The sequence below is a fragment of the Psychrobacillus sp. FSL K6-2365 genome (assembly GCF_038003165.1).
In the GTDB taxonomy this organism is placed as follows: domain Bacteria; phylum Bacillota; class Bacilli; order Bacillales_A; family Planococcaceae; genus Psychrobacillus; species Psychrobacillus psychrodurans.
In genome coordinates this window covers 1,960,830-2,191,515 of sequence record NZ_JBBOOO010000001.1, presented here as the reverse complement: position 1 = coordinate 2,191,515, position 230,686 = coordinate 1,960,830, and the positions used below count along the sequence as shown (strand labels likewise).

Here is a 230,686-nt window from a genome sequence, read left to right as displayed (position 1 = left end):
AAAAGGAATTAGATTATAGCTAATGATTATAAAGAATTGGTTTAATAAACGTTGTTATTAATGACTTTATTATCATGACATACTTATGATTTAATTTATAACAATGTTATGGTTTAAGTCACATTTTGTGACGTAAAGCATAAAATTTCCGTTTGGAAACTTTATGCTTGAATTAAGGTGCGACTTTAAGCATAAAGTTGTCATTATGACATAAATACTTGAGTGTCAAACATTTGCTTAAATAAACGTAGGAAGTTTATGCCTTATAACTCATGGGTGTTTGATGAATGATTTATATTATACAATTTTATTATAGTGCCAAAAAAAGAGATTTTAAATCTTAATAAAAACAATGTAGAAGTAAAGATAGAAAGTGCCCATCAATATTAGGGGTACTTTATAACAAAGTTGTATACATAAAAATCGACTTCAAGGGATTCATTTCTCCAGAAGGCGATTTTAATTATTCATAAACTTTTTAAAAATCATGTAGTAAAATTTTAGATACATACCAGTCTTTTATGCTAAATGAATCCTATTCAATGTTCAACAATCTGTAATTCTTTTTAGGGTATGTCATAATATTCAATACCCTCTGTATCTAGAGCCATAATAGGTTCATCTTTCGCCACTGTATACGTTTGAAAGCCAAAACGTTCATAGAAATTAATAAGTCGTTTAATCTGACTGTTTCTAACTGTTTTATCATCAGAAGCTTCATCATTCGGAGGAGCTGGCTTTAACACAATGTAATCTACACTTAAAATTTTTGCTAATTTTAATAACTCATTTAAAGCAGCATTCCCATGTCCTTTAGATCGATAGTTGGAATCTATGTTTATTTCTTCAATAGTCAAAAGTTTCTTATTAAGTTCTAGGCTTGGTAAATGTTTTGTTGCATTACTAATTAAGTAATATTGACTACCAGAAATACCATCTGCGGTGTCACATAAATCAGTTAACCTCGAGTTATAAATATTTAACCTTATTGTTCCAATTTCTTTTTCTGTTTCGTCTGTTTCTAAAACAATTGATGAAAAGCCTTCTACTACAGCAAACTCAACATCGACAGTTAAGTAGTTACGCAATACGACACTTTCGAAACCCACACTATAACCCCCCTAAAATTTTTTCTTACTGCCATTAATTGTACACTATATAGAAAACAAAAAAAGCCTGTGTATTTTGGATAGGTTCGCTGTTTTAAAAAATTATCAACATTTACTAATAATCCCTAGATATGCCCAGTAACGGAATGATTTGTATAAAATAATTCACAATTTATAACCCACCTATTTTTAGGAAGACAGAATTTCCGTTTTCTACCGAAAATAACCGAAATACCGACTGAAAGTAATCTATAATGATATCCTTCTATATATTTTTCAGCCCCGATATGCAATCCTACTGCAGTTGCTACAGCAATCGCTAAACCAAAAAAATATATTAAACCTGTTATATTGTAAATAGTAATCGTTACGATTATAATAAAAAAGCAATTTAATACACTAAAGGAGTAAGAAAATGAACAAAAAAATACTTACCACTATGTTGTTTATGTTTTCTTTACTTTTCCTAACTGCTTGCAGTAAAGAAGAAGTGGGGACTATTAATGAAGAAGGAGAACTTAAAGTCTATACAACGATTTATCCGTTTCAATACTTTACAGAAAGAATAGGAGGGGAATACGTTGCAGTAGAAAATCTCATCCCTCCTGGGTCAGATGCCCATTCCGTAGAAATTACTATGAAAAATATGACGAATGTAGCAGAAAGTAAAGCATTCATATATTCTGGAACTGCACTAGAAGGATTTGCAAATGCAGTAATTGATGCTGTAAAGGATGAAGATGTTAAGATTGTTAATGCTACTGAAGGTATTGACTTTATAAATGGAGTGGAAGACACAGATTCGGAAGAAGAAGACACAGAAGAGCATGAAAACGAAGAAGAACATGCTGAACACAGTGAGGGCATAAGCATAGATCCACATGTTTGGTTAGATCCGAATCGTTCAATTACGATTGCTAATAATATTAAGAATGCTTTAAATGAAATTAGTCCAGATAATACAGATGCATTTGAGGAGAACTTTAATTCTTTGAAACAGGATTTAGAAATGTTAGATGAAAATTTTAAAACTATGGTGGCCAATGCGGATAGTAATACATTTCTTGTATCTCATTCAGCCTATGGCTACTGGGAAGAAGCATTTGGATTACAACAAATAGGGATAAGTGGATTATCACCTACTGATGAACCCTCTCATAAGGAATTAATTGAGATAATTGCGCTAGTTAATGAACAAAAGCTACAATATATATATTTTGAACCTAATCTTACGAACAAAGTAGCAGTTTCTGTCCAAAGAGAAACAGGATTAAATGCACTAACTTTAAATAATCTTGAATCAATTTCTGAGGAAAATATAAAAAATAACGAAGACTATTTTACGATTATGAAAGATAATATAGAGGCACTTGAACAAGGTTTGATACAACAATAAGTATGTTTTGAAATGAAAAAGAGGACAGCAATTCCTTTTGCTGTCCTTTATTTCCGTAACAATAAATAAAATCTTCTAATATAAAATATCTATTCGTACTTCTGCCTTCTTCTGCATTAAAGTCGTTATGTAGCCTCCTTTAAATTCATTAAATTCTTCAAACGAACCGAGCCAATTACTTTATATAATGATTTCAAATGAAAAAAAGTCGTTTAGTAATCTAATATTATTGAGTCTGCATAGTTTCTTCATATTTTTCAAGTATTATTAGTCTATGTATGAAAGGATGGGAGCTTATTACGAATAAGATTTCCATATGCTACGTGTACATCGCATTTGCAGAAGCTTTCATGACAATTTCTTCAAGGTTGCTGTTTAAATTATTTGGATTTAGTTTGTAGTAATTTTAATGCGCCGATTAACATTTTTGTTAAAAATTAGTTGATAAAAAAAGGAAGGAGAAAAAATGATTAAAATTGGAGTAATTGATAGTAGAAAATCATACCGTTCGCAATTAAGTAAAAAACTACAACTTGAACAAAATATAGATATCGTCGCTGAAGCTGACTTTGCTTCAGAAGCATTTGCTATCTATTTAGAATTTCTACCAGATATTATTTTGATGGAAATCGACTTAAATTTATCTGTTTCAATAGAGAGCATATGCTATTTATTAAAAGAATATCCTCAAGTAAATATTATTGCTTTAACAAATGAGGTAGATGAATTGTTTGTTAAAGAATCAATACGAGCAGGGGCAAGCGCATATGTATTAAAGAATGCGGGAATATTAAATCTCATTGAAGCGATAAATAATGTAGATAAAGGTTATTCTTATATTGATTCTAGAGTAGCAAATGTAGTATTAAAAGAATTTCAACGATTAAGTCGCCTAGAAATTAGAAAAAATGAACTTTTAAGTCCAGGATATTTATTAACTAAAAGAGAATGTGAAATTCTGCAATTATTAGCATCGGGATATAGTAATAGAGCAATTAGTCAAACTATTTTTCTTTCCGAGACAACAATTAAGAATCATGTTTCTAATATTCTTTCCAAATTGAATGTAAAAGATCGTACACAAGCAGTCGTCTTAGCAATTAAAAATGGATGGGTAGAATTAGATTGATTAGAAGAAAGATAAAATGTAAGTTGAAAAGGCAAACTCTCAATATATGGATGAAATTGGGTATCGATCGGTACTCATAGAGTTTCCAGTATTTACATTAGGTGCACTAATTTTTGCACTGAGGTTCCAAAAGAGGTATGGACTCTAATAACATGACTGTTTTACGCTGTGTTCCTGCACTTAAGATTAACAAAAGGGTGGTGTTATGAAAAATCAGCATGGTTAACTTTAATAGGTTTACTTAATTGTTGTTGGTTTACACTCATATGCATAATATTTATAAATAATACTTGAATTGGTCTGTCCTCCAAATTGGGGTATCTGTATAACGAAAAGTTCTTTTTTCATAAAGAGAGAGTAGAGTTTTTCTTTCATTTTATTGTAATTAATTATACAAGATATGTTATGAATTAATAGAAGAGTAGGATAAAGCCATTATGATGAACGATAGACTATAAGAAAATGTATTATTTTCATATTATTCTAAAACATTTATAATTAGCACGAAACCGAATTTTAAATAATACTACATGGAAGAGCCTGTCAAATTGGTCTCTCCATGTATTTTTTTATTTACAATATATATTTATAGGAAGTAGTTTTTGTTGATATTATAAAATGTTATCAGGAAGAGACAAAATACTGTTTAATAACTGTTTATTAATAGATTTATATACTTTTTAGAATTGTGTGAAATTATCAGGAGGAAAGCAATGAAAACTGCTAAAAACCCTTTAGTTTGTATTAGTTTTATATTTTATTTATTTGCATTAGTTTTTATATTATTTTTAGATTCAAGAGGTTATAGATGCTCAGATGTATCTTTTAGGGAATACATAAAATCGTCTTCAAATTTTATACCATTTAGAACTATAAATCTATATGTTCATTCTATAGCCCATGGAACCTTGAATATTAACATCCCTTTAAAAAACCTTGGTGGTAATTTAATTTTGTTTTTACCTATGGGCATTTATTTACCGCTTTTTATAAAAAGAATTAACAAAATACGTATATATGTAATTACAATGACTATTTTATTATTATTTATTGAGGTAACACAAGTAGTTTCAAGAAGAGGAAGTTTTGATATTGATGATTTGATTCTAAATATGATAGGTGCTGTATTAGGATTTGTAATTAGGAATGTTAGATTTGTTCAGAAGCAGTAAATTAGTTCCAACTCATTTTTCATAGTTTAGAGCCAACCAATGAATCTTAACAAATGATTAAAAGGTTAATCAATCAGAGAAAGTAACATTTTGCATTAATACTATAAAAGACAAAAGCAAATACTAATTTTTACTTTCAGACTAAAATTCAATAAAAAAAGAAGTGACTCTAAAATTGAGATGCATTTCTTTTTTTATTTTAAGAACATTTTTTTAGTATATGAAAGAAAAAATGACTTTTAAATTAGATAAAGCTGGTTGAAATAATGTTTTAAGGTTCTTGAGTAAGTTTATAGTAAAAAACCTACTTAAATAGTGCTTCTAAGAAGGGAAATGTATGCTTCGTACACGTTAATAATCGATCCTTTTATATATTGGTTCCATTTCTTTTTATTTGTTGTTGTTGTTGTTGTTGTTGTTCCAAGCATTTTAATGAGAAAGTCTGTCCCAAAATCGAGAATAATTGCAATAAAGGTTGCGAGCACTGGAATTGGGTCAAATGGAACCATAGAAACAAGGACCATCATAAGAAATTGATAAAGCCGGGCAAGGTTTTTACTTTGTACGATGCCTAAAAATAATTGCTCCATTCTATATCCCTTTAGTTTGTGTTTTAGTTATTTGCATACGTATTTAGTATGGCCAATCTAGTAAAGCGCATTTTCAGGGAAATACTGTTCATACCAAATACAGAATACATACACAGTCCAAACATAGCGTGCATGATTCGCTTTGCCCTCATAATGTGCATCTAGGTAATCCATTAATAATTCTCGGTCAAAAAACTCACTGATATAAACTTTTTCAAACGTACTACGTAGCATTTGATAGTATTTTTCCTCACGTAACCAGTGGCGCATAGGAACAGGGAAGCCGAGCTTTTTCCGTTTTGCCCAAGCTTCAGGTAATTCACTAATAGCTGCTTTACGTAGCGCAATTTTTATATCTGCTGTTGTTACTTTATATTCGGTTGGGATACTACTTGCCACGCTAAATACTTCTTTATCTAAAAAAGGGACACGTAATTCAAGCGAATGGGCCATGCTCATTTTGTCGGCTTTTAGTAGGATCTGGCTTGGTAGCCAAACATTTAAGTCGACATATTGCATTTTTGCTACATCGTCTGTGTCTTGAACTTTGTTATAATATGGCTTTACAATATTCCAAATCGATGGTCCATGATGATATTTTTCATTTAATAGTGCAAGTGCATCTTCTTCTTGCCAAACAAAGGCGTGTCCGATAAAACGTTCTTCAATAGATTTTGCACCGTTTTCTAAGAAGGTGGTATAACGGTTTGACGGTAAGTATTTTACTATTGCTGCTAGCGTGTGACGCAATACAGCAGGTACCTTTGTATATTTCATCATTTTTTCTGAAGGCTTATACCACTCATAGCCACCAAATAACTCGTCTGCCCCTTCTCCGGAAAGCACAACTTTTACATCTTTACTTGCTAGTTCCGATAAAAAGTAAAGGGGAAGTGAAGATAAATTGGAATCGGGTTCATCCATATGCCACTGAATCTTCGGAATGATTTCAAATGCTTCTGCCGCTGTAATATGCTTTTGCTTATTTTCAAATTGCAGCTCCTTTGATAGCGCCTTTGCTAAAGACGTTTCATCAAACATCGATTCATAACCTTCAAAACCAACGCTATACGTTGTATCAGGCTGTAAAAGCTTTGCGATATAGCTTGAGTCAACACCACCTGATAAAAATGAGCCAACTTTTACATCACTTATGGAATGAACCTTAACAGAGTCTTTTAAAACACCTTTAATATGTTGTGCATGCGTATCAAGAGAATCAGTTGACGGTGCGAAATTGTTAGTCCAATAAGATTTAATTTGGATATTTCCATTTTGAATGAGCATATACGATCCAGGTGTAAGCTTATACACGCCTTTAAAAAATGTCTCGTCCATGGCAGGGTATTGAAACGTTAAATAAGGACGTAATGCCTGTTCATTTAATTCCTTTTTAAATGCTGGATGTGGTAAAAATGATTTAATTTCCGATCCAAAAATAATCGTGTTGTCTGTTGTGTGCTGCGTATAATACAAAGGCTTAATGCCAAAATGATCACGGGCAATAAACTGGAGATTTTGTTTTTTATCCCAAATACAAAAGGCGAACATCCCCCGTAATTTTTGTAAAATTTGCACGCCGTGCTGAAGATAACCTTTTAATAAAACTTCTGTATCGGATCTCGTTTCGAAAATATGGCCGTATTGCTTTAATTCTTCACGAAGCTCACGGTAGTTGTAAATTTCTCCGTTAAATACAAGAATAATGTCTTCATCTTCTGTTGAAAAGGGCTGACTAGCAGCTGTACTTAAATCGAGAATGCTCAGACGACGAAAACCTAATGTCACTTTTTCATCTGAATAGATGCCTTCACTATCTGGACCTCTGTGAACAATTGTTTTGAGCATTATCTCCATTATTGTTTTATATTGAATTGGTTGTGTACCATGTATAAAACCTACAAATCCACACATTGTGCTGCACCTCTTTAAAGTTTTTATACTTTACATTGTACAAAGAGGATTTGTAGAAAATATGGAGAAAGTCGGCTGTCTGAAAAGAGAATTTGAGACAACCGATTTGCGCCGAGGATGGTGGAGGGAAATGAGACCACCGCAGAAACAAATTCATGTATTCACAATTTAAAATTATTCATCCGGTAATTTATGGGGTAAGGAAAGAGTGATGCAAGTACCTTTTCCTAGTGTACTTACGACGTGAATCTTTCCTTTTAGGTGTTTTGTTAATTCTGCAACAATGGCTAGACCAAGGCCAGAACCACCTAGATTCCGTGCACGAGATTTTTCCACGCGGTGAAAACGATTGAAAATTAAAGGGAGGTCCTCCTTTGGAATACCAGGACCTTCATCACGTATGATAAATAGAATTTGTTTATAATCCTGTTTCGCAATAATTTCAATATCCCCTCCATCAGTATAATGAACGGCATTTTCCATAAGGTTTATTAAAATTTGTTCTAGGCGTAAACCATCTGTATAAATATCAGACAGGTTTGGATGTACATTCATTCGAATGTTATTGTTTGAATCCTGTGCTTTTAGCGCAACCTTTTCTACAACGGATTCTACAAGATCATCGATATCCACATACTGACGATACAGTTGAACATTGCCTTCTTCCATTTTAGAAAGCTCAAATAGCTCTTGGATTAACTTCGCTAGACGATTAGCTTCACTCTCAATGATGCCCGCATATTTTTCAAGCTCTTCTGGTGTTTGGTAACGTTTATTTTTGATAATATTGCCATAGCCCTTTAAATACGAGGTTGGTGTTCTTAGTTCATGCGAGATATTTGCTAAAAATTCACTGCGGTTAATACGATAATCATTGAGCTCAATACTTAAATCGTTAATCGCTTTGGCTAAGGAGCCCACTTCATCACTAGAGTGCACACGGACCTTCGTTTCAAGATTTCCCTTAGAGATTTCGCGTGTCGTTTTCTCCATTTCCACTAACGGACGACTGAGGCGCCACGAAAGAAATATTGTATAGATGAGTGCTAAAATGATGGCACCGATTATGGTACGTATAATCCAGTCACGTACATCATGCATTTTGGCATGAAGTTCACTAATGGAAGAAAAAATGATGACCCCACCACTAAACTTTCCATCTTCCATGAAGGGTTTGACGACATAATAAATATTTTCCTCCGTTTTAGGAATAACGCGTTCCCCAGCGAGATATTCATTGGCTTCTAGGCGTGTCAGCCAAGACTCTGAAATATTCCTACCTTGATGATATTCCAAGTAACCTTCTGATTGCACAATCCCATGTTCATTAAAGAAGGCCAAATTATGGTCAGTTAGTGATTGAATCTTAAGATACAAATTAGAGTCACCTTTCATTGTTTCCGTGACAACTATTTCAATACGGTCACCTAATGTCCGTACATTTTCATCTAAATATAACGAATAAACATTTAAGAAAATGCGATCGATAAATATGGCGAAGGGGATAAGAATCGTTAAGAATAACAGCATAATCGTTAAGCCAAGCTTCGTCACAATACTATCTATTTTCATGTTAGTGCCTCTGGAATAATTAGTTGATAGCCCATACCCCATACGGTTTTAATAATCTTCGCTCCTGGTCGTATCCTTTTAAATTTCGTTCGAATATTTTTTACGTGTGAATCAATCGCTCGTAGTTCACGTTCTTCGGCATAATCCCATAATAGCTCAAGTAACTTTTCACGTGTAAATACGCGTTCAGGTGATTCCATAAGAAGTGCAAGTAGCTGAAATTCTTTACTCGTAAGCTCAATGAACTGACTATCAAAGGTTACACTGCGATTATCAAGATTGATGACTAATGTCCCATTGTTTAGCGATAAAATTTGCGTATCATTTGTTTCATCGTCTTTAAAAGAAGAACGACGTAGTAAGGACTTAATGCGAGCGAGAAGCTCTTCAAATTCAAAGGGCTTTGTGACGTAATCATCTGCACCGAGCTCTAGCCCCTTTACTGTATCTTGTAAATCCGTACGTGCAGTGACCATTAAAATAGGTACGTTTGAGGATTTTCGAATTTCCTTGCATAATTCAAAACCATTGATATAAGGGAGCATGACGTCTAATAAGATGAGATTGAATTCATTTGATTTGAATATTTGCAATACATCTGCACCGTTATCAACTAGTGTTAAATCAAATTGACTTTGGAGTTGGATTCGCATGAGTTCCTGCATATACTGTTCATCTTCAACGATTAAAATTCTTTTCATACAAATCACTCCATGTTACTTCAAAATAGTTGCCTGATGTAAAGTATAAATTCTTTTTTCCATTTGTGTAATGTAATTTTCATTATTTTGTACATCCACGTCTGTTAAGAAACTTAAGTTATGAGGCGTCAGAGACATAGCGCCAAGCTCTTCTTGGATAACTCCAGTCACCTGAAAAAGAAACGTTTTGTTCGAATAATACATACTGTAGATTGCGCATTTTAGCAATATTAATAGTATCTCTACCTCGGATTGAGAAGATTCATCTGAAGCCATAGTCAGCCCGCGTTTGAAGATATACTGGTGCATAATACTATATCAAAATGAGTGGGTCTCTTCCATTATAAAATCAATATTTGCAGCTTACTTTTGATTGAATGTAATTATTAAACTAGAAAAATGCATAAAAAATCTGTGTTTGAAAAGTGTATCCAAGTTCATATTTAAACTGGAAGATTTCATAGACAAGGAAAGTCTACAATTTGATTAGGTTTGCCTTATTTATTATTTTTATTTTTTGTACTGAAAGTTTTTGTTACGCAAAACATTATTATGAAGAAATAATAAAAGATCGCTAAGACACAAAAAAATCAAAAAGAACATTATAAAATCTTTTAGATTCTTATATGTTGAATTCTGCATAATTTCTTCATATTTATTCTTTATACTAATTCAGAGGATAATAATAAAAGGATAGGTGAAATTATTTGTTTGAACAATTAAGTTTATTTTTGGCTTTTGGGGCAGGGTTATTGTCGTTTATATCACCTTGCTCATTACCCCTTTACCCCGCATTTCTCTCATATGTTACCGGGGTATCTCTAAATGAACTAAAAGAAGAAAAGGGAATATTAAATAGGAAGGCATTGGTACACACACTTCTATTTTTACTTGGTTTTTCAGCTATCTTTATGGCTTTAGGATTCTCCACGTCTTTCATCGGGACGATTTTCATTCAATATCAAGATTTACTAAGACAAGTAGGTGCGATTGTTATCGTATTTTTTGGTTTAGTAGTCCTTGGAATTTTTAAATTTGAATTTTTACTATCAGAGAAAAGAGTTCAGTTTAGAAAAAGACCTAAAGGTTATATAGGGTCCGTATTGATTGGCATGGGATTTGCAGCGGGATGGACACCGTGTACAGGACCTATACTTGCAGGTGTAATTGCTTTAGGAATGTCTAACCCTGAAAGAGGAATGCTATATATGCTATTTTATGTACTGGGTTTCTCTATTCCATTCCTCATAATGTCATTGTTTATAGGAAAAATGAAGTTTCTTCAAAAAAGAAATGGATTGTTTATGAGATTAGGTGGATTTTTAATGATTGAAATGGGTGTCTTGTTGTATTTTGATATGATGACAAAGATAATTGCATTTTTAACTCCTTTTTTTGGAGGATTCACTGGGTTTTAGAACAGGATTAAAACTAATGAGGAAAGTAGGGTTATCGTTACCATGGATAAAAAGCAAAAAAGGTTTTATATGCGGTTCATACTTTTGACGTTAATGGTTGGAGTTATTGTTTTTACCATATACTCTAACTTAAGTAAAGGAAAAAATGAAGTTTTACAAGTCGGAGATGCAGCACCAGATTTTGTACTTGTTGATATGAATGAAGAGAAGCATCAATTGTCTGATTACAAAGGTCAAGGGGTATTTTTGAACTTTTGGGGAACTTGGTGTAAACCATGTGAAAGAGAATTTCCGCTAATGGACAAACAGTATCAAGAAGTGAAAGATCAAGGACTTCAAATACTAGCGGTAAACATAGGAGAATCTGATTTTGTCGTTCAAAAATATATTGATCGAAAAGGCTTAACTTTTCCAGTTTTAATTGATGACAATAAAAGTGTAATGGAAACCTATAATATTAACCCTTTGCCAACTACTATTCTTATTAACCCAGAAGGGAAAATAGAGAAAATAATCACCGGCGAGATGAGTGAAGAAAGCATTAAGCGGTATATGGAGCAAATAATGCCGGACTAACATGCGGTTTCATATAAACTATATAGATTTTCTAGTGAGAAGGTGCAAATGTTCTAATGAATAGAATTTCGACAAAGTTAACAGCCTACTTTTTTATTGCTGTACTGATAATGGAAACATTTCTTATTTTTTATCTCCATAGAAATATTATTCATGCAAGAATTGAAGAGGAGTTTTCCTTATTATTGAAAAACGGATCAAATCACAGGGAAGTACTTGTAGAATACTATTCTGACACAACGATGAAACATATCGTATTGATGGAAAAAGGGGGAGATAGAGAAGTAGTTATTACGGATAAAAAAGGTGAAATCATAAGTAGCTCGTTTGAAAATACTAAGTATTTAAATGAATTTCTTCCACTTATAAAAAACCTTGATTCGAAGATAGATAAGGTACTAATTTCAGAGTGGAAAAAGTCACCTTATATTATTAGTGCACATCCTTACAAAGTGAGTGATGATCAATCTGGTTATGTTGTCATGTTTCAAAGTACGAGTTCTCTTAAACAATTGGTGGATAAGCTAAACATGCATTTCGGGATAGCAGGTGGGACAAGTATTATCCTCTTATTTATCGTTTATACCGTCCTTTCTAGACTTCTCACGAGACCTTTAATCCGTATGAAAAAAGCTACAGAAAACTTAAGTAAAGGGGATTTTGCCGTGAGTCTTCCGAACATCGGTAAAGATGAACTTGGGGATTTATCAGGTTCAATTCAGAAATTAGCTAATGACTTAGAGAGGTTGAAGACGGAGCGCAATGAATTTCTAGCTTCAGTTGCCCATGAATTAAGTACACCTTTGACATACTTAATTGGATATTCAAATGTTGCCATGAGAAAAGAAATTAGTGGAGAAGAACGAGCACAGTATCTTGGAATAATTGCAGAAGAGTCAGAAAGAATGAAAGAACTTGTCAAAAATTTATTAGACTTAGCAAAAATGGATGAAAATACTTTCACTGTGTCCAAGGAAAATTTTGGGGCACAAACGTTTTTTGAAAACATCATCAAATTAGTTGGACCTTCTTTTGAAATGAAGAATATTAAGCTTAGTTTTGTTTGTGAAGACAATTTTCAAGTCCATGCGGATTCATTACGATTAGAGCAAATTGTATTGAACTTACTAGATAATGCATGGAAGTATTCTAAAGAAAATACAGAAGTTACACTGGCAGTTCATAAAAAAGAGAAGAAAACAATCATCTCTGTAATTGATTTTGGAATAGGAATTCCCACCGATGAAATTGAGTTCATATTTGAGAAGCTTTACCGTGTTGAAAAGTCACGTTCTCGTTCATTAGGTGGATCGGGAATTGGACTAGCCGTTGTGAAAGAGTTAGTGGAAGCGCATGGAGGTACAATTGAAGTAAAAAGTACTTTTGGAAAAGGAAGTACATTTACCGTAATAATTTAGTATTACTCGGAAGTTACTCAAGGCGTAATTGAATAGGAGGTTCCTGAGCATATATGCGGACGATTTTATTAGTTGATGATGAGCAAAGAATGTTAAATCTAATTGAATTATTTCTCCAACCGCTCGGATTCAAATGTATCAAAGAAACAAGTGGCAAGAAAGCGATAGAGAAACTGAAAAATGAAAAAATTAATCTTGTGTTATTAGATGTCATGATGCCGGAGATGAATGGATGGGAAGTATGTGAAAAGATACGTGAGTTTTCTAATGTACCTATTATTATGCTCACGGCAAGATCGGATAAGTTAGATTTAGTAAAAGGATTAAACACTGGAGCCGATGATTATATAACAAAACCTTTTGACGAAAATGAATTGGGGGCTAGAGTTAATGCGATTTTACGTCGTTTAGATGAAGATAAATCAGAGGAAGAGACTATTATTTACGAGGGATTGAAGTTAGAAAAAGAAACGTTTTCATTACAATATAAGGATTCGATCGTACAACTCACCTTAAAAGAGTTTTATATTATCGAAGCATTAATTTCTCGCCCTAAAAAAACGTATACACGCGAAGAGTTATTGGATGCTGCATGGGAATATGACACATACACAGATACGAGAACAGTGGACTCACATATTCGAAATTTAAGAGAAAAATTAAAAACGAATGGTTTTCCTACTGATGAGTTTCTTAAGACAGTATGGGGAATCGGATATAAATGGAGCTAAAGGAGCAAGATTAAAATGAAGAAATATAATATTTTTATCGTTTTATTAGTACTTATATTAGTGCTGTCTGCGTGTAACTCAAATGAAAAGGAAGTATATTCATTTACGGAAGTAAAAAATAGTAAAATTGATCATATACACGGTTTAGGATATTTAAATGGAGGAAACGATATCGCCATTGCAACACATTTTGGACTATATGAATATGGCAAGGACGGATGGAAAGAAGCAAGTAGTCAAAAACATGATTATATGGGCTTTCAGGCTGTACGAGAAGGATTCTTTTCAAGTGGGCATCCTGAAGAAGGCTCTGAATATAAAAATCCTCTTGGTCTTATTAAAAGCATAGATAAAGGAGCAAGTTTCGAACAATTAGCATTTTACGGAGAGATTGATTTTCATTACCTCGCAGCTGGGTATGATTCGAATACGATTTATGTATTAAATGAAATGCCGGTTGAAGATATGAAAGTAGGTCTACACTATTCCACGGATGAAGGAGCCTCTTGGACGGAAGGAATGATGAACGGATTTATTTCAAAGTTTATTTCTAATTTGTCTGCACACCCCACGCGTAAAGAATTAATTGCAATTGGTAGCAAGGATGGATTATTTGTTTCGGCTGATTATGGCCAAAATTTTAAATCAATGAATAATACTAAAAATATCACTTATGTTACATTGAATAAGACAGGAGGTTATTATTCTAATTTTGATAACGATAAGGTATATCTAAAATCTTTCTTGTTGGAGAATAATGAAGAAACAGACATCCAACTCCCAAAAGATTTGAAGATGGATCCCATCGTCTTTATAGCAGTAAATCCTGAAAATCAAAAAGAACTTGTTATAGTTACAAATAACAATAATATTTATATAACGAAAGACAATGGATTTTCTTGGGATAAACTTGCTTCAAATGGTGAGTTATCAAAATAAGAAAATGGAAGGTGTCTCATAGATGTATAGTTTGATGTCAAAGATAAGTCAAACAATCAGTGAACCAGTTACTATTTTCTTGAACTCCTTTGAACATTATCCAATTGTAGTTGCACTCCTTCTTGGTTTAATTGGGGCCGTGGCACCGTGTCAATTGACAGGAAATATGAGTGCAATTACTTTTTACGGAAATCGTACCGTTCAAATGAAGAGTAATTGGGGAGAGATAGTATCTTTTATCGCAGGGAAGGTTGTTGTGTTTAGTTTAATCGGTATGTTAGCTTGGATGTTTGGTCAATCGTTTGAAACAAAAATGACCGAGTATTTTCCGATATTTCGTCAATTAATTGGTCCTTTAATGATTGTGACGGGATTGGTACTTATAGGAATTTTGAAGCTTGTATTCTTAAATCGTTTATCAACATATATCCCGATGGTATTAAAAGAAGGAAAGTTCGGTTCTTTTATGTTGGGAGCAAGTTTTTCTTTAGCATTCTGTCCAACTATGTTTGTTCTATTTTTCGTTTGGTTAATGCCAACCGTGGTATCAACCTCTTATGGTTTTATCTTACCTGCCGCTTTTGGGATTGCAACATCCATTCCACTGATTCTTCTATTTGTATTCATATGGCTTTTCGATGCAAAGCGATTAATTATGAAAAATAGCATGAAGATAGGAGGAATTATCCAAAAAATTGCTGGAGTAATTCTTATCATTATTGGTGTGTTTGATACAATAACCTATTGGGGAATATAATAACTAGAAACTTTAATGATGACTATACCTTACCAGGGGATCGTGTATTAAAATCATCACAAGAAGAAAAAACTAATGGAAACAATGTTTTAAGTCTTTAGATGAATTCAAATTAAAGGGAGTGAGAACAATGGAAAAGCAAGGTAATAGTGAAGATAAGCACAACCAAAGCGAACACTATCTTAACAAGCACGAAGGTCACAGCCAACATGATCATAGCATGCATAAAGGTCACGGCCAACACAACAGTGAAGATGACCAAAGCGTGCACGAAGATAACATCCAACACAGTCACAGTGAACACGATCACAATATGCACAAAGGTCACGACCACAGCCAAAATGGAAATCATGGTGGTGGTCATTCTACCCATCATGGACATATGGTCGGGGACTTTAAAAAACGCTTCTGGGTATCCTTAATACTGGCTATACCTATTTCATACTTATCCATGATGATTCAAATGCTATTTGGTTATGAAGTCAACTTTACAGGGGACACTTTATTATTATTCTTGCTTTCAACTATTGTCTTTTTATTTGGTGGGAAGCCGTTTTTACTTGGTGCATGGAGTGAGCTAAAAGACAGAGCTCCTGGAATGATGTTATTAATCTCCTTAGCCATCGTAACAGCTTATATATATAGTACATTGACAGCCTTTTTCATAATAGGAAGTGACTTTTTCTTTGAATTAGCTACTCTAATCGTGATAATGCTTCTCGGACATTGGATCGAAATGAAATCCATTATGGGCGCCTCTAAAGCGTTAGAAGAGTTAATCAAATTAATGCCTAAAGAAGCACATAAATTGGATGAATCAGGAAATATCGTAGATGTATCAGTAGAAGTTTTACATCCAGGTGATAAAATTCTTGTTAAATCTGGAGAAAAGATTCCGCTTGATGGCGTAATTTTTGAAGGAGTATCCACTGTTGATGAATCTATGTTAACTGGTGAATCTGTTCCCATAGAAAAAGCACCGGGTATGGAAGCAATTGGTGGTGCAGTAAATGGGGAAGGTGTACTGAAAATTAAAGTGAGTAAAACAGGTAATGACACCTATCTTGCTCAAGTAATTCAATTAGTAAGTGATGCAGAAAAAACCAAATCGAAAGCGCAAGGATTTGCAGATATCGCAGCCAAATGGTTATTTTATGTAGCAATAGTTGCAGGTATTATTACGCTTGTTTACTGGGCAACAACAGGGGATTTTGATTTTGCATTAGAAAGAATGGTTACTGTCTTAATTATTGCTTGTCCACACGCACTAGGTCTAGCTGGTCCATTAGTTACTTCAAGATCAACTTCCATTGCCGCAAAAAAAGGACTGTTAATCCGTAACCGGACCGCATTTGAAGGGGCATTTAAAATTAATCGTGTTGTTTTTGATAAAACAGGTACTTTAACGGAAGGAAACTTTGGTGTGACCGATGTTCATCCAAGTAAAGGTGTTAATGAAGAGGAGCTATTGAAACTAGCCTACTCCGTTGAAACGCAATCGGATCATCCAATTGCAAAAGGAATTGTGAAAGAGGGGAAGGAACGCAATTTAGGTCTTTATGAGGTAAAGGATTATCAAAATCTAACTGGAAAAGGACTAATTGCAAAAGTTAATGGTGCAGAAATTGCGGTTGTTAGTCCTGGTGCAATGAGAGCAAATCAAATTTCGTTTGATGAAAATACGTATGAAAAACTTGCACAACAAGGTAAAACCGTCGTTTTCGTGTTAAAAAATAATGTGCTACAAGGGATGATTGCTTTAGCAGATATTATCAGAGAATCCTCTTATCAAGTCATTAAAGAACTGAATGATCTTGGTATTGAAACAGTTATGATGACTGGTGATAATAGTCGAGTAGCAAATTACGTAGGTGAAAAACTTGGTATTATAAAAGTAATTGCAGAAGTTTTACCACATGAAAAATCAAATAATGTGAAGAAATTAAAAGAAGGTGGTAAAAAAGTTGCGATGATAGGTGATGGTATTAATGATGCACCTGCATTAGCAGAAGCTGATTTAGGAATTGCGATTGGCGCAGGTACAGACGTTGCGATTGAAACAGCAGATGTTGTACTAGTCAATAGTAACCCGGTAGATATCTTAAGTATTTTCAAGCTATCTAAAGCAAGTCATCGAAAAATGGTTCAAAACTTAGGATGGGCTGCCGGATACAATATTATCGCTATTCCTCTAGCAGCAGGAGTTTTATTCGGTATAGGTATTGTAATAACTCCAGCAATTGGAGCGGTGGTTATGTCACTAAGCACCATTATCTGTGCAATTAATGCTCAGTTATTAAAGATTGACTAAAATGATGTTCACAAGCAAGGATGTTCCCTGTGTCTAAAAAATTTATACACAGGGATATTTTTTTGCATGCATACCATAAAGGGGTATTAAATATAATCTAGAATATAGAAAAAGAATTATAAAAAACAAAAAGGGTGGATTGATGGGGTTCTATCAAATGTTTATTTTAGCGTCACTTACCGTGTTAACGTTAATAATCCTTCTTTTAGCTAGGCATTCAAAAAAAATATTTAATCCCATGCAAGGGATGGTTACTTCTATGTTTTTTGGTATGAATATTGGATTGACTGCGGGCGTTCTCCTAGGTGTAACATTACAAGGGAATCTATTTTTATCAACAATTCTTTCCATGGCTATTGGCATATTAGCAGGTTCAATATGTGGACGATATTTTGGAATTTTGTCCATATTAGAAGGAATAATGTCTGGTCTCATGGGCGGTATGATGGGTGCGATGGTGGGAGAAATGATCAACCAAGAACAATCAATGAGTTTAATAAGATTATTCTTATTGATATCCATTACTACTATCTTTTTATTTTTCTTGTTACCGCATAAGAAAAATCAAAAAATAGAAAATAAAATTTGGTTATTAAAGCCAATCATCCTAGCAGCTAGCATTATTTTTTATTTTGTAGGAGGTGTTTCTTTTGCCGAAAAACAAGTGAGTTCCATATCTACTACACCTTCACCTTCACAAGACCATAACGACCATTCTAATAACGTAGAGAATAAGATAGAAAATAACTCAAAAGTTATTACTATACAAGCTGAAAATATGAAGTACTCCCTAACAGAAATTGTTTTAAAAAAAAATCAACCGATCACTGTTGTTCTTGAAAATATGGATAACGTCGAACATGATATTGAAATGAAAATCCCAACTCTTAATAGTTCTAGCGAATCTACGCATAATCATGGGACAGAAGAAAACTTGATACATCTTCATGCCGAACCTAATAGTTCAGAGCAATTAACTTTCACCCCTGTTGGCACAGGGGTATATAAATATATTTGCACAATCCCAGGCCATAAAGAATCTGGAATGGTCGGTCAGGTACTTGTGAATTAGAAAGTTTTAGGGAGATAATTAAGAATCTTAAATATCTACATTAACAAAAATCATTACGCTTTACATACCCCTGGTAGGTATTGTATTATATATATAAGGATAGGAGGTTGCTTAGTTGGACAATGTAATGGAAGAAAGTAAAGTCACACCCGATATATCTTGTAGAAAAAGTCATCATCCTGAGCATGTGAAAAAGGATCTAACAAATCGATTAAACCGTATTGAAGGTCAGATCCGAGGAATAAAAGGTATGGTAGACAAAGACGTCTATTGTGACGATATAATCACACAGCTTTCTGCAACTCAATCCGCTCTAAATAGTGTTGCTAAGGTACTTTTACAAGGACACTTAAAAGGCTGTGTAGTGGATAGGTTAGCTGAGGGTGACGATGAAGTGCTTGATGAATTATTAGTTACGATTCAAAAATTAATGAAAAAATAAGAGGAGGAATTTTAAATGGCAAATCAAGTTACAATACAAGTTCAAGGAATGACTTGTGGGGGGTGCGTAAAATCTGTTGAAAATAGCGTTAACGCACTTAGTGGTGTGGAGAAAGTTAATGTGCAATTAGAAACGGGAAAAGTGGATATAGAGTTTAATGATTCGCAAACAGATATTAAACAAATTACGGATGCTATTGAAGGTAAAGGATATACAGTAGTTGCCTAAAATTAATAAGAAAGTTTGGCTTGTAAATCACTGATTTTTTCTGTAAATTATACCCCTACACAGTATGCAGTATTAATTATTATTAATCGAAAAAGGAGAAGTGAGAAATATGGAAAACGTAACATTGAATGTGAGTGGAATGTCTTGCGGTCATTGTGTGAGTGCTGTTGAAGGTAGTGTAGGAAAATTAGAAGGTGTTAGTCTTGTAAAGGTTCATTTAGATTCAGGTAAAGTGGATGTAGCTTTTGATTCAGAAAAGGTAAATGTAGATAAAATTAAGGCAACAATTGATGACCAAGGTTATGACGTGGAATAAAAGAGTAAGAGTGCTATTTGGCACTCTCTTTCTTACTTCCATCTATACCCCCTGGCAGTATTTAAAGGAGAGGTTAAAACAAAATGAGTAATGAAGTAAAAGAAACCAGCCTACAAATTACAGGGATGACCTGTGCGGCCTGTGCAACAAGAATTGAAAAAGGCCTAAATAAAATGGAGGGCGTAGAACAAGCCAACGTAAACTTGGCTCTTGAAAAGTCTACGATTAAATACGATCCTGAAAAATTGACAAATCAAGATCTTGAAAAGAAAATTCAAGATCTAGGGTATGGCGTCGCAAAGGAGAATAAAGAGTTTGCAATAACAGGAATGACCTGCGCTGCCTGCGCTACGAGAATTGAAAAAGGTCTTAACAAGCTAGAGGGAGTTTCATTTGCCAACGTAAATCTAGCGCTTGAAAATGCAACTATTGAATATAATCCTTCTCAGATTAACGTTTCGGATATTATTGCGCGAGTGGAGAAATTAGGATATGGGGCAATCAATAAAGAAGATGAAAAAGAAGCAATAGATTACCGAGAGCAAGTCATTCAAAAACAAAAGAAAAAATTTATTATCTCTGCAATTTTGTCTCTTCCCTTATTGTGGTCTATGGTTGGTCACTTTTCTTTTACATCATTTATTTATATGCCCGATTTTCTTATGAATCCATGGGTACAAATGGCTCTGGCAACACCAGTCCAATTTGTCATTGGGAAACAGTTTTATGTAAGTGCTTATAAAGCATTGCGAAATGGGAGTGCCAATATGGATGTCCTAGTTGTTATGGGAACATCCGCAGCTTATTTTTATAGTGTTTATCAGGCCATCATTACCATAGGTGAGCATCACACTGCCCAACTGTACTTTGAAACGAGCTCAGTGCTGATTACCCTAATTATATTAGGTAAACTTTTCGAAGCAAAAGCAAAGGGGCGTTCATCTGAGGCTATTAAAAAGCTTATGGGACTTCAAGCTAAAACAGCCTTGGTCCTAAGAGATGAAAAGGAAATAGAAATACCTCTTGAAGAAGTTGTAACTGGAGATATTATTTTAGTGAAACCTGGTGAAAAAATACCGGTTGATGGAGAGGTTATGGAGGGAAACTCTGCTGTCGACGAGTCAATGTTAACTGGTGAAAGTATTCCAGTCGATAAAACGATTGGTGATTCTTTGTTTGGATCTACAATTAATAAAAATGGTTTTATTAGAATGAAAGCAACGAAAATCGGAAGAGACACAGCTCTTTCTCAAATAATTAAAGTAGTGGAAGATGCTCAAGGATCCAAAGCCCCAATTCAAAGGCTTGCAGACAAAATATCTGGCGTGTTCGTGCCAATTGTAATAGGTATTGGCATTATTACTTTTTTAGTATGGATTATATGGGTGAACCCAGGAGAAGTTACTCCTGCACTCGAAGCTCTGATTGCCGTTCTTGTTATTGCATGTCCATGTGCACTTGGTCTTGCAACACCCACCTCCATTATGGCAGGTTCAGGTCGGGCAGCTGAGTTTGGTATTCTGTTTAAAGGTGGAGAACATCTCGAAACCACGCACCATATTGATACAGTAGTTGTTGATAAAACTGGTACAGTTACAAATGGTAAACCAGAGTTAACTGATGTAATTGTTGCAGATGGTGTAAATGAAGAGGAGTTTCTTTCTTTGGTTGGTACAGCAGAGAAACAATCGGAACATCCACTTGCGGAAGCAATTGTGAAAGGAATTCAAAATAGAGGGATATTACTCGGTACAGTTCAAGATTTCGAAGCAATCCCTGGATATGGAGTAAAAACAACAGTTAATCAAAAAGAAGTTCTTGTAGGAACTCGAAAATTAATGAATCAGTATCACGTGGATATTTCTAACATATTAACAATAATGGAAGAATTAGAGGCAAATGGGAAAACTGCGATGCTGGCAAGTATAGACGGTCAATATGCAGGGCTTATTGCGGTTGCGGATACAATCAAGGAAACGTCTAAGAAAGCCATCAAGCGTTTACGCAATATGAATATTGAAGTGATTATGATGACTGGTGATAACCAACGTACAGCTAAAGCGATTGGTAATGAGGTTGGAATAGATCATGTTATCGCTGAGGTACTTCCTGAAGGAAAAGCCGAAGAAGTTAAAAAACTTCAGGTAGCTGGAAAGAAAGTAGCAATGGTTGGAGATGGAATTAATGATGCTCCAGCTCTTGCAGTCGCAAATATCGGGATGGCAATTGGAACAGGAACAGACGTTGCGATGGAAGCTGCAGATATAACATTGATTAGAGGAGACTTAAACAGCATAGCCGATGCAATTATTATGAGCCACAAAACGATGAGAAATATTAAACAGAATCTGTTTTGGGCATTCGCATATAACACGTTAGGCATACCGATTGCCGCAGTCGGGTTACTAGCACCTTGGGTAGCGGGGGCGGCTATGGCATTTAGTTCCGTATCTGTTGTCCTAAATGCATTACGACTTCAAAGAGTAAAACTAGAAAAGTAAAAATTTTAATCTGACCCACTTCGGTGGGCTAATTTTATTTATCTTACATGGTGTGTAAAAAATTTCAATAATAGACTACTACGTACACTAATTATGAAATCATTAATAAATAAAATACCCAACCTATAAAGAAGTGGAAAGATACAACTTCTGTATCTAGCCTTTGGTTAAAACCTCCATAATTTTATCTATGAATAATCACTAAGTTTGCACTATTAACATGTTTTTTGTAAGGTATTTAAAAGTCTTCCGAATAAAGATAAAGTTTACCATTCTATTATAGAATTTCAAGGCAATAATCACCTTTATTTTACGCATTTGAGTACCTTTAGAACATGATTGAATATAATAATTATGAGGTGAAAAATATGTGCTTTTCAACTAATGTAATCGAACAACAAGCTCTTATCATAAGTGATAAGATAATTAAAAACTCTATATATAAACCGGTAAGTTTGGATTTTATTAGTGAAAAGAATGTTGGAATACAAGATTTCACAATGCAAAGTAGCGGAAAAGAAATATCACTAATTACAAGGGTAAATTTAGAAAACAATGAAGGATTACAAATTAGTGTAGAACCAAATGAAAATGGGTTAAGGTACGCTATGGGGGAAATCTCTTATAAAGATTATAAAAAACTGCAAAATCAAGAAAGTAGACAGTTTATTTGGTATTTCTTCGCTATATCAAGCGCTTTTCTATTGATATCCTGGGCCTCTATCAGGTGGTTTTTTATATAATTGTTTCTAGACTTTACTACTCTTAAGTGAATAACTAATAGTAACCAATATGATAGATATTATTTAATATTAACGAGAGCGTTGATTTCACAAGAATCAATGCTCGTTTTGTATGTAAAATTATTTGTACGGAAGAATTGATTATTTTGTTGTTACGTCGTTTACTGTTAATACAAGTTATCTTATTTACTGCATTGATATACAAATTGTAGGAAAACAATATAAAAAATATGATGTGCTACGGTGTTTAAAAAAGGCCGTTTAATTTAAAATTAATCTAAAGTTCCTAGTTTTTTTTCAATCACATAGGGAACAATAAATTTATAAAGACAATTTACATAGTGATAAAATTCAGTTCATTACAATATTGAGTAACTGGTCTGCATAATTTTTCCATAATTTCAGTGTAAGATGTTTAAAACAACGAGGTGTATCTTGTTGTAAATTTATTAGAGTTTAGAGGAGGATAACAATGAGAAAAAAATTAATTATGGTACTTGGTTCGTTGGCTATCACAGTTACAATGTCTGCTTGTGCTGGTGATGAAAAGGAAACGAACACAAATGAAAGCGTGGACACGAACGAAAGTTCTGGTGAAAATATGGAAGGTATGGATCATTCAAGTATGGACATGTCTGGATCAGGAGAAGTTCCTGAAGGCTTAAAAGTAGCTGAAAATCCAACTTTTGAAGAAGGAAGTCAAGCGATTCTGGAAACAGATCACATGGAAGGCATGAAGGGTGCCGAGGCAACTATAGTGGGTGCCTACGACACTACAGTTTATACAATTTCATATACTCCGACAACTGGTGGAGAAAGAGTAGAAAATCATAAATGGGTCATTCAAGAAGAGATAAAAGATGCTGGTGATAATACTTTAGAACCCGGTTCTACAGTAACTATAGAAGCAGATCATATGGAAGGAATGAAAGGAGCAACTGCGGAAATTGATTCATCCGAAGATACAACTGTGTATATGGTTGATTACATTCCGACAACTGGTGGAGAAGAAGTCAAAAATCATAAATGGGTAACTGAAAGTGAACTGTCTGCTAAATAAAGGATAAATTCCTTAAACCCCCGTAAAAAGAGCTTATTCGTCAAAGAATAAGCTCTTTTTACAGGGGGTTTTAAGTAAAATAACAAGGTGAAGAGTTTTAAACTCTTACCTTGTATAAAACATATCTAGCTTGTTCTAATCTTTTATCGTCTACATTTAATAAAAGTTAGTAAAATTACTTAAAGTTAAGTGACAATTAGTGTTGACTTCATATCGGCGTGTCCCGTCCCACATGGAATATTACAATAGATTGTATATTCTCCCGGCTCTGGAGGTGTGAAAGTGGCCCCTCCATCACCTTTGATGTCAACATCAAGACCATCGATAGCAATTCCGTGCATACCTTCCTTGTTTGCAAAAGATATTTTAACCGTTTCACCGGATTTTACAGTGTATTCTGTCTGATCGAATTCAAAATTGATTGCCGTAATATTTAATTCATTGCTAACGTTTGCTTCATCTGAAGAACTTGTATTTTCTACCTGTCCAGTTCCATTACTTGTATCCTTCCCACCACACGCGGCAAGAACAAACAAAACACTTAAGAAAAACGTTGCCAATAACCATTTTTTCAATATGAATACCTCCTATGTGTTTGGGGATTTATTTCTTTATATCCCTCTATACATAATGATATCTATCATTTATCCATTTTCCATGGAGAAAATATGACAGAATGATGAACGATTATTATTGAGTAATAAATCTCACATTCATTCAATATTGAATCAGATGAAACAAAGTGCCCTTAATATCTACTTAGGTGTATTTACGGGATCAATTTACCCTTTAGAATTGCAATTAAATACTGTAAATTTTATACATATATTATGGCGGATTTGTTACACGCCCCTCATCTGCATATTTTTTTCATATTCTTTTGTTACGCTACAAAAGAAATAATCAAGAGAAGAGGGGAAATAAGTAATGGGAATAAAAATTAAGATTTCCGCATTGGCGATTAGTATATTGGTAATCAGCGGTTGCAGTAATACTAATTCACAACCAGATGAGGAAATGGATCATTCAACAATGAATGATGAAGAGATGGATCATTCAACGATGGATATGGATGACGACATGAAGGAAAATGAGCATATGAGTCATGATGAGGTTGTAAGTCTAAACGACTCAACAGGGGAAAACGAATTGAAAATCCCTTCTATGCTAAAACCCGATAATGAAGAAGGAGTCGTCTACACTGTAAGAGCACAAGAAGGGAAAACTGAGATTTTCGATGGGATCGAAACAACTACATATGGATACAATGGGACGTTTTTAGGACCAATGCTTCGTCTTGAGAAAGGTGAGACAGTAAAAATTAGAACGATAAATGACCTCCAAGAGGATACAACTTTTCATTGGCATGGATTAGAGGTGTCTGGTGAAGAAGATGGCGGGCCACATAGCGTTATTAAACCTGGAGAAGAAAATATCATTGAATTTAAAGTGGCGCAGGAAGCATCAACGTTATGGTTCCATCCCCATCCGGTGGGCAAAACCGCTGAACAGGTATACAATGGGCTTGCAGGATTGATTTATATTGAAGATGAGAATTCAAAAAGTCTTGGATTGCCAGGTGATTATGGAAAGAATGATTTCCCCTTGATTTTTCAAGATAAAACATTTGATGATAAGAAGCAAATGAATTATAGTGCTGCAATGAATGAAGATGGGACAATCGGAGATACGTTACTGATTAATGGAACATTGAATTCAAAGTTGACTGTAAACAAAGAGAAAGTACGTCTCCGTTTATTAAATGGTTCTAATGCAAGGAATTTCACTTTTAAATTGAATACTGGAGATTCCTTTGTTCAAATTGCAACGGATGGTGGTTTTTTGAATGAACCGGTTACCTTAAAGGAAGTTACACTGACGCCTTCCGAGAGAGCCGAAATTGTTGTTGATTTTTCACAGCTTAACACAGCAAATGACTTGGCTTTGGTAAATGAGGATGGTTCTGTCCTTTTACCATTTGAGGTTTCGGATCAAAGTGGAATGAATAGCAGTATTCCAACAGAGATGAATAATTTTTCATTGACAGAAGAAGAGATGAATTTGCCAGTTACTAAGAAAGTGGAACTCTTTGGGATGATGGACCAAGTAACAATAAATGGAATGAAATTTGACCCGAATCGAATTGATTTTACTCAGGAACAAGGAGTTACGGAGGTCTGGGAAATTTATAATAAACCAGACGAGATGGGTGGGATGAATCATCCATTCCACATTCACGGGACACAATTTAAAATACTATCGAGAGATGGAAAAGAACCAGCGGAAAATGAAAGAGGATGGAAAGACAGTATATCTATAAAACCCGATGAGACAGTAAAGATTGCTGTACAATTTAAACATAAAGGCGTGTATATGTTCCATTGTCATATTCTTGAACATGAAGAGAATGGCATGATGGGACAGGTGAAAGTGGAATAAACTTAATATATTGATATGTTGGAAGTCTGTAAAATTAACGCTAAAGTATTTTTTCTAAGTCTAAGGGCTTATTCGTAAAAGAATAAGCTCTTTTGGTTTTAGTTAATTATTAACTATAAAATAGATTAAAAGACCCGAAAAATTATAGATTCAAAAATTAAACCAGGTATTTGTAATGAATTTGTAATTGAAACGTAATGAATATAATTGAGGAGTTGTGATAAAGTTATGCTTATAAAAATAATAACTACCGGGGTGTAAAATGAGAAATCGAATAATTCAAACATTAGTTGCAGTCTCTCTAATTTTTTCTTTACAATTATTTTCAGCGGATAAGGCCAATGCTGCTATTTCATCTGAAATTGGTTCTTTTGCTTCAAAGTTATATGGTACTCCTTATAAGTTTGGAGGAACAACTCCAGCAGGATTTGATTGTTCAGGATACATCAGATATGTTTTTAATAAATTTGACATTAGTCTACCAAGAACATCAGCAGAACAATTTAAGGTTGGTAAAACAGTTGCAAAAGATAAACTACTACCTGGTGACCTAGTGTTTTTTGCAAATACATATAAAAAAGGTATTTCTCACACTGGAATTTATTTGGGTAACGGGGAGTTTATTTCTGCAAAAAGTAAGGGTATTTTAAAAGCTAACTTAAAAACAGATCCTTATTGGGGACCTAAATATGCAGGAGCGAAACGGTTATCTAATGTAACTGTAGCTATGGAAAAAGGAAAAAATACTAATAACTAAGTTTTAGAGATTTTTTAAGTACAATCATCCACTTTATAGATGATTGTACTTTTTATGTTTTGGAGGTAAGAAAATCTTTCTTGTCCATATATTATCCACAATTATTTGTTATACTTTTTTATGGTATGTTTTTAATATAAATTAAACTAAATCGTATTCAAAAGATAAATTATAGGAGGGGCCAAATGTCTTCTAGCTCCCTAAACAAAGAAAAGAACACAATAAAGAAAAAGAAAAATACTTTACTAATAGTTTTATTATACCTGTCAATTTTGCTATTTATTCTTTTGCTTTTTGCTTTTTGGATGACATTTTTTTACAACCCTAAAGTAGAGGAAGAAAACACATTTGATGATAGAATCTACCCTTTTTTTCATGTTGAACCAATTAATAACTCATCTGATGAATTAGATGGGATATCTACTGAAACACCTAATCTAGATACAGGGGGGAAATCTAACTTGAATCTAGATGATAGGGATGAATTTGAGCCTACTATGGACGCTTTCTTTAACGAAAGAGAACTTATTATAAAGAATATTGATGCTCTTTTTGAAAATATGAAATCCCCCAAAGAAATTTCATCGTCCCATTCAACTTTCGGAAAGGAAGTCCTGTATATTTACCATACTCATAGCAGGGAATCTTTTTTACCATATTTAGAAGAAACTGATAAACCTGAAGAAGCATACCACTCAAAAGCAAATATTACATTAGTAGGAGAACTGCTTGGAAGAGCACTGGAAAGTAGGGGAGTAGGAACAACAGTCAATTCAACCGATATCGTTCAAGAACTAGCTACAAGAGGTTTAAACTATACCAGTTCTTATAATGTCTCAGGAGAGCAAGTACGTGCTGCGTTAAAAGAAAATAAAGATTTAGAGATCTTTCTAGATTTGCATCGCGATTCTTTACGTAGTGATTCTACTACTACTTTAATGAATGGAGTAAATTATGCCAAATTGTTATTTGTTGTAGGTACGGGCCATGAAGGTTTTGAAAAGAATCTTACGTTCGCGGAAGGTCTACAAACAATTTTAGATAATCAATACCCCGGACTGTCCAAAGGCATAATGCAAAAAAGCAGTAAACAAGGAAATGGAATTTATAATCAAGATATTTCTCCAAACTCTATTATTGTGGAAATTGGAGGCGTAGATAATACAGTAGAAGAGCTTCACCGAACTACAGAAGTTTTTGCTGATGTTTTAAGTGAATATTATTTTCATGAAGAAAAGTAAATCAAATTTTTTGATCCAAGACATTACTTAGTTCGTTGTCGTTTTCCTATTATATTTCAAATTACTTGATATCTTAAAGTTAAATGCACCTTAAGTCATAAGGCTTCAAGGTGCATTTCATTTTGTAATTTTAAAGTCCTGCATGTGATACTAGGTTATTAGATTGATCTTGTAATAGTTCTGAAATAGCTTTTGCTAAAACTGAAATTGTACGATTAATTTCTTCCTGAGTATTATCGATTCCACCAAGTTCTATTAACACCATATTGTTAGCAAGATCTTGATTATAAATGCCGTCCACATGGTCTCCTTTTTTACCGACGACGCCTTTAGATATTCCAGGAACCAATTCATTTAATTGTGAGGAAAGAAGTTGAGCATAGGATTTGTTTATAAGGTAATTCGGATGCTCTTCCCCCACTACAAAATATATTTTTCCAAATGTTTCATTATTGTAAGTTAGTGTCGAATTTTTCCTAGTTGTAGAATCTCTGTGTAAATCAATAATTATGTCGTATTTATTGTTCCGAACATTTTCTGTTAAATAAGGACGGACAACCTTATAGGCTTCTGGAAAAGTACGATTCGTTTTCTTTAACTCGCTCATGGTGTCAATTCCGAGAAACTCAGTTTCAATAGAATTTAGACTAAACTGATTTCTAATTATTTCTTCAAAAGCGGTTATGTTTGAGGTTGAGTGATATACCTCTGCTTGACCGGTCTCATTTTTTACTATTGGTATAAAGGATTCGTGGGAGTGTGTAAAAAGTAATAATGCTTTCTTTGGTTCAATGAAATTGATATTATCAAGATTTTGATTTTGAGTTGCAGCGTAGACGACTGATTTCTTGTCAGCCTTCTCAACAGCATTGTCCAGAATTCTTATTTGTTGAGGTTTACTAAGACTAAGAGTAGCTATAATAATTGGTGACATAAAAAGCAGTAAAGTTAATCCGACAATAGTTCTTGTTTGGTTTCGCATATTAAAACACCTCAAACAACAATATGTTGGAAGTTTAGGAAATAGAACCGGCTTTTGTAAGATAAGCCTTAAAATTTAAGGGAAGTGCACTAATATTACGACTAATATTAACTACATTGGTTCGTTCATTTAGTATAGGCTTATAAATCCATAATTTTTCCATATTTATTTGATATACTACTTACGTATTAATGAAACAAAAAGTACAACAATGAAATCAAAAATATGGATAACTATCATACGTCAGTATTTGTTATCAGGGGATGTAGCACGAATAATTCAGGTTATAATAAAATCACACTCATATAAAACAGTTGGAAGGGAAATGACAGACAGAAAAGTGAGATGGATATGGCCATATGAGCCTTAAGAACCCTTTAACATTAGCGGATTGAACAGGAGAAAATGATTTTAATATTCCATCCATGCTTGAACATGAGGATGAGAAAAGATTTGTATTTGAAAGCCAAAAAGGAATTACTGAAGTATTTGATGCAAATTAAAAGTAAATCTAGTTGGCATAGAATAAAGTATTTTACGGTAATTCAAGGAGGATTATTTAATGGGGATTATATTGACTGCTATTGATCCAATAGCATTTCAAGTAGGGCCTATATCTGTCCGGTGGTATGGGGTAATTATTGTGATAGGTATTATTTTAGCTTACTTAGTGGGGCAACGTGAAGTTTTAAAACGTGGGTTCCCGGAAGACTTTTTGACCGATTTACTCATGTGGGCTATCCCGATATCTATTATTTGTGCAAGATTATACTATGTATCAATGAAATGGGAATATTATGGGGCTAATCCTAGTAAAATCATTGAGATATGGAATGGTGGGATAGCGATTCATGGTGCCTTAATTGGTGCTTTTATTACTTCCTATATATTCTGTAAAATTAAAGAAGTTTCCTTTTTAAAAGTGGCAGATATTATTGTTCCAAGTATATTAATTGGTCAAGTTATTGGTCGATGGGGTAATTTTATAAACCAGGAGGCTTATGGGGGCCCCGTTAGTCGTGAATTTTTAGAGAATTTATTTCTCCCTAATTGGATTATTAATCAAATGTACATTGTAGAAATAAAAACATATGTTCATCCAACTTTTTTATACGAATCTTCATGGAATTTATTAGGACTATTCATTTTACTTGGGCTACGTAAAGTAAATCTACGCCAAGGTGAGATTTTCTTCACTTATCTAATTTGGTATTCTATCGGTCGCTTCTTTATAGAGGGAATGCGTACAGACAGCTTATATTTAATAGATGATTTACGTTCTGCACAGCTTGTATCAATCGCTAGTATTTTGATTGGTTTGATTGCTATCATTTATCGCCGTATCAACATCCAACCAATTGTTAAGTATTTAGATATGAATAAGCCAGTCACTATAAACAAGCCTTCGCAATCTAAAAAATAATAATCTTACTTACTGTTAAAATGGATAGTACAAAGAAAATCTCGTCACTCTCTTTAGAATTGACGAGATTTTTAGGTTTCTTACATATTCAATGGCAAAGATAATTACCAGAGACATTACAAAGGGAATAACCACTCTGGAGTAGTGGTCAAAGATTTTTTTCTCTTATGGTTAGAGAATCGCTTTTATTATTGTGAAAAAATAACATATAACAAAAAAAGGATATAGCAATTAAGGAGTTTTTAAGGAGTTTTTATTTTTTAGTTTGTACTTACATCTTCAGGGAATAGTAATAGAGAATAAAAATATTGTATATAATAGGAGGAATTTTCAATGAATCAGAAATATGAAGAATGTCTTAAAGCTTGTATGGAATGTCTAAAGGCTTGTAACACATGTTTTGATGCTTGTTTAAGAGAAGGCGATGTTAAGATGATGGTCGATTGTATACGATTAGATCGCGCTTGTGCAGATGCTTGTGCCTTTGCGATACAAGCGATGACTTCGAACAGTCCTTTTGTGAAAGAAATATGCCAACTATGTGCAGAAATTTGTGAACGCTGTGGAGAAGAGTGTGCTAAACACGAACATGACCATTGCCAAAGATGTGCTGAGTCATGCCGCAAATGTGCTGAAGCATGTCGTAATATGAGCGCCTAAGAAGATTTACGGAGAATAAAACATTTTAAAAAGGCTACTGCAAAAGTCTAACTAAATGACTTTAGCGGTAGCCTAAAATTATTAAAGAAAATAATACATAATAAGATCCATTGAAGTTAATGAGGAGACTCATAGATTGTTACTTTTTACCTATAAAGTTGCATCTCATAACAAATAAGATAATATCCCTACTAGCAGTAAATGGCTAGGATAAAATGCTTGATAGAATTTTCTTGGTACTGGCATATGTGGTAGTTTATTTCTCCAAATAATAATAAGAGTTCCCAAAACACTTAACATTTGACCACTAATAAAATTACCAGTTTGTTGAAAGTTAAACATGATATTAAGAATTATATGAGCACATACTAGTTTAAACGCATTTTCTTTTAAAAAGTAATACAACAGACATAGTGATACACCATATATACCGTAACTAATGTAATCATTAAATATAATAACTACAATGCATATTCCTGTGATAAGAACCCATTTAAATACGGAATTGTATTTTTCATAAATATAAATCAAAATAGCTCCTACCAATAACCCAAATACAACATTTAAACCTAATGATGGAAACACAAGGTTATATGGGATTTGTGATATTAATGCGATAAATAAAAGTCGTTTAAGATACCGTTTTTGATTTCGTGTTCTACTTAATCCAATAACTATAAAAAAACAATAAAGAGGAAATGCTAGCCTTCCAATCATTCTCATTACTGAAACCTCCGGATAAAACGTAGCACCTAAATGGTCTATAAGCATCGTTATCATTGCTATCCATTCCAACATTTGAACACTCCTATAATAAAAGTCTCTTGAAGTAGAAAATTTGAATTTCTAATACCTCGATTGGACTGTCTATTGGGTAAAAGATAATATGGAAGACTAATAAATTCCCCTCTTTATTTTTTTCAATTGTTCTATCATGAGAATAGCTATTGAGAGTTAACTATTCACCTTATATTAGCGTTTTGAATTTTAAATATTGCAAAAAGAATTGCATTTAAAATTAATAGAAATAAATAGCTGCTAGAATTCCTACTATTAGGATGAGAAGATTACACAGAACGCCAAGTAATATTATTCTATTTTTTTGTATATTAATCATCTTCACCACCGAACATGTAGTCTTTCGTGTTAAGTGATATGTTTATGATTATACTTAGTGCAAAGATAGTAGCCAGAATGGAACTTCCTCCATAACTAAACAATGGAAGGGGAATCCCAGTAATAGGAACGAGGCCTATCACCATTCCAATATTTTCAAAAACATGAAATAAAATCATAGAAATAACTCCAGCAGCAATTAAAGTTTCATACTCACCTTTGTTTTTATACGCTATTCTGAAAATTCTGTATATTATAAGGTAATACATTAAAATTATTCCTGCAGAACCAACAAAACCAAACTCCTCCGAAATGGTTGTAAAAATAAAGTCAGAATGCGCCTCAGGTACTGCAACAACGCCATTACCGTATCCCTTCCCAGTTAACATACCTGAACCTATTGAAGTTATAGATAGACTTAATTGATAGCTTGTTCCCAAAGTGTCCGCGAATGGATCTAACCAAGAATTTATTCTTTCTATTTGATACCGGTCCATTACATACAATAATAAGTTGGGTCTGTATAAAAACGCTAATACAAATAATCCTAAAGATATTAATACAGTTACAAAAACAGATAATATTATTCTCATATTTAAACCTGAGATGAGTATCATGCCTACCATAATAGAAACCATAACCATACCAGTCCCTAAATCGGGCTGAACAGCTACTAAGATTAACGGAATTAGAGTTACAGCAAGAATTTTAAATAACAGAAAAAAGTCTAACTTTAAAGATTTTATTGGATATTTCTCGTTGTGATTAGATATTACTCTCGCTAAGTAAAGAATTAAAAAGATTTTCATGAATTCTGAAGGTTGAATAGAACCAAATCCCGGTATTAAAAACCAAGCTTTTATTCCTTTAATATTAGGTGCTATTGTTTCTGGAGATATAATAAGCAAAGCCAGAATTAAGTTACCAAATATATATAAATAAAGAGATAATTTTTTTATTTGTTCAAAATCAAAAAAATATACAATTGCCGAAATGATCATGCCGAATATGAACCATATTGCTTGTTTTAACGCAAAGTTATCATCATACGGCAAAAATTTTTGTGCGCTATATATGAAGGTACAACTTACAATCATAAACAAAATAATTACCAAGTAAATTATTATATCTAGATTATTGAATTTATTTTCTTTCATTTATTTACCTCTTTATTAAATCTAATATAAATAGTAATAGTAGCTATTCTTTTTTAATACTAACCAAGGGGTAGAGTCATCGTGTTAAAAGAGACTAGCTATTTCTTTCTAAAACCTAAAGTGGAAAACTAAGTTGTTTATATCAGTGAATATCTTATTAATTAGGACTCTTTTTAATCCAAAAAAGTGTAAATATAACCAATAACAAGATCATAACCCCGTATAAATAATTCATTGATATTTTTTGAAGAACCCCAAAGACTATTGCCACTTCGACGACAACTGCAGGTACTTTCCCGATTGAACTTGCAGTCATAAAACGCCATCCGTTAATAGTTGTTAAAGAAGCACCTGCGGTAACTATCCCAGATGGAACAAATGGTAAAATTCGAAAAAGAATAATTAGTGTGAACACATGCATGCGAGAACTATTTTTTATAGTTTTAAAAATTGAATGACTTAGCCATCCAGGATTAATTTTAGAGAAGCCCCACCGATACATGTGAAAACCAATAATTGCACCAAAAATTTCTCCTGTAAATGTAAGAATGACACCAAGCACTAAACCCAAGGAGTTTATGTTGATAGCAGTAACAAAGAAACTTGGTATAAAGCCAATTGCACCAATCCCCAAGTTCAAGAAAAGTAATAAGATAAATTTTATTGTTGTGCTCATTAAAGAAATGAGTGTTATCGATTCATTCACAGATTATAAACCACCTATGATAATGATTATAGTATTTACTTAGTATCATCTATTTATATTGTCGCTCCATCATCGTTTCACAAGCGGTTTGTACAGATGATGAGGATACTCCTTCCTTATGTACTGTATATAATAGCGAAAAAGTATGGAAAAGTTATGGAGAATTAGTTTTTAATTCATCTTATTTAAATGCATTTATCCTTCCTTCTTGTTTCTTATCTTGACCTATGTTATATCCTTCAGGTAAATAGTTCCAATAATTGTAATTTCCTATCCATTAATTAATGTAATTGTGCATAATAGAAGTCTAGAATATTCAATCGATGAAAATAAATATATATAGATAGACACGACAAGCTGACTACGGTGCTAGCCAGTTTTTTAAATTTGAATCCGTTTAATTATATGCATTCTAACTATCTCCATATTTTTTGCATAATTTTCGAGTATTTTAAATAATAGCCCTTTAAAGTTAAATACAAAATCAAAATTAAATCGTTTTTGTTCAGATGAAAAAGAGGGAAGTATAATGACAGAACTAGTTCTGGCACTTAAACTAATTGGTTGTTCTATTTAAAAGTTCTAAGACAACATAGAGGAGAAATAGATGATGTTTAGTTACAAAACAGCAGATATAGGAATAGATTTAGGAACGGCTAACACCATTGTAATTGTAAAAGGAAAAGGCATTGTTGTACGCGAACCGTCGGTTATTGCGATAGAAAAGAATACAAATAAAGTCGTTGCTGTTGGAAATGAAGCAAAAAAAATGATTGGACGTGCACATGGAAAAATTATTATAATACGACCTATGAGAGATGGAGTGATTGCGGATTATGAAAATACAACACTTATGTTGAATCATTATATTAAACAGGCAAAAAAGCAGAGCATTTTTTCTTCCAAACCTCGTATTGTAGTATGCGTTCCATCGGGCGTTACAAGAGTTGAAAAACGTGCAGTAATTGATGCTGTGATTCAAGCAGGAGCAAGAGAAGTGGTTCCAATAGAAGAAGTATTTGCTGCAGCCATTGGGGCAGGATTGACTGTATGGGAGTCAACAGGTTCGATGGTTGTTGATATCGGTGGAGGGACGACGGAAACTGCTATTATTTCATTAGGTGGGATTGTCGTTAGTCAATCCATTAGAGCTGCCGGTGATGAAATGGATCAGACCATTATGAACTATGTTCGTAAAACGTACAATTTGATTATTGGAGAGCATACAGCAGAACAAATTAAAATTGAAATGGGTCAGTCTGAAACAGAAGAAGATATTTTCAAAAGAAGCGTTAATGGAAATAAAGAAATTCGTGGACGTGATTTATTGACAGGACTGCCTAAGACTGTTGAAATCTCAGATTATGAAGTTCGGGAGGCACTAAGTGATACGATACAAGCCATTGTTGAATTGGTAAGAGCTACGCTAGAACAAGCCCCACCTGAGCTTGCTGCAGATATTCTAGAAAGAGGTATTGTGTTAACTGGCGGAGGTGCTATGCTACGAGGTTTAAACGAGATACTTAATGTAGAAACAAAAATTCCAGTCTTTATTGCGGACAACCCACTCGATTGTGTTGTAAATGGAACGGCAGAAGTATTTAAAAACATACATTTATTAAAAAGTAAAGGGAAGTGAAATTCCATTTATTTATTCAAAAAATCATTGTTTCTCGTATCCTGACTGCCGACAAAATTCAAACAGCCGATGCAATAAACGATTTCTTATAGTTAGCAATGAACAAAAAAGGATCACCCCTAAAGGGTGGTCCTTTTTGTTTGTAGACTATTGTTATCTTAATTTAGGAATATAAAATCCCTCCAAAAACAGATGCAAAATAATCCATAATTTAACTTTTGGAATAAAAAGGATCTACGTTTTGGACCTGGTCAAATAAATACTGTAATGTTTGGGAGTCAGAGAGAGTAGGTATAGAATAAATTTGTTGATAAAGTTCATTTCCTTTACCGGTTATAACAATCCAATCACGATTCTTTGCCAGTTCCCATGCGTATTTAATAGCATCTGTTCGATCAGGAATTATCACGCATTTTTCATGATGTCCAAAAGACTCAAGGTCTTTAATCATTTGATCAGAAGTAACTCCATTTAAATCATCAAACGTTAAAATACAGTTATCACAGTACTTCAAAGACATGTTAAACATCTTTATCCTCTTTTTCACATCTCGATTACCTCTAAAACCGAAGATATGAATAATTTTTCGCGGTTCCTGTGATTTTACTGTATCAAGAATGTGATAAAAAGCTTTTTCTGTATGTGCATAGTCTATTAAAAAAGTAGCACCACTAGGATGAGGATGAATTTGATACCTTCCAGGTATTCCTTTAAATTCTTTCAAAGCATCTACAATTATTGGGGGACTGAATCCTAAAGAAACAGCTGTAGAAAAGGCTAATGCAGCATTTTCAATATTGTGCTTTCCTTTCATGCTTGTTGTCAGGAGATTTCCTTTGTTACTGTACATGGTGTTTCCGAAAAGCTCTTTACCATTAATTGTATAGGTAGGATTATTTCCATTAATCTTAATCAATTTTTTCTCAAGTAAATTCACATATGTACTTAACCTCTCCCCCCATTCACTTGAGGAGTGAACAATTGCTATTCCATTTGACTTCATGTGAGTAAATAAAGACTGTTTTGCTTTAAAATAAGACTCCATATCACGATGGTAGTCTAAATGTTCATGCTCTAAATTTGTGAAAATGCAATAATCAAACTCAATCCCCTCAACTCGATGTTGAATTAAACCATGGGAAGATACTTCCATGATTACTACTTGATCACAACTTTCTGATAAAAGTCGGTGATAGGTTAAAGCATCTAGAGTAGTGTGAGAGGAAGGAATTTCATTTCCGTTGATTATAGTTGAGATACTGCCAAATAGTGAACAGGGTAATCCTTGCGACTCTAAAATGTGCTTTAACATATAAGAAGTCGTTGTCTTGCCATTTGTACCTGTAATGCCTATTATTATTTTATTGTTTGTTGAATTGCTGTAAAAGGTCTTAGCTAAAAGAGCCAATGCTTTCCGTGAATTTGGAACTTGAAAGTAAGGAACATCAAGTGATTCTAATACTTGCTCTCCTATTATAGCAATGGCTCCATTCTTTTTTGCGTCATTAATAAAACGGTGACCATCTGTATGATTACCTGTAATCGCAATGAATAAAAATCCACTCTCAACCTTTGAGGAATCGAAGGCTATTCCTTTAACATTTAAGTTTTGATGTACTCTGTTATTGACTGTAATAGATAATGTTTTTAGTAGATATCGTAGATTCATATAATTATTTCGCTCCATTAGTTTATCGTGTTGTTGACCTGACGAGGGAATTAATTTCTTTGTATCATAAATAGATATTCAGGAACCTTGAACATAAAATTCAATTGAAAGCAATGATTTGTTGATTTTATATTTGTTGCAAAATTGAACATTAATGATGCAAATAAAATACTATAATATTTTGTTGTTTTTTTGTAACATGAATAGATTACACAAGAAATATGGAGAAAATATGCAGATTAAAATTTGTTTTAAAAATGTAATAAAAGCGGAACGTTTAACCCATTTGGCTTCGGAGAACATACTTGATGAACAATAAAAACAATCATTTTGAGGTGATTATTATAACGAATCACCTGCATAAGGAATGTATTAGAAACTTTTGAAACGTTAATATCTCAAGATGAACGTTGGAAACTCTACGGTTGCTGCCTTTTCTCGAATTAGCTCAGACTACTCTCAAATACTTAAAAGGGTTAGTAGGTTTAAACTGTAATCTCTTTGTTACAAAAATGTAAAATTTAAAATGCATATTTCGTGGTAAACTGGGTTTAGTTAATTTTCAGATAATTTAAGCTAGAGCTATAAAACGGAGGATTTAATTTATATGAAATTACAGTCACAGTTGTTTAAAGGCATTTCGATACTCACATTCGCATTATTTCTCTTTTTAGCTCCATTAGCTAATCAAGTAGAGGCTTCAAGTGGGATACACTCAACACAAGTTGTATCAGCTGCTGAAAAAGTTATAGGTACCAAATATGTTTGGGGCGGCACGACACCTAGAGGCTTTGATTGCTCAGGATTCATTGGTTACGTATATAAACAAGTCGGTGTTACGTTACCACGAACAACTGGAGGTATGTCTGTGACTGGAACATCGGTCGCAAAAAAGAACCTTAAAGCAGGCGATTTAGTATTTTTTAATACGTTTGGCAAAGGTGTCTCTCACGCTGGGATATACATTGGAGATGGGAAGTTCGTCCATTCTTCATCTAGTAAAGGTGTTTCAGTATCAAAATTAAACGATCCATATTATTGGGGTCCAAAATACATAGGTGCTAAGCGTGTCGCAAATGTCCAAGCAACTTTAGCAAATAAATAAACCTACATATTCAAACGCCTTTTCGCAATTCGCGGGAAGGCGTTTTTATGTCCGCCCAGCATGGGCGGAATCTATAGGGTGAAAGTCCCGAGCTGTGAAGGTAGAAGTAACAGTTAGCTTAACGCAAGGGTGTCCATGGTGACATGGAATCTGAAGGAAGCGAGCGGCAAACCTTCGGTCTGAGGAACACGAACTTCATATAAGGCTAAGTACAATTGGGTAAGTTTGCATAACAAAACAAAGCCCTTTCTACCGAAGGTTGTACGGAGTAAATGAAGCAGATAGGTGGAGGGGAAAATTACGCTCTTACCTGGGGAGATCTGATTGTACGTCAAGTACACTTGATAACCTAGCTAGTGATGGATAGCTGAACAATTAAGAGAGAACAACGTTCTGGGCATTCAGTAAACTATACTGAACACAGATAACCGATAGGGCATACTTGATGGAGGAAATGGTGAATTCCATGAGGGACCTCAAGATGGTGTAGCAGAACTAGCATAAGAAGAAACGTCGTTAACGGAAAGAAGACATAACAAATGTTAATGCCATTCACTACTATGACTCTCTACTCCACATTTTATTGTGCAGATCTCAACGAATAAATAAAGATCTTTTGCGACAGCAGTAGCAATAAATGTTCTTATCATCATGTTTTTTTATTATCATAATAAACTTCCCCCCCAATATACACTATTAATTGTCTATTACTTGTAAATTTATTCTTAAATCCAATAAATTGTTTAGAATATTTTTCTTAAATCACGAGGTAATGAAAACCGCTGGTATCTCAATGTTTATAGAGGGAGGTTACTTTAATATGAAGAATTACAATCGCTTACATATTAAAAGATGAATAAGAAAAAGGAGTTTGGAATATTTCATTCCAGACTCCTTTTGTCTACAAGTTGAACAAAGTTAGATATAAAATAGATTTAAATATAGTTGTTAGATTAAACAATTTAAAATATCCTGTGCTAGAAGTTTTGAACCACTTACTCCTTTAAGGTATTTTAAGTCCCCGTTAGTTGACCAATCAATTTGTCTCAAATTCTCTAATAAGGGTAATAGCCTTGTAGAATTTATTTGCTGACTTTTACTCAAAAAGTTACTATTTAAAATCTCATTTCCTGCTATAGCTAAGGCATTTAACGACACAATATGTGTCAATCTATAAGTCTTGAAATCCTCCCATTGTTCAGGAAATAATTCTTTAATTTTATTAAAATAAAACATAGCAATGCTCAAAACTTTTTCTTTAGTTAAATTTTCAAGTTTTGACTTTTTAATAAGTAAGGTTACTAAATTATAAAGATTTTGTAGAGTAATATGTTTGTCCTTTGTTCTTTTACCAATAAGTGTCCCTTTACTAAAAAAAGGACTATCAGGACGAAGTATTAAGTTTGTAGCTACCCAACTGATATCATCATTATCTCTATTTAAATATTTGCTTAAAGATGTTCCAATCCCCTTCGCTTTTGTATTTATTACATTAAAAAGTTTAATCTCTTCATCCTCTTCTAAATAGTGGAATGCTAGAAAAGGAACGTTTAACGTTGCATTTGTAGTTTTTACATACTCTTTAATTCCTGATAATCTATGTTGGCCATCCATCAAAGAGGCTTTACTACTAGCAATTAATCTCCCAAATAAAGGACGATCTTTACTATATGCATGAAAAACCCAGTGTCCAGTTGCATTTAACAAGATTGGTGTATATAACGCATCTTCACCCTGTGATAAATAATTTGCAAAATCCATACTACGTCGTTTGTTTATAGGTCTTTGATAGCCCTTTCCTGATGGATCATTGAATGGTTTTGAGAAAGAGAAATTGATAGCAACTTGTGATGAAACAAATCCTTGATAAGCTACTCGACCTCGCATCTTAAATTGTGTAACATTTTCTATTATAATTTTTGTTGATAAATAGTTACTCATATTATTTCACTCCTCTCACATTTTTAAATAATAGTACTTATAAGTGCATAAATCAATGGAAATTATATCATGTGTATCTGTTTAGTGTTAATTTCCTCACCTAATCTTAGGAAGAGGTGAGGAATATGGGGAACATAGTAAAATTAGTAGGGATGAACATTCGCGAAGTTAGAAAAAAGAAGCAATTAACGCAAGAAGAATTATCTGAGAAGTCTGGCCTTCAAACTTCATTTTTAGCAGGAGTTGAAAGGGGGGAAAGAAATATAACATTAGAAACCTTGGATAAGATAATAAGTGGTCTAGAGGTGGATGTAAAAACGGTATTTAGTTTTAATGATATTACTCCTGATGAACATTTCGGAAAAAAAGAAATTCTTGATTTAATTAGCAATTTATTAGCTGACAAAGATATAAAAGAAACCAAATTAATCTATAATTTAGCAAAAGAAATCTTCGATACATTAGGATAATAGTATTTATAAAGCAATTAGAATATAGCATCTGCGAATTCAAATGCTTGAATTTATATATTTATTTAATTGATACCTGCTTAGTTAGGTATCATTTTTTATTTCATTTCAATCTCCATATTTCTGCATAAAAATTATATTATCTCTCAGACACGTCAGATATTTTTGTAAAGATATAGGATAAATGAAGGTTATAATTTAAAAATAGAAAATATTGTAAAAAGTATGTATAAAAAATGGAGGAGGAATAAATTTGAAATTGAAGAAACTTACTATTAGAAATTATAAAGGAATCAAGAAAATTAGCTTAAACATTGAAAACATTTCACTTATAATTGGTCCTAATAATTGTAACAAAAGCACAGTACTTCAAGCATTAGTTCAGTTTTCTATGAATGAAAATAAAACTAAAAAAAAGATCTTTATCATAGACATTTTACTAATGAACCTATTAGTTTTCATGCTACATTTGATAATTTAACCCCAGAAGAAATTGAAATGCATGGACTAAAGAAATCAATACATGGACCAAGAGGTCAGTTTATTGTTAGATTAGTTTATAACTTTGAAAATGACGTTGAAAGAGCATCTAAATTAAGTGGTAATTAGGATCATGACATGGGAGAAGAACATTGGATGGGTGGCGGTAAAAGTGGTAGTCATTTTTTGAATGTATTTCCAGAAATTATTTATATTCCAGCTGTAAAAAATGCAAGTGATGATATTAAGGATTCATCTCCATATAGTCTACGATGAATATAAAGAAGCACAGGCTAAAACCTTACTATTACAAGATAAAATAAATGGACACGATAATGATCAAATAAAATACTTCGAAAATGAAGTTAAAGTATTTTTAAAAGAGGTAACTGAAACTAAAATAAGAATTAATGTTGATATAAATCCATTAGATGAAATTGTTGGACTTCTTTAAAGCCGAATTTTGATTATAATGGTCTTGAAACTTTGTTAGATCATCAGGGATATGGAGTTCAAAGAACTTTTATCCTCTCTATACTCAAAGGGTTTAAAATGTTTAACAAAAAATATCAATCAGAAGAAAAGGGTAGGCAGACCATTGATAATAGCTATAGAAGAGCCTGAACTTTATCTACATCCTCATCTTGCGATAGTTTTTAAGGATACACTATATAGTTTGGCAGATGAAGGTTTTTTTCAAGTTTTAGGCACTTCGCATTCACCTAATTTTATCGATTTGTCACGTTCTAATAGAACCCTGGCTAAACTCTCTTTAGATGATAAGAAAAATGTCATCACACATCAAGTGGCCTCAGACATTTTTTGATTGCCAAAACACGAAAAAAATAAATTTCAAGCTTTACTAAAATTTAATCCATATGTAAACGAGATATTTTTTGCTGAAAATGTGATATTAGTTGAGGGAGATACAGAGTTTATTGCTTTAAAATTAATTGGCGAAAAGCTAATAGAGAGGGAAGAATTAGAAAATGATATATATCAAAGAACATCCGTTGTAAATTGCGCAGGAAAAAGAAAGGTGTATGTTGTGTTAAACGTTCTAAATAATTTTGGTGTTAAGTTACCTGTATTCACGATTAAGATATTACAGAGTACAACAAAAAAAATGAAAAAAGAACTATAACTGCACTTAAAAGTGTTTTAACTCTTAACCATAAAATTGAGAATTTATGTAAGCATCGAAATAATAAAAAAGCATTTTTCGACATACTTTTAAAGCTGAAATGCCAGAGGATTATGAGAAAGGAAGTTCAAAATCATTTGCTGCATATGAGTATACTTCGGGAAAAGAGATAAAAGATTTACCTTGTGGATTACTAGTTATAGTAAGTTTTGCGTATAATATTCCAGTGGAAAATGAACTTAACCATGACAATGAAATTCTTCTTGGTTATTATAACTGGGATGTACTCAATAATGCTAAAGAAGAATGGTTACCAGAACCTGAGAAAAATATATTATTACAGTTAATCAATAAGACAATATGGCGTACACTTTAACTACTCCAAGATAATGGTGCTAGTTATTTATAATAAAGATTGATAATTTGTAATAAAGTTCGATTAAAAGCATCTCAACTCCAAAGAAACTTTAAGAGGAATTTTATTGAATATTTATGTTGAGATCACTTTAAATATTGTAAGAAAATATTTAAACTAACGGTTAGCAATTTAGATGAATAAGAAGAGATTTAGTTAAAGTGTGGTTATATAAAAAAAACAACTCCATAAAATTAGGAGTTGTTTTCACTTTTAATTCATTGTGAAATTGTCTCTTAAAAGACACTTAACAGTGAATTAAGTTTGATAACGCTAATAAAAATTATCACTTTTTTTCTAAAGTAGATTGGGCGTACAAAGAAGAGTCGATTAAAACGAAAGAATGACTTGGAATGGGAAAGAGTAAGAAATGAGTGATTTGATAATTATCAAAGAAGATAAAGTAATAGTAAAATAAGGTATAATAGGGTGAACTCATGTGGGTAGACAGATATGTTTTATATTTTTTATTATTGTCTTTAATTTAGATTTTTATATTATTTAGCAAACCGAATTATAGTTAAGATTTGTTATAGAGTATAGAGAAATAAAATACATTAATTTGATTTTTACGATTTACAAGATGAAAAATGGTGAGAAAATGAAAAAAACTGGACGAATAATTTTGCATATCGATTTAAATAGTTTCTATGCTTCAGTAGAACAAGTATACAACCCTGAACTTAAAGGAAAGCCAATAGCTATTGCAGGGAATCCATCTGAACGTAGAGGCATCATAATAACGTGTTCATATGAAGCGAGAGCATTAGGTGTTAAAACAACTATGAATGTAGTGGAGGCAAAAAGAAGGTGTCCAGAACTCGTCATCCTACCTCCAAATTTTGATCGTTATCGTGATTCATCGAAACGGTTCTTTAATTTACTAAGAGAGTTCACATCATTACTAGAACCTGTATCAATAGACGAAGGCTTTCTAGAGATCACAAAACTAAGTGAAAATAGACATGCATTAACTATTGCCCATGAAATACAAGCGCGTATTTGGAATGAGCTTTCATTACCATGTTCCATCGGTGTGGCACCAAATAAATTCTTGGCAAAAACGGCATCTGATATGAAGAAGCCGATGGGAATTACTATCCTTAGAAAGCGCGATGTGCCAAATGTATTATGGCAACTTGATGTTATTGAAATGCATGGTATTGGTTCACGTACAGCTGAAAAATTAAATGTAGTAAATATTAAAACAATTGGTGATTTAGCAAATACTGACGAACATAAGATTCGCTCTATGTTGGGTAAGAACGGGGAGAGATTACGTCAACATGCAAATGGCGAAGACAACCGTGAAGTTGATCCAAATTCTATATACGATACAAAAAGTGTAGGCAATTCAATGACACTACCAAAGGACATAACTGATTTATATAAACTTCGTCAAACTATAGAGAAACTGTCAAAGAAAGTAGCAGATCGATTACTTGCAAAGCGTCTCGCAGGCAAGACAGTAATCATATATATACGTGATGCAGATTGGAACAATCAAACGCGTAGTAAGACTGTATCAAATTCCGTTCAGTCAAAAGAAGAGATTTTAGATATTGCTTGGTCGCTATTCCAAAAGTATTGGGATGAGTCACCTGTACGTTTACTAGGTGTAACTGTTTCAAATGTTATTAATAAAAATGAAACAACAAAACAATTGACAATGTTTAACTTCGAGGAATTTGTTAAGGAAGAACCAATCATTCAACTCATAGATAATATTGAAAAGAAGTTTGGTAAAGGGGTCATCCAAAAAGGAATCGATATAGGAAAATCCTCAAAATATCAAGCTAACTCTAGCTTGAGTAAGGATTTTTTGGATGACCACAGAGAATAAAATTATCAATAATTTCCAGAAAGAGGTTATGATAACATTTTAAATTACTTTAAATATTACCAATATCAACAGAATTAATTATATCTATTTGACCTTTTTGTAATGGTAATTAAATTGAGAAATAAAAGAATTCGAGTAATTCAAGGAAACAGGCACAATTGCATAATTGGTGCCTGTTTGCTCTTCTTGTAATTTTTAGGAAAACGATTATATATTTTCATTTCCTTCATATGATGCTACAAAATATAAAGTTGAGAATTTAGAAATTACGATAAACCCTGATTGAAAAGTTTTAAAAAGAAATACTGAGATATTGAAATTAAATGAAATGTATGAGGGCAATAAGATTGAAGTTCTAAATATAATTAATAAAAAAGAATGTATCCTGAAACTAAACTTTATGAGATGGTTAGTGGCTACCCTTAAGTTTTCAATTCCATTGAAAATTTTAAAACTTGTATTTATGCAAATGTTTTGAAACTTAAGAATTTACACGCAAATCTTAGTCGAAGCTTACTTACGTTCGTTATCATCACTTTTAATTCAGAATTTTATACTATTTTCTTTTAACGATAATACTTTGAAATATGTACATTTAATTGTACATATTTAATTGTTGAGATTTGCCTATGTTTGTAGGTTTTTAAGAATAAGTGCATTAATATGTACACAGATAATTTTATGATACACCGCTATTCGAAATTTTAAGGTCCTATATACATCTTGTAGAGCCTGTTTCGATTGATGAGGGGTATATGGATGTTACGGAAGTTGATATGAACAACGATGCAGTGAGCTTTGCAAGATCAATTCAGGATCGCATTATACGAGAGCTAGATTTGCCTTGTTCCATTGGTATTGCTCCTAACAAGTTTCTTGCGAAAACGGCATCCAATATAAAAAAGCCTATGGGTATAACTGTTTTGCGGAAAAGACAAGTAAATGAAATCTTATGGCCACTCCCAGTAATAGATATGCATGGAATTGGGGAGAGTACTGCAAAAAAATTAGAAACGATTGGTATTATTTCTATAGGAGATTTAGCAAATGCAAGTCCTAATTTACTAAAAGAAAAACTTGGGAAAAATGGAGTCCGACTTCAAAATCGGGCGAATGGGATTGATAATAGGGAGGTAGATCCTGAATCTATATATGACACGAAAAGTGTTGGGAATTCAACTACATTGCCATTTGATGAAACGAATATAGAGGACCTTGAAAAAGTATTTATTCGTTTATCGAAAAAAGTAGCTGCTAGACTTGATGCCAAAAATCTAGCTGGACGGTCCATTACGATACATATACGTGACGCTAATTGGAAAAACAAAACAAGAAGTAAAACTGTAACTAACCGTCTCTATAAAGAACAAGAAATAAATCAATTAGCATTAGATCTATTTCAAGCTTCTTGGAATGGGGATCCAGTTCGGTTACTAGGTGTAACAGTGAACAATGTCTATGACAAAGGAGAATCAGTCGAACAACTATCTATTTTTAATTTTGAAGAACATGCTAAAGAAGAGCCAATATTAAAGCTTGTGGAACAATTGCAAGGTAAATTCGGAGAAAATAGTATTAAACGTGGTATGAAATTAAAAAAGAAACCTTCATTGGAATCAAAAACAAGTTTTAGTAAAGACTTTTTAGATGACCATGACCATCATAAATAGTATTGGTTCTGATGTACAAACGAATCGTTCAAATAATTTAATGTATGTAAATCAGATAAAGTAGGTAATGCAAATTTTTGTTGATAATTTTCAATTCCTTTACCAGTAATAACGATTAAGTCATTATACTGAGCAAGATCCCATGCGTACTGAATAGCTAAAGTTCGATCCGGAATAATCACACATTTATTCATCGGATCCAATGAAGTGAGTTCTTCTATCATTTGTTGAGTTGGTACACCATTTAAGTCATCAAAAGTTAATATACATGTGTGACAATTATTTAAAGAAATCTGTATCATATTACTTCTTTTTTGGACGTCTCTATTTCCCCTAAAACCAAAAACATGCACTATTCTTTCGGGATTATATAAGTTAGCGGTTTCTAAAATGTGAGAAAAAGCATTTCCAGTGTGAGCATAATCCACAATGAAGTTTGCTCCATTTGGATGCTGAAACATTTCGAATCTACCTGGAACTCCGCTAAAATGTTGCAATGAATTCTCAATATCTAATGGTTCGATATTTAAAGAGACTGCTGTCGAAAAAGCAAGTGCAGCATTTTCTAAATTGTGTTTACCTTTCATACGATTATTAATCGAATAGCTCAGCGGATGTCGTTTATTCAACACTAACGATTCATTACTTATTATATGTGTAGGATCTGTCCCATTTACTTTAATAACTTCTCTATTCATTGAAGAGACATACTCACAAAGCCGTTCTCCCCATATTGAGTCAGATTTGATCACGGCAATTCCACTCGGTTTTAAATAGTTGAATAATGATTGCTTAGCCAAATAGTAGGATTCCATATTTTCGTGGTAATCTAGATGCTCATGCTCTAAATTAGTAAAAATACAATAATCAAATCGTAGACCCTCCACGCGAGCCTGAGCTAAACCATGGGAAGACACTTCCATTATGATAGCACGATCAATACTAGTAACCATAAGCTGATTTAATGTTAAAGCATCAAGAGTTGTATGTGTAGATATGTTTTCAACACCATTGATAATAGTGCAAATACTCCCAAATAAAGAACACGAAATACCTGCGGATTCTAAAATATGCTTTAACATATAAGAGGTAGTTGTTTTTCCGTTTGTACCGGTAATTCCAATCATTATCTTGTGTTGAGTAGGGTTTTCGTAAAATATATTCGCTAATAAGCCTAATGCTTTTCTTGAATTATTTACTTGAATATAAGGCACACCAATAGATGAGAGATTTTCTTCACCAACGACAACGCAAGCTCCATTTGAGATTGCATCCTCTATAAACTCGTGTCCGTCTTTGTGAGTTCCTGAAATGGCAACAAATATGTAATTGTTCTCTACTTTTGCAGAGTTAAAAGCAAGACCATCTATTTCAATGGATTCGTCTTCTTTACTTATGTTAATGCCTAAAGGCTTTATCAATGTCTCTAATTTCATAAGTTATGAACTCCTTTTGATTGTTTAATTATTGTTAGCAGTTTTGTTTTTTACATACATGGAATTTAGGGGTAGACTTATAATTACAATATGTCCTATTGAACAAAGGAAGTGAGTAAATATGCAATTATTATTTTTAGGTACTGGTGCAGGAATGCCATCGAAACAGCGTAATACTACATCTACAGTATTGAAACTATTAGAGGAGCGAGGTTCTTTTTGGATGTTTGATTGTGGGGAAGCCACTCAGCATCAAATTTTACATACGACTCTAAAACCTCGTAAACTGGAAAAGCTTTTTATCACACATTTACATGGGGATCATATATATGGGCTACCTGGTTTGCTAGGATCCCGTTCTTTTTTAGGTGGTCTAGAACCTCTTACAATCTATGGACCAACAGGGTTGAAAAATTGGATAGAAGTAACCCTTTCTATTTCCAGAACTCATGTGAAATATCCATTAACAATTATAGAGATTGAAGAAGGCGTTATTTTTGAAGATGAAGAATTTATTGTAGAGGCTAAACTATTAGAGCATGTAGTGCCCTGCTTCGGATATACTGTCAAACAAAAAGCCCTTGCACCTGAACTCTATATTGAAAAAACAGATGCTTTAGGAGTTCCAAGGGGACCTTTACTAAAACAATTGAAAGAAGGGCATGATGTGTTACTTCCAGATGGAAAAGTTGTGAAGAGTGAGGAAGTAACTGGTGCTCCAAAAGAGGGATTTAAAGTAACGATATTAGGGGACACAAAATACTGTGACAACTCTATATGGTTAAGTGAAAATGCAGATATCGTCGTCCACGAAGGAACATTCGACATTGAAACTGCTGAGCTTGCTCGACTTTATGGGCACTCTACTATAGTGGATGCAGCGGAGGTTTGTGAAAAAGCGAATGCTAAGCATTTAATCGTTAATCATATTAGTGCACGGTTCATGCCATCTGATTTAAACAAGATGCTTAGCCAAGTTGAAGAATATAGATTTCCCATTTATATTGCCGAAGATTTTACAGAATATAGTTGGATTAATGGTACATTAATTCCCCTAAAATGAAAAAAGAGATTCCGAGCGAGGATTACTTCACTCAGAATCTCTTTTTTTCTCTAATATAACTAAACTTACGGTAGCGATAGGCCCTAATAATAATGATAGTAGGAACCAATTAAGACCGCTTCGATTTACCTTGAGCAATTCCAGCATTTATAAAAGCTAGTGTACCCCAACCAACAAAATATGAATTTTCCATTTTATTTTATAATCCTTTATAATTATTTTTTTCAAGTTTCAAATAGTTTCCCGAGTTCACGTGATCTGTTTTGTGCAGCATTAATACAAGCAAAAATAGCTTCATTCACTTTATGCTCCATTAGTTGTTCCAAACCTGCTTCTGTTGTGCCACCTGGACTAGTAACTTTTCTACGCAGCTCTTCAGGCTCCACATCACCTTTCTTCAGCATTTGTGCGGCACCTTCCATCGTCTGTATAAATAGTTGACGAGCATCTACCTTGTTTAAACCATGCTCAATAGCTGCGGATTCAAACTGTTCAGCAAAATAGTATAAGTAAGCTGGACCGCTTCCTGAAAGTGCGGTAACAACATGTAAATCTTCCTCTGCCACGACCTTTACAGAACCAATTGATTCTAAAAGATTGATGATGGGTAGTTTGGATGCTTCTGGAATAAGTTCATTCCAGCATATAGCAGATGCACTCATTCCAACAGCTGCAGAGGTATTTGGCATTACACGTGCAATTGGTCTATTACCTAGAGAATTTGTAATGGTTTGTATACTTATACCCGCAATAACGGAAATTATTGTAGTATTATTGTTTAAATATGTTGCCAGACTTGTAAGAGCTTCATTTGCATCTTTTGGTTTCATGGCTAGAAAAATAATATTAGCTTCAGTTAGAGCTTTTTTCTGATCACATACAATTTGCACATTGTATTTTTCTTTTAAATAGTTAAGCTGGTTTTCATCTGATTTATTCGTAACATAAATAGATTCAGGTGAAATTATTTTTTCTTTTGTTAAACCATGTATAATAGCCTCTGCCATAGCACCTGCACCTACAAATACAATTTTCGTCATATAATTTTCCTCCCTTTAGTTTACCTGATTTCCATTAAAGTTAATGAAAGTAGAGCGGTATAAAAACTAGGACAAAATAAAAAAGCGCTCTCATCCCATACAATAAGGACGAAAACACTTGTTTTCCGCGGTACCACCTAGATTTGCTGATAAATTTTCAGCACAACTTATTCCTTCGTATCGAGAAGGTACGACCATGTTTACATAGTTGCTCAGAAGTAGGTTCTATAAACGAGCGGGAGGTGAAATTTGCACCAGGTCATTTCACTCTCTTAACTCCATCGTATATGTACTAATCTTCATCGTAGCTTTTATATTCTGAATTAATGAAATTATATGCATCTTATCATAAAAAGTCAACCATATTTCCGTGACGGTAACCCGAAATAAGAGTACAATGTAATGAATGACTATTCATTAATAAGGAGAATTCAAATGATACATAAAATTATAGTTCCCACTCCCTTTGCAGTAGGGGATGTCAATACATATATAGTTAAAGGCGATGCATTGACATTAATTGATGCTGGACCAAAAACAGAACAAGCATTATCCGCATTAACACAAGGTATAAAAGAAGCGGGCTATGAGCTTACTGATATTGAGCAAGTTGTTTTAACTCATCATCATCCCGATCATGCTGGTTGGACAGATGCATTTGAACAAGCAACTATTCTTGGTCATGAATACAATCAAGTATGGATGACCCGTGATGAAGATTTTCTACAGTATCATGACCGATTTTACTTACAGTGTCTAAAAGAAGAAGGGGTTCCGGAGGAGTATTTTAATTGGGTGGAGAAGATGAGAAGACCATTAAGCCTTTTAGGGAGTCGTTCTCTAGATACTTATTTATGTGAAGGGGACATTCTACCAGGTCATCCTGATATCCAAGTGCTTGAAACGTTAGGACATGCACAAAGTCATTTGGCATTCTGGTCTGAAAGTTCCAAAGTTCTAATAGGTGGGGACCTTATTCTCGAAAAAATTTCATCTAACCCATTAATTGAGCCACCATTAAATCCACAAGAAGAGCGCCCAAAATCGATGCTACAGTACAATGCTTCATTGAAAAAAATACAGCAACTACCTATTGAGAAGGTTTATAGTGGTCATGGTAACGAAGTATTTAATATAAAGGAACTAGTTACATTTAGACTAGAAAAACAAAAAGAGCGGGCACTCAAAGTACTAGATATGATGAATGACGGTGAAAAAACAATTTTTGAATTAACTAAACAATTATTTCCAAAAGTTTATGAAAAGGAACTTGGCTTGACACTTTCTGAAACAATTGGTCAAATAGATTATTTAATCGATAATGGGCTTATAATTGCAAAACGAAATGAAAAAGGAATTTTGTTATATGAGCAAAACTAAAAAAATTTTAATAACGGGTGCTACAAGTGGAGTTGGACTATTGCTTGCTAGAACTCTACATGATGTTGGTCATCAAATATGGGCGTCTGGTAGAAATAACGATGTATTAAACAATTTATCAGCTATTGGAATACATACAATTGAAGCGGACTTAACTATCGAACAATCCTTCGATTCACTTTTTAACAAAATGGGTACACCAGATACCGTAATTCACTGTGCTGGTGTTGGAACCTTTTCTTATTTATTGGATATGGATGAACGAGATATGGAGAAAATGTTTAATGTAAACGTATTAGCACCGATGAAGCTTACAAAGTACTTTGCAGAAAAAATGAAAACACGAGGGTTTGGTCATTTCGTTTTTGTTGCATCTCAAGCAGGTAAAGTAGCTACTCCTAAAGCATCTGCATATGCAGCATCTAAGCATGCCATTCTCGGGTTTGCAAATGCTATCCGAATGGAACTAAAGGAATTTGGTATCGAGGTTACAACTATAAATCCAGGACCAATTGATACACCCTTTCTAGATTTAGCTGATCAAACGGGTAATTATAGAAACAGTATGAAAAAACATCTATTGACTCCGGAAAAAGTGGTAGGCTCTATAGAAAAAGTGATTGAAAATCCGGTAAGAGAGGTTAATCTTCCTTCTTACATGAGTATTACAAGTAAACTATATGCTATGGCTCCGTCAATTGTCGAAACAGTTGGGAAAAAGTATTTCATAAAAAAATAACACATTAAAAAACCGACTTATCCTTTTAAAAAGGATAAATCGGTTTTTTTAACAATTTTTGATGTTTTTACTCAAAGTTTTGGTAGAACCATTGGAAGTTAAGATAGGTATCTGTATATACCATTTTTAGGAAACTTTTCGTTGGTATCTATTGAGTAGTTCATCCAGCTCCTGACTGCAAGTAACGACAATTGGATGAGTAAATCCAAGTCTTTTTGCCTTTTTATACATATCCTGTTTTTTTAGCTCGATTCGTAGCAATAACGATTTTTGGTGCAATTGACTTTTCACAATATTTCTTCCTCCATAGTGTGTATTAGCTTCATCTCATGAAGTGTATATCTTGTAGGTTATGTAGCAACTTGATTATTGTATAATAAGGATATTGCAAAGAATGTCGGATTGTGAAAAATATACACATTTCACAAAAATGTCACATTTGGATGATTTCTATCGTAATTATTATAACAATTGAACATTTTACTGGACATTTTTTAGTTTTTATATCCCTGATATTTTATATAATCTTTCGACATAAAAAGGAATAATGAGAGCTGATGAAGAATATTAATAAAATTGAAATTGTGCAAAAAAGCTGGAAATTTGAAAATAGCTACATAAAGCTATTTCAAAACATAAAGTAGGAAAGTGGGGTTTTGAAATTGATAAAAGGAGTTATATTTGATTTTGATGGTTTAATTGTAGATACAGAAACTACATGGTATGAAGCATTCAAAGAAGTTTTTTATGAAAGTCATCATATAAATATAGATTTACTAGGATATTCTCAATGTATTGGGACAGGAAATGATGTTTTATACAATTACTTCCGGGAACTAGCAGGTGAAACCGTCAATTGTGAAATGCTAGAAAAGCATGCAGCTATTAGGTACGAAACTATGATGAAAGCACCTATACTCCGTGAAGGTGTTAAAGATTATTTAGATGAAGCTAAACAAAATAATCTTAAAATAGCACTAGCTTCTAGTTCATCAAAGAGCTGGGTACATAAGTACCTAACTCAACTAAACATAATGGAGTACTTTGAGGTCATTAATACACAAGATGATGTGAGCAATATTAAACCTGATCCCGAACTATATCTTAAAACATTAATAGACTTAGGACTGTCACGTGAAGAAACAATTGTTTTTGAAGATTCTCTTAACGGATTGAGTGCAGCAAAACAAGCAGGTATTCGCTGTGTCATAGTTCCTAATAATGTTACAAAACATCTGAAGTTTGAGAACTTTGATGAACGAATAAAATCTATGGGAGAAATCTCTTTAAGTGAGCTATTAAAGAGGATAGAACAAAGGTAATTTTATAAGTTGGAAGTACAAAAAGGAGTGTTAACATGATATTAGAGGCAGTAATGCTACAAGTTAAACCAGGTACTGATAAAAATTATGAGGAGGCTTTTCGTCAAGCATCCAAAATTATTTCAACTATGCCAGGTTATATATCACACGAATTACAACGTTGCATGGAAGTAAAAGGTAAATATTTACTGCTAGTAAGTTGGGAAACCTTAGAAGATCATACAGTTGGTTTTAGAGAATCGAGCGAGTATCAGGAATGGAAGAAACTACTTCATCCATACTACGATCCCTTCCCAGTCGTCGAACACTTTGAGAAAGTGCATATATACTAGAACAAAACATAGACTTAGTACTCTAATTAATAGAGTGAACTAAGTCTATTTTTTTGTACCTTTCATATAGTGTTCCCGTATTTAGATTAATAGCATCTTTCAAACATGCTGATGTCGACACAGGTCAAGTTTTAAGCCATCTCAACTACAACTAATCATGATGACTTCTCTATCTGTTTCCAGATGATTAGTCACCATATTTAAGAAAAACAATTAAGTGACTAGTCCACAATAGAATTTTACTCGGGTTATTTCCTCTATAGATGACATCATCGCATTATTAAATTTAATACCCACAAGCACCTGCTAACTTTTTTAAACGTAATCCAATAGCAATCGTTCAAAGTACAGTTAATGAAGGAATGAATAATTATTAATAATTATTAATAATCAGTTGTATTTATACATAAGTCATGTTACATTATGTATATTAATACTGAAAAGTTGTATATAAATTCATTGGAGGGATATATAATGAACAAAAAAGTTGTATTAGCATATTCAGGCGGGTTAGATACATCGGTTGCAATTACGTGGTTAAAAGATGAGGGGTATGATGTTGTAGCGGTATGTCTAGACGTTGGAGAAGGTAAGGATCTTGCATTCGTTAAGAATAAAGCACTAGAAGTTGGAGCTATCGAAAGTTATATGATTGATGCAAGAGAGGAATTTGCTAATGAATATGCACTGATCTCACTTCAAGCACATACTTGGTATGAAAATAAATATCCATTAGTTTCTGCCTTATCTCGTCCATTGATTTCTAAAAAGTTAGTTGAAATTGCAGAACAAACTGGAGCAACAGCAGTTGCACATGGTTGCACAGGTAAAGGAAATGACCAAGTTCGTTTCGAAGTTTCCATTAAAGCATTAAATCCAAATTTAGAAGTGATTGCACCAGTTCGTGAGTGGAGTTGGAGTCGTGAGGAAGAAATTGCATATGCCAAAGAAAAAAATATCCCGATTCCGATTAACTTAGACAGCCCATTCTCTATCGATCAAAACTTATGGGGGCGTGCAAATGAATGTGGTATTTTAGAAGACCCATGGGCTGCTCCACCTGAAGAGGCTTATGATTTAACAGTTTCTTTAGAAAATGCACCTGATACTGCTGATGTAATTGAAATAGAATTTTTAAAAGGAGTACCTACTTCGATAGATGGAGTTGCATATCCATTACACGAATTAATTTTAAAACTAAATGAGTTGGCTGGAAAACATGGTGTCGGCCGTATAGATCATGTTGAAAATCGTTTAGTTGGTATTAAATCACGTGAAGTATACGAAATTCCAGGTGCTCATACATTGCTACTTGCACATAAGGAATTAGAAGATATAACACTAGTAAAAGAATTAGCTCATTTTAAACCAGTTATGGAGAAAAAGTTAACAGAACTTATATATGAAGGACTTTGGTTCTCTCCACTTAGAACTGCACTTGAGGCATTCTTAAAAGAAACGCAGCAATATGTGAATGGAACAGTACGAGTGAAATTATTTAAGGGTCACGCAATTATAGAAGGACGTAAATCACCTAATTCTCTATACAATGAGAAGTTAGCGACGTATACAAAGGATGATGAATTTAATCATGCTTCAGCTGTAGGATTTATCGAACTTTGGGGTCTTCCGACTAAAGTTCACGCTATGGTGAATAAGGGAGCAGAGAAGGTGGAAGTATGACAAAACTATGGGGCGGCAGATTTCAAAAATCTGCCGAACAATGGGTTGATGAATTTGGAGCATCCATCGGATTCGACCAAACATTGGTAATAGAAGATTTAGACGGTAGTATTGCGCATGTACAAATGCTAGGCGATTGCAATATATTACCATCTTATGATGTGCAAACAATTTTATGTGGTCTTGTTCAACTAAAAAAACTGGCTTTAGAAAACCAATTAGATTTTTTAGTTGCAAATGAGGATATTCACTTAAATTTGGAAAAAATGCTTATCGATTTAATCGGACCAGTTGGTGGAAAGCTACATACTGGGCGTAGCCGTAACGATCAAGTCGCGACAGATATGCATCTATTTTTAAAAAATAGAGTAGGAGAAATAATCGAGATAGTCGAGCTTTTTCAACAAACACTTGTGGCACAGGCAGAAATGCATATAGAAACACTTGCACCAGGATATACGCATTTACAGCGTGCACAACCTATTTCATTTGCCCATCATTTAATGGCTTATTTTTGGATGCTAGAACGCGACAAAGATCGCTTCAAAGATTCGTTGAAGCGTATTGATATTTCACCGCTTGGAGCAGGTGCGCTTGCAGGAACAACATTTCCGATTGATCGTCAGATAGCAGCTAATTATCTTGGTTTTGCAAATGTCTATGAAAATAGTATGGACGCTGTTAGTGATCGTGATTTTATTATAGAATTTTTAAGTAATTCTTCTATGATGATGGCTCATTTATCTCGGTTTGCTGAAGAAATTATTTTATGGTCTAGCTCTGAATTTAACTTCATTGAATTAGATGATTCTTTTTCAACTGGATCTAGTATAATGCCTCAAAAGAAAAATCCAGATATGGCGGAGCTAATTCGCGGGAAAACAGGTCGAGTTTATGGAAATCTAATGGGATTATTAACTGTCATTAAAGGACTCCCACTAGCTTACAACAAAGATATGCAAGAAGACAAAGAGGGCATGTTCGATACTGTACATACAATCGTTGGCTCATTGAAAATATTTGAAGGTATGGTCCGGACAATGGTTGTTCATACGGAACGACTATACGACACTGTCCACAAAGACTTTTCTAATGCTACAGAACTTGCCGATTATTTAGCTGCAAAAGGACTCCCATTCCGAGAAGCACATGAGGTAACTGGGAAATTAGTTTTCCTGTGTATCCAACGTGGATATTTCCTACTCGATTTACCACTGGAAGATCTCAGTAAGGCAAGTGATTTGATTGAATCGGATATATACGATGTATTATCACCACTAGCTGCTGTTAGAAGAAGAAATTCACTCGGTGGTACTGGTTTCGATCAAGTGAAAATCCAAATTGCAGAAGCTAAGAGGCGACTAGCATAACAAAAGAACCTGTAGACATTCGTGATTACGAAACTGTCTACAGGTTTTTGAATTGAATCACTGGATTTTATAAAAAAAGACATAATTATAATTCTAAAGACACTATTAATTTATTGACAATTTAGAATTATATATTTATAGTGAAATATGTAAGGGCTTACATATTAGTTATTAACCTAAACGTTTTTTGTGAATGCTCATAATGGCTTCTACATTAAAACGTATTTTTTTTCTATAAAACTAAAACGTTTTCGTAAGGTTTACTTAGGCTTTAGGAAAGGGGTTTTAAGTCACATGATAAGTTATTCACGTGGTAAAGGGAATCTGGAAAATTGGATAGTTTCTGAAGAGTTATTCCATCCAGATTCGCTTGGAAAAAGTGAAACAATTATGTACCTTGGTAATGGGTACATGGGCTTGCGCTCTGCTGCAGAGGAACCTTATATGAAAGAAGTAAGAAATTTATTTGCTAATGGTACTTTTAATAAAGCAGGTGAAAATGAAGTCACAGAATTACCAAATATAGCGGATGTGACACGGTTAGATATCCGAATTGACGGTGATCGGTTCAGCCTGGAATTTGGAAAAACAAAGGACTATATAAAACAATTAAATATAAAAACGGCAGAGTTAATAAGGTCCTTTGTATGGACATCTCCAAAAGGAAAAGTTTTACAATTTGAATTTAAACGATTTGTGTCTTTAGATAATTTACATCTAATTGGCATGAAAATGTTTGTTAAAAGCTTAACTGATCCCGTTCATATTTCTATTGATACTGGAATAGATGCACAAATGAGTAATTCTGGCGCACAGCATTTTCTAGAAGGCGAACGGAGAATATTTGATAAAAAGGATATTCAGCTAGTTCAAACAACTAGTGAATCTAAAATAGATGTGGTGATCAGTTCGACTCATAAAGTCTTAGTGAATGATGTTGAAAGTATAAATGAACCAGAAATGAACATGGCTCGAAGAAAAGTATGGCTCACTTATAATATTAAACTTGAGCCAAATGATAGGGTGGAAGTAGAAAAGCTGACGACAGTATATACGAGTCGTGATAAGGATTTAGATTTTACTGAATATACATCTAGGCATCTCCGAGAAAAATCATTAAGTGATTTACGTAACTGTGCAATAAAAGGATATGATTCAAACTTTCATTTGCATAAAGAAGCATGGAATAATCGGATATGGAATTCATACGAATTAGAGATCAATAGTGAAAATCCTTATGATTTGCTTGCTCTTCGCTTCTCTCTATATCATTTAACAATTATGGCTCCTGCCCATGATGATCGAATGGGGATTGCAGCAAAAGGATTAAGTGGAGAAGGTTACAAAGGACACTCCTTTTGGGATACAGAAATCTTCATCCTACCATTTTTTACTTTTTCTAATCCAACAGTAGCAAAATCACTTTTAACATACCGTTACTTCTGCTTAGAAGGTGCTAGAAAAAAGGCTAGGGAAAGTGGTTTTAGTGGTGCGATGTTTCCTTGGGAGTCGGCATGGCCGACTGACGGAGAAGTAACTCCAAAACTAGGTGACATTGATATTGTTACAGGGAAACAAACGAAAATTTGGTCCGGATTTATAGAACAACATATTTCAGCAGATATCGCTTTTGCAATTTATCAATACTTTAATGTTACTGCCGATCAGGAATTTATGAATCACTATGGCTATGAAATAATTTTTGATACTGCAAATTTCTGGGTAAGTCGACTTGAGTGGAATGAAGGCAAGCAGGCATACCATATTAATAATGTTATAGGACCTGATGAGTATAAAGAGCATGTAAACAACAATGCTTTTACGAATTATATGGTTTTTTTTAATATGAAACTTGCCATTCAATATTACGAAACACTAAAGAAAGAAAAACCTAGCATACTAAATAAACTGACAACAAAGTTTGATATGAAAAAATCTTACTCTTTATGGAAAGCAAAGGTAGGAAAAATATATTTGCCGCAACCACGCGCAGAGGATTTTGTAATTCCACAGGATGATACTTACTTAACGTTAAAAGAAATTGATTTAACAAAATATAAAAATCAAAAAAAACTTAGAACAATTTATCGTGATTATAATTCAGAACAAATTAATGCCATTCAAGTTACGAAGCAAGCAGATATACTGCTAATGTTGTATCTGTTAAACCAAACTTTTATAAGTGAAGCCGTTCCACTGTCAAATGAAATAAAAGAAGCTAACTTCTATTATTACGAAAGAAAAACGCTACATGATTCATCGTTAAGTCTATCAACACACTCCATTCTAGCAAGTAAAATTGGGGACACAGATTTAGCTTATTCTTTGTTTAGGAAAGCTACCGAAGTCGATTTAGGTCCCCGAATGGACACATCGGATGAGGGTATACATGCTGCATCCATCGGCGGAATATGGAAAGCAACAGTCTTTGGCTTTGCTGGAGTTAGTGTAGTAGATGGAAAACTGAGGATAAACCCGAAGTTGCCAAAGCAGTGGCGTCATTTGAAATTTAAGATTCACTGGCAAGGTCAGCCAATCACATTAGTACTTAGTCATACTACTTTTTCTATTAAGGTTGAAAATAAGAGGAAAATAGAATTTGAGCTTAATAATCAAATCTATGAGTGTGATGATGTACTAAATATAGATTTTGAATATAAAAATGGGTAGTTATAAAATGATTCTTCATTTTATTCACTATAGCAATTCAAATCGTAGGGGAGGAATTTTAATGAAGTTCCAAAAAAGAACATTTAGTAGTCTATTTATAATCGCTTTTCTATTGCTTTTAGCTGCTTGTAGTGGCAGTGATGAAGGGGGCACTAAAAAAGAAAACAATGGCGATAGTGATGAAGCTTCAAATCAAAAAATTACTATTTTCCAAAGTAAAGTTGAAATTTCCGATCAATTAGAAGCGCTAGCGAAGGAATATACAGCTGAAACTGGTGTTGAAGTTGAAGTATGGGGAACAACAGGTGATGATTATTTTGAACAACTTCAAATTCGTTTGAACAGTGATCAGGGTCCATCCATATTCAGTCTTCAAAATGTAACGGAAGCTGAAAAAATGAAATCTTACGTAGCCGATTTATCTTCTGAAGAATATGCAAAGGACATTGCTCCTGGTATGGAATTAAAGGTAGAAGATAAAATTGTAGGGGTCCCATATGGAGTAGAAGGGTTTGGTTTAGTTTATAACAAAGATTTAGTGAAACCCGAAGATGTTACCGATTATGAATCTTTTGTTAGCACTTTAGAAAAGTTTAAAGCAGAGGATATTACGGGACTTGGTCTTTCTAAAGAAGCTTATTTCTTAATTGGTCATATTAGTAACTATCCATATTCTTTACAAAGCGATCACTATGAATTTATCGACAAGCTAACAAGTGGTGATGTAACAATGGCAGAAACAAAGGAATTTCAAGAGTTCGGAAAATTTATGGAAGCTATAAAAGCAAACACACCAAGTCCTTTAGATGTGACATACGATAAAGAAGTGGGTGATTTTGCAGCTGGGAAATCAGCCATGATTCACCAAGGTAACTGGGCTTATGGGATGCTTGCAGATTTTGATGTAGATTTTGAGGTAGGTATGCTTCCATTCCCATTAAATGGTACGGATAAATTAGCAGTTGGTGTAGGTAATAACTGGGCAGTCAATGGTAAAAAGGATGAAGCAGAAACGAAAGCAGCAAAAGACTTTTTAAATTGGATGTTTACAAGTGATACAGGGCATCGATACATTGTAGAGGAATTTGGATTTGTTCCTGCGCTTACAACTATCGAAGCAAATGACTTAGATCCACTATCTCAAGACGTTTTAAACGCTTCCAATAGTGGTCAAACAATTCCTTGGGCACAAAATTATTACCCAGCTAATATTGTTCCGAATGATTTTGCTCCAAAAGCGGAAGAATTCTTTTTATCTAAGGATATGACTGGTGAAGAATTTATAGAAAGTTTAGATGATGCTTGGAAAAACGCTGTAAAATAGTTTAATTTGTCAGGAAGATAGATTAATAAAGTCTGGACATCGCATTTAAATGGTGTCCAGTACTTACCTATTCAATCAATCCATTTATAAACTATTAGAAAGGAGTGTTTTCATGCAAAATAAAAATAATAAAGGGTGGTATTTATTATTTACGGCGCCGTTATTTATTATTTTTTTGACAGTAGTAGTTATTCCATTCGTAATTGGAATATATTATTCCTTTTTTAAGTGGGACGGTATAGCAGCCAATCCAAAAGTGTTTGTTGGCTTTGATAATTTTATCAAGTTATTTGGTGATACACGTTTTCTTGAGTCTACATGGAAGACGACTCTATTCACCATATTAGCGGTTATCTCCGTAAATATAGTAGGACTTGTTTTTGCACTATTGGTAACATCAAAACTTAGAACATCAAATGCGGCACGTACTATGGTATTTATGCCATATTTAATAGGTGGTCTAATATTAGGATATATTTGGCAGTTTATTTTCCTTGATGTTTTTACATTAATCGGTCAAATAACTGGACTTGAAAATGTCTTTTTTAATTGGCTTATTGATATGGATTTTGCCTTATATGCTTTAGTCTTCGTTTTTACTTGGCAAATGGCAGGATATATTATGATTATTTACATCGCTGGAATACAAAGTATACCTAATGATGTAATGGAGGCATCCATGATTGATGGTGCAAGTTGGTTGCAAAGGTTAAAAAATATTACATTTCCTCTATTAATGCCTGCTTTTACGATTAGTCTATTTTTAACGCTGTCATCAGCATTTAAAATCTACGATGTAAACCTTTCATTAACGGGCGGGGGACCTGCAAATTCCACTGAAATGTTTGCAATGAACATTTATAACGAAATCTTCGGCTATGGTAATTATGGATATGGTCAGGCTAAAGCAATTATTTTCTTCTTAATAGTAGCAGCAATCACTCTGACACAAGTTTATATTACGAAAAAGAGGGAGGTAGAGTTGTAATGAATAAGTTTTATAAATTTATAAAAGAGCTTTTACTCCTCATTACAGCGCTTTTCTTTCTATCACCGATTTATATAATTATTGTCAATTCATTTAAAAATCGACAGGAATTATACGAAAATGTTATAGCACTTCCTAAAGAATTCAGCTTCCAATATTATATAGAAGCGATGGAAAAAATGAACTTTTTGAATGCACTTGCTAATTCATTATATATAACGATACTTTCTGTTCTAATTATTGTTGTCTTATCCTCTATGACTGCATGGATGCTAGCAAGAACGGATAATAAGTTAAGTAAAATTATTTTCATGATTTTCATAGCAACCATGCTTATTCCCTTCCAAACACTAATGATGCCTTTAATGCAATTCATGAGCACTATAACTAATACGTTACATATTCCAATGATTAATACTCGTGAAGGTTTAATATTTATGCATATTGGTTTTAGTTCTAGTATTTCCGTCTTCCTATACCATGGATTTGTTAAGTCTATACCAATTACATTAGAGGAAGCAGCTACAATTGACGGTGCATCGAAGTTTGGGGTTTTCTGGAGAATTATTTTTCCAATTCTAAAACCAATCACAGTAACAGTAATGATTTTAAACGTTATTAATATATGGAATGATTATCTACTACCTTCTTTAACACTTACTGATAAGGGACTTCGAACAATCCCACTATCTACTTTTTATTTCTTTGGAGAATTTACGATTCAGTGGAACTTAGCAATGGCTGGCTTGATGCTGACAATCATTCCTGTTGTAATTTTCTATGTTCTTGCACAAAAACATATTATTAAAGGTATTGGGGAAGGGGCTGTCAAATAGAGTCTATTTCTGTGGGAGGTTAATAAATGCAAGGGTTTTCAGGTTTTACAGGAGCATTGTACAGTACAACTGAATGGATTATGCGATTTTCTGTTGTTAATATTTTGTGGTTGATAATCAATCTTCCTATCGCAATTATTCTATTAAGTTTGTACGTTAATAGTTTCAGTATAGAGTTTGTAGCTTACTATTTACCCTTAATACTTCTAGTTCCTATATTATTTGTCCCAAGTACGATGGGATTGTTTGCAATGGCACGTGATTGGGTGTTGAAGATAGAGCATCCATCACTTATGAGAGCGTATTTTTCGTATATGATATCAAATTACAAAAAGAGTTTTATAGCTGGTCTAATGTTGACCTTTATTTGGGTTATTTGGATAATGGATTTTTACTTTTTTGCAAATGAAAACGATTTATTGCTTATGGTAATTTCGATTTTGGGAGTTGTATTATTTGTATCTACAGTTAACTTTTTTTCCTTGAATGTGCATTTTCAAATGAGCATTCGAGAATTATTAAAAAACACGTTTTTTGTAACGATCGGAAGTCCTTCATTATTTTTGTTAGTCCTTTTGATTAATTTCTTATTGCTTTACTTAAGCGTTACCAAATTTATTTTTATGTTTCCTCTATTTACAGGATCATTGAGTGCCTTTGTATCTTTTACTATATTTTATAGATTTACATTGAAGATGCAAGAGAAAGCTTTAGTCAATAAAAGTAATTAAATATTATCGAATTTTGAACCTATAGGGCAGAACTTAATGAAGGTTTACTTATTAAAATTGGGAAGTGATTCATGAAAATGACTACTATAAGAGATGTTGCTAAGGCTGCTGGATTATCAGTGAGTATTGTTTCAAAAGCCTTTAATAATTATACAGACGTAAATGAAAAAACAAGACAAAGAATTTTTGAAATCGCCAATCAAATGGGCTATACCCCTAATTTAGTAGCTAAGAACTTATCATCTAAAAAACAAACGACTATTGGTTTGATATCATCAGGAGTTCTAAACAATAGTGAAAAAGATAATAATGCATTTAATATATTCAAGGGAGTATATACCGCTGTAACTACAAGTCAATTTGAATTATCCATTTACCTAATAGATTCACAGCGTCAGAAGCAAAAGAGCTATGCACAATACTGTCGAGAGCGAAATATTGGGGGTGCACTTTTACAGGGAATACGTGTAGACGATCCATATTATATGGAGCTGATAGATACAAATATACCTTGTGTTGTTCTAGATATTATACCTGAAACGAATAATGGGTTAGTAGGTAGTGTTTCGATAGATAACGTAAAAGCGAGCAAAGAAATTGCAATGTATTTAATTGAGAGAAATCACCGAGATATTGCTGTAATGGCAGGTAGAAAAAAAACTTATGTAAATTCAGAGCGGATTAAAGGAGTTCAAGAAGCTTGTAAGGAAAATGAGGTAGAGTTACAAGACAACGAAATTTTGTATGCTGATTTTTCAGAGGAAGAAGCATATGTAATAGCAAAAGAATATTTGAAAACTAAGCGTCCTACGGCTTTTCTTTGTTTTAGCGATCTAATGGCATTTGGAGTTATGAAGGCAGTAAAGGAAGTTGGTTTGAAAATTCCTGAGGATATATCTATTACAGGATTTGATGATCTAATTTTTAGTAGTTACACAGAACCGCAACTAACCACAATCGGTCAAGACTTTTTTGAAATAGGAAAAATGGCTGCCGAATTACTTCAAGACTTAATGGAAAATAAACTGGAACGGAAGCATGTAAATATTGATCATCGATTAGTAGAACGCGGAAGTGTCAAGACTATTTTTTCATAAACACAACTTTTCTACTCTACCTTTATTTATCAAGAAAGGAAGGTTTTAATGTCACAGTACCCAAAAGTCTTTATATTCGATTTGGATGGTGTTATTACGGATACAGCAGAATTTCATTATTTAGCATGGAAAAAACTTGCAGAAGGAATTAACATCTCATTTGACAAACAATTTAATGAACGACTAAAAGGTATTAGTCGCATGGAATCCCTTGAACTGATATTACAGTTGGATACTTCTTTATTAAAGCTGGATAATGAGAAAAAAGTGAAATTGGCCAATAAAAAAAATGAATACTATTTAGAACTAGCAGAATCTATAACTAAAGAAGATGTCTTGCCTGGTGTTGAAGATTTATTAAAGCATATTAAAAAACAAAATATTAAAATAGCTCTCGGTTCAGCAAGTGAAAATGCAAAAAATGTAGTAAAAAAACTAGGCCTCTCTAGTTACTTTGATTATATTGTGGATGCATCTAAAGTGAAAAAGGGAAAGCCAGATCCAGAAACGTTTATAATTGCTGCAGATTACTTTGGTATCCCTTACAAAGAGTGTATTGGAATTGAAGATGCAGCAGCAGGAATAGAAGCAATAAACAAAGCAAATATGTTCTCGGTTGGTGTCGGTTCTGTAGAAAATTTATCTCAAGCTTACTATTTAGTTGAAGATACTTCTAAGTTAAATTTTGAAGAAATAATAAAGAAATACAGCGATAAAAATAGCTGAGGTGAAATTTAATGACATGGAAATTAACAAGATCCGAATTAGATAACCAAAACCTTCTGTTAAATGAAAGCCTTTTGTCTTTAGGGAATGGGTATCTAGGTGTTAGAGGAAATTTTGAAGAGGGTTATAAAAGTACGTATAGCTCTATTCGTGGTACATATATTAATGCTTTTCATGATGAAACTGAAATTAATTATGGTGAGAAACTACATGCATTTCCTGAGATACAGCAGAAAATTTTGAATGTCATTGATGCACAAACTATAAATATCTATTTGGATGATGAACAATTTTCTTTATTTGAAGGGGAAATATTACATTTAGAAAGAAACTTGCATATGGATAAAGGCTACTCTGAGCGAATTGTTCATTGGAAATCTGCAAAAGGTAAGGAAGTCAAAATTCACTTTAAAAGACTTATTTCGTTTGTTACGAAAGAATTGTTTGCGATAGAAGTCAAAATAGTACCAGTAAATAATATTAAACTAGTTAAAATTGTTTCAATTGTCGAAGGTAAAGTTTCTAATTTTGTGAATAAAAACGATCCTAGAGTTGCTTCTGGTCACGCTACAAGACTTCATATATCAGAAGTACGACAGCATGAAAGTTTTAGCATTGTAAAAAATATTACCTATGCAACAAAGCTAGAAGTTGCCTGTGTTACCTCGTCTGAACTTAATAGAGTTGAATACGAGTATGTCAGCAAAATAACGGATAGTAGTGTGGAAGAGACCTATTTGTGTAATGGAAATGAGCCAATCCAATTTACAAAATATAATGTGTATACGGACACATTAAGGCATGGAAAGGATATTGTCGACGAAGCGCTTGCTATTCACCAGCAACTAGAAGATATATCTTTTGAAAATCTCCTTCTAGTTCAAAGGGATTACTTAAATCACTATTGGCATAATGCAGATGTAAAAATCAGTGGAGAGGATTCCCTTCAAGAAGGAATTCGTTTTAACCTTTTTCAGCTATTACAATCAGTTGGTAAAGAACAACAAAGTAATATTTCAGCTAAAGGTTTATCAGGAGAAGGATACGAAGGGCATTATTTTTGGGACACTGAAATTTATATATTCCCGGTCTTCTTAATGACAAATCCAGAAATGGCAAAAAATTTACTAATACAAAGATATTCAATTTTGGAGAGTGCTAGGGTAAGAGCAAAGGAAATGGGACATAAAAAAGGGGCATTATTTCCGTGGAGAACTATAACAGGGCCAGAAAGTTCAGCATTTTTCCCAGCAGGAACAGCACAGTATCATATAAGTGCAGATATTGCCTATAGTTATATTCAATATTATTTAGTAACAAAAGATGAAGAATTTTTAAAGTATTATATGGCCGAACTTTTATTTGAAACAGCACGTCTTTGGATCGATGCGGGACATATGAAAGAGGGACTCTTTAGAATTGATTGTGTTACAGGACCAGACGAATATACTTGTATTGTCAATAACAATTACTATACCAATGTCATGGCAAAACATAATTTACTGTGGGCTGCTAAGTTATATAATCTTTTGAAAGAAGATGATAGCAAGTTACTAAACCAATTGGGTGATAAATTAAATTTATCAGAGCAAGAAGTGAGTGAGTGGATTGATGCAGGTGAAAAGATGTACCTGCCATACGATGAAAAGTACAAAATCAATGCACAGGATGATAGTTTTTTACAAAAGGATCGTTGGGATTTAGCAAATACCCCTAAAGAAAAATTCCCACTGTTACTGAATTATCATCCACTAACTCTTTACCGATATCAGGTATGTAAACAAGCGGATACAGTACTAGCACACTTTTTATTGGAAGATGAACAGGATCTTGAAACAATGAATAATTCCTATAATTACTATGAACAAATTACAACACATGATTCTTCCTTGTCTTCCTGTATATTTAGTGTGATGGCTTCCAAATTTGGTGATAAAGCAAAAGCTTATGAATATTTTAGAAAAACAGCTCGGCTAGATTTGGATAACACTCATGGTAATACGAAGGACGGGCTTCATATGGCTAATATGGGAGGGACTTGGCTTGCAATTGTTTATGGTTTTGCAGGCTTAAGAGTGAAAGAAAGCGGTCTTTCATTAGCACCTGTCCTCCCTGATAATTGGAATTCACTTGAGTTTCATCTGCTATATCAGAATAGAACAATAAATATCAAAATAGAAAGACGTACTGTAACCTATTCACTACTAGAAGGTGATAGTTTAACCATTTCGCATATGGGGGAACTTATTTATCTCCCGATTGGAAAGTTTGTGAAAAAAGCGATATAAAATAGCGGTTGTTCGATTGTTCCTTAAGACAAGATCGTGTTCATAGGTTATTATTATTGTTCTGCTTGGAGCAGTAGCTTTTGATGTACTTAATAGGAATAAGTAATTTAAAATAAGAGAAAGATCAAACGTTACAGTAAAAATCTGTAGCGTTTTTATTATTTCTCTTATTATTTAAATATTATGGTAAAATTTAGAGAAGTCTTCTACCTAGTGAATTCAAGCATTGAGTAGAATAAAAGAGGTGTGTCAAATGATTGACCAGTTAAAGGAAATATACTCTACACTAATAGTATATAAGGATGGATCGAATCAATTAGGCTTAGATTATAAATGGTTTGCCACAGAAAATGATGAAATCATTGGTATACGGAACGATGAGCTAACTTCCAAAGATGTCTCGCTATTAACTACTTTTCTTTCTCCGTATAATGTGAAGTTCCCTACACCAACAGAAGCAGAAAAAAACTGGAGAAAAATTCTTTTTTCTTCTGTTTTGAAAAAAGAAGAAAAGGATTGGAAACCGAGTAATCCCTTTCGATTCGTTTATTTTGCGTTTAATAAAAATCAAATAGAACCGGTCTTGTTTAAAGATGCCATAGAAGCCCTTTTTGATAAACAGGTTCCTATTTTATGGGAAAGTGAGCACGAAGGTTTTATCATAGAGCAGCAAATGATGGAAGAGGAAAGCATTTCATACGAACAGATAATCGATATTTTAATGAGCGATTTATATGTGAAAATTAACTTTTTTGTTGGGCCATACAAAAAGGATATTGTTGAGCTAACACCGCACTACAATTCATTAACCAATGTGGCCAAACGCGTTTTCCTTTATACGAACAAATCGGTAGTGACATATGTGGAAGCCATACCATTTATACTAACAAAGCAAACAGAAGAAGGATTGCGATTGGATATTTCTAAAACTATATTGCAAGAGTACATAAATGACGAAGAGACGATTAAAATGATAGAGACTTTTTTCAAATGTAATTTAAATCTTTCGGAGACAGCAAAAATCCTCCATCTGCACCGAAACAGTTTACAATATCGATTGGATCGTTTTGTTGAGAAGACAGGGATTGATATTCGTCAATTTCATGATGCGATGACTGTATCCTTGGCATTACTAGCTAGAAAATGACTAGTTTTAGTAAATATACACTAAGTTCTTCATGATCTTTGTGCACTATTCCCATTTCTTGAAAATTTAAAATATAGTATTCTATTAATAATGAAAGCACTTACAATTCAAGGGGGAATCAGGTTGGCTGAACTTAAGTTAGTAAATATTAAAAAGGTATATGACAATAACGTAGTTTCTGTAGAAAACTTCAATTTAGAAATACGGGATAAAGAATTTTTAGTATTAGTTGGCCCATCGGGTTGTGGGAAATCAACTACATTACGTATGATTGCTGGATTAGAAGAAATTTCTTCAGGAGATTTATTTATTGGTGATAAACGAGTGAATGATGTGCCACCAAAAGATCGTAATATTGCGATGGTTTTCCAAAACTACGCGCTTTACCCACATATGGATGTATACAATAATATGGCTTTCGGATTAAAACTTCGTAAATTTAAAAAAGATGAGATTAAAAAACGTGTAGATAACGCTGCAAAAATTTTAGGATTAGAAAGTCTGTTAAATCGTAAGCCGAAAGCTCTTTCTGGTGGTCAACGTCAACGTGTAGCGCTAGGTAGAGCGATTGTTCGGGATGCGGAAGTTTTCTTGATGGATGAACCATTATCTAACTTAGATGCAAAGCTTCGTGTGCAAATGCGCGCTGAAATTCAAAAGCTACATAGCCGTTTGCAAACTACAACGATTTATGTAACGCATGACCAAACAGAGGCTATGACTATGGCTACTAGATTAGTAGTTATGAAAGATGGGATTATTCAACAGGTTGGCGCACCAAAAGAGGTTTACGACGAGCCAGATAATGTATTCGTCGGTGGTTTCATTGGATCTCCAGCGATGAACTTTTTAAATGGTAAGTTGGTTGGCAATCATTTTGTGATGGATGATGTAAAATTGTTAGTACCGGATGGTAGGCTTAAAATTCTTCGCCAGCAAGGATATGACGGAAAGGATATAATTCTTGGTATTCGTCCAGAGGATATTAATGACGAGCAAGTATTCCTAGACTTTTCTCCTGAAACAAAAGTGAATGCATCTATAGAGGTTGCTGAGTTAATGGGTGCTGAAATTATTCTTTATTCGCAAGTAAACAATCAAAACTTCGTTGCACGAATTGATTCGCGTTTCAATATTTCAGCAGGGGATACAATAGACTTAGCATTTGATCTTAGTAAAGCACATTTCTTTGATAAAGAAACGGAACAACGTATTAAATGAAGAAGAAAACCGCCAAAGTAATTTCTTTAGCGGTTTTCTTCTTTTAAACTATTTGAATATTCCTCGTTATCAAACTAGTTGTAATTCCTACAAAAAAGATTGTAATAACCGACAGGAATAACGTATCAGCAGACAATAATAGCCCCCCACATAGAACAACGATGGTATCAATAATAAAGATAAGTATACCTACATTTACCCCTGTTTTATCACTTAGTAACTGAGCAACTAAATCTGTGCCTCCTGTACTTGTCTTAAACCGTAGCATTAAGCCAATGCCTAGACCAACAAAAATTCCACCTAAAATTGAGCTATATATCGCCTCAATATGTATGAAGCCTACTATTGGCTGTAAAAAATCAATCAAAAAAGAGGATATGATCATCCCATGCAAACTATTATAAAAATATTCTCTATAATTGAACCAAGCGATGATAAAGATTGGAATACTAAAAAAAATAATCATTAACCCTGGCTTTAAAGCCCATAGATAATTTAAAATCAAGGCTATCCCAATGATACCACCATCTAACACTTTATATGGTATTAAAAATAGATTAATACCTAATGCTATAAAAATACTCCCACCTAGTATAACTAAGCCTTTTCTCATTAAACGCATCTCATCACTCCCAAGGATACCCATGTATATAGAATATGAGAAAATGAAAGTGAAAATGTAAAAAAACTTGGTTTTGTTAAAGGAAAAATTGGTTTACTACAACTATGTTATTAACACCTAACCGAGTCAATTTCAAAATTACCTTTTTCATTTTAAATCAAGGATATTTGTGTAATTTTCAATTCTTTGATTCGTTTTTATAATATCGTTGATTGGAGAGGAAGGTGACGACTCCAGATACTTTTATGAATAATTGAATCACCCTACAATATATTCAGCCTTTATACAATAATAAAGGGAAAACGATAGTGTGTAACGAATGTTTTAAGGTGCTGAAAAGTTGAAAACGATATTTAAGGAGAATGTTGTAGTGGAAAATTACATAGTAGTAGAGGAATTTAATCAAATACAATTAGAAGAATTACATAGCTTATTTAAAAACGAATGGTGGACACAAAAGCGCTCACTACCTGAAATTAGGAAGTTGTTAGACAATAGTAGTGTAGTACTTGGCTTGATAAACAATAAAACTGGAGAATTAATAGGGTTTGCAAGGGTAATTTCAGATACTTTATATAGAGCATTTATATTTGATGTTATTGCTAAAGAGGATTATAGAAATAGTGGTATCGGTACTATGTTGATGAACAGAATTCTAGAGCATCCTCAAGTTAAAGATGTTGAGAGAGTAGAACTTTACTGTCCCGATAGGTTAATTCCGTATTACGAGAAATTTGGTTTTTCAACAGATGTAAATGGAAGTAAATTAATGAGAATTAGTAATAACATTATTAGATGATTTAGTTAAATGTGAATATCATTTAAATGGTATATTTTTATAATTAATATCAAGAGGAATTTGACTGTACAAAACTAAGTTGCAGGTAATGTTGGGGGATAAATATGAAATTAAAAAGTATCAACATAGAAGAACAAATGAAGCATTATAATGTACTAGGTTTAAGTATTGCTTTGCTTGAGAACGGTCAAATTATCGGAACACAAAATTACGGCTTATTAGAAGCAGGAAGCGATAGAAAAGTAAATGAGAATTCTATCTTCAGTGCCTGTTCTATTAGCAAGTTCTTAACAGGAATGATTGCTTTAAAACTAGTAGAGAAAAGATTTCTCAACTTAGATGAAGATATAAATAAAAGACTAGTATCGTGGAAAGTACCAGAAAATGAATTTACTAAAAATAGTAGAGTTACATTGAGAAACTTACTTAGTCATCTATCTGGAATTAAGGACCCAGAAGGGAGTTTTTTAGAACTAAATTTTGAGTTAGGTATTCCTTCGATGGTTGAATTATTAAACGGGACAACTCCTTATTGTAGAGATCCTATTAGAGTCCAGTGTGAACCAGAGAGTGAATTTCACTATTCAGATGCCGGTTTTTGTATTGTGCAGCAACTTATTGAAGATGTTGTTGGAAAACCGTTTTATCAAGTGGTGAATGAGTTAATTTTTAAGCCATTAGGAATGGGAAATAGCTATTTAAATACAAAGACAATAATAGAAATGGATAAAAAAGAATTTTCTTATGGTCATAATAAAAACGGTGAATTGATAGATCAAAACTATGCTATATATCCATATCCAGCTGCTTCTGGATTATGGACAACTTCTTTAGATTTAGCCCGATTACTTCTTGAACTACTTAATGCTCTAAGAGGAGAGAGTAAGCTTGGTATTTCAAAAAGGTTAGCAAACGAAATGATTACACCGCAAAAAGGGAGGAGTTGGACTGGATTAGGCGTGTTTCTAGAAGGACCCGAAATAGATTTAGAAATTACATCACTTGGTTGGGGAGTAGGATTTCAATGTATGATGGTAGCACTTCCAAACATTGAAAAAGGGGCAGTTATCATGACGAATGCAGAATTAGGTGTTCATCAAATGGAAGGAATTATCGGACAAATATATAAATCACTTATGTCTTAAATTGCACTTTCTTTCTATTACAAGTTTGCAAAGTTGAATGTGGCTGTGAAACTCTAGTTTTACATGGTAAAATATACTAGATAAGTATAAAATATTAAACGAATGGAGAATGAATAAGTGAAATCAATCAAAATATGGACAGGTTTTTTAACTTGTTTACTGTTTTTATCTTTTTCTTATGAAGAAGCATCCGCCGAGTCAACATGGACATCTAAATGTTCAACATATGGAGAAACTAAGCCAAATCAAAACCCAACTTTTCAGCATATAAACTGCCTACTTACGAATGCGGCTTTAGAAGCAAATATTCCGCCCGAAGTAGTAAAAGCCGTGGCTTCAACAGAAAATGGTAATTGGAAACAATTTGATGATAAAGGCCAACCTATAATCTCAAAAGATAATGGGATAGGTCTTATGCAAATTACCAATCAATTAGATTATAATCAAGAAAAATTGAAATCCGATATCACATACAATATACAGGTAGGCGTCGAAATTCTTAGTAAAATGTATAATCGCACAGATCTTCCAAAAATAAAAGATGCTGGACCACAAGTAATCGAAAACTGGTATTTTCCTGTAATGGCATATAACGGTACAAAGCCTGTTAACAGTCCAATATATAAATCTAGTGGATTAAAGAATAAGAATGCTTATCAAGAAAAAGTATTTTCATTTATTGAAAGAGATAGTTATATAAATGATACGAAATTAGGTCAGTTTCCATTTAGTACAGCTGACTTTGAATATGATTCTAACAGTAGTGACAATATTGGATTCCGTAAGATGGATTATACATTAACTGATCAGCTACATGCCTCTGCATATCACTTTCATATCGGCGACAAGGTATCGATAACAGAAGACACTGTAAATTTAAGATCAAAACCTAGTACTTCTTCTGTTCCAAAATCTATATCCAAAAACTCTACATTAATTATTGATGGGAATTTTTTGTTTGACCAATCTTTAACAAGTTTAAATCAATTCGTATGGTACCCAGTTAAGACGGAAGATCAAAAGTTAGCCGGTTATATTTCCTCTGCTTACATTACGAAGAAGTTGGGTGCACCTGTAAGAGTTATGTGGGGAAAAACAGAACTTAAACTAGGGCAAATAGGCAAAGTGACTATTCTATCTAATACAAACTTAGTCAAATTGGCGAACGACGGTTCACTAACTACAGTCCGTCCTTTGAAAAAAGGAGAGGAGTACCGAGTATATAGCTATAAGGGTAATCATGGTGGTTTATATGGTGTTGGTGGAGGAAGTTATGTTCAAAAATCCACAAAAGTAAAATACGAAACACCATCTAAAAGAAAGTTAGCATTACTTACAAAATAACCATGCACAAAGACCCTTATTCAATGATTTTTAAGGTTCAAAAAATCTATACTGCATTCTGTTAACTTAAATGCCACTTACTCCAATACCTTATACGTTGGAGTAAGTGGCATTTGTTAATTTATTTACTTGAGTTATTTTCTAATTGCTTATATATACAATTATCCGTTTTTCTAAAATTGATCATCATTGATAACGTGCAAGGTGGCGACTCCAGTGAGCGCAGGGCGCCCTCTGTGACCAATGACGTCCTTTTGACCCACAGAGATGGAAGTTGTGCACACGGAAAGCGTCCGCTTGGAGAGCAATTAAAAGTCGATAAAGAAGGAGTAACATTTTTTATGTAGAACTTATTGTAAAGGAAGAGTTTTTACTGAAGAAGACTACCTATAAAAAATAGAGAATATACTCAATATATTATTTCAATCATAAATTAGGAGGGGAATTTTTTGAGTAAGAAAATTTATAACGGTAGGTTTATTGCTAGTACAGATGAGACTTTTGTTTTATTTTTTATTGGCATGCGTATTAATAAAATCTTTTCATTTACAAAGTGGGTACCAGTTTTTCTTGCAATGGGACCTATGATAAAGGAATTGTACCAGAACCCTGAATTAGGATTTATTCACACTGAATTTCTTCTAAATTGGAGGGGAGTTACACTGATCCAGTATTGGAAGAGCTTTGAGGATTTGGAGGCATATGCTCATGGGAAAACTCATTCTGTAGCTTGGAAATCTTTTAACCAAAAGATTAAAGATGATGGAAGTGTTGGGATTTACCACGAAACATACATAATTGAAAAGAGTGCATCGGAGGCTATATATAATAATATGCCAAGGTACGGGCTTTCCAAAGCTTTTTCTCATATTCAGGTAGTTTCGATGACAGATACAGCAAGGAGTAGAGTAAGTAAATAATGTATCTATGCCAGTTATTTTAACACAACCAAACTAGCAGTATGATATAGTTTTTGCTCACCCTGCCATCAATTTCTTTTGCAATTTACTAAAAATTTTCTATCTTTTGTTTTCACTATGTTATGATAATTTCATCATAACTTATTGGCAACAGGGGGATTTTTTGTGAAACGTTTTATGCAGTGGATGCTAAGGTTAGGTGTTGCATTCATCGGTATTCTACTAATCAGTGGATTGCCAATTCTTATTAATGGTTTTCAAAAAGGAGAGCTTTGGTGGAGAGAATATGGTGAACATTTACTCGTGATTTTTCCAACGAATCGTTTCCTAGATACATATTATAGTAGTTATATTGGGGAGTATATCATCTATTCACTAGAAATATTATTTTTAGCACTGCTTGCTGCAGTTATTTTAGCTTTATCATTCACCATAATTACTATGCTTTTTAAGGAACGTTCTCGACAAAGAATCAAGACATTATTTTTCTTTTTAGAGTCATTACCTGATATTCTAGTTATCTTGCTTATTCAATTACTAGTTATCATTGTCCATAGACATACGGGTGTTTTTATGTCAATCGCATCAACTGGAGGAGAAAAAATCTACCTGCTCCCAGTTTTTTGTTTAATGATTTTGCCGATGGTTCAGCTTTACCGCTTAAGTATGCTGACTTTTGAAGCAGAAGAAAGAAAGTTGTATGTAGAGCTCGCTAGATCACTTGGATTTAATAAGGTCATCATTTTATTTATACATATTTTTCGTAATGCTATCATTAGTATTTTCTTTCAGTCCAAAAAAACGATGTGGTTTATGCTATCCAATTTATTCATCTTAGAGCGAATGTTCAATATGCCGGGTATTATGTTCCACTTAAGTGAGCATTTATCTGGAGAGTTATTTTTAATAACTGTATGTAGCTTTTTCATACCAGTGTTCATCGTATATAGCTTTTTTGAGTGGTACTTTTTACGTCGGACAAGCCGTGGAGGTGCTATATTATGAAATTGCTATGGAAACAACCTTATTTTGTATTTGGTTTTCTCATATTAGCTTTCTTTCTTATCGGAAGCTTTGTATTTGAATGGATAAATGGTCCAGACCCGAAGCAAACCTATTTTATAATGGAAAAAGGGAGAGTTATCGAGGCCGCACCGCTTTCTCCAAGCTGGCAGCATCCGCTAGGGACCGATCAGTATGGCTTTGATATGTTCGCTAAAATTATGCTCGGAGCAAAGTATACGATTATTTCAGCTATGGGTGTCGCTGCAGTACGTATGCTAATAGCCGTACCATTAGGATTTGCAATCGGGACCTATTGGCAAAAACGTCGTAGAACGATTAATAGTTTCATCGATCCTCTTCATTATGTACCGATGACTATTTTTTCCTATTTAATGCTCTATCCGGTGTTATGGGAGCCGATGGAAGGATTCTCCACAACTGTCTGGGAGCGTATTGTCATACAAGTCGTTTTAATGGCCATTATTACAGTGCCGATTGTTTCTGCACTTATTGGCAATGAAGCGAACTTATTGTATCAGCAGGAATATATTTTAGCCTCGAGAACTCTAGGGGCAAGTAAGTCCCGAATTATTACTAGACATCTATTCCCAATGATGCGAGAAAAGCTATTCGTTTTATATGGTCAGCAGGTCGTAGAAACATTAGTTGTCTTCACTCATTTAGGACTTTTACAATTGTATATCGGAGGGACAGATGTCAGTTATGATCCAATGATGGGTGATCCCCCTAAATCGATTGCCTATGAATGGGCAGGTCTTTTTGGATCCTCCTTCCGTTATTTGCAGGGAGTTCCTTGGTTGCCGCTAGGTCCAGCTATTTGCTTTGCACTTGTCATTTTAGCCATTGCTTCGATGATAGAAGGCTATACTCGAGCTGTTAGTGGTCAAGTGAAAATACCAAGGCGTAAGAAAGTCTCTTTTGTCTCAGATAAAACTGTGGAGTGGAATCAACAGCAACTAAAAGAAAAAATGCAGTTACTTTATAAGGAAAAACAAAAACTGTAGAAAGTTATCTGCAGCTTTTGTTTGGAACATTTATTCTTCTACTTTTTTACCTCTTGTTAACTTTTCAAATGGTTTCATTTCTTTATCCCGTTTTGGAAGATAGTTGAATGGATTTCTTTCTTGAGCAAATTCTTCTTTTGCATTCAATTTAATACCGATTGTAGCACCAGCAGTTGCCGTTGGATCATTTATTATATTTTCTTTTTCACCATCAATATGTGGAGTGGGATTCACATGTTGATTGTCACTTCTTCGTGGCATTATATCATCTCCTTTGTAGTTAATATGACAAAGGAGAGGTTGTTCTATTCGAGGTTTGGGTTTTATCTTTTGCTAAGCAAATTTATTTTACAAATGAATCGAGGTTTTAACAATGACTATGCCAATTATTGAAACGTCAAGATTATTATTAAGAGAAGTTACAAACGAGGATGCTTCTGACATGTTACGCTATTTGTCAGATAAGAATGTTGTAAAACATATGGGATTGGAACCTTTTCAATCTGTAGAAGACGCACTGGATGAAATCAGTTGGTATCAGTCTATCCACAAAGATGGATCTGGCATTAGATGGGGAATTACGCTAAAAGATGCTGGAAAGGTTATCGGAAGTTGTGGATTTCTTAATAGAAGTACAAAAAATTACCGTGCTGAGGTGGGATTCGAATTAAGCAAAGAATATTGGGGAAAAGGAATTGCTTTTGAAGCTCTAGAAGCAGTTATTAAGTTTGGTTTTAATCATTATTCATTCGAACGAATCGAAGCCTTGATCGAACCAGCCAATGCCCCTTCACAAAAGTTAGTGGAGAAACAGGGGTTTAAAAGAGAGGGCTTACTAAGACATTATGAATATACTTGTGGAAAATTTGATGATTTGTATATGTATTCTATTTTAAAAGATGATTTAGACAGTTGACATAATTTTGAACTTCTTGTAAGATATCTAAAATCATAATGTTAAATTCATTGAAGAAGAGAGTAGTCGATACGAGACTGGGAAGCGAGTTAGGGATGGTGGGAGCCTAATACACGAAGAATCGATGAACCGCACTTTGGAGAAATGTCCTGAAAGTCTAGTAGGGAAAATCGGGGAAGGCACCTCGTTACGAACGGAAAAGCGGTCACAATTGTGGCAACTAGAGTGGTACCACGGGAATTTTAGCTCTCGTCTCTTATTTAGAGACGAGAGCTTTTTATATGGGAGGAAAATACATGAACCTGACAAATCAAATCGCAAATGTCATTTCAATTGCTTTAGAAAATGAATGGACTGCTGAACAAGTAGAACTGTTACTGGAAAAGCCAAAACAGACAGAATTGGGAGATATTGCATTTCCTTGTTTTACATTAGCCAAAAAATTACGTAAAGCTCCACAGCAAATAGCGTTAGAGTTAAGTGCGAAACTAGAGGGTCAATTAATAGCTAGCGTTCAAGTCGCTGGTGGATACGTGAATATTTTCCTCAATCAAGCTTTTGTTACAAACCAAGTTTTACATTCTATTATGACGGATCTACAGAAGTATGGAAGTAAAAATAGCATGCATGAAAAAATTGTAATCGATTTTTCCTCACCGAATATAGCGAAGCCTTTTTCCATGGGGCATCTACGTTCAACTGTAATCGGTAACTCCTTAGCAAATATTGCGGAGAAGAATGGGTATGAAGCTATTCGCATTAATCATTTAGGAGATTGGGGTACACAATTTGGCAAGCTGATAGTTGCTTATAAATTATGGGGAAGCAAAGAGAAAATACTTGCAGCACCTATTGAAGAGTTATTGAAGATTTATGTACATTTTCATGATCTGGCAGAAAAAGATGATTCTTTAAATGATCAGGCTCGTGCAGCTTTTAAATTACTTGAAGAAGGTGACGAAGAGGCTCTAACCCTATGGAATTGGTTTAAAGAAGCATCTTTAAAGGAGTTCCAAATAATATATGAACTTTTAGGAGTTCATTTTGACTCTTATGCTGGGGAGGCTTTTTATAATGATAAAATGTCTAGAGTAGTTGACGACTTAAAGAAAAAGGGATTGTTAATTGAATCTAACGGTGCTTTTGTAGTAGAACTCGAAGATATGCCACCTAGTCTGATTACCAAAAAAGATGGGGCGACTCTTTATGCGACACGCGATCTAGCAGCAGCTATGTATCGTCATCAAACATTTCATGCGTGTAAAACGTTTTATGTTGTGGGGAATGAACAAACACTTCACTTTAAACAACTTTTTTCTGTACTAGAAAAAATGGGATTTGAATGGTCCAAAAATCTAGTGCATGTTCCATTTGGTATGATGCTCAAAGACGGTAAAAAGATGTCTACACGTAAAGGTAAAGTCATATTGCTTGCGGACGTAATAACTGATGCTATTAAGACTGCTCAGCATAATATTGAAGAGAAAAATCCAACATTAGAAAATAAGGAAGAAGTTGCAAAACAAGTTGGAGTAGGTGCAGTGATTTTCAATGATTTAAAAAATGACCGGATGAATGATATTGAGTTCTCGTTGGAACAGATGCTTAACTTTGAGGGAGAAACTGGTCCTTATGTACAATATACCAATGCTCGAATTTGTTCATTGCTTCAAAAAGGTAGCTTTGAGGCTGAAGCATTCACTTTTTCTTCAATTGGGGTTGAAGCTTGGCCAATTATCCAGCTACTCGAGGATTTTCCACGTGTAGTAGAAAAGGCATTTGATAATGCGGATCCATCCCAAATTGCAAAGTTCAGTTTACTGCTTGCGCGCCAGTTCAATAAATATTATGCTAGAACAAAAATTTTAGCCGATGATGGAACGACTTCTTCTAAGTTAGCATTCGCATTTTCAGTTTCTGTTGTCCTGAAGGAATCCTTACGACTTCTAGGTGTACCAGCTCCAGAGAAAATGTAATACTAATAGAACTCATATACAATTTGATTAATTAACACTCCCGCTAGCCTGGGAGTGTTGTTTTATTTGAGGGCTATATGAAGGGATTTTTGACCTTAGATAGAATAAGTATGGTAGTACGGATTGGAGGATAGTTGATAAAGATAATTGAATCAGTATAAAAGCTCTGGATGCATATTTTCTAGAAAAAATAATATAACCGGGAATAGTGCAGATATAGCAATTCTAATTGCAAATAAAATCGGACTTTCTCATAATAATTCTCATTATCGGAAATCTGGACGAAGCCATTGAGCCGTGAAATCATTTAATCTTTCCATCGAAGTAATTTAGTCGAAAATGTGGATGATGCCGTTGAACAAATCAATGAGTTAAACCGGAAGAAATAGGAAAGGAAGACTTATATGAAAAATAGAGAAGTGAATCAATCTGACTATTATGACCAAAAGCTTTTGCCGCTCGATGACCAATTATGTGAACTTTTAAAACAACGTAAAGAGCTTTCAAACAACAATCCAGGTGTTCCACCAATTGAATCGATCTCCAATTGGGCGGAAAAGTATGGAGTTTATGTGGATTTGTTAAACTCGTTATTTGGATTATTGAGAAATGAGGAAATCTTTCGGCCACAGGTTGAACCAAATAATTTCAGAAGACATCTGCCAGTTATGAAAGCGATTGAAAAGGATGAACGTTTATATGCAATTACATTCATTCGGCAGTTTGACAATGCAAGTGTAATATACCTTACTATAGATTGGGATGCCCCGAACATTTCCGATCCTCTGGAGGAAATGCGTCGGAGTCGTTCTGAAGGTGCTTTATATCTATACATCAATGATAATTTTGATTGTCGTACTACTGGAAAAAGAGGATCGGAAGGTCATTTTACACACAAATTTATTGTATCTCCAGCACTGCCAGATGATTTAACCGGATTAAGTTTAATTTTTACTGAGTATACGAGTCATTTAAAAGAGAACCTTACCGGTCTCGAATTTGTCATTAATCTCGAATAATTAAAAGCATTCCTACGATAAGAGCGTTTTTTCATACACAATTATTTACCATTGAATAAGAACTTGTGTTCGTAATATACTATAGAGAACGTACATTCCTAGAAGGGAGTAAATAATATGTATGAGGGACTAAAAAATCGGCAAATTATATGCATTGATATACGAAGTTTTTTTGCAAGTTGTGCAGCAGCAGACGCAGGTCTGGATGTTACGAATACCCCGATTGCGGTCATCGGAAATTTGCAGCAAAAAGGAAGTATTGTGCTTGCTGCATCTCCACCTATGAAAAAACAGTTTGGTGTAAAGACTGGAACTCGTTTGTTTGAAATACCAGATCATCCTTCGATACATCTTATCGAACCTAAAATGGAGTTTTTCGTTCGAGTATCTATGGAAATTACACGCTATTTACACCAGTTTGTCCCTCACGAATCAATTCATGTATACAGTGTTGACGAGTGTTTCGTAGATCTTGGAGGAACAGAAAAGCTTTGGGGGCCCGTTGAAAACACAATAAAACGTATTCAAGATGAACTGTATGCTCAATTTCAATTACCTTGTGCGGTTGGAATGGGACCTAATATGCTTATGGCTAAGTTAGCCCTAGACCTAGAAGCGAAAAAAACTGGTTTTGCTAAATGGACGTATGATGACGTTCAGGAGAAATTGTGGCCAGTAACTCCCTTAAGTGAAATGTGGGGGATTGGTTCTCGTCTCCAAAAGACTCTAAATAATATGGGGATTTTCAAGGTTGGGCAATTAGCAAATACTCCATTATCTCTACTCGAGGAGAAGTTTGGTGTGATGGGAAACCAACTTTATTTTCATGCGTGGGGAGTAGATATATCCGAGCTTGGAGCACCTCTAGCAGAAGGACAAATTAGTTATGGAAAGGGTCAAATATTATTTCGGGATTATCGTAGTAAAAAAGAAGTTATGGCAGTCGTTTTAGAAATGTGTGAGGATGTTGCTAGGCGTGCACGTGAAGCAGAGATGGTTGGTAGAACGATACATCTATCCGTTGGGTACAGCCAAGACGAATTTGGCGGAGGTTTCAATCGCTCTCGTTCTATCGATGAACCTACAAATGCTACATTGACCATTTATAAAGTATGTGAACAAATCTTTGATGAATTTTACGATCGCCGTCCTGTTCGGAAATTATCCATCTCGATTACCAATTTAGAACCAGAGTATTCGATGCAATTAAGTTTGTTTGAAGAAAATAAATGGAAAGAACGAAAGCTTGGAAAAACTATGGATGCCTTACGTAGTAAATACGGATCTACTGCAATTTTACGTGCAGTATCTTACACAGAAGCAGGAACTGCAAGAACACGTGCAGGATTACTTGGTGGGCATAAAAAGTAAAAGGAAAGAGTCAGCCCGTAAAAGGGAATGACATAGTAAAGAAATTATGCTGTGCCAAGTCAAATCCTTAAACGTATTTATGGCTACATCACGCGGCATTCTTTCACATGTTCTTTGATACTGTAGATAAGTAAGGAATTAGTTGTAGAAAGACCAAGCTAAATGGAGGTGCAAAAATGTTATTATTATGGCAGCTTTCATTATTTGTTTCAATTTTAGCTTTAATGCTGGGTATTGTTAAAAGGTCTTGGGTGTACATAATAATTAGTACTTTCACATTCATACCGATAGCATATTACTTTTCAGGGGCAAATAATGAATGGAAATATGTTGGTTTGACTCCGATAATACTACTTGTTCTAACGATATTAATTTGGTTCATAAGCAAGAAAAAATTGAAGTCAATTAAAGGATAAATCGGAAGCTATTGTTTCAACAGAAACAGTCGCATTTTTACTAAAGAGTTAGTTAAGAGGAGTAATTCCTTTTCTCGAGAGGCACGCATAAGTAACTTGAAATACCAGTGAAACCTAAGCCTATAGGTCACTCCTCAAACTCCGCATAGAATTTAAACAAGTCTCTTTGGCAAATTTTTTCGAAAATACCCACGTAATAACCTGCAAGATTGTGAACTTTTTTCTTTTGTGATGCATGCAATGAAATAGTCAATGCCTGGTATCCAATTTTTTCATAGAAGTCCTTATGCTGAGGAAAGTAATTAGTAACACGGTAAGTCAGGCTACGGTAAACACCATATAATTGACTTACTGTCTTTTGGTCTTCTCCAAGCATCGAGAAAATAGTTGATTGGAACAGTTGGTAGAATGTACTCAAATTTTTATTTGTAGAATTATCTACGGAAAATGAAGAGGATACAATTTCGTTAGAATACGTTTTATGTAATAATTCTTTTTTAGAGCTTAAAGAATAATACGTTTCTTCTTGCGAAAGGTGCTGTTCAGTACTTGGATTTACTAGCGTTTGAGAATCTACTCGACTGATCATTTCCGATTGGTCATCGAAAGGCAAAATGATTAAAATATTAGCTCCATAACCCTTTGTCACACGTCGAATAGTTGAGATTCTCTTAATGACATGAAGGCTTTCTAGCTTGCGCAACGTCCTTCGAACAGTCGCATCCGATTTAGTTATTGCTTGAGAAATTGTCTCAACTTTCAAATGAGTAGCTCCAGCATATTTACACGCATACTGCGCGAGCAAAGATAGCACTGCACGATCCGTATCATTTAACTTATAACAATTCTGCGTTATATGCGACCTAATATGTGTATCCATTTCTTGAACGCTTTCAAATACTTGAAATGTCTTTAGATAGATAGTCATCTAATTTCCCCCTAGAGTCCGAAGTGAATTTGCGATTAGTCAACTGCTTCCCAACCATTACATAGAAGAAAATAGGGAGAAAGGATACAATATGAATAGATAGCACAGTAAACAGAACTTTAAAATAATGACTTCCAACAAAGGGGGTCATTTTTTATATGGAAAATGAGAAGGGATTTAGAGCAATCGAGGAGAATACATTTAAGGACAGGAGCATTAAACGAAATTAGGGGGAGTAGGATTGGAACAAAAAATTTTTGAGCATATGCAGACAGTAAGGGGAATAACAGAAAAATCTATCCAACAAATACCCGAGGAACTAGCAGATATTATTCCAAAAGGATTTTCGAATAATATTCGTTGGAATTTTGGTCACATTGCATATATACAGGAAAAACTAGTATTTGGTGTCTCAGGAGATAAGATGACTCTTCCTGAAGCATATGAAGTCTTTTTTAGTGCAGGCACGAAACCAGCTAATTGGATTGGAACTCCACCTTCACTCGCAGCAATTTCGGATGAACTGATTGCACAAAAACAAAGAATAGAAAATTCCCTACCTGGAAATCTACAAAAAAAATTACCTGAACCTTTCACTAACAAGGTTGGCATTACATTTCACACACTTGGAGAAACATTTCTATTCAGTTTCTATCACGAAGCACTACATATGGAATCCATCAAAAGGATTTATAGAACTATTAAACAATAAAAGGGGGAAACTATGAAGTTTTATATTGCATCTAGCTTTAAAAATATAGAGTTGGTGAGATATGTTAGTGAAAATTTAAAGAATAGAGGGTATATCCATACGTATGATTGGACTGTAAATGAAAATGTAACAACATTAGAAGAATTAAAGATAATAGGTGAAAAAGAGAAAACTGCTGTAATAGAAGCTGATTTTGTTGTAGTTATATTACCAGCAGGTAAAGGGAGCCACATTGAACTAGGTATTGCTATTGGAAATAGGAAAAATATCTATCTGTATTCACAAAACAAGGAGATAGATAATATTGAAACAACAAGTACCTTTTATCATTTACCCGAAATCGAAAAATGCTTTGGAACATTAGATGAGTTAGTTGAAATTATAGACAGTAAATCACTTAAACTATCGTAAGTAGAAGTATTCCATCGTATGGACATTGAACGACTACACGATTTTTAAGTAAAGTTTGAGTCTGCTGAAAGAATAAGACTGGAATGAACTATATCAAGAAATATTTGATTATGCTGTAGTTCTAAAATAAAAAATGGATACTTTAGTGAAATAAAGTGGATTGATAATACAGCTCTTTTTTCTTCTTCACTTAATGCCAGCTAGTTAGTTAGTTAAATAAGTCATCCAATAAAATTCCGTGATGAAATAAGGTGAAAAACGCTTCTTAATTCAACTAATAGTATGACAGTCCAAAAATCTGAGGTAGCTCTTTATATATAGTTTAAGAAGGAATTCTGAAGACTATTGAAGAAATAACTAATCAGTATAATCTATTGTGTGGAGTGAGTAATATGATTATTAGAAAGCTAGTTACCACTGTAACCACTTGTGTATTGGTTATGTTAATCTATTTCTTCGAAGGACAGACTGCTTTTGCAATCGTAGTGGTTCTATATTTATTTCCAATACTTTTGATTTATGGAGTACCAGCATCACTCCTTTCTGATTTCGTCACAAAAAAACTTAGAGGACTGTCTAGAAGAAGTTGTGCATTATTAATACACTTATTCCTAGGCGCTTTGTTTGTTGTGATTCCAATCTTGTTAACAGGATGGGAGAGGAAATTTCTACTTTCAGACATCAAGAGCTTATTTTCTAATTTTTATTTCATTACCTCTCTTCTATCTTCATGTCTGTTCTACTGTTTAGATGAGTTTCTTAGATCTAAATTAGCTAAATGTTTGTATAAAAGAGCTAAAGCTCTGTTTGAAAAGATTGGGGATATGAGAATTTAGAAAAGTGAAATTATCTTGTGTTCAGCTTCATTAATAGCAAATTATTTTGACCTAAATTGTTGGCAAATGATGGGCATTAATGAAAGTTCATTGATTTATTATTTCAATACATTTTTCTTGTTCAATTTTAGACGCAGCTATGTTGAACAAGTAGTAATTTATACAGAATTGTAACTATAACAACCGTGAAGGAGGTTCTTTAATGGATAATCAATTTTCAAAATTTTTAGATATATATTTAGATATTTGGAGAGAATCATCTTTAAAGGACTTGAAAAAATTAATATCACGTGATTATAAAGCAAGAGAAATAATAGGTGGAGATATATTTGACTTTGGTTATGAAGAATCATTAAATGGATGGGAACAAGGTTTTAGCTTTGCTAAAGAAAATAATGCTCAATGGAATATAAAAGTAATCTCAATTCTACCTCTAAGAGAAAATGAAACTATGGCTATCTTATCAGCTACTTTGATTATACAAGGTAAGAGTATTGAAACAGCGAATTTGTTCTTTCAGACGTTTAAAAAAGATAGCATTAACGATTGGAAATTAGTTAGAAGTTATATAGAAGCTGGAATTCCTTTTATTAGTGCAAACAGTGTGCTATTCAATAAAGGCAATTAGTAAAAAAAGGTATATAAAAATAAAGAGTCTGCATTTCTTCAAGGTTATCGAAGATATCATAAACTTACAAATAAAAATTAAAACGCTTAATAAAATTAACTTTGTGAAAAGAAGTAGCATGAGTTCAAGTTGTTAGAGTACAAAATTCATCTCCATAAAAAAAGAATTAATAAAGAATTATCATATATAGAGGGGGAAATAAAGTGTCAGAAACAACAATGCAAAATAAGACTATTAAAGAGCTTGATGAATTAAGGTTAGTAGGTTTTCGAGTTTTATGTTCTAGTGACCAATATTTAGTTGAAATACCCAAAGCGTCATTAAAGTTAAGTCACCGTTTAAGTGAAATTAAACAGGTTGTTAATCCAACTGAACAATTTGGTGCATTTGTTGTGGAAAATGAAACTGCTGATGAAGATGGCTACTGGGTTTGTGTGGAAGTTAAAGAGTACACAGATATTCCATCTGATATGGTAACTCTAACGATACCACCTCAAAAATATGCTGTTATGAGACATAGAGGCTCAAATTATAAAATAATGGAAACATATAATGACTTACATAAGTGGGTTGAAGACAATAATTATGTGAGACTAGCAAATAAATGGCATATTGAAAGATATTATGATTGGAAAGATACCGAAAAAGTAGATGTTGAGCTGTTAGACACTATTGAATAAAATATATTAGTCTTACAACTAAGATAATCAACCTTTGTGAGCTGAATTACTGTATCGGGATTGATATTTGTTAATATAACACTATTATGTTGAAAACAGGTATTGAATACCTAGTAACAATATAATAGTGTTTTTTCGCGTTTTTACATGTATCTTTGAAGAAAAATGATGTGTAAATATTTATATTACATAATGAATTCATGAAAAACAGAGTTAGATTAGCTGTCAAAGGAAGTCTAAATACTTAAATTATATTCTCCTAAGCTATTCAAATAATTGCTAACTAATTTATTTCATGGGAATAGACTTTTGAACTTGTAAAGTTATTTTGAAAGTTGTCGATATAGTGGGTAGATATAAGGAGATAGGGCTTAGGTCATAGGACTTAATTGTTCATAGAAATGGGAGGATAAAGAATGAAACGAGAAAAAACATCTTTTTTAAAGACGAATAAAATATCTACTAAATTATTGTTTCTAATCAGTACTATTATTTTATTGACAGCCATAATCGTGGGTGGAACTGGATATTTTTTAGCAAAAAATGAACTCATTTATAGTGGGAAGTTGGATTTAAGTCATATAGCAAATAGTTCCTTGGCTACACTCACAACTTTAAACGAACAGGTTGAAAGTAATGACTTAACGCTTTCCGAAGCACAGGAAAAAGCACGTGTACTCCTTAATGGCCCCAAACTTGCGGAAGAGGGTTATGATTTCACGAAGTCTAATTTTGTATATAAAGATAAAGGGTATTTAGTTGCTTATGGGTCAGATTACTCCACTAAACTACATCCTAAAAATGTAATTGAATCCATTCCAGAAGATACCACTAATCGTGAAAAGATGGTGAAAGGCGCACATGAAACTACATATAATGAACAATTCGTAACCTATCTCGATGAGGACGAAAATGGAGATATGAAGAATAAAATAGCGTATATGACCTACTACGAACCATGGGATTGGAATGTTGGAATAGCCGTTTATGAAGATGAATTCTATGCCCAATTAAATAAATTGAAATATATTCTAATTGCCATCACGATAACCATTACAATACTAAGTCTATTGTCTTTTTATTTCCTAACAAAAAAGAAAATTAAATTCTTAGTGGACGTAAAATCTGCAGCATTAAATATTGCAAATGGTCAACTACAAAATAGTCAATTACATGAATCTAAGGATGAGATTGGTCAATTAGGTTACGCGTTCAATCAAATGTCATCACAGCTAAGTCAACTCATAAGTGGTTTACAAAGTACTAGCGATAATTTATTGGAATCAGCTACTGAGCTATCTGCTGTATCTGAAGAAACGTCTGCAAGTAGTGAAGAAGTTGGAAAAGCCATTTCTGAAATTTCAAATGGTACACTAACACAGTTTAATGATTTAGAGAACACAAACCAACGGATAAATCATTTACAACAATCTATTAATACTATGAATGAACAGAGCCATGTAATAAAAGAGTTATCCATTAACTCTGAAAAAGCGACTCAGCAAGGCAGAGAGATTGTGCAACAACTTCAAAATTCTAATGAAGAATCTCTTAAAGCTTCTAGTCACATTAATACAGGAATAACAAGCCTTTCCTCTCGAGTGAAAGAGATTTCTCGTATCACTGAAACAATTGAAAGCATTGCAGCTGAAACAAATTTGTTAGCACTAAATGCTAGTATCGAAGCTGCCAGAGCAGGGGAACATGGAAAAGGGTTTGCTGTAGTGGCAAGCGAAGTACGAAAACTTGCCGAACAATCTAATAAGGCTACACACCAGATTCAAGAAATGATCACTGGTATCGCAGAAGAAACACAAAAGACTGTGCATGCCATGTCACAAACTACCCTGCATTCAGAGCAATTGAATCAAGTTGTTAACAAAACCGAAAAAGAATTCAGTAATATCGCAGCTTCAATTTTCCAAACTATACAAGCGGTAGATACATTAAATACCGAATTAGAACAAGTAACTGAAGAAAATAATAATATTACTATTGCTATCCGAAATGCCACAGGCGTATCGCAACAAACTGCTGCGACTGTCGAAGAAATCCATGCGTCCGTAGATGAGCAAATAAATGCAATTGCCAATGTAGCTAATTCTGCCGAACATCTTACGCACCTCAATCACCAATTAAATAGTATGCTCAATAAGTATTCGAAATAATGAACGGATGTTAAGAAGCTCTTTCCCAAAAAAATATTGAACAAAATTGTTATTGAAGAAATCAATAGCAAGTCCAATTTTGCGACTTTCTCATAGTGAGTTAGTCGCTTTTTTTATTATCAAAATTATTTAAGAAGTGTTCTATAGCAAGAATCACCATTTAAAGACAGTTAATGTTTAAATAAAATCACAATCAAGCTGGTTAATTGAGGTCCAATACTTATAGAACTTTACATTTTTATCTGATTGCACCACTAAAGATTATAGATGCAGCCAGATCGATATATGAACCCGATGGAATCCAAAATTTTGTTAGATCAAAGTATTTTAAGTAAATATAAAGATTTATCATTATTTTATATAAGTTTACTTTACTTTTATATAAACAAAGTTTATAATTTATTTCAAGAGGTGATGGTCATGAAGAAAGATTTTGGTGATTCAATAACAAATAAGGTTTATGAATATCGAGTACTTGCCAGAATGTCTCAGCAAGAATTAGCTGAGAAAGTTGGGGTTTCCAAACAAACCATCTTCGTAATGGAAAAAGGAAATTATATACCGACTATGCTGTTAGCCTTTCGAATTGCCCAATTTTTTAATGTGGATGTAAACGATATTTTTACTTACGTGAAAGGAAGTGATCAAAATGCAAATTAATTTCTCAGATATTTCTAACGCAATTTTTTATCCTTTAAAGTCCTGGGCTGAACAATCTACGGGAAATTGGAATTTACTCATTGGATTTGGTTTTTTACTACTCATGAGTAGTGCGATTTTTGCTTATGTATTTTATAAGAAAATTGGGAAAGAAGACGAACGGACGAATAGCATCTTTTTGAAAAGCAGTTACTGTATGCTGTGGACAATTATTCTATGTGACCTGATTTTTCCTAAAGATTATATGTGGACCATTTTTTTCTTGTTCAAATATGCGCTTACATTTTTAGCTGGTGGAATTTACCTAGCAATACAATATAAAAAAGATTTTTAGTAGTGCTATTTACACGATTTTAACACCCAAATTGTTCTTTTTCCAAAACACTTATGAAGATTTATCATTTTAAAAGGCTGGGACAGAACCTCAAAACAGCATTTTTCTCTGTGAGAAAAATGCTGTTTTTTGCTGTGCACAAAATTGATTTCCATTCCAGGGACGCTTTCCACGGGCGTGGCCTGAGCCTGTAGTCTCAGGCGTCACGCTATTCCCGTAGGAGTCGCCCCTCCATTCCAATCAGTTTTATTAAATATCCATTATTTAGTAAAGGTTTCTCCTTGTCCAATAAAATTTCTGCTTCTGTCCCAATCTCTTTTTATGCGTGGTGAAACTAAGATATTCAGTTATGCGATCAGATAATAGGTATTCAATATCCTTCAAAAAATTCATCATATGTTAATTTACGGTTAAAAAATAGGCTCTTTTTTATACCACTGATGATTTGGGAATATAACTGATAATACAGTTGCAGCGATTGCACTTGGAAGTAAAATAAAAGCAAAAAATTGAAGCATCATCATCCCACTTACATCAAAGTGACTGTGGATTGGTCCTAAAATTTGCATTGCTGTCATTATAGCAACGTGGAATCCTATGGAAGTCCATATGTTTCCTGAAACCGCCCTTAGATAACCCAGTATCAGAGCAAATCCGGGAATGAATTGAAGCTGCTCGAATGAATAAATCGCCCCTATTAAATAGGCGAATAATGAAAAAAGTAATGACTGAATAATAAGTGTTATCCAATGAGGAAAATGTACATTTAAATAGCGATAAATATATCCTCTAAAAATAAGTTCTTCAGGCAACGCTTCAATCAAGAATACAGTAATGAATAAAATCAAGATACTAATCAATAAATTTTCTAAATCGGAAAATAATGTTACTTCAACCCAACCTAGTGTTAAACAAATAATTAAACCAACGGATGCAGGTACAACCCAAAGAAAAAATCCAAGTGTAAATAAAAAAATATTCGTTTTGAATGTTCCTTGTCCAATTGATTTCCAAGGTATTTTATCAACTTTAAGTGCTATTTGGATGAGGATAAAGGTTAATGCAGAAGTAATTACAGCAATAAAAAAATGATTTGTTCGACTATATCTTTCCGCTATAAACGTATCACTAAGGTAGGTTATAAAATTCCAAATAGTGATGCCTATTATCACTACTACTAAAATTCTTATCCACACGTTTTTCATATTAAATGTCTCCATTTCACCCATATACTCACTCTCATCTTTTTATATTTCAATTAAAAACACCGTTACTTAAGTACATATCTTTAATACATTTTCCTTATTTTAGCATATTTATTACACTAAGTATTCACCAATCTGGTCCGATAAACGAATAGCAACACTTGCGTTTTCAAACAACATTATTGTTATTTATCAGTAATATTTACTTATGTTTCTCTACATCACTATTTAAAGGTTGTTCTCTATGAAGAATGTCTTTTTGCGGCAGCAGAAACAAAAAATTGTATTTAGTGGAAATTTACGAATTGACTATATGGAATATAATGCTATAATTCAATTGTAAATCGTAAATAGTAATCATTACTATTTACGATTATATTACTCTATAAGGAAGGATCATTGGAAATAGTATAGGAGCAAACGATTGAAAATATGACTCGACTTAAAAAATAGGATCATATACTGACAACCACTGGAATCCGCTAGAAGGTGGAAGTAATTTAAGTTAGATCATGTTTACTCATTGCGATAATTCAAATTAATAATGCTGAAGGGGAGAAATATGTTGTTAATGAAAAAGTTTAAGTTAGAGTGTTTAATAGTATTGGTTATATCTATTTTGGCGGCTTGCTCAGCTGAAAGTTCTAATAATGAGAAAACGGGTGATGCTGCTAATAATGAAAACGAGATAATTTATGCATCTGCTAAAGATATTAATGACATGAACCCGCATTTGTACTCAGGCTCAATGCCGGCTCAAGGGATGGTCTATGAATCCTTGGTTGAAAACACGGAAGACGGGATTAAACCTTTACTCGCTGAGTCTTGGGAAGTTTCAGAGGATGGGAAAGTATACACGTTCTTTTTAAGACAAGATGTGAAATTTCATGATGGGGTGCTGTTTAACGCAGAGGCAGTGAAGAAAAATATTGAGGCTGTACAAAATAATGCAGAGAAGCATGCCTGGATTAAGTTATCTACAAAAATTGAAAGTGTGAATGTAGTAGATGAGTTCACAGTTGAATTAGAACTGTCCGAAACATACTATCCAACTTTGGCTGAATTGTCTATGACAAGACCTTATGTATTCATATCACCCAAAGATTTTAAAAATGGGGAAACGAAAGATGGCGTAAGTGGCTATAACGGTACTGGTCCATATATGCTCACAGAACATAAAATCGATGAATTTGCCACTTTTGAAGCAAATGAAGACTACTGGAATGGAACACCTGAAATAAAAAAAATTACCTCAAAAGTACTTCCTGCTGGGGAAACGACATTGCTAGCATTACAAAAAGGAGAAGTCAATTTTGTATTTACAGATGATCGTGGAGCAGATAGTCTCGCTATCGAACCCATGAATCAATTAGTCGATTCCGGAGAATATCAACTTATAAGAAGTGAACCAATGAACACTAAAATGATAGTAGCCAATAGCAGTAAACATGATAATCCAATAAGTGAAATAGCGGTTCGTGAAGCCATATGGTACTCAATTGATAGAGAAACAATTAGTAAGGATATCTTTAATGGTACAGAGTCAGTGGCCAATACACTATTTTCACCAAATGTAAACTATGCCAATGTTGACTTAAAGGAGCGAGGCTATGATGTAGAAAAAGCCAAAGAAATTCTAGAAAAAGGTGGATGGAAACTAGAAAATGGAGATGAAGTTAGAACCAAAGAAGGAAAAAAATTAGTTATGAAGCTCTATTATGATAGCAATTCTTCCTCTCAAAAAACACAGGCTGAATTTATACAAGCTTCTATTGAAGAGATTGGCCTTCATCTGGAGATTATAGGGGAAGAGTCAACTTCATTAGCTAATAGAAGATCTACCGGCGACTATGATTTATTATTCAATCAAACCTGGGGTCTAGCGTATGACCCACAAAGTACAATCTCAGCTTTTACTTCTGAGGCATCTTATTTGCACACGACAAAAGGCATTGAACATGCAGATGAACTTTACAAGAAAATTGAACAAATTATGGTTTCTACAAATGAAGAAACTAGAAAATCATTGTACGCTGATATTTTGACAATTGTTCATGAAGAAGCAGTTTTTATCCCTATTTCAAATGGAAGTGTCACTGTAGTAGCCCCACAAAATTTAAAAGGAATATCATTCAAGCAAACTCAATTTGAGCTTCCATTTGAGTTGATGAACTTTAAGTAAAAATATTAATAATAGAGGGGATTTCCCCCTCTCAGCTTGACGACAAAAATATTTTTATAAACTGCTATGAGTAATAATAAATATCTTTAAAAAGGTTACTTTATCTAAATAAAAGTATATATAGTAGAAACCTTTAAGGAGTTGTTTATAAGGCAAGGACCACCACGAAGACTCCGGTGGGAACAGCTTGAGCAGAAGACCCCGCAGGAAAGACATTGGTCGAACTTTGTTTGACCAATGTCTTTGCGAAGAGTAACCGCAGGAGCATATGTTTTCGCAGTGACGAGGAGGCTGAAGCCAAGCCCACGGAAAGCGAAGTGGTGGTCCTTGCCGATTTTAGTATACAACTCTATGCACCAAAAATTGAGTATGTCTACAGTCTGAGAGGGGATTTCCCTCTCTTTTACTAGCAAAAAAAGAATAAATGTTTAAAGTTTAATAGTTCAATGGAAAGGAGATTTGCTATGGGAAGTTACATTGTTAAAAGGATCCTCGTATCCGTCCCTTTACTTTTAATCATTTCGTTTTTGACGTTTGTCTTAATTAATCTCTCTCCCTTAGATCCAGCTGAAGTGGTATTACAAGCGCAAGGTGTTCCAGAGATAACAGAAGAATTATTAGAACAAACAAAAGAAGAGTTGGGGCTAGATAAGCCATTTATCTTACGTTATTTTGATTGGTTCATTTCCTCCTTACAGTTGGACTTTGGAGATTCATACATTAATGGTAAACCTGTATGGTCACTGATAGGTCCAGCATTTTTAAATACCTTAAAGTTAACGTTAATTTCATCTATTGCCATTATCTTTATGTCCATATTATTAGGAGTTACTTGTGCGTTAAAGGAAGGGCAAGTAATCGATAAATCAATAAGAGGATTATCGTTTGTTTTAACAGCAATGCCGTCCTACTGGTTAGCGACAATTATGATTTGGTATGTCTCCGTTAAATTAGACTTATTACCAACAAGTGGAATGGATTCGTATAGCAGTTATATCTTACCGGTTATTGTTATCACGATAAGTTATGCTGGTATATATTTTAGAAATATTAGATCATCCATGTTAAACAATTTAAATGAGGATTATGTCTTGTATGGAAGGGCATCCGGTTTGCCTGAGATGAAAATTACCATGCATATATTAAGGAATTCATTGCAAGTATCCATTTCAATATTTGGTATGGCAATACCTATCATATTGGGAAGTACAGTCGTTATAGAAAATGTTTTTGCGTGGCCAGGATTAGGAAGTCTAAGTGTGAAAGCAATTCTAGGTAGAGACTTTCCTATTATTCAAGCATATGTGCTTATATTAGCAGCTGCCTTTGTTTTGTTTAATACAATCTCCGATATTATTAATGCGTTTATGAATCCTAAGTTAAGGAATGATCTTTAAATGAGAATACTGAGAAACTTAAGTAGAGATAGGTTAGCTACGATTTCCTTATTAATAATTGCTGTCACAATTATTGCTGGTATTTTCGCACCATTATTTGCACCATTTGATCCTAATGAAATCAACATGAGTCTTAGATACGCTTCACCTTCATGGGAACACTTATTAGGTAATGACCATCTAGGAAGATGTATTTTATCCAGAATTATATATGGAATTCGACCAAGTGTATTATGGGTTTTAGTTGTTCTGTTTATATCTGTTTTAGTTGGTGCCATTCTAGGTTTTCTAGCTGGTTACTTTAGAGGGAAAATCGATGCAATAATTATGAGAATATGTGACACGATGCTTTCTTTTCCTGGATACGTTATGGCGCTTGCGGTTATTGGAATATTGGGGGTTGGCCTTGAAAATATCCTAATTGCATTTGCTTTGATAAAATGGGCTTGGTTTGCTCGAGTTATTAGAACTTCTGTTATGCAGTATGCCGAATTGGATTATGTGAAGTTTTCTAAAGCAACGGGTATTAGTGATTTTAAAATAATTTTCAAACATATAGTTCCGGTTACCTTCTCTGATATCGCAGTGATTTCGAGCGGATCTATAGGATCAATGATCTTGCAAATTTCTGGTTTTTCATTTTTAGGTTTAGGAATTCAAGCCCCAAATCCAGAATGGGGAATGATGTTGAATGAAGCGAGGGAAGTTATGTTCACAAGACCGGAATTAATGTTGGCTCCTGGATTAGCGATTGTCATTGTGGTATCGGCATTCAATTTTTTATCTGACTCACTTCAAGTTGCTCTAGACCCCAAATTAGTAATCTCTAAAAATAAGTACAAAGAAAATTCTCCTTTTTCTACTGTAAAGGTTCGAGAAAAAGAGGTAGCAAATTAGATGAAGAATATACTAGAGGTTAAAAACTTAATGGTATGGGATATAGTTTCTGGGAAAAAGATCATTCAAAATAGTTCATTCGATTTAAAAGCAGGAAGCTGCTTAGCGATTGTAGGAGAAAGTGGTAGTGGTAAGTCTGTAACTTGTAGGGCAATAATGAGATTAAACAGCAGCTCACTTCAACAATCGGGGGATATACTTTTTAAAGGGGAGAACTTAAACCAACTATCCACAAAGGAGTTGAGAAAAAAAAGGGGAAAAAACCTTTGCATGATTCTGCAAAATGGGATGACTGCATTCGATCCCTCCTGTGTAATCGGTGTACATTTGAGGGAAACACTTGCTGAACATTTCGATTGGAGTAAAAACGAAGCGGAAGTAAGAATGAAAAGTGCCATGGAAAGTGTCATGTTAATAAATCCAACAGAAATTATGAACAAGTATCCACATCAGTTATCGGGGGGGATGCTACAACGAATTATGATTGCGTTGGCCATTGTGCTAGAGCCAGATATCATTATCGCTGATGAACCGACAACAGCACTAGATACCATCTCACAATTTGAAGTAGTTGACCAATTTATTAACTTACGTGAAAGAATTGGTTGTTCCATGATTTTTATTTCCCATGATTTAGGTGTTGTAAGGAAAATTGCTGATGAAGTATTAGTGATGAAGAATGGAAAAATCATTGAAAGAGGAAATACTGAAGAAATATTTTCAGGAGCAAAACATGAATATACAAAATACTTAGTTTCTACAAGAATGGCTCTGAGTAATAACTTTAAGAGGATTATGGGGGAGGGACAATAGTTGCTGAAAGTTGATAAAGTGCAAAAATCCTATAAAAAAAACGGGTTATTTTCTTCGGAAAGGCAGATTATTTTAAAGAATGTTAGCCTCGAATGTAGAAGTGGAGAGTGTCTTGGTATCATTGGAGAAAGTGGCAGTGGTAAATCAACTTTAGGGCGTTTGATGTTGGGAATTGAAAAGCCAGATTGTGGGACGGTTTTGATTGATGGTATGAATGTAGAAGACAGAAGAGTGAGATTAGGTAATATAAGCGCTGTTTTTCAAGACTACAAATCTTCCATTAACCCTTTTTTTACTGTTGAAGAGGCGATCTTGGAGCCATTGAAGATTCAAAACAAGAGTAAAAAGGAGAATATAGACAAGATTACTACTCTATTAAATCAAGTTGGACTGCCTTCGTCTTATCGAAACAAATATTCTCATGAGTTATCAGGAGGAGAGATTCAAAGAGTTTGTATTGCAAGAGCTATCTCAACAGAACCAAAATGTATTTTATTAGATGAAGCAATCAGTTCATTAGATGTATCTGTTCAAATACAAGTGCTTGAATTGCTCAAGGATTTAAAAAGAATCTACAATATGAGTTATGTTTTTATCACTCATGATATACAGGCTGCTGCTTATATTTGCGACAGAGTCATTATTTTTAAGGATGGACAAATAGAAGAAATCGTGGCAATTGAACATTTGAAGGACGTTAAATCTGTCTATGCAAGAAAATTACTAAAGTCGTTGATAACGTTTTAACCAGGTAAAGCCATAAGTACATAATTTTTAATAGTTTGGAGGAGAAAAACTTGTGAGTGGAGCTATGTCTTGGCCATTTATACGATTATATTTGCTGGTACTACTTTATTTTAGTGCCAATTCTATACTAAATGTTATTATTCCTTTACAAGGGGGGAGCTTAGGAGCAACTAATACAACAATTGGTTTGATCATGGGGGCGTATTTGTTTACTACCATGTTTTTTAGACCATGGGCAGGTCATTTTATTCAAAAACATGGACCCATAAAAGTGTTGAGAGTTATTCTTATTATTAATGGATTTGCATTAATATTATATACATTAACTGGGCTTGGTGGGTTTTTGATTGCTCGTATGTTACAAGGAGTCTCAACAGCTTTTTTTTCAATGGCATTACAGATCGGAATTATTGATGCACTACCAGAAAAAGATCGTTCACAGGGAATATCACTTTATTCTTTATTTTCTTATATACCAGGTATTATTGGACCTTTATTGGCATTAGGAATTTGGCAGGGAGGAATGGAGTACTTTGCAGTAGTGATGGTAACAATTGCTATCATAACTGGAGTATTTGGATACAGCACTAAAATGAATAATTCCGAAACCCGACCTACAAAAATGGCTGAGCAGGGTGGAAGTATGTTTAATTCATTTAGTCAGCTAGTAAAAAATCCACATTTATATAAATGTAGTGTTCTTATGTTAGTTGTTTCCATTATATTTGGAGCGGTTACTATTTTTACGCCACTATATGCTGAACAAGTAAAAAACGGCAATGCCGGTATATTTCTAATGCTAATGGCAGGGACTGTTGTCTTTTCACGGTTTTCCTTAAGAAAAAAAATTCCTTCTGACGGAAAATGGCATTCATCTTTTATAATGGGAACAATACTTCTTTTAGCAATTGGAGCACAATGCGTAAGTTTTGCAATAAATGGTGGGGTACTCTTTTTCTATTTAGGTGCTGTTTTAATAGGTATAGCTCAGGCAATTCTCTACCCAACATTAACCACATTTTTAAGCTTTGTCCTGCCCAAGGCAAATCGCAATATATTACTAGGTTTATTTATTGCGATGGCAGATTTAGGTGTCTCCTTAGGTGGTCTCATTATGGGACCACTCTCAGACCTTTATTCCTATTCAACTACATATATGATTTGCTCGATTTTAGGTGTGTTAATGCTCTTCGTTGCCTATGATCGGCGAAAGATGTTTATCGGATAAATCTATATAGATTAAGCTGCTTAAAAATTATCATTATCCATATAAATTGTAATAGTTAGTTTTTGTGTGTTGAAATTTTCTCCAGGGGTCACTTTATCCATTTTAAAAGGAATAAGTATTTATCAAATATTTATGCACTATGTAATATCCATATTATATTGGGAAATTGAAAGAAAGTCATAAATTCATTGAATACGTAGGTGTTTCTGTATTAATCAGAGACACTTTTTTAGTTAAGAGTAGCATAGTTAAATATAAGAATTTGACACAAACTCGCAGTAAAAGGAAATAAAAAAACGAACACCCATTGATGTTCGTTGATAGTAATTATTTTTCAGTGGCTGTATTACCCATTGCAATTGAAATTCTGTTCCAACTGTTGATTTGATTGATGATTAGAATAAGGTCAACATATTGTTTCTCGTCATAATGTTCTCGTACCCGCTGATAAAGTTCATCTGGAACACGTTTTGTCGGTATTAATGTCACGTGCTCCGTCAATTCTAAAGCCACTTTCTCTGCTTTAGTGTAGAATTCACACTCTTCCCATGCACTAACACAGTATAATCGCTGTTCTGTTTCACCCATTTTTCGGGCATCGGTTGTATGCATGTTTAAACAAAAAGCACATCCGTTAATTTGAGAAGCACGAATTTTAATTAGCTCACGAATTTTTCGTTCGATCGCAGTTGTTTTCGTATATTTCTCCATTTCCATCATAATATCCATACCTGCTGGTGCAATTTCAGAATAAGGTAACCTTTGTGCCATAAAGCAAGACCCCTTTACATTTTAGATAAGGCTATTATACCCTAAAAAGAACGTTTGTACTATTTTTTGTACTTTTGACATAACATAAGAAGAAATCCAATTGTAAAGTGTATTAGTGTTACCTTGTCGTACGTTCATAATGTGAATTAAATTGTCATAAAAGCGGATTAACCTTTAATTAATCTGAGAAGAAGTGATGCTTCATTTTACATTACCTATAAAGGTAAATGTATAAATGAATTTTCCACCAAACCTATAATTTGGTGGATTGTCGGAACCACTATATGGGGAGCCGAGGGAATTAGCTTCTCACGGATCGTCTATAAATAACACAATACGGCAACTTGCTGGAGCAATCGGTACAGCAATTATTATGACGGTTTATTCAATTCAATTATTGAATGTTTCTTTAGAATCTAAGCAAAGTTATATTAATGCCGCAAGTAGCACGTACTTCTATATGTTTGTTCTTTCAATAATTGCATTCATAATCACCTGGTTTACGCCGAAAAAGACAAATTAACTTAAATTACGAAAATACTAGTGACTCAAATATGTGAAAAATAAAAAGACTTAAATCCTATCTAGTTGGATTTAAGCCTTTTTATTTGTATGATACAGTACACTTATTTGTTACGTTCGCGATTACCTCTTTTATACCACCATAAGCAAAGGACAAACCAACTATATCCAAGCATCCAACCAGCTAAAACATCAGAAGCAAAGTGACGTCCCTCTGTTATGCGAGAGAGCCCAATTAATAAAGTTAATATAATGGCTGAAATCCAAACGATGATTGAAGCATTTTTCGTAATGATTACAGTTCGATTGATTAAATAGGCGATTGTTAAAAGATACAATAAACCATGCACTGCATGTCCAGAAGGAAAACTAAAAGTGGAAAACTGATCAACAATCTCAGGACGTGGTCGTTCTATTACACGTTTTAAAAGTTGGTATAAACCATATCCAGCACCAACAGAAAAAATGACAAAAACCGTCAATCTATAGTCATGTTTACGAAACCAAATAATGATTAAAACAATTATGGTGACAGCAAATATGAACTTAGTTTCACCTAAATAGTGAAACATTGTAATGAATTTATTGCCATAAAGTGAATCCGAGACTATCCTGTCGAAGGATTGTATGAATGATGTCTCATAGGTCATCCATATAATACAGAATACAACGAAAGTACACACAGCTATAACATATATAGACTTGTTCATATTAATATTCCTTCCAATAATTATACTTTTACATCCCATTATCATAAAATATAAATTAGTATGGCTAAGCTTGAATGAAAAATACAAATTATATTATAGATTAGTTTTAAAATACAAAAACAGTAGGAAGCTGATACTTTCTACTGTTTTGTTCTGTTATTTAGCTTTTTTTATTAACCTTTTTGGAAATTCAATTGATTTATTTTCGCTAACAAATGTCGAACCTAAAAGCAATGCACCACCTACCATTTGAATAAAGGTCATTTGCTCTTGCAAGACAATAGCAGAGATTAATAATGATGTGATTGGATCAGCATAGCTTAGTGCAGCAATGCTTTGTCCTTTTAAATTCTGCATACCAGAGAAGAATAATAAGAATCCAATACCAGTGTGTATAATCCCTAAGATTAATATAAATGGCATTGAAGAACTTGATACTCCCAAAATTCCGAATCCCTCCGTAAAGAAAACGTATGGAATGAGAATTATTGTCGCTGTTCCAAGTTGAAGGAACGTGGTTTCTAAGCCATCCATTTTCTTTATGAACTTATTCAGTAACATTAAAGACGCATAGAATACAGCTGCTAGTAATCCATAGCCAATTCCAATTAGATCATCTAATCCAGCTGTACTTAAACCACCATTACCAACAATGAATAACATACCTAGCATTGCTATACCAATGCAAATTAGTTTCTTAGCTGATAATTTTTCCTTGAGTACTAGTGGTGAAAGAATCAGGACAATAACAGGTGCAAAATAGTAACTTAATGCAGCGTTAGAAATGGTCGTATGCTTGTATGATTCGAACAGGAAAATCCAATTTCCGCTAAGTGCAATACTAGAAAGTACTAAAACTAGAGCATTTACTTTGACCATTGCCCATGAAATTTTCTTCTTCATCATAAACAAGACTGTAGTTAAAAATAAACTAGCAATTAAACCACGTAATAAAGCTATTTCACTCGAAGATAAGTCAATGTATCTTACAAAAACACCAATTGTTCCGAAGATTATCATTGATAATAAGAACTGAATTTTAGATTTCATCGTCTACTCCTTCGAATCTGCGAAAGAGTTCATATATTCGCAGATTCTTAATCTGTTTTTAATATAAGCTTATTCAATGCCGACTGGGCAGCAGGAGTAAACAGTGGTGGCGGTGATGTTGAAAATGGCTTCCGAATGCATCGATTTACAGTTGATAATTGCATGAAAATTCCCCCTATTTATTGATGAGCTAATTATACTAAATAAAAAATGATATGACTAACTCTCCTATAATAATAGATTTACTTAATCATAATGTTCTATTAGGAATCGGATAATTCAACAGTCGTTTTCTAAAATATGGCCTTCTTAATAGAGTTTTCATAGTCCCATTGGGAAATAAACAGGAAACGGCATATGTACATTTAATGTGAATATTGCAAAAAATGGAACTTCGAATCATTAAAAACGTATTAAACTAAAGACGATTGATAGTGTAGAGGAAAAAGGAGGAATTGTATGAAAAAAACTGATTACAAACTAAATCTTATAACAGATTATATTAATGAAATTATCCATGAGCAGCAGGGAGTTGGATTAAGCATTGCAATTGTTAAAGACTCAAGTATTATCTATTCAAAGGGTTTTGGTTACTCTCAGCTTCAACCAGTAAAACGTGGAATAGATGGTGATACATTGATGAGTATTCAAAGTATTTCAAAAAACTTTATGGCATTATCAATTATGAAGCTTGTTGAAAATAACTTGATATCCTTGGATCATCCTGTTCTTAAATATTTGCCTTACTTTAAAACAATAAATAAAGAACAGAGTGACACTATCACCATACGTCATCTTTTATCCCATACGGCAGGGTTCCCTTCAAACTTAGGAATTGCCAATATGATCGCCCCGAATGTAAAAGAAATATTTTCAGATACACCCACAGAATTTCAAGAGGCATTAGATTATTACAACCTTACTGAAGATGAGATAAGAAATATTCGAACTCGAGATGATATAACGAAATGGTTTAAAAGAGTAGAGTTGGAATATCCTGTAGGTCAAGGTTGGAACTATTGTACAGATACATATGTAATACTTGCTGATTTGTTTGAAAAAGTGACAGGTTTTAATTGGGAACTATGTCTTAAAGATGAAATCCTCACCCCTCTGAATATGAATCGTACAACTAATGATTCACAAATAGTTAAAAAAGATAAGAACAGTGCCAGATATTATTTAGGCCAGGATAGAATAGAAACTCCTTTTCCAATAAACTCAATTTCAGCTCCTATAGGTTACTTGTATTCAACAGCAAATGATTTAGGGAAATATATGTTATTCCATTTGGATAAAAGCTCAAAAATTTTAAAACGAGATTTAGTTGAAGCAATGCAAAAACCTATTCATCTTGTAAGTGAGGAATGGCGTTTTGAAAGTGAAATCAGAAGTTACGGACTGGCATGGTTTACAGATAAATATAGAGGATTAAAAATAGTGGAGCATGGAGGCGGTCAACTAGCTGTAAGGTCACTGATGTCAATTGTACCTGAACTCAATTTAGGAATTGTAGTCTTACTAAATTTTGACGGGACAATTCATCACGATATTTGTAAAAAAGCAATAGACATTTTCATTGATTCATAAAATTATTACTATTCTAATTTTATAACGTAAAGAAGCGAGACAGAGAGAACCGAGTTAAAATAGTAGGGGTTTTTCTGCATCGAGAAGTTGCAGGTGAACGATAGCACAGCCCCACAGGAAGATATAAGAGGGCAAATACTAAGTTCGCAACCTCGTGAATCAGAAATTTTTATAGGTGGTTAGTTTAACTAGAGAATAACTTATATATTAGATTTCGATAAGGGGTATTTTAATATGACACATTTGTTTATATCCAAACTTAAAGATTTAGAAGAAATAGTGAAAATTGATATAGAAGTGATTGGCAATGATAGCAGACGAAATTTCATAAAGAATGCTATTGAAGAGGAGAGATGTATTGCTATTAAAAATAAGTCCTCATTTGTTAGATTCTTGATTTTTGATATAAATTTCTTCGAATGTAGCTTTATATCTTTGATAGTTATTAAGCCAACTGAAAGACGTAAGGGATATGCAACATCCCTCATTGAGTATTTTGTAAGCATAGCACCAACAAAGAAAATATTCTCTTCCACTAATCAATCAAATATAACAATGCAAGAAGTATTCAAAGTAATTGGATTTATACAAAGTGGATTTGTTGAAAACTTAGATGAAGGGGATCCAGAGATAATTTACTTTAAATCAACAATCGAACCAGTTTAGTAATAATTAAGTACAAAATGGGGTGGCTGACAATGAATAAGATTGCATTAATTGGTTCAGGGGGAGCAGGGAAGTCTACTTTGGCAAAAAGATTAGGAGAAAAATTGAACATTGAAGTTTACCATCTAGATGCATTGTTTTGGAAGCAAAATTGGGAGCCAACATCTAAAGAGGTACAAAGGAAAGTTCAAAGCGAATTGGTTAAAAAAGATAAATGGATTATTGATGGGAATTATAACGGGACATTGGATATTAGACTGAATGCGGTTGACACTATTATATTTGTTGATATTAGTAGGTTAATTTGCAGTTATAGAGTTTTTAAGAGGATGGTTCAATATCACGGGAAATCCAGACCAGAAATGGCAGAGGGTGTTAATGAGAGGATAGATTTTGACTTTCTGAAATGGGTTTGGGATTATCCAAAAACTAAGAGACCTGCAGTGTTAAAGAAAATTAAACATTTACCTAAAGAAAAGAAAGTCATTATTTTAAGATCTCCTAGAGAAGTAAAAGATTTTTTAGATAAAGTTATTAATGAATGACCTTGACTTTTTAATGAACTACCATGAGGAAATAGTTGGATATACAGAAATTAGTTGAAGTAACGTTGTTTTTAACTTACCAATGATACTTAATACTGAAGCTTTGTAGAGTGTATATGTTTATTTACGATTCATTTGAAGTGTTAGGAGTATTTCTCCAAATGATTCCTGTATTTATTTAATACCAAAATTTAGAGGAATGTATAACAATGAATTCCCAATACTTTTATCATCAATTTTTGGTATAATTTTATCTGCTCAAATATTCTATTATTTATATGTTTGGTGAACTTGATAAAGCCAAGAATATCATTGTAATTTTTGCTTACTTCCTTGATAGTTTTGATTCCTAAGAGTAAATATAAGAAATCATCATAATATTAAAGCTAACTCAGTATTTTAGCAGAATAAATATTTAATGACTTCTAGTTGGTATTTAAGATCTTAGAGAGAAATGAGGATAAATAATATGTATGTGCAAAGCTATTTTAATGAGAAAATTTGTTTAGAACATGCTTTAAAATTACTGATTAAAGTTGGTCAAGTGCATTTAAATGAAGTTGTTATACAAAGAACTTTTGAAGAAAAAGATTGCTCAGAAGAACATTATGAAGACTTACATAATTTTTTACAAAGAAATCATTTTAAAGAAAGGTATAACAAGGTGGTTATAGATAATCCATATAAGGCTATGCCTTCTGAATTTGATGCAAAAATTTGTTTGGTAGCGGCGTTATCATTTCTAACAGATATAGGTGAATTGAAAGGTGAAGAAGTGGCGAAAATTATCATGAACGAAAGTTATCGAGGTGTATACAAACTTTTAGAAAGAGGTATCCAAGGATAATATTGTTATCAAACTGATTTACTATTTTATAGCTGTTCATGTTTTAATGTGGAGCATAAAAAGTAGTTATTGCATGCAACAGAACAGAAAAATTATAATTACTGAATACATTACAATTTCAGAGATTTTAGATTGAAAGTTTATTTGTAAAAGAGTTTTAATCTGCCAAGACAGCGGCTGAAGCTGAGCCCACGGAAAGCGTCCGTCCTTTGTTTACATCAAAGGTATATATACGTGTCTTTTAGAACCGGGCATCTTTTTGCCTGGTTTTTCAAATATTAGGGCACAATCGAAACATTTATGGAAAAGAAAACAATCTCCCTATTTTCAATGTAAATTGTGAACGAGTTTTGTTTATCCCGGCTTACCTAAATAGTTACAGATATGCTTAAAAAGCATACTATAACATTATTAAAGGGAGGAGGGAATTTCATTGACAAATACTTATTTAGATTTATTAGCTTATTTTGGAATTGGTGGTGCACATCCTGGTGGCTTTAATTTAACAAAAGCTATATTGGAAAATGAAAACATTCAACCAAATGAGTCTGTGCTTGATGTTGGGTGTGGAACAGGGCAGACCGCAGCCTTTTTAGCTGAAAAGTATAATTGCCAAGTGACAGCGATTGACAATCACCCAATTATGGTTCAAAAAGCTAGGCAACGTTTTAAAAAAATTAAAGTACCGGTAATGCTGTTGGAAGAAGACGTGCACAATTTAGATTTTGTAGATAGTTCCTTTGATTTGATTATAGCTGAGTCTGTTATTGTTTTTACTGATATTTCGAGGACGTTAAAGGAGCTTTCTCGAGTTTTGAAAAGTGATGGAAGCTTGATAATGATTGAGATGACTGCTGAACAATATCTGTTAGAAAAACAACAAAAATTAGCATGTAGTTTATACGGAATTAAGGAAGTATTAAATACCGAAGAATGGATACTACGGTTACATCAAGCTGGATTAACCAAAGTAGAAATAATAAATACTCCACCAGAACTTATTAAAAGTGAAATTAATGACACAAATCCTTCTATTCAAATAAATATGGATCTCTTTGACATATGGGAAAAGCATAACGAATTTTTACTTCATAACGGGGATATTATCAGCTATCGAGTATTTAAATGTCGAAAATGATAAGAAAAGTTTATTCCTACTACAAAATTTTCACTTTCTAAACTAAAACAATACACAGAAAACAATATGAAATAGAAGTTGGATTACTATAACTCACAATAATATATGGCGCATTTATTACACTTATAATAAACTACTCCAAGTTATTCCTCATCATTCTACAAATTTATAAAACAATAAAAAACCTCAAACTTTCATTTTCTAGACGGTTGTCTATTACACAATCTTTTCAACTGCATATGTTAATAACGACATATTAAGTAGTCTTGAAAGGAGGATGAAAATGAATCGATCTGATTTATATAATCAATGTTGTAGGTTTAATGGACAGCGAGTGAGAATTACATGTCATGATGGCAGGGTTCACGTAGGGGAAATTACAAGAGTTAACAGAAATATGGTCTGGATACGACCTGATGAAAATCTTGGAGGTTATGGTTTAGGATTTTTTGGTGGATATGGAGAATCCGGCTTTGGTTTTGGTATTGCGCTGGGTGCTATCGCCGGCATCGCTCTAGCTTCAGCATTTTTTTGGTAAGATAATCTTAATACATTTTTCTAGTTAATTCATTATTCCAACGGTTATAACTGGTGGTTTTGAAATTGATAAAAATTCTACTGCTTGAACTTGGTGTGGCAATTATTAAAGGCTAGACTCTGGAGTATATGTCAACTAGCTCTATAAAAATAAGAATTTCACAATAAAAGAGACAGTGCGAACTGTCTCTTTTATTAGTACCTAGTTGGAAACTCTGCATGACACGGATGTCTGTGACAAAATTCAGCAATAATATTTGAAAGATTCTATTCCAAAAACTTTCACATTGTAATAACGACTTTTCCTTGAGTATGCCCTTCTTCAAAATACCTAAAAGCATTAGGGACTTCACTCATTTTATAGTATCTATCAATTATAGGTTTTAATTGACCGGCTTCTATAAGGTCCCTGATAAAAATCAAATCAGTTTGATTTGGTCTTTGCAAAAAGCTGCCCAATTTCTTACTTCCAGTCATGGAAAGTAGAGGACCCAAGATCATTGCTTGAGTCAATTGTGCTCCGGAACCACCGACCATTACATATTTACCATTCTGACTAAGAGAACCCTTATAAGCCGAAATTGGGTGATACCCATTTACAGCAAGAATTAGGTCATACAATTCGTTATTTTTGGTGAAGTTTTCTGTTGTATAATCAATGACATTGTCTGCTCCAATAGAATGTATAATGTCTAAATTTCTTGTGCTACAGACCGCGGTTACCTCTGCCCCAAATGATTTGGCAATCTGTACTGCAAAAGTACCTACCCCACCAGATGCTCCGTTTATCAAAACCTTTTGACCAGATTTGATCTTGCCCTTATCTCGTAAACTCTGAAGGGCGGTGGTGGCAGCCATAGGCACTGCAGCAGCTTCCTCAAATGAAATATTACTTGGTTTAATCACCAATGAATTTTCAGGAACTGTTGCATATTCAGCAAAGCCTCCCCACCCACAGCCAGAGAGGTCACCAAATACTTCGTCACCTGGTTTAAAGTGTTTTACATTTTTACCAACAGATTCAACCTTTCCGGAAATATCACCTCCGGAAATAATGTATTTAGGTTTAAAAAGTCCAAATGCAAATCGAGCTAGGAACGGTTCTCCTTTTAAGAGAACTAGGTTTCCATAATTCAAGGAGGCAGCGTAAATTTTAATAAGCACTTGATTATCGTCAGGAATAGGATTTTTCACCTCTTTTAATTCAAGAATATCAGGTGAGCCATATTTATTAGAGATTATTGCCTTCATCGGTTTCCCCCTAAATGCTATGAGATTTCCCCATTTAACTCATTAGAAAATATGCTAAAAAGAAATAAAAAGACCTGAAATTTGAACAAATGAAAACAAGTGAAAAAAATCCATAATACCCAAGGTAAATTTACCTTGGGTATCAATAATTTATTGATGCTTGGTTTTAAATGCGATCATGTAATCACTTAGAGCTTTACATGTTTCTAGTGGAACCGAATTATAAGCAGAAGCACGACAACCTCCAACAGAGCGATGACCATTTAAACCGATAAAGCCTGCTTCTTTTGCTTCAGATAAGAATTGTTGTTCCAATTTTTCGTTTGCAACCCGAAATGTTATGTTCATTAGAGAACGGCTTTCTTTTGAAGCATGGCCTGTATAGAAGCCGTTACTATTATCAATCACATCATATATCAATTTTGCTTTTTCCTCATTTTGTTGTGCGATTGCAGTCAAACCGCCTTTTTCTTCTATCCATTTTAACACCTCTCCAAGCATATAAATGCCGAATGTTGGTGGTGTGTTGTAAAGAGAGTTACTTTCAGCATGTGTGCTGTATTTTAAGACTGTTGGGATTTCTGAATTGGCTTTTGCGAGAAAATCCTTACGAGCAATAACCACAGTTACTCCGGAAGGTCCTAGGTTTTTTTGAGCACCTGCATAGATCATATCAAATTTACTAATATCAACAGGTTTTGACATGATATCACTAGACATATCTGCGATTAATGGAACTTCGCCTGTATTAGGAAACCCGGACCATTGTGTTCCGTAGATTGTATTATTCGATGTGACATGTACATATGCGTCATCTGCGTCGATATCAATTTCGTCAAATGTAGGAATATTACGGTATTGATTTTCTTTTGTACTTGCAATCTGGACAGGTTCACCAAATAGTTTAGCTTCTTTATAGGCTTTTTCTGACCAAACACCAGTCATAATATAGCTTGCGGTTTTCCCATTTTTTAAGAAGTTCATCGGAATCATAGTAAATTGAAGACTTGCGCCACCCTGTAAGAAAAGAATTTCATAGTCGGTTGGAATAGCGAAAAGTTTTCTTAAACGGGAAATAGCTTCATTATGGACTTTTTCAAAAGTTGCACTGCGATGACTCATTTCCATTATAGACATACCTGACTTTTGGAAATTAACTAATTCCTGTTGTGCCTTTTCTAATACTTCTAGTGGTAGCGCAGAAGGTCCTGCATTAAAATTATATGCGCGTTTATTTGATTGATTCAAGATGACCTCTCCTATCGTATAGTGGTTTGAATATATTTATCTATTATATACGTTTTTTATCCTACTATATAAAAAATTGTGCAATTTTTTAAAAGTTAATAAAGTATTAACATTCTAATTTGTATTGAATTGATTTAATTAATATTAAATAGTAAATTCCGAACAAAGTAGATTTGGACTCCAATTAACTTTCATCTATTGAAGCTAGTGAAGCGAAGCAAAAACAGGCGAACACTTTTCGAGGTCACAGCTTGAATTTCCTTGACCAACAGGTTGTCGAAGAAGGATGGGTTACTTTCTGTGCTGTAAACATTTGTTATTAGGTTGGAGTCGTAGGCATGCGCTACAAGCAACGAAGTCCACTTATAAGGATGTTCCTATATGGTATTACAAATTATGTTTTCTGTTGAAGTAAGCAATTATGATAATGACTAAACTATCAAATATACATTATTCTAGTGAAAATATTTCAGTAACCGAATTATTTTGTTATACCATCTATCGGAATGTTCAAATATTTGCTAAAATAATAAAGTCTTAATATATATAGTGGGGGAAGAAAAGTGAAAGTATTTTTGGATTTAGGATGGTTTTTTAAACAAAGAAAAAAGCAGTATCTGATTGGGATTCTGATGTTATTGTTTGTTGCATTCCTACAGCTACTACCACCAAAGATAATAGGGTATGTTGTAGATGAAATCAGTCAAAATACGCTAACTACTGAATTTTTGGTTAAATGGTTAGGTATCTTAGCACTGGCGTCAATTGGGATGTATATTTTGCGTTATTATTGGCGAATTATGATTTTTGGTTCATCGATATTTTTAGCAAGACAGCTTAGAGAAAATTTGTTTCGTCATTTCACAAAAATGTCTCCTTCCTTTTATCAAAAAAAACGTGTTGGAGATTTAATGGCCCACGCAACAAATGACTTATCTGCTGTTCAACAAACGGCGGGTGCAGGTGTATTAACGCTTGTGGATTCACTAGCAACAGGAGGATTTGTAATCGCTGCAATGGCTATTACGATTAATTGGAAGCTAACATTAATAGCATTATTACCCCTACCGTTAATGGCTATTTTAACTAGCTATTATGGAAAACTGTTGCACCAACGGTTTCGTTATGCTCAAGAAGCTTTTTCTAATTTAAATGATAAATCACAGGAAAGTATTTCTGGAGTTAAAGTCATTAAAACGTTTGGACAGGAAAAAGAAGATACGGAAGATTTTGTTCAATTATCACAAGAAGTAGTAGATAAAAATATACGTGTAGCTAGGGTAGATGCATTATTTGATCCGACGATTTCTTTAGTTGTTGGGATGTGTTTTTTCCTATCCATTGTATTTGGTACTCGTTACATACTCGCTGATGAAATGACTATCGGTGATTTATTTGCGTTTACGTCTTATCTTGGTTTGCTCGTTTGGCCGATGCTTGCGTTTGGGTGGCTATTTAATATTGTTGAGCGAGGTCGTGCATCTTATGATCGTATCAATAATTTAATGGACGAAAAGATTGAAATTGATGATATTTCAGATGCTGTGAATGTAAAGCCAGAAGGAGATATTCACTTTCAAATTAAGGAATTCAAATTTCCAGGAGACGATCGAGCAGCATTACATCATGTAGATTTTACGCTTAAACGAGGGGAAACGCTCGGGATTGTCGGTAAAACAGGTTCTGGAAAAACTGCAATATTGAAGCTCTTAATGCGGGAATTTGAAGGATATACAGGGGAGATTCTTTACGGAAGGTATGCGATTGACAAATATAAAAAACGCAGCTTACGTGAAGCAATTGGTTATGTACCACAGGATCATTTTTTATTCTCTACAACTGTTGCAGGTAATATAGCATTTGCTAATGCAGGAGCAACTATGGAGGCTGTTAAGGAAGCTGCAAAATTGGCTTACATACATGAGGATATTTTACAGTTTACTAATGGCTATAATACGGTCGTTGGAGAACGTGGTGTATCGTTATCAGGGGGACAAAAACAACGTATATCAATTGCTCGTGCACTAATGATGGAGCCTGAATTACTCATACTAGATGATTCTTTATCGGCAGTAGATGCTAAAACCGAGGAAGCAATTTTAGAAGCATTAAAAGCTAATCGTATCGATGAAACAACTATTATTACCTCTCATCGTTTAAGCGCGATTCAGCATGCACATCAGATAATTATGATGAATGAGGGAACGATAGTAGAAAAGGGGTCTCATGATCAATTAATGCAGCAACAAGGCATGTATTATGGGATGTATCAACTACAGCAGTTAGAATCATTAGTGGAGCAAGGGGGTGAATCTTAATGGATGAAAAACAACCGCAGCTGACAGGAAGAGACCAGTGGGTAGTTTTCAAACGTTTACTCAGCTACTTGAAACCACATAAAAAAACAATTGCAATCGCCTTACTTTTACTATTATTAACTGTTACAGGTGATATTCTTGGTCCATATTTGATCAAAACGTATATGGATGATTTTTTAACACCTAGATATTTCCCGACAGGTCCACTAGTAGGCCTTGCAATAGGTTATATTTTTATACAAATTGGAAATGTAATTGTCAGCTATTTTCAATTATTAACATTCCAAAAGCTAGCGCTGAAAATTATTCAACAGATGCGAATTGATGTATTTACGAAAGTACACAAATTAGGAATGCGTTATTTTGACAAAACTCCAGCGGGGAGTATTGTATCCCGTGTGACTAATGATACTGAAGCTATCAAAGATATGTTCGTTAGTGTATTGGTGGGATTTGTACAAAGTGGTTTTTTAGTAGTTGGTGTGTATATTGCAATGTTTATATTAAATGTGAAGCTCGCACTTGTGACAACTATTTTATTACCAATATTAGCTATAATTATCCTGACGTATAGGAAATATAGTTCGGTAGTTTACCAGGATCTTAGAGAGAGATTAAGTCAACTAAATGCAAAGCTAGCGGAATCATTGCAAGGCATGACAATGATTCAAGCATTTAGGCAGGAAGATCGGTTACAGGACGAATTCAATGAGATCAATGATTCACATTGGAATGCAGGTAAAAGAAACATCAAACTTGATAGCTTATTACTACGACCTGCTATTGATTTGGTTTATGCTTTAGCAATTATCATGGTACTTAGTTATTTCGGAATTACATCCATGAATAATATCGTAGAAGTAGGTGTTATATATGCCTTTGTAACATATATTGATCGTTTCTTTGAGCCAATTAATCAAGTAATGCAGCGGCTTTCTATTTTTCAGCAAGCAATTGTTGCAGCTTCAAGGGTTTTCAAGTTATTAGACGAGAAAGACTTAGCACCAAATCAACAAAACGTTGAAAATGCAAAAATTGAACAAGGAAAAATTGAATTCCAGAATATCACTTTCTCTTATGATGGAAAAACTGATGTGCTAAAGAATATTTCGTTTACTGCTGAACCTGGTCAAACTGTTGCTTTAGTTGGTCATACCGGTAGTGGTAAAAGTTCTATTATAAACTTGCTTATGCGATTTTATGAATTTGAACAAGGTGATATTAAGATAGATGGTCACTCTGTGAAAAGCTTCAAATCAGAAGAGATGCGAGAAAAAGTTGGCCTTGTTCTACAGGACCCGTTCATGTTTTATGGGGATATTGAAAGTAATATTCGTCTTCATGCAAACAACATGACTGATACAGCAGTAAAAGAAGCGGCAGAGTTTGTGCAGGCAAATAATTTTATCGAAAAACTACCAAACGCTTATAAACAAAAAGTGACGGAACGTGGATCCACTTTTTCGAGTGGGCAGAGACAATTGGTAGCATTTGCTCGAACTATAGCTACTAATCCAAAGATTTTAGTGCTAGATGAAGCAACTGCAAATATTGACACAGAGACAGAAGTAGCTATTCAAAGTAGTTTAGAAAAAATGAGAAAAGGAAGAACGACTATAGCAATCGCCCATCGTTTGAGTACTATACAGGATGCAGAACTAATTCTGGTGCTGCATCATGGTGAAATAGTTGAACGTGGGACTCATCAGGAGCTATTAAACCAAAAAGGTTTGTACCATAAAATGTATCTACTACAGAACAATGTGGTTAATGACATAGCATAACCCTAAACCAGCTAGAGTTTTGACTCACAGCTGGTTTAGTTTTGTAAAAAAGCGGATAAATTGTAATGACTATTTATTTGTGAAAGGATATAGATGGAACAATTTTGAAGGGAGACGATCTGATGAAAGTAGGAGTAATTGGAGCAAACGGACAAATTGGACAACATGTAGTGAAGTATTTACAACAGAGTGACATACACTCTGTGACCGCGGTGGTCCGCAAAGAAGAACAAGCAGAGAAGCTTATTACTAACGACATCCAAGCAATCGTAGCTGACTTGGAAGGATCTGTTGAAGATCTTGCAAAAGCACTTGCAGGAGTAGATGCCATTATTTTTATAGCTGGTTCAGGAGGCCATACAGGTCCTGATAAAACATTATTAATCGATTTAGATGGTGCAGTGAAAACGATGGAAGCTGCTAAACAAGTAGGAATAGACCGCTATATTATGGTAAGTGCATTCGATGCTGACAAACGTCAAAATTGGAACGAAGGAATGCGTCCCTATTATGTAGCTAAACACTACGCCGATCGAATTCTCGAATCAAGCGGTTTAAATTATACAATAGTTCGACCTGGTGGCCTTGTAAACGAAAAGGCAATTCGTAAAATTACAGTAGGACCAGAAGCAAAACCAAGTACCATTGCGCGTGAAGATGTGGCATATACCCTTATAGCTTCGTTAGAGAATAAAAACACATACTACCGAGCATTTAATTTAGTAAATGGGGAGCATTCTATTGAAACAGCGCTAAATAACCTTAGGTAGAAAACTATTTCCATTATATATTGGTCGTCTCTTGAGAGTATACTCGAGAGGCATTTTTTAGATTAAACGATGCTACTGAATATCGTATGAGGATTTTAGCTAAGAATGGCACAGTATCCACGCCTCGTTTTAGGGTTTTCTTAACTCATATCTAGTTGGAGTGGCAACTGTAACAAAAGTCAATAATGGAGTGGAAGTACATACCTAGTAGACTTACTATATGAAAGTCTTTTTTATATTTCAGAAATCGAATTATTTAGACTTCATGTCTTCCACAATGGTTGAAGATTTGCTAAACTTAAAAAGTCTTAAAATATATTCTGAAAAAGTATATATGTGAATCAATTTCATAATTACTAGTTTGATTTTAAAAAAAGCGATCCCGTTGATTGGAGTGGCAGGTGGCGACTCCAGTGGGAACAGCGTGAGCGGAAAGCGTCCGCCTAGAGCGGAAATGAGCGTTGTTCGGATTTCTCAACTTAATATGCATTTATGAAATTAACGAACTTACTTCTGAATATAGTATAAAGACTTAACTGTTTTAAAGAGTCAAAAAGCTGTCACAAGCAATTATGAGGTCAAAAAGAAAGAAATTTGATACGATAGGTACAGTAATTTGGAAAGGTTGACTGCCGTGAGTACAGATGTAAACCTCCTACTGGCATTTGGTGCAGGGTTTTTAAGTTTCATTTCACCTTGTACACTACCATTGTATCCTGCATTTTTATCATACATTACAGGAATGTCATTAGAAGAAATTAAAACAGACAAGAAATTAATGCAAAAAAGAGGAATGCTCCATACATTATTCTTCTTATTAGGTTTTTCTATCATTTTCATTGCGATAGGCTTTGCAACATCCCTGGTAGGTACATTTTTCATACAATATGATGATTTACTTCGTCAAATTGGAGCAATATTCATTGTCATATTCGGTTTAATCATTGTAGGTATATTTAAGCCTGAGTTTTTAATGAAAGAAAAAAAAGTTCATTTTAAAAACCGACCTGCTGGATACTTAGGAACTATTTTAATCGGTATGGCATTTGCTGCTGGTTGGACACCTTGTACAGGACCTATTTTAGCTGCTGTTATAGTAATGGCAGGATCAAATCCTGATGCAGGTATGTGGTATATGCTAGCTTATGTATTTGGGTTTGCTATCCCATTTTTCGTATTATCATTCTTTGTTACACGCCTTAACTGGATACGTAAAAATAGTAATTTAATCGTAAAAGTAGGCGGTTATATTATGATTGCTCTTGGATTAATTTTATTTTTTGACGGTTTAACGTATATAATTCGTATATTAAGTCCTATTTTCGGAGGTTTTACTGGATTCTAATGTAAGGGGGGCATTGCAATGCCAACAGTATTAGTAGTAGACGATGCAATATTTATGCGCACGACGATTAAAAGAATGCTAGAGAATCATCAGTTTGAAGTTGTTGGCGAAGCATCAAATGGACTAGAAGCAGTAGAGCAATATAAGACGCTTTTGCCAGATGTCGTAACGATGGATATCACCATGCCTAGGATGAACGGGATAGAAGCAGTAAAAGAAATTATAGCAGAATTTCCAGAAGCTAAGATAGTAATGGTTACTGCTTTGGGTCAACAAAAGTTAATCGTAGATGCACTAGAATTTGGAGCAAAAGATTTCATCACAAAACCTTTCGATCCAGATCAAATTGTAAATGTGCTACATAATGTTACTTCTGATATGTAAAACTTTAAAGTAAAGTAACTAATGAAATAAAAGATATGGGGAATAACAAATGCTAGATAAAATATCTCCAAATATGATGCTGATTGCTTCCACAGTGGTCGCAATTGGCATGGGAATACTCGTTACCACGGTTCGTGCAAAATCTGCTAAGAGACCAGCAAGTGTGAAAAAAATATTATTACCCCCAATGTTCATGTCAACTGGAGCATTAATGTTCATTTTTCCATATTTCCGTGTAAATTTGATGGAATTTATAGAAGCAATTGGTGTAGGAATGCTATTCTCTATTGTTCTTATTTGGACCTCTAAATTTGAAATTAGAGAAGGAGAAGTATATTTAAAGCAATCCAAGGCATTTATATTTATATTGTTCGGTTTGTTGATAGTCCGTATTATTGGCAAAATAATACTAAGTTCTACCATTGACATTGGTGCACTTAGTGGAATGTTTTGGATATTAGCATTTGGGATGATTGTCCCTTGGAGAATTGCGATGTACGTACAATTTAAAAAATTGCAAAATAAGATAAAAAAGTGAGCATCCAGTTATAGGAGGCTCACTTTTTTATTAGATTTAGTTAGTTGTTTTGTCCACTGATAGCTCGAAATACTTGTTAAAAGGGGTTACATCAATGTTCAATTCAGCAAGTTTTTTTCGTAAAAATTTATGATCTCTCTTTGGTGTTGCGATGATATAACCGCGTATTAACAGTTCCCGAGTTATAGATGTTGCTTTTTCCTCTAAAGCTAACTGTCCAATTTTTCCTGCTATTTTTTGTTTAGCAACAGGTCTAAACAAATCAGGAACAGGTGTAACTAATTCATTAAGCAACAGCTTTTGCTCATCATTCCAAAGATGGATTGTTTGATCCACATAATATTCTTCCCAATCTAAATCTGATTTTCCGTCTTTCTTAGGCAGTGACTTTCCAAATTTACGGAACATAAAGAAGCCGCCAATACCCATAAGTATCACTAAAAGTACTACCCAAAAAAGGATAAACCACATAAACCAACCTTCTAGCAAACTATTCACCTCATTCTCTTATATTCAGTATAAATCGTTCCTTAAAATATTTCATCCTCCATGTATACTTTCTTTAAAAAAAGTTCTATTTAGTAGTTGAAAGGAGGGACACACATGGCAAACCTAGAGCATAAGTATGCAGTTTTGAAACTCATTTTTGAAGGAGAAGTAACAGAAGCAGGCAAGATGATAACAAAGTCAAAATCTTACCGTAATGTTCGAGCAAATGCAACAGCAGACCAACTAGATAATGTTGCAAAAACACTTAGTTCATTTTCCGATAGACCATATATCGGAGCAGAGAAGATTGAAACCATGCAAGTAATCTAATAAAGAGAAAGGAGAGAAGGGGAAATGAGTAAAACACTTCAGCTACAGTTTGAAACAGCACATGGAAAGAACGTAACAATATCAGTAGATGAACCGAAAAGTAATTTAACAGAAACAGACATTCAAACAGGAATGCAAGCAATTATTGCAAGTAATGCTTTTCAGTCTGATGGCTCACCTCTAGCAGTTATTAAAAGTGCTAAAGTAGTGGACAGAACAGTTACCGAATTTATTTAACTTCTAAAGACTCTCCATAAAAGGAGAGTCTTTTTTAAAAACAAGAAAATGTATAAAAATGTCCGTGAATACTTAATTGATGGTATTTAAAAAGAAGAAAAAATACTATGATTTCCGTTTCATGTGGACACGCCCACGGGCGAGGCAGAGCCTCCTCAGCTTAGTACAATGCTAGCGACAAATATGTCATCATACGATATGTGATTCTGGTCTTCTTCCTAAATATACGCTGCCTGTGGATCTCGCTTTTCTCGCTATCTCTTTGGAGTCGCCACCTTGCACTACAAGCAATGAAATGTGTACTACCTATCGAGAGGATTAAGCATAGCTTATCGTTAAGACAATTAAGATGGATTAAGTAAATGTATAGATGAAACTATTCTGTTTAATTACATTAATTAATATTAGAAATACAAAGAAATAGTTAGTGTTGACCAAAAAAAGAAGCGGAATAAGATTGTAGAAAAAAGAGCTGCTTGTCGTGACGTTAGTTAAGACAAGCAGCTTTAAAAATCAGTCGGTAATAATATATTAAAATGTTTGTCCAAAGCCTACTCAATAGGATAGAAACAGATTTTGATTTAAGGACAAGGTTTCTAATTGCCCGGTTTTTATTAAAGTATAAAAATGAATGGATGTGAATAATATGGAGCAGTGGCTAAGTGTAATTCAAGATATTGGCTTTCCTATCTTTGTGTCTTTCTATTTGATGCACCGAGTGGAAAACAAACTAGAAGAGATAAAAAACGTACTGTTATCACTTAATTAGTACATTTATTCACAAAACTGTTGAATTAAATAAGACAATGTAGTTGAAGGTCGAAATTTGTTTCGCTAAGATTAGGCTATGAAGAGAAAAGCGAGGTCTCATAAATGAAAAAGTTATTTGTTATATTATGTATTTCCTTATTTGTTCTTGTAGGTTGCGGGAGCAGTGGCAATTTTGAAGCACAAACAAACTGGGAAGTTTCAGATTTTGAATATGATAATCAGCGTGGAGAAATGGTTTCTTTAGAAGATTTAAAAGGAACGGTATGGTTATCGACATTTATTTTCACTAATTGTGAGACTGTATGTCCACCAATGACATACAATATGAGTGACATTCAAAAGATGTTAAGTGAAAAGGGTATTGAGGATTACAAAATTGTTGCATTTAGTGTCGACCCAGAAGTTGATACTCCAGATAAACTCCAGGAATATCTCGGAAATTATGATGTAATAGATGAAAGTAAATGGGAACTCTTAACTGGCTATTCACAAGAACATATTGCAAGTTTTGCAGCGGATTCCTTTAAAACTCTAGTAAAAGACGACCCGAACAATAACCAAGTTATTCATGGTACATCCTTCTATTTAGTTGACCAAAATGGTGTAGTTGTAAAAAATTATAGTGGTAATACCGATGTACCGAAAGAAGAAATTGTAATTGATGTGGAAACATTAATTGAAGATGGAAAATAAAGAACAGCCTTTCCTAATGGAGAGGCTATTTTTTTATTATGCGTTATTTTGCTTTTTTAGTAAATCTCTAATCTCTTCTAGTAATACCTCTTTTGAATCAACAGGAGGTGCATTTTCTGTAACTGCTACAACATCTTCTTTACGTTTAAATTTTGATAATAATCGTATAAATATAAAAATAGAGAATGCAATTACTAGGAAATCAAAGACCGATTGTATAAAATTGCCGTACAAAATTTCTGTTTCCTTATACTTGAATGATAATGAAGTGAATTTTATACCATTTAAAAGTAAGCCAACTAAAGGAGTTATAATATTTTCAACTAAAGATGAAACAATCTTTCCAAAAGCTGCTCCAATGACCACAGCAACTGCTAGATCTAGAACATTACCTTTAAAAGCAAATTCTTTAAAATCTTTCCACATATTTTTCACCCCCATACTGTCATACTACAAAAAATCCAATAGTTTGTATATACCGACATTATCTGTATTTAGACTATTGTTTGTAATGAATTTGTGCTATTGTTTTTATAGAATCTAAGCAAGGCGTTATACATATACCAGTGAAAAAACAAATTGAAAAGTATCTGTTATTATTTATATAATTATTAGGTTGTTGTGTATACTATTATCTGATGTAATGTAATTTAGATTTCTCATAGAAAGTTATCACATATAACATATCTAGAGGGATTATCTTATGGATAGTTAACTTTATGAAAAAGAGTTTATAACCTGAACAAAACAAATTATAAAAAAATATTATCTAGCTCTACATGGTCTATAGACAATGGTAAAACAAAAGCGATTATACAATCCATTACTTCACTTGCACATTACTTAGATTAAAATTTTTACAGAAGGTTAGAAAACCTCTTCCAGGTGACTAGTTTATAGGAAATGGATTGACCTATTTACAAGTATTTTTTCACTAAACCTTTAACAATAGACTAGCTTTTACAGTAATATAAGCAGAATAGGTGAATGAATAGATGAAGAAACAAAAAGGAATTTCCTATAAAACAAAGCTTTGGATGATTGTGTTACTTCTTCCATTTACCGTCACAATCTATATACTTGCAATTATAGGATGGAAAGAACTTGTGAAAATACCCGTTGTACAGGAATGGGCAGAAACGCTACAAAAAAGTACAGTAAAATTGGATGTGCCATCTGAATATATTGAGTTGTATAAAAAAGCAGAAGAAAATTATGGTGTCCCTTGGACATTATTAGCAGCACATCATCGCATTGAAACTAGATTTTCGACAATGGACCCTTTACTATCTCCAGTTGGTGCTGAAGGACATTTACAATTTATGCCTTGTACTTTTGTTGGTTGGTCGCACCCCAGCTGTGGGGGATTGGGTAAAGGAGAGATTCCAGAAAAGGATAAAATAAATCCAGCTGTTATTGAAAAGTATGGTGGCTATGGGGTAGATGCTAATAATGACGGTAAAGCAGATCCATATGATCTAGAGGATGCTGTTTATAGTGCAGCCAACTATCTCGCAGCAAGTGGTGCTGCAGATGGTGAAATAGAAAAAGCCATTTTCAACTACAATCACAGCGAGAAGTACGTAGAAGATGTTCTTTATTTTTATAACTTGTATGAAAATCAGTTAAAAGAAATTCAAGCAGCATATTACCCAACTGAATGAAATGAAGATTCCAGCTAGAAAGTACTAGCCAACGAGACTAAATTTCAATTACGCATTATCCTAAAAAAAGGAAGTACTCATAATGAGCACTTCCTTTTTTCATTTTTAAGCTTTACGCATAGCTTTTAAGATAAAGCTTAAAATTAGGACTAAAATAATTGCGCCGATTAATGCTGGAATAATTGCCATATCCCAAATTACTGGACCCATGTCGGAGAATATTAATCCGCCAATCCATGCACCGATAATACCTGCTATAATATTACCGATAATTCCACCTGGTATATCTTTACCTAAGATAAGCCCAGCCAGCCAACCGATTACTCCACCAATTATTAAGTATAAAATAAATCCCATTTTTTCCATCTCCTTATGAATGAATTATTGCTTCACACTCTTTATATATCCATTCAGGAGAGATAATAAACCTATACCAATTATTTTTCCTTACATTTGAACTTAATGACCTTAAAAAAAGACCTAGCCCACTCGTAACCGGCAGAATTTTAGCTTGAAACTTCATAACTGACTTCCCCTAGAAAAGGAGTGCCATTATTGAAATACATTCATCACTTTTCAAGTGATGACATTGGCGTTTGCACTTTTGTTATTTAACTGAACCACTTACAAACTGTTCATCTTTATAATACATATTTTTCACTAAAATATTTGGTCCTAAGCATTTAACAGCAGGACAATGGCAATTAAGTGATTTCGAAAGAGGAGAAGCTAGCCATTTATCAAAAATTGCTGGAAGCGTATCTGTTTGAATGTTTCCAAGAGCAGGTGCATCTCCAAAATCAGTGACAATAACTTCACCAGTAAATATGTTAACGTTCAGCCTAGATCGACCATCTGGATCATTCCTAGTGGAAACATTCTTCGTTTGGCGTAGTCGTTCTAATAATTGAATGCTTTTTTCATTTTGACTGCATGGATAAAAAGGTAATGTTCCAAATAACATCCATACATTGTCATCTCTGAAATCTAATATTTGTTCGATTGCTTCATGCGTTTCTTCTAATGTTAGTGACGTTAATGCGCTAGCAAAATCGGAAGGGTACATAGGGTGAATTTCGTGTCGAGCACATTTCATATCTTCTACTATTTGCTTATGAATATGCTCTAAATAGGGAAGTGTTTTTTTGTTCAACATTGTTTCTGCTGAAACCATCACTCCAGCCTCGGAAAGCATACGGCTATTGTCTATCATTCGTTGGAATAGGTTAGCTCGCTGTTCATATGTAGGTTTTCGTTCCATCATGGCAAATCCAGTTTCGACAAATTCATCTACAGTTCCCCAGTTATGAGAAATATGTAATACATCTAAGTAAGGCGCGATCATTAAGTAGCGTTCTGGTTCTAATGTTAGATTTGAATTCATCTGCGTACGAACGCCTCTATTATGAGCATACTTTAGTAATGGAAGAACATAATTGTTAATGGATTTTTTGGAAAGCATAGGTTCTCCACCAGTAATACTTATAGTTTTTAAGTGAGGAATCTCTTCTAATCGTTGGAGGATAATTTCTATTGGAATTGCATTAGGATCTTTCGTTTGTAATGTATAGCCCACTGCACAATGGGCGCAGCGCATATTACATAAAGTTGTTGTAGTAAATTCAATATTGCTCAATATTAGTTTTCCAAACTGCTCCATGTCTCGGTAGGCTTCCCACGGATCATTTATTGGATTCATCGTTTTCATTTCAATCATTATTTAAACTTCCTTTCAATAGTATATTGTCGCATATTTGAAGTGAAAAGAAAATAAGAGCCGATACTTGCTTGTTTATCATTTATAATGGGTATAAAGAAAGTACAACGTAAGGAGTGGAGGAATTATATGTTTATAGAAAAAATTAATGAAATAAGAAAGAATTTGTTTGTACAAATCGATTCACTAACGAATGAGCAATTTAACGAAAAACCAGATGAGGATTCTTGGTCACCGAAAGAAATAATAGATCACTTAGTGAAAATGGAACATACTATTATTAAAGGGATTAAAAAAGAGCTCGATAACCCAGCTAGTCTAAGGGCAAAGAAAAAACCAATACAATTATCAACATTACGAATAGTTAAAGTGAAGGCTCCAACCCATACCGTACCATCCAGTGAATATAAACGAACGGAAGAAATGAAAGCACAGCTTCACCAAGCAAGAATGGAACTCCTCTCTATTTATAAATCAAGCAATCCTTCCTTATTAAAAGAAAAATCTCTAAAGCACCCTATATTTGGACAAGTTCCTTTAATACAGTGGTTTGAGTTTACGGGATTGCATGAAAAAAGACATGCCAAGCAATTAGAAAAGACAATCGAAAAAATAAAAGGTCATTAACAATAATTATGACTTATAATAATTTTAATCTAATTTACTTATCAAGTATATTCAAGTATGATTAGTAGTGGAGAAAAGTCACTAGATAGACACTTTTCAATAGATCTTAGGAGGAATACACATGGCAAAAAGTAATTTACACAATAGCCGTACTTCGTTTTCTCTAAATGGTAAAGAGTATAACTACTATCGTTTAGCAGCATTAGAAGAAGCTGGCATCGCAAAAGTTTCACGCCTTCCTTATTCAATTAAAGTATTATTAGAATCTGTTCTACGTCAATACGATGGATATGTGATCAAAGAAGATCATGTAAACCAATTAGCAAAATGGGGTAAGGATGCTAATACTGAAGCAGAAGTACCATTTAAACCTTCTCGCGTTGTGCTTCAAGATTTCACAGGAGTACCAGTAGTTGTGGATTTAGCATCACTTCGTTCAGCGATGAATGAAATGGGTGGTAACCCAGACAAAATCAACCCTGCAATTCCAGTTGACCTTGTAATTGACCACTCAGTACAAGTTGACAAATATGGTACTGCATCGGCTCTACAAGCTAATATGGATCTTGAATTTGAGCGTAATGCAGAGCGTTACAACTTCTTAAAATGGGCTCAAACTTCATACGATAATTTCCGTGCTGTTCCTCCAGCTACAGGTATCGTTCACCAAGTTAACTTAGAGTACTTAGCACCTATCGTACATGTGAACGAAAAAGCAGATGGTACACTAGAAACTTTCCCAGATTCAGTAGTAGGTACTGACTCACATACAACAATGATCAATGGTCTTGGAGTACTTGGATGGGGTGTAGGTGGTATTGAGGCAGAAGCAGGAATGCTTGGTCAACCTTCATATTTCCCAATTCCGGAAGTAATCGGAGTAAAATTAGTTGGAGACCTTCCAAACGGAACTACTGCAACTGACTTAGCACTTAAAGTTACTCAAGTATTGCGTCAACAAGGCGTTGTTGGTAAATTTGTAGAGTTCTTCGGACCTGGTGTATCTAAATTACCATTAGCTGACCGTGCAACAATTGCGAACATGGCTCCAGAGTATGGTGCTACATGTGGTTATTTTGCAATCGATGAAGAATCTATCAACTATTTACGTCTAACTGGCCGTGACGAAGAACACATTGCTGTTGTAGAAGCTTACTTGAAAGCAAATGACATGTTCTTTGATCCAACTCTAGAACCTGTTTATACAGACGTTGTAGAGATCAATCTTGGGGATATCGCAGCAAACCTTTCTGGACCTAAACGTCCACAAGATTTAATTCCACTTACAGATATGAAGGCTCGTTACCGTGAAGCAGTTGTAGCTCCACAAGGTACACAAGGATTCGGTTTATCGGAAAAAGAATTTGATAAAAAAGCTACTGCTAAATTTGCAGAAGGTGATGTAGAAATCCCAACAGGTGCTGTAGCAATTGCTGCAATCACTTCTTGTACAAATACATCTAACCCATACGTAATGTTAGCTGCTGGTTTAGTTGCTAAAAAAGCAGTAGAAAAAGGTCTTACAGTTCCTGCTTACGTTAAAACTTCTCTTGCACCAGGATCTAAAGTAGTAACTGGATATTTAGAGGATTCTGGTCTAAACACGTACTTGGATCAAATCGGTTTCAATACAGTTGGTTACGGTTGTACAACTTGTATCGGTAACTCGGGTCCATTATTGCCGGAAATTGAAAAAGCAATCGTTGAAGAAGATCTATTCGTAACGTCTGTTCTTTCTGGTAACCGTAACTTTGAAGGTCGTGTACATCCACTAGTAAAAGCAAACTATTTAGCTTCACCACCATTAGTAGTTGCTTATGCTTTAGCTGGAACTGTAGATATTGATCTAGAAAAAGATTCTTTCGGTACAGACAAAGACGGCAACGAAGTATACTTTGCTGATATTTGGCCATCAACAGAAGAAGTAAACGAAGTTCTTTCAACTGTTGTTACTCGTGAATTATTCCAAAAAGAATATGCACGTGTATTCGATGAGAATGAAGCTTGGAATGCAATTGAAACATCAACTGAATCTCTGTATTCATTCAATGATAAGTCAACTTACATTCAAAACCCACCATTCTTCCAAGGACTATCAAAAGAACCTGGTGCTATCCAATCACTTGATAAAATGCGCGTAGTTGCTAAATTCGGTGATTCGATTACAACAGACCACATTTCACCAGCTGGTGCAATTGGTAAAGATACTCCTGCAGGTAAATACTTGCGTGAAAATGGTGTTGAAATCCGTGACTTTAACTCATACGGTTCACGTCGTGGTAACCATGAAGTAATGATGCGTGGTACATTCGCTAACATCCGTATCCGTAACCAAGTAGCTCCTGGTACAGAGGGTGGATATACAACTTACTGGCCAACAGGCGAAATTATGCCTATCTATGATGCAGCTATGAAGTATCAAGAATCAAATACTGGTTTAGTAGTACTTGGCGGAAAAGATTACGGTATGGGATCATCTCGTGACTGGGCAGCCAAAGGAACTAACTTATTAGGTATCAAAGCTGTTATTACAGAAAGCTTTGAGCGTATACATCGTTCAAATCTAGTAATGATGGGCGTATTACCACTTAATTTCTTACCTGGTGAAAACGTTGAAACATTAGGCTTAACTGGTAAAGAAGAAATCAGCATAAATATCGCAGAAGGTGTGAAACCTCGTGATATTTTACAAGTTACGGCTAAAGCTGAAGATGGATCTGAAAAAATCTTCAATGTGCTTGCACGTTTCGATTCAGAAGTAGAAGTAGACTACTACCGTCATGGTGGTATCTTACAAATGGTATTACGTAACAAAATGTTAGAAGTATAAGAAAAACACTAAAGAGACTTTTCCTTCATAGGAAGAGTCTCTTTTTTGGGTTCTCAACACTTTTAAGAGAGAATGATACCGCTGAGATGATAAGACTGGTCAAATTTTAGAAAGTGATCAAATTTTTTGTAATCACTTTTGAATTAGAAATGCTGTTATTCTAATGATAAATGGGGACAGTAAAATTTCTCTGTACTAGCGTCCAGTAATATTTACGAATTAACAGGAACAATATGTAGCTTCGTCTAAAGACTCTATTCATTTCGCAGAGCAATATTGTCTTTGAGAATGTACAGGTTAACGACTCGAAGTAGTAACGTAGAGGCAAGTAAACAATAGGTGAGAGTATGTAAAGAAGAAATAGAATAGATATGACTTTACTTTTTTCATTGTAAACATAGATAGAATTTTAGTTTATACTTAAAGGAACAACAAAAGGGGGAGTCTCAGTGTTTGGAAATTTATTTAAAAAGAAAGATCCCATCGAGAAATTTTGGCAGTACTTTATAGATCATGAAAAAGAACTATATAATTTACGAGATGAGGACATAGAAAGATTATTTGGAGATTTACATAGATTGTTAAACAAAGTAAATAACCAACTAGCGTTCTCTACACCATTACCATTAATTGAAGGTAGAAGGGAATTTACAATTAGTGGTTCACGTATCACAAAAAACTTTCCCGATGTTAAACGTTTAGTTGAGGCAGCTCCGGAAATGGATAAGTTTACTATCTTCGCATTTAATCAACCGAATGATGATGAAGATGGAGTAACACATAATGATGTAAAACTTTCTCGAGACGATGTCTTTTTTGACTATACATATAATCAGGAACCTGATGAACTCTTTATTACACTGTATATTAAAGGGTTTGAAGAAGAAAATGATGATTACTATGCAGTAGCTTTGGATTTGCTAGACCTAGTCATAGGGGAATATGTGCTCGGTACTGAAATTACCGAAGTCGAGTTTAACAAGCTAAATACAGAAGATGAACTATTACCAATCAATGATTTACCCAAAATACTAAAAGATGTTAGAAGAAATAAGAATGATATGAAAAAAATGTAAAGTATTCTTAAACAGTATTTTTATTTTCTTTTTAGTATAATGGTCACTGAGGTGACCATTAATGTTTTTAAGTGAAAAACAAATTGAAATACGTTATGCGGAAACAGATCAAATGGGCGTAGTATACCACGCAAACTATGTCATTTGGTTAGAAATCGGTAGAACCCAGCTTATTAAAGACTTAGGATTCTCCTATGCAGGTCTGGAGCAGGACGGATACATATCGCCCGTAACGAATGTGAACGTAAACTATAAAACTCCTGTTAAGTATGGCGAAACGGTTGTTATTAGAACATGGATTGAAAAACACAGTAAGCTTCGAACAACATACGGATATGAAATTGTTCATGAAGATGGAACTGTAGCCTCTAACGCTACATCTGAGCATGTAATAGTAAAGAAAGATAACTTCCGGCCTGTATCTCTAAAGAGGGTCCATGAGGCTTGGGATGCAAAGTATGTTGAAATAGCCAAGGTGAATGCTTAATGGCATTTGGAATTAAACGTCACGAGTTGAATGAATGGAAAATGGATGTAAAGAATGGAAAGATAGCATTTTTAACACACTATTGGATCGACGATCGATTTCCTGGCTGTAACACTGTGACTAAAGTTGGATGCAATGATGTGGCAAAGTTAATCGAATGGGGCCAGCAGTACGGCTTAAAGGCAGAATGGATCGACTATAAGGAAGCATATCCTCATTTTGATTTATTTGGCAAATATGAATTAGAAATTATGAAAAAGGAAGGATTGAAGGATCAGTTAGATAGGTTTAAGCATTCCTTTAGTCGTTAAGGTACATAAAAACAGCTTGTGATATGTAAAATCACAGGCTGTTTTTATTTACTACTAGCAGTTTATAGATACAATTAGTGAATTATTTCATTCTAAACATTTAGATTTGGATTAGCGTCTTGAGTACTTTTTACTGGGTCACCATAAGCAGTAGTATCTTTCTTTTTTGATTTAATATTTAATCTTATACTGCTATCATTTTGGGTGCTTTCAGCAATTGGTGAAGTAGCTTTAGCATACATATTATTGCTTGAAGGAGAACTATCTTTTATAGGATCACCGTAAGCAGTATAGGTAGAAGTATCTTTATTATCCAAACTTTTGTTTGAATTAATTTTGCTTTTTTGTTGGCCCATTTGTGCGTACTCTCCTCTCTTGTTACAAATAACAACCTTATAATCTCCAAGTGAGAAAAAATTATACTTGATAAAACTTTGAATAAAAATTATGATAAAGTACGTTTATATCCTAAGAAACTACGAAGAAACTCTCCAAACAAAAAAAGCGAAACCTCTAAGGGTTACGCTTTTTTGTATGCATAAGATAATTCATCTCTAGTAGAATCTAACTCTACATATAAATCATGTCCATCAAAATACCATTCGTCCGTTTCTTCTATAAAAAATAGGATATCATCTTTTTTATAGGTCACAGTAGGCTCAAAAGGTATGTCCTTAGTGACACCTAAGGAAAATCCTTCATGAAGAGGACTCGACCCTCCGTAACGAGCAAAAAAACGAATTGTATCGCCTTTTACAGCTTCCATTTCTGTATGAAACCAATTCATTGCTTCAGTAGATATTAGTATTTTCATACGTACCACCATACTTTCATCAGATTAGATCCAAGTTACTTTTGGTTCGGTACCAGCTTTAATACGTTTGATATTTGCTCGGTGACGATAAAATATAAATAGTGCTAGCAATAACACAATAATTATTAGCGGCCAATCATTATCTATCGTAAAGTAATAGATAACACTATAAAGGACAGCAACAATCGCTAAAATCATTGAAGTTAATGATACCATTTTCGTCAATTTCAAGATGATAAAAAATCCAATAACTAAAATGACAAAAATTGGCCAATTATAACCTAGCAGAAGACCACCTGAGGTTGCTACAGCTTTTCCACCCTTAAACCCAGCAAAGATTGGGAACATATGACCCACAACTGCTACAATACCAAGAATAAGTGGATGAACATTTGCAGCTTCAAAAATTGCCAATGAGCCTAACAGAGTTGCTGCAGTCCCTTTCAGAATATCCAAAATAGTAACAACTAATCCAGCTTTTTTACCAAGTGTTCTAAAAGTGTTTGTACCACCTAAATTACCGCTACCATGCTCACGTATATCTATATTGTAAAATAGTTTACCAACCCATAGTCCGGATGGGAGAGAACCAATAAGATAAGCGAGTAAGAGTAAAAGAATTATAATCATAGAATACTCCTTTAATATAAATCTATATTATCCTTAACATTTTAAGTGTACCATGTACATTTGTTAGTATTCAATGCCCTAGCTAGAAAGGTTTTTCAAATCTTTTCTTAAGTCGTGATACAATTGAATAGATAAACGAAAGAAAATTACATAAAACCAAATAAATTGTTATTATTAGGTTATAATCAATGGTAGTCGAACTAGTAGAGCAGATGGGGTAGCTATACGCTTACTCCAATTTTTTATTCCCTATTTCTATTAGTCAAGAAGGAATACTGTAAGGAAATAGAGAATGCATGAAAAGGTGGTTTGCATTCTTATAAATCTTTCCTTACAATTATATTCTGACATTAAATACTGAAAAAATTGACATAATGAGTATCCATTTGTACGCTTAAGAAATAATAAAGAACAGATGTTTTTTTTTGGAGGGAACGTATTTGAGTAAAGTTGGAACAGTAAATAGCTATAGTGATGATGATATCCAGGTCTTAGAGGGCTTAGAAGCAGTTCGTAAAAGACCAGGTATGTATATTGGTTCAACAGATGCAAGAGGTTTGCATCATTTAGTATATGAAATAGTAGATAATGCAGTAGATGAAAGTCTTGCGGGTTTTGGAGATCATATCATTGTAACAATTCATGAGGATCAAAGTATAACCGTGCGTGATTTTGGCCGAGGAATGCCAACTGGTACACATAAAACAGGAATACCAACTGCAGAAGTTATTTTTACTGTTTTGCATGCAGGTGGTAAGTTCGGTCAAGGTGGATATAAAACAAGTGGAGGACTTCATGGTGTAGGTGCATCTGTTGTCAATGCACTTTCAACGTACGTAGATGTGGAAATCCACCGTGAGGGTAAAAAGTTCCATCAAAGATTTGAAAATGGTGGTAAAGTTGTTCAATCGTTAAAACAAATTGGAACAACGAAAGAGACTGGGACATCAGTACGTTTCTTACCTGATGCCACGATTTTTTCTGTATCCAAATACAATTACGAAACATTATGTGAAAGGTTAAGAGAATCTGCTTTTCTATTAAAAGGACTAAAAATCGAGTTAATAGATGAGCGTACCGAGGCACATGACGTATTCTTTTATGAAACAGGTATAGAAGCGTTCGTTTCCTATTTGAATGAAGAAAAGGACATCCTGCACCCTGTATTTTACATGGAGGGCATACAAGATGAGATTGAAGTAGAATTTGCCTTTCAGTTCAATGATGGATATTCGGAAACCATTCTTTCATTCGTAAATAATGTACGGACACGTGATGGCGGAACTCACGAAACAGGAGCAAAAGCAGCTTTAACTAGAGTTTTTAACGAGTATGCACGTAAAACTAATCTGTTAAAAGAAAAGGCGAAAAACCTAGAAGGCTCAGATATAAGAGAAGGTATATCTGCAATTATATCCATTCGTATCCCAGAAAATATTTTACAATTCGAGGGTCAAACTAAAGGGAAACTTGGAACTAGTGAAGCTAGAGGTGCTGTCGACTCTGTTGTTTCTGAGAAATTACAATATATTTTAGAAGAAAATTCAGAGTTAGCATCTTCTCTAATACGAAAAGCAATTCGTGCACAACAAGCAAGAGAAGCTGCTAGAAAGGCACGTGAAGATGCTCGTAACGGGAAAAAGCGTAAACCTTCTGAGTTACTATCGGGTAAGCTAACTCCTGCCCAATCTAGGAACGCTGCGAAGAATGAACTTTATTTAGTCGAAGGAGACTCGGCAGGTGGGTCTGCAAAACAAGGTCGAGATCGGACATTCCAAGCAATCCTTCCACTGCGAGGAAAAGTTATTAATACAGAAAAAGCAAATCTAGCAGATATTATGAAAAATGTTGAAATTGCAACGATTATTCATGCAATCGGTGGAGGCGTAGGGGCAGAATTCCAACTTGATGATATTGCATATGACAAAATAGTCATCATGACGGATGCAGATACCGATGGTGCACATATTCAAGTACTTTTATTAACTTTCTTCTACCGTTATATGAAACCATTAATTGAAAATGGAAATATATATATTGCATTACCACCACTCTACAAAGTTTTTAAAGGTGTAGGTAAAAAGGAAGTTTCTGAGTATGCATGGACAGAAAAAGAATTGGAAGCTGCTTCCCGGAGGATTGGAAAAGGATACATACTCCAACGTTACAAAGGTCTCGGGGAAATGAATGCTGACCAATTATGGGACACAACGATGAATCCCGAAACCAGAACACTCATTCGTGTGACCATTGAAGATGGTGCACGAGCAGAAAGACATGTGACAACTCTTATGGGAGACAAAGTAGAGCCCCGTCGAAAATGGATAGAAGCAAATGTTAACTTCAGCTTAGAAGATGATTCGAATATATTAGAAAATGATAGATTACACACGGAGGATGAATTAGCATGACACAAACCGAAAGTTATCAAAATTTGCCATTAGAAGAGGTGATCGGTGATCGGTTTGGTCGTTATAGCAAATACATCATTCAAGATCGTGCACTGCCTGATGCCCGAGATGGTCTTAAGCCCGTTCAACGCCGTATCTTATTTGCCATGTTCCAAGAAGGCAATACAAATGATAAACCATTCAGAAAATCCGCTAAAACTGTTGGGAATGTAATTGGGAACTATCATCCACATGGTGATAGTTCCGTTTATGAAGCAATGGTTCGAATGAGCCAGGACTGGAAGCTACGCCATATGACCGTAGAAATGCATGGTAATAATGGTTCTGTTGACGGAGATCCCCCAGCTGCGATGCGTTATACAGAAGCAAGACTGTCAGCTATTTCTCATGAACTACTTCGCGATATTAATAAAAATACAGTTGACTATATTCCAAACTTCGATGATTCTGATTCCGAACCGGTAGTATTACCAGCAAGATTCCCAAATTTAATCGTAAATGGATCTACAGGTATATCGGCTGGATATGCAACTGATATTCCACCCCATGCGTTACATGAAGCACTTGATGCAGTACTGATGAGAATTGAAAATCCTGCTGCCACTGTAGATGAGTTAATGACCGTTATCAAAGGTCCCGACTTCCCTACAGGTGGAATAATACAGGGCGTAGAAGGTATTAAAAAAGCATACGAAACAGGAAAAGGTAAAATTGTAGTTCGTTCCAAAACGGAGATAGAAACTATAAAAGGTGGTAAGCAACAAATTGTTATTACCGAAATTCCTTTTGAAGTGAACAAAGCAAATCTAGTGAAGAAAATTGATGAACAAAGACATGATAAGCGTCTAGAAGGTATTGCGGAAGTTCGAGATGAATCCGACCGCACTGGTTTACGCATTGTCATTGAAATGAAAAAAGAAATAGATGCACATGGTATTCTTCAATATTTGTTAAAGAATACTGATTTACAAGTAACTTATAATTTCAATATGATTGCCATTCATAATCGAAGACCAACAATGATGACTCTACCACTTTTGTTAGATTCGTATATCGACCATCAAAAAGAGGTAGTAACTCGACGAACGATTTTCGATCTGAAAAAAGCTAAGGATCGACTACATATTGTAGCGGGTCTCATGAAAGCACTTTCTATTTTGGATGAAGTAATTAAAGCAATCAGAGCATCTAAAGATAAGAGAGATGCAAAAAATAACTTAATTTCATTATTTGATTTTTCAGAAGCACAAGCTGAAGCAATTGTTTCCTTGCAATTATATCGATTAACTAATACAGATATTACAGAACTCAAAAATGAAGAAGAAACACTCAATAAATTAGTTAAGGAATTAGAGAGCATCCTTGCAAAAGAATCAGTTCTTTTAAAAGTCATTAAAAAAGAACTTTTAACAGTACGAAAACAATTTGCAGAACCACGTAAATCAATAATTGAAGATGAAATTGAAGAGATTAAAGTAACATTAGATGTCCTTATACCAAGTGAAGAGGTATATGTTACTGTGACGAAGGACGGCTATATTAAACGGACAAGTACACGTTCATATACAGCCTCTAATGGCCAGGATTTTGCTATAAAGGATTCGGACTATTTACTTTATAAAGAGCCAATTAATATGCAGAGTCATCTGCTATTATTTACTTCTAAAGGCAATTACATTTACCAACCTGTACATGAATTACCAGATATTCGTTGGAAGGATCTTGGTCAGCATATTTCGAGCATTGTACCTTTGGATTCTCAAGAAAGAATTATCCAAGTCATGGGAATCGATTCCTTTGACAAAGATTTGAGCGTTTTAACAGCTACCAAGGATGGACAAATAAAACGTTCATTGCTCTCTGATTATGTTGTACAAAGATACGCAAGACCGATTAAAACGATAAACCTGAAGAAAAACGACGAGCTAATCATGGCAGAACTCGTCGCACCATCCGATGATGTATTAATAACGACATATGCTAGCTATTCAGTCCGCTTCTCTCTAGATGAAGTGCCAATCACCGGTGTGAAAACTGGTGGGGTTAAAGCCATTAATCTAAAAGACCAAGATTTTGTAGTAAGTGTCAATCCGATTTCACAAGAAAGCAAAGAAGATATTATGCTAATCACCCATAGAGGTGCTGTTAAAAAGATGGTCATAAATGAAATTGAGTCTGGCGTCAGAGCTAAGCGTGGGGTGCTCACTTTAAGAGAGCTTAAATCGAATCCTCATCGCGTATATGATGTATTATTAGTAGAAAAAAATGACCTACTTGTTATTGAAACAGAGAAAGGTCAGGAAACAATAGAAGTAAATGCTTTCCGCCCATCGGATAGATATTCTAATGGTTCATTTGTTGTTGATACAGACAAAGATGGTCCTTTAGCTCGTGTGTGGAAACAGTCAAAAGAAGAGAATTTATAAACACAAAAGACAGGCAAATGTAAGTATTTGTCTGTCTTTTTTTATTGATGAGAACAAGGCTCTCACATGTGGAATTGATTCTCTATTAAAAAAAGCTTATTCAAATCTCAACCATGTTTAAAGGGGCTAATGAAAGTACGCGAAACGAAAATCAATGTTATTAAGAAATACATCAATATAAAAAGCATTTCCATCAGGTATCATACCTTTTGTGAAATGCTTCTTGTATTTTGTATATTGCTGCTGTAGTTTTCCTTTTTTTGATTTAGTCATTCGGACATGTGTACTAAAGTTAACCTCATTCCTTGCTATTGTTACATCTTTACCTAGATTACGCAATTGGTGCTCGCGTTTACGTTTAGCTGCGGATTTAGCCACTAAAATCACTCCTATTTAATATTTTTTCTCTTTAAGGGTATCTCATTCGAAGTAAAAATACAAACTTCACACTTTCTTCATAGCTTTGTGGTATAAGTAGTAGGTAGTAAATAAAACGTATAAATTTTTTGGAGGCAAATTATGAAAAAAATACTTTGGATGACAATTGCTTGTGTCTTATTATTTAGCAATCATGCACTAGCACATACTGGCTTGGAAAGCTCAATTCCAGCTCAAGGAAGTACAGTAACAGAAAAGTTAAACGAGATAACACTTACGTTTTTAACAAAGATCGAAGAAACAAGCTCATTTACAGTAACAAATTCATCGGATGAACCAATTGAAGTAGACGGTATTACTGTAAGTGAGAATGTGCTAACTGGTAATGTGACAGATAGCTTAGAAAATGGGACATATAAAATCAATTGGAAAATAATAGGTGCTGACGGCCATCCAATGGAAGGAGTAATTGATTTCGTACTAGAGGCACCTGAAGAGGTTGAAGCGGTAGAACCTATTACTGAACCAATTGATATAGTTGAACCGAATGAACCTAGTTCGGAAGAGTTGGACACAACAGTAGAAGCAGATAATGAAGAAGAGGGATCCAATTTCACTATAGGAATTATTATTGTTTTAGTCATTATCTTGGCACTTGCTGCTTGGTGGATGACTCGGAGAAATAAAAAATGATATTTATTTTAACAACTATTAGCGAAGCACTTTTATATGTGTGCTTCGCTTTGTTGATGGGAAGCTATATTATTTCTTTATTCCCAGACGATTTAATTCCTACTATTGTTGTTCCTAGAAAAGTGAAATTATTTGCGGTAATTGGCATAGCGTTATTTTCTTTTGTTCCACTTATTAGTCTAATCATGTATTTATATGAAGACTATGGTTTATTAGATTCTTTACAATCCATTTTATTGACCTTTGAGGTAGGTAAATCATGGTTGTTTATGTTTATTGTAACGGTTTTTTTAGGACTGTATATTCTTTTCTTTCATGAAAAAAAATCAGCCTATTATTCAATAGTGGGAATTTTATTAGTTTTTGTTGCAATCATTGGTGTGAGCTGGTCAAGTCATGCCAACTCTATTGAAAGCTTGAAGGGGTTAATCACTCATTTTTTACACTTTGCATCTGTTGTCATTTGGGTCGGTATATTGTTTGTAGTAGCTTGGTTTTCCCAAAATACGAATAACTGGCTTTCGTTTTTAAAATGGTTTCATATAACTGCACTTTACTGTTTTGGGATAGTTATAATCACTGGACTTTCACTGATGAGTTTTTCAACCCCATTAGATGCATATTCTGATACTTGGATGATTTCATATGGCCAAAGTTTACTTATCAAACATTTACTTATTATTCCTCTAATTGGATATGCATTTATAAATGGTGTTCTCATGAAAAAACGATTACTTAAAAACAAAAACTTCGATGCACGGCCTTGGACAAAAGCTGAGTTTTTCATACTTCTGCTAATTTTTGCGGCGACTGGTGCTATGAGTCAACAATCACCACCACATAATCTTTTCGAAACAATAAATAATGAAGGTTTCTCTTCTTTAATTTTACTGTTTCATGACGTTATTGCTTTTTCAGATATAACTGTACAAATGGTATTTAATACAGAAGGAGTAATCTTACTATGTATCTCTACTATATTTCTTGTAATAACTCTATTCTCATTCGTTAAAAAGCAGCCAGCCATATTTGGCTTCATTATGAGTCTATTCGTCGTAATAGCGGCTTATTTTGGCCTGATGTTAAGTATTCAAATTATTTAATCGAGTTCTTTTAAAAGCATTTCCAACGGTGTATAATCCATCTTGGAAGTGTTTTTATTTATAGGAAAATGGGGAATATGGATGAACAAAGACATTGTGATAACTGAAATGCTACATTCTGATTGGGATTATGTAAGAGAAATTTTCATCGAAGGTATTAGAACCGGCAACGCTACATTTAGAACAGAAGCCCCAACCTGGGAAGAATGGGATGAGGATCACTTAACTAATAGCAGATTTGTCGCTAAAATGAATGGGGAAGTAGTGGGATGGGTTGCATTAACTCCAATTTCCAGTATGCGAGCTTTTTTAGGAGCAGTAGAAGTAAGTATATATATTGCTTCAAATGCTGCTGGAATGGGAGTTGGTAGTCTTTTGCTTGAACATATAATTGACTCCAGTGAGCAAAACGAAATATGGACAATTCAAGCAATGATTTTCCCAGAAAATATTGCTAGTATAAACTTACATAGGAAATTTGGTTTTGAAACTGTAGGTATTAGAAAACAAATTGGGAAATTAAACGGAGTTTGGCGCGATGTGGAATTACTTGAGCGTAGAAGTTCTAAAGTCGGTGTATAAAAGCATGGATTTGAACTTATACCCAGATGTACGTTTAGTATAATAGTTGATATAAAGATTAGTAATCTAATGTGGGGTGCACTCTTCTTCTATTTCTGACCTTGAAAAGTAGACAGGAAGGGGGTGCTACTTCTGACTGAGTAAATACGATTAGTATTTCAACGCCAAACATTACGCTTATTACAGTGAATTTTCAGATGACATGTAAAAGTAATCGACCTATGAGTTAACTATCAAATGAATGACTTTTACCAAACTGCCGATGCCCCCTGAATGAAACTGATCTTTTGCCGTTTAGATGCAACCACATCTAAACGTTTTTTTATATACCTTACTATCTTGGATGATTAAGTTGGCAGTGCATGTGAAGGAATTGAATTTAATAATTTTTTCTAGTTTTATGTCATTCATTTCTTCGATAACAGAGTTATAGGTATGATTAAAAGGTTTGGATTTGTACATAATAGAAGAAGTTCTATAGACATATTTCAATTTACTAAACGGAAGAAAAATAGAGGTTACAATGTACTTATAAAAAAATAAGCTCCGCCTGTACTAAGAGGTTTAATGTAATGAGAAGTTAGGAAGGTGAACATGTGTATTTACCTATAATTTTTCAGGCAAACCAAATGACGCACTGTTCCTGTTCATTAAAAGATAGAGTGAATGATAACCCCCAAAAAGATGAGGAGAGACTTAAATGAAGGCAATAGCTATAAAGCAATATGGTGGAAAAGAACAATTAAAAGAAATAGATATTCCAAAACCAACTCCTAAAGAAAAACAAGTGATCGTGAAACTACACGCTACCTCTATTAATCCTATTGACTGGAAACTTCGTGAAGGATATCTAAAGGCAATGATGCCATTTGAATTTCCTATTATTTTAGGATGGGATGTTGCTGGCATGGTTGAGGAAGTTGGGGAACATGTTCAAGACTTTAAAGTTGGGGATAGGGTTTTTGCTCGTCCCGAAACGACTAACAGAGGAACATATGCGGAATATACAATAGTTGACACTCATTTACTTGCTAAAATTCCAGATAATATAAGTTTTGAAGAAGCAGCCTGTGTTCCTCTTGCTGGCTTAACTGCTTGGCAATGCTTATTTGACTTTGGAAACATCCAAAAAGGGGATAAAGTTCTTATTCATGCAGGAGCGGGAGGGGTCGGAACGTTTGCCATCCAACTAGCAAAAAGTGTTGGTGCATATGTTGCAGCTACAGCTGGAACACATAATGTTGAGTTTTTAAAATCACTCGGAGCCGATGAAGTCATTGACTATAAAAAACAAGACTTTGAAAAAGTTCTTTCAGAATTTGATTTTGTACTTGATTCACTTGGAGGAGAAAACCAAGAAAAAAGCTTTACTGTTTTAAAAGAAGGTGGTAAGTTAGCTTCTATTGTTTCTGAACCTAATCAAGAAAAAGCTAAACAGATGAATATTAAATCGGGAAATGTTTGGCTTGTTCCCAATGGACAACAGTTAGAAAAAATCGCTAACCTGTTGGGACAAAATAAATTAAGAGTAATTATTGGGCATAAATTCCCTTTTTCAGAAGAAGGTATTAAGGAAGCCCATGCCCTAAGTGAAAGTCATCATGCTAAAGGAAAAATTGTTATTCAAATAAAGTAAACAATTTAAAAGTATGTTGTTAAATAAAGAATAGCGGGGTACAATTCTATTTTTTCGTCGAGAAGCTATTTTATCCTCTCAGTAATTACTATAAAAGTGTAATCGCAGAAGAACGAAAAATTCCAATTTTTCAACATTAACATTGAAAAATTGGAATTTCCTTAGGGTAATCAAAACGACCAAGATATGTTAATTGATAAACATCTTTTCCTCCTTTAGTATAATTTTTTTACCAAAAACCAGATAAAAAACGTCTTTTAAGGCGGACTCCACTTAATGCTTCTTCCCACAAAGCATGATTCCCTTCCCATATATCAATATTAGGAAATTCTAAAATACATACTTTTTCAAGTGGACTTGATTTTTCGACTAACCCTGACACAGTGCTATGATTGATTAACAAGATGCTAAAATCGTGTTTAACTAACTTAGACAATATATCTTGAAGGTGTGCTGCTTCTGCTAAGGTTCCTTCCGTACGAACAAACAATATTCTTTTCGCAGATTTCATTTTCTTAAGAAATCGTTGAATTCTTCTATCATATTTCTCCATGACTTCGGGGTATGAGCTTAAATTTTCAAGTGTATTTTTATCGATACTAAAATCATGATTTGACACAATGTTATATCTATCATCTGATACACAGATGTTGTTATCGGCATACCCAATTACCCTCAAGTTTTTATAATCTAGAAAACTCAAAAAACGATTCTCTATTAGTTCACTAACATTTGACAGATTTGGACTAGCTACCCAGTCAAATACACCAGAGTAAGGTCTTAAATTGTGTTTTTTTAATTGGATAGAAGTTAAACAAAGATCCCCTAAACTAAATATTGCATCATATTTTCCTTTAAGTTGTGACAATTCCAATATTTCACCCCCTAACTTTAAATATTTCTCTACTATACTAGTAAATTCACTTATTCAATGCTGCGAAGGGCATCTTCCTAATTTCCGAAAAAATAACGAGATAAGATTCCTGAAGTATATTGAAGAGGTTTTGAAACATCTATAGAAATGGATCAATTTCATAAAGAATAATATATAGTTAAATCCGAACAACGCAGATTTCCGCTCTAGGAGGACGCTTTCCGCGGGCACGGCTTCAATCTCCTCGCCACTATGAAAACATATGCAACTGCGGTTACTCATCGCGCTGTTCCCGCTGGAATCGCCGCCTGCCACTGCAATCAACGGGATCACTTTTAAAAAGAAGAATAGTATATTGCGATATTTAGTAAACATTCGTATTTTTAAATAAAACATGTAATTATGAATTGACTCAAATATATGGATGGGGAATAGGTGGAAAAGTATAATTTATTCATTTTATAGGTTGGCAGAGTACAAGAAAACCACCAAAAAGAGGATTTATTTTATCCTAAACCATTTCTAGATGAATAAAGTATTGTAGAATTAAATCCCTTTTGGAATACAGATTCGTAAGTGGAGAAAAAAAGTAAAGGCAGAAGTGTCTTATTAGTCCAATTAAACATACTATAAGGAAATTGGGATTGGGAATGTTACAAGGAGGGGCTTTACTTGGTAAAAAAAGTACTACTATTCGGAGATATTGGTATCGATGATACAGTTGCTTTAATTTACGCAAGTTTAACTAAAAAAATCGAGATTGTTGGTATAGTTGCTGATTATGGTAATGTATCTAGAGAAGATGCAGTTTCCAATATCTATTATTTGATGAAATTATTTGACTTTCCACAAGGTATCCCTGTTATTCGGGGAGCAGAAGTACCTTTAACAGGTGAACAGCCCACTTTCTATCCAGAAATACACGGGGAGCGTGGACTAGGACCAATTATTCCGAATGATGATCACAGTTTAAAAATAGAAAACTTTTTAGAAATAGTGAATCTAATTGAAAATTATAAGGATGAACTAATTATTGTAAACATTGGTCGCCTTACTTCACTTGCGACGATGTTCATACTATACAGGGATCTTATGACAAACGTAAAAGAGTTTTATATTATGGGTGGAGCTTTTTGGATTCCTGGAAATGTTACAACCGTTGCAGAAGCAAACTTTCATGGGGATCCTGTTGCTGTGAATATCGTCTTGACGTATGCTAATAACGTTACAATTATTCCATTAAATGCAACTCAAAAGGCAATTGTGACACCTGAGATGGTTGCGTATATAGAACAATTCGGGAAAACTAAAATTTTCAAACCATTAATGGATTATTATACAGGTTTTTATAAAGAACGAGACCCGTCCATTCAAGGAGGTCCCGTCCATGATGCCCTAACACTAATGGCAGCAATTCATCCTGAAATGTTCATGTTTGAGTCTTATCCTGTTGTAATTGTTGATGACTTGGATGGACCAACTAGAGGACAAAGTATTGCTGATACTCGGCCGTATACAAATAATAATGGTGAAAAAAAACATCGTATAGCATTCGATATTCATTATGAAATGTTCTTCTACAATTTTTTGTCTGTTATGACAGGTCAAGATTTAAATAATGGATTAACTTAAGTATGAGTATATAAAGAATTTGAGGTCAATTAACATTACTCAAAAACTCCGTTTCTTAATATGACAAAATCTATATCGACATTTACTTTCATATTTTTATACATTTCATGCCATTTTTCCTTTGTCAGTTCAGAATTTCTCACTTTGCTTCTATAATTTTCTCCAAAGCCAAAAATATCAGATTCTACTTCCTGAGCATGAGAAATAACCCTGGATATTTCATTTGATAGGTTTTTACTGATTGCTTTTTCTAGTTTCGTTACACGTTCAGGATCACCAAGATTTACATCTGGATATATTTCTAATACTCTTGCTTTTAACTTTAGATTTAGGTCAAATTCAGGCGTGGAAGTGGAAGCATCTTTTAATTTCAATTCTCTTTTTGAGCGAATGGCATCAAATACAATTGAAATTTCGCTCGAAGGGTTTTTCAGTAAACCGGGGGGGATTTGATCTTCCTTTAACTTAGTCTCAAAAAATCCTGACTTAAAACTATCTCTTACCAGCTTTACATAAAAACTATCCTTTACTGGAAGTGAACTTACCATTGTGCCACCTTTGAATAGAGCAATCCCACTCATTTCAATATGTTCTTCGTTTCTTTTTATAATTGGCATAGCAATATCCCTACCGATGGAATAAAAATCGTGTGCCGTTTCATGCAGAGTAGGAGAGATCATATATTCCTGACTTATGTTTTGTTCTAATAGCCTAAATATATGTTGCCCAATATCATCAATATTTTTATATTCATAATTGAGTAATGGTGCCGTTTCATCTTCTACCACAGCCATATATAGACCATTACTTACATTTGCATTTTCTAAGTTTAAATCAATATAGTAATGGAGGTTTTCTTTAGCCAACTTTTCACCGAACAAAATGACCCTCATTTGACCAACCGTAATTTTTTTAGATAGTTGTCGATTAGCTTTCATCCGATTACCCTTACTAGTGTCATTTTCTGTTGTAATTATTTCCACATTACTTTGAAATTCAGGATTCACTTCGCGAATAACTGCAGTAATTTCCATTTTATCTTCGGTGCCCAAATCATAGCCAACTAAAGTCGTCAACCCTATTTTATCAAGAATATTTGTCTCAGCACATCCCGATAAAAGACTAGATAAAAAAAGAAGCATGAGACAGTAATTATACTTTTTCATCTTTTTGTCCCTTCCTTGATGATTTTTTTCTTCAACATAGTAATCATGAATAAGAAAATAGGATAAACAAATACGATAAAGAAAGCAATTTGTCCAAAATGAGTGTTAATTGAATTTATCTGTGTGCGAGTCTGAACTATTAATGTACCAATGAAAATAAGTAAAGAGAATATCCAAACGAATTTAGTTCCGCTTATTTTAACTAATCGTATTGTCCCCCGATAAGCAGCCCAAAGATAAAGACAAAGATTAGGTAAAATGATCAACATCCAAAAACAAACCGCAACAAACTCAAATCGCTCCATAAATGGAAAACTGATAAAACTAAACAATGTCAATGTCGCCCATATTGTTTTAAGTAACTTTCCTTCACTATAATAGGTAATCGATACCATCATGACGGAAAGATAAATAATGGTCGTAGCTAACAAACCTAAATGCACATACTTTTTGACTTTTTTCTTTTCTTTGATGAAAGGATAAATCACATTTAAGATTTCAAAGCCAATAATCGTAAAAGTCATAGATTGTGCTCCTTTAAATATAGAGCTTAAGTTTGTCTCCAAAATAGGAAATAGTGCTTCCGATGAAGAAAACTTCATAGGAAATATTAACATTGGAAAAATCCAAAGTGCGAGTATAACACTAAAAAAAGAAACGCCGACCACTACCCGAAGTCCACCTGTAAACGCATAAATAATAATAAGTAATAAGGTAGCTGAGAGAAACCAAGTACCTAAGTTTGGAAAAATCCATGCTTGGATAACTTCAATGTAATTTCGTAAAACGGAGAAAAATGCGATAAAACAATAAACTACATAAAGGGCATTTAAAAAATTCCCAATCCAAATTCCAAAAATATCTTGTTGAATTCCATAAAGGTCATTGGAACCGTAAACCTCTAGTGTCTTAATCATGCAAAAAGCAACGATGTGGGTTGCAAGACCTGCAAGTAAAACTGAAATCCATGCATCGTGCTTTGCATCTTGATATATAATACGTTGGAACCCCTGTATCCCTACTCCAACTTGAGCACTATGAATCACAAAAAAAAGTAAATATGCATTAATCATATCTTTAGAACTAAGTCGTATTGGATTCTTCACTCATGTCACCTACAGTTCAACTTTTTTCAGGCTTTATAGGTTGGGGATCAAATTTTTCTTCATTTGTCGGTCTTGTAAGAGCCGGTCTTTTGACAGTGAACGGTATAGGCATTCTTATAATACTATTTCGCATATCTTTCAGCCTTGGCGGATAAAAAGGGGATAAATATGGCGCACCCATACTAGATTGACGCAAAAGATGAATGAGTATAAAACAAAAAGCAAGCATAATACCATAAAATCCCCAAAACCCTGCTAGTATAATAATTGGGAAACGAATGAGTCTGATAACATTGCCCATCATATAACTTGGTGTTGTAAATGATGCTAATGCGCTTAAAGCGACAAAAATGAGTAGTATATTGCTTGTAATTCCTGCTTGGACAGCTGCTGTCCCAATTACGATACCGCCAACAATCCCAATAGTTTGTCCAATTTTTGTTGGTAATCTCGCTCCAGCTTCTCTAAGTAATTCAATAATAAATTCAAGAAGTAATGCTTCAAACACAGGTGGAAATGGAACTAATGCTCTCGATTCACTAAGTGGAACCAGGAAGGCTTGCGGGATTACTTCATAATGAAAGGTCAGTGCTCCTACATATATCGGTGTCAAAAATACTGATAAAAGAATGGCAGTGAATCTTAATAACCGAGCAAAAGTAGCAATATGCCATCTCAGGTTTTGATCCTCTTGACTTTGAAAGAATTCAACAAACGACTGAGGACATATGATAGCCATAGAGCTACCGTCCACAATGAGACCTATTTTGCCATTTAAGAGACCGTCGCAAAACCTATCAGGTCTTTCAGTCAATAGCATTTGTGGAAAAACCGACAATGAGTTATCATCAATCATCTCTGATAGAACAGCACTGTCGATTAATGCATCTAATTCGAGACTTGTGATTCTTTGCTTCAACGAATTTATCATTTGATCGTTAGCAATACCATTCATGTACAATAACGCAACTGATGTATTTGTGCGCTTTCCAATTGTAAATTTTTCATTACAAAGGTCAGAACTCGCAATATAGCGACGGATTAAGGAAATATTGGTAGAAAGGCTTTCATTAAATCCTACCTGAGCACCTATTACTTGTGATTCATTTTCAGGTGCTGCCAAACTACGAGATTCTCTTGTGGTGATATTTGCTATTACTGCTTGAGGGTAACCATCCAGATGTATAAGGACAGATCCATGAATAATTGATTCAATCGTTTTCTCTAGTTGACCATATATATCAACTTCAGGTATGGAGAGAGCACCTTTAATAGTTTCCGGTGTTTCATTATGTTTATTCTGTAAATTGGATATGATATGCTCGTTTAAGGTCTGGTCTTTAACTAAATTATCTATATAAATAATAGTAATATTGGGTGGAATTGATTTAATGATTAAATCAAATGGATTGTTAGTAGCATCTTTTATCTGCTGAATAAAACCATCCTTTGAAGGAGTAATCATTTTTCCATCTACAATAGATTCTTCTACTATTATTGGCATTTGCTTCTTATTGAAAGGTAGTTTAAATTTCATCCTGAATATTAGTCTCCTTCCATTTGTTTACTTTCTTTATAGAATAGGCTTTAATGGGTTAATCTATACTTTTGTCATTAACTTTTAATATTTCTGGATTTATTGAATAACGCTAATATAAAAAACCAAACGCTTGAGGCATCTAAAAAATACCTCAAGCGTTTTTTGTTCTTTTATATAATGTTTATTTACACAATTCCTCTGCATACGTTAACTGCAATAAAAAAATAACGAAAACCAATAATAATATATTGATAAACGATAAATTTTTTGTTATTATAAAAATTATATTAAATGTAGGAGGTACTTTTTATGAAACGAGGATCAACAATTTTCTTAAAGTTAGCTGTTATTCTTATGGGAATCCCCGTTCTTGCTATGTGTATTTTTTTATTGCCTCAAATAGCTGGTGAAGCACATGAAGCAATAGAGAAGGGATCAAAATTAGCTTATGTCGTATACGGACTTTTAACGGTAATGTACATTTCGGCAATCCCATTTTACTTAGCTTTATATCAATCTTTTAAACTTTTAAGCTTTATTGACAAGAACCAAGCTTTCTCAGAGTTATCAGTCAGAACTCTGAAGAAAATTAAAACATATGCAATCATCATTAGTGGCTTATATGTAGTTGCTCTACCATTTGTAGCTATCATGGCGGAAGTAGATGATGCCCCTGGGTTAATAATAGTCGGAATGATCCCTATTTTTGCTTCCTTGGTGATAGCTGTATTTGCGGCTGTTCTTCAAAGACTTTTGAAAGAAGCTATAGATATAAAAGAAGAAAATGATTTAATAGTCTGAGCTGAGGTGAATAATATGGCAATTATAATCAATATTGACGTGATGCTCGCTAAGCGAAAAATGAGTGTAACGGAACTTTCAGAAAGAGTTGGAATAACGATGGCCAATCTTTCAATCTTAAAAAATGGAAAGGCAAAAGCGTTGCGATTATCCACATTAGAGGCAATATGCAAGGCTTTAGAATGCCAACCTGGTGATCTGTTAGAATACAGAAATGAGGAAGATAACCAGGAATAATTCAGTGGCTAAAATTATTATCTAAAGAGATTTAAGGTGTGGATTATGATCAGAGAAAAAACGGTTTATCTCCTTTTAACTGATACAGGTACTATTTTAACAAGGATAATTAAAACCTATACTAAAAAACCCTATAACCATGCTTCCATAACTTTTGATGATGAATTGATCGAGACATATAGTTTTGGTAGAAAAACAGCTAAAAATCCTTTTATCGGAGGATTCGTTAGAGAAGATATTCATTCTGTATTATTTAATCAAGCATACTGTGCCATCTATTCCTTAACTATAACGAATGATGAATATCAAAAGATGTATCAATATATCCAAGAAATATCTGCCAAAAGGGAATATTATCGCTATAATTTTATAGGATTATTTGGTGTAATGTTTAATAAACCAATAAATAGGAAGAATGCATTCTTCTGCTCCCAGTTTGTTGCATCAGTTCTTAAGGAAAGTCAAATCATTGGTTTTGAAATAGACCTTTCACTGGTGGAGCCTTATGACTTGCCACATTCCGCAAATTTTCAATTGATTTATGAAGGAAGACTAAGTGATTATAAAGATAGTATTAAGAACAAAAAAGTACATGTGCCTTATCCAATAGTCACTAGTTAAATTAGAAAACTACGAGTTATTATATTCAAATGCTTTATCAAAGTAAAAGTCCAATTTCTCCTTTGTAGGATAGAGAAATTGGGCTTTTTATGTAGAGAATTTTATCTGCATGCTAAATTGAAATTGAGTGAGTCAATTTCATAATTACTAGTTTCATTTAAAAATACGAATGTTTACTTAATATCGATATATATTATTCGTTTTATTAAAGCGACTCCGTTGATTGGAGTGGTAGCGGCGACTCCACCGGGAACAGCGCGAGCTGAAAGCCCCGCGGGTACGTAGTGACGAGGAGATAGAAGCCGTGCCCGCGGAAAGCGTCCCCCTAGACCGGAAATCAGCTTGTTCGGATTTAACTATATAGTATTCTTTATGAAATTGATTCAAGTAAGCAAAAATATAAAATAGAGTATTTGAGTTATTTTTAACATTGTCTGATCAACGTAAAAGTGGGAGCGAATTAATATTATAAGCATTATTAAATACAATTAAAGGAAAAGGTGCAGTTAGAGGTTTTATAAAGAAAGTAAATGAAATAAATATCGAATATCAGTGGTATACTTATTAGAACAATTGATATAAACAATTTGCTATAGAATAATTTCAGAATAATGAATCAAATTTTATCGAATAGTCAATATGTCTGGCAAGTAGCGCTTTAGTTTCAAACTCCACTAACATAACAATACTAAATAGAAAGAATGGATAGGATATCATAATATGAAAATAAAACAATTGATTGCAAACAATATCAATAACTTAAATTCACTACTACCAGTAGATAAATCATTAGGAATTGCTGGTTTATCTGGGTCTGGTAAAACAACTTTTTGCCAAACAATTGGGGAGGAATCCAAGAAACGTCTCGTTTCATTATTACCAAAGGCTGAATATCAGTATTTATTCCCTACTATTATGGAAACCAATTTTAGTGCCATCAAGATGGAAGAAATGCCTTTGGTCCTTTTTCTCGGAAAGTCATCCATTTCATCCAATCCACGTTCTACCATTGGCACTCATACTGGTGTGTTTAAAGAGATTCGAGATACTCTTGCTGAGCAATTTAATGTATCTCCAGAAGTTTTTTCATTTAATAATGAATTAGGCTGGTGTACCGCATGTAAAGGACGTGGTACTACCAAAAACATTGTATGTAAAAAGTGTGATGGTATGCGCTACAATTCAGAAATTCTTCAAAAAAGAATAGTATTATTGGATCAACCCCACAATATTTCAGACATTAACAACTTAAGTATCGAAACGATTCTTGCATTATCTAAAGATTTACAAATTAGTGAAGCGAAACAACATATTCTTAAGAATACTATTAATATGAACATTGGTTACTTGACATTAAATCGTATAATGGGCACATTGTCAGGCGGGGAATTAACACGTCTTTACTTAGCAGAATTTATGGCAGCAAGTGAAAATACCGTCATAATTATAGATGAAATCTCCGTAGGGCTTGACCAACAAACACTATTGAAAATTTTAGAACAGATTAAACAATTGGGTTATAAAAATCAAATTTGGCTTATTGATCACTCAGATACAGTGCTCGACACAACCGATGAGCAGTTGTACTTTGGACCTGGGAGTGGAAAATACGGCGGAAAAATTGTTCAAGAATCTCCGCGTCCTGAGCCAATCACTCGTGAACGAAATGAAGAAATGCCAACAAAATTCTATCATTTTCACGATCTATATAGTCGTAATATACAAATGGCTGAAATCCAAATTCCACAAAATCGAATTGTTACTTTTACGGGAGAGTCAGGGTGTGGTAAATCTACACTGGTTAATGAATGTATAGCCAAAGATTTTGTAAAGCGATATCCAAAAGATAAACTTGTAATGGTGGGGCAAAATCGAAACCAATCAATTACAAGTCGGTCAACAGTTGCGACTTTTCTTGATATAAAAAGAAAACTTACAAAATATAGTGAAGATATCGATGATATTTTTCTGCGCTCGATTGAAGATATTATTGATGAACTGCCAAATGAAGATATCGTTCATAAAAGATTGAGCTTATTGATCAAGCTTGGTCTTGGTTATTTGACGTTGGAAAGAAAAACACAGTCCTTATCGAATGGTGAATTTCAATGTGTTCATTTAGTTTCTGAGCTGTTTGCCAATACAAGAAACCCACATACGCTTTTCATATTTGACGAGCCTTCAAAAGGATTATCACAGAATATATTAAATCAATTCATTGATAGCGTTAGGATCATCCTTGATGACGAGTCTGTTTCTATCATAATGATAGAACATAACTCGTACATGCTTGATAACTCAGATTTTATCGTGGATTTTGGTAAAAGACAGCATTCACCTGTAGAACATCTTGCTGTTGAGAGTAATGATGAATACTATCTTAAGCAAAACAATGAAGATAGCATTGATTCATTACACATTGCTTCTAAGGTCCATCAACAAACTGGGATTAACTACTTAAACGAAAATCAAATCGCTTATTTTAAAGATGCTGAAAACGTCTATAAGGGAGGAATATTAAAAAGCCTATCCTCAATGGCACGTTTGATATACGGTGAGTACGAATCTGATAAAATTGCACCGGTCATCGCCATTGATCTAGAACGTCATTTATATAGCCAATATAGTTTCCTTTATGAAATTGGGGGACTGATCAACCATATAGTAGCATCACATCCCACCAATAAAGATACGAGAAATTTCGATTTTTATTATCAAGACAATCATTGCCCGAGTTGCTCGGGACGCGGGGTAATAGAAGAATTTGATTTTGATGTGGTTATTCAGGATAAAACGGTGCCATTCTGGGAGGGCCAATTGCATCCTGATGTAATGGAAGTATTAAAATACTACCAATACCCAAAATTAGAGTTTTTATTTGGAGAGATAAAAAATGAACTTGGTCATGATATAAGTAAAAGTTATAATGACATGTCGGAAGAAGAAAAGCATACATTTTTGTACGGATACTGGGACAAGTCATTTTATGATAAAGCAGGCAAGACACAAAGAACATGGCAAGGCTTTAATAACATAATTGGGATGTATATGTTCATTTCGAAATCGATTATAAAAGAGCATATGAAAGCATCTAAAGAAATGATTACTTGTCCTATCTGCAAAGGCTCTATACTTAAACATCATAAACAGCTCAAATTTGGCGATGTGGACATTAGAGAGATTATTAAACAACCGCTTAACAAAGTTATAAAAACAGTAGGAGAACTACCTGAACTAGTAAAATTAAAAGCTATTGTTGGAAGCGAAATGATTTTGACAGAAGATGTCTCACTGTTGCCTAGAGAAACACAAGTATCCCTTAAAATGCTTGAATTAGAACTTGCAAGCTTTGCTGGTTATGAAATTGTACTACAAAATGTATTACCATTCTGGAACAGCATTAAGGAAAATATTGAATCTATTAGTAACAATAATAAGGTAACCATCTGTGATTTTGACAATATTAATGAAACTAGAGAAACTATCATTGATAAGTATTTCACTAATGGAAAATACAAAAAACTAACTTATGTATACGAAGCATTCGGATACAAAAAACTTGTTACCCAAACTAATAAGATAAAGAAAAGTCATCCATGTCCATTCTGTAAAGGAAAGAAAGTCATAGCTGAAGATAATCTACATGACGGCGTGCATAAATTAACGATACCTTGTGTAAGTTGTAATGCTACTGGTATCAATGTTGAGGGACTAGAGGAAGTTGTGGAAGGAGTATCAGTTAAGACTTGGCTTACCGGAAAAGTTAGTGATGTTGTTAATGGAAGTACAAGTCTTAAATCTGTTACAGATCTTTTAATTTTCAAGCGTATTCGCGAGTTAAACAAAAAGGAAATGATGGCAATTTACCAATACCTTGAGCAAAATAATTAAATTGGGACAAAAATCTATAGCTAGTGATAAAACTCATTTGCATTAATTGCGAATGAGTTTTTATGTTATTCAAGATGTTCTGTTAAAGTATTGGTAAGTATGTTTTAACAGAACATGTTAATTGAGGAATAATTATGTTTTTTAATATCTAAATATTTCGTTTTTTATCACAAGTTTTTTTAGGAGGAATTATTAGTGACTATTATTTTTAATAAGTTTTGCAAAGAAGAATTAACGATTAGTGATATACAAGATGCAATGGAAAAAGGGGACCTAACATCAAAAGAATTGGTTATGTATTACCTATATAGAATCGCAAAGTATGACCAAGATGAACCAAACATAAACTCAGTACTTGAGATAAACCCAGATGCTATTTTCATAGCTGAAGCAATGGATCATGAAAGAAAAATAAAAGGTATTCGAGGACCATTGCACGGAATTCCTATATTGTTAAAAGATAATATTGAAACATGTGACTCAATGCATACGAGTGCAGGTACTCTTGCGTTAGAGAATTATACTGCAAGCAAAGATGCATTTCTTGTTGAAAAGCTTCGTGAAGCAGGAGCAGTCATTTTAGGTAAAACTAATATGACGGAGCTAGCTAACGGTATGTCAAGTAAAATGTGGGCAGGTTACAGTTCAAGAGGTGGACAGGTATTAAATCCTTATGGAGATTCAGACCTTTTTGTTGGCGGTTCTAGCTCTGGGTCTGCAGTCGCTGTTGCTGCAAATTTCACTGTTTTATCCGTTGGTACAGAGACAGATGCTTCCATTCTTAGTCCGGCAGTTCAAAACTCAGTTGTAGGTATTAAACCAACAGTAGGCTTAATTAGTCGAAGAGGAATTATTCCTTTTACATACTCTCAGGACACAGCAGGCCCATTTGCAAGGACCGTTAGGGATGCTACGATTTTACTTACGGCTCTATCTGGTATGGATAGGTTTGATTCTGCAACATATAAAAGTGAAGGTAGAGTCGAACAGGACTATTCTATTTATCTAGACTCCAATGGTCTTAGAGGAGCTAAGATAGGTGTATTTAATAACGCAACTAGTGATTTTCTTAACTCAGATGAGTATGATGATGAATTATTTAATAATGTTATAGATTCGATTCGTGACCAAGGAGCTGAAATATTTAAAGATATTGATATTCCATCATTTCATAGAAATTGGAAGTGGGGAGTAACTCTATATGAGATGAAACATAGTTTAAATAATTTCCTTTCACAGCTACCACCTAGTCTACCTGTTCACTCAATTACTGAGTTAATTGAATTCAATAAAGGTATAAAAGATAAAGCACTTAAATATGGACAGAATAAATTAGAACAAAGAGAACCTCTCTCTAATACACTAAGAAGTCCAGAATATTTATTAGCAAAATTGGAAGATATATATTATTCACAGGAACAGGGAATCGATCTTACTTTGAAAAAATATGACCTCGACGCCATTCTTTTTCCGTCTTATATAGGATCAACAATTTGTGCAAAAGCAGGATACCCATCTATTGCTCTACCTGCTGGATATATGAAAAATGGAAGACCTTTTGGCATCACATTTGCAGGTACTGCATTTAGCGAAGGAAAATTAATTAAACTAGCATATGCATTTGAGCAGGCGACAAAACTAAGACTAAGTCCGATATTGCCATATGCTTAATACTTATACTTCAAATTGAATTGTTTTTATCTATGAAAATCAAACATATTTATCCAAACTCAGCATTTTTTAGGTAAAAGTGTTATACTCAAAATATATTTATTAAAGGAAAGAGAGGGGTTCTAATGGCTTCTACAACTCTAATGAATCTAAGTAGCACTGCTTTATATATATCTTTTATATTATATTTAATTGCTATCCTTCCTTTTGGACTATCTATTAAGTCAAAAACAAAATCTTTTGTTTATACTGGAATAAGCTTAACATCGTTAGGTTTTATATTTCAGATTTTCTACTTTATTTCCAGGTGGTATGTAATTGGCCATGCTCCGGTAAGTAATTTATATGAATTTATGACTTTCTTCGGCATAATGCTTATTGCAAGTTTCCTCATTTTGTTCTATATGTACCGCCAATCTATTATCGGTCTTTTTACTCTCCCAGTCGTACTATTAACTTTAGGCTTTGCAAATACATTTTCGAGTGACGTAACACCATTAATACCAGCATTACAAAGTGAATGGTTAACGATTCATGTGCTAACTGTAGCCTTTTCAAGCGCGGTATTATCTATTTCTTTTGTTACCGGTATAATTTATCTTTTAAAAGTAATTGCTCTAAATGAAAAAAGTATACGAGCATTCTTTTTAGAATTAGTTATGTATTTTTTAGTTACAGTCTTTGGTTTTATAATAATTACAGGTATATTTAGTTTTACGGATTACACTAAAACAATTACATTTGAGGATACTAACTCAATTCAAGAAACATTAGAATACAATTTGCCTATAATAGTTGCTCCATCAAATATAATAACAGAACAGGAAGGACTTACTGACGTTCCACTTTGGGTAAATGCAAAAAAACTAAATACAATTCTATGGTCATTCTTAGTAGGAACTGTACTCTATTTAATAATACGTCTTGTTACACGCAAAAGAATTATCTCACTTTTAAAACCACTCACAAATAAAGTAAATATTGACTTGATGGATGAGATTACGTATCGAGCTGTTGTTATTGGATTTCCTTTATTCGCTCTAGGAGGATTAATTTTTGCAATGATTTGGGCACATATTGCTTGGGGAAGATTTTGGGGATGGGATCCCAAAGAAGTTTGGGCTTTGATAACGTTCCTTTTCTACGCTACATTCCTACATCTGCGATTCGGTAAAAACTGGATTGGAGAGAAAAGTGCATGGATGGCCATTGGAGGATTTGGTATTATTGTCTTCAACCAAGTTTTTGTTAACTTAGTTATTGCAGGACTTCATTCCTACGCTTAATGATTTATTAGAAATAAATACGACTACGAATTTAAACTTGGATAATACTTTTGTTAAATATTACGATATTCCGGAATTTATGTTATCACAAAGTAAATAAAGCCTAATTTCTCAATGCCGAGAAGTTAGGCTTTTTCAATTTATGTTTCTTAATTTTGTAGATCCACATTTTCCAGACGCTTAAATTTCAATCCTAAGGTGCATAAGAATTCGGTCTTGAGATGTACTAATAATTTTTAATTATCTGTTAAATTTGTTGTATGAAAGTAAAACGAATATGGAGGTGACTTATGTATAACAGAATAATATGGAATGACATTTTAAAAAGCAAATTGATAACGTTGACTACAATGATATTTGTTGGTGCAGCTGCTATGCTTGTTTCGCTAGCGGCAATACTCGTCTTTAATCTTTCTGGCTCGTTAGATACACTTATGAAAAATGCTAAAACTCCTCATTTTATGCAGATGCATTCTGGTGAAATTGATACTGTGCGGCTTGAGTCCTTTGCTAAGCAAAATAGCAATATCAATAATTATCAGGTGGTTGAATTTCTTAACATAGACAGTGCCCAAATCATATTGGGCAATAATTCGCTTGCTAATAGTATTCAGGATAACGGCTTGAGTGTACAAAACGAACAATTCGATTATCTACTAGATCTTAGCGGTAACATCATCCATGTTTCCGACGGTGAGATTTATGTTCCAATATCTTATATGAGGGATAACACTACAAAGATAGGTGACCATGCAATCATAAGTGGGAAGGAATTTATCGTTGCGGGATTTCTCCGTGACTCCACTATGAATTCATCGCTATCTTCATCAAAACGATTTTTGATAAGCACCAATGACTTCGCAGAAATTAAAGACCTTGGAAGTATCGAGTATCTAATTGAGTTTAGGTTAAAGGATTACTCGGCGATAGGTGAATTTGAAGCAGATTATACTTCAGCAGGACTTGAAGCGAATGGCCCAACGCTTACCTATACGCTTTTCAAAACGTTGAACGCGATTTCTGACGGGATGATGATTGCAGTTATCCTTCTTGTAAGTGCACTTGTCGTTACCATCGCTTTTATGAGCATACGTTTTACGCTTCTAGCAAAAATTGAAGATGATTACCGTGAAATTGGTGTTATGAAAGCAATAGGGATTCATCTTTCGGACATCAAGAAGATTTATCTTGCTAAATATTCAGCTATTGCCGCGACAGGTAGTATTCTTGGTTTTATTATTTCGCTTATGTTTCAAGGAATTCTTCTTGAAAATTTACGGCTTTTTATGGGCAAAAGTGAAAATTCTTATTTTGCAATAGTTTTAGGAATCATTGGAATACTGATTGTATTTCTTGCAATTGTTGCTTATGTAAATGGAGTGCTCAAACGTTTTAGGAAAATCTCCGTTGCGGAGGCTATTCGCTTTGGTACTTCTCAGGAAAAAAAAGTTGTAGCTAAGCGTTTCTCCTTAGTTAGAAACAGACTGTATAGTACTAATATTTTTCTTGGAATCAAGGATGTCTTTACAAGAAAAAGACTTTACGCCACAATGCTTATGGTACTAGTGGTATCAACATTTATAATTATTGTACCGCAAAACCTGTTCAACACAATTTCTGAGAAAAGCTTCATCCAATACATGGGAATCGGCAACTACGATTTACGTATACAGACCAATACAGCTGACAAAATCAAAGATATTGTCAAGACAATAGACAGCGATAGTGCCATTTCAAAATATGTTGTTATGACAACAAAGACATTCAAAGTAAAAACGAGTAACGGATCTGAGGAAAACATTAAGGTTGAACTTGGTGACCATTCGGCATTTCCTATAGCATATTCTGTTGGCAGAGCCCCTGCAGCAGAAAACGAAATCTCTCTTTCATCGATAAACGCAGATGAACTGGGAAAAGAGGTTGGAGATGTTATGAAGCTGGTGATTGAAGGGAGGGGGAAGGATCTTAGAGTAAGCGGAATATATTCAGATGTCACCAATGGCGGCAAAACCGCAAAGGCATTATTCTCCGACAATACGACGAGTGTCATGTGGACTATCATTTGTGTTGAGTTTTCGGATAAATCTCTTGTCGATAGCAAGGTTTTAGGATATTCGGACAAATTCGATTTTGCAAAGATATCCGATATCGATGAATTTGTTTCTCAGACTCTAGGCTCGACAATAAGTTCAGTTCAAAAGGCATCCTTTGCTGCAATTGTTGTTGCGCTGATTATTACCGTAATAGTTACACTGTTGTTTATGAAAATGCTTATTGCTAAGGAGAGATATTCGATTGCCATCATGAAAGCACTCGGTTTTACAAACTCAGATATTAGGACACAGTATGCTTCTCGTTCTGTTTTCGTTCTCATTGTCGGAATTATTCTGGGTACTCTTCTCGCGAACACTTTAGGAGAAGAACTTGCTAGCGCACTTATCGCTTCGTTTGGAGCAGCAACTTTTAGTTTTACAGTTAATCCACTAACAGCATATTTTCTTAGTCCATTGATGATGTTAGTCGCGGTGCTTTTCGCTACAAAGTTAGGCACATCAGATGCTGGGCAAATAAATATTTCTGACAATATAAAGGAGTAGGCATATGAAAAAGATTATTATCGGAGATCACATTGTGAAATCTTTTGGCGTGAAAGATGATCAGCGAAATGTTCTTGACGGAGTGTCTGTTGAAATAAATGAGGGTGAATTTGTTGCAATTATGGGACCTTCGGGATCGGGAAAATCTACACTGATGTTTGCTTTAAGTGGAATGGATAGCCTCACTAACGGTAGAGTCATTTTTGATGGTATGGATCTAACGGAGATAGGGGAGAAAGAGCTATCAGAAATACGTAGAATAAAAATGGGATTTATATTTCAACAGCCAACGATGCTGAAGTATCTAAATATAATTGATAACATTGTTCTACCATCAATGCGAAATAACAGGAAAAATGCACCGAAAATAGCTGAGAAAGCACGAAAGCTTATGCGAAGAGTAGGTATTGGAGATTTTGAAAAGCGGGATATAACACAGGTTTCGGGAGGTCAGCTTCAGCGAGCAGGAATTTGCCGAGCGCTAATGAATAACCCCAAAATCATCTTCGGTGACGAACCTACTGGCGCGCTCAACTCTAAATCTTCGGAGGAGATCATGGACATATTTTCAGAAATCAACATGGAGGGAACTGCGCTTATGCTTGTAACACATGACGCAAAAGTGGCTGCTCGATCAGATCGTATTATGTTTATGCATGATGGAAAAATTGTGAGCGAATTGAAGCTAGAGAAATTTAACGGGAAGGATATAGAAGATAGAATCAACGAAGTTACAGTTAAAATGAGGGAAGTAGGAATATGACTTCACTTTAGTCTTATTCTCTCCTCCAATTTAACTACTTTCGGTGGATTTCAACACTTAACTAAGAGGCTGTTGATTGACTCCCGCCACCTCCACATATCCGAAATTTCAAGAAGATGCCATATTATGTGCTTAAAGCATAAAGATGTCAGATTACATCTTTATGCTTTATTATTTGGTTGACAATCTTATGCTTTAGAAAGTAAAGTGAGTTTTTTAAAACTTGTGCTCTCAAATGTTTTAAGTATATTTAAAGCCCGTAAAATTAAGTGTGGCACTGCTATAGTGGCTTTATTTTAGAAAACTTTATAGTTAATTCTTTTGCGACTTTAAGTATATCTTTGCCATAATGGCAAGGGTATACTTAATTTTGTTTTAGGGACTCTGGAAGGAAGGGATTAACGTTTGTTTTGTTGAATTTATTATACTAATAGATCAAAATACAAAAAAATGATTGTAGTAAGACCTATAAATAGGTAGTCAGAAACCATTTGTTAGAGGAGTTTGTGAAATGTTTCACTTAAACTAACGAAGCAGGTTAGTTGAAGAGCGTTGTTTAACTTGTGTTCAAGAATCGGGCCAAATTGAAGGATTCTAGTACTTTATCTTATATTCATTCACCCCAAAAAAAATATATAAAACCAAAATGGACGGAGTTTATCTCCAATGGAGGGATAATTGTTTAAGAATATAATTAAATCAGTAAAAAAACACTGTCAGTTATCGACAGTGTTTTTCTATTCATTATTGTGCGCCTAGGCCACCATCAACTACGAATTCTGAACCACTTGAGTAGGACGATTGGTCGGAAGCTAAATAGGTAACAAGATGTGTTACCTCTTCGATTTTACCTGCTCTACGAATTGGTAAAGTTTGCTCCAGCTCAGGTGAAACTAAATTTCTAGTCATATCAGTTACGATAAAACCAGGATGCACAGAATTTACTCGGATATTATAATCACCAAGTTCTAATGCGGCAGCTTTAGTCATTCCACGAACTGCAAATTTTGAAGCTGTATAAGCCACTTTTTTATAAGCTCCAACCATACCTGCTAGTGAAGAAATGTTTATAATGGAGCCGCCCCCAGCTTTTTTCATAGATTCAACGACAGCGCGCATACCTAAAAATACAGAGTGTTGATTCACAGCAATGACTTTTTGATAAGTACTAAAATCGGCTCCCTCAAGATTAACCCCAGGTACATCAATACCAGCATTGTTTACCAATATATTTATATTACCAAAAGCTTCAATCGAAGCTTGCACAACATCTTTCCAGTCATCTTCATTTGTCACATCATGCTTAATAAAACGTACAGAATTACCTAATTCCTGTGCAAGTGCTTGACCTTCGTTTTCTAAAATATCTGTAAAGATAACTTTTGCACCTTCATCAACAAATCGACGAACGTGAGATGCCCCCATACCTTTAGCACCGCCAGTAATAATAGCTACTTTACCATCTAATAATCCCATATCTATTTCCTCCTCAGTATTAACATTTATTTACTAAAGTAGACAACGGTGTGTCTTTAAATTATTCTATTATATGAAAGCGTTTTCCTCAATCATCAAAATTAGAAGGAATGTTGTATAGTGTACATTTATGAGTATAGTGTCGAAAAAATAATGATAGTTCTTGGAGGAATGTCAGTTGAAAAGTGTAGTTGACCCTCGTGTGGCTCGTACCCGCAGGTTACTTATGGACGCATTGGCAAATTTGATTACTTTAGAGGGGCATTCTGCTATTACAGTTCGTGAAATTGTTAGGAAAGCTGAGGTCAATCGTTCAACGTTTTACCTTCATTTTCTTGATAAGCAGGATATATTGACACAATTCCAAAATGATATATTGAATGAGCTGAAAGAATCAATGAAACTGACGGAATATTCCTATGAATCAGCTATAAATGAGTTCAAAAAATCAAATATACCGATTAAATCACACGTTACCATGTTTGAACATATACAGAAACAATCGTCTCTTTACAAAAAAATGTTAACTGAAAGTGAATTTCGTGGCCGTTTTACGAAAGAGATTATTAAACAGATTCTTCATTTTAGGGACAGTATTTTGGAAGCAACCTATATGGCAAATGGGGCAGTTGGAATTATTCTTTATTGGTTAGAAAATGGTATGAAGGAAACAGTCATAGAAATGAGTTTATGGCTTACAAAATCTATTTTGTTTCCTTTAGGAAAATTTGATAACTAAATTGTGAGTGGAAAGTATTTCGCAAATGTTACGAATAATATAAACGTCTATTTAATAGAGTGTTTTGCTAAGTTTGTGAAGTCTTCTACTTAAACTACCATGAAAATTAATTTCTTCAAGAAAAGAAAAATGAGAATACTTAAAAAGACCCCTGCTTAATCGTTTAAAAAAAGAGGAGAGCGAACATTAATAAGTCTATTGTTTTCGGTAGACTATTAGTATTGACTCAACTAACCATTTTCATTCTCTGTGGTGAAGCGCTGATTTTGCGCTTCATGGATGGCTAACGGGTGCTGTGCTTCAAGAAGGAGTAAACCCTTTTTTTCATATTGAACTAAAGCGGCAGTAATAACAACGTTCCAGTACATAGCAGAATATATAAAATCGTATATTAATATTTAGACTTTATTGTTTAACTAAAAGGTGTTGTTTATGATCTACAAAATTGTTTTTTTCGATGTTGACGGAACTATTACAAATTATCTGGATGGAACCATTTCGGATAGCAAAAAGAAAGCAATAAAATTATTAAAAAACAATGGAATAAAAGTTGTAGCTGCGACCGGAAGACCCTTATCGATGTGCAAAGAGTTAGTTGAATTAGGAATAGATACTTTCATTACAGCAAATGGTGGCTATGTAAAGCATAATACAAAAGTGATTCATAAGATTCCGATGGATAAAAAGATGATGTTGGAAGTCATTGAATTTGCAATGAAAGAAAATCATGCATTATCATACTATACCGAGGATTTTAGCATGAATGGCATAAAGGATTTAAAAGTACTTAAAGCATTAAAGGAAACATTATCATTAAGCGAGTATCCTAATACGAACACGTTAATTTATGATGAAGAAGTTTATTTAATGTGCTTATTTGCCAACGATGACGATGTTTTGAAATACAAAAACACATTTCCTCATCTCACTTTTAAAAGGTGGCATCCATATGTAGTAAATGTCCTACAGCATGATGTCTCAAAATCAATAGCTATTCTTAGGGTTTTAGACTACTTTGGAATTGACTGGTCAAATTCTGTAGCTTTTGGGGATGGAGAAAATGATGTTGATATGTTGGAGTTAGTAGGGTTAGGTATTGCGATGGGGAATGGAAATGAAAAATTAAAGAGTATTGCGGATTTTGTAACGAAGAAATCCAGCGAAGATGGAATTGAATTCGCACTTAAGCAGTATGGATTAATTTAAATTAACTAAACTAAACAAGCTAGTTGTATAAATGGATCTACGTCAAGATTCTGGACACAAAAAGATTAAGTTTTTTTCTGCACAACCACCATTCAGGAAGTGTTCCACATCCCAAGTAAATCGTCAAAGTGAAAAGAGCCTTTGACAATCTACTCGGGACGTGGAGAGATTAACCCATGGATGTTGTGCCTGAAAAATGTGGAGGGGGGATTGGCTTTTACCCCTAAGACTCAGGCTGCTGCGCGACACATTATTTCATACGCCTCTGGCGTTACAAAGCCGATGCTTCCATGAATTCGTTTGCGATTATACCAACCTTCTATATATTGAAATAGCGAGATTCTCGCATTCTCAAAGTATTCATATCGTTTTTGATAGACTTCTTCTTTTTTGAGTGTCGCATGAAAGGACTCGATGCATGCATTGTCATAAGGGCATCCTTTACGACTGAATGATGCAATCATTCCATATTTTTTTAACTGTTCTTGAAATGCCTCACTTGTATATTGAGTACCCAGATCCGTATGCATGATCAATCCCGGTGAAGGATTTTGGAATTCGACGGCACATTTTAAAGCATCCAACACGATTTCTGTGGTCATCGTACGGGAAAACTTGTAGCCTACTATTTTCTTTGAATGCAAATCGAGGACAGACGCTAGATAACACCAGCCATCTCGAAGCGTATGGATATACGTGATATCTGCCACCCATTTTTCATTGATTGTGGTTGTTGTAAAATCTTGCTTCAACACATTTTCTCGTTCTTCTACTAGTGCCTGTGTGCTTGCTGGACGGTATTTCTTCACAATGTTTGACTGGATGCCTGCTTGTTTCATCAGACGTTGGACTCTTTTTATACTGCAAGAATAGCCTTCTTTTAAAAGTACTCGATGTATTTTGGGGGCGCCATAGATACCTTTACTTACTTTATGAATGGCTATTATACGATCCAATATTGCCTCATTGGCCACGTGGTAGCTGTTCGGTTTCTTATGAAATGATTGATAATAGGTACTTTTAGGCATCTTTAAAATGCGACACATCACTTGTACTGGATGATGCCCGCTTTCATTTGTAATGTAGTCGATCAGTTCTTCATCCTCTATTTTCTCGCGAATATGGTCATAGCCTTTTTTAGGATTTCAAGTTCCTGTTTTAACCGTAGGTTTTCTTTTTGAATCATTTCTACATCGGATACAGTTAATTCCTTTGTCCCTTCGATTGTAGAGAGTTGTTTAATCCATTTATAGATAGTTACTTCTGAAACACCATATTCGCTAGATAGTTGGCTGACCGGGGTACCTGAGCTGTGAAGCTCCACTACTGTTTGTTTAAATTCTTGGTTATAACGTTTTTGACTCATAATACAGACACGACCTTTCGTTAGTTCAATTTTATTGACTTAACCAAGATGTGTCCATACATCTATACTACATTCAAAAGATTCATAAACCATTTAGATTATCTTCATCTAAATGGTTTTTTTATTGAACTAGTTGTACGATTGTACTAAAATAAAATCATGAGTATAAAAATTAAATCAACTAACCAAAAAGAAATGTCGTTCATTGAAAAAGCCCGTAGATCTCAAATTGTGGAATGTGCAATTGAAACTATCGCTGAAATAGGTTACGCTCAAGCATCTTTAGGACAAATTGCAAAACGTGCAAAAATCAGTAAGGGAGTTATTTCGTATCACTTTGCAAATAAAGAGGAATTATTGGATCAAATAGCTATCGAATACTATACGGCTTGGCAATCTTATATTGCTCCACTAATAGAAGCTCAAAAATCTCCTAAAGAAATGCTTCGGGTTTATATTGAATCCAATCTAAAATTCATAGAAGAAAATCGGAAGCATGTTATCGCTGTTATAGAAGTGGTTTCTAATAAGAGAACTGCTGATGGTAAATTTGGGTTTGCTTCAGACCATGATGAAACTATTTTACTTCCTATTGAAAATATTCTCACCCTAGGGATGCAAGAAGGAATTTTTCGAGAATTTACCAGATCATCTTTAAGGGTGATGGCGTTAACAATAAGAAATGCCATTGACGGATTCACCCTTGAATTAATGAAAAAGTCTCATTTAGATGTTCAGGAATATACAAGAGAACTGGTTACACTCTTCGAAAAATCAGCTACAAAGTAAGGTGTTGTTAAGGAGGATAACAATGATATACTATGAGATACTTTGTTATAGTTGTAAAAGAACATTCAAAGAATACGAAGGTTCACTAAAATATAAACAGTTTAAGGAAAGAAAGAGTAAGATTTTTTGCTGCGACGATTGTAGTCATAAGATACGCATTGATGCAATTAAAAATTTCTTCAGATAGATATTTGGGGAATACCTTAATAGATTGTGAAATAATGTACTTAAATTAACATTTGCTTTAGTGAAAAAACATGGCTGTGTTTGTTATAGCCTTTTCTTATTGTGCTAACGTACAATCGTCATTAGCTTTTTTTCAACAATCGGGCCAGATTATGGAGCAACACAGTCAGGACATTTTGCTAAAATTAGGTAGATATAATGAACAAGTGTACTTAAAGTAGAGGACAGGATCATTGAAAATGGAACCATATTTACAGTGTGAACATATTGAATTTGTTATACTTAATTATAAATTAGAAGTAAATGAAGAAGTAGAGAATGTTTATTAACTAATAAAAGGAGTGTAATCATAATGGTAGGAGTAGAAATTGATTTGGTTGTTACAGATAGTTTAAAAGCATTAGATTTATACGAAAACATATTTGAGATCGAACGTATTGAGGTTTCAGATTTACCCAAAGGAACAAATGAAGTAGTATTTACCCTCTACGGAGTACGCTTTCACATGTTGGATGAAAATGCAGAATTTCAATTGATAGCACCAACCAAAGATGACCCCAAAACAATTTGGTTTAACGTTTCTGTCCCTGATATCAAGGAAACATATACTAAGGCAATGAGTTTGGGGTGCACGGAGATACAACAGGTTACTGATCTACCTGATTATGGAGTGTCAAATGCAATATTTATGGACTCTTTTGGTTATGTATGGATGCTTCACCAAATCCACAAAGTAGTGAGTCATGAAGAGCGTATACGACTTTGGGAGGAAAAAAGGAATCATTAATATTAGATGTATTAAATAATTATGAACCTCTCAGGAATAAAGTCACGAGTGTTATTGGCTATTTAATAAAATCTAATAACTGGTACTTCAAGTAAAGGGCACTTTTCTTTAGTAAGAAGGTACCTTTTTTGTCTGCTCCTACACAAATAATTGTGTAGGTTTACACTTAAACTAGCGAGGGGATTTAGTTAAAGATTCACATTCCTAAATAATCATTTTTTTATAAAACCAAACTTAAATACTGGAAAAGAACCCTCTTTTTACCAAAATTGGTTCTTGTTATTTATGTATACTATAAAATTTTAAATCAACACTTAAATATACTCACCTAATAGTTCAGATTTCCACTTATGAATAGCATGGTTTTCTCTTGCAAACACTTTATTTATAACAATGTTATGGTTTAGAAATTCAAGTGAGTTATTTAAAACTTATGGTCCCAAATGTTTTGAGTATATTTAAAGCCCGTAAATTTAAGTGTGGCGCGCTTGCTATAGTGGCTTTATTTTAGAAAACTTTATAGTTAATTTTTTGCGACTTTAAGTATATCTTTGCCATAATGGCAAGGGTATACTTAATTTTGTTTTAGGGACTCTGGAAGGAAGGGATTAACGTTTGTTTTGTTGAACTTATTATACTAATAGATCAAAATACAATGAAAAATTGATTTTAGTAAAACCTATAATAGGAAGTCAGGACATTTGTTAGAGGAGTTTGTGAAAGTGTCGAAACAGGTTAGTTGAAGAAGGAATAATTAAATCTTTATTGAATATGAATAGGAGGATTCAATACAAGGGATGGTGATAATTGGCTTTTTTAAAGCGGAGGCCATAGTAAGAATATCAAAAAGATAGTTACAAATATCAAGAAGAATCGAGGAGATTACATAAATGAGTATACCTGTAATTCGAACTTATAAAGATTCAAGTGATTTAAAGCGAATGCAGAAACTTACACAAGCTATATGGTCACTGGAACCTAATTACCATATAGGCGATCTAGCTTGGCAACGCTACCGACACGCTGGACGCGAGGATGATTGGGATACTGCAATTTGGGAAATGGATGGGAAGCCCGTTGCTTGGGGATGGATTCAAAACCCTGGTGAGTTAATATGTCAAGTTGATCCTGATTTTCCTGAGGTGGCCAAGGATGTCATTGACTGGTTTGATAAAATAACTATAACCAATGAGCAAAAAGTGATTGTCCTAGAAAAGGAATCGCATCTTATTTCAGCCTTAGAAGATTCTTTATTCAACCCATTAGCAGAAAATCCAGAAGTCCTCACAAAAATTTCATTGGATAGTTGTTCATTCCCTGTTCAATTGCCAGATAAGTTTAAAGGGCGCCATATCAAGGGGTCTGAGGATTTAAAAAATCGTGTGGCAGTACATAAAGCTGCATTTCATGGATCCAGAGTCACAGAAGAAAGTTACTTGAACGTTATGAATACCTATCCTTATGATTCTTCTCTTGATTGGGTAATAGAATCCCCAAATGGTGAGTTCGTGGCATCTTGTTTAATTTGGTTTGATGAAGAAAACAAGGTGGGGTTACTGGAACCTGTTGGAACGGATCCGAGATTTAGGAGAATGGGGTTAGCCAGTTCAGTCTGTAAGCTTGCTCTTAATGCGTTGCGAGATAAGGGCGCAAAAACGGCAGTTGTTGTTTGTACTTCCCCTAAAACACATGAATTTTACAAGTCTATTGGATTTGAAACATTTGCTCAAACAAAATCATTTCATCGTCTTAAAAATGCTTGATAAACTTCGCTTTTCTTCTTCAACTAACGTGTTGCTTTACTTCAATATGGGGTAAAGCTTTTTTCCTATTAATCTAATGGTTCAGTTTTAGTATAAGAAGAGGTTAATATTATCTAAGTAGGTAGATAACAAAGGGTGATATTGAAACTATTGAGTATCACAAATAAGCTTAGTTATTCAACTAACGGTGTGCTTTACTTCAAGAAGTGGTAAAGCCTTTTTTTATTGAACTCCTTGAAAATTAATATCTTCGATTCAGAGAAAAAGGCAATACAAAATCTGACGCAGCTCAATAAATTTTTTAAAAAAGTGCAGCGCCTAAATGTGATTAAATTGTGGGTTGGACTAGGAAGCGTTAAGGGGGAGTTGCTGATTCTTTGAGAGCATGTTGTGTCCTCCGAACGGAAATAACGCCATGTTTTACTAAGGAGCGGTAAAAATATTTTACATAATGAAACCTTTTTGATAAATCCGCACTCTAAGTTATTAGGAGGGAATGCAATGGAACAGTATGTACTACGAGCACTTGCGAAGGATGAAGGATCGATTCAGCATTTAATAATGATATATAAGCCGAGATTACTCGCTAAAGCATTTACCTATGTAAAAAATAAGCAGGATGCGGAAGATATTGTGCAAGAAACTTTTATAAAAGCGTTTAGTGCGCTAGCTCAACTAAAGGAGCTGAAATATTTTAGTACATGGTTGCACAAAATATTAATTCGTGAAAGTTTTTATATGTTGAAGAAACAGGAACGGATGAAGATCTTAGAAGTAGAAATGCTAAAACAATTTCAGTTACTCTCTCAAGAAAATAGCGAGGATTACAGTGCATTACATAACGCAGTTGGAAGTCTTAAAAAAGACTATCAAATGGCAATTGTGTTGCATTATTACTATGACTTTAAAGTAGTTGAAATCGCAGAAATGCTCGAGAAGCCGCCCAATACAATCAAAATGCATCTGCATCGTGCTAGGAAAGCGCTTCGTGGAAAGCTAGAGCAAACGATGCAGCAATCATTACAACCAAAGGACGTGAAACGTATGTTAAAGGAACAGTTATTCGAATTAGCACAACAATATGCAAATGCGCCTACATACTATGAGCTCGAACTAGAAAATTACCTAGAGGATGGGATTTCTTCGTTCATGTGGAAAGGGCAAAGCAAGGATGAAGGGGTTTTTATTCGATTAGATAATAATGGACGCATCGAGGATTTTGCAAAAACGCCCACAAAAGACGGGTCACCTATTACAGAAGAGAAAAAGCTTACAATAGCCCATCAGCTACTGCGTGAGCAATACCCAGAAGCAATTGCCTATTATACACTAGTAGAACAACAAAAAAAGGAATCATCGACAGGCTTTAAGTATGTGCAAGTTGTAGATGGATTGCCTCTAGATGGCTATTATTGTCGAATAGAAGTAACCGATCCTGGTGAAATTATTCAGTTCACCTATACAGGCTATACGGAAAATCCACCGACAATGCCAAAAGAACTTTATCCTCCAGAGCATATTTTACATGCATTGAACAAGGGGGAATGGTCGCTTAGTGCGGAATGCTTTAATGAACAATATGATTCCGTTTCAGAGTCAGGTATATATGCAATTTATGAGTCGGAGCTATTAAGGCAGGCGTATGACGCGGTGACGGGTAAACCTTTATTTGACAATGACGATGAGCCAAAGCGAAGCTATGTGCCGTTCCCAAAAGTAGAAGCGTTGTCAAAAAAGGATACAATTGAAGAAATACTGGGCATTAGTGATGAATGGGAGCGATATGAAGAGGAAAGTATGGATGAAGAATTTGAAGAGGTAAACTGGCGTCCCAAATCTTGGAAGGATGAAGAGGGGAAATCATACGAGCATTACATGAGGCGTAAGTTTGAACATCGTATGAGAGCAAAGGTGGATAAACAGACGAAACAATTAAATAGCTTCATCTCGTTTACGAAAAGTGAAGGAGAGGCAAAGCTTTCTGAAGAGGAATGCTTACAAATTGCTATACAGTTTATTCAAACCTATTATTCAGAGTTCGCATCTTATTTATATGTAGAGATGAAAGAGGAAGAGGATATAGTGAAAAACCGTGCCTTTTTCCGATTTGTTGTTCAGAAGGACGGCTACTTTGTTGGGAATGAATTTTTTCACATGAATATAAGTAAAAAAACAGGTGCTATTTTGATGTTTTCATCACCGAATATAGCGATTGAAGAGATTGAAAAGTTTGAGCCAAAAACCATTAAACCTATTAAAGAATTACTACCACTAAAAAATCTGAAAGTACAAGTTGAATGGGATAAGGTTTATGGGGAAACGGAGCAGGATGGGGGCGAGATGCGGCTCATTTATCGTATTCAGACAACAGACGGAGCCTTTGTAAAAGGGATTTATGCGGAAAATGGTGAGGTTATTTATAGTGTAATCTAATCTTAAAGCAGTTTGCCATGAGAGTAGTACAGTTTTATTGGCGTGTCGGCGTGCGTGTGGAAAAATCAATACAAGTTGTTAAAACAACAGCTGATTAGTTGAATAAGAGAAAATTTTTATCTCGGAGGATATATAGATAGATATAGAAAAATGGATAATCATTATAGTATTAAAGTCAATAACAAATCTGTAAAAATAATTCGATCGTTGTTATAAAGAGTGCTGTATGAATTTTGTTCAACAAGTGGTCCATTTTGTGGAAAATCAGCAGAAACTTTTGATATCTTAATTAATATAGTAATTAATCTATTGAAGTTGTAAAATAAAGGTAAGAACAGTTCTGGGGGAATTTATATCAATTATAATGCTATTAATCTAAGCGAGAAACTTTCCAAATTCAGTGAACACTGGTCGCCAAAAGTTATTGGTGAAATGAATGATTATCAGTTTAAGTTAGTTAAGATTTTTGGGGATTTTGTATGGCACGATCATAAAGACACCGATGAGGCATTCATCGTGATAGACGGTGAGATGTCCATTGCTTTCCGCGATGGAGAGGTTAAACTTTCCAAAGGTGAAATGTATGTGATACCAAAAGGTGTAGAACATAAGCCTTATGCTGAAAAGGAATGCCATATAATGCTGGTAGAGCCTAAAGGTGTAGTCAACACAGGTGAAACTAATTTAAAACTAACTGCTGAAAATAACATATGGATTTAAACCAATAATTCAGTTACTTTCTTTGAATTCACATATAGTGGAAGAAGTTACGTATTTTCCGTAATCGAGAGCGATTCTTTAATAAGAATCGCTTTTCTTATTTAGATGGTCTATTCTTATGCCCAAAACATCAGGCGGAATTGTACGATTGTGAGATATTACACTTAAATGTAGAAGTAGTTTATTGGATGAAGACATAATCATATCAATGTAATAATAATATCTTTAGTATGTTTAACTACTTTAAGGTAGATCTGAAATAGAATGTGTGGTAAGTATAAAACAATACATCTCAACTCACATGAACATTATTTTAGATAGGCTTTGTATAAATACTAAGCAAAGATGTTCAATAGTAAGCAATAAAAGGAGTTGAGTAAAATTGGAAGTCAATAATGGACAGACTATTAGTATGTTTGAAAGAATAAGTCGTGTTTTATTTATTATAATGGGAGCACTTATTACAGCTATCGGTTTAGAAGCGGTACTAATCCCAAACGATATAATCGATGGTGGTATAACAGGAATATCTATCCTGTTATCACATTTAACAGGATTCTCATTAAGTTTATTCCTGTTCATACTAAATATTCCCTTCGTATTTATCGGATATAAGGTACTTGGAAAGTCATTTGCATTTAGTTCGGTAATAGGTATCACTTTCTTGTCGATTGCTACTAGTTTATTGCATCACATTCCAACTATTATTTCAGGGGATACCATGTTAGTTGCAGTATTAGGCGGTATTATGATCGGTTTAGGGGTTGGTATTGTTTTACGAAAAGGTGGTGCTTTAGATGGTACAGAAATTTTAGCTATACTAATCGCAAAGAAATTCCCTTTATCGGTGGGGGAAGTTATTATGAGTATTAATGTCTTAATATTCTCATTCGCTATGTTAATTTATGGACTAAGGGGTGCCTTATGTTCGGCTATAGCTTACTTTATAGCTATGAAGGTAATAGACATGGTGCAAACCGGCTTTGACGAATCTAAAAATATTATGATTATTAGCAATAACTCACGAAAAATTGGTGACGCAATTCAAACACGTTTAGGTAGAGGAGTTACTTATGTGATTGGCGAGGAAGGACAAACCAAAGCACGTGTTGAAATAGTTCTCTGTGTTATTAATAGGTTGGAAGAACCTGAACTTAGAACACTCATTAAGACAATTGACATAAATGCTTTCATAACAATTAATGGTATTGTGGAAGTGCGGCAATATTAATCTACTCTACAAAAGTGGCGATATAATCCTAATTTATCACTAGCAACTGGTTAGTTGAATCCAATGAATTTGGTGGTAAGCTTAAAAAGTGGTATTGGAAGCTTGTTAAGAGCGATATAGGATCCTTATAAAAGTAATTGACAATTATGTAGTTATTCTTCCACGATAATGAGAGGTGAGATTATATGGAAAAAGACTGGGACAAAGTTTTTTTATCTCTTTCCAAAATTAAAGTTTTTTCAAATGCAAATAACGAGCCTGTAACCATAAGTGGTGACCTTGATGACTTGAAGTGTATAGGTGTAGGGACAGATGCGGCTGTTTTTCAATCTCTTTCCGCCCCAGACTATGCATTTAAATTATATGCCAAAGACAGAGTAAACAAAGTAAAAGTTGAAGCAAATGTTTATCATATACTAGGGGATTCACCCTTCTTTTCAACATGTTTTGCTTCATACGACGAATACCTTGTTTTAAGCTACGAAGAAGGGAAAACTCTCTTTGACTGCATTCTTCAAGGTATTCACATTCCAGAGCAGGTTGTAAATGATGTGGAGAATGCAATAGAATATGTTCGAAATAAGGGCCTTAATCCACGTGATATTCATTTGAAAAATATTTTACTACAAAATGGAAGAGCAAAAATAATTGATGTCTCAGAATACGTGCTGCCTGGTAATGATTATCGATGGGAGCATCTAAAAAAAGGATATGAGCAATACTATCATTTAATAGATGGAAATTCTGTTCCTTTTTGGTTAGTAGAAACGATTCGAAAGTGGTATAACCAGCGGGCGGAGACTTCTTCTTCATTTGAAGAGTTTACAAAAAAGATTTTAAAACTTCTGTAGAAAAAATAGGTGAACTAGCTATATTCAAAATATTGTACATGAATTTAGCTTATTGTACTCCATTGAAAATTAATAAACTCTCGAAATCTATAGAATTGCATAACAAAATAGACTCAGAAAAAGATTTTTAAAAAAGTATAGCTTTTAAACCATTTAAATTGAATTAATCAAGAATCAACTCCATTCTTGTTGAATTAATGGTAGACTGGTGCAAAAACAGAGTAGGATGTGCTACTCGTAAAGAGTGCGACAGTCTGTGATGCCCCGGGGTCGTTGGAGTCAGACTAACGGATGGGCTCTAATGGCACCATAGTTCATCGACCTTCTTCGCCTGCCATACTATACCCATTCTGAAACAATTTTCATCCTCTGTGGTGCAATATCTTAAGTGCATGAAATATATTCAATAAGGAATGATTTAATGAAAAAAATCTATTTTATCCTCTTATCGGCAGCTGTTATCATGATAGTTTTTGTTTTAAACAATTTAAATGAAAAGCAGAATCAAGCTATTTACGTATCTCTAAATGGAAATGATCAAAATGATGGTAAAAAATCAAAGCCATTTCGCACACTAAAAAAAGCGGCGTCAGAAGCAAATGCCGGGACTACCGTTCTCATACGAAAAGGAACCTATAATGAAAAGCTTGTCGTTAAATATAGTGGGACCAAATCAAAACCAATTACTTTTAAAGCCTACAACAAGGAGAAGGTTGTTCTTAGTGGAAAGGATATAAATGATGTTGAAGGGGATACATCCTTAGTTACGATAAAAAATAAAAACTACGTGACCATTAGCGGGCTAATTATACAGGATTTATCTACTGATTTAGCAGATGAAACTGTAATGGGGATATATGTAACAGGCTCTAGCAATCATATAACACTAGAAAATAACCATGTGCAACGGATTGAAACCCATGCAGATGATGGGAATGGCCATGGGATTGCTATATATGGAACTGGCACAATGAAAGATATAAATATTTTGAGTAATACGTTGGAAAACTTAAAACTCGGTTTAAGTGAATCTCTAGTTCTAAATGGAAATATTGACGGTTTTAAAGTAGAAAAAAATATAGTTCGTCGAAGTGATAATATCGGAATTGATCTAATTGGTTATGAAGGTACCTCTAATGATAAAAAAGTGGACTATGTACGAAATGGTATAGTAAAAAAAAATCAAGTTTATGAAATATCCTCTTACGATAATCCAGCTTATGATGGAGATTATTCTGCTGGCGGAATTTATGTAGATGGTGGAAAGAATATAATCATTGAAAAGAATACCATTTATAAAAGTGATATTGGAATTGAAGCAACCTCTGAGCATGCTAAAAAATACGCTGATAACATTAAAATAATAAACAATATTATTTATGACAACTTTTACACTGGAATATCAATTGGTGGGTATGATAGGGATCGGGGAGGTACCATCAATTCTACTATCACTCAAAATATTCTATATCGAAATGACACGAAGGGGCTAGATGGGGGACAGCTATTATTACAACATGATACAAAAAACAATTTGATAGAAAAAAATATTTTAACCGCTGGACCATCGCGGATTTTTATCTCCAACTATTTTACAACCAATCAAGAAAATAAACTACAAAATAATGTATTTCATAAAGAAAAAGGAGAAAAGGGTATTTGGATATGGAAAGAGGAAGAATATACATCTTTTCCTAAATTTAAAAAAGCTTTAATAAGTGATGAGAAATCAATTTATTTAGATCCAAGATATCAAAATGCAAACAAATATGACTTTAGGCTGAAAAAGGATTCGCCTGTAAAAAAAATTGTAGACTAATTTTGTATTCTAATTATCTATCCACCCAGGAAAGGTCAATGACAACAGTCGTTTTGGTGTTTTTCAGATGGTGTTTAAATAGCTCCGTATCTTTTAAATTAAATTCATGGTATATAAATTTATCTTTTAAATGTGGATAAGAAAGAGAGTAGACAATTGCTTCTTTCTGTTCATAATCTATCAAATGAATGACGCAATTATTCATTACATGATAGATCGGATCTTTCTCATCCTGTACAGAATTATTTAGGATGGAAAGTATTCCGTTCGCCACACCACCTGCACTTCCCAGTATTGTGATAATATGTTCATTTTTCTCCATTTCAAAACCCCGTTTAGTTTTATACATAGTCTATGTTTAAGAGAGAAAATGGTATAGGTGGTTTTCAGCTGTCTTTCTAAATATATACTTTCATGCTAATTCAAACACTTAAACTAAAGGTGCAGGTTAGTTGAACAAAGATAGTTAAATAAATTATCTTTAATGATGTAATAACTACATAAAGAGTGGTAGTATATAGAAAAATGAATGGGGAATGATATTATGGGGAATTTTACCGGTGTTGAACTGAAGCATTTTTCAAGTGAGCATATGATAGTATTAAACTCTTTTGTCCTAACAGAAGAACAAAAACAATTTTCTACATTACCAAACAAATTCGGGGAAGTTACAGAAGGACAATATCGTATTGTTATTTTAAGTGAAAAAACACCTGTTGGTTTCTTTCTACTAAATTCAAATGAGCGAGTTAAGAAATACTCCACTAATCCGAACGCTTTGTTATTAACTGCACTATCAATTAATCATACAGAGCAAGGAAAAGGCTACGCTAAACAAGGGATGTCATTATTGATTGAGTTTGTTAAATCAGAATTCCCTAAATGTGATGAAATTGTATTAGTAGTAGATATAGATAATATTCCAGCTCAAAAACTATATTTGAATGTAGGATTTGAAGATACAAATGAGAGACAAATAGGACGTATCGGCGAAGAAATTATCATGAGACAATCCATAAAATAATGAAAAAGACCATAACTAAAAACAACTGCATTTTACACTATCAATTATACAATAGAAAAACGATTAGCTAATTACCATAAATTTTAAATAAATGCCCAAGAACCAGGATGATTCAATTTTATTATATCAACTATTTTTTGGCACTTAAAACCTATTCCCTCGGTGGTAACAATTAAATGGACTTCGAAATGTAAGAAAATTCATGATGTAAAAAAACTCTCTCTTTTTCAAGAGGGAGTTTTACTCTTTTAGTTTTGAAATAGAAGAGGAGAATGATATTAAAATATTTAGATTCATATAACCAGACAAATAAATTGAAGCAACCCGAGTTACTTAAGCAATGTAAGTAACTCTTTTATTGCATTATCAACAAATGATCGTTTTGGACGAGATTTCATTATTACAGTAAGTCCAATTAACGATACTATTAGTGCTTGTGCTAAGGCTTTAGAGTTTACATCGGTCTCAAGTTCTCCTGATTGTATACCTCGTTCAATGGTTTCTTGAAATATGATTGAAAGGTACATTTGATGTTCCCTTGTAAGAATTTCAAATTTCTCATCATGTGGCGCAAGTTCGACCATTGTATTAATGCAAAAGCATCCTCTACTGGGGCTTTCAGTGTATTCCTCAGCAACCACTTCTTCAAAAAAAGTGCAAAATGCTTCCTTTACTGATGGAAAGTTTTGAAGTCTTGTTCGGATATCTGAAGCATGGGACATCGTGTATTTGCGTAGAGCAGCTTCGAACAATTCTTTTTTCCCCCCAAAGGCAGAGTAAATACTGGGTCGTTGAATCCCCATTCTGGCAGTTAAATCACTTAATGAGGTTGCTTCATATCCCTTCTCCCAAAATAATTGCATAGCTGCATCTAATACTTTTTCTTCGTCAAATTCACGGGTTCGTCCCATAGTCAAAACCTCTCGTTTCTTTTTTTTGTTTAATTATAACTAATCAAATGAAACTGCCATTTGTCTTCTTTTTTCTTACTGAACAGTATAATATAAATATATATTTTTCTCTTTATATTGTCAAATTTAGACTAAATAATCCTAACAAGAGATTTCCCAAAGAAAGATGACGTTATTACGGGGAATATAATTTATAAGTTGACAGAATTAGTTTCTATAAGTTATATTTACCAAGAAATATAACTTACTGTTCGGTACGTTATATTTCAGTATTTAAAATTTATAGGAATAAGGGGGGTACTGAGTGGAGGAAGTTAAAGAAAAAATAGCAGTCAATGCAGAGTTAAAGGCGAATTCGAGTCAGGGAGCATTTATCCCATCTGATTCAATCCGTGTTACTTCTATGTCTCGTAATGTGTCATTATTATTTGCGGCTGCCTGTGGGATGTCAGTCGCAAATATCTACTTCGCACAGCCGCTACTTGATCAGCTATCTAGTGAGTTTGATATTGACTATTCCATCATCGGAATTGTTATTACCATTACTCAAATCTTTTATGGATTAGGATTGATACTGCTAGTGCCACTCGGTGATTTTCTGAACCAGCGTCTATTGATTATCGGCCAGATGTTATTAACCATAATAGTTTTGGTTATAGTTGGAACTGCTTCCAACAGCACGATACTATTTGCAGGAATGGCTTTAGTGGGACTTCTTGCAGTCGTAACTCAGACTCTTGTTGCATTCGCAGCATCTATGGCTGCTCCTGCTGAACGAGGGCGTGTGGTTGGTATTGTAACAAGCGGAATTGTAGTCGGCATACTTCTTGCGCGGTCCTTTGCAGGAATATTAACGGATGTTGCGGGGTGGCGTTCCGTATATCTAGTCTCTGCTGCACTAATGCTTTTAATGGTTTGTATGTTTTTTAGGGTATTGCCCCAAATTGAACGAGATGTAAAATCAATGTCCTATCCCCAATTGCTTAAAACGGTGTTTATATTGTTTAAACATGAACGAATCTTACGCATCCGCTCTGTTCTTGCCCTACTTATTTTTGCTGATTTCAGCATTTTGTGGACTTCACTAGTACTGCCTCTTAGCACTCCGCCATTATCTCTTTCGCATAGCGCGATTGGAGCACTTGGTCTTGTAGGAGTGGCTGGTGCTTTATCTGCAGCGCGTGCTGGAAAGCTAGCTGATAAGGGTTACGGGCAGAGAACAACAGGCATTGCTTTGACTTTATTGTTGATTTCTTGGTTATTCATTAGCTATACAGAGCAATCGCTATTAGCATTAGTTATAGGTATTGTACTGCTTGATTTGGCGGTGCAAGCCATACATGTTACTAATCAAACGATGATTCTTCCATTGCGTCCGGAGGCACGGAGTCGGTTAACAGCTGGGTACATGGTGTTTTATTCTATTGGCAGTGCTAGCGGATCAATTGCTTCTACCCAAATGTACGCGCACTATGGGTGGATAGGAGTATGCTTGCTTGGGATATCAGTTAGTGCTTTAGCTCTTCTTTTTTGGTTAGTAACTAGGCGCGATACTGCTTTCGAATAAAAATATGCCAATGTCATATCATATCCAGATTCAACATCATAAATCTGAGTAACACTGCAACAAGTTTTAAAAGAAATGAATACTAGTACAGAATAAAGATCAAATATAGGAATTTGTTACTTACAAAGGTGTGATGGAGAAAAACTTGAAATAGGAGAGGATTGTTTATGGAAATAGGCATTACTTCATTAGTTGAAACTTAACCAGATATTCAGTCTGGAGAAATGATGAGTCACGCACCACGATTGCGAGAAGTGATAGAGGAAATTGTCCTTTCTGATCAGGTGGGACTTGATGTGTTTGGCATAGGTGAGCATCTTAGGGATGATTTTGCGACCTCTTCACCAGCAGTTTTGCTGTCTTCCGCTTCTATACGAAACTGTTAGGCTGACTAGCGCCGTTACAGCGCTTTCTTCAGCAGATCCAGTACGCGTTTTTCAGGATTTTTCAACGCCTGAAATAGCAGATATGTTTTTCCCATCTACCCAGGCAGGCATGAATAAACCTGGAAAAGAGCGGGGGTGGGCTCATTATGACCGTACTAGCTTAGATGCCGTGCGCTGTATGTTGGAGATCCATAAACTATTGCTCAAAAGATTATACACCTCCGTAAAAATGTAGGCATCACACGCTTTATGATGTATGTTCCATTAAGCACTATGCCGCATGACCAAGTGATGAGAGCAATTGAGCTGCTAGGAACAGAGGTAGCGCCACGGCTTCGAAAGAAAATAACCAAGTGGGAAACTGAGACTGAAAATGTATCATCATTCAAGTTAGATTCATAATGCCTCATACTAAATTGAGAACTAGTTGGCCATCAAGCTTCTGGCGAAAAGCCCACTATTCGTTTATCAGCTTCAAACGAAGACCATGCATTTAACGGTAATAGCACTAAAATAAATTTGGAGGTTTTCAAATGACACCAGAACAAATAATTAGAAATTTTTTTGAAGAAGTACGATCAGGAAAAAATCCAGACTACTCTAATCAATTAATGTCCGAACAAGTATTGGCTCATCAAATTGTATCCGAGGAAGAACAAACAGTTTTAAGGACGCCTAAAGATTATGCTGAACACGTAAGAGAAATGATTGAAGCCTATGGTAATTATACTTTAGAAATTCAAGAATTATTGGTACAAGGACATAAAGTATATGTGCGTTGGAAAGAAGTAGGTAAACACGTAGGAGTAGTCGATGGATATCAACCTACGGGACATTCAATAACTCAAATGACAAGTGCAGTATATAAGATAGAAGATGGGAAAATTTCCGAGTATTGGATTCAAATAGATAGATCTGGGGTTCAAAAACAATTAGAGTACAATAAACATATTAAATAGTTATTTGATATTCCACTAACGGGTGCCTGTGAGGCCGAGCCTAGGTCGTCATATAGCGGGTGGGATTCTCGTCGAGAAAGAATTAGCCATTCACTCGTAGCGAGTCTTGGAGGGCTCATAGTAACATTAGCCTTTAAGCTTAGACTGATAAATGGCGGGCCGAAAGCCAAATGGTTGTAGAGATAGAGGTCCACAATGTTAGTAAATTCGGAAACTCGGTAGACCCTACCGTTCTTTTCTTCCTTTAGAAGAGTATGGTGTACAAGCGATAATAAGCAAGGAAAACAAATGCCTTTGTAGGGAGTGGGACAGCAACGTAGTACCAATGAAGTTGGATAATGCCGATGGAGGAAAGGCTGCTACCAAGTTATCACCCTCATAAGGGACACATTCTACACACATCGGTAGATAACAAATGTATACTAAACTATTGAGGATAGCAGAATCACCATTTTGTTAATGATGATTTGGAGAGCCGTGTGCGAAAATAGCGCAAGCACGGTTCTGTGAGGGGGGGGAACAATCTACCATAAGGTAGAGAGGTTCCCTTCTACTCGACTAGTTAAAAAAGGGGCTGCCTGTACGGGTAGCTTATTTTTTTCGAAGAAGGTATTAATAAAATAATATCGAAATAATAAAGAAGCAGGCTAGTTCAATAAGGTATGCAGCAGTCAAGAAAGTTCATGAGAGTGATAATACTTGGAGCGGTGAAAACTAGTATTAGTGGTATGAATGGTATTGGAATATGATATAAGTAGAATAAATGATTTGAAAATATCGTTATGGTATAATTGGGAAAAAAAGGAGTGAAATTATGAAGAAGATAATTCTTTCCGTCTTATTATTAGTCTTAGCATTTACTACTTTTTTTGTAAAAACAGAAGCAGCAATGCCAACAAAAATCATGTGGGATAACATGGAGCTTAAAACAGGACAAATAGGTAGGGTGACGATGTTAAAGTCAGGATTTACCATATCAAAATATGAGAATGGTGAATTTCGTCCAGCTAGAGTCGTTAAAAAAGGAGAAGTATTTAGAGTATACGGAATAAAAGTAGCTACTTACGCAACTCACTTAGATTTGGGAAATAATTTATGGGCATACCATAGTAGCCATAGAAGTGATGGTAGTAATGTTTATCTTCAAAAGACTGTTAATTATGAGACACCCTCGAAGTCTAAATTAGCATTGTTAAAAGAGTATATTAAATAATTTCAGAAGAACCAATTTTTTTGTTTTCATAATCAAAATAGGTGCTTTAGTTAAAAATTATCGGGTAGCATACGCTGCCCTTTTTCTTATTGAACTAACGCAGCAGTTTAGTTCTATAAGAAAGCTGCAACTTTGGTACTCAACGAATAAAAGAAATTCTGCTAATTAAAGGTCCGATGAGAGGTTAGGAAATGCCAAGTTGAATAGTTGAAGAAGGGGAGTCTCTGAATAGACGCTGCAATAAGGGAGACTAAAGAGGAGTCAGGTATTGATATTGAAGTATTTAAATTCTGCGGTGTATAGTAAAGTTTGATAGTGTGGAGGGATAAGATGTCAAAGTATATTAGTATATTTTTCTTAACTTTGTTAGTTAGTGTAATTTGCTTTTTTATATTTTCTAATGTGTTTGATGGCGGGGATTATGCCGAAACAGCGATTTATACATTCAGTGCAATAATTATCATACTACTATCATTTTTGGTTTCACTCATGTACTACTTAATAAATTTATTAAAAAGAAAACTATAATCTGACTTTTCATTAACGAATGCTTTCGTATTATAAAGTTAACCAGTTTTTACTGGAAGGGTTAAAGCCTAACGCGGTAGGATAATAAAACAACGCCTTAGAAAATTTAGAAATTATAATGGAGGTTATTAGCTTTGCAAAAATGCGAGAAATGCAATACACATTTTAGTTGGAGTAAAATCTATGAATCCTTCTGGCTAAATTATAAACCTATTAATTGTAACGAATGCGATACAACACATAAGATAACAACACCAAGCAGGATAATTTTTGTTTCTTTAACTATTTTTCCAATGCTCACCTTCGGTTATTTTCTGTCTCCTTTTAGCAATGGTCTTGTAACACTTGGCATAGCTATTTTTATTTTACTAATTGGTTCGTTGTTGGCACCTTTTCTTGTTACTTATAAAGAGTCTTTGTGACTAATGAACTTAAGCTAACGGAATGCTTTAGTTGAAGAAAATCCAATACTGGAACACAAATACATATAAAAGGAGGAAACGACAAGTTGAAACTAATTTGTAAAACATGTAATTTGGAAATCTCTGAACCACTATCAGAATTAAAAGACCTCAATTTGATTAATGGAAAAGACGGTCAAGATTATATTCCTAGAGGCTTTTATTTAATTCAAGAGGAAACATCTTACGAACTATTAAAAGGTTCTATCATTATAAACATCAAGGATTTAATCAATTCAAACCGCCATTCAGATAGCAGTAGATTAAATGGTTGTTGTGGACTTGACGGCTGTGATGGAATGAACAGGGTTTGCTTGCATGATCACGAAATTGGTACAGAATACTCTGATTGTTGGAGATTTCATAAAGTTGTATTAAATCCAGAGTTAGTACAACTTATTTGAGATTTACATTTTCATTCCGTATCAAACTAACGCTGCTGTTTATTTGAAGAAGAATTAATGTTCATAATGAAGGTATAATGATGATAAAGGAAATGGATATTCAATGCCATTTAAGGTGAGAAATCGCCAAATATGGTGCGGGGCGGCTGAGTCAATAAGTTTGTTAGTGTCCCATTTCAATTAGCAAAAAGCCTATTTCTTTTTTATAGGAGATTCGCTTTTTTCTTATTAATGAAATTGTGAGGGAGTGATTCATTTATAAGAAGCGTTAACCGTTATATAGAAGTTTCTGACATTTATAAATTTTTGCAGCAAATGAAAGTCTGAAAAGCATAACTCTAAAATGATCTATAAAAGCTAGGAAAATTGATAACTAAAGTTTATGGAAGTTCTGTCTCAAAATCAATTCCTCGAATCAGGAAAAGTGTTGTATAGAAGTTCTTGTCCGTATATACAATATTTTTTGTAAAAGGACACGAACATGGGGACAATGCGAAAGGCTCTACTACAACTTTTATATATCTATAGTCCACATGTCGGTGTCTAATAATTTGGACAGCAACTTGTGGACTATTTAAATTTTTGGACAACAGGTTGAGGACGGTTTACAATGATTTTAACCAGAAAGGGGTAAATTGGTATGTATAATCCTATAATTCATAACGGTTCGAATAAGTTTGGAAATAATAGGTGGAAATCTAACAGTATAAAAATACATCGAGATGTATTTTTGTATAGTGATTTGGAATACGATAATTGGCTATTAGTTGAATGCAATCCAAAAGTGATTACCTTTTGCGAACAACCATTTGAAATAATACTTCCTTATAAATCACAAATCAGAAAATCCATACCTGACATGTGGATTTTATACGACAATGGCGATGAAGAGATTGTTGAAGTAAAATATGCAAGTGATTTAGAGAAGCCCAAAGTGATAGAACAGATTGAAATTCAGCAACAATGGTGTAAAAATAAAAATTTGAAACATCGAGTTTCAACTGATGTAAATATTAGAAATAGTAAAACTTTACTTTCTAACTACAAATTTATAATTAAAATGTTAAAAAATCACCGCAAAGTAAATTCAAATTTTCAAACACAGCTATATAATGACCTAGTTGTTAATTCACACATAAAATTATCGGAATACTCTGTATATAACGAGTTTTCAAGTAAGGATATTTTAAATACTATTGCTTTTTTATTATTTCATGGGGACATTTTAGCAGACCTATCTGATAATCATTTTGGGTTAAATATGGAGGTGAGTTTGAATAATGGAAAAAGACTTTAAAAAAATTCAAAACTCTGGTTTTGATGATTTATCCATGTGGCCAACAGTTTTAGTAGACGATTTGTCATCAGAAAACAAAGAAATTTTCAAAAGACGAAGAGCTGCTGTTCAAGATTATTTTAAAGACAAAGCTACAGTTAATTTAATATGTGAAAAGTATAAATTAAAAAGAAGTAATTTTTATCGATTGCTAGCAAGGTGTTTAGAAATACATTCGGATGGTAAAATTTATGGATATAGGGCTTTAATTCCTAATCAAAGGGTGAAGAGAACAACTCATGCACCATTTGAAGGTTTGTTAAATCGTTATCCTATGTTAGAAGAAGAATTAAAGAGAGATTTTTTTAATGCATATAAAAAGAATGAAGTACGAGAAAAGAATATTAACATAAAGAATATCCATAAAAGGTTTGTGAGAAATTGTGTTAATGTTGGCATTGATTTAAATGAATATCCGTTAAACACTAGTTCAAAAGCGCTTAAATCTGTACAAAGATTCTTAACATCTTTAGCTGATAAGCACTTTATATCTGTTACTTCTAGATATGGAGATGACGCAGTAATGGTTGCTAAAAATACTGGAAGAAATTACTCGGATTTTGAATCCACAACTCCAATCAGACCCTTTGAAAGAGTTGAATTTGACGGTCATAAGATAGACGTATCTTTAGCAATCATTTTTAAGACACCAGAAGGTGATGAGATAGTGGATACTATTAATCGAATTTGGATTCTTTCCATTATCGATGTCGCTACTAGATGTATATTAGGCTATCATTTATGTTTACAAAAAGAATACTCATCTGATGATGTTCTAATGTGTATTAGGAATGCAATAAAACCATGGGAGCCTAAACAGTTAACCATTCCTAAACTTGTATACAAGGAACACTCAGGCTTTCCTTCCTTTTTAATTGATGCAGCTAAATATGGGATATGGGATGAACTTTGTTATGACAATGCAAAGGCGAACCTTGCAATAATTGTACAAGAGAAATTGACAGAATTTGTAGGGTGTTCGATTAATATGGGACCAGTAGCTACCCCTGTAAGACGACCGCATATAGAGCGTTTCTTCCAAACACTTGAGATAAATGGATTTCAACGAATTGTTAGCACGACAGGTAATAGCACAAAAGACCCTCGTAGAAGAAAAGGTTCGGAACAGATTGCAGTAAAATATCAAATTTCGTCCGAACATATAGAGGAAATTGCAGATGTAATAATTGCTGAATATAACATTACTCCCCATAATGGATTGTCAGGACTTACTCCAATAGAAGTAATGAAGCAAAGGATTGAAAAAGGAATGCATATAGATACATTAGCTGAAGACAAACGTAGCGAGTTTCTATTTTTCACAACTAAATTTAAGCGTACGATTCGTGGAAATCTTAATAAAGGAATTCGACCGTCAGTCTTCTTTGAAGGAGTTAAATACAAGAATGATATCATTGCCCATACACCAAGTCTAATCGGAAAAACTGTTACGCTATTAGTGAATGTTGACGATATACGATTTCTAAAAGTGTATTTAGAGAATGGAAGTGAATTAGGGATATTGTCAGCAATTGGAAAATGGGGGGTTAGACCTCATAGCTTAAGAGAAAGGAAAGCTATAAATAAATTAATTAATAGTCGGGAGATTGAAATTCCTACTGGAGAAGATCCTATTGAGATTTATCATAATTTCTTAAAAACAAATGCTTCATCAAAAAATGTTAGAAATAAGTTGGCGAGTTTTGAAAAAAATCAATCCAGTAAGAAAAAACGATATGAAATCACTGCAGATGAAGTTCCTGAGCAAAAAGAGAAAAAATCAAAGCCTAAAAAAGTTGAAGCCGAGCGAGAAAAGGTGAAAGTAAAATTACGTAAGACACTACAATTTTAAAATAATTGTAAAGTAGGTGTTATAAATGTCAAAAAACATAAACCCTTATGCAAAACCATTAGTTGATAAGAATATGCATCCTATAGAAATAGGTGATTATTACTTAGCAACGAATGAAATTAATAGATTGTATTCGCATATTTCTAAGTGGATTAGAAACAGAATACCCGGTGCAATTATTTACGGATATCCAAGAATGGGGAAAACTAGGGCAGTAAATTATGTGATTAGAATTTTGCAAGATGAATTAGGTTCTGACTTTCCAATGTACCACATTTCCAGTCGTACAAGAAAAAATCCAAACGAGAACTATTTCTTTGAAGATTTGCTTATTGGAATTAATCATGATTTAGCATTGGTAGGTTCTAAACCCAATGTTAAGCGAAAAAGACTGTTAAATGCTCTTATAGAACAAGCAGAAATGGCCAACTCGAATAAGGTTGTTTTATTTTTAGATGATGCTCAAAATTTATTCGAACTAGAATACCGTTGGCTAATGGATCTATATAATGAGTTGGCTTTAAATAATGTTCATCTTATAGTATTTTTAGTTGGCCAAATAGAGCTTATGTTCCAACGAACTGCGTACAGAGACAGTGGCAAGTATCAATTAGTAGGTCGTTTCATGTCTCAGGATTATGAGTTTAAAGGCTTATTAGATATAGATGATATTGAGGAATGCCTTGCAGGATATGATGAATTTTCAGAATACCCTATAAAAAGTGGTTGGAGCTATACCAGATTTTATTTTCCAGAAGCATTTAGTAAAGGGTTTCGACTTACACAACTCTCTACTGATATTATGGATACAGTTCAGTCTTTAAGACGTAAAAACCATATTAAAAATCAATTAGATATTCCGATGCAATATTTTGTACTTTTTGTAGAAAATATTATGTTACAATATGGCTCTTTTAATGATGAAGAGTACGATATTTCTCACTTAACAAAAGAACAGATTGAGGAGATTTTCTTGCAAACTGGATATATTGAGTGGGAAATTCATGGTAGAAAAACTTAATTTTTTTCGAAGACAGGAGGAGTATGTATATCAAAAATTTCTATATTGTGGAATAAGGAATGGATCCAAGATTATGAGTCAGTTTGGGGAATAATTGAAAAGTTTAAACTTTCAAATGCAATAAATGGATATGAATTATTGCCTCTTATAGGGGATAGAGAAATAATGGAGAAAAATAATTTTCAAAATGTAGGTATTAAATTTAGAGAAGTAATTGCAATGTCTCACTTATCTCCCACATTGATTGAGAAATACTTTGCTGTTAATTTACACAGTTACAATGAGGACTTAATAAATTCAGCTGTTCATGTTTTTCCTGATCACCAAAAATTAGCTTCATTATTTTATCCAGCATTATCTTATTGTTCAATTTGCTTAAGCGAAGGTTATCACAGCATATTCCATCAAATTAGACTTTACAGTCACTGTGCCTTTCATCCATCTGAAAAATTAAAGCTAACATGTCCTTATTGTGATGAAATTTTCAAGGAGTATTCTGTTGGAAAGAAAGAAGATGCTTTTTGCTGCCAGTACTGTCAAAATCCCATCATTAATAACATGTCATTACAAAAGATTAAATATCACTGGAAAAGCCGTAAAGTCATTAAGCATAAATTAGTGGAAGATTGGTTGAATATATCACAAGAAACAGTAAATAAATATCACTTTTACTTCTCTTCTAATTCCTTAAATGCAGATGAGCTAGTTAGCGGAATGTCAAACTATTATGCTGACTTCCCAAAGCTATTCAATCTTTTTTTTAACCTACAAAAAGATGAGCAAAATATAGGTAATTATCCCTCTAATCTACTACAAATTAAGCCTAATACACTGAAGTATCAAGAAACAGAAGTTAAATATAGCTGGAATTATATGTATCAGAAACTATTTGTTCAGTATCTTGGAGAAATCTCAGATAACAAAGCAACTGTCCGAGAAATGAATTTAAGTTTGCACTTTGAATGCTATATTCAATCAAAAGCAATTTTGAAAGCTGCAGAACGTTACATTCTAAATAAAAAAATACCTCATCACAAAAAATGTGTGAAGAGTTTTTTTAAAGAACAATCTGGGAATAATAAATGTGTTTATGCAAGGGCTTTTGTAGAATGGAAGAGCGAGAGTTATGGATATGGGCTAGAAACATGGCGAATAGAAAGGCCACTCGGTATGACTGCACCCAAATTTTATAACGAGGATTGGCTCGACAGTTTTCAAATTTTCCCGAAATTAAATTGCTCAAATGAATTTGAATCTGTTTTGAGATACCTAACAAGAAATCGGTGTAACTATCAATTTAACGTCATTTCATATGTCATTAACGCATTTTTGTTTAAAATCCTAGTCAATCGTTTTGAACAGTTTGTAAATATATTTGATAAAGATATGAATTATTATTATCATGACATTCTACGGAGGAACACACCATTATTTATTCTCGCTGTAGGGAAGGATGAAAGGAAGGAAATATCCATTTTACTTTAATTTTTTAATGAAATTCTCCAGATTGACTTCATCATCTGAGTAAGATTCAAAAAAAAGATGAAGGAGACTATCAAATTGATAATCACTAAAAGCGATCTTTTCAAAATCTTAATACCTAATGAAAAGAACAAGAGTAGTGTTTGATAACAGTTAACCTATTAAATAACTTGGTATCATGTAATCGCTACTTTGTTTTTCCATCATTTCTGAATAAAGTAGAGGGGCTTAAGAACCAATTAATGCAGCATCTAATAGTGCTTCTTTGTTTTCTAAAATCTTCATGGTGGTTATGTAATGACACCTATCCTACAATGCAATTATACAAACGAAATAGTTGTTTAAAAAAGCCCCGCTTTGTTTTCCATACCCAAGAAATATCCATAAAGGTAAAATTTTTATTACAAATTTAAAATAATAAGGTTGCAAACTACATATAAGTTGAGTATTATATAAGCAAATCATTATATACTAATAGTGAAATCATATAAGGAGGTGTCTTTAAATGGATTTATCTAAGGTTGAGATTGAAAAAGCTGCAACAATATTGAAGTTGTTAGGTGACAAAACAAGACTAACCATGCTTAAAATGTTAGACACGAATGATTATTGCGTTTGTGAATTTGTTGAAATATTTAAAGTAAGTCAGCCTGCTATTAGTCAGCACGTAAGGAAATTAAAAGATGCGGGATTGGTACGTGAAACAAGAAGAGGTCAATGGATTATCTATTCATTGAACAAGGAAAGTGATGTTATTCCATTTCTCCAGAGCTTGATTCATCACCTTCCTAACCAAGATTTTAAACTACAAGAATTAGAAGAACAGGGATTACGTATCTCATGTGAATAATGGAGGTTAGTATTTTGTCACCAGTTATTTTAGCATCATTGATTTTCTTAGTAACGCTTGTGTTTGTTATATGGCAACCAAAAGGGTTGAACATTGGTTGGTCTGCTTGTGGTGGAGCTATTATAGCGTTATTAGTAGGAGTTGTGGACTTTGGTGATGTCGTAGAAGTTGTAGACATTACTTGGAACGCCACTTTGTCCTTTATTGCAATTATACTTATTTCCTTAATTTTAGATGAGATTGGCTTATTTGAATGGTCTGCATTACATATGGCAAAGGCCGCTAAAAGCAATGGGATTAAGATGTTCATTTATGTAAGTGTGTTAGGTGCTATTGTAGCTGCCTTTTTTGCTAATGATGGGGCTGCGTTAATATTAACACCAATTGTTTTGGCAATGGTTCGGAACTTGAACTTCAATGAAAAAATGATTTTCCCATTCATTATGGCGAGTGGGTTTATAGCAGATACAACATCGCTACCATTCGTGGTTAGTAACCTAGTTAACATTGTATCAGCTGATTTCTTTAATATTGGTTTCGTGGAATATGCTTCTAGAATGATTATTCCTAACATATTTTCTCTGATTGCAACAATCAGCGTATTATTATTTTATTTTAGAAAAAGCATTCCAAGAACATATGACTTATCAAAACTTAGAGAACCAAAAGAAGCTATTAAAGATATAAAAATGTTTCATCTTTCATGGTATGTACTTGCTGTATTAGTTATCGGTTACTTTAGTAGTGAGTTCATCCAGGTTCCTGTTTCCATTGTAGCAGGATTAATCGCGATTTTCTTTATTATCATGGCAAGAAGAAGTAGTGCTGTTGATACAAGAACAGTTATTAAAGGAGCTCCCTGGAATATTGTGTTTTTCTCTATAGGTATGTATGTTGTCGTTTACGGCCTAGGGAATGCAGGACTTACAAGCGTTTTAGCTGGAGTTATAGAAGTAGCGGCAGAACAAGGACTATTCGTAGCAACGATGTCGATGGGCTTCATTGCAGCCTTCCTTTCATCCCTTATGAATAACATGCCAACCGTAATGATCGATGCATTAGCGATTGCAGAAACGAATACTTCTGGTATAATTCGCGAAGCACTTATTTATGCTAACGTGATTGGATCCGACTTAGGACCAAAAATCACACCGATTGGTTCACTTGCAACACTAGTATGGCTTCATGTTTTATCCCAAAAAGGCGTAAAAATTTCATGGGGTACTTATTTTAAAACAGGTATTGTCTTAACAGTACCTATTCTATTTATTACATTATTAGGTCTATATATTTCCTTATTGTTTTTCTAATATGGGAAATTAATTAATGTAACTCAAAAAACTATTACTTTTTATAAAGGTTGAAACCAAAGGAGATTTCTTACTATGTCAAAAAAAACACTTTACTTTTTATGTACAGGTAATTCATGCAGAAGCCAAATGGCAGAAGGCTGGGGGAAAAAATATTTAGGTGATGAGTGGGAAGTTCTAAGTGCGGGTATTGAAGCACATGGCTTAAACCCGAATGCTGTTAAAGCAATGAATGAGGTTGGAATCGATATTTCTAATCAGACTTCAGATATCATTGATATGGAAACGTTAAATAATGCGGAGTTTGTAGTTACTCTTTGCGGTGATGCTGCAGATAAATGTCCAATGACACCACCACACGTTAAACGTGATCACTGGGGCTTTGACGACCCTGCAAAAGCAGAGGGAACTGATGAAGAGAAGTGGGCTACCTTCCAACGAGTTCGTGATGAAGTTGGAGAAAGAATCAAGCGTTTTGCTGAGACAGGTGAATGATTTCCATTACCAAGAGAATATTCTCTTGGTTCTCTTTTAACTGAGATATAAGTATATGCTTATTTGATACTATATAGGGAGGTTTTTAGGTATGAAAAAAGTAGAAATTTTTGATCCGGCGATGTGTTGTTCAACTGGAGTATGTGGACCAAGTGTTGACCCAGAATTAACGAGAGTCGCTTCGGCTTTGTATTCACTCGAAAAAAAGGGATTTAATATTACCCGATATCAGTTAACAAATAACCCGGATAAGTTTGTTGAAAATAGTGCAGTAAACAATGCGTTACATGAAAATGGAACAGATGCTTTGCCAGTAGTTTTAGTAGATGGTGAAATTGTAAAACTAGGAAGTTACCCAACAAACGATGAACTTGCAGAATGGTTTAATGTAGGTTTGGAAGAACTAAAAGAAAAGCCTAAAGGTCGACTTTCTATTAATTTAAATTCACTTTAAAACGGAAAGAAGAGATAATTATGTTTCAAGATTTTCAGCCAAAGAATGTAATAAATACTCCATTTTTGTTTTTGACAGGAAAAGGGGGAGTAGGAAAAACTTCCACAGCTTGTGCGACTGCTATTTCATTAGCAGATAAGGGGAAAAAGGTCTTATTAATTAGTACCGATCCTGCCTCCAATCTACAAGATGTATTTGGTATCGAACTAACTAACTCACCAAAGGAAGTTCCAAATGTTGATAATCTATATGCATGTAACTTAGACCCGGAGGCTTCTGCAAAAACCTATCGGGAAAAGGTTGTTGGACCGTATCGAGGAAAACTTCCTGAATCTGTAGTCATCACGATGGAAGAACAATTATCAGGTGCGTGTACTGTGGAAATAGCCGCATTTGATGAGTTTACAAGCTTGCTGACAAACAATGAAGTGGTAAGTCAGTATGATCATGTTATTTTTGATACTGCACCAACTGGGCATACATTACGACTTTTACAACTTCCAACGGCATGGAATGGGTTCCTAGAGGAAAGTACGCATGGAGCATCATGTTTAGGTCCATTATCAGGATTAGCTGGTAAAAAAGATCTCTATTCTAAAGCAGTAGAGGTTTTAGCCGATGCTACAAAAACTACATTAATTTTAGTTACAAGACCAGACGTTTCTTCTCTGTTAGAAGCTGATCGTGCATCAATGGAACTAAAAGATATAGGGATAAAAAATCAACTTGTTATTGTGAACGGGCTTCTTCGTGAGTATCTAAAAGAGGATGAGGTATCATCTGCATTTTATCAACGACAAAGAAATGCTTTAAAACAGATCCCCAAAAATTTGAAGCAGTCTGTAATATATTCTTTACCTTTTGTTTCATATTCCTTAACAGGTGTAGAAAATCTTCGTTATCTATTCAAAATGTACACATCATCAACACTTATATCTAACAATCAGCCTGAATTAAGTAACCAATCTAAATTGAAGGATATTATAGCTGACTTTTCTTCCTCAGATACAAAGTTAATCTTTACTATGGGTAAAGGCGGGGTCGGAAAAACAACTGTCGCATCAGCAATTGCAGTTGGTTTAGTTGAAAAGGGACATCGTGTCCATTTAACAACAACAGATCCTGCTGCACATCTTAATTATCAGTTTCAAAGTAAATTAATGAACCAAAATTTAAGCATCAGTAGTATTGATCCAAAACGAGAAGTAGAAAAATATAAAGCAGATATATTATCTAAAGCAAGTAAAGATTTGGATGAAGACGGCATTGCGTACCTACAAGAAGACCTAAATTCACCTTGTACAGAGGAAATTGCAGTATTCCGTGCATTTGCAGAAGTAGTGGCTAAAACGGATGATGAAATCGTAGTAATCGATACAGCACCAACAGGTCATACTTTACTATTGTTAGATGCAGCTCAGTCCTACAGTAAAGAAATAGAGAAGTCTACAGGTGAAGTACCACAAAGCGTGCAAAATCTACTTCCTTTACTTCGAAATCCAAAAGTAACAGAGGTAGTTATCGTAACATTGGCTGAAGCCACACCAGTTTTAGAAGCCTCTCGACTACAAGAAGATCTAAGACGAGCAAAAATAAGCCCCAAATGGTGGGTTATTAATCAAAGTTTATATGCTACTAATACAAAAGATCCAGTATTAAGTGCAAAAGCAATGGGTGAGTTGGAATGGATTCATGAAGTAAATAAAAATAAAGCATTAAACTGTGCTATTATTCCGTGGCTACATGAAGAAAAAGTTGGATATGACAAACTAAAAGATTATATTAACTAATTGGTGGGTGAATGTAATGACAAAAAAGAATTATCAAGAATTGATTAAAGAACGCATTTATATTGGCGGTGCCGATGATGTAGTTGATGTACTCGGAAATGAAAAAGTAGATACAGTATTTGATTTAAGAGCGGAATCGCCAAAAGTACGCTCTAATGAGATTAGTGTACACTGTCCAATCATTGATGATGCAGACCAGCAAGACACTTCTATAAAGAACTCAATTGAACAGGTAGTGGATGCATATAATAAAGGGAAAAATGTCTACTTTCACTGCCAGGGTGGAAGTAACCGTACTGGAACAGTGGCGATTGGAACGTTACTTACATTAGGAAAAGCAAACACAATTGAAGAAGCAGAAAAAATAGCTAAAGCAGTACGACCGAAAATTAGTGTAAAACCAGAAATGAAAGAAGCTTTGAAAAGAATCTTTCCAAATGCATAAAAAATTTTAGGAGGAATAATTAAATGAACATTACAGATGGAGCGAAAAAACTACTAGAAAACTTTATAAGCGAAAAAGGTGTTGAGGGAATTCGCCTCTTTACTAATGCTGGTTGCTGCGGACCTCAATTTGCATTGTCTTTAGATTCACCACTAGAATCGGATACGATTCAAACGATCAATGGCATTAAGTTAGCAATTGATTCACAAGTTACTTCTACAGAGGGTCTGACTCTTGATATCGAAGAAAATAACGAAGGTGCTGGACTTGTTCTTATAGGTGGTAGCAGTTCCTGTTAATGAAAATTAACGGTGTTTCAAAAAATGCTGAACAATAAGCAAGGAATGCCGTTGGTTTGGAATAAAGATTGATTAACACATCTTCAGATGCTAATACTAATAGAAAATTATAGCCCCTATTTTGAACAAAGGATGATCAAAGGGGGCTATTTTTCATGTCTATTTTAGTGCTTTTTGTAATAAAGAAGATTATTTCGGAAGACGAATATTCAACTAAAGCACCCGTGAGTTCAACAAGGAGTATTCTTTTTTTCAAGTTGCCCTATTAGTTCAAGTAATTTGTTCTTAATAAAAGGATCGGTTTCTGCAGGTAATTGGTCTAATTTAAAAAATTGAGCTTCAATTGCTTGATTCTCATCAGGTGTTAGTTCTCTTTCAAAGTCTGAGCATAGATAGCCAATTGCAACAGTCTGATACTGATCGCCACTTTCCTCGACACGATTAATTAATTCTTTGCCTGAATAGACACCAAATAACTGTAATGTATTTAACGTGATACCAAAATCTTTTTGTACAGTTCGTTTAATACATTCCTCAATAGACTCATTTAACTGCAATATGCCACCAGGAATGCCCCATGTTCCACCTATGAATCGATACAATAAAATATCTCCAGATCGATTGATGATCGCTACACTTGGTCGTACGATGATTAATGGGGAATTTCCAATCATTTCTCTCATTTTTTCACAATAATCCATAAAAACCTCCTAAGAAAATTGATTCATATAACACCACATAAATGAAGGTTTAACCTGCACAACAAGATAATTTTGATACATCTTTATCAAACGTAAGGGCAGCTAATTTTAATCCTTCTGCCATTGTTAAATATGGAGCCAGGGTTTCTCGGAGATCCTCCACGGTTAAACCGAATTTGACAGCCAGTGTCGCCGCATAAATTATTTCTCCTGCATTTTCTGCTACCACATGAGCGCCTAATATCTTCATTGTTTTTACGTCTGCCACTAATTTAAAAACTCCTGTGGTTTCTCGATTAACCAAAGCTCTCGGAACGGCATCTAAAGGCAAGACGGATGTTTTCACTTCATAGCCTTTTTCTTTTGCTTGTTGCTCGGTTAAACCAACGGTTGCAATCGCTGGAGCTGTAAACGTAACCCCTGGAACCACTTCTAAATTCAGCTTCTTATTCAGTCCTCCGATGGCATTTCCTGCTGCAATTCCACCTTGATAAGCTGCCACATATACAAATTGAGGACCAAGCGTCACATCTCCTGCTGCATAGACGCTTGAATTCGTTGTTTTTGAATACTCATCGATCATAATTTCACCACGGGAGCCTACTACAACACCAGCTACTTCTAAATTCAAGGTCGTCGTATTTGGTGTTCTTCCAGTGGCAACTAGTACTTGATCTGCTTCAATGATTTGCTTCTTGCCATTGATTTCAACATGAACCTTTTTAACGTCTCCGTCTTGTTCGATTCGTTCAAAGGATGCTCCTGTTACTAAATTAATCCCTTGTTCTGTTAATGCTTGCGTGATCGCTTCTGAAACTTCAGGATCGTATTCTTTTAACAGTCGTGGACTTCTTTGCATCAACGTTACTTCTGAACCCAAATGATGGAATAGTTGTCCCAATTCCATACCGATATAACCTGAACCAATGACTGTAAGACGACTTGGAACCTGTTTTAATTCAAGTAATGATGTACTTGTTAAATAATCTACCTCTTCTATTCCAGGAATCTTTGGTACAGCTGGTGAAGCACCTGTCGCGATTAAAAATCGTTTAGCTGATAACTGCATGCCATTCACTTCGACGGTTTTTTCATCCACGAATTTCGCTTCACCTTTTATTAATTTAAAGCCGTAGTCATCAATTAAATCAACATATTTCGAGTTTCGAAGATCCGTCACCAAATCGTTTTTCTGCTTAATTAATGGAGTCAAATCGACATTGCCTGCTGACGTGTGCAATCCCACAAACGGATTGTTTTTTGCTATATGATTGATTTCTCCAGCTCTTAACAGCGTCTTTGAAGGAACACATCCGATGTTCACGCATGTTCCACCCACTGTGCCACGTTCGATGATTGCCACGTTCGCTCCGTATTTCGCAGCTTCAATGGCAGATGAAAAGGATGCTCCACCAGAACCAATGATAATGTAGTCATAATCATAATCGCCTTCATCTCCAAGTTGCACCGTTTCTTGCTGTTGTACCTCTTCTGTCTCTCCAGGCTGGTATTCGGCATCAGAAATTGCCTTTTTCGCTATTTCCACCTCCACGTCATTCGGAAGTTCAAATACAGCTTCCTCGCGACGAAAATCCACTTCAATCTCTTTTGCACCCATGTTTTCAAGAGCAACAGCAACATGCTCTTCACAGCCCGTGCAAGTCATTCCAATGATTTTAACCCGATATTTTTTCACTATTTATTCCTCCTTATATTGATAAAATCAAGGGTGATATTCAATCAAAGATTACCGTTTCAATAATTGGACATTGATGTAATGCTTTTTGATCTGGACATCGACTTTTTAAGTCCCTTAACATTGACTCAATACGCTTTAAATCTGCAATTTTTTCCTGAATTTCTATTTCCTTTTTTGATACAAATTCAAATATATTTTTGCAACGAACTTCATCATTATCAACAACTCCAAGCAATTTATAGATTTCATTCAATGAAAAGCCAAGGTCTTGTGTTCTTTTGATAAATTTTACACGCTTAACATCATCATCTGAATATATCCTATAACCTTCATTCGTTCGGGAAGGCTCTTTTAATAATGCTCTTTGTTCGTAATATCTAATCGTTTCTTTATTTACATCGCATTTTTCTGCAAATACACTAATTCTGTAACTCATATAACTCACCCCTATAAACATAGTAAACCGCGTACTAAGGTACGCGGTCAAGTATAATATTAAATTTATCTTCTTCAAGTAAACTGCCGAGTTAGTTTAAGTGTATTTCTTCACAATCTTTATAGCAATTTTAACATTTTAATAATTAACAATGCTGCTTAGTATTAATGTAAAGCCGAAGAAAATATATTGAAATAAATATAACTAATTCATTCTTGGAAAGGGATACTCTTTAGTGTCCTTTTCATATTTTAAAAAGTTTTTGCATTTTGCAATTAATTAAAGTATAAATGTGTTAAGAGAAAAAATTAATGCATTGGCTTTTTCCAATCAAACTTACTTTTTCTCCAACGATGATTATTCAAAATGTACCCAATGAATATTTTTTCACTTATTATACTTGTAAAGTACAAATAATTGGGAGGGTTTTTGTGAAATCAATTTTAGAAACAGTTGTCATTGGTGGAGGGCAAGCCGGTCTTGCTTCGGGCTATCACTTACAAAATGAGGGGTTACAATATCTAATTTTGGAATCAAGCAATGAGGTAGGCGGTTCCTGGCCAAGTTATTACGACAGTCTTAAACTGTTCTCGCCGGCAGGTTATTCCTCAATGCCAGGCATGAAATTCCCAGGGGAACAAAATAGGTATCCAGAGAGAGATGAAGTGGTTCGTTATTTACAGGAATACAGGAGGAAGTTTCATTTGGAGGTTCAGACCAACCAACGCGTAGAATCTGTTGAAAAAGATGGAGAAGGTTTTACTATTCGTACGATGACAGGGGATATATATAAGTCACGAACTATCATAAATGCAACCGGCTCGTTTAACAATCCATTCAAACCAAATATAGCTGGGCAGGACGTGTTTAATGGAATAACACTTCATTCCTCTAAATACAAAAATTCAGAACCATATATAAATCAAAGAGTGGTTGTTGTGGGGCGTGGAAATTCTGCTGTCCAGATTGCAGTCGAACTGGCTAAGGTTAGTCAGACGTCGTTAGCAGTACTAAGACCGGTCCAGTTTGTGAAACAACGTGTATGGGGGAAGGATTTGCACTTTTGGTTGAAACTCATTGGTGTTGATAAGTTTCCATTCTGGCGATTTGGAACAACTGCACCAAGTTCTAGTGCAGTAAATGACTCGGACCAATACAAAAAGCGATTAGCTGAAGGTAAACCAGATCATCGACAAATGTTTACTTCTTTTTATCAAGATGGCGTTATTTGGCCAAATGGAATAAAAGAACAGGTGGATACAGTAATCTTCGCGACAGGATACAGGCCACAACTATCATATCTTCAGACTATTGGAGCCTTAGATGTGGATGGAAGACCGACACATAAAGCAGGTATAAGCGATGTTCCTGGGCTTTATTATGTGGGATTGGAAGGGCAACGTTCCTTTGCTTCGGCTACTTTAAGAGGGTTAGGGGCTGACTCACATTATGTTGTGAAAAAAATATTGCATTATCTTTAACATTGAATGTGAGAGGCAAGTTGCTCTTTTCGGTAAATATAAAGACCATCAAAACAGGTTGTATAGGTGTTCAGTAATTGTTGTCTTATGAAACACACAAAAAGAATCCATTTTATATTATCAAGATGGATTCTTATATTGTTATTCTTTACAAATTTATTGGGGTGGAGAGGACAATTTAAGAATCTTCTTCTAATCCGATAATACTGCTTCTTCTCTCTAATAAAACATTATCTATCCATTTTCCATTTAATTTTCCTATTTTTTCTCTAAACCCTACTTCTCTAAACCCATTTTTCTTGTGCAAATAAATACTGCTATTATTTTCAGAAAAAATTGAAGCCTGTAAAGTCCAAAATCCTTGCGCTTCCGATATAGAAATCAAATTTTTAAAGAGTATATTGCCGACTCCTTTGCCTTGTGCTTTGGGATGGACATAGACACTAACTTCGCCCACACCTGAATAAGCCGAACGATCTGATATAGGTGTAATTTTGCACCAACCAAATATTTTATTCTCGTTATGTGCAATTAGAGTACATTCAGAGTGGGCTTTTAAAATCCATTGTTCATATGTGGTAGGTGCTTTGGTTTCGAATGTAGCTAAACCTGTGGAAATTCCAGCTTCATAAATATATTTAATTTCATCCCAATCATCTTTTTTAGCATTTCTAATCAATAAATTCATGTTGGATTCCTCCATGTAATAGTAAAAGTATTTAATGAAATTTTAAAGTTAATTGTTGCACATTGCAAGTAAATAATGTATATATTATATAAGAGGTGAAAACATGGAAAACAAACGTGAACTATTTCAAGTACTTACTCGTAGGTTTGGACTACTTAATAAAAATTGTTGTTCGGTTGGAACCGTGGACATTTCACCGGTACAAAGTCACATTCTTTATGAAATAGATAAACAAATAACACCATCCATGCAACAAATTGCAGATGCAATAGCAATGGATATAACAACCTTTAGTAGACAAATCCAGACACTTATTAAAATGGAATTAGTAAAGAAAACACCTTCCTCAGCAGACAAAAGGGTATATATTCTATCCCTCACAGTACAAGGTAAGTTTGTCGCAACAACCATTGACGAATCGATGAATACTTACTTAGAGGAAGTATTCTCGCATATGAACGAATTTGAGAAAGAAACAGTTATTCGTTCTATTACATTACTTAATCAAGCCATGTCCAAATCAAGCGTTTGCTGTACACCTTTACTTTAAGCAAGTTAAGTCTTGCTTAAAAAAATATATAATACTTGCAAAATGCAATTAATTAGAACATGTAAACAAAATTTTATGGAGGTATAGAGATGAACAACATTGAACTGATACAAGTAAACACTGGTGGATGTTGCGAACCTGTTGCAAAAATTAATGTAGATGTAGCATCAACTTTAAGCAAGGAATTACCAATAGTGGTTATAGGTGCTGGTCCTGTAGGTTTAGCAGCGGCTGCCCATCTAGCCGATATTGGGGAACGTTTTATACTAATAGAGTCAGGTGACAGTGTTGGGAGTAACATTCTAAGCTGGGGTTATGTACGGTTATTTTCACCGTGGCGGTACAATATCGATAAGATTGCTAAAAAAACTCTAGAAAATCACGGATGGAATGCACCTGTTTTAGATCAACTTCCATTAGGAAGTGAACTAGTTAAAGAGTATTTAAAGCCACTAGCAAATTTACCTGAAATAAAACCTTATCTATTACTGAATACAAAAGTTGTTTCGATTAGTAAAAAAGGGTTTGATAAAATGAAGACTGCTAATCGTGAAAAATCCTCCTTTGTTATTTACCTTGAACAAAATGGTATGTCTAAAAGAATAGAAGCAAGGGCAGTTATAGATGCTACGGGAACTTGGTCACAACCAAATCCAATAAATGCAGATAGTATTTGGACAAGAGAAGAAAGAGAATTAAAACAGTACATTTATTATGGCATACCTGATATTAAGGGGGAGCATAGAGAAAAATACAAAGGCAAACGAGTTGCTGTTGTAGGTGGCGGTCATTCAGCGATTAACACAATATTAGAGTTATCACAGTTAAATGATGAAGTGGAAATTATATGGATAATGCGAAAGAAAAGCGTAGAAGATGCTTACGGTGGAGAAGATAAAGACGCTCTTCAGGCAAGAGGGGAGTTGGGAAGTCGTATACATCAATTAGTTGATGCTGGTCAAGTAAAAGTCTATACTCCTTTTCTTATTCATCAATTGACTAACACAAACGATGGAATAGGAATTTCTGGTGAATCAGAAGGCAGTAAAGTAACACTTCCTGTCGTTGATGAAATCATTGCAAACACAGGTAGCCGCCCAGACTTCTCATTTGAAAGAGAAATCAGACTAAGTATAGATACTGCTACAGAAAGTGTGGAAGCTCTTTCTCCGTTAATTGATCCAAACCTTCACAGTTGCGGTACTGTTCGACCTCATGGGGAAGAGGTATTAAGACAGCCCGAAAAAGATTTTTATATAGCTGGGATGAAAAGTTATGGTCGATCACCAACCTTCTTAATGGCCACTGGTTATGAACAAATTAGATCTATTATTGCTCATCTGACGGGTGATTATGAGTCAGCGAGAAAGGTAGAACTTGATCTACCCGAAACTGGTGTATGTAGTGTTAATTTGACACCACAAAACTCTACAATATCATGTTGTGGAACGGAAGTATCTAAATGTCAGAGGTGAAGCTACGTGATTGTAAATAATGGTGCTAATTTATCTAAAGAATACTTTATTTCCTACCTAAAACTGGTCAGAGAAGCCAGATCTTTCTCTCTAGAACAAGCACAAAACTATATGGTTAACTACTTTTTTAAAAATAATAATGATGTTTACGGAAAAGACAGTTACCGCAATTTTTTGCAGGCAATAGAAATATTAAAGTAGAAAGAGTTCTCAGCTATTGTAAAGATTAATTGGCCACTTAATTCATGTGATAGTAACAACACCGCTCATAATCATGTAGAACGGTGTTGTTTGTGTTTAGATATTCGAGAATATTGTTCTCGGCTAACTCTAGCGGACCATTTTATATTCTACATAAATTAACTATCTTTTTATAGCTATGGGTATGAACCTACGAGTTCAATAAATAAAATAATTTGTATCTAGAAAAAGTATTAGTAGATATGTCAAAGTAAAAAGGATTTGTTATTAATTATTTTGTGATACTATTTATATAAATAAAAATTTTCTATTGTTTAAACATAAATTTAAGTGAGGGATAAGTATGAATGTAGTTAGATTTGACATAAGTTTAAAATTTCAAACTAAAAATAATGAGATTTTTTTCCGATATAATAAGATCCAATTTTTAGAGAAACACCAACTAAAAACGCAATAGTTAAACGCTTATAGGATTGATATTAGTACCTATTATAAGCAACCAATATAAATTTAAAGATACATTACTAAGATGTAGTAGTCATATAAATGGTTCATTGTGGTATCCAATATAGGTAACTAACTGAACAAAATATTAAAGATCTGAAAAATAATATTACTGGTAACCATTAGTAGATACTATTAATCGTATCTATAATTCCGTATTTTTATTGATTTTTTTATGAGGTTTATCAATTAGATGACAAAAGTAAATTTGGAAAAGTACAAATCAAAATCGGAATAATTTAAAAGAAATTTAACTGTGATAGAATGTGGTGGATATCCTGCTCACAAAGGTCCGACAAGCGATATTATTGCACTAGATAATCACTTGTTCTTTCATTTATTTTCACCTTTAAGTTCTTGGTCATTCGGAACAATGGTTCCATCTGGATATTCTCTTACCCATCCATTTTTAGTATTATAAATAATATATGTGTTATTTGCCTTGGCATCTATTTTAGCTCGTTCACCAGTCATCTTCACCCATTTATCAATCCACTCAAATTTTCTTCCTCTAGATTTTTCACTATTGTTTACTACGATATTCACCGCCTATTCCATCTCATTTTCTTATATTTTATAACAAAAGGTAATTAAAATGGGAACATAAGCAAAGTCGATATTTGGAGAACGTTATGAATATGAAAAAATTGATTACTTGGTTCCTTTGATGAAATATTTTTTATCACAATCGGATACTATAGAAATCCATTGTTGGAATGAAGAGGAAGTGGTTGACGAGGAAACAAAATCTATGCTTAAAGGCTCATTTGAAACAATTGTAGAAAACAATCTCACTATTTCCAAGGGAAATTAAGCACTAGATGTTGTAAATCATTTATTATCTAACAATGTAGATATAGAGGGGAAGATAAAATGGCTTTCAATTTTTTTGAGTAAAAATGCCAACAGTATTTTTAATTCCGAACATAGGGGTATGGAATTTTTTGCACCCAATGTTAACGAAAAAGATATTGCATTCATTAAACGGTAATGCCAAATGAAACGAACTTTAATCAATTTAAATAGCGAGATTACTACTTCTTTCTTCAACGAACATATGCTTTAGTTTAATATGAATATTACAAAAAGGACCTATTTCTGGTTCTTTTTTTGTTGACTAATATTAATATTTATTAATCAGTCCTTTCATAAATGCATTTTGAAACCCATATAGAATTAAAACAAAGAAAAACTCATAAGGGTGGTTTAGTGTCTTATATATGGGTCATGGGCTATTTGTATACTGCAATAGGATTTAGTATAGGAGGGGGTATAGCTTGGGGTATTAAAGGTTTTCAGAAAAAAATTGATTTTATTTACAGTGTTTGTGCAGGTCTAACCATCGGTTTATTAAGTTTTGAAATTGCACCAGAAGCAATAGAACTAGGAAATTGGATTACTTTCATACTAGGATTTTTAGTAGGGATTATAATGTTTGAAGTTGCACATAAGATATTGAAAATATTATTAGGAACAACCATTAGTCAAGATAAAAGTTTTTCTTTACAAACAGGCATACTACTAATACTCAGCATTTCATTTCACAATTTACCGATAGGTATTGTTTTGGGATCTACAAAAGATACATCATTAGATTTTTCAATGCTTCAAGCCATCCTTCTTCATAATATACCGGAAGGGATAATAGTATTTACTCCATTGTTTGTTGCCGGACTTGGAGTATGGTCATGGTTATTTTTCTCTTTAATGGTTGCAGCCCCTGTGGGTATAGGAGCTTACTTTGGCAGTACATTAGACATTGGTCATCCTCTTGTTTTGTCGTTTTCGATAAGTCTGGCTGTAGGTACAATTTATATGGTTATAGTGAAGGAAGTAATACTGGGAGCTATTAAGGATACTTCACAAGTGCTATTAATAGCTATTATCAGCTTTGGTTGTATTGGCTTCTATTTCTTGCTTTTATAATTTTCTTGGTGTTTTCGTATAAAAAATAATCCATTGAAAACCTACCAATTTTAAAGAAACAGGAGATTTTTTTATCTTACATTCAAATGAATGTTTGACTGTTTTAATAAAGGTGAATATAATAAATATAACAATCAAATAAACATTTGAATGAAAGGGGATTGTAAATTTTTTATTATTCATTCAAATAAACGTTTGACCGTTAGAATAAAAATATATATAAAATTAATACGATCAAATAACCATTTGAATTTAATAGATAATTATTATGAATAAGGATGTATGTGAAGTTACCTGTGTTAATGAAGAAAAAAGTTTGAGTTCAAAATCATGTGGAAGTGGAGTGGTGATTTATGGAATTAAATAAGTTAGAGTTTTATTTGATGAATAATCCTTTAAGATATTGGTTACAAAGGAATGTTGAATTTAAAACCTTTAAAGAGTTTTTAGATAAGCATAATTTTTCTTTAGACGGAAAAGTGGTTTTAGATGCTGGTTGCGGTTCAGGATATAGTACATAGTTAATACAAAAATTTTCACCAGCTGAGCTAGTAGGATTTGATTTAATGCCTTCGCAAATTGAAAAGGCAAAAATAAAAAATTCCGAATTGGGTTTTTTTGTTGGTAATGTATTAGAAATGCCATTTGATTCTAATAAGTTTGACGCTGTTTTTGTCTTTGGAATTCTACATCATATTCCTAAATGGAAAGATGCTATTAGAGAACTCTATCGTGTATTAAAGCCTGGTGGGGTACTATTAGTAGAAGATTTGAATAAGGATGCATCTCAATTCTTTGTAACTTATATGAAATTAGATCATCCCCCAGAAGCCTATTTTACTTGGGAAGAGTTTGCTTATCATCTTGAGGCAACAGGGTTCAATATTTTAGAGCAAAAAAAGATTATTTCTAATGGAGTAAGATCTTTCCTTTGCATTAAAAGTTAAAGTAAATATTATAAACATTTATTTACTGTTATTAATAGCATTTATCGCTTTGGGTGTATTGGTTTCTTTTTTCTTTTATTAATCAGAAAAATATTCAAACTAAGCCTGCCAATTTCTGTTTTTGAATAGAAACAAAAATTTTTTTATTAATCATTCAAATAAACGTTTGACCGTTTGAATAAAGGTGAATATAATAAATATAACAATCAAATAAACATTTGAATATAAGGGGAGAATTAATTTGAGTAAAGACGTATGTGAAGTAACTTGTATAGATGAAGGAAAAGTGAATAGTGTCCAAAAACAGCTCTCAGGTCAAAATCATTTGGAAGTAGCCAGGATTTTTAAGGCATTATCAGATGACACTAGAATTAAAATTGCATATGCTTTGTCCTTAGAAGAACTATGTGTGTGTGATGTGGCAAACATTGTTGGATCTACCACTGCAACAGCCTCGCATCATTTAAGATTATTAAAAAATCTTGGTTTAGCAAAATATCGTAAAGAAGGAAAGCTAGTGTTTTATTCATTGGATGATGAACATGTAAAGCAACTAATAAAGTTAGCGTATGAACATCAGAAGGAGGTTGTTGGAGTTGGGTGAAGGTACAAAAACTTTGGAAGAAAAAAGTGTTTATCGTGTTGAGGGTTTTTCATGTGCAAACTGTGCAGGAAAGTTTGAAAGAAACGTTAAGGAACTTCCAGGAGTTCAAGATGCAAAAGTAAACTTCGGTGCATCCAAAATCTCTGTTTACGGAGAAGTAACTGTTGAGGAACTTGAAAAGGCTGGTGCTTTTGAAAATCTAAAAGTAGCCTCTGAAAAACCAAAACGTCAACAGCAATTGTCAACAATACCTATGCCAACTAATGGAGATACTGTTTATCGAGTAGAAGGTTTTTCATGTGCAAACTGTGCAGGAAAATTTGAACGTAATGTAAAAGAAATACCTGGTGTTCAAGACGCAAAAGTAAATTTTGGAGCATCTAAAATCTCTGTCACTGGAGAGGCTTCCATTGAAGAATTAGAAAAGGCTGGTGCTTTTGAAAACCTAAAAGTATCTATAAATACACCTAGTTACGCATCTACAACTTCTGAAAATGGTAAAGCACCGACAGAAAAGAAAGTTCCATTCTACAAAAGGCATACCACTTTGTTGTACGCTGTACTATTCATCGTATTTGGCTATCTGTCTCAATTTGTAAATGGTGAGGATAACCTCATCACTTCCTTATTATTTGTTGCTTCCATTGTGATTGGTGGTTTCTCTTTATTCAAGGTAGGTTTCCAAAACTTAACTCGCTTTGACTTTGATATGAAGACTTTGATGACTGTGGCGGTTATTGGTGCAGCAATAATAGGCGAGTGGGCTGAAGCATCTGTAGTTGTAATTCTCTTTGCCATTAGTGAAGCACTTGAACGTTACTCGATGGATAAAGCAAGACAATCTATCCGTTCGTTGATGGATATTGCTCCAAAAGAAGCACTTGTAAGAAGAAATGGCCAAGAAATAATGATTCATGTTGAAGACATTGCAATTGGTGACATTATGATTGTCAAACCCGGACAAAAGATTGCAATGGATGGAATGGTTGTTTCTGGTTATTCAGCCGTAAATCAAGCAGCTATCACAGGAGAATCAGTCCCTGTAGCCAAGACTATCGATGATGAAGTATTTGCAGGGACATTAAATGAAGAGGGCTTACTTGAGGTCAAGATTACCAAACTTGTAGAAGACACAACGATATCTAAAATTATTCACCTTGTAGAAGAAGCGCAGGGTGAACGTGCGCCAGCTCAAGCTTTTGTTGATAAATTTGCGAAATATTATACACCAATTATTATGGTAATTGCAGCCCTAGTTGCTGTAGTACCTCCATTATTCTTTGATGGTGGTTGGGAAACTTGGGTTTATCAAGGTTTATCTGTTCTTGTTGTTGGTTGTCCTTGTGCATTAGTAATTTCCACTCCTATTTCGATTGTTTCTGCCATAGGGAATGCAGCCAAAAAAGGGGTGCTAATTAAAGGCGGTATTTATCTAGAAGAAATGGGTGCGTTAAAAGCTATTGCATTTGATAAAACGGGTACATTAACAAAAGGTGTTCCAGTTGTTACAGATTTTAATTTATTAAATAATAAAACAGATGAAAATGAATTACTATCGATTGTTACGGCATTAGAATATCGCTCACAACACCCCCTTGCATCAGCGATAATGAAAAAAGCAGAAGAGGTTAATATCACCTATTCCAATGTCGTGGTAGAGGACTTCTCTTCCATTACTGGCAAAGGGATCACGGGTAAAGTCAATGGAACTTCCTATTATATTGGAAGCCCAAAACTTTTTAAGGAATTAACTATTTCAAATTTTGATAAGAACTTAGAGGAAACCGTTACAATACTCCAAAATCAAGGCAAAACAGCTATGGTAATTGGAACAGAGAAAGAGATTCTTGGAATCATTGCAGTTGCAGATGAAGTGCGTGAATCAAGTAAAGAGGTGATTCAAAAGTTACATCAACTTGGAATCAAAAAAACAATTATGCTTACAGGTGATAACAAAGGTACTGCGAATGCAATCGGCAGTCATGTTGGAGTATCTGAAATTCAAGCAGAGTTAATGCCACAGGATAAGTTGGATTATATAAAACAATTGAGATCCGAATATGGCAACGTAGCAATGATAGGTGATGGTGTTAATGATGCTCCGGCACTAGCTGCATCTACTGTTGGGATTGCAATGGGTGGTGCTGGTACAGATACAGCATTGGAAACAGCTGATGTAGCACTTATGGGTGATGATTTAAGAAAGCTTCCTTTTACGGTGAAACTTAGCCGTAAAACACTAAATATTATTAAAGCTAACATTTTCTTTGCTATTGCGATTAAGGTTATTGCCTTACTCTTGGTTATTCCGGGTTGGTTAACACTTTGGATTGCCATACTTTCTGATATGGGGGCAACAATCCTAGTAGCATTAAATAGTTTACGTTTGATGCGAGTGAAAGAATAGAGAGAAGGGCTTTCCTTATGAATAGGAAAGCCCTGTTTTTTATACTTGAAGGATTTCAAAATATTTTTCTTCCTTAATCAAACGAGATAATTATATCCTCGGTTTGCTTATACAGATACATATTAACATTCAAAATAACCAAAGGAGATGTAACAAATGGCTATAATTATTATTTCAGCGATTGGAGCGTTTATCGTAACAAATATTGATGATATTTTTGTGTTAATGCTACTTTTCTCCCAAGCAAAGACGCAAGGTAAAAAGAATAAAGGCAGTATTAAAGAGAATTCAATCTTTCCGAAGGATATAGTTATTGGACAATATGTAGGCTTTATTCTGTTAGTAGCAATTAGTCTGTTGGGAACTTTTGGTGTTACATTAATTCCAGAGAAATGGGTTGGAATTCTGGGGCTAATACCAATCTATTTAGGAGTTAAGTTATTTATCAAAGGAGAAGATGAAGATGAAAGGTCTATCATCTCTAGTTTAAACTCAGGTAGATTTAATAAAATCTTTCTGAGTGTAGCTTTTATTACATTTGCTAATGGTGGAGATAATATTGGAATTTATGTGCCTTACTTTTCTACTCTAAATACAAGCGAACTGATAAGCACGGTTATTGTCTTTTTAGTAATGGTGGCTATCTGGTGCTTTATTGGATATAGATTGGCTGCGTTCAAATATGTATCTGAGACATTAGAGAAGTATGGGAGATGGATTATCCCTCTTATCTTTATTGGTCTAGGGATATATATCTTGTTAGAGAATGAAACATTAACTACACTTTGGAACCTGTTTAATTAAGATAGTTAATTTATCTAAAAACCTTTTTGACTTCCCAGGGTTAGTGGAATAAATGCAGACAATATTTTGTCAATATTATAGTCAAATGAATGTTTGAGTGAAATATTATTACTGCTATAATTTAAGGGGAACAATTTCAGGAGGAACTGCAATGAAAAAGATATGTGTTTTACTTTTAATACTATTATTCACATTCACACCATCAGCTTTAGCACATACTGGTCTTGAGAGTTCTGTTCCTCAAGATGGGGAAGTTATAACGGAAAATATATCCACCTTGTCGCTAACTTTTAATACAACAATTGAAGACACCAGTACATTTAAAATTACTAAAGAAGGTGGCAAGGAAATATCATTAGCTGAACACATTGTCAAAGAGAAAGAAATGGTTGGAACCTTGAGTTCTCCCCTGCAAGAAGGGACGTACATAGTTACATGGAAAATTATTGGAGAAGATGGGCATCCAATTGAAAAATCGTATTCATTTAGTGTAGTTACTTCAACTGAGACTGTACCGGAACTTTCCGAACCCCCTGTTGTAACTGAAAAGGATAATAGTACTAGTAGCCCTGATCAAGACATTATTTATCAAAATCAAAGTTCCAATTCAAAAGTCATTATGGTCGTAAGCGTTGTGTTATTAATGGTAATAGCATTTGGCACTACTGTTTGGTTATTGAAGAGAGGGAAAAATTAATGCTTTGGATTTACTTTTCGGAAACGCTTTTATATCTTTGTTTTTCTCTCTTAATGGGATCCTTTATTGTCGCTTTGATACCTATAAATAATAAACCATCCATAATTGTCAGTAAGAGATGGTTACAATTTTCTATCCTAGGGATAATAGTTTTATCACTTTTTCCCATTATACGACTTGTCCTCTTTCTATATGAGGATATTGGATTAAGTTTAACTATCCAAAACGTTATCGCTGGTTTCGAAGTAGGCCAGGCATGGACATTTACTCTTTTCTTAGCTTTTATTTTTTACCTATATGTATCCATATTTTCAGTATTTAATAGTAAAAAGCACATTCTAGTATCTATTTTATTTACATTAGGCCTTATTTTATCACTGGGCTGGGCAAGTCATTCTGCATCCTTAACAGAGTGGAGTGGATTTATTGCACATTCTCTTCATTTTCTGGCAGTGACCATTTGGGTCGGAATTTTAATTGTTGTCAGTTGGTTCTCTGTAAACCATCTTAACTGGACTCCCTTACTAAAGTGGTTTACACCAGTTGCTATAGTGAGTTTGGTGGTCATAACGGGTACTGGACTATTCCTAATGACTTTGGTTCAAGATTTTAGTGAGTACGCAAATTCATGGCTCTTACCTTATGGACAAGCATTACTCATTAAACACGTAATAATTATTCCTATAATCGTTTTTGCTTTTATTAATGGAATTTGGATGAGAAAAAGAATTAGACTGGATCCTAAAATAAATCCTCTACCTTGGGTTAAAGCGGAAAGTGGATTACTTTTATTAATCTTCACAGCGACCGCCGTTCTAGGCCAGCAGGAACCACCTCATAGTGTTGAATCAACCGTATCTGGTGGTGGTTTATCAAGGATTTTTGGAGCGTTGCATAACGGAGTTATTACTAAACCAATCGATGCTAGCATGGATATCAACTTAATTGGATCATTATTTTTTATACTAACTCTTGTTTTTTTAATCCTTACAGTTGCCGTGTTCGTTAAGAAGGCACCTTCTGTAGTGGCTTTTATAATGAGTGTCTTATGTATAGTATCTCTATACCTGGGTCTCATGAATAGTGTTGCCTTTTAACAAAAAAATCAAATAGGAAGTGTTAATTATGAATAAGTCAAATATGAAATTTACAGTAATATTAACTGTAGTTGCAATTGCATTACTAGCGATAATCACAATATTCATTAGCAACCAAACACCGGATGAATCAGAAATACAAAGAGAAGAAGTCGATTTAACTGGACAACCGGTACTTGGACAAGAAAATGCACCAGTGACCGTTGTTGAATTCGGAGATTTTAAATGTCCTTCATGTAAAGCTTGGGGAGAAATGGTTTATCCTCAGCTAGTCCAAGATTACATTTTTTCAGGAGATGTTAAATTCTCTTATGTAAATGTCTTGTTTCATGGAAAAGAGTCTGTATTAGGGGCTATGGCAGCTGAATCAGTGTACAAACAAGACCCAGATGTTTACTGGGATTTCCACAAATCCTTGTTCGATGCTCAACCAACAGAAAATCATGATGCGGAATGGATAACAACTGAAAAAGTTCTAGAAGTTGCAAAAGGAACACCTTCTATCAATCAAGAGCTGTTGAAACAGGATATTGAACAAGAGTTGACGTCAGAACAAGTGAATATTGATAAAGAGTTGTTCACCAAACATAACGTATCTCAAACGCCTACTATTAACATCAATGGTATTACAATGGAGGACCCGTTTGATTATGAAGCGATAAAAGAATTTATTGATCGTGAACTTGAGGATTCTAAAAATGAGTAAATCCCCTAACAAAGTTGAAAAAAAAGTATGGGTGCTATACTTTGCATGGCTCGTATCTATTGTAGCTACGTTAGGAAGTCTTTATTTTAGTGAAATAAAAGGTTTTATACCTTGTGATCTCTGTTGGTTCCAAAGGATTTTCATGTACCCACTTGTAGTTATTTTAGGTATTGGAACTTTCCAAAGTGATATTTCAGTGAAGAAATTTGTATTACCTCTGTCTATAGTTGGCGGTTTGATTTCTTTATTCCATTACCTTGAGCAAAAGGTTCCAGGGTTCGGTGGAATAAGACCTTGCGTAAGCGGAGTTCCATGCAGTGCGGAATATATTAACTGGTTTGGTTTTGTAACAATTCCATTCTTAGCTTTAACTGCTTTTACTTTAATAACTATTAGCATGATTTACTTGTTCTTAAAAAAATCGAAATAACCACTTGAAGGAAATCTTCTTACGACAAACCTTATAAACTAGGGGGATTCTTGTTATGTATAACACAATAGTTATAGGTGCGGGACAAGCAGGGTTAGCGATGGGTTACTATTTAACACAAAGCAACAGTAATTTTCTGATCTTAGATAAAGGAAACAATATAGGGCAAGTGTGGAGAAGTAGATATGATTCACTCACCCTGTTCACTCCTAGAATGTATAGCTCTTTACCAGGACTTACGCTTGAAGGAGATGCGCAAGGCTTTCCTACCAAAGAGGAGATTGCACTTTACTTAGAAACGTATGCGGCTAAATTTAAGTTGCCTATCCAATTAGAAACAGAAGTATTAAAGGTAGCTCATAACAAGGATATTTTTTCTGTTGAAACCAATAAGGGAATATTAACAGCCAGGAATATCGTAATGGCAACCGGACCATTCCATCATAAATATATTCCGCATTTTGCGGAAAACTTAAGCTGTGATGTAATTCAACTTCATTCTTCAGAATATAACAATCCCTCACAACTAAAACCAGGAAATGTCTTAGTAATTGGTGGTGGGAACAGTGGTGCTCAAATTGCTGTTGAACTATCTGGCACAAAAAATACGTTCTTGTCTGTTAGTCAAAAATTACGGTTCCTTCCCTTAAAAGTGGGAGGGAAAAGTATTTTCTGGTGGTTTGATAAACTTGGAATATTAAAAGCAACAAATACATCTAGCATAGGAAAAAAAATTCAGCAAAACGGGGATCCTATCTTTGGGTTCGAACTAAAAAAAGCAATAAAAGAATGTGAAGTTACGTTAAACGAAAAAGTCATAAATATAGAAAAAACTCATGTGTTTTTTAAGGACAATACTAAACTTCAAGTAGACAATATCATTTGGGCTACTGGTTTCAAACAAATGTATTCTTGGTTAGACATTGATATATACAATAAAAAAGGGACGATTAAACATCGAAGAGGTGTGACTTCAATTAGGGGTTTGTATTTCTTGGGTCTTCCCTGGCAGTATAAAAGAGGTTCTTCCCTTTTACAAGGTGTTGGCGAGGATGCAAAGTATATTATGAATCATATAAACAGTTGATTTTTTAATGTTGTCGTTTTGTTAAATAATTTCTCAATAAGAAAGAATGGTGAAATGATTTGTTTGAACAATTAAGTTTATTGCTTGCTTTTGGGGCGGGATTATTGTCGTTTATATCACCTTGTTCACTACCCCTTTATCCTGCATTTCTTTCCTATGTTACTGGCGTATCACTAAATGAACTTAAAGAAGAAAAAGGTATATTAAATAAGAAGGCATTGGTACATACCCTTCTATTTTTACTTGGATTTTCAGCCATCTTTATGGCTTTAGGCTTCTCCACTTCTTTTATCGGGACGATTTTTATTCAATATCAGGATCTATTACGACAAATAGGTGCGATCATTATCGTGTTTTTTGGTTTAGTAGTTCTAGGGATATTTAAATTTGATTTGTTACTGTCAGAGAAAAGAGTCCAGTTTAAAAAAAGACCTAAAGGTTATATAGGCTCCGTGTTAATCGGAATGGGATTTGCGGCAGGATGGACACCATGTACAGGGCCGATACTTGCGGGAGTTATTGCTTTAGGAGTGTCAGACCCAGGAAGAGGAATGCTGTATATGCTATTTTATGTTCTTGGTTTCTCTATTCCGTTTCTAATTATGTCCATGTTTATTGGGAAATTGAAGTTTCTTCAAAATAGAAGCGGATTGTTTATGAAAATAGGCGGATCCCTAATGATTGTAATGGGAATACTGCTGTATTTCGATATGATGACAAAGATTATAGCATTTTTAACACCTTTTTTTGGCGGGTTTACAGGATTTTAAAGCCATTTATTAACTGATAAGAAAGAAAGGAAAGTTGGAAACTATGGATAATAAGAAGAAAAAAAGGTTTTACATGCGCCTTATACTTTTGGTATTAATGGTTGGAGTAATAACCTTCACCATTTATTCTAACTTAACGAAAGAAAAAAACAGCGTACTACAAGTGGGAGATGAAGCCCCTGACTTTGTACTAACTGATATGAATGGAGAAAAACATCAATTATCGGATTATAGAGGTCAAGGAGTCTTTTTAAACTTTTGGGGAACTTGGTGTAAACCGTGTGAAAGAGAGTTTCCTCTAATGGATCAACAATATCAAAAGGTTAAAGACGAAGGTCTTCAGATATTAGCCGTAAATATAGGTGAGTCTGATTTTGCTGTTCAAAAATTTGTAGATCGACTAGGTTTAACTTTTCCTGTATTAATTGATAATAATAAGAGTGTAATGGAAACATACAATATTAATCCGCTACCAACCACATTTCTTGTTAATCCAGAAGGTAAGATAGAGAAAATAATCACTGGTGAGATGAGTGAAGAAGCGATTAAGAAATATATGGCGCAAATAATCCCTGGGAATGAAAAATAATTTGGAGCTAAACTATAATAAGTTTGAGTTGATTTTATTTAATGAGATGTAACCCAATGTTCTGCTCTAACTTACTATTCAGGATGTTGGTAATTTAAATTAAACAAACATTTTCTTACAAAAGGACCTAAAATAAAATAGGTCCTTTTAATAATGAACTTGATAAAAAATGGATAGTATAACAAACCAGATTTACGTGCTGAGCTAGCAAATTTTTAATGTATGAAGTTTGACTGAGAAATCTTAGAATTACTTACTAAGCCTCCATTATATTCAACCCATTTTTCTTTTTCTCGCTCTACTGCTCGATTTTGCCATTCGAACCACAGATATGTACATTCGCTACAATGACTTTCTACACCACTATTATTGCTCACATCTCTTCGCGTAAATAGACTCTTTTTACGACAGCTATAACAATAGATTACTTTGTCATCTTCTTTTTTTAACATAGCTAGTTTTTCCTCCCTGTTTCAATATTTAAAGTTTATCCGTTAACTAATTCGATGATTAAAGTAATACAAGTCTAACCAATATAGAAATTTCTTAGTCAATACAGTCATTTTAGAAGATATATAATGCGCTGGCTGACTGACTATTTTTCTCTAGTAGGTGGGGAAATATGAAAAAAATAAACTGAATTACTGTCATCACAGTCGATTGTTGTTATCAAGTCCTAATCTAGTTAATTAATTGTTTTAAATCATGGTTTTTAAAACGTTGGATAATTAGAAGCAAATGATTTACACTACATATAGTTGGTAATTACCGAAAATTACTGTATATAGTGTCGTTAAAGGGGTAGCAAATAAAAAAGAATGGTTTTTTTGATTATTGCTCATTAGGAGAGGGGAAGTAATACTGAAAGATTTAGATGATTTATTAGGTCTATCGAGTGTAGAAATTGATTTTCATACACATCTTTCAAATATTTCTAATGTAGATGATTCATTTACAAGAATCTCAAATGCAATTTATAGATTTAAAATGCCTACTAATGAGCTTCTAATAAACCATTGGGAAGAGAGGGTATGAAGCATTGGTAAACTCACATTTCACCTGGTCAATTAGTTGGATTCACCCGTATGAATCAACTTGGGGGATATTTGAAAAATTCAAGTATGCAAATGCCATTGATAGTGATACCATTTTAAGTCTGTTTGGAAATGACAATGTACAGAGGCTGAAAAAAATTTCTAATGCTGGAAGTGGCATTAGAAATTTAATTAGCTTGGATAGCATCGATCCCAAGTTAACAGAAAAAATTATTGGAATAAACTTGGTAGAAAATCAGAATAATCAAATGGAAAAATTGATACACATTTTACCCAATGTTAAATATGTAGGCGATTACATTCGAAATAACTTATCGTATTGCCCGGAGTGTTTAAAATCTGGTTTTCATAGTATTTTTCACCAAATCAGATTCTTTGATTATTGTGCATTTCATCCCAATCAAAAATTATTAAAAGAATGTATAAACTGCAATAAGCTCATGCCTGAATATATTATCAACAATGGGAAGATAACCGCCTTTCATTGTAGTTGTGGCTATTCTTTTCTTGGTTCAGATTATATTAGGACAGTGTTTAAATCCTGGCAGTTTCAACCATTGCTAAATGAAAAAAATGTTGCAACTTGGTTAGAATTAGATAAAGCTGTAGCTCATAAATATAGTTTTGTTTACCCTCTAAACTACACTAAAGACCTTGGACTGTATAAAAATGAAATAGACTATTTACCACAGGTAGCAGAATTATTTATTGCTGCTATAAAAAATGAACAAAATAATATTGGTACTGTAAAAATAGCATCCAAGCAAAATATATTTAAAATGAAAAGCAATGATCATCGTTTGCAAGAAGAGTATAAAGAGGTTTTTTCATATCGATTTACAGACTTTGAATTCAAAGAACGTGATCAGTTGGATAGCATTTTTTTTGAAATATATAAGCAAACACGTAGTATATACAAATCGATAACTCGTTATATATTGCGAAAATTAATAAAAGATCACCATAAATGTATTAAAATATTCAACAAAGCTAGATTGGAGGGACATATTTGTCCACATGCTCTTGCTTTTATCTTATGGAAAATGGAGTGTGAAGGTAAGAATACGTTTTCGGAGATCGAATCACATAGACAAATAACTAAATCTTATGATTTTGAATGCGTAAATGAACAGTTCACTATCTTTCCGCAAGGAGTGTTTATGACACATTTGAAAGAATTTTTAAATTCTAGCTCTAAAGAGAAAGGATTCAATCTACTCGAACTTAATGTTAGAAGTTTAAATTTTATTGTAAATAGATTAACTTCAAACTTGTTAATTGAGCGTTATATTAAATGGTTAGAAATAGTTCAGCAGCCTAAAAAAATTAAGCACTTTCACCTCGATGATAGAGTACCGGCTTATCTGATACAAATCCCGTTAAATAGAAGTGGAGAAATTAGTTTTTATTTTCCAAATCATCGTTATCAATATATGCGAACTATTATAAATGACATAAAAAAACAAAAAACCTGCCCAACAAATAAATTTACTCATTATGCTCCATATAAGTCACCACTGCGAATAGTATTAGAAAGAATGGAAACCTAGTAGTGTAATCAAATTGATTAAAGAGGTGATGTTTAAGAGGAACAGAGAATCTCAATTCAATCTTAGGTGAAGTTATTTTTTGAACCACAATTCGATATGATCAACGAAAAAGACCATAAGCTTGTGGTGTAAGATTAGACATTTAAAAAAACCAGAATAATACAAAAGAAATATACCATGTGAATTTTTTCTGTTTTATACAATTTATTAGCGTATAAAAGTATGCACAAAACATTTGAGGGACAAAAAGAGTATACAGACTTATCTGTTAACGAAAAAATCCAAAGAATCGATGCAATTTTCAAGTCAATCATTAGAAGAACAATAGTAAATGAGCAGGGAGGAGAACTACTATCCTTATTCACCAGTAAAATATCAGAAAATAAAATGAACAACTGGAGTTAAGTAAAAGGGTACGAAACTTTCCAATATAATGCATAAAATCCTGTATAAAAGGAAATGAAATTGGAAATAAAATTAGCAGTTCTTACTTACAAACAATTTAGAGTAATTCAATGTCCTCATGTTGATGTCCAGACTGTCCACATGTTGCTGTCCTTCAACATTTTTCTCTGATATCTCACTATTACTAGTATACTTATATTATGAAACGTAACTTAGTATAATATATATTATGACCACATCCCTATTTTATATATTAATTATTACACTCTTCTTTACTCCTTTTCTATTCTATATCTCCAGTTTGCATGTTTAACCTCATCTAAATTTATATAGTTCTCACTAGCTTCAATAACGTCATTTAAATTGAGCTTATTACTCTTTGCAAATGAGCGTAATGCCTCCAGTATTTCTTTATCACAAGTTGTACGTAATTCTACGCGATCTTTTGGTCTATTTTTCTTATCAAAGATTAATGAGCTTTCATTTAAAATATTCGTAAATCCATTTTCTAATATGTATCCTATATGCGAATTATTTTCTGCAGCCATTTTTTTTAGTTTTTTTATAAAACTTGAACTTATACGTGTTTTATATTCTGTTCTTGTTTGATCAACTGTTTGCACTAATTTTCCATTTATAATTTTCCACATACTACATTCCATCCATTCCTCAAATACTTATTTTATTTCATTTTGAATATTGATCTAAATACCGATATAGCGTTGATTTACTAATGCCCGTTTCATCTTTAATTTGTTGAAGGGTAAATGCTTTACTTTCATACATATCAAATGCTTTCTGTAAATTATCGTCTGATTTTTTGGGTCTACCAATACTTTTACCTTGTTTTTGAGCTTCTCTAGCACTAAAAATTGACTGATGTCGCTTAATCTTAGTTTGTAAATCCGTTACTAAAGCTAGTAAATCTACTAACTTCATCCTTAGAATATCTGTACTTTTTATATTTTCTTCAACGAATGTAACTGTTACTTGATCTCTTTCAAATACGCGTAGTAGGTCTTGGAAATGAGATAAAGAATCCGCTAATACTACTATACTTTGAACATATAGCTCATCCCCACTAGTTAATCTCATAAGTAGTTCTTCCAATTCGTTCCTTTTTTTCATATTTGGATGATTTTCACTCCATACTTCTAAATAGGACATATCTTGAAGTTGTTTTAATCCCTTTTCATCATTTATTAAAGGTCTCTTATATCCGTATTTCATTTTATTCCTCCAAATTCCCAAAATCATTCCTTTTTAGGAAAAGTCATGTTATGATATGAAAAGCTTGTCCTAAAAGTAAGGCTTTTGGGACTTATTATTGACTATATCTGAAGGAGAAAGTTTATGCAAACATTACAACAACAATGGTTTGGAAATATTAGGGGCGATATTTTATCAGGAATTGTAGTCGCTTTAGCACTCATTCCAGAAGCCATTGCATTCTCTATTATTGCGGGTGTTGACCCTATGGTTGGACTCTATGCTTCATTTTGTATTGCTGTTATTATTGCCTTTGTTGGTGGTAGACCCGCTATGATTTCTGCAGCTACTGGAGCAATGGCGCTTGTTATGGTCAATTTGGTAGCCGATCATGGCTTGAACTATTTACTAGCTGCAACTATATTAACTGGTGTTATACAAATACTCTTGGGCGTATTTAAAATTGCAAAGCTTATGCGCTTTATACCTAATTCGGTCATGATTGGCTTTGTAAATGCGTTGGCTATTTTAATTTTTATGGCACAGGTCCCGCATATTTTAGGAGAAGGAATTATTACGTATATTTTTGTCGCTGTTACTTTATTAATCGTGTATACAGTCCCCCGCTTTTTTAAAGCTATACCGGCTCCACTAATCGCCATTATCATTTTAACTGCAATTACTTTTATTTTTGGAGTTGAATTAAAAACAATTGGGGATTTAGGGATCATTACACAAAGTTTACCAAGTTTCTTCATACCAAATGTACCTTTTAATTTGGAAACGTTTCAAATAATATTACCTTACTCTCTAGCTCTTGCAGTCGTAGGTCTTTTAGAATCTTTACTAACCTCCCAAATTGTTGATGATATGACTGATACTAAATCGGATAAAAACCGTGAAGCACGAGGACAAGGTATTGCCAATTTTATCACTGGTTTTTTCGGTGGTATGGCTGGCTGTGCGATGATTGGACAATCCATGATTAATGTTAAATCTGGTGGACGTGGACGCCTATCTACTTTAGTAGCTGGCGTATTCTTAATATTTTTGATTATTGTACTTGGTGACTTGGTAATAGATATTCCAATGCCTGTTTTAGTTGGAATCATGATCATGGTTTCCATTGGAACATTTGATTGGGGTTCGTTTAAGTATTCCATAACAGCACCACGTGCAGATGCTATTGTGATGATTGTGACCGTTGCAATTGTTGTATACACAGATAATTTAGCAATTGGTGTCGTTGTTGGAGTTATCTTAAGTGCGCTTTTCTTTGTTGCTTCCATCTCAAAGGTTAAAATATCCGAACAGGATGGGACATATATTATTGAGGGTCCTCTCTTCTTCGCTTCAACTCAGCATTTTGTTCAAACAATCGAACAAGCAACTGCTGATCATATTACAATAGATTTATCAAGTAGCCATTTATGGGATGAATCCTCTGTTGGAGCAATCGTAAAAGTAGTAACTAAATTAGAAGAACAAGGGAAAAAAACTACTGTAAAAGGTTTAAATCCTGCAAGTGAAATACTTTATCAAAAATTAATAGGTATATCTACATCACATTAAGGAGGAAGTTCCATGTATCAACATATTCTTCTAGCAGCTGATGGATCAGAAAACTCAGTTCGAGCTGCAACTGAAGCGATTAAATTAGCAAAAAGCTCAATAGATTCTATTTTAGAATTAGTAATGGTTGTGGATATTGAGAAATCTAAACAAGATGTTCTTCATTCCAGGTCCTCTGAATCCTTATTAATTGAACGTCGACGTAGAATTGCGAATGTTGAACAATTACTTATCGACGAGCATTTAAATTATAAGATAACAATATTAAAAGGTGCACCAGGACCAGAAATTATTCGCTATGCAAATGAACAGAAAGTAGACATACTTGTAATTGGAAGCCGAGGCCTGAATGGATTACAAGAAATGGTCCTAGGAAGTGTTAGTCACAAAGTGATGAAACGTGTGCAATGTCCTGCATTAATAGTTAAATAAATTTCTCTTTGATGATTTTTGTAAATATCATGTATACTTTAATGATGAATAGCTCATAATAAATCTTGTAAGATAACTTCTATTCCAGAGTAGCTCAGTGGTAGAGCAATCGGCTGTTAACCGGTTGGTCGTAGGTTCGAGTCCTACCTCCGGAGTAAAAAATGAAAAGAATGGTTAATCGTAAAAACATTACGATTGGCCATTCTTTTTTTAACGGTATTTTTTTAAACCTTCAGTATTTTTCTTTTAACACAAGTTTGGAGGAATTGTATCTGTATTGGCATTTATAACTGCTGGAGGTGTGTTGAAAATATTTGGTGGAGCTGGATTTAGTTTTGGCACGTCACCAAAAGGCACAGGAAATTCTACATAATTAAATACCCCTTCCCCGTCTGGAGCCATCCCATGAGCCCAAGGACCTGCTGCACTCGCATTCCCTTGAGAATAATTGAATAACGTATAAGCAACTTCTCTTTTTTCGAGACTTTTTGGGAATGTACTAGGTACAACAACGTTTTCTTTTGATTCTAACTCTCTAATAGCAGCGATCCACTGGTTCTGATGCATTGTATCACGGGCGATTAACCAAGAAAGCATATCTTTAACACCTCGATCGTTCGTCATTTCGTATAAACGACAAACCTGGAGCCTTCCCTGCGATTCTGCATTTAAGTTAGCTCGAAAATCAGCAAGTAAGTTTCCACTTGCAATAATATAATCTGCTGTCCATCTATTTCCTACACTATCTGCTGGCATAGCACCAAGTCCAGACACTATAGCATGTTGGGGATTCATGCCCCCGAGTATGGCTCCGATAATCGGATTCTTGGCAGCTGTTTCTAAATCACCAACAGGTGCGCCATCTAACAATCTAGCAATCATAGTTGCAAGCATTTCAATATGTGCTAATTCTTCTGTACCCGTATCCATTAACAGATCTCTATATTTACCATCACCTCTTACACTCCACCCTTGAAACAAATACTGCATAGCAACAGAAATTTCTCCAAACTGACCACCTAATACCTCCTGTAGTTGCGTAGCAAATATTGGATCTGGTCTCTCCGGTTTTGCGTGATACTGTAACTCTTTAACGTGATAAAACAATATATCTTCCCCCATTATGTTTTTCATCATTCCATCTATTTTATGAATAATTTATATACATGTTACTAATATAAGTAAGTAAATTAAAAAACTCCTTATAAATCTAGAATATGAGGCAATACTTAGTATAGCTATTTTGAATGGGAGGATAACGATGAATACTGAAAACAAAAAAGTATCGATTTTCGCATTAGGTGGAATAAATGAAATTGGAAAAAACATGTATGTTATTCAATCAGATGACGATATCGTTGTAATTGACTGTGGTTCTAAATTTCCTGATGAAACTTTACTAGGAATAGATCTAATCATTCAGGACATTTCCTACTTATTAGAGAACGAGGATAAAGTGAGGGCTTTAATCGTTACACATGGGCATGAGGATCATATTGGAGGTATCCCTTATTTCCTTAAACAACTTAATATCCCGATATATGCAACAAACCTAACATTAGGTTTAATTGAGATTAAATTGAAAGAACATGGTTTATTAAGAAATACACAACTTTTCTTAATAGACTCGGAATCCAAGTTAAGACTTGGAACAATAAAAACGTCCTTCTTCCGTGTAAGCCATAGTATCCCAGATTGTTTAGGAGTGGCTTTTCATACCTCTCAAGGAACAATTGTTCATACAGGAGATTTCAAATTTGACATGACACCTGTAGATGAACAAAATCCCGATATTCATAAAATGGCTGAACTCGGTCAAAATGGTGTATTATTACTCCTTTCAGAGAGTACTAATGCAGAAAGACCAGGCTCTACTCCCTCTGAGCGTAAAATTGCAGACCATGTAGAAGAAGCGTTTAGAAAAGCACCAAGAAAGATTTTCATCTCCACGTTTGCTTCCAATGTCCACCGGGTACAAACGATAGTAAATGCGGCTATCAAGACTAATCGGAAACTGGCTCTATTAGGTAGAAGCATGGTAAATGTAGTGTCTGTAGCTATGGAACGAGGATATTTAAGTATACCCGAAGGAATGCTGGTTGATCAAAATGAAATCAATACAATGAATCCAGAAAATATTGTGATATTATGCACAGGAAGTCAAGGAGAACCTATGGCGGCTTTATCCCGATTAGCAAGTTCAAGCTTCCGTCAAGTTGAGGTCCTTCCTGAGGACACCGTCATTTTTGCTGCTGGACCAATCCCTGGTAATGAAAAGAGTATTACCAGAATTATAGACAACTTATATACGTTAGGTGCCCACGTTATCTATGGCTCAGGTAATGTCACAGGTATGCATGTTTCTGGACACGCTTGTCAAGAAGAGCTGAAACTTATGCTCACATTGATGAAACCAAAATACTTCATCCCAATCCACGGGGAATATCGTATGCTTCATCATCACCAGCTTTTAGCAGAATCAGTAGGCGTAGAACGTGATAATATTTTTATCATTCAAAACGGAGATGTAGTTGACATTGTTAATGAAGAGGCTATCCAAACTAGAAGTATTGAAGCGGGAAATGTCTTTGTTGATGGTTTTGGTATTGGGGATGTTGGCGAAATCATTTTACGTGACCGAAAATTACTTTCTGAGGATGGGATGTTAGTTATTGTTACTACATTAAGTAAGGCAAATGGCAAAATAATTTCTGGTCCCGATACGATTTCACGTGGATTTGTATATGGGCCTGAGTCAGAGGCACTTATTAATGAAGTAAATCAAAATGTTCGGTCTACCGTTTCAAAAACCAGAGATACAAACAGAAATCAACGTGTTTTGAAACAAAACATTAAAAAGTCACTTGAAAAACTTTTATACAGTCGTACAAAGAGAAAACCTATGATACTTCCTATAATTATTGAAGTGTAAGTAAATTGGAGGTAAACCAGTGGCTGATTCAGAAGAAAACTTTATTGAACAAGGTTATAAAAAATATTATGGGGATGAAATAGACATATACTTTCATCCCACTAAATGCACCCATGCTGCAAACTGCATTAAATACCTCCCTTCCGTTTTCAATGTTAATCATAAACCATGGATTTATCCAAATGGTGCTCTAAGAGAAGATGGCAAGCGTGTTGTTCATAATTGTCCCAGTGATGCCTTAAAATTTATAGATAAAAGAAACGTTCATTAGAGGAGTCTCTAGTGAACTTTTTTTGTCTATATTATATTTGGGAAGATGATACGAACACTGGTTTCATGCTATTTAATAATTGAGTATTCACGTGATTTCGTGTCATCTTTTTTGGTGGCAACCTCTGCATGAATAGCTCCATACGTATCGGAAATTGACCACATTTCTATGTGACACTCTTCTATAAATTTTTAAGCATTTTATCTCCAAGTTTTTTATTTTCAGAAAAAACATATTACTTTAGTGAGATTTGTTATAAAATGGATGAAGTGAGTCTATTTAAGTGGATTGTGTTAAATAGAACTGAAAGCCCCGTAGAAATATGTCCACAGACTAAGTTACGCTAAATTGTCTGATAGCGCTTTCGGGGACCAACTTCCTGTTAGGCATGAAATTGAAGTAGTGCCAGCGGAAATTGCCCCACTATTTATGCATTACTACACTAGCTTCAAAACATGAAAATGGGCTGAAACAACTATTAATTCGGATATCACTACTAAAATCTACTTATAAAGGAGTTTCTATGTTAAATACTAAACAATTGAACGATATTGAAGCACTACAAAAAGAATGTGAAACACATGACAATATTCAGCTTAAGCTAAATTGGGATATGCTAAAAACTCGTTTCGACGATAATAATGATTTCCTGTTATATGAAAAGGATGAACTGATTGCGTTTCTGGGCCTATATCCCTTTGGAACGACCGTAGAGATTTGTGGCATGGTAAAACCACAGGAACGTAGAAAACACCATTTCTCTAAGCTATTTGAACAAGCTATATCTTTTGCTAGAATGCAAGGCTTTACAAAAATTTTGTTAAATGCTCCAGCTGGTTCTGAAGAAGCAAGATCGTTTTTGAACGTCAATAAAGCCGTTTATAACTTTTCTGAGCATCAGATGAAATGGGAACAAACAGAATTAGAAGAAGTTCATGGATTTGATCTACGCTTAGCAGAACAAAGAGATCTACCTTTACGGATTCGTTTAAATGTTGAATCCTTTGGACTTAATGAACAAAGTTCCTTAGAAATAGAGAATAGAGTCGATCTCGAAAAAGACAATAGCGTGTATATCATTGACGTTCAAGAGAAATCGGTAGGTAAAATAAGAGTAAAGGTAGAGGATAACGAAGCCTGGATATATGGATTCAGTATTCTTCCCCACTTTCGTGGGAAAGGGATTGGACGTAAAGTACTCCAATATATAGTCAAAAAATATTCAAAAAAAGGCAATACTCTCCATTTAGAAGTCGAAACAGAAAATGCACATGCTCTAAATTTATACAAATCAATGGGCTTTCAAATTGTCCATGCCCAGGATTACTATACGTATAAATAATAATGACCCTGATGTAACATTAGCTTTGTTACATCGGGGTTTTTTTACTTTTTCCAATCACTTGCTAGCATTCCATAAACCACATGATCGACATAATGGTCATATAACCACTCTGCCTGCCTTACACACCCCTCTTCTTTGAAACCTAATCTTTCAGGGATAGCTCTGCTTTTTTTGTTTTCCACTGCTGCCCGGATTTCCACACGATTCAATTGTAAATCCTGTAATGCATAATCTACAAATGCTTCAACTGATTTAGTCATTAACCCTAGTCCAACATAATCGTTCCCTAACCAATAACCAATACTGGTCGATTTGTTATTCCAATCAATTTTATGAAAGCCTATAACACCAGCGAGGCTTCCATCATACCAAATTCCAGCTTGAAAACCATTATTATCACAAAACTGTTTCATAGTCGATTGTATGAAATTTTTCGTATCGTCAGAAGTTCTAGTAAAATCAATAAAAGGAAGCCACTCTCTTAATGTATCCTTAGACTGAATTGTTAATGCGAACAAATGTTCAGTGTCCCGTAAATTTAGCATTTTTAAATTCGTTTTGTCATCTAATTTGAATAAAAACATGTAATTTCTCCTAATTCCACAATTTTAATTTACATAATATTAATATTTTAAACTATACTTGTTTTTGTACTTCTAATAATAGCTTATATTATTTTATCACGGAGCAACACCGCATGACTGTCTTATAACAAGTCTATGAGGTATTATAATTCGTTTAACAGGTTCATTTTCATTTTTTAATAGTTGTATTAAGCTACTTACGGCTTGGTAACCAAGTTCTTTAATATTAATATCAATCGAGGTAAGTGGTGGTCTGGACATTTCTGCGAACAATGCATTATTGAAACTAACGATAGATACCTTGTTGGGAATATCAATTTCCATTTCAGTGAGTGAATTCACAACACCAACTGCCATCAAATCATCCGTTACAAGCAAAGCTGTTGGTGGAATAGTTCTTCTCAGAAGTTCTTTGACCGCCTCTTGACCACCTTCTCGTAAAAAGTCTTCATGGATAATATAGTCTTCATTAAGTTCTATATTAGATGCTTTTAAGGCTTCTTTGTAGCCCTGAAGACGATCTATTGTAACGGTTAAACTTGGGCTCCCTCCAATAAATCCAATCTTATTGTGACCAAGTCCGATTATATAATCGGTTGCTTCTTTAGCGGCCATATAATTGTCATTATCTACATGGGTAATTTTATCAACAAGATCAAATGGTTTTCCTATTACAACGAAAGGAAAGTTTCTTTTCGATAAATATGAAATAATCTTATCGTCCACCATGGAGTACAGTAGGATAATACCATCCACTCTGCCTCCTTGAACCATCTGTACTACACCCTCGTAGGAATCGAATTCTGTTTTCCCACTAGTCATTTGTAGTGCATAGTGATTTTCATGTACACCCTCGCTTAACCCTTGTATAACCTCCGAAAAGAATGGATTTTGAAAAAACACGCCAGAAGAGTGAGGTAACACTAAACCTATCACTTTTGTTGATTGGCTCGCTAGACTCCGGGCGATAAAGTTAGGATGATATCCTAAATCATCCATTGCATCCCGTACTCGTTTCTTCGTGGTTTCACTTATACGGGGACTATTTGCAATCACCCGTGAAACTGTTGAAGGAGCAACATTAGCTTGCTTCGCCACATCTTTAATTGTAATTGCCATTAGAAAATCCTCACTCTCTTTCTTTTCCTATATCCATTATAAATCACTTAAACAAATATACTCTTACTTCGTACGGTTTTAGAGATATAGCTTCTGATAGCTGCTCCGGTGCATCTATATAATTATATAATATTAGTTCTGTATTGCGTTGTGGAAGATGTTTTAATGTAAGTTCCGAACTATTTTCCCTGAAATTGCACAAAACAATTGTAAACTGATCTTCCATAGCTCGTGTATATATATATACATCCGGATGGTCTTCTTGTAATACATCATATTCTCCATAAACAAACACTGGATTTTCTTTTCTAACCTGAATCATTTTTTTATAGAAATGATAAATAGAATCATTATCCTCTAGCTGATTAGCAACATTAATCGTCACATAATTTGAATTAACTTTCATCCAAGGTTCCCCTTCGGAAAATCCACTATTTAACGAATTATCCCATTGCATAGGAGTTCTTGAATTATCTCGCCCATTCCTCCAAATTACCTCCATCACTTCTTGATGTGTGCGACCTTTCGAAATTTCTAACTCATAAAAATTCTTCATGCCAATATCATCATAATCATCAATGGATGGGAACTGAACATTTGTCATTCCGATTTCCTGCCCTTGATAGATGAATGGTGTTCCTTGCATTAGGAAGTAGCATGCTGCTAGCATTTTAGCACTTTCATTCCAATATTCTTTATCATTTCCCCAACTTGAAACACTACGTGTCTGATCGTGGTTCTCAAGAAATAGCGCGTTCCAACCTTTTTCATGTAAACCTTTTTGCCATTTAGTAAGTGTTTGCTTTAATGCAATTACATCTACAGAATTATTAAGAGCCTTGTTCCAAAGACCAAGATGTTCAAATTGAAAAATCATATCAAATTTTCCGTTCTCTTCTCCAACCCATTCATCAGCTTCATCAATACCAACACCATTTGCTTCTCCAACTGTCATAATATCGTATTTAGCAAAAGTCTCTTCCTTTAACTCTTTTAAATACTCTTGTATACCAGGTTGGTTCGTATGCATGTCAAATGAGGAAACATATTTTTCTTTATTGGGATTTGGCATATTCGGCAATTCATCACGTTTTTTAATATGACTAATCGCATCTACTCGGTAACCATCGATTCCTTTATCTAGCCACCAATTCACCATTTTAAAAAGTTCTTTGCGAACGTCCGTATTTTCCCAATTTAAGTCAGGCTGCTTCGTCGCAAATAAATGTAGATAATATTGATCCGTCAGCTTATCATGCTCCCATGCGCTCCCAGAAAAAATACTTTCCCAGTTATTCGGTTCAAGCTCTCCAATGCCATCTCTCCATATATACCAATCCCTTTTAGGATTATCCTTAGAAGAACGTGATTCAATAAACCAAGGATGCTCATCGCTCGTATGATTAATAACTAAGTCAAGAATTAGTTTCATACCTCTTTTGTGAATTTCTGCTAAAAGCTCATCAAAATCATCAATAGTACCATACTGCTCTGAAATGCCCTGATAATCACTTATATCATATCCATTATCTGCATTGGGTGACTTATAAAACGGGCTGACCCAAATAACATCGACACCCAAATCCTTTAAATAATCTAGTTTAGTAATAATACCTCGTAAATCACCGATTCCGTCACCATTGCTATCCTTGAAGCTTCTTGGATACACTTGATAACTGACAGCTTCTTTCCACCATTTTTCTTTCATGATTGAAGTACCCCTCTCGTGCTGCTCTTTCTTCTATCTGTCTCGATTACCATTTTAAATTGAGCCTATTAATAGATCACTATTTCTACTTGTTTCGAACTAAACGGTTGAAAAGAACCAATAATAATAGAATAATAATCCCTATTAAAAAGCCTAAAGATAACCGATTATCTTTGTCACGATCAACTAATTCATATATTTCAGACTGTCCACTGTCTAAATGAATTGCATATCCATTCTTACCAGACTTAACTACCCCACCACCTATTAATCCTTGTAAATCCATTCCCGACTCTATCTCATCTTCTAGTACTACGCTTTGAGATTCTGAGGTATTATTAATTGCTACAATAAGCGTCTCATCAGCGTGGCTTCTCTTATAAATAGCTAAACCTGTATCGTCTACTAAAAGCTCCATATCTCCTCTTGTTAATGGTAGCTTCTGCTGTCTGACTGCTGCGAGTTTCTTTATATACTCAGTAAAGTTATCATCTGCATTGAAATCCATCATTCGACGATTATCTGGATCGTTGCCTCCATCCAGTGCGGTTTCTGTTCCATAGTAGATAATTGGAATACCAGGAGCAGTATACATATATGTTAAACCAAGCTTTAATTGCGTTATTTGATCCTGATTGTTTAGTACTGCTAAATTAGTGAACCGCTGCATATCATGATTGTCGATAAATTGCCCAAGCAATTCTGGACGCTTAAACAATTTATTATTTCGTTCATTAGTTGAAAACAACCAACCCAGTGATTCATTTGATTTTTCAAATGCAGTTCTAAGACTTCCATTTTGGGAGAAATCCATGAAGCCATCGATAGCGGTGTCCTGATAGCTAACGATGACATTTGGGTTATCATGCCAAACCTCTCCTATTAGAAAGAAGGATTCTTTCACTGATTTTACTCCTGCTGAGAAGTCGGTCCAAAATTCCTTTGGTACATGTTTGACAGTATCTAGTCTATAGCCATCGATATTTGTTTCTTGAATCCACCATTTTGCAGCATCTACTAAATACTTACTAACCTCTGGATTATCTTGATCTAAGTCGGGTAGGTCATATAGCCAGCCTGTTTCAACTTCTAATGGATCATTCCAATTAGAAATGGACTTATTTTCGTGAAACCAGTCCCTTTTAACAGGATCATTTAGCCAGTCATGGTTGGGCCCAACATGGTTAACGACAAAATCCAAAATAACTTTTATATCCCGTTTATGAGCTTCTTTTACTAACGTTTTGAATTCTTCCATCGAACCAAAATATTCATTGGTCTGATAAAAATCCTTTATCCAGTAGCCGTGATATCCTTTGTCCATATTCTCAAAAATGGGTGTTAACCAAATAGCTGTAAAACCCATTTCTTTAATATAATCAAGCTTTTCGGTGATTCCTTTAAAGTCTCCGCCATGATATGCAAGTGGATCGTTAAGGTTAGCATCGCGATCATTACTCGTATCACCATTATTAAAGCGGTCCACCATAATCATGTAAATGATCTCATCTTGCATTTTTCGTTCCTCACTAGCGAGAGCAGTCTGCGTACTTAAGGAGGCAATAACAAGTATTATTAAAATGAATACCATAGCCATTTTTTTCATGGTCACACATACCCACTTCTTTCCGTTTAGGTAATTAACCTTTTGTACCACCAGCTGTAAGTCCAGAGATAAAATACTTTTGAAATGATAGGAAGAGTATTGTAATTGGAATTGCTATCAAAACAGACCCCGCTGCGAAGGTAGTAAATTCATTTCCAAACTGCTTGGAAACTAATTCGTATAGACCCACGCCCATTGTGAATTTTTCTTCACTTCTTAACATAATACGCGCAAGAATGAAATCTCCAAATGGAGCGATAAATGAAAAAAGTGCTACCACTGCTATGATTGGCTTTGACAAAGGCATAATAATTTGCCAAAAAATTCGTAAATGACCTGCCCCATCCATACGTGCAGATTCATCCAATTCTTTTGGAATTGTATCTAGGTACCCTTTCATTAACCAAGTATTCATCGGAATTTGGCCGCCAACATAAATAAGTATTAGTCCAGCATGTGTATCTAACAGATCCGTTCGTTGCGCAAGTACAAAAATTGCAATAAGCGCTGCGAAATTGGGTATCATTTGAAGGACTAAAAAGGTTAAAAGTCCATTTTTTCTACCAATAAAACGATACCGAGAGAAAGCATACCCGGTAACTGCCACACTTAGTACTGCAAATACCATCGTTATTAAACTAATTTTCATAGAATTCAAGTACCATAAAACATAATTGGAGTTCTCTGTATCAAATAAGCTCTTATAGTGCTTGAATGTCGGGTTTTCAGGAAACATCGTAGAGCCTGAAAGACTTTGCCCAGGGTTAAAGGAAGATCCTAATACCCATAATAGTGGGTAAATAACGATTATTGCTGCAATAAGAAGAATAAGATAGGAAACTGACAGTCTGATTATTTTTTCAGTCTTATTAGTCATTACATCATATCCTCCTCTTTGAATGAATTAGTACGTTTAAATTGCCATAATGCTACAACTATTACAATCAGAGATAAAAGCATCGTAATTGCAGCAGCTTTCCCATATTGTCCAGAAGTCATCGTCAATTGATAAATCCAAGAGATTAGGATATCTGTTCCACCAGCATTTTGCCCTGGTATTGCAGGTCCTCCACCATTAAACAGGAAGATGACATTGAAATTATTGAAGTTAAATGTATATTGCGTAATAAGAATTGGAGCAGTTGCATACAGCACCATTGGTAAAGTGATACCTCGGAATTTCTGAAAAATAGAAGCACCGTCTACGTTTGCCGCCTCGTATAATTCTTCTGGGATAGATTGAAGTACTCCAGTTGTCATGGCAAATATAAATGGAAAACCGAGCCATGATTGTATTAAAATCAATGCTAATCTAGTCCACATCTCTTCTGTCATCCAAGGGATAGCATCGATGCCCAACATACTAAGTATTTGTGTATTAATGACCCCAAAAGATTCATTGAACATACCCGAAAAGATTAAAATCGATACAAATGCTGGTACTGCCCAAGGTAAGATTAATATTGTACGAAAAAATGCTTTACCTTTTAAATCTTTTTGATTGATGACAACCGCTAAAAATACACCAATAGCAACTTGTAAGGTCGTTGCTCCAAAGGTCCAAACAATTGTCCAACCTAATACACCGAAGAATGTGGATCTCCAAAGATCTAATTTAAATATATCAATATAGTTTTGAATCCCTACCCAATCTACTAGTTTTGCAGGTGGTGAATGATATAAGTCATAGTTTGTAAATGAGAGAAGGATTACAAAGATAATTGGGAAAATAACTACGAAGATTAATAGTAAAAATCCAGGGGAAATCATTAGATATGGAAAACCATTATCAAGAAGATTATGATATTGCTCCCTCACACTGTTTAATAGGAACCCTTCATCCCGTTTTTTTCCATTGTTATATGCATCGTAAATATTGAATGCATAAATTCCAAGACCGATGATTGCTACCAATAATGCGATAATTCCATCGATTAATAAGAATATGGAATGATCAAGAATTGGAATTTCTCCAAGAGTGATCAAGCCCCAGAATCCCCAATTTAGCGTTTGTGAGAAACTACTGAAGAATGCTACTGTTAATACTAAGAAAATGATCCCTTTTACAAACTGTTTATTATAAAATTGTCCAAAGCCTGGAATGATAGATAAAAACCCAGCATTTTTTCTATGTTTGGTTGTGACATTACTATCCATCGTAAATGTCGCCTCCTTCTTTCCTATCAAAGGAAAATACTCTCTTATTTTCGTGCAAATTTTCTTGAAATCATTATGTTTATATTAATATAGTAGCAAAGTCATGCTCCCTAATAGGAAACATGACTTTGCCTTGTTCATCAATTTGGGTGGTTTGTTTCTATATTTGTTTGAATAGTTTTTAGTGCATCATCCATTGCTGCTTTTGGTTCTGCTTTACCAGTAGCAAGCGTTTGTAGTGCAGATGCTGCTGGTCCCCATACTTCAGCCATTTCTGGAATATTTGGCATAGGTACTGCGTATTGAGATTGAAGAGCTACTGCTTTTGCCCCTTCGTTATCAGCAATAATAGGATCTTCAATCAATGATGTAACCGGTGGAATTTCTTGAGTTAATTCAAAACGAATTTTTGCATTTTCTTCATTTGTTAACCATTCCACTAATTTAGTTGACCAGTATTTATGTTCTGTAAAAGCTGATACATGCCATCCTTTAACTCCCATAAATGTTTTCATATGTTCGCCATTTGGTAATGTTGGCATTGCTGCAACTCCGATATCAATTCCAGCATCTTTCATACCTTGGAATGCCCAAGGACCATCCATCACGGAAGCAACTTTTCCTTCATTGAAAAGACCATCTTTAGCTGAACCGCCACTATCCCCAATAATTCCTTTAGGGAATAAACCTTCTGCATACCATTTTTGAATATATTCTGCTCCAGCGATAGCTCCTTCGTTGTTTAAACCAATATCATCGCGGTCAAGTGCTCCATCATTCTCTTGGAATACATATCCGCCCATACCTGCGATGACACCATGTGCAAAGTAGAAGTCATCCCATTTTGCTAAAAATCCAAACTTTTTACCATCAGTAAAATCATTTGCAAACGTATATACTTCATCCATTGTCTCTGGCGCTTCCGGCATTAAAGCCTTATTGTAGATAAACACCGGTGTTTCTGTAGCCTTTGGTAGTCCGTAGAGCTTACCATTATATTTTTGTGCAGTCACAGCTGATTCACTAAAAGTAGAAAGTACTTCATCACTTACTTCGATTTCTTGAAGTAATCCTTCTGTAACAACTTGCCCGATTTGATCATGAGGTAAAGTTACTACATCTGCTCCAGTTCCCGAGGGACCATCTAAGCGCAGTTGATCACGCATTTTATCTGCCATACCTAATTCTTTAAATTCTACTTTAATACCGTATTCTTTTTCGAAAGATGCTATTGCGGGTTCTAAAGCGATAGACTTATCTGTATCTTCCCAAACAACAAGTTTTTCTGGTTTTGCTGGTTCTTCAGTTGATTCTGCTTCAGTTTCTGTTTCTTTTTCATCCGTGTTCGTTGGAGTTGTTTCCTCTCTTTTTGGCCCACATGCAACAAGTAGAGCAGCGGTAATAATGAGCATGAACAACAATGTTAATGACTTTTTCATCTTTAAACCCCTCCTATGTTCTGTTTAATTACTACATCTTCCAAGTTGGACAACCGTTTGCACAAAAATATAAAAGAAAGCGCTAACATAAAATTGCTAAAAAATAATCTTTTCCATCTACAATCAGTGTTTATATGTGATTTGAAGAATAATACTAGCTTTAATTTTATGAAAGCGATTGCACAACTTATTGTTTTATTATACATTTATTTGAGGAGGAAACAATCTATTTTTTATAAATTTTTTAAATATTTTATTTTCACATGCTCAACCCAGGCACTATGATACGTTGTGCACAGGTATTCACATTAATAAACGCAACCAGGCGCGTTTAAAAAGGAGATGTATTATGGAAAAAACAGCTATTTTTCACCGATCGACCGATAACTATGTATATTTACTAGACAATCAAACACTTCAAATACGAATCAAAACAAAGCATAATGATGTAAATACTGTTTCTCTAATAATGGGTGATCCGTACATTTGGAATAATGGACAATGGCAGTATTCAAAA

The 230,686-nt window shown here is 34.2% G+C and carries 223 protein-coding genes, 1 tRNA gene, 4 pseudogenes and 2 other annotated features (1 of these 230 running past the window's edge); of the genes and pseudogenes, 171 read left to right on the top strand and 57 right to left on the bottom strand.

Annotation, left to right across the window (positions count from 1 at the left end; genetic code table 11):
* Positions 1–566: 566 nt before the first annotated feature.
* Positions 567–1,109 carry a GNAT family N-acetyltransferase gene (locus MKY29_RS10505; protein ID WP_241599093.1) on the bottom strand — a complete coding sequence of 181 codons (543 nt, stop codon included), beginning with the start codon at positions 1,107–1,109 and terminating at the stop codon, positions 567–569.
* A 415-nt stretch (positions 1,110–1,524) separates the two neighbouring features.
* On the opposite strand from MKY29_RS10505, the gene MKY29_RS10500 reads away from it, so the two are divergent.
* From MKY29_RS10500 to MKY29_RS10485, 4 genes and pseudogenes are all read left to right on the top strand, one after another.
* The gene (locus MKY29_RS10500) at positions 1,525–2,505 is read left to right on the top strand and encodes a metal ABC transporter solute-binding protein, Zn/Mn family (protein WP_241599095.1); all 981 of its coding nucleotides are present in this window, start codon (positions 1,525–1,527) and stop codon (positions 2,503–2,505) included.
* A 466-nt stretch (positions 2,506–2,971) separates the two neighbouring features.
* Positions 2,972–3,634 carry a response regulator transcription factor gene (locus MKY29_RS10495; protein WP_241599097.1) on the top strand — a complete coding sequence of 221 codons (663 nt, stop codon included), beginning with the start codon at positions 2,972–2,974 and terminating at the stop codon, positions 3,632–3,634.
* A 22-nt stretch (positions 3,635–3,656) separates the two neighbouring features.
* Positions 3,657–3,908, top strand: a pseudogene (gene ccsA, locus MKY29_RS10490) (cytochrome c biogenesis protein CcsA); the annotation flags it as partial.
* A 439-nt stretch (positions 3,909–4,347) separates the two neighbouring features.
* Entirely contained in the window at positions 4,348–4,806 is a 459-nt protein-coding gene (locus MKY29_RS10485; RefSeq protein WP_241599099.1) for a VanZ family protein, read from the top strand.
* Between the two features lie 308 nt (positions 4,807–5,114).
* On the opposite strand, the gene MKY29_RS10480 is transcribed toward MKY29_RS10485, so the two are convergent.
* The 5 genes from MKY29_RS10480 to MKY29_RS10460 all read right to left on the bottom strand — a co-directional run bounded on the left by MKY29_RS10480 (position 5,115) and on the right by MKY29_RS10460 (position 9,859).
* Positions 5,115–5,396 carry a hypothetical protein gene (locus MKY29_RS10480; RefSeq protein WP_241599101.1) on the bottom strand — a complete coding sequence of 94 codons (282 nt, stop codon included), beginning with the start codon at positions 5,394–5,396 and terminating at the stop codon, positions 5,115–5,117.
* Between the two features lie 57 nt (positions 5,397–5,453).
* Positions 5,454–7,310 (bottom strand): asparagine synthase (glutamine-hydrolyzing), encoded by a 1,857-nt coding sequence (gene asnB, locus MKY29_RS10475; RefSeq protein WP_340879722.1) that lies wholly within the window; start codon positions 7,308–7,310, stop codon positions 5,454–5,456.
* Positions 7,311–7,484: 174 nt separating this feature from the next.
* A complete protein-coding gene (locus tag MKY29_RS10470) occupies positions 7,485–8,882 on the bottom strand; it encodes a sensor histidine kinase (RefSeq protein WP_241599105.1) in 1,398 nt (465 codons plus the stop codon).
* Entirely contained in the window at positions 8,879–9,583 is a 705-nt protein-coding gene (locus tag MKY29_RS10465; protein WP_241599106.1) for a response regulator transcription factor, read from the bottom strand. The genes MKY29_RS10470 and MKY29_RS10465 overlap by 4 nt, the downstream gene beginning before the upstream one ends.
* A gap of 15 nt (positions 9,584–9,598) precedes the next feature.
* Entirely contained in the window at positions 9,599–9,859 is a 261-nt protein-coding gene (locus MKY29_RS10460; protein ID WP_340879721.1) for a hypothetical protein, read from the bottom strand.
* A gap of 431 nt (positions 9,860–10,290) precedes the next feature.
* Between MKY29_RS10460 and MKY29_RS10455 the strand changes: the two genes are divergently transcribed.
* The 14 genes from MKY29_RS10455 (at position 10,291) to MKY29_RS10390 (ending at position 24,095) form a co-directional block, all read left to right on the top strand.
* A complete protein-coding gene (locus MKY29_RS10455; RefSeq protein ID WP_340879720.1) occupies positions 10,291–11,001 on the top strand; it encodes a cytochrome c biogenesis CcdA family protein in 711 nt (236 codons plus the stop codon).
* Between the two features lie 42 nt (positions 11,002–11,043).
* A complete protein-coding gene (resA, locus tag MKY29_RS10450) occupies positions 11,044–11,577 on the top strand; it encodes a thiol-disulfide oxidoreductase ResA (protein WP_241599109.1) in 534 nt (177 codons plus the stop codon).
* A gap of 56 nt (positions 11,578–11,633) precedes the next feature.
* Positions 11,634–12,995, top strand: a complete 1,362-nt coding sequence (locus MKY29_RS10445) for a sensor histidine kinase (protein WP_241599110.1) — start codon at positions 11,634–11,636, stop codon at positions 12,993–12,995.
* Positions 12,996–13,048: 53 nt separating this feature from the next.
* Positions 13,049–13,726 (top strand): response regulator transcription factor, encoded by a 678-nt coding sequence (locus MKY29_RS10440; RefSeq protein ID WP_241599111.1) that lies wholly within the window; start codon positions 13,049–13,051, stop codon positions 13,724–13,726.
* Between the two features lie 15 nt (positions 13,727–13,741).
* Entirely contained in the window at positions 13,742–14,665 is a 924-nt protein-coding gene (locus tag MKY29_RS10435) for a F510_1955 family glycosylhydrolase (protein ID WP_241599112.1), read from the top strand.
* Positions 14,666–14,687: 22 nt separating this feature from the next.
* Positions 14,688–15,422, top strand: a complete 735-nt coding sequence (locus MKY29_RS10430; RefSeq protein ID WP_241599113.1) for an urease accessory protein UreH domain-containing protein — start codon at positions 14,688–14,690, stop codon at positions 15,420–15,422.
* Positions 15,423–15,552: 130 nt separating this feature from the next.
* Positions 15,553–17,733 carry a copper-translocating P-type ATPase gene (locus MKY29_RS10425; protein WP_340879718.1) on the top strand — a complete coding sequence of 727 codons (2,181 nt, stop codon included), beginning with the start codon at positions 15,553–15,555 and terminating at the stop codon, positions 17,731–17,733.
* A gap of 157 nt (positions 17,734–17,890) precedes the next feature.
* Complete coding sequence (locus MKY29_RS10420; protein ID WP_241599116.1) at positions 17,891–18,805, top strand: plastocyanin/azurin family copper-binding protein; 915 nt, start codon at positions 17,891–17,893, stop codon at positions 18,803–18,805.
* A gap of 127 nt (positions 18,806–18,932) precedes the next feature.
* Entirely contained in the window at positions 18,933–19,247 is a 315-nt protein-coding gene (locus tag MKY29_RS10415) for a metal-sensing transcriptional repressor (protein ID WP_241599347.1), read from the top strand.
* A gap of 15 nt (positions 19,248–19,262) precedes the next feature.
* On the top strand, positions 19,263–19,475 hold the full coding sequence (locus MKY29_RS10410) for a copper ion binding protein (protein WP_241599117.1): 213 nt from the start codon (positions 19,263–19,265) through the stop codon (positions 19,473–19,475).
* A gap of 109 nt (positions 19,476–19,584) precedes the next feature.
* Positions 19,585–19,791: a copper chaperone CopZ gene (gene copZ / locus MKY29_RS10405; protein WP_241599118.1), complete on the top strand. Its 207-nt coding sequence runs from the start codon at positions 19,585–19,587 to the stop codon at positions 19,789–19,791.
* A gap of 83 nt (positions 19,792–19,874) precedes the next feature.
* Entirely contained in the window at positions 19,875–22,292 is a 2,418-nt protein-coding gene (locus MKY29_RS10400; protein ID WP_241599119.1) for a heavy metal translocating P-type ATPase, read from the top strand.
* Positions 22,293–22,660: 368 nt separating this feature from the next.
* On the top strand, positions 22,661–23,035 hold the full coding sequence (locus MKY29_RS10395) for a hypothetical protein (RefSeq protein WP_241599120.1): 375 nt from the start codon (positions 22,661–22,663) through the stop codon (positions 23,033–23,035).
* Positions 23,036–23,507: 472 nt separating this feature from the next.
* Positions 23,508–24,095, top strand: a complete 588-nt coding sequence (locus MKY29_RS10390; RefSeq protein WP_241599121.1) for a YdhK family protein — start codon at positions 23,508–23,510, stop codon at positions 24,093–24,095.
* Positions 24,096–24,280: 185 nt separating this feature from the next.
* Here the strand turns inward: MKY29_RS10390 and MKY29_RS10385 are convergent, their stop codons facing one another.
* Positions 24,281–24,670 (bottom strand): cytochrome C oxidase subunit II, encoded by a 390-nt coding sequence (locus MKY29_RS10385; RefSeq protein WP_340879717.1) that lies wholly within the window; start codon positions 24,668–24,670, stop codon positions 24,281–24,283.
* Positions 24,671–25,022: 352 nt separating this feature from the next.
* Here MKY29_RS10385 and MKY29_RS10380 point away from each other — a divergent pair, with 352 nt between their 5' ends.
* The 3 genes from MKY29_RS10380 to spoIIP (MKY29_RS10370) all read left to right on the top strand — a co-directional run bounded on the left by MKY29_RS10380 (position 25,023) and on the right by spoIIP (MKY29_RS10370) (position 28,532).
* Positions 25,023–26,534 (top strand): multicopper oxidase family protein, encoded by a 1,512-nt coding sequence (locus tag MKY29_RS10380; protein WP_241599125.1) that lies wholly within the window; start codon positions 25,023–25,025, stop codon positions 26,532–26,534.
* Between the two features lie 262 nt (positions 26,535–26,796).
* Entirely contained in the window at positions 26,797–27,291 is a 495-nt protein-coding gene (locus MKY29_RS10375; protein WP_338106595.1) for a C40 family peptidase, read from the top strand.
* Between the two features lie 185 nt (positions 27,292–27,476).
* Positions 27,477–28,532 (top strand): stage II sporulation protein P, encoded by a 1,056-nt coding sequence (gene spoIIP / locus MKY29_RS10370; protein WP_241599127.1) that lies wholly within the window; start codon positions 27,477–27,479, stop codon positions 28,530–28,532.
* A gap of 130 nt (positions 28,533–28,662) precedes the next feature.
* On the opposite strand, the gene spoIIP (MKY29_RS10365) is transcribed toward spoIIP (MKY29_RS10370), so the two are convergent.
* Positions 28,663–29,514 carry a stage II sporulation protein P gene (gene spoIIP, locus MKY29_RS10365; protein ID WP_241599128.1) on the bottom strand — a complete coding sequence of 284 codons (852 nt, stop codon included), beginning with the start codon at positions 29,512–29,514 and terminating at the stop codon, positions 28,663–28,665.
* 562 nt (positions 29,515–30,076) lie between these two features.
* Between spoIIP (MKY29_RS10365) and lgt the strand changes: the two genes are divergently transcribed.
* Both lgt and MKY29_RS10355 read left to right on the top strand, forming a co-directional pair.
* Entirely contained in the window at positions 30,077–30,937 is an 861-nt protein-coding gene (gene lgt, locus MKY29_RS10360) for a prolipoprotein diacylglyceryl transferase (protein ID WP_241599130.1), read from the top strand.
* Between the two features lie 333 nt (positions 30,938–31,270).
* Complete coding sequence (locus MKY29_RS10355; RefSeq protein ID WP_241599132.1) at positions 31,271–31,597, top strand: four-helix bundle copper-binding protein; 327 nt, start codon at positions 31,271–31,273, stop codon at positions 31,595–31,597.
* Positions 31,598–31,762: 165 nt separating this feature from the next.
* On the opposite strand, the gene MKY29_RS10350 is transcribed toward MKY29_RS10355, so the two are convergent.
* From MKY29_RS10350 to MKY29_RS10340, 3 genes are all read right to left on the bottom strand, one after another.
* On the bottom strand, positions 31,763–32,395 hold the full coding sequence (locus MKY29_RS10350) for a TraX family protein (RefSeq protein ID WP_241599134.1): 633 nt from the start codon (positions 32,393–32,395) through the stop codon (positions 31,763–31,765).
* Between the two features lie 311 nt (positions 32,396–32,706).
* The gene (locus tag MKY29_RS10345) at positions 32,707–33,870 is read right to left on the bottom strand and encodes an FtsW/RodA/SpoVE family cell cycle protein (RefSeq protein WP_340879716.1); all 1,164 of its coding nucleotides are present in this window, start codon (positions 33,868–33,870) and stop codon (positions 32,707–32,709) included.
* A gap of 157 nt (positions 33,871–34,027) precedes the next feature.
* Entirely contained in the window at positions 34,028–34,576 is a 549-nt protein-coding gene (locus MKY29_RS10340; protein WP_340879715.1) for a TVP38/TMEM64 family protein, read from the bottom strand.
* Positions 34,577–35,186: 610 nt separating this feature from the next.
* Between MKY29_RS10340 and MKY29_RS10335 the strand changes: the two genes are divergently transcribed.
* Positions 35,187–36,215 (top strand): rod shape-determining protein, encoded by a 1,029-nt coding sequence (locus MKY29_RS10335; protein WP_340879714.1) that lies wholly within the window; start codon positions 35,187–35,189, stop codon positions 36,213–36,215.
* Between the two features lie 211 nt (positions 36,216–36,426).
* Here MKY29_RS10335 and MKY29_RS10330 read toward each other — a convergent pair whose 3' ends face one another.
* Entirely contained in the window at positions 36,427–37,902 is a 1,476-nt protein-coding gene (locus MKY29_RS10330; RefSeq protein ID WP_241599142.1) for a UDP-N-acetylmuramoyl-L-alanyl-D-glutamate--2,6-diaminopimelate ligase, read from the bottom strand.
* Positions 37,903–38,491: 589 nt separating this feature from the next.
* Here MKY29_RS10330 and MKY29_RS10325 point away from each other — a divergent pair.
* Positions 38,492–38,989, top strand: a complete 498-nt coding sequence (locus tag MKY29_RS10325; RefSeq protein ID WP_241599144.1) for a C40 family peptidase — start codon at positions 38,492–38,494, stop codon at positions 38,987–38,989.
* Between the two features lie 948 nt (positions 38,990–39,937).
* On the opposite strand, the gene MKY29_RS10320 is transcribed toward MKY29_RS10325, so the two are convergent.
* Positions 39,938–40,930 carry a DGQHR domain-containing protein gene (locus MKY29_RS10320; RefSeq protein WP_241599146.1) on the bottom strand — a complete coding sequence of 331 codons (993 nt, stop codon included), beginning with the start codon at positions 40,928–40,930 and terminating at the stop codon, positions 39,938–39,940.
* Between the two features lie 125 nt (positions 40,931–41,055).
* On the opposite strand from MKY29_RS10320, the gene MKY29_RS10315 reads away from it, so the two are divergent.
* From MKY29_RS10315 to MKY29_RS10275, 9 genes are all read left to right on the top strand, one after another.
* A complete protein-coding gene (locus MKY29_RS10315; protein ID WP_241599148.1) occupies positions 41,056–41,400 on the top strand; it encodes a helix-turn-helix domain-containing protein in 345 nt (114 codons plus the stop codon).
* A gap of 253 nt (positions 41,401–41,653) precedes the next feature.
* Complete coding sequence (locus MKY29_RS10310; protein WP_340879712.1) at positions 41,654–41,881, top strand: AAA family ATPase; 228 nt, start codon at positions 41,654–41,656, stop codon at positions 41,879–41,881.
* A gap of 137 nt (positions 41,882–42,018) precedes the next feature.
* The gene (locus MKY29_RS10305) at positions 42,019–42,156 is read left to right on the top strand and encodes a hypothetical protein (protein ID WP_241599149.1); all 138 of its coding nucleotides are present in this window, start codon (positions 42,019–42,021) and stop codon (positions 42,154–42,156) included.
* Entirely contained in the window at positions 42,116–42,334 is a 219-nt protein-coding gene (locus MKY29_RS10300) for a hypothetical protein (protein ID WP_340879711.1), read from the top strand. Before MKY29_RS10305 ends, MKY29_RS10300 begins: the two co-directional genes overlap by 41 nt.
* Before the next feature lie 51 nt (positions 42,335–42,385).
* Positions 42,386–42,706, top strand: coding sequence for an AAA family ATPase (locus tag MKY29_RS10295; RefSeq protein WP_241599153.1), 321 nt, complete (start codon positions 42,386–42,388; stop codon positions 42,704–42,706).
* Positions 42,707–43,024 carry a TOPRIM nucleotidyl transferase/hydrolase domain-containing protein gene (locus MKY29_RS10290; RefSeq protein WP_241599156.1) on the top strand — a complete coding sequence of 106 codons (318 nt, stop codon included), beginning with the start codon at positions 42,707–42,709 and terminating at the stop codon, positions 43,022–43,024.
* 100 nt (positions 43,025–43,124) lie between these two features.
* On the top strand, positions 43,125–43,400 hold the full coding sequence (locus tag MKY29_RS10285) for a hypothetical protein (RefSeq protein WP_241599158.1): 276 nt from the start codon (positions 43,125–43,127) through the stop codon (positions 43,398–43,400).
* A gap of 622 nt (positions 43,401–44,022) precedes the next feature.
* Positions 44,023–45,282 (top strand): DNA polymerase IV, encoded by a 1,260-nt coding sequence (locus tag MKY29_RS10280; RefSeq protein ID WP_445677873.1) that lies wholly within the window; start codon positions 44,023–44,025, stop codon positions 45,280–45,282.
* Positions 45,283–45,983: 701 nt separating this feature from the next.
* A complete protein-coding gene (locus MKY29_RS10275; RefSeq protein WP_340880845.1) occupies positions 45,984–46,952 on the top strand; it encodes a DNA polymerase IV in 969 nt (322 codons plus the stop codon).
* On the opposite strand, the gene MKY29_RS10270 is transcribed toward MKY29_RS10275, so the two are convergent.
* A complete protein-coding gene (locus MKY29_RS10270) occupies positions 46,943–48,388 on the bottom strand; it encodes a UDP-N-acetylmuramoyl-L-alanyl-D-glutamate--2,6-diaminopimelate ligase (RefSeq protein ID WP_340879710.1) in 1,446 nt (481 codons plus the stop codon). The genes MKY29_RS10275 and MKY29_RS10270 overlap by 10 nt on opposite strands.
* Positions 48,389–48,509: 121 nt before the next feature.
* On the opposite strand from MKY29_RS10270, the gene rnz reads away from it, so the two are divergent.
* Complete coding sequence (rnz, locus tag MKY29_RS10265; RefSeq protein ID WP_340879709.1) at positions 48,510–49,451, top strand: ribonuclease Z; 942 nt, start codon at positions 48,510–48,512, stop codon at positions 49,449–49,451.
* A 224-nt stretch (positions 49,452–49,675) separates the two neighbouring features.
* Here the strand turns inward: rnz and proC are convergent, their stop codons facing one another.
* Entirely contained in the window at positions 49,676–50,491 is an 816-nt protein-coding gene (gene proC, locus MKY29_RS10260; RefSeq protein WP_241599168.1) for a pyrroline-5-carboxylate reductase, read from the bottom strand.
* Positions 50,492–50,592: 101 nt separating this feature from the next.
* Positions 50,593–50,806, bottom strand: a binding site (T-box leader).
* Positions 50,807–50,926: 120 nt separating this feature from the next.
* Between proC and MKY29_RS10255 the strand changes: the two genes are divergently transcribed.
* Both MKY29_RS10255 and MKY29_RS10250 read left to right on the top strand, forming a co-directional pair.
* A complete protein-coding gene (locus tag MKY29_RS10255; protein ID WP_340879708.1) occupies positions 50,927–51,871 on the top strand; it encodes an MBL fold metallo-hydrolase in 945 nt (314 codons plus the stop codon).
* On the top strand, positions 51,858–52,610 hold the full coding sequence (locus MKY29_RS10250) for an SDR family NAD(P)-dependent oxidoreductase (RefSeq protein WP_241599172.1): 753 nt from the start codon (positions 51,858–51,860) through the stop codon (positions 52,608–52,610). Before MKY29_RS10255 ends, MKY29_RS10250 begins: the two co-directional genes overlap by 14 nt.
* A 126-nt stretch (positions 52,611–52,736) precedes the next feature.
* On the opposite strand, the gene MKY29_RS10245 is transcribed toward MKY29_RS10250, so the two are convergent.
* Positions 52,737–52,901 carry an aspartyl-phosphate phosphatase Spo0E family protein gene (locus MKY29_RS10245; RefSeq protein WP_090569512.1) on the bottom strand — a complete coding sequence of 55 codons (165 nt, stop codon included), beginning with the start codon at positions 52,899–52,901 and terminating at the stop codon, positions 52,737–52,739.
* A 374-nt stretch (positions 52,902–53,275) separates the two neighbouring features.
* On the opposite strand from MKY29_RS10245, the gene MKY29_RS10240 reads away from it, so the two are divergent.
* The 14 genes from MKY29_RS10240 (at position 53,276) to MKY29_RS10175 (ending at position 70,345) form a co-directional block, all read left to right on the top strand.
* The gene (locus tag MKY29_RS10240) at positions 53,276–53,932 is read left to right on the top strand and encodes an HAD family hydrolase (RefSeq protein WP_340880844.1); all 657 of its coding nucleotides are present in this window, start codon (positions 53,276–53,278) and stop codon (positions 53,930–53,932) included.
* 35 nt (positions 53,933–53,967) lie between these two features.
* A complete protein-coding gene (locus MKY29_RS10235; protein ID WP_340879707.1) occupies positions 53,968–54,264 on the top strand; it encodes an antibiotic biosynthesis monooxygenase family protein in 297 nt (98 codons plus the stop codon).
* Between the two features lie 474 nt (positions 54,265–54,738).
* A complete protein-coding gene (locus MKY29_RS10230; protein WP_245402483.1) occupies positions 54,739–55,947 on the top strand; it encodes an argininosuccinate synthase in 1,209 nt (402 codons plus the stop codon).
* Positions 55,944–57,317 carry an argininosuccinate lyase gene (gene argH / locus MKY29_RS10225; protein WP_340879706.1) on the top strand — a complete coding sequence of 458 codons (1,374 nt, stop codon included), beginning with the start codon at positions 55,944–55,946 and terminating at the stop codon, positions 57,315–57,317. The genes MKY29_RS10230 and argH overlap by 4 nt, the downstream gene beginning before the upstream one ends.
* Positions 57,318–57,611: 294 nt before the next feature.
* Positions 57,612–59,987: a glycoside hydrolase family 65 protein gene (locus tag MKY29_RS10220; protein WP_340879705.1), complete on the top strand. Its 2,376-nt coding sequence runs from the start codon at positions 57,612–57,614 to the stop codon at positions 59,985–59,987.
* 61 nt (positions 59,988–60,048) lie between these two features.
* On the top strand, positions 60,049–61,311 hold the full coding sequence (locus MKY29_RS10215; protein ID WP_241599178.1) for a sugar ABC transporter substrate-binding protein: 1,263 nt from the start codon (positions 60,049–60,051) through the stop codon (positions 61,309–61,311).
* Positions 61,312–61,423: 112 nt separating this feature from the next.
* Positions 61,424–62,299: a carbohydrate ABC transporter permease gene (locus tag MKY29_RS10210; protein ID WP_241599179.1), complete on the top strand. Its 876-nt coding sequence runs from the start codon at positions 61,424–61,426 to the stop codon at positions 62,297–62,299.
* Complete coding sequence (locus MKY29_RS10205; protein ID WP_340879704.1) at positions 62,299–63,135, top strand: carbohydrate ABC transporter permease; 837 nt, start codon at positions 62,299–62,301, stop codon at positions 63,133–63,135. The genes MKY29_RS10210 and MKY29_RS10205 overlap by 1 nt, the downstream gene beginning before the upstream one ends.
* A gap of 26 nt (positions 63,136–63,161) precedes the next feature.
* Complete coding sequence (locus MKY29_RS10200; protein WP_340879703.1) at positions 63,162–63,866, top strand: YesL family protein; 705 nt, start codon at positions 63,162–63,164, stop codon at positions 63,864–63,866.
* Positions 63,867–63,943: 77 nt separating this feature from the next.
* The gene (locus tag MKY29_RS10195; protein WP_241599183.1) at positions 63,944–64,963 is read left to right on the top strand and encodes a LacI family DNA-binding transcriptional regulator; all 1,020 of its coding nucleotides are present in this window, start codon (positions 63,944–63,946) and stop codon (positions 64,961–64,963) included.
* A gap of 48 nt (positions 64,964–65,011) precedes the next feature.
* On the top strand, positions 65,012–65,689 hold the full coding sequence (pgmB, locus tag MKY29_RS10190; protein WP_340879702.1) for a beta-phosphoglucomutase: 678 nt from the start codon (positions 65,012–65,014) through the stop codon (positions 65,687–65,689).
* An 11-nt stretch (positions 65,690–65,700) separates the two neighbouring features.
* The gene (locus MKY29_RS10185; protein WP_340879701.1) at positions 65,701–67,977 is read left to right on the top strand and encodes a glycoside hydrolase family 65 protein; all 2,277 of its coding nucleotides are present in this window, start codon (positions 65,701–65,703) and stop codon (positions 67,975–67,977) included.
* 253 nt (positions 67,978–68,230) lie between these two features.
* Positions 68,231–69,124 (top strand): PucR family transcriptional regulator, encoded by an 894-nt coding sequence (locus MKY29_RS10180; protein WP_241599200.1) that lies wholly within the window; start codon positions 68,231–68,233, stop codon positions 69,122–69,124.
* A gap of 123 nt (positions 69,125–69,247) precedes the next feature.
* Positions 69,248–70,345 carry an ABC transporter ATP-binding protein gene (locus MKY29_RS10175; protein WP_090569474.1) on the top strand — a complete coding sequence of 366 codons (1,098 nt, stop codon included), beginning with the start codon at positions 69,248–69,250 and terminating at the stop codon, positions 70,343–70,345.
* Positions 70,346–70,388: 43 nt separating this feature from the next.
* Here MKY29_RS10175 and MKY29_RS10170 read toward each other — a convergent pair whose 3' ends face one another.
* The gene (locus MKY29_RS10170; protein ID WP_241599201.1) at positions 70,389–70,967 is read right to left on the bottom strand and encodes a YitT family protein; all 579 of its coding nucleotides are present in this window, start codon (positions 70,965–70,967) and stop codon (positions 70,389–70,391) included.
* A 370-nt stretch (positions 70,968–71,337) separates the two neighbouring features.
* Here MKY29_RS10170 and MKY29_RS10165 point away from each other — a divergent pair, with 370 nt between their 5' ends.
* The 6 genes from MKY29_RS10165 (at position 71,338) to MKY29_RS10140 (ending at position 77,205) form a co-directional block, all read left to right on the top strand.
* A complete protein-coding gene (locus MKY29_RS10165) occupies positions 71,338–71,766 on the top strand; it encodes a GNAT family N-acetyltransferase (protein WP_241599202.1) in 429 nt (142 codons plus the stop codon).
* Positions 71,767–71,870: 104 nt separating this feature from the next.
* A complete protein-coding gene (locus MKY29_RS10160) occupies positions 71,871–72,911 on the top strand; it encodes a serine hydrolase domain-containing protein (RefSeq protein ID WP_340879700.1) in 1,041 nt (346 codons plus the stop codon).
* Positions 72,912–73,028: 117 nt separating this feature from the next.
* Positions 73,029–74,255 (top strand): transglycosylase SLT domain-containing protein, encoded by a 1,227-nt coding sequence (locus tag MKY29_RS10155; RefSeq protein WP_340879699.1) that lies wholly within the window; start codon positions 73,029–73,031, stop codon positions 74,253–74,255.
* 449 nt (positions 74,256–74,704) lie between these two features.
* Positions 74,705–75,175 (top strand): DUF4188 domain-containing protein, encoded by a 471-nt coding sequence (locus MKY29_RS10150; protein ID WP_340879698.1) that lies wholly within the window; start codon positions 74,705–74,707, stop codon positions 75,173–75,175.
* Positions 75,176–75,340: 165 nt separating this feature from the next.
* Entirely contained in the window at positions 75,341–76,180 is an 840-nt protein-coding gene (locus MKY29_RS10145) for an ABC transporter permease subunit (protein ID WP_340879697.1), read from the top strand.
* Positions 76,177–77,205 carry an ABC transporter permease gene (locus tag MKY29_RS10140; protein ID WP_340879696.1) on the top strand — a complete coding sequence of 343 codons (1,029 nt, stop codon included), beginning with the start codon at positions 76,177–76,179 and terminating at the stop codon, positions 77,203–77,205. The genes MKY29_RS10145 and MKY29_RS10140 overlap by 4 nt, the downstream gene beginning before the upstream one ends.
* A 30-nt stretch (positions 77,206–77,235) precedes the next feature.
* Here MKY29_RS10140 and MKY29_RS10135 read toward each other — a convergent pair whose 3' ends face one another.
* Positions 77,236–77,466, bottom strand: coding sequence for a hypothetical protein (locus MKY29_RS10135; RefSeq protein ID WP_241599211.1), 231 nt, complete (start codon positions 77,464–77,466; stop codon positions 77,236–77,238).
* 112 nt (positions 77,467–77,578) lie between these two features.
* Here MKY29_RS10135 and MKY29_RS10130 point away from each other — a divergent pair, with 112 nt between their 5' ends.
* The 5 genes from MKY29_RS10130 to MKY29_RS10110 all read left to right on the top strand — a co-directional run bounded on the left by MKY29_RS10130 (position 77,579) and on the right by MKY29_RS10110 (position 82,903).
* The gene (locus MKY29_RS10130; protein ID WP_340879695.1) at positions 77,579–78,121 is read left to right on the top strand and encodes a GNAT family N-acetyltransferase; all 543 of its coding nucleotides are present in this window, start codon (positions 77,579–77,581) and stop codon (positions 78,119–78,121) included.
* A 41-nt stretch (positions 78,122–78,162) separates the two neighbouring features.
* Positions 78,163–78,381 (top strand) — a binding site (T-box leader).
* Between the two features lie 36 nt (positions 78,382–78,417).
* A complete protein-coding gene (gene argS, locus MKY29_RS10125; protein WP_340879694.1) occupies positions 78,418–80,097 on the top strand; it encodes an arginine--tRNA ligase in 1,680 nt (559 codons plus the stop codon).
* A gap of 404 nt (positions 80,098–80,501) precedes the next feature.
* A complete protein-coding gene (locus MKY29_RS10120; RefSeq protein WP_340879693.1) occupies positions 80,502–81,116 on the top strand; it encodes a hypothetical protein in 615 nt (204 codons plus the stop codon).
* Between the two features lie 117 nt (positions 81,117–81,233).
* Positions 81,234–82,487 carry a Y-family DNA polymerase gene (locus tag MKY29_RS10115; protein WP_093495801.1) on the top strand — a complete coding sequence of 418 codons (1,254 nt, stop codon included), beginning with the start codon at positions 81,234–81,236 and terminating at the stop codon, positions 82,485–82,487.
* Between the two features lie 176 nt (positions 82,488–82,663).
* Entirely contained in the window at positions 82,664–82,903 is a 240-nt protein-coding gene (locus MKY29_RS10110; protein WP_241599218.1) for a hypothetical protein, read from the top strand.
* A 127-nt stretch (positions 82,904–83,030) separates the two neighbouring features.
* On the opposite strand, the gene MKY29_RS10105 is transcribed toward MKY29_RS10110, so the two are convergent.
* Positions 83,031–83,831: a helix-turn-helix domain-containing protein gene (locus MKY29_RS10105; protein ID WP_340879692.1), complete on the bottom strand. Its 801-nt coding sequence runs from the start codon at positions 83,829–83,831 to the stop codon at positions 83,031–83,033.
* A gap of 241 nt (positions 83,832–84,072) precedes the next feature.
* Here MKY29_RS10105 and MKY29_RS10100 point away from each other — a divergent pair, with 241 nt between their 5' ends.
* From MKY29_RS10100 to MKY29_RS10070, 7 genes are all read left to right on the top strand, one after another.
* A complete protein-coding gene (locus MKY29_RS10100; RefSeq protein WP_340879691.1) occupies positions 84,073–84,543 on the top strand; it encodes a DinB family protein in 471 nt (156 codons plus the stop codon).
* Positions 84,544–84,555: 12 nt separating this feature from the next.
* Positions 84,556–84,954 carry a group-specific protein gene (locus MKY29_RS10095; protein WP_241599221.1) on the top strand — a complete coding sequence of 133 codons (399 nt, stop codon included), beginning with the start codon at positions 84,556–84,558 and terminating at the stop codon, positions 84,952–84,954.
* A gap of 1,038 nt (positions 84,955–85,992) precedes the next feature.
* Complete coding sequence (locus tag MKY29_RS10090) at positions 85,993–86,418, top strand: flavoprotein (protein WP_340879690.1); 426 nt, start codon at positions 85,993–85,995, stop codon at positions 86,416–86,418.
* Positions 86,419–86,636: 218 nt separating this feature from the next.
* Positions 86,637–87,098, top strand: coding sequence for a GyrI-like domain-containing protein (locus MKY29_RS10085; protein ID WP_245402491.1), 462 nt, complete (start codon positions 86,637–86,639; stop codon positions 87,096–87,098).
* Positions 87,099–87,514: 416 nt separating this feature from the next.
* Positions 87,515–89,266, top strand: a complete 1,752-nt coding sequence (locus tag MKY29_RS10080; RefSeq protein WP_340879689.1) for a methyl-accepting chemotaxis protein — start codon at positions 87,515–87,517, stop codon at positions 89,264–89,266.
* 420 nt (positions 89,267–89,686) lie between these two features.
* Positions 89,687–89,926 (top strand): helix-turn-helix transcriptional regulator, encoded by a 240-nt coding sequence (locus MKY29_RS10075; RefSeq protein WP_090569400.1) that lies wholly within the window; start codon positions 89,687–89,689, stop codon positions 89,924–89,926.
* A complete protein-coding gene (locus MKY29_RS10070; RefSeq protein ID WP_241599237.1) occupies positions 89,916–90,260 on the top strand; it encodes a DUF2178 domain-containing protein in 345 nt (114 codons plus the stop codon). The genes MKY29_RS10075 and MKY29_RS10070 overlap by 11 nt, the downstream gene beginning before the upstream one ends.
* A 410-nt stretch (positions 90,261–90,670) precedes the next feature.
* Here the strand turns inward: MKY29_RS10070 and MKY29_RS10065 are convergent, their stop codons facing one another.
* Positions 90,671–91,465 (bottom strand): CPBP family intramembrane glutamic endopeptidase, encoded by a 795-nt coding sequence (locus MKY29_RS10065; protein ID WP_340879688.1) that lies wholly within the window; start codon positions 91,463–91,465, stop codon positions 90,671–90,673.
* A gap of 571 nt (positions 91,466–92,036) precedes the next feature.
* Here MKY29_RS10065 and cntA point away from each other — a divergent pair.
* From cntA to cntE, 6 genes are all read left to right on the top strand, one after another.
* Positions 92,037–93,647, top strand: coding sequence for a staphylopine-dependent metal ABC transporter substrate-binding lipoprotein (cntA, locus tag MKY29_RS10060; protein ID WP_340879687.1), 1,611 nt, complete (start codon positions 92,037–92,039; stop codon positions 93,645–93,647).
* A 464-nt stretch (positions 93,648–94,111) separates the two neighbouring features.
* Positions 94,112–95,044 carry a nickel/cobalt ABC transporter permease gene (opp1B, locus tag MKY29_RS10055; protein ID WP_340879686.1) on the top strand — a complete coding sequence of 311 codons (933 nt, stop codon included), beginning with the start codon at positions 94,112–94,114 and terminating at the stop codon, positions 95,042–95,044.
* Entirely contained in the window at positions 95,045–95,941 is an 897-nt protein-coding gene (gene cntC, locus MKY29_RS10050; protein ID WP_340879685.1) for a staphylopine uptake ABC transporter permease subunit CntC, read from the top strand.
* Complete coding sequence (cntD, locus tag MKY29_RS10045) at positions 95,942–96,754, top strand: staphylopine uptake ABC transporter ATP-binding protein CntD (protein WP_340879684.1); 813 nt, start codon at positions 95,942–95,944, stop codon at positions 96,752–96,754. It begins immediately after the preceding gene.
* A complete protein-coding gene (locus tag MKY29_RS10040) occupies positions 96,755–97,501 on the top strand; it encodes an ABC transporter ATP-binding protein (RefSeq protein WP_241599255.1) in 747 nt (248 codons plus the stop codon). It begins immediately after the preceding gene.
* Positions 97,502–97,553: 52 nt separating this feature from the next.
* A complete protein-coding gene (cntE, locus tag MKY29_RS10035; RefSeq protein ID WP_340879683.1) occupies positions 97,554–98,729 on the top strand; it encodes a staphylopine family metallophore export MFS transporter CntE in 1,176 nt (391 codons plus the stop codon).
* Between the two features lie 327 nt (positions 98,730–99,056).
* Here cntE and MKY29_RS10030 read toward each other — a convergent pair whose 3' ends face one another.
* Positions 99,057–99,500 (bottom strand): carboxymuconolactone decarboxylase family protein, encoded by a 444-nt coding sequence (locus MKY29_RS10030; protein WP_241599260.1) that lies wholly within the window; start codon positions 99,498–99,500, stop codon positions 99,057–99,059.
* 292 nt (positions 99,501–99,792) lie between these two features.
* Here MKY29_RS10030 and MKY29_RS10025 point away from each other — a divergent pair.
* Positions 99,793–100,023 (top strand): annotated as a pseudogene (locus MKY29_RS10025) (MFS transporter); the annotation flags it as partial.
* Positions 100,024–100,126: 103 nt separating this feature from the next.
* Here the strand turns inward: MKY29_RS10025 and MKY29_RS10020 are convergent.
* Positions 100,127–100,594, bottom strand: coding sequence for a phosphatase PAP2 family protein (locus MKY29_RS10020; protein ID WP_340879682.1), 468 nt, complete (start codon positions 100,592–100,594; stop codon positions 100,127–100,129).
* A gap of 294 nt (positions 100,595–100,888) precedes the next feature.
* Entirely contained in the window at positions 100,889–101,782 is an 894-nt protein-coding gene (locus tag MKY29_RS10015) for a DMT family transporter (RefSeq protein WP_340879681.1), read from the bottom strand.
* A 459-nt stretch (positions 101,783–102,241) separates the two neighbouring features.
* Between MKY29_RS10015 and MKY29_RS10010 the strand changes: the two genes are divergently transcribed.
* The 6 genes from MKY29_RS10010 (at position 102,242) to MKY29_RS09985 (ending at position 107,106) form a co-directional block, all read left to right on the top strand.
* Entirely contained in the window at positions 102,242–103,372 is a 1,131-nt protein-coding gene (locus tag MKY29_RS10010) for a serine hydrolase domain-containing protein (RefSeq protein ID WP_340879680.1), read from the top strand.
* Positions 103,373–103,606: 234 nt separating this feature from the next.
* Positions 103,607–104,038 (top strand): GNAT family N-acetyltransferase, encoded by a 432-nt coding sequence (locus MKY29_RS10005; protein ID WP_340879679.1) that lies wholly within the window; start codon positions 103,607–103,609, stop codon positions 104,036–104,038.
* 32 nt (positions 104,039–104,070) lie between these two features.
* Entirely contained in the window at positions 104,071–104,583 is a 513-nt protein-coding gene (locus MKY29_RS10000; RefSeq protein WP_340879678.1) for a DNA topology modulation protein, read from the top strand.
* A 469-nt stretch (positions 104,584–105,052) separates the two neighbouring features.
* Positions 105,053–105,430 (top strand): hypothetical protein, encoded by a 378-nt coding sequence (locus tag MKY29_RS09995; protein ID WP_340879677.1) that lies wholly within the window; start codon positions 105,053–105,055, stop codon positions 105,428–105,430.
* A 433-nt stretch (positions 105,431–105,863) separates the two neighbouring features.
* A complete protein-coding gene (locus tag MKY29_RS09990; protein WP_340879676.1) occupies positions 105,864–106,568 on the top strand; it encodes a class I SAM-dependent methyltransferase in 705 nt (234 codons plus the stop codon).
* A 283-nt stretch (positions 106,569–106,851) separates the two neighbouring features.
* The gene (locus MKY29_RS09985) at positions 106,852–107,106 is read left to right on the top strand and encodes a hypothetical protein (RefSeq protein WP_090569343.1); all 255 of its coding nucleotides are present in this window, start codon (positions 106,852–106,854) and stop codon (positions 107,104–107,106) included.
* 281 nt (positions 107,107–107,387) lie between these two features.
* Here MKY29_RS09985 and MKY29_RS09980 read toward each other — a convergent pair whose 3' ends face one another.
* Both MKY29_RS09980 and serC read right to left on the bottom strand, forming a co-directional pair.
* Positions 107,388–108,356, bottom strand: a complete 969-nt coding sequence (locus tag MKY29_RS09980) for an NAD(P)-dependent alcohol dehydrogenase (protein WP_340879675.1) — start codon at positions 108,354–108,356, stop codon at positions 107,388–107,390.
* A 150-nt stretch (positions 108,357–108,506) separates the two neighbouring features.
* A complete protein-coding gene (gene serC / locus MKY29_RS09975; protein ID WP_241599279.1) occupies positions 108,507–109,604 on the bottom strand; it encodes a 3-phosphoserine/phosphohydroxythreonine transaminase in 1,098 nt (365 codons plus the stop codon).
* A gap of 563 nt (positions 109,605–110,167) precedes the next feature.
* On the opposite strand from serC, the gene MKY29_RS09970 reads away from it, so the two are divergent.
* From MKY29_RS09970 to MKY29_RS09945, 6 genes are all read left to right on the top strand, one after another.
* The gene (locus MKY29_RS09970; protein WP_340879674.1) at positions 110,168–111,922 is read left to right on the top strand and encodes an ABC transporter transmembrane domain-containing protein; all 1,755 of its coding nucleotides are present in this window, start codon (positions 110,168–110,170) and stop codon (positions 111,920–111,922) included.
* Positions 111,922–113,706, top strand: a complete 1,785-nt coding sequence (locus MKY29_RS09965; protein WP_090569331.1) for an ABC transporter ATP-binding protein — start codon at positions 111,922–111,924, stop codon at positions 113,704–113,706. The genes MKY29_RS09970 and MKY29_RS09965 overlap by 1 nt, the downstream gene beginning before the upstream one ends.
* Before the next feature lie 122 nt (positions 113,707–113,828).
* Positions 113,829–114,476 (top strand): SDR family oxidoreductase, encoded by a 648-nt coding sequence (locus MKY29_RS09960; protein ID WP_340879673.1) that lies wholly within the window; start codon positions 113,829–113,831, stop codon positions 114,474–114,476.
* Positions 114,477–115,110: 634 nt separating this feature from the next.
* Complete coding sequence (locus MKY29_RS09955; protein WP_090569325.1) at positions 115,111–115,821, top strand: cytochrome c biogenesis protein CcdA; 711 nt, start codon at positions 115,111–115,113, stop codon at positions 115,819–115,821.
* An 18-nt stretch (positions 115,822–115,839) separates the two neighbouring features.
* Complete coding sequence (locus tag MKY29_RS09950) at positions 115,840–116,205, top strand: response regulator (RefSeq protein WP_093495772.1); 366 nt, start codon at positions 115,840–115,842, stop codon at positions 116,203–116,205.
* A 49-nt stretch (positions 116,206–116,254) separates the two neighbouring features.
* On the top strand, positions 116,255–116,743 hold the full coding sequence (locus MKY29_RS09945; RefSeq protein ID WP_093495771.1) for a CcdC family protein: 489 nt from the start codon (positions 116,255–116,257) through the stop codon (positions 116,741–116,743).
* A gap of 36 nt (positions 116,744–116,779) precedes the next feature.
* On the opposite strand, the gene MKY29_RS09940 is transcribed toward MKY29_RS09945, so the two are convergent.
* Complete coding sequence (locus MKY29_RS09940; protein WP_093495875.1) at positions 116,780–117,214, bottom strand: DUF2621 family protein; 435 nt, start codon at positions 117,212–117,214, stop codon at positions 116,780–116,782.
* A 132-nt stretch (positions 117,215–117,346) separates the two neighbouring features.
* Here MKY29_RS09940 and MKY29_RS09935 point away from each other — a divergent pair, with 132 nt between their 5' ends.
* The 4 genes from MKY29_RS09935 (at position 117,347) to MKY29_RS09920 (ending at position 119,263) form a co-directional block, all read left to right on the top strand.
* Positions 117,347–117,562, top strand: a complete 216-nt coding sequence (locus MKY29_RS09935; RefSeq protein ID WP_090569316.1) for a DUF1659 domain-containing protein — start codon at positions 117,347–117,349, stop codon at positions 117,560–117,562.
* Positions 117,563–117,586: 24 nt separating this feature from the next.
* Positions 117,587–117,799: a DUF2922 domain-containing protein gene (locus MKY29_RS09930; RefSeq protein WP_093495770.1), complete on the top strand. Its 213-nt coding sequence runs from the start codon at positions 117,587–117,589 to the stop codon at positions 117,797–117,799.
* Between the two features lie 646 nt (positions 117,800–118,445).
* On the top strand, positions 118,446–118,568 hold the full coding sequence (locus MKY29_RS09925; RefSeq protein ID WP_093495769.1) for a YvrJ family protein: 123 nt from the start codon (positions 118,446–118,448) through the stop codon (positions 118,566–118,568).
* A gap of 104 nt (positions 118,569–118,672) precedes the next feature.
* Complete coding sequence (locus MKY29_RS09920; protein ID WP_090569305.1) at positions 118,673–119,263, top strand: SCO family protein; 591 nt, start codon at positions 118,673–118,675, stop codon at positions 119,261–119,263.
* Positions 119,264–119,299: 36 nt separating this feature from the next.
* On the opposite strand, the gene mscL is transcribed toward MKY29_RS09920, so the two are convergent.
* Positions 119,300–119,689: a large conductance mechanosensitive channel protein MscL gene (mscL, locus tag MKY29_RS09915; RefSeq protein ID WP_241599291.1), complete on the bottom strand. Its 390-nt coding sequence runs from the start codon at positions 119,687–119,689 to the stop codon at positions 119,300–119,302.
* A gap of 569 nt (positions 119,690–120,258) precedes the next feature.
* Between mscL and MKY29_RS09910 the strand changes: the two genes are divergently transcribed.
* Positions 120,259–120,927, top strand: coding sequence for a lytic transglycosylase domain-containing protein (locus tag MKY29_RS09910; RefSeq protein WP_241599294.1), 669 nt, complete (start codon positions 120,259–120,261; stop codon positions 120,925–120,927).
* A gap of 105 nt (positions 120,928–121,032) precedes the next feature.
* Here MKY29_RS09910 and MKY29_RS09905 read toward each other — a convergent pair whose 3' ends face one another.
* Both MKY29_RS09905 and yfkAB read right to left on the bottom strand, forming a co-directional pair.
* Complete coding sequence (locus tag MKY29_RS09905; RefSeq protein WP_090569294.1) at positions 121,033–121,284, bottom strand: GlsB/YeaQ/YmgE family stress response membrane protein; 252 nt, start codon at positions 121,282–121,284, stop codon at positions 121,033–121,035.
* A gap of 250 nt (positions 121,285–121,534) precedes the next feature.
* A complete protein-coding gene (gene yfkAB, locus MKY29_RS09900; RefSeq protein ID WP_416235934.1) occupies positions 121,535–122,635 on the bottom strand; it encodes a radical SAM/CxCxxxxC motif protein YfkAB in 1,101 nt (366 codons plus the stop codon).
* 138 nt (positions 122,636–122,773) lie between these two features.
* Between yfkAB and MKY29_RS09895 the strand changes: the two genes are divergently transcribed.
* The 5 genes from MKY29_RS09895 to MKY29_RS09875 all read left to right on the top strand — a co-directional run bounded on the left by MKY29_RS09895 (position 122,774) and on the right by MKY29_RS09875 (position 127,975).
* Complete coding sequence (locus tag MKY29_RS09895) at positions 122,774–123,271, top strand: DinB family protein (RefSeq protein ID WP_340879672.1); 498 nt, start codon at positions 122,774–122,776, stop codon at positions 123,269–123,271.
* A 121-nt stretch (positions 123,272–123,392) separates the two neighbouring features.
* The gene (acnA, locus tag MKY29_RS09890) at positions 123,393–126,101 is read left to right on the top strand and encodes an aconitate hydratase AcnA (protein WP_093495763.1); all 2,709 of its coding nucleotides are present in this window, start codon (positions 123,393–123,395) and stop codon (positions 126,099–126,101) included.
* A 449-nt stretch (positions 126,102–126,550) separates the two neighbouring features.
* Positions 126,551–127,177 carry a hypothetical protein gene (locus MKY29_RS09885; protein WP_340879671.1) on the top strand — a complete coding sequence of 209 codons (627 nt, stop codon included), beginning with the start codon at positions 126,551–126,553 and terminating at the stop codon, positions 127,175–127,177.
* 61 nt (positions 127,178–127,238) lie between these two features.
* Positions 127,239–127,664: an acyl-CoA thioesterase gene (locus MKY29_RS09880; RefSeq protein ID WP_340879670.1), complete on the top strand. Its 426-nt coding sequence runs from the start codon at positions 127,239–127,241 to the stop codon at positions 127,662–127,664.
* Positions 127,664–127,975 (top strand): hypothetical protein, encoded by a 312-nt coding sequence (locus MKY29_RS09875; protein WP_093495761.1) that lies wholly within the window; start codon positions 127,664–127,666, stop codon positions 127,973–127,975. The genes MKY29_RS09880 and MKY29_RS09875 overlap by 1 nt, the downstream gene beginning before the upstream one ends.
* Before the next feature lie 92 nt (positions 127,976–128,067).
* On the opposite strand, the gene MKY29_RS09870 is transcribed toward MKY29_RS09875, so the two are convergent.
* The 3 genes from MKY29_RS09870 to plsY form a co-directional block, all read right to left on the bottom strand.
* Complete coding sequence (locus tag MKY29_RS09870) at positions 128,068–128,331, bottom strand: hypothetical protein (protein ID WP_340879669.1); 264 nt, start codon at positions 128,329–128,331, stop codon at positions 128,068–128,070.
* A 164-nt stretch (positions 128,332–128,495) separates the two neighbouring features.
* Positions 128,496–128,789, bottom strand: coding sequence for a HesB/YadR/YfhF family protein (locus tag MKY29_RS09865; protein WP_090569271.1), 294 nt, complete (start codon positions 128,787–128,789; stop codon positions 128,496–128,498).
* A gap of 24 nt (positions 128,790–128,813) precedes the next feature.
* Positions 128,814–129,419: a glycerol-3-phosphate 1-O-acyltransferase PlsY gene (gene plsY, locus MKY29_RS09860; RefSeq protein WP_093495758.1), complete on the bottom strand. Its 606-nt coding sequence runs from the start codon at positions 129,417–129,419 to the stop codon at positions 128,814–128,816.
* Between the two features lie 440 nt (positions 129,420–129,859).
* Here plsY and parE point away from each other — a divergent pair, with 440 nt between their 5' ends.
* Both parE and parC read left to right on the top strand, forming a co-directional pair.
* On the top strand, positions 129,860–131,830 hold the full coding sequence (gene parE / locus MKY29_RS09855) for a DNA topoisomerase IV subunit B (protein ID WP_093495757.1): 1,971 nt from the start codon (positions 129,860–129,862) through the stop codon (positions 131,828–131,830).
* Positions 131,827–134,256 (top strand): DNA topoisomerase IV subunit A, encoded by a 2,430-nt coding sequence (gene parC, locus MKY29_RS09850; RefSeq protein ID WP_340879668.1) that lies wholly within the window; start codon positions 131,827–131,829, stop codon positions 134,254–134,256. Before parE ends, parC begins: the two co-directional genes overlap by 4 nt.
* Positions 134,257–134,382: 126 nt before the next feature.
* Here parC and MKY29_RS09845 read toward each other — a convergent pair whose 3' ends face one another.
* Complete coding sequence (locus tag MKY29_RS09845; protein ID WP_340879667.1) at positions 134,383–134,634, bottom strand: hypothetical protein; 252 nt, start codon at positions 134,632–134,634, stop codon at positions 134,383–134,385.
* Positions 134,635–134,775: 141 nt separating this feature from the next.
* On the opposite strand from MKY29_RS09845, the gene MKY29_RS09840 reads away from it, so the two are divergent.
* The 4 genes from MKY29_RS09840 to MKY29_RS09825 all read left to right on the top strand — a co-directional run bounded on the left by MKY29_RS09840 (position 134,776) and on the right by MKY29_RS09825 (position 138,648).
* Complete coding sequence (locus MKY29_RS09840; RefSeq protein WP_340879666.1) at positions 134,776–135,327, top strand: copper resistance CopC family protein; 552 nt, start codon at positions 134,776–134,778, stop codon at positions 135,325–135,327.
* The gene (locus MKY29_RS09835) at positions 135,324–136,430 is read left to right on the top strand and encodes a copper resistance D family protein (protein WP_340879665.1); all 1,107 of its coding nucleotides are present in this window, start codon (positions 135,324–135,326) and stop codon (positions 136,428–136,430) included. The genes MKY29_RS09840 and MKY29_RS09835 overlap by 4 nt, the downstream gene beginning before the upstream one ends.
* An 81-nt stretch (positions 136,431–136,511) precedes the next feature.
* On the top strand, positions 136,512–137,012 hold the full coding sequence (locus tag MKY29_RS09830) for a GNAT family N-acetyltransferase (RefSeq protein ID WP_340879664.1): 501 nt from the start codon (positions 136,512–136,514) through the stop codon (positions 137,010–137,012).
* A gap of 700 nt (positions 137,013–137,712) precedes the next feature.
* Positions 137,713–138,648: an NADP-dependent oxidoreductase gene (locus tag MKY29_RS09825; RefSeq protein WP_340879663.1), complete on the top strand. Its 936-nt coding sequence runs from the start codon at positions 137,713–137,715 to the stop codon at positions 138,646–138,648.
* Positions 138,649–138,877: 229 nt separating this feature from the next.
* Here MKY29_RS09825 and MKY29_RS09820 read toward each other — a convergent pair whose 3' ends face one another.
* A complete protein-coding gene (locus MKY29_RS09820; RefSeq protein ID WP_340879662.1) occupies positions 138,878–139,522 on the bottom strand; it encodes a DUF1796 family putative cysteine peptidase in 645 nt (214 codons plus the stop codon).
* 672 nt (positions 139,523–140,194) lie between these two features.
* On the opposite strand from MKY29_RS09820, the gene MKY29_RS09815 reads away from it, so the two are divergent.
* Positions 140,195–141,154: a nucleoside hydrolase gene (locus tag MKY29_RS09815; RefSeq protein ID WP_340879661.1), complete on the top strand. Its 960-nt coding sequence runs from the start codon at positions 140,195–140,197 to the stop codon at positions 141,152–141,154.
* Positions 141,155–141,189: 35 nt separating this feature from the next.
* On the opposite strand, the gene MKY29_RS09810 is transcribed toward MKY29_RS09815, so the two are convergent.
* Genes MKY29_RS09810 through MKY29_RS09800 form a run of 3 tightly spaced genes read right to left on the bottom strand, consistent with a single transcriptional unit; the run spans position 141,190 to position 144,963 of the window.
* A complete protein-coding gene (locus MKY29_RS09810; protein WP_340879660.1) occupies positions 141,190–142,320 on the bottom strand; it encodes a Ger(x)C family spore germination protein in 1,131 nt (376 codons plus the stop codon).
* Positions 142,317–143,426, bottom strand: a complete 1,110-nt coding sequence (locus tag MKY29_RS09805; protein ID WP_340879659.1) for a GerAB/ArcD/ProY family transporter — start codon at positions 143,424–143,426, stop codon at positions 142,317–142,319. The genes MKY29_RS09810 and MKY29_RS09805 overlap by 4 nt, the downstream gene beginning before the upstream one ends.
* A 16-nt stretch (positions 143,427–143,442) precedes the next feature.
* The gene (locus MKY29_RS09800; RefSeq protein ID WP_340879658.1) at positions 143,443–144,963 is read right to left on the bottom strand and encodes a spore germination protein; all 1,521 of its coding nucleotides are present in this window, start codon (positions 144,961–144,963) and stop codon (positions 143,443–143,445) included.
* Positions 144,964–145,275: 312 nt separating this feature from the next.
* Here MKY29_RS09800 and MKY29_RS09795 point away from each other — a divergent pair, with 312 nt between their 5' ends.
* The 8 genes from MKY29_RS09795 to MKY29_RS09760 all read left to right on the top strand — a co-directional run bounded on the left by MKY29_RS09795 (position 145,276) and on the right by MKY29_RS09760 (position 156,833).
* Positions 145,276–145,767 carry a DUF2975 domain-containing protein gene (locus MKY29_RS09795; protein WP_340879657.1) on the top strand — a complete coding sequence of 164 codons (492 nt, stop codon included), beginning with the start codon at positions 145,276–145,278 and terminating at the stop codon, positions 145,765–145,767.
* A 15-nt stretch (positions 145,768–145,782) separates the two neighbouring features.
* A complete protein-coding gene (locus MKY29_RS09790) occupies positions 145,783–146,004 on the top strand; it encodes a helix-turn-helix domain-containing protein (RefSeq protein WP_093495745.1) in 222 nt (73 codons plus the stop codon).
* A 45-nt stretch (positions 146,005–146,049) separates the two neighbouring features.
* Positions 146,050–146,625, top strand: coding sequence for a hypothetical protein (locus tag MKY29_RS09785; protein ID WP_340880842.1), 576 nt, complete (start codon positions 146,050–146,052; stop codon positions 146,623–146,625).
* 720 nt (positions 146,626–147,345) lie between these two features.
* On the top strand, positions 147,346–150,516 hold the full coding sequence (locus MKY29_RS09780; RefSeq protein ID WP_340879656.1) for an ATP-binding cassette domain-containing protein: 3,171 nt from the start codon (positions 147,346–147,348) through the stop codon (positions 150,514–150,516).
* A 195-nt stretch (positions 150,517–150,711) separates the two neighbouring features.
* Complete coding sequence (locus tag MKY29_RS09775) at positions 150,712–152,187, top strand: amidase family protein (protein WP_340879655.1); 1,476 nt, start codon at positions 150,712–150,714, stop codon at positions 152,185–152,187.
* A 125-nt stretch (positions 152,188–152,312) separates the two neighbouring features.
* On the top strand, positions 152,313–153,473 hold the full coding sequence (ccsB, locus tag MKY29_RS09770; RefSeq protein ID WP_340879653.1) for a c-type cytochrome biogenesis protein CcsB: 1,161 nt from the start codon (positions 152,313–152,315) through the stop codon (positions 153,471–153,473).
* Between the two features lie 290 nt (positions 153,474–153,763).
* Positions 153,764–156,070 carry an ABC transporter permease gene (locus MKY29_RS09765; RefSeq protein WP_340879652.1) on the top strand — a complete coding sequence of 769 codons (2,307 nt, stop codon included), beginning with the start codon at positions 153,764–153,766 and terminating at the stop codon, positions 156,068–156,070.
* 4 nt (positions 156,071–156,074) lie between these two features.
* On the top strand, positions 156,075–156,833 hold the full coding sequence (locus MKY29_RS09760; RefSeq protein ID WP_340879651.1) for an ABC transporter ATP-binding protein: 759 nt from the start codon (positions 156,075–156,077) through the stop codon (positions 156,831–156,833).
* A gap of 744 nt (positions 156,834–157,577) precedes the next feature.
* On the opposite strand, the gene MKY29_RS09755 is transcribed toward MKY29_RS09760, so the two are convergent.
* Positions 157,578–158,309, bottom strand: a complete 732-nt coding sequence (locus tag MKY29_RS09755; protein ID WP_340879650.1) for a glucose 1-dehydrogenase — start codon at positions 158,307–158,309, stop codon at positions 157,578–157,580.
* A 178-nt stretch (positions 158,310–158,487) separates the two neighbouring features.
* On the opposite strand from MKY29_RS09755, the gene MKY29_RS09750 reads away from it, so the two are divergent.
* Together MKY29_RS09750 and MKY29_RS09745 are read left to right on the top strand one after the other, a co-directional pair.
* Complete coding sequence (locus MKY29_RS09750; protein ID WP_340879649.1) at positions 158,488–159,048, top strand: TetR/AcrR family transcriptional regulator; 561 nt, start codon at positions 158,488–158,490, stop codon at positions 159,046–159,048.
* Positions 159,049–159,480: 432 nt separating this feature from the next.
* A complete protein-coding gene (locus MKY29_RS09745) occupies positions 159,481–160,254 on the top strand; it encodes a Cof-type HAD-IIB family hydrolase (protein WP_340879648.1) in 774 nt (257 codons plus the stop codon).
* Positions 160,255–160,484: 230 nt separating this feature from the next.
* Here MKY29_RS09745 and MKY29_RS09740 read toward each other — a convergent pair.
* A protein-coding gene (locus MKY29_RS09740; protein WP_340879647.1) for an IS3 family transposase occupies positions 160,485–161,620 on the bottom strand; the annotation gives its coding sequence in 2 pieces (ribosomal slippage) (positions 160,485–161,395 and positions 161,395–161,620; 1,137 coding nt in all).
* A 159-nt stretch (positions 161,621–161,779) separates the two neighbouring features.
* Here MKY29_RS09740 and MKY29_RS09735 point away from each other — a divergent pair.
* From MKY29_RS09735 to MKY29_RS09695, 9 genes are all read left to right on the top strand, one after another.
* Positions 161,780–162,409 carry a TetR/AcrR family transcriptional regulator gene (locus MKY29_RS09735; RefSeq protein ID WP_340879646.1) on the top strand — a complete coding sequence of 210 codons (630 nt, stop codon included), beginning with the start codon at positions 161,780–161,782 and terminating at the stop codon, positions 162,407–162,409.
* Between the two features lie 22 nt (positions 162,410–162,431).
* Entirely contained in the window at positions 162,432–162,596 is a 165-nt protein-coding gene (locus MKY29_RS09730) for a DUF2197 domain-containing protein (protein ID WP_093494851.1), read from the top strand.
* Between the two features lie 351 nt (positions 162,597–162,947).
* The gene (locus MKY29_RS09725; RefSeq protein WP_340879645.1) at positions 162,948–163,382 is read left to right on the top strand and encodes a VOC family protein; all 435 of its coding nucleotides are present in this window, start codon (positions 162,948–162,950) and stop codon (positions 163,380–163,382) included.
* Between the two features lie 890 nt (positions 163,383–164,272).
* On the top strand, positions 164,273–165,145 hold the full coding sequence (locus MKY29_RS09720; RefSeq protein WP_340879644.1) for a GNAT family N-acetyltransferase: 873 nt from the start codon (positions 164,273–164,275) through the stop codon (positions 165,143–165,145).
* Between the two features lie 501 nt (positions 165,146–165,646).
* Complete coding sequence (locus MKY29_RS09715; RefSeq protein ID WP_340879643.1) at positions 165,647–167,578, top strand: sigma-70 family RNA polymerase sigma factor; 1,932 nt, start codon at positions 165,647–165,649, stop codon at positions 167,576–167,578.
* A gap of 354 nt (positions 167,579–167,932) precedes the next feature.
* Positions 167,933–168,298 carry a cupin domain-containing protein gene (locus MKY29_RS09710; protein WP_090570931.1) on the top strand — a complete coding sequence of 122 codons (366 nt, stop codon included), beginning with the start codon at positions 167,933–167,935 and terminating at the stop codon, positions 168,296–168,298.
* Positions 168,299–168,680: 382 nt separating this feature from the next.
* On the top strand, positions 168,681–169,529 hold the full coding sequence (locus MKY29_RS09705) for a YitT family protein (RefSeq protein WP_340879642.1): 849 nt from the start codon (positions 168,681–168,683) through the stop codon (positions 169,527–169,529).
* A 185-nt stretch (positions 169,530–169,714) separates the two neighbouring features.
* Positions 169,715–170,380, top strand: coding sequence for a serine/threonine protein kinase (locus tag MKY29_RS09700; RefSeq protein ID WP_340879641.1), 666 nt, complete (start codon positions 169,715–169,717; stop codon positions 170,378–170,380).
* Positions 170,381–170,801: 421 nt separating this feature from the next.
* A complete protein-coding gene (locus MKY29_RS09695; protein WP_340879640.1) occupies positions 170,802–172,199 on the top strand; it encodes a DUF1565 domain-containing protein in 1,398 nt (465 codons plus the stop codon).
* Between the two features lie 13 nt (positions 172,200–172,212).
* Here MKY29_RS09695 and MKY29_RS09690 read toward each other — a convergent pair whose 3' ends face one another.
* Positions 172,213–172,521 (bottom strand): hypothetical protein, encoded by a 309-nt coding sequence (locus MKY29_RS09690; RefSeq protein ID WP_241599895.1) that lies wholly within the window; start codon positions 172,519–172,521, stop codon positions 172,213–172,215.
* 222 nt (positions 172,522–172,743) lie between these two features.
* Here MKY29_RS09690 and MKY29_RS09685 point away from each other — a divergent pair, with 222 nt between their 5' ends.
* Positions 172,744–173,223, top strand: a complete 480-nt coding sequence (locus MKY29_RS09685; protein ID WP_340879639.1) for a GNAT family N-acetyltransferase — start codon at positions 172,744–172,746, stop codon at positions 173,221–173,223.
* 329 nt (positions 173,224–173,552) lie between these two features.
* On the opposite strand, the gene MKY29_RS09680 is transcribed toward MKY29_RS09685, so the two are convergent.
* Positions 173,553–174,134, bottom strand: a complete 582-nt coding sequence (locus MKY29_RS09680; RefSeq protein WP_340879638.1) for a TetR/AcrR family transcriptional regulator — start codon at positions 174,132–174,134, stop codon at positions 173,553–173,555.
* 373 nt (positions 174,135–174,507) lie between these two features.
* Here MKY29_RS09680 and MKY29_RS09675 point away from each other — a divergent pair, with 373 nt between their 5' ends.
* From MKY29_RS09675 to MKY29_RS09595, 18 genes and pseudogenes are all read left to right on the top strand, one after another.
* Positions 174,508–175,701 carry an MFS transporter gene (locus MKY29_RS09675; protein WP_340880840.1) on the top strand — a complete coding sequence of 398 codons (1,194 nt, stop codon included), beginning with the start codon at positions 174,508–174,510 and terminating at the stop codon, positions 175,699–175,701.
* Positions 175,702–175,925: 224 nt separating this feature from the next.
* Positions 175,926–176,489, top strand: a pseudogene (locus tag MKY29_RS09670) (LLM class flavin-dependent oxidoreductase).
* Positions 176,490–176,620: 131 nt separating this feature from the next.
* On the top strand, positions 176,621–177,046 hold the full coding sequence (locus MKY29_RS09665) for an ester cyclase (protein WP_340879637.1): 426 nt from the start codon (positions 176,621–176,623) through the stop codon (positions 177,044–177,046).
* An 814-nt stretch (positions 177,047–177,860) separates the two neighbouring features.
* Complete coding sequence (locus MKY29_RS09660) at positions 177,861–178,259, top strand: hypothetical protein (RefSeq protein ID WP_241599892.1); 399 nt, start codon at positions 177,861–177,863, stop codon at positions 178,257–178,259.
* Between the two features lie 132 nt (positions 178,260–178,391).
* Positions 178,392–178,559, top strand: a pseudogene (locus MKY29_RS09655) (NUDIX domain-containing protein); the annotation flags it as partial.
* A gap of 362 nt (positions 178,560–178,921) precedes the next feature.
* Complete coding sequence (locus tag MKY29_RS22010) at positions 178,922–179,209, top strand: TIGR04104 family putative zinc finger protein (protein WP_420877838.1); 288 nt, start codon at positions 178,922–178,924, stop codon at positions 179,207–179,209.
* A 113-nt stretch (positions 179,210–179,322) separates the two neighbouring features.
* Positions 179,323–179,652, top strand: a complete 330-nt coding sequence (locus tag MKY29_RS09650) for a hypothetical protein (RefSeq protein ID WP_340879636.1) — start codon at positions 179,323–179,325, stop codon at positions 179,650–179,652.
* Between the two features lie 640 nt (positions 179,653–180,292).
* Positions 180,293–180,949, top strand: a complete 657-nt coding sequence (locus tag MKY29_RS09645; protein WP_340879635.1) for a TnsA endonuclease N-terminal domain-containing protein — start codon at positions 180,293–180,295, stop codon at positions 180,947–180,949.
* Entirely contained in the window at positions 180,933–182,840 is a 1,908-nt protein-coding gene (locus MKY29_RS09640) for a hypothetical protein (protein ID WP_340879634.1), read from the top strand. Before MKY29_RS09645 ends, MKY29_RS09640 begins: the two co-directional genes overlap by 17 nt.
* A 25-nt stretch (positions 182,841–182,865) precedes the next feature.
* Positions 182,866–183,861 carry an ATP-binding protein gene (locus MKY29_RS09635; RefSeq protein WP_340879633.1) on the top strand — a complete coding sequence of 332 codons (996 nt, stop codon included), beginning with the start codon at positions 182,866–182,868 and terminating at the stop codon, positions 183,859–183,861.
* 45 nt (positions 183,862–183,906) lie between these two features.
* Positions 183,907–185,346 carry a hypothetical protein gene (locus MKY29_RS09630; protein ID WP_340879632.1) on the top strand — a complete coding sequence of 480 codons (1,440 nt, stop codon included), beginning with the start codon at positions 183,907–183,909 and terminating at the stop codon, positions 185,344–185,346.
* A 502-nt stretch (positions 185,347–185,848) separates the two neighbouring features.
* Complete coding sequence (locus MKY29_RS09625) at positions 185,849–186,193, top strand: ArsR/SmtB family transcription factor (protein WP_340879631.1); 345 nt, start codon at positions 185,849–185,851, stop codon at positions 186,191–186,193.
* Positions 186,193–187,503: an arsenic transporter gene (locus MKY29_RS09620; RefSeq protein ID WP_445677872.1), complete on the top strand. Its 1,311-nt coding sequence runs from the start codon at positions 186,193–186,195 to the stop codon at positions 187,501–187,503. The genes MKY29_RS09625 and MKY29_RS09620 overlap by 1 nt, the downstream gene beginning before the upstream one ends.
* Positions 187,504–187,578: 75 nt before the next feature.
* Entirely contained in the window at positions 187,579–187,998 is a 420-nt protein-coding gene (arsC, locus tag MKY29_RS09615) for an arsenate reductase (thioredoxin) (protein WP_340879629.1), read from the top strand.
* A gap of 91 nt (positions 187,999–188,089) precedes the next feature.
* The gene (gene arsD / locus MKY29_RS09610; protein WP_340879628.1) at positions 188,090–188,452 is read left to right on the top strand and encodes an arsenite efflux transporter metallochaperone ArsD; all 363 of its coding nucleotides are present in this window, start codon (positions 188,090–188,092) and stop codon (positions 188,450–188,452) included.
* A gap of 20 nt (positions 188,453–188,472) precedes the next feature.
* Positions 188,473–190,242, top strand: a complete 1,770-nt coding sequence (gene arsA, locus MKY29_RS09605; RefSeq protein ID WP_340879627.1) for an arsenical pump-driving ATPase — start codon at positions 188,473–188,475, stop codon at positions 190,240–190,242.
* 16 nt (positions 190,243–190,258) lie between these two features.
* Positions 190,259–190,687, top strand: coding sequence for a protein-tyrosine phosphatase family protein (locus MKY29_RS09600; RefSeq protein WP_340879626.1), 429 nt, complete (start codon positions 190,259–190,261; stop codon positions 190,685–190,687).
* A 23-nt stretch (positions 190,688–190,710) separates the two neighbouring features.
* A complete protein-coding gene (locus MKY29_RS09595; RefSeq protein ID WP_340879625.1) occupies positions 190,711–190,986 on the top strand; it encodes an iron-sulfur cluster biosynthesis family protein in 276 nt (91 codons plus the stop codon).
* Positions 190,987–191,216: 230 nt separating this feature from the next.
* Here the strand turns inward: MKY29_RS09595 and MKY29_RS09590 are convergent, their stop codons facing one another.
* Genes MKY29_RS09590 through merR form a run of 3 tightly spaced genes read right to left on the bottom strand, consistent with a single transcriptional unit; the run spans position 191,217 to position 193,822 of the window.
* A complete protein-coding gene (locus tag MKY29_RS09590) occupies positions 191,217–191,687 on the bottom strand; it encodes an NUDIX domain-containing protein (RefSeq protein ID WP_340879624.1) in 471 nt (156 codons plus the stop codon).
* Between the two features lie 49 nt (positions 191,688–191,736).
* Positions 191,737–193,383 carry a mercury(II) reductase gene (merA, locus tag MKY29_RS09585; protein ID WP_340879623.1) on the bottom strand — a complete coding sequence of 549 codons (1,647 nt, stop codon included), beginning with the start codon at positions 193,381–193,383 and terminating at the stop codon, positions 191,737–191,739.
* Positions 193,384–193,423: 40 nt separating this feature from the next.
* Positions 193,424–193,822, bottom strand: coding sequence for an Hg(II)-responsive transcriptional regulator (gene merR / locus MKY29_RS09580; protein ID WP_340879622.1), 399 nt, complete (start codon positions 193,820–193,822; stop codon positions 193,424–193,426).
* Between the two features lie 431 nt (positions 193,823–194,253).
* On the opposite strand from merR, the gene MKY29_RS09575 reads away from it, so the two are divergent.
* Entirely contained in the window at positions 194,254–195,303 is a 1,050-nt protein-coding gene (locus MKY29_RS09575) for a flavin-containing monooxygenase (RefSeq protein WP_340879621.1), read from the top strand.
* Positions 195,304–195,481: 178 nt separating this feature from the next.
* On the opposite strand, the gene MKY29_RS09570 is transcribed toward MKY29_RS09575, so the two are convergent.
* On the bottom strand, positions 195,482–195,991 hold the full coding sequence (locus MKY29_RS09570; protein WP_340879620.1) for a GNAT family N-acetyltransferase: 510 nt from the start codon (positions 195,989–195,991) through the stop codon (positions 195,482–195,484).
* Positions 195,992–196,094: 103 nt separating this feature from the next.
* Between MKY29_RS09570 and MKY29_RS09565 the strand changes: the two genes are divergently transcribed.
* The 3 genes from MKY29_RS09565 to MKY29_RS09555 all read left to right on the top strand — a co-directional run bounded on the left by MKY29_RS09565 (position 196,095) and on the right by MKY29_RS09555 (position 198,217).
* Positions 196,095–196,541, top strand: coding sequence for a MarR family winged helix-turn-helix transcriptional regulator (locus tag MKY29_RS09565; RefSeq protein WP_340879619.1), 447 nt, complete (start codon positions 196,095–196,097; stop codon positions 196,539–196,541).
* Between the two features lie 89 nt (positions 196,542–196,630).
* Complete coding sequence (locus tag MKY29_RS09560; RefSeq protein ID WP_340879618.1) at positions 196,631–198,016, top strand: NAD(P)-binding domain-containing protein; 1,386 nt, start codon at positions 196,631–196,633, stop codon at positions 198,014–198,016.
* A 6-nt stretch (positions 198,017–198,022) separates the two neighbouring features.
* Positions 198,023–198,217, top strand: a complete 195-nt coding sequence (locus MKY29_RS09555) for a hypothetical protein (RefSeq protein ID WP_340879617.1) — start codon at positions 198,023–198,025, stop codon at positions 198,215–198,217.
* Between the two features lie 837 nt (positions 198,218–199,054).
* On the opposite strand, the gene MKY29_RS09550 is transcribed toward MKY29_RS09555, so the two are convergent.
* The gene (locus MKY29_RS09550) at positions 199,055–199,267 is read right to left on the bottom strand and encodes a hypothetical protein (RefSeq protein WP_340879616.1); all 213 of its coding nucleotides are present in this window, start codon (positions 199,265–199,267) and stop codon (positions 199,055–199,057) included.
* A gap of 121 nt (positions 199,268–199,388) precedes the next feature.
* On the opposite strand from MKY29_RS09550, the gene MKY29_RS09545 reads away from it, so the two are divergent.
* From MKY29_RS09545 to resA (MKY29_RS09480), 14 genes are all read left to right on the top strand, one after another.
* Positions 199,389–199,535, top strand: coding sequence for a hypothetical protein (locus MKY29_RS09545; RefSeq protein ID WP_340879615.1), 147 nt, complete (start codon positions 199,389–199,391; stop codon positions 199,533–199,535).
* 395 nt (positions 199,536–199,930) lie between these two features.
* Positions 199,931–200,647, top strand: a complete 717-nt coding sequence (locus tag MKY29_RS09540) for a ZIP family metal transporter (protein ID WP_340879614.1) — start codon at positions 199,931–199,933, stop codon at positions 200,645–200,647.
* A gap of 353 nt (positions 200,648–201,000) precedes the next feature.
* Complete coding sequence (locus MKY29_RS09535; RefSeq protein WP_340879613.1) at positions 201,001–201,168, top strand: hypothetical protein; 168 nt, start codon at positions 201,001–201,003, stop codon at positions 201,166–201,168.
* A 3-nt stretch (positions 201,169–201,171) separates the two neighbouring features.
* Positions 201,172–201,594 carry a class I SAM-dependent methyltransferase gene (locus tag MKY29_RS09530; protein ID WP_340880838.1) on the top strand — a complete coding sequence of 141 codons (423 nt, stop codon included), beginning with the start codon at positions 201,172–201,174 and terminating at the stop codon, positions 201,592–201,594.
* Positions 201,595–201,835: 241 nt separating this feature from the next.
* Positions 201,836–202,198: an ArsR/SmtB family transcription factor gene (locus MKY29_RS09525; RefSeq protein ID WP_340879612.1), complete on the top strand. Its 363-nt coding sequence runs from the start codon at positions 201,836–201,838 to the stop codon at positions 202,196–202,198.
* Positions 202,164–204,605 carry a heavy metal translocating P-type ATPase gene (locus MKY29_RS09520; protein ID WP_340879611.1) on the top strand — a complete coding sequence of 814 codons (2,442 nt, stop codon included), beginning with the start codon at positions 202,164–202,166 and terminating at the stop codon, positions 204,603–204,605. The genes MKY29_RS09525 and MKY29_RS09520 overlap by 35 nt, the downstream gene beginning before the upstream one ends.
* 156 nt (positions 204,606–204,761) lie before the next feature.
* A complete protein-coding gene (locus MKY29_RS09515; RefSeq protein WP_340879610.1) occupies positions 204,762–205,409 on the top strand; it encodes a CadD family cadmium resistance transporter in 648 nt (215 codons plus the stop codon).
* Positions 205,410–205,560: 151 nt separating this feature from the next.
* Complete coding sequence (locus MKY29_RS09510; protein ID WP_340879609.1) at positions 205,561–206,106, top strand: copper resistance CopC family protein; 546 nt, start codon at positions 205,561–205,563, stop codon at positions 206,104–206,106.
* Positions 206,107–206,159: 53 nt separating this feature from the next.
* Positions 206,160–207,203: a copper resistance D family protein gene (locus tag MKY29_RS09505; protein WP_340879608.1), complete on the top strand. Its 1,044-nt coding sequence runs from the start codon at positions 206,160–206,162 to the stop codon at positions 207,201–207,203.
* Between the two features lie 28 nt (positions 207,204–207,231).
* On the top strand, positions 207,232–207,909 hold the full coding sequence (locus MKY29_RS09500) for a thioredoxin domain-containing protein (RefSeq protein ID WP_340879607.1): 678 nt from the start codon (positions 207,232–207,234) through the stop codon (positions 207,907–207,909).
* Complete coding sequence (locus MKY29_RS09495; protein WP_340879606.1) at positions 207,902–208,339, top strand: disulfide oxidoreductase; 438 nt, start codon at positions 207,902–207,904, stop codon at positions 208,337–208,339. Before MKY29_RS09500 ends, MKY29_RS09495 begins: the two co-directional genes overlap by 8 nt.
* A gap of 55 nt (positions 208,340–208,394) precedes the next feature.
* The gene (locus MKY29_RS09490) at positions 208,395–209,426 is read left to right on the top strand and encodes a flavin-containing monooxygenase (protein WP_340879605.1); all 1,032 of its coding nucleotides are present in this window, start codon (positions 208,395–208,397) and stop codon (positions 209,424–209,426) included.
* Between the two features lie 59 nt (positions 209,427–209,485).
* Entirely contained in the window at positions 209,486–210,196 is a 711-nt protein-coding gene (locus MKY29_RS09485) for a cytochrome c biogenesis CcdA family protein (protein WP_340879604.1), read from the top strand.
* 43 nt (positions 210,197–210,239) lie between these two features.
* Positions 210,240–210,785 carry a thiol-disulfide oxidoreductase ResA gene (gene resA, locus MKY29_RS09480; RefSeq protein WP_340879603.1) on the top strand — a complete coding sequence of 182 codons (546 nt, stop codon included), beginning with the start codon at positions 210,240–210,242 and terminating at the stop codon, positions 210,783–210,785.
* A 215-nt stretch (positions 210,786–211,000) separates the two neighbouring features.
* Here resA (MKY29_RS09480) and MKY29_RS09475 read toward each other — a convergent pair whose 3' ends face one another.
* Positions 211,001–211,237 carry a hypothetical protein gene (locus MKY29_RS09475; protein ID WP_340879602.1) on the bottom strand — a complete coding sequence of 79 codons (237 nt, stop codon included), beginning with the start codon at positions 211,235–211,237 and terminating at the stop codon, positions 211,001–211,003.
* Between the two features lie 382 nt (positions 211,238–211,619).
* Between MKY29_RS09475 and MKY29_RS09470 the strand changes: the two genes are divergently transcribed.
* The 3 genes from MKY29_RS09470 (at position 211,620) to MKY29_RS09460 (ending at position 213,795) form a co-directional block, all read left to right on the top strand.
* Positions 211,620–211,820, top strand: a complete 201-nt coding sequence (locus MKY29_RS09470) for a hypothetical protein (RefSeq protein WP_340879601.1) — start codon at positions 211,620–211,622, stop codon at positions 211,818–211,820.
* Between the two features lie 4 nt (positions 211,821–211,824).
* Positions 211,825–213,390, top strand: a complete 1,566-nt coding sequence (locus MKY29_RS09465; protein ID WP_340879600.1) for a hypothetical protein — start codon at positions 211,825–211,827, stop codon at positions 213,388–213,390.
* Positions 213,391–213,612: 222 nt separating this feature from the next.
* Positions 213,613–213,795: a hypothetical protein gene (locus MKY29_RS09460; RefSeq protein WP_340879599.1), complete on the top strand. Its 183-nt coding sequence runs from the start codon at positions 213,613–213,615 to the stop codon at positions 213,793–213,795.
* 272 nt (positions 213,796–214,067) lie between these two features.
* Here MKY29_RS09460 and MKY29_RS09455 read toward each other — a convergent pair whose 3' ends face one another.
* Positions 214,068–214,445: an rRNA methyltransferase gene (locus MKY29_RS09455; RefSeq protein ID WP_093494847.1), complete on the bottom strand. Its 378-nt coding sequence runs from the start codon at positions 214,443–214,445 to the stop codon at positions 214,068–214,070.
* Positions 214,446–214,482: 37 nt separating this feature from the next.
* On the bottom strand, positions 214,483–215,025 hold the full coding sequence (locus tag MKY29_RS09450; RefSeq protein ID WP_340879598.1) for a recombinase family protein: 543 nt from the start codon (positions 215,023–215,025) through the stop codon (positions 214,483–214,485).
* A gap of 123 nt (positions 215,026–215,148) precedes the next feature.
* Here MKY29_RS09450 and MKY29_RS09445 point away from each other — a divergent pair, with 123 nt between their 5' ends.
* From MKY29_RS09445 to MKY29_RS09435, 3 genes are all read left to right on the top strand, one after another.
* Positions 215,149–216,576 (top strand): SulP family inorganic anion transporter, encoded by a 1,428-nt coding sequence (locus tag MKY29_RS09445; RefSeq protein ID WP_340879597.1) that lies wholly within the window; start codon positions 215,149–215,151, stop codon positions 216,574–216,576.
* Between the two features lie 12 nt (positions 216,577–216,588).
* Entirely contained in the window at positions 216,589–217,008 is a 420-nt protein-coding gene (locus tag MKY29_RS09440) for a universal stress protein (protein ID WP_340879596.1), read from the top strand.
* 83 nt (positions 217,009–217,091) lie between these two features.
* A tRNA-Asn gene (locus tag MKY29_RS09435) sits at positions 217,092–217,163 on the top strand.
* A gap of 91 nt (positions 217,164–217,254) precedes the next feature.
* Here the strand turns inward: MKY29_RS09435 and MKY29_RS09430 are convergent.
* Entirely contained in the window at positions 217,255–218,115 is an 861-nt protein-coding gene (locus MKY29_RS09430) for a manganese catalase family protein (RefSeq protein WP_241599921.1), read from the bottom strand.
* 154 nt (positions 218,116–218,269) lie between these two features.
* Here MKY29_RS09430 and MKY29_RS09425 point away from each other — a divergent pair, with 154 nt between their 5' ends.
* The 3 genes from MKY29_RS09425 (at position 218,270) to MKY29_RS09415 (ending at position 221,553) form a co-directional block, all read left to right on the top strand.
* Complete coding sequence (locus tag MKY29_RS09425) at positions 218,270–219,940, top strand: ribonuclease J (RefSeq protein WP_340879595.1); 1,671 nt, start codon at positions 218,270–218,272, stop codon at positions 219,938–219,940.
* A 19-nt stretch (positions 219,941–219,959) separates the two neighbouring features.
* Positions 219,960–220,211, top strand: a complete 252-nt coding sequence (locus tag MKY29_RS09420) for a (4Fe-4S)-binding protein (protein ID WP_241599882.1) — start codon at positions 219,960–219,962, stop codon at positions 220,209–220,211.
* 523 nt (positions 220,212–220,734) lie between these two features.
* Positions 220,735–221,553 (top strand): GNAT family N-acetyltransferase, encoded by an 819-nt coding sequence (locus MKY29_RS09415; protein WP_340879594.1) that lies wholly within the window; start codon positions 220,735–220,737, stop codon positions 221,551–221,553.
* Positions 221,554–221,597: 44 nt separating this feature from the next.
* Here the strand turns inward: MKY29_RS09415 and MKY29_RS09410 are convergent, their stop codons facing one another.
* From MKY29_RS09410 to MKY29_RS09380, 7 genes are all read right to left on the bottom strand, one after another.
* Positions 221,598–222,140: a GNAT family N-acetyltransferase gene (locus MKY29_RS09410; protein WP_093494839.1), complete on the bottom strand. Its 543-nt coding sequence runs from the start codon at positions 222,138–222,140 to the stop codon at positions 221,598–221,600.
* Positions 222,141–222,236: 96 nt separating this feature from the next.
* On the bottom strand, positions 222,237–223,259 hold the full coding sequence (locus MKY29_RS09405) for a LacI family DNA-binding transcriptional regulator (RefSeq protein WP_093494875.1): 1,023 nt from the start codon (positions 223,257–223,259) through the stop codon (positions 222,237–222,239).
* A gap of 43 nt (positions 223,260–223,302) precedes the next feature.
* The gene (locus MKY29_RS09400; protein ID WP_340879593.1) at positions 223,303–224,967 is read right to left on the bottom strand and encodes a glycoside hydrolase family 13 protein; all 1,665 of its coding nucleotides are present in this window, start codon (positions 224,965–224,967) and stop codon (positions 223,303–223,305) included.
* Positions 224,968–225,052: 85 nt separating this feature from the next.
* A complete protein-coding gene (locus MKY29_RS09395) occupies positions 225,053–226,573 on the bottom strand; it encodes an alpha-amylase family glycosyl hydrolase (protein ID WP_445677892.1) in 1,521 nt (506 codons plus the stop codon).
* 34 nt (positions 226,574–226,607) lie between these two features.
* The gene (locus MKY29_RS09390; RefSeq protein ID WP_093494836.1) at positions 226,608–227,450 is read right to left on the bottom strand and encodes a sugar ABC transporter permease; all 843 of its coding nucleotides are present in this window, start codon (positions 227,448–227,450) and stop codon (positions 226,608–226,610) included.
* A complete protein-coding gene (locus tag MKY29_RS09385) occupies positions 227,450–228,730 on the bottom strand; it encodes a carbohydrate ABC transporter permease (RefSeq protein ID WP_090561307.1) in 1,281 nt (426 codons plus the stop codon). The genes MKY29_RS09390 and MKY29_RS09385 overlap by 1 nt, the downstream gene beginning before the upstream one ends.
* Before the next feature lie 140 nt (positions 228,731–228,870).
* Complete coding sequence (locus tag MKY29_RS09380) at positions 228,871–230,169, bottom strand: extracellular solute-binding protein (protein WP_241599872.1); 1,299 nt, start codon at positions 230,167–230,169, stop codon at positions 228,871–228,873.
* 349 nt (positions 230,170–230,518) lie between these two features.
* Here MKY29_RS09380 and MKY29_RS09375 point away from each other — a divergent pair, with 349 nt between their 5' ends.
* On the top strand, positions 230,519–230,686 hold the beginning of the coding sequence (locus MKY29_RS09375) for a glycoside hydrolase family 13 protein (protein WP_340879590.1). It continues 1,578 nt past the right edge of the window; the window shows 168 of its 1,746 coding nt (coding positions 1–168); its start codon is at positions 230,519–230,521; its stop codon lies off the right edge, out of view.

Excerpts from the sequence above, each read along its gene's own strand:
- MKY29_RS10500 (WP_241599095.1), top strand. The coding sequence starts at position 1,525 with ATGAACAAAAAAATACTTACCACTATGTTGTTTATGTTTTCTTTACTT.
- MKY29_RS10495 (WP_241599097.1), top strand. The coding sequence starts at position 2,972 with ATGATTAAAATTGGAGTAATTGATAGTAGAAAATCATACCGTTCGCAA.
- MKY29_RS10485 (WP_241599099.1), top strand. The coding sequence starts at position 4,348 with ATGAAAACTGCTAAAAACCCTTTAGTTTGTATTAGTTTTATATTTTAT.
- MKY29_RS10480 (WP_241599101.1), bottom strand. The coding sequence starts at position 5,396 with ATGGAGCAATTATTTTTAGGCATCGTACAAAGTAAAAACCTTGCCCGG.
- asnB (WP_340879722.1), bottom strand. The coding sequence starts at position 7,310 with ATGTGTGGATTTGTAGGTTTTATACATGGTACACAACCAATTCAATAT.
- MKY29_RS10470 (WP_241599105.1), bottom strand. The coding sequence starts at position 8,882 with ATGAAAATAGATAGTATTGTGACGAAGCTTGGCTTAACGATTATGCTG.
- MKY29_RS10465 (WP_241599106.1), bottom strand. The coding sequence starts at position 9,583 with ATGAAAAGAATTTTAATCGTTGAAGATGAACAGTATATGCAGGAACTC.
- MKY29_RS10460 (WP_340879721.1), bottom strand. The coding sequence starts at position 9,859 with ATGGCTTCAGATGAATCTTCTCAATCCGAGGTAGAGATACTATTAATA.
- resA (WP_241599109.1), top strand. The coding sequence starts at position 11,044 with ATGGATAAAAAGCAAAAAAGGTTTTATATGCGGTTCATACTTTTGACG.
- MKY29_RS10445 (WP_241599110.1), top strand. The coding sequence starts at position 11,634 with ATGAATAGAATTTCGACAAAGTTAACAGCCTACTTTTTTATTGCTGTA.
- MKY29_RS10440 (WP_241599111.1), top strand. The coding sequence starts at position 13,049 with ATGCGGACGATTTTATTAGTTGATGATGAGCAAAGAATGTTAAATCTA.
- MKY29_RS10435 (WP_241599112.1), top strand. The coding sequence starts at position 13,742 with ATGAAGAAATATAATATTTTTATCGTTTTATTAGTACTTATATTAGTG.
- MKY29_RS10430 (WP_241599113.1), top strand. The coding sequence starts at position 14,688 with ATGTATAGTTTGATGTCAAAGATAAGTCAAACAATCAGTGAACCAGTT.
- MKY29_RS10425 (WP_340879718.1), top strand. The coding sequence starts at position 15,553 with ATGGAAAAGCAAGGTAATAGTGAAGATAAGCACAACCAAAGCGAACAC.
- MKY29_RS10420 (WP_241599116.1), top strand. The coding sequence starts at position 17,891 with ATGTTTATTTTAGCGTCACTTACCGTGTTAACGTTAATAATCCTTCTT.
- MKY29_RS10415 (WP_241599347.1), top strand. The coding sequence starts at position 18,933 with ATGGAAGAAAGTAAAGTCACACCCGATATATCTTGTAGAAAAAGTCAT.
- MKY29_RS10410 (WP_241599117.1), top strand. The coding sequence starts at position 19,263 with ATGGCAAATCAAGTTACAATACAAGTTCAAGGAATGACTTGTGGGGGG.
- copZ (WP_241599118.1), top strand. The coding sequence starts at position 19,585 with ATGGAAAACGTAACATTGAATGTGAGTGGAATGTCTTGCGGTCATTGT.
- MKY29_RS10400 (WP_241599119.1), top strand. The coding sequence starts at position 19,875 with ATGAGTAATGAAGTAAAAGAAACCAGCCTACAAATTACAGGGATGACC.
- MKY29_RS10395 (WP_241599120.1), top strand. The coding sequence starts at position 22,661 with ATGTGCTTTTCAACTAATGTAATCGAACAACAAGCTCTTATCATAAGT.
- MKY29_RS10390 (WP_241599121.1), top strand. The coding sequence starts at position 23,508 with ATGAGAAAAAAATTAATTATGGTACTTGGTTCGTTGGCTATCACAGTT.
- MKY29_RS10380 (WP_241599125.1), top strand. The coding sequence starts at position 25,023 with ATGGGAATAAAAATTAAGATTTCCGCATTGGCGATTAGTATATTGGTA.
- MKY29_RS10375 (WP_338106595.1), top strand. The coding sequence starts at position 26,797 with ATGAGAAATCGAATAATTCAAACATTAGTTGCAGTCTCTCTAATTTTT.
- spoIIP (WP_241599127.1), top strand. The coding sequence starts at position 27,477 with ATGTCTTCTAGCTCCCTAAACAAAGAAAAGAACACAATAAAGAAAAAG.
- spoIIP (WP_241599128.1), bottom strand. The coding sequence starts at position 29,514 with ATGCGAAACCAAACAAGAACTATTGTCGGATTAACTTTACTGCTTTTT.
- lgt (WP_241599130.1), top strand. The coding sequence starts at position 30,077 with ATGGGGATTATATTGACTGCTATTGATCCAATAGCATTTCAAGTAGGG.
- MKY29_RS10355 (WP_241599132.1), top strand. The coding sequence starts at position 31,271 with ATGAATCAGAAATATGAAGAATGTCTTAAAGCTTGTATGGAATGTCTA.
- MKY29_RS10350 (WP_241599134.1), bottom strand. The coding sequence starts at position 32,395 with ATGTTGGAATGGATAGCAATGATAACGATGCTTATAGACCATTTAGGT.
- MKY29_RS10345 (WP_340879716.1), bottom strand. The coding sequence starts at position 33,870 with ATGAAAGAAAATAAATTCAATAATCTAGATATAATAATTTACTTGGTA.
- MKY29_RS10335 (WP_340879714.1), top strand. The coding sequence starts at position 35,187 with ATGTTTAGTTACAAAACAGCAGATATAGGAATAGATTTAGGAACGGCT.
- MKY29_RS10330 (WP_241599142.1), bottom strand. The coding sequence starts at position 37,902 with ATGGAGCGAAATAATTATATGAATCTACGATATCTACTAAAAACATTA.
- MKY29_RS10325 (WP_241599144.1), top strand. The coding sequence starts at position 38,492 with ATGAAATTACAGTCACAGTTGTTTAAAGGCATTTCGATACTCACATTC.
- MKY29_RS10320 (WP_241599146.1), bottom strand. The coding sequence starts at position 40,930 with ATGAGTAACTATTTATCAACAAAAATTATAATAGAAAATGTTACACAA.
- MKY29_RS10315 (WP_241599148.1), top strand. The coding sequence starts at position 41,056 with ATGGGGAACATAGTAAAATTAGTAGGGATGAACATTCGCGAAGTTAGA.
- MKY29_RS10305 (WP_241599149.1), top strand. The coding sequence starts at position 42,019 with ATGGGAGAAGAACATTGGATGGGTGGCGGTAAAAGTGGTAGTCATTTT.
- MKY29_RS10295 (WP_241599153.1), top strand. The coding sequence starts at position 42,386 with ATGGAGTTCAAAGAACTTTTATCCTCTCTATACTCAAAGGGTTTAAAA.
- MKY29_RS10285 (WP_241599158.1), top strand. The coding sequence starts at position 43,125 with ATGCCAGAGGATTATGAGAAAGGAAGTTCAAAATCATTTGCTGCATAT.
- MKY29_RS10280 (WP_445677873.1), top strand. The coding sequence starts at position 44,023 with ATGAAAAATGGTGAGAAAATGAAAAAAACTGGACGAATAATTTTGCAT.
- MKY29_RS10270 (WP_340879710.1), bottom strand. The coding sequence starts at position 48,388 with ATGAAATTAGAGACATTGATAAAGCCTTTAGGCATTAACATAAGTAAA.
- rnz (WP_340879709.1), top strand. The coding sequence starts at position 48,510 with ATGCAATTATTATTTTTAGGTACTGGTGCAGGAATGCCATCGAAACAG.
- proC (WP_241599168.1), bottom strand. The coding sequence starts at position 50,491 with ATGACGAAAATTGTATTTGTAGGTGCAGGTGCTATGGCAGAGGCTATT.
- MKY29_RS10255 (WP_340879708.1), top strand. The coding sequence starts at position 50,927 with ATGATACATAAAATTATAGTTCCCACTCCCTTTGCAGTAGGGGATGTC.
- MKY29_RS10250 (WP_241599172.1), top strand. The coding sequence starts at position 51,858 with ATGAGCAAAACTAAAAAAATTTTAATAACGGGTGCTACAAGTGGAGTT.
- MKY29_RS10235 (WP_340879707.1), top strand. The coding sequence starts at position 53,968 with ATGATATTAGAGGCAGTAATGCTACAAGTTAAACCAGGTACTGATAAA.
- MKY29_RS10230 (WP_245402483.1), top strand. The coding sequence starts at position 54,739 with ATGAACAAAAAAGTTGTATTAGCATATTCAGGCGGGTTAGATACATCG.
- argH (WP_340879706.1), top strand. The coding sequence starts at position 55,944 with ATGACAAAACTATGGGGCGGCAGATTTCAAAAATCTGCCGAACAATGG.
- MKY29_RS10220 (WP_340879705.1), top strand. The coding sequence starts at position 57,612 with ATGATAAGTTATTCACGTGGTAAAGGGAATCTGGAAAATTGGATAGTT.
- MKY29_RS10215 (WP_241599178.1), top strand. The coding sequence starts at position 60,049 with ATGAAGTTCCAAAAAAGAACATTTAGTAGTCTATTTATAATCGCTTTT.
- MKY29_RS10210 (WP_241599179.1), top strand. The coding sequence starts at position 61,424 with ATGCAAAATAAAAATAATAAAGGGTGGTATTTATTATTTACGGCGCCG.
- MKY29_RS10205 (WP_340879704.1), top strand. The coding sequence starts at position 62,299 with ATGAATAAGTTTTATAAATTTATAAAAGAGCTTTTACTCCTCATTACA.
- MKY29_RS10200 (WP_340879703.1), top strand. The coding sequence starts at position 63,162 with ATGCAAGGGTTTTCAGGTTTTACAGGAGCATTGTACAGTACAACTGAA.
- MKY29_RS10195 (WP_241599183.1), top strand. The coding sequence starts at position 63,944 with ATGACTACTATAAGAGATGTTGCTAAGGCTGCTGGATTATCAGTGAGT.
- pgmB (WP_340879702.1), top strand. The coding sequence starts at position 65,012 with ATGTCACAGTACCCAAAAGTCTTTATATTCGATTTGGATGGTGTTATT.
- MKY29_RS10185 (WP_340879701.1), top strand. The coding sequence starts at position 65,701 with ATGACATGGAAATTAACAAGATCCGAATTAGATAACCAAAACCTTCTG.
- MKY29_RS10180 (WP_241599200.1), top strand. The coding sequence starts at position 68,231 with ATGATTGACCAGTTAAAGGAAATATACTCTACACTAATAGTATATAAG.
- MKY29_RS10170 (WP_241599201.1), bottom strand. The coding sequence starts at position 70,967 with ATGCGTTTAATGAGAAAAGGCTTAGTTATACTAGGTGGGAGTATTTTT.
- MKY29_RS10160 (WP_340879700.1), top strand. The coding sequence starts at position 71,871 with ATGAAATTAAAAAGTATCAACATAGAAGAACAAATGAAGCATTATAAT.
- MKY29_RS10140 (WP_340879696.1), top strand. The coding sequence starts at position 76,177 with ATGAAATTGCTATGGAAACAACCTTATTTTGTATTTGGTTTTCTCATA.
- MKY29_RS10135 (WP_241599211.1), bottom strand. The coding sequence starts at position 77,466 with ATGCCACGAAGAAGTGACAATCAACATGTGAATCCCACTCCACATATT.
- MKY29_RS10130 (WP_340879695.1), top strand. The coding sequence starts at position 77,579 with ATGACTATGCCAATTATTGAAACGTCAAGATTATTATTAAGAGAAGTT.
- argS (WP_340879694.1), top strand. The coding sequence starts at position 78,418 with ATGAACCTGACAAATCAAATCGCAAATGTCATTTCAATTGCTTTAGAA.
- MKY29_RS10120 (WP_340879693.1), top strand. The coding sequence starts at position 80,502 with ATGAAAAATAGAGAAGTGAATCAATCTGACTATTATGACCAAAAGCTT.
- MKY29_RS10115 (WP_093495801.1), top strand. The coding sequence starts at position 81,234 with ATGTATGAGGGACTAAAAAATCGGCAAATTATATGCATTGATATACGA.
- MKY29_RS10110 (WP_241599218.1), top strand. The coding sequence starts at position 82,664 with ATGTTATTATTATGGCAGCTTTCATTATTTGTTTCAATTTTAGCTTTA.
- MKY29_RS10105 (WP_340879692.1), bottom strand. The coding sequence starts at position 83,831 with ATGACTATCTATCTAAAGACATTTCAAGTATTTGAAAGCGTTCAAGAA.
- MKY29_RS10095 (WP_241599221.1), top strand. The coding sequence starts at position 84,556 with ATGAAGTTTTATATTGCATCTAGCTTTAAAAATATAGAGTTGGTGAGA.
- MKY29_RS10090 (WP_340879690.1), top strand. The coding sequence starts at position 85,993 with ATGGATAATCAATTTTCAAAATTTTTAGATATATATTTAGATATTTGG.
- MKY29_RS10085 (WP_245402491.1), top strand. The coding sequence starts at position 86,637 with ATGCAAAATAAGACTATTAAAGAGCTTGATGAATTAAGGTTAGTAGGT.
- MKY29_RS10080 (WP_340879689.1), top strand. The coding sequence starts at position 87,515 with ATGAAACGAGAAAAAACATCTTTTTTAAAGACGAATAAAATATCTACT.
- MKY29_RS10075 (WP_090569400.1), top strand. The coding sequence starts at position 89,687 with ATGAAGAAAGATTTTGGTGATTCAATAACAAATAAGGTTTATGAATAT.
- MKY29_RS10070 (WP_241599237.1), top strand. The coding sequence starts at position 89,916 with ATGCAAATTAATTTCTCAGATATTTCTAACGCAATTTTTTATCCTTTA.
- MKY29_RS10065 (WP_340879688.1), bottom strand. The coding sequence starts at position 91,465 with ATGAAAAACGTGTGGATAAGAATTTTAGTAGTAGTGATAATAGGCATC.
- cntA (WP_340879687.1), top strand. The coding sequence starts at position 92,037 with ATGAAAAAGTTTAAGTTAGAGTGTTTAATAGTATTGGTTATATCTATT.
- opp1B (WP_340879686.1), top strand. The coding sequence starts at position 94,112 with ATGGGAAGTTACATTGTTAAAAGGATCCTCGTATCCGTCCCTTTACTT.
- cntC (WP_340879685.1), top strand. The coding sequence starts at position 95,045 with ATGAGAATACTGAGAAACTTAAGTAGAGATAGGTTAGCTACGATTTCC.
- cntD (WP_340879684.1), top strand. The coding sequence starts at position 95,942 with ATGAAGAATATACTAGAGGTTAAAAACTTAATGGTATGGGATATAGTT.
- MKY29_RS10030 (WP_241599260.1), bottom strand. The coding sequence starts at position 99,500 with ATGGCACAAAGGTTACCTTATTCTGAAATTGCACCAGCAGGTATGGAT.
- MKY29_RS10020 (WP_340879682.1), bottom strand. The coding sequence starts at position 100,594 with ATGTTTCACTATTTAGGTGAAACTAAGTTCATATTTGCTGTCACCATA.
- MKY29_RS10015 (WP_340879681.1), bottom strand. The coding sequence starts at position 101,782 with ATGAAATCTAAAATTCAGTTCTTATTATCAATGATAATCTTCGGAACA.
- MKY29_RS10010 (WP_340879680.1), top strand. The coding sequence starts at position 102,242 with ATGAAAAAAACTGATTACAAACTAAATCTTATAACAGATTATATTAAT.
- MKY29_RS10005 (WP_340879679.1), top strand. The coding sequence starts at position 103,607 with ATGACACATTTGTTTATATCCAAACTTAAAGATTTAGAAGAAATAGTG.
- MKY29_RS10000 (WP_340879678.1), top strand. The coding sequence starts at position 104,071 with ATGAATAAGATTGCATTAATTGGTTCAGGGGGAGCAGGGAAGTCTACT.
- MKY29_RS09995 (WP_340879677.1), top strand. The coding sequence starts at position 105,053 with ATGTATGTGCAAAGCTATTTTAATGAGAAAATTTGTTTAGAACATGCT.
- MKY29_RS09985 (WP_090569343.1), top strand. The coding sequence starts at position 106,852 with ATGAATCGATCTGATTTATATAATCAATGTTGTAGGTTTAATGGACAG.
- MKY29_RS09980 (WP_340879675.1), bottom strand. The coding sequence starts at position 108,356 with ATGAAGGCAATAATCTCTAATAAATATGGCTCACCTGATATTCTTGAA.
- MKY29_RS09965 (WP_090569331.1), top strand. The coding sequence starts at position 111,922 with ATGGATGAAAAACAACCGCAGCTGACAGGAAGAGACCAGTGGGTAGTT.
- MKY29_RS09960 (WP_340879673.1), top strand. The coding sequence starts at position 113,829 with ATGAAAGTAGGAGTAATTGGAGCAAACGGACAAATTGGACAACATGTA.
- MKY29_RS09950 (WP_093495772.1), top strand. The coding sequence starts at position 115,840 with ATGCCAACAGTATTAGTAGTAGACGATGCAATATTTATGCGCACGACG.
- MKY29_RS09945 (WP_093495771.1), top strand. The coding sequence starts at position 116,255 with ATGCTAGATAAAATATCTCCAAATATGATGCTGATTGCTTCCACAGTG.
- MKY29_RS09940 (WP_093495875.1), bottom strand. The coding sequence starts at position 117,214 with ATGTGGTTTATCCTTTTTTGGGTAGTACTTTTAGTGATACTTATGGGT.
- MKY29_RS09935 (WP_090569316.1), top strand. The coding sequence starts at position 117,347 with ATGGCAAACCTAGAGCATAAGTATGCAGTTTTGAAACTCATTTTTGAA.
- MKY29_RS09930 (WP_093495770.1), top strand. The coding sequence starts at position 117,587 with ATGAGTAAAACACTTCAGCTACAGTTTGAAACAGCACATGGAAAGAAC.
- MKY29_RS09925 (WP_093495769.1), top strand. The coding sequence starts at position 118,446 with ATGGAGCAGTGGCTAAGTGTAATTCAAGATATTGGCTTTCCTATCTTT.
- MKY29_RS09920 (WP_090569305.1), top strand. The coding sequence starts at position 118,673 with ATGAAAAAGTTATTTGTTATATTATGTATTTCCTTATTTGTTCTTGTA.
- mscL (WP_241599291.1), bottom strand. The coding sequence starts at position 119,689 with ATGTGGAAAGATTTTAAAGAATTTGCTTTTAAAGGTAATGTTCTAGAT.
- MKY29_RS09910 (WP_241599294.1), top strand. The coding sequence starts at position 120,259 with ATGAAGAAACAAAAAGGAATTTCCTATAAAACAAAGCTTTGGATGATT.
- MKY29_RS09905 (WP_090569294.1), bottom strand. The coding sequence starts at position 121,284 with ATGGGATTTATTTTATACTTAATAATTGGTGGAGTAATCGGTTGGCTG.
- yfkAB (WP_416235934.1), bottom strand. The coding sequence starts at position 122,635 with ATGAAAACGATGAATCCAATAAATGATCCGTGGGAAGCCTACCGAGAC.
- MKY29_RS09895 (WP_340879672.1), top strand. The coding sequence starts at position 122,774 with ATGTTTATAGAAAAAATTAATGAAATAAGAAAGAATTTGTTTGTACAA.
- acnA (WP_093495763.1), top strand. The coding sequence starts at position 123,393 with ATGGCAAAAAGTAATTTACACAATAGCCGTACTTCGTTTTCTCTAAAT.
- MKY29_RS09880 (WP_340879670.1), top strand. The coding sequence starts at position 127,239 with ATGTTTTTAAGTGAAAAACAAATTGAAATACGTTATGCGGAAACAGAT.
- MKY29_RS09875 (WP_093495761.1), top strand. The coding sequence starts at position 127,664 with ATGGCATTTGGAATTAAACGTCACGAGTTGAATGAATGGAAAATGGAT.
- MKY29_RS09870 (WP_340879669.1), bottom strand. The coding sequence starts at position 128,331 with ATGGGCCAACAAAAAAGCAAAATTAATTCAAACAAAAGTTTGGATAAT.
- MKY29_RS09865 (WP_090569271.1), bottom strand. The coding sequence starts at position 128,789 with ATGAAAATACTAATATCTACTGAAGCAATGAATTGGTTTCATACAGAA.
- plsY (WP_093495758.1), bottom strand. The coding sequence starts at position 129,419 with ATGATTATAATTCTTTTACTCTTACTCGCTTATCTTATTGGTTCTCTC.
- parC (WP_340879668.1), top strand. The coding sequence starts at position 131,827 with ATGACACAAACCGAAAGTTATCAAAATTTGCCATTAGAAGAGGTGATC.
- MKY29_RS09840 (WP_340879666.1), top strand. The coding sequence starts at position 134,776 with ATGAAAAAAATACTTTGGATGACAATTGCTTGTGTCTTATTATTTAGC.
- MKY29_RS09835 (WP_340879665.1), top strand. The coding sequence starts at position 135,324 with ATGATATTTATTTTAACAACTATTAGCGAAGCACTTTTATATGTGTGC.
- MKY29_RS09830 (WP_340879664.1), top strand. The coding sequence starts at position 136,512 with ATGAACAAAGACATTGTGATAACTGAAATGCTACATTCTGATTGGGAT.
- MKY29_RS09825 (WP_340879663.1), top strand. The coding sequence starts at position 137,713 with ATGAAGGCAATAGCTATAAAGCAATATGGTGGAAAAGAACAATTAAAA.
- MKY29_RS09810 (WP_340879660.1), bottom strand. The coding sequence starts at position 142,320 with ATGAAAAAGTATAATTACTGTCTCATGCTTCTTTTTTTATCTAGTCTT.
- MKY29_RS09800 (WP_340879658.1), bottom strand. The coding sequence starts at position 144,963 with ATGAAATTTAAACTACCTTTCAATAAGAAGCAAATGCCAATAATAGTA.
- MKY29_RS09795 (WP_340879657.1), top strand. The coding sequence starts at position 145,276 with ATGAAACGAGGATCAACAATTTTCTTAAAGTTAGCTGTTATTCTTATG.
- MKY29_RS09790 (WP_093495745.1), top strand. The coding sequence starts at position 145,783 with ATGGCAATTATAATCAATATTGACGTGATGCTCGCTAAGCGAAAAATG.
- MKY29_RS09785 (WP_340880842.1), top strand. The coding sequence starts at position 146,050 with ATGATCAGAGAAAAAACGGTTTATCTCCTTTTAACTGATACAGGTACT.
- MKY29_RS09780 (WP_340879656.1), top strand. The coding sequence starts at position 147,346 with ATGAAAATAAAACAATTGATTGCAAACAATATCAATAACTTAAATTCA.
- ccsB (WP_340879653.1), top strand. The coding sequence starts at position 152,313 with ATGGCTTCTACAACTCTAATGAATCTAAGTAGCACTGCTTTATATATA.
- MKY29_RS09765 (WP_340879652.1), top strand. The coding sequence starts at position 153,764 with ATGTATAACAGAATAATATGGAATGACATTTTAAAAAGCAAATTGATA.
- MKY29_RS09760 (WP_340879651.1), top strand. The coding sequence starts at position 156,075 with ATGAAAAAGATTATTATCGGAGATCACATTGTGAAATCTTTTGGCGTG.
- MKY29_RS09755 (WP_340879650.1), bottom strand. The coding sequence starts at position 158,309 with ATGGGATTATTAGATGGTAAAGTAGCTATTATTACTGGCGGTGCTAAA.
- MKY29_RS09745 (WP_340879648.1), top strand. The coding sequence starts at position 159,481 with ATGATCTACAAAATTGTTTTTTTCGATGTTGACGGAACTATTACAAAT.
- MKY29_RS09735 (WP_340879646.1), top strand. The coding sequence starts at position 161,780 with ATGAGTATAAAAATTAAATCAACTAACCAAAAAGAAATGTCGTTCATT.
- MKY29_RS09730 (WP_093494851.1), top strand. The coding sequence starts at position 162,432 with ATGATATACTATGAGATACTTTGTTATAGTTGTAAAAGAACATTCAAA.
- MKY29_RS09725 (WP_340879645.1), top strand. The coding sequence starts at position 162,948 with ATGGTAGGAGTAGAAATTGATTTGGTTGTTACAGATAGTTTAAAAGCA.
- MKY29_RS09720 (WP_340879644.1), top strand. The coding sequence starts at position 164,273 with ATGAGTATACCTGTAATTCGAACTTATAAAGATTCAAGTGATTTAAAG.
- MKY29_RS09715 (WP_340879643.1), top strand. The coding sequence starts at position 165,647 with ATGGAACAGTATGTACTACGAGCACTTGCGAAGGATGAAGGATCGATT.
- MKY29_RS09700 (WP_340879641.1), top strand. The coding sequence starts at position 169,715 with ATGGAAAAAGACTGGGACAAAGTTTTTTTATCTCTTTCCAAAATTAAA.
- MKY29_RS09695 (WP_340879640.1), top strand. The coding sequence starts at position 170,802 with ATGAAAAAAATCTATTTTATCCTCTTATCGGCAGCTGTTATCATGATA.
- MKY29_RS09690 (WP_241599895.1), bottom strand. The coding sequence starts at position 172,521 with ATGGAGAAAAATGAACATATTATCACAATACTGGGAAGTGCAGGTGGT.
- MKY29_RS09685 (WP_340879639.1), top strand. The coding sequence starts at position 172,744 with ATGGGGAATTTTACCGGTGTTGAACTGAAGCATTTTTCAAGTGAGCAT.
- MKY29_RS09680 (WP_340879638.1), bottom strand. The coding sequence starts at position 174,134 with ATGGGACGAACCCGTGAATTTGACGAAGAAAAAGTATTAGATGCAGCT.
- MKY29_RS09665 (WP_340879637.1), top strand. The coding sequence starts at position 176,621 with ATGACACCAGAACAAATAATTAGAAATTTTTTTGAAGAAGTACGATCA.
- MKY29_RS09660 (WP_241599892.1), top strand. The coding sequence starts at position 177,861 with ATGAAGAAGATAATTCTTTCCGTCTTATTATTAGTCTTAGCATTTACT.
- MKY29_RS09645 (WP_340879635.1), top strand. The coding sequence starts at position 180,293 with ATGTATAATCCTATAATTCATAACGGTTCGAATAAGTTTGGAAATAAT.
- MKY29_RS09640 (WP_340879634.1), top strand. The coding sequence starts at position 180,933 with ATGGAAAAAGACTTTAAAAAAATTCAAAACTCTGGTTTTGATGATTTA.
- MKY29_RS09635 (WP_340879633.1), top strand. The coding sequence starts at position 182,866 with ATGTCAAAAAACATAAACCCTTATGCAAAACCATTAGTTGATAAGAAT.
- MKY29_RS09625 (WP_340879631.1), top strand. The coding sequence starts at position 185,849 with ATGGATTTATCTAAGGTTGAGATTGAAAAAGCTGCAACAATATTGAAG.
- MKY29_RS09620 (WP_445677872.1), top strand. The coding sequence starts at position 186,193 with ATGGAGGTTAGTATTTTGTCACCAGTTATTTTAGCATCATTGATTTTC.
- arsC (WP_340879629.1), top strand. The coding sequence starts at position 187,579 with ATGTCAAAAAAAACACTTTACTTTTTATGTACAGGTAATTCATGCAGA.
- arsD (WP_340879628.1), top strand. The coding sequence starts at position 188,090 with ATGAAAAAAGTAGAAATTTTTGATCCGGCGATGTGTTGTTCAACTGGA.
- arsA (WP_340879627.1), top strand. The coding sequence starts at position 188,473 with ATGTTTCAAGATTTTCAGCCAAAGAATGTAATAAATACTCCATTTTTG.
- MKY29_RS09600 (WP_340879626.1), top strand. The coding sequence starts at position 190,259 with ATGACAAAAAAGAATTATCAAGAATTGATTAAAGAACGCATTTATATT.
- MKY29_RS09595 (WP_340879625.1), top strand. The coding sequence starts at position 190,711 with ATGAACATTACAGATGGAGCGAAAAAACTACTAGAAAACTTTATAAGC.
- MKY29_RS09590 (WP_340879624.1), bottom strand. The coding sequence starts at position 191,687 with ATGGATTATTGTGAAAAAATGAGAGAAATGATTGGAAATTCCCCATTA.
- merR (WP_340879622.1), bottom strand. The coding sequence starts at position 193,822 with ATGAGTTACAGAATTAGTGTATTTGCAGAAAAATGCGATGTAAATAAA.
- MKY29_RS09570 (WP_340879620.1), bottom strand. The coding sequence starts at position 195,991 with ATGAATTTATTGATTAGAAATGCTAAAAAAGATGATTGGGATGAAATT.
- MKY29_RS09565 (WP_340879619.1), top strand. The coding sequence starts at position 196,095 with ATGGAAAACAAACGTGAACTATTTCAAGTACTTACTCGTAGGTTTGGA.
- MKY29_RS09560 (WP_340879618.1), top strand. The coding sequence starts at position 196,631 with ATGAACAACATTGAACTGATACAAGTAAACACTGGTGGATGTTGCGAA.
- MKY29_RS09545 (WP_340879615.1), top strand. The coding sequence starts at position 199,389 with ATGAAATATTTTTTATCACAATCGGATACTATAGAAATCCATTGTTGG.
- MKY29_RS09535 (WP_340879613.1), top strand. The coding sequence starts at position 201,001 with ATGGAATTAAATAAGTTAGAGTTTTATTTGATGAATAATCCTTTAAGA.
- MKY29_RS09520 (WP_340879611.1), top strand. The coding sequence starts at position 202,164 with ATGAACATCAGAAGGAGGTTGTTGGAGTTGGGTGAAGGTACAAAAACT.
- MKY29_RS09515 (WP_340879610.1), top strand. The coding sequence starts at position 204,762 with ATGGCTATAATTATTATTTCAGCGATTGGAGCGTTTATCGTAACAAAT.
- MKY29_RS09510 (WP_340879609.1), top strand. The coding sequence starts at position 205,561 with ATGAAAAAGATATGTGTTTTACTTTTAATACTATTATTCACATTCACA.
- MKY29_RS09505 (WP_340879608.1), top strand. The coding sequence starts at position 206,160 with ATGGGATCCTTTATTGTCGCTTTGATACCTATAAATAATAAACCATCC.
- MKY29_RS09500 (WP_340879607.1), top strand. The coding sequence starts at position 207,232 with ATGAATAAGTCAAATATGAAATTTACAGTAATATTAACTGTAGTTGCA.
- MKY29_RS09495 (WP_340879606.1), top strand. The coding sequence starts at position 207,902 with ATGAGTAAATCCCCTAACAAAGTTGAAAAAAAAGTATGGGTGCTATAC.
- MKY29_RS09490 (WP_340879605.1), top strand. The coding sequence starts at position 208,395 with ATGTATAACACAATAGTTATAGGTGCGGGACAAGCAGGGTTAGCGATG.
- resA (WP_340879603.1), top strand. The coding sequence starts at position 210,240 with ATGGATAATAAGAAGAAAAAAAGGTTTTACATGCGCCTTATACTTTTG.
- MKY29_RS09475 (WP_340879602.1), bottom strand. The coding sequence starts at position 211,237 with ATGTTAAAAAAAGAAGATGACAAAGTAATCTATTGTTATAGCTGTCGT.
- MKY29_RS09460 (WP_340879599.1), top strand. The coding sequence starts at position 213,613 with ATGCACAAAACATTTGAGGGACAAAAAGAGTATACAGACTTATCTGTT.
- MKY29_RS09455 (WP_093494847.1), bottom strand. The coding sequence starts at position 214,445 with ATGTGGAAAATTATAAATGGAAAATTAGTGCAAACAGTTGATCAAACA.
- MKY29_RS09450 (WP_340879598.1), bottom strand. The coding sequence starts at position 215,025 with ATGAAATACGGATATAAGAGACCTTTAATAAATGATGAAAAGGGATTA.
- MKY29_RS09445 (WP_340879597.1), top strand. The coding sequence starts at position 215,149 with ATGCAAACATTACAACAACAATGGTTTGGAAATATTAGGGGCGATATT.
- MKY29_RS09440 (WP_340879596.1), top strand. The coding sequence starts at position 216,589 with ATGTATCAACATATTCTTCTAGCAGCTGATGGATCAGAAAACTCAGTT.
- MKY29_RS09425 (WP_340879595.1), top strand. The coding sequence starts at position 218,270 with ATGAATACTGAAAACAAAAAAGTATCGATTTTCGCATTAGGTGGAATA.
- MKY29_RS09415 (WP_340879594.1), top strand. The coding sequence starts at position 220,735 with ATGTTAAATACTAAACAATTGAACGATATTGAAGCACTACAAAAAGAA.
- MKY29_RS09410 (WP_093494839.1), bottom strand. The coding sequence starts at position 222,140 with ATGTTTTTATTCAAATTAGATGACAAAACGAATTTAAAAATGCTAAAT.
- MKY29_RS09405 (WP_093494875.1), bottom strand. The coding sequence starts at position 223,259 with ATGGCAATTACAATTAAAGATGTGGCGAAGCAAGCTAATGTTGCTCCT.
- MKY29_RS09400 (WP_340879593.1), bottom strand. The coding sequence starts at position 224,967 with ATGAAAGAAAAATGGTGGAAAGAAGCTGTCAGTTATCAAGTGTATCCA.
- MKY29_RS09395 (WP_445677892.1), bottom strand. The coding sequence starts at position 226,573 with ATGAAAAAAATGGCTATGGTATTCATTTTAATAATACTTGTTATTGCC.
- MKY29_RS09390 (WP_093494836.1), bottom strand. The coding sequence starts at position 227,450 with ATGACTAATAAGACTGAAAAAATAATCAGACTGTCAGTTTCCTATCTT.
- MKY29_RS09385 (WP_090561307.1), bottom strand. The coding sequence starts at position 228,730 with ATGGATAGTAATGTCACAACCAAACATAGAAAAAATGCTGGGTTTTTA.
- MKY29_RS09380 (WP_241599872.1), bottom strand. The coding sequence starts at position 230,169 with ATGAAAAAGTCATTAACATTGTTGTTCATGCTCATTATTACCGCTGCT.